The sequence below is a fragment of the Mesorhizobium sp. ES1-4 genome (genome assembly GCF_020164745.1).
Taxonomy (GTDB): domain Bacteria; phylum Pseudomonadota; class Alphaproteobacteria; order Rhizobiales; family Rhizobiaceae; genus Mesorhizobium.
This window is the reverse complement of the sequence record NZ_JAIUGV010000002.1, coordinates 113,925-343,706: the sequence shown is the minus strand read 5'-3', so window position 1 is coordinate 343,706 and position 229,782 is coordinate 113,925. Positions and strand designations below refer to the sequence as shown.

Sequence of the window (229,782 nt, the reverse complement as noted above, 5' to 3'; positions counted from 1 at the left end):
TCGGATGTGCCGGTGACCAAGCCGCCACATTGGTGAGGGGGTCCCGGCCATGGCCGGTGAAAGCGACCGCATTGCAAGGGCCGGCGACTATGTGCTCGGCCTGATGAACGATGCCGAGCGCGAGCGGGCCGAGCGCGATCTCGAGATCGACCCGGCCTTCCGCGACGCGGTGTTACAGCTTGCCGAACGGATGCATGTCTTCGACCGCGCCGAAAAACCAGCCGGTGCCGGTCATTGGGCGGAAGTTACGCATCGCCTCGCCGAATTGCCGCAAATGCGCAGCGTTGGCCTGGGCGGCAACGATGCCAGGTCGCCGACGGTGATCCGAGGCCTTTCCCGACAGCCATACGGCGTTGGCATGCAGGCGCTTGGCGGCCGGCGTGGACTTGTCATTGCCCTCGGGCTGATAGCGGCCTTCGCGCTCGGTTATCTCCTGGGAAAACTGTGATCCAGCCGGCGCGACATCAGCATCATCGTTTCGCCGTCCTGCTCGCACGCCTCCACAGCGTCCCAGCCCAGTCGCGTGTAGAACTCGCGCGCTTGCCAAGTGTAGAGGTAGAGCATCTCGACACCGGCTGACGAAGCATGCGCTTCGATCGCCTTGACCAGCGCGGTGCCGGTTCCATTGCCTCGATGGGCGGCATCGACGACAAGCCCAGCGAGCCAAGGCGTCACATCATGCGCCGGTTCCAGTTCATGGCGCACCAGCAGGCAGGCGCCGACCGGCACATCGTCGACACGGGCAATCAGAGCCGTTTCAAAGCCGCCGCTGGTCAGCAGGTTGCGGAGCCCTGCCGCATCCTCTTCCAACGTCCTCCCCGTGCCCTCGAAGAAGGCGTCAATCCGCAGTCGCGCCACGACGTCGATGTCATGCTCGCTCATGGGTTCGATCGTTGGCTGCATCCCTCTCTCCAATGTCACTTGCGAGCTTCATCCGATCCGGCAAAAGCAAAACCGCCGGGCGACAGCCCGGCGGGTTCCAGTCATGGCCGTATGGTGCCGCGGATCAGTAGGGGCAGGCGTTGTCGGTGGTGTAGTCGTGCACCTGGATCTTGCCGGCGATGATGTCGGCCTTGGCCTTTTCGACCGCCGCCTTCATCTCGTCGGTCACCAGCGCCTTGTTGTTGTCGTCCATGGCGTAGTCGACGCCGCCTTCCTTGAGGCCGAGATTCTCGACGCCACCCTTGAAGGTGCCGTTCTTACCGTCCATGAAGGCGGTGTAGACGGCAACGTCGACGCGCTTCAGCATCGAGGTCAACACCTTGCCGGGCTGCAGGCCGTTCTGGTTGGAATCGACGCCGATGCCGAGCTTGCCGGCATCCGCCGCTGCCTGCAGCACGCCGACGCCGGTGCCGCCGGCCGCGGCGTAGACCACGTCGGAGCCCTGGTCGATCTGCGTCTTGGCGATTTCGCCGCCCTTGGCCGGGTCGTTCCAGGCGGCCGGCGTGTCGCCGGTCATGTTCTGGATGACTTCGGTCGCGCCGGCCGACTTGGCGCCGCCGACATAGCCGCATTCGAACTTGCGGATCAGCGGGATGTCCATGCCGCCGACGAAGGAAACCTTCTTCGACTTCGATGCCATCGCGGCCATGATGCCGACGAGATAGGAGCCTTCATTCTCCTTGAACACCAGCGAGCGGACATTGGGCAGGTCGACGGCATCGTCGATGATGGCGAAGTTGAGATCGGGATATTCGGCCGCGACCTTCTTCAGCGCGTCCTCCCAGGCAAAGCCGGCCATGACGATCGGGTTGTGGCCGTCCTCGGCGAAGCGGCGCAGCGCCTGCTCGCGCTGCGAAGCGTTGGACACTTCGAACTCGACATAGGGAGTGCCGGTCTCGGTCTTGAACTTCTCGGCGCCGTGATAGGCAGCCTCGTTGAAGGACTTGTCGAACTTGCCACCCAGATCATAAAGGATGGCAGGCTGGACATCCGCGGCGAAAGCCGGAAGAACCATTGCGGTTGCGGCCAGGAGGCCGAGAACGATACGTTTCATGTGATCCACACCCTGTCGGTTATTTTTTTCCGTTACGCACCGCCTGCCTGCCCGGTTCTCCGGCCAGCAAACGACGTCAGCCAGGAGTGTATTCCCCTCCCGCTCGTGGGCAATCTGGCACGGGCCGAAACAAAATTCACGCGGAATTTTGACCTTTTGGAAAAGCGTGCCACGAGCAAGCCCGTCGCGATCCGATCTTGCGCGCGAGCCGCCGGGCGGCGGTTGGAATAGTGCGGGCGGCGGGTCAGTTCGGGGCGAACTGTCCGGTGCGCCGCTGCCGCCGGTAGCCGATGGCGTAAAGCAGGAAGGCCAGCACCGCGAACACGGCAAAGCCCGGCTGGTTGAGCACCCAGGCGATGGCGCCATCCCAAAGCAGCGGACTGGCCTTGGCGCGCACGAAGGTTTCGAAGGCGGCCCGCGTGTCCGGCGAGACGGCCAGCCAGCTCGCATTGAGCGGGGTCAGCACAAGGGCCGAGGCCGCCACCGTGCGCGTCGTGTCGAGCACCGCCATGATGACCGAGACCGACAGCGCGACCATGGCCGCAAGGCGAAAAACGAAGCGAAACATCAAGGCTCTCCCCCGGCTCGTCCTGGACGCTCGCCAGGAGACCTCCGGCACATGTCCCGAAAACAGGAATAGAATGCGCGCGGTTTGTGCGCAATCGCGATACGCGAATTTGAAGGCCCGCGCCTCCTGCACGCTATGCGGTGAACGAGCACGACGGCAAGAATGCCCCCGGCAATGGCGCCGACCACCATCCCGGCCAGTCCGATGAAGGCGGCAAAGTAGCCGCAGGCGCCCTCGAAGCAGCTGGCCTCGGCGACATCGGCGATCACGAGCCAGCCAGGAACCCGCCGACGGCGCCGATGATCGCGCCCTGGATGATGCGGAGCAAGGCAGCGACGATGGAAACAAAGACCGACGGGCCTCCGCATCACTCGAAAGGGGGCAGCGGCGAAGTCAAGCGTGGCCGGCCTTACGGTCTTGGCCATGCACAACATTCCAGGCGGCGGCTTGAAAACGGGTGCCATGGCGGCTTGGCGGAACGGTGTCTGGCCGGCAAAGCGAATAGACCGCCGTTATGGCTTGGCATTCGGCGCGGGATCGACTAGATGAGCCCCGCGCCTGTTGCTTCGACGGCTCAGGTGCGAAGGGAAGGTGTCTGCTGGTTGGCGGCACCGACGGCGCTGATACCGCGTATCGGCTCCCTGAAGGGACTGCATTGTCCCCAACCCGCGCGGCGAAACCGGCCAGCGCGAAAAATGCAAGGACGGAGAGGTGGCCGAGTGGTTGAAGGCGCACGCCTGGAAAGTGTGTTTACGGGAGACCGTAACGCGGGTTCGAATCCCGCTCTCTCCGCCAGATTCTCAGATTGGCTAAATCAGTCCTGATAAATCAGCCACTTAGCCACAATGGCTTCGATCACTTAAACCAACGACTTAGACCAATCTGAATCAACCGGCCGATAGGTACGCTTCACGCTCTTCGGCCTTCATAGTATCCGTCCGGGTCCACCTCACGACCCCATCGAGGTCCCTGTAGCGTTCGACTCGGTAGCGCCCGAAGTGGCTCGAGAAATACCAGTCCCTAACGCCGTTGAACCCGATCGTTGCAGCGGTCGTGTGGGAGATACCGGCGGAGGGATAAGGTGGCCAATTCAAATATATTCAATGCGTTAGGGGAACCATCCCTTGGCGGAGACGTCCCGCCAATGGAGCGATTTCTGTTCCAAAGAACCCACCCCAACACACCTCTTGGGGCGATTCCTCGGGCAGGATAGGGCGATTGGTCGCTGTAGGCCGAACCGTCCTTACGAGCCCATGCTATAGGTTTGTGCACAAGCGCATCGAGAGAAGCGGCGTAGTTGGCACAGTTTTGACGCCACAGAGCGGGAACTAGCGCGAACCGAGCTTAACTTCTTTTGCATTGGAGAGGTGCTACAGAGACCAACACGTCCAAACAAAGGGAAAGTCAATGAAGGCCGTCGGCGAAATAGCCACCACTGTAATTGTCCTTGTCATAGGAATTGCCGTGGGATTTCCGATTGGTCTGGTCATAACTGCCACTCTGGCAGACAAATTCGAGTCCTTTGAATTGGGCAGAGCGCTGGGAGAACTTGCCATTGGCGGCATCTTCGGCGCGGTTGTAGGTGGCGCAATTGCCTTGTTCATCTTGAGCAGCATGAGAGGCCGGCCGGACAGCCAGGGACCAAGTCAAGATTAGGGCATAGGGCCGTTTGGCGTCCAATCCAGCTCCCTCGGCCAGCCTCTCATCGGGCCGATCGGCTTAACCAGCAGCCACGGTGGGTAGACAGGGCATCTGATACCAGATTCGGCTAGCCGGGCGTGCGTTCCGCCAAGAGTCCCGTCGCTCCGGAACCTCCTGCCTCGCACTGCGTTTCCCGGCGTCCCATCAGCAGACCCCGCCAGGATGTTTCCGAGCACTGCGACCAACCAGGAGCCCGCTTCATGTATGACAAGCTGTTTCATTCGCCCGTCGCATTGACGGTCGGCCTCGGCTTCAAGCGCGAGATCGCCTCGCTGGCCGAAATGCACGATTTTCTGACCAACTGGACGACCTCACGCCGTGGGCCTCTCTATCGCAATGCCGTCGAGGCATGTGGCCTGGCCATGGAAGGTTGCATCACCAGGGACGAGGCGCGCCATGCGCTCGTCGAATTCGCGGAAGCCGCCGGCATTCTCTGGCCCGAGATCGAGCCGGTCGTCGTGGCGCGTGCTGTTGCGCGCGGCCGTGGCGGCTACGCCGCCTGATCGTTCGCAGATCACCGCCGAAGTCCGGCCTGGCCTTTCCGGGCCGGACTTTTTACTTTGCCTTGCCGCGCCGTTACACACTCCAGCTTGTGGGGAAAGCCACGGGACATCCCGGCCTGCGGCTCACTTTGCGTGCATGAGGCGGCAATTCAATCTTTGCGGAGGGGATGCGTGGGCCAGGCGGCCGTCAGTCACACCAACTGGATGAGATGACGAGCGATGCCTCGAAGACCTGGCGCCCGCTGTCGTCGCGGACCTTCACGGTGATGGCCGTTCGGTCGTTCTCGATCATCTCGTCGCGGATGATGTCGGGCAGGATGAGGATTGCCTCCCGCCGTAGACGCTCGGGGGTGTCGAAGACCTGACCATGGTCATCCACCGTCAGGCCATCGCCATTGTAAAGGTCGAGAAAGTATCTGGGCATGATGTGACCGGGTCCCGAGCTGCTGAAAATTCCCAAGAGAGACTTGACCGATAATTCGCGGGCTAAGCCGTTGTTCCGTCAGAGATGATCTTCGCGCGCGAATAAGCGCCATCTAACAAATGTTAATGCCCGGCAGCGCCCGAGGACCTAGTGCTTCGGCAGCCGCCCCTTGCTTTCGACAGAACAGTTGGCGATCGGCTCTGAGCCCTTTCGCTGGAGATAGCGGTGCTGGAATCCCTGTATCTGAATCTCGCTCAGCACGACGCGCTTTCCGACGCCGAAAAGGCCCTTCTGGCTGAAGCCATGACTTTCGAGCGGCATTTCGCGGTCGGCCAGGACATCGTCGCCTCGGGTGCGCGGCCGACCCATTCGACCCTGATCCTCGATGGCCTGGCGGCGCGTTACAAGGTGCTCGAGAATGGCGGTCGCCAGTTCACCTCGCTGCAGGTGCCTGGCGATTTCGTCGATCTCCACGCGTTCCTCTTGAAGACGATGGACCACGGCATCGTTGCCATGTCGCCCTGCCACGTCATGTTCGCCGATCACAGCCGGCTTCGTGCCATCACCGAGGAAGCGCCGCATCTGACGCGGCTGTTGTGGCTGGACACGCTGGTCGACGGAGCTATCCATCGCGAGTGGATCGTGGCAATGGGGCGCCGCTCCAAGACCTCGCACCTGGCCCATCTCCTTTGTGAGCTTTTCGTGCGATTGCAGGTGGTGCAGCGCACCAACGGCATGAGCTTTCATCTGCCGCTCTCACAAGCCGAACTGGCCGATGTGCTTGGTCTGTCAGTCGTGCATATGAACCGGGTCATCGGCGCCCTACGCAAAGTCGGCGTCGTCAATTGGGCCAATCACACGGTGACCATCCTGGATTGGCACAGGCTCCAGGAAATCGCCGAGTTCGATCCGACCTATCTCAGCCTGACTCGGGAACCGCGGTAAGGCGTCCCCGGCCGCAAAGCTCGGTTCGGGGTCCTTCCCGGCAATCCGCGTCGAGGAGCCGCTCTTCGACGGTGCCGCGCCGGAACCTTTATAAAATTCCTATTTCTTTCCCATCCGCTTCGTCTCGAACCTTTATGGCGAACGGGTCCATATTGAATCGCAGCATAAGATTTGAATGCCGCCGCCGTCGAGGGTGGCGAGCATCCGCGCGTCATTCTGGCCCGTCGATTGCGGCCGACAGATGTAAGTGAAAGCAAGGAATATGGTCATGGACGTCATTGTTCTCGGGATTGGGGTTTTGTTTTTTGCCCTGTCCATCGTCTACGTCAAAATATGCGACAGAATCTGAACGAAGGGATCGAACCATGATTTTCGACTACATCCTCGGTGGCGGCGTAACCTTGTTTCTGCTCGCTTACCTGACCTACGCCCTCATCCGCCCAGAGCGTTTCTAGTCCACCGGCGCACGGAAGCTACATCATGACCATAAACGGATGGATACAGATCCTCATCTATTGCGGGATCCTCGTTTTGCTGGTGAGGCCGCTCGGCGGCTACATGCACCGCGTCTTCAATGGCGGTCGCACGCCGCTTTCGCCGGTCTTCGGCCCGCTCGAGCGCGGGCTCTACCGCATTTGCGGAACCAGTGAGCGCGAGGAACAGCACTGGACCACCTATGCGGCGGCCCTGCTGCTGTTCAACCTGGCAGGCTTCCTGGTGCTCTATTTCCTGCAGCGCCTGCAAGGCGGTCTGCCCTACAATCCGGCCGGCATGGGCGCGGTCGACCCGGCGCTCGCCTTCAACACCGCCGCCAGCTTCATGACCAACACCAACTGGCAGAACTACGGCGGCGAAAGCACGATGTCCTACCTCGTGCAGATGGCCGGCCTGACAGTCCAGAATTTCGTCTCGGCCGCCACCGGCATCGCCATTGCGATCGCGCTGATCCGCGGATTTGCCCGCGCCTCCGGAAAATCGATCGGCAATTTCTGGGTCGATATGACGCGCGCCACGCTCTATGTGCTTTTGCCGTTCTGCGTCGTGCTCACCCTGCTCTATGTCTGGCTCGGCATACCGCAGACGCTCGGGCCTTACGTCGATGCCACGACGCTGGAGGGCGCCAGGCAGACGATCGCGCTCGGCCCGGTCGCCTCGCAGGTCGCCATCAAGATGCTCGGCACCAATGGCGGCGGTTTCTTCAATGCCAACGCGGCACATCCCTTCGAGAATCCCAACGCCTTCTCCAACCTGATCCAGATGCTGTCGATCTTCGCCGTCGGCGCCGCCTTGACCAACGTCTTCGGCCGCATGGTCGGCAACGAGCGCCAGGGCTGGGCAATCCTGGCCGCGATGGGCGTGCTGTTCATCGCCGGCGTCGCCGTGTGCTACTGGGCCGAAGCCGCGGGCAATCCGCTTGTCCATGCGCTGGGCATCGACGGCGGCAACATGGAAGGCAAGGAGACCCGTTTCGGCATCGCGCTCTCGGCTTTGTTCGCGGTCATCACCACCGCGGCCTCCTGCGGCGCTGTCAACGCCATGCACGACAGCTTCACCGCGCTCGGCGGCCTGATCCCGATCATCAACATGCAGCTCGGCGAGGTTATCGTCGGCGGCGTCGGCGCCGGTTTCTACGGCATGCTGATGTTCATCCTCATCGCCGTCTTCGTCGCCGGCCTGATGGTCGGCCGCACGCCCGAATATCTGGGCAAGAAGATCGAGGCCAAGGAAGTCAAGATGGCGATGCTGGCCATCCTGTGCCTGCCGCTGGCGATGCTGATCTTCACGGCCATCGCGGTGGTGCTGCCGAGCGCGGTGGCGTCGATCGCCAATGGCGGACCGCACGGCTTCTCCGAAATCCTCTACGCCTACACCTCGGCGGCAGCCAATAACGGCTCGGCCTTCGCCGGCCTCGGCGGCAACACGCCCTGGTACAACATCACGCTCGGCATCGGCATGCTGATGGGCCGCTTCCTGGTCATCATCCCGGCGCTTGCCATCGCCGGCTCGCTTGCGGCGAAGAAGACAGTGCCCGCCGCGGCCGGCACCTTCCCGACCGACAGCCCGCTGTTCGTCGGGCTGCTGGTCGGCGTCATCGTCATCGTCGGCGGCCTGACCTTCTTCCCGGCGCTTGCCGTCGGACCGATCATCGAGCAGCTGGCGATGATCCATGGACAGACGTTCTGAGGCAGACATGCTCTGGTTCAACAACAAGCGCCGCAATGTCAGGCATCGGGCCGATCCGGGGAAGGAGGGGGTGCCGCCTCCCTTCCCGACCATGTCGACGTTTCTTGGGCTCGCGGCCGCCATGATCGCACTCTGGTTGCTGGCCTACGGGCTTCCCCATCTTTTTCCGGCATACGAGCAAACGGTGCCGTCCACCAACACTGAAGCTGGAGCTTCAAAATGAGCCAGTCAAAATCAGCCAGCATCATGGATGCCGGCATCCTGTGGCCCGCCATCGGCGGCGCTTTCCGCAAACTCGATCCGCGCACGCTGGCCCGCAATCCGGTGATGTTCGTCGTCGCCGTCGTTTCGGCGCTGACATCGGTGCTGTTCGTCAAGGACCTCGTCACCGGTGGCGGCGATCCGCGCTTTACGCTGCAGATCATCATCTGGCTGTGGTTCACCGTGCTGTTCGCCAATTTCGCCGAGGCCGTCGCCGAAGGGCGCGGCAAGGCGCAGGCCGATTCGCTGCGCAAAGCGCGCACCGAGACCCAGGCCAAGCTGCTGATCGGCGAGGATCGGACGAAATTCAAGCTGGTGCCCGGCACCGGTTTGAAGGTCGGCGACATCGTTCTCGTCGAGGCCGGCGACATCATCCCGTCCGATGGCGAGGTGGTGGAAGGCGTGGCCTCGGTCAACGAGGCGGCAATAACGGGCGAGTCCGCGCCGGTGATCCGCGAATCCGGCGGCGACCGTTCGGCGGTCACGGGCGGCACCCAGGTACTGTCCGACTGGATCCGCGTCCGCATATCAGCCGCCTCAGGCCATACGTTCCTTGACCGCATGATCTCGCTGGTCGAAGGCGCCGAGCGCCAGAAGACACCGAACGAGATCGCGCTCAACATCCTGCTCGTCGGCATGACGCTGATCTTCGTGCTGGCCACCGCAACGATCCCGAGCTTTGCCTCCTATTCCGGCGGCTACATCCCGGTGACGGTGCTCGTCGCGCTGTTCGTGACGCTGATCCCAACCACCATCGGCGCGCTTTTGTCCGCAATCGGCATTGCCGGCATGGACCGCCTGGTGCGCTTCAACGTGCTGGCCATGTCGGGCCGCGCCGTGGAGGCCGCCGGCGACGTCGACACGCTTTTGCTCGACAAGACCGGCACCATCACGCTTGGCAACCGCCAGGCGACGGAGTTCCGTCCGGTCAAGGGCGTCAGCGAGCAGGAACTGGCCGACGCGGCCCAGATCGCCTCTCTCGCCGACGAAACGCCTGAGGGCCGTTCGATCGTCGTGCTGGCCAAGGAGAAATACGCCATCCGTGCCCGCGACATGGCGACGCTGCATGCGACCTTCGTGCCGTTCACTGCGCAGACCCGCATGAGTGGCGTCGACATCGACGGTTCGTCGGTGCGCAAGGGCGCGGTCGATTCCATCCTGGCCCATGTCAGCCAGTCGACGGTCGCGGCACATGGCGCCCGGCCCGGCAGCGACACGGTACGCGACCTGCAGGCCATCGCGGACGAGATCGGCAAATCGGGCGGTACGCCGCTGGCGGTCGAGAGGGACGGGCGCCTGCTCGGCGTGGTCCACCTCAAGGATATCGTCAAGGGCGGCATCCGCGAACGCTTCGCCGAACTGCGAAGCATGGGCATATGTACGGTGATGATCACCGGCGACAACCCTATGACGGCGGCGGCCATCGCGGCGGAAGCCGGTGTCGACGATTTCCTCGCCCAGGCGACGCCTGAGGACAAGCTGAAGCTCATCCGCGACGAGCAGGCGAAGGGCAAGCTGGTGGCCATGTGCGGCGACGGTACCAATGACGCGCCCGCCCTTGCCCAGGCCGATGTCGGCGTCGCCATGAACACCGGCACGGTCGCCGCCCGCGAGGCCGGCAACATGGTCGATCTCGACAGCGACCCGACCAAACTGATCGAGATCGTCGAGATCGGCAAGGCGCTGCTCATGACGCGGGGCTCGTTGACCACTTTCTCCATCGCGAACGACGTAGCCAAGTATTTCGCCATCATCCCGGCCATGTTCGCCGTCTTCTACGTCGCGCCCGGCCAGACAACCGGTCCGCTGCAGGCGCTCAATATCATGCATCTGGCGACTCCGCAGAGCGCGATCCTGTCGGCGATCATCTTCAACGCGCTGATCATCATCGCGCTGATCCCGCTGTCGCTGCGGGGCGTGAAATATCGGGCGATAGGCGCCGGCGCGTTGCTCAGCCGCAACCTTCTCGTCTATGGCCTCGGCGGCATCGTCGTGCCGTTCGTCGGCATCAAGGTAATTGACCTGGCCGTCACGGCCCTTGGCCTCGCATAAGGATCATTCCGATGCTCAAGCAAGTCAGACCCGCGATCATCATGATCGTTTTCTTCACCGCCCTCACCGGGCTGGCCTATCCCCTGGGCATGACCGGCATCGCCCAGGCCCTGTTTCCGCGCCAGGCCAATGGCAGCCTGATCGAGAAGGACGGCAAGATCATCGGCTCCGAGCTGATCGGTCAGGCCTTCGCCAGCGATAGATATTTCCACGGTCGGCCTTCGGCCGCGGGCAATGGCTACGATGCCGGCGCCTCAGGCGGTTCCAATCTCGGCCCGACCAACCCGAAGCTGATCGAGCGCATCAAGGGCGATGCGGAAAAGCTGAAGGCGGAGAATCCGAACCAGCCGGTGCCGATGGACCTGGTGACCACATCCGGCAGCGGCCTTGATCCGCAAATCAGTCCCGAGGCCGCCTATTTCCAGGTTCCGCGCGTGGCCAAGGCCCGGGGCATCGACGAAGCCAAGATCAAGGCGCTCGTCGACAGCCGGGTCGAGAGCCGGGAATTGGGCGTGCTCGGTGAGCCGGCGGTCAATGTGCTGGCTCTCAACCTGGCGCTGGATGCCCCGAAATAGTTGATGGCCGGCACCGGGGATCGACACGGTCCCCGGCGCCATTCATGATCGGACCCGATGCCGGACGACAGAAGCAACGTCGAAAACAGACCATCCCCCGATGCGCTGCTGGAGCATGCCGAGCGGGAAGGGCGCGGCCGGCTGCGCATATTCCTGGGCGCGGCGCCAGGTGTCGGCAAGACCTACGAGATGCTGATGTCGGGCCGTGCCAGGCTGGCCGACGGCGTCGACGTGGTGATCGGCGTCGTCGAGACGCATGGCCGCAAGGAAACCCAGGCCCTGGTCGAAGGCTATGAAGTCATTGCTCGCCGCAAGGTCGACTACAAAGGGCGTGAACTTGGCGAGATGGACATCGACGCCATCCTTGCCCGGCGTCCGGCGCTGGTGCTGGTCGACGAACTCGCCCACACCAACGCGCCCGGCAGCCGCCACCCAAAGCGCTACCTCGACGTCCAGGAAATCCTGGCGCGAGGCATCGACGTCTATACGACGCTCAACATCCAACATGTCGAAAGCCTGAACGACGTCGTCGCCCAGATCACCCGCGTCAGGGTGCGCGAGACGGTGCCCGATTCCATCATCGACCAGGCCGACGATGTCGAAGTCATCGATCTGACGACCGACGACCTGATCAAGCGGCTGGAGGAGGGGAAGGTCTATTTCCCCCACACGGCGCAGCGTGCCGTCGAGAACTATTTTTCGCCGGGCAATTTGACGGCGCTGCGGGAACTGGCGCTGCGCCGTACCGCCCAACGCGTCGACGAGCAGTTGCTCAATCACATGCAGTCGCACGCCATCCAGGGTCCGTGGGCGGCGGGCGAAAGGGTGCTCGTCTGCGTCGATGCGCGTCAGGGCGGCGCAGCCCGCATTCGCTACGCACGCAGGCTGGCCGACCGGCTTCGCGCGCCATGGACGGCGCTTCATGTCGACACGCCTCGCTCGGCCGGCATGTCCGAGGACGAGAAAGACCGGCTAGCCACGCTCCTGCGCCTTGCCGAGCAGCTCGGCGCCGAAGTGACGACCATTCCCGGCCAGAACGTCGCGCAGGATATTGTCCGCCATGCGACGGCGAACAACTTCACGCATATCGTGGTCGGCAGGCCGACCCGGTCGCGCTGGCGCGAATTGATCGAGGGATCGCTCACCTATGACCTGATCCGCAATGCCGGCGATATCAGCGTCCATGTCATTTCGGGAACCGAGCGGGAGACCGACGCAAATTCGAGAAGCGTCAAAGCGGCCGACGAGCAATGGCAATTCCAGATCCGGCCCTATCTCAAGGCCACGGTTTTCGTTGCCGGCTCGCTCGCTTTCGCCGCCCTGCTCGACCAGTTTCTCGACGTTCGCAACCTCGCCATCATCTTCCTCATCGGGGTACTGACGTCCGCCGTCAACGGTGGTCTCTGGCCGGCCCTGTACGCCTGCGTCGTCAGCGCCTTTGCCTTCAACTATTTCTTCCTGGAGCCGCGCCACACGCTGACGATCCGGGATCCAGAGAGCATTGTAGCGCTTGGCGTGTTCCTGGTCGTCGCCGTCATCGCCAGCAACCTGACGGCGCGCGTGCAGCGTCAGGCGGTCGCTGCCCGTTCGCGGGTCCGGGCCACCGAAGACATCTACCTGTTCTCCAAGAAGCTCGCTGGCGCCGGCACGCTGGACGATGTTCTCTGGGCCACCGCCTTCCAGATCGCGTCGATGCTGAAGCTGCGCGTGGTTCTGTTGCTGCCGGAAGAAGGCACGATCACGGTCAAGGCCGGGTATCCGCCCGACGACACCCTGGCCGAGGCCGACATCGCCGCCGCGCGCTGGGCCTGGGAGCACAACCGCGCCGCGGGACGCGGTGCCGACACGCTTCCCGGGGCCAAGCGTCTCTATCTTCCCTTGCGCACAGGACGCACGGCCATCGGCGTCGTCGGCCTCGACAATGACAAGCAGGGTCCGCTTTTGACGCCTGAGCAACAGCGGCTGCTCGACGCGCTGGCCGACCAGGCGGCGGTGGCGATCGAGCGCGTCCAACTGGTCGCGGACGTCGACCGCGCCAAGCTCGCGGCCGAAGCCGACCGGCTGCGCTCGGCTTTGCTGACCTCGATCTCGCATGACCTGAAAACGCCGCTCTCGGCCATCATGGGGGCGGCCGGCACGCTCAAGGAATTCGCCCCTGATCTCCCCGAGCAGGACAGGGCGGAGCTGCTGTCGACGGTGATCGACGAATCGGAGCGGCTGAACCGCTTCATCGCCAACCTGCTCGACATGACCAAGATCGAATCCGGCGCGATGGAGCCGAACCATGCGCTCCATTATGTCGGCGATATCGTCGGCACGGCGCTCAACCGCGCCCGCAAGATCACCAGCGAGCACAAGGTCGAGGTCGATATTCCGTCCGACCTGCCGATGCTGAGGCTCGATGCCGTGCTGTTCGAGCAGGTCCTGTTCAACCTTCTCGACAATGCCTCGAAATATTCGCCGCCCGGCTCGACGATCCGCGTCCAGGGATGGACCGACAACGGCTCCGTCGTCGTGCGGATCATGGACGAGGGGCCGGGCATTCCGCCGCAGGACCTGGAACGCGTGTTCGACACCTTCTACCGGGTACGCAAGGGCGATCAGGTGCGCGCCGGCACCGGGCTCGGCCTGTCGATCTGCCGTGGCTTCGTCGAGGCGATGGGCGGCACGATCATGGCCGCCAACCGGACCGATCGCCCCGGTGCGGCTTTCGTCATCAGGATGCCGGTGCCGGCGGAAGCGCGCGGTATCGGCAACGGCGGCGACGAGCCCGGCGAGGATCAGCCGCGATGACCAATTCGAACGTCAGGATCCTGGTTGTCGATGACGAGCCGCCGATCCGCAAGCTGCTGCGGGTCGGCCTTGCCAGCCAGGGCTACGCGATCAGCGAGGCGCCGAGCGCCAAGGTGGCGATCGACCTGATGCAACAGGAGAAGCCCGACTTGGTGCTGCTCGATCTCGGCCTGCCCGGCATGGGCGGCCATGACCTCTTGCGCCGATGGCGTGACGAGGGCGTCGACGTTCCCGTCGTCATCCTCTCCAGCCGCACCGACGAGGCCGGCATCGTCAGTGCGCTCGAACTCGGTGCCGACGACTATGTCACCAAGCCCTTCGGCATGAACGAACTGGTGGCGCGCATCCGCGTGGCGCTGCGCCACAAGTTCCAGCAACAGGGCGAAAAGCCCGTTTTCCAGAGCGGCGACCTCAGCGTCGATCTGGTCAAGCGCATCGTCAAGGTTGAGGACAGGGAGGTGAAGCTCTCGCCCAAGGAATACGACATACTGCGCATCCTGGTGCAGCATGCCGGCAAGGTGCTCACCCACCACTTCATCCTGAAGCAGATATGGGACGATTCGACCGACGTGCAGTACCTCAGGGTCTATGTGCGCCAACTCAGGCAGAAGATCGAAAAGACCCCCGACCAGCCGCGCTACATCACCACCGAGACCGGCGTCGGCTACCGCCTGCGTGTCGAGTGACGCGGCTCCTTCGATAGAACCGCGTCAGACGATGGCTCCGAGCGGCCGGTTCGCAACCGCCGACGTCCGCAAGGCGGCGAGACAGCCGAGAATGCCGAGCGGCACGAAGGCAAGGAACAGCCAGCTTGCGACATTGGCCGCCGCGTCGTGGTTCAGCCCTTGCGAAAAACCGCTGGCGTTGGCGACGATGCCGGCAAGGGCTGCGCCGACGGCATAGCCGATGCGCTGCATGGTCGGCACCGCGGCCGATGCGATGGTCTGCTCGTCATCCGGCGCGGAGGCGACGATGACGCGCGTCAGGAACGGCCAGGCCACGCCGAAACCGCCGCCTTGCAGCAAGGCGCAGAGCAGGATCAACGGGATCGAGCCCAGCGGTATCGTGTAGGCGAAGCCGGCGATACCGGCCGCGATCATCAATGCGCCGCAGACTATGATCAGCCTTTCTCGCCGCGGCGGCGCGTTGGCCACGAGGATCGACAGGATCGACCAGGCGATCGACTCGGCGGCGATGATGTAGCCTGACGTCAGGAGCGGAATGTCGTGGAGGCTGGTGAGCAGCAGCGGCCCGTAGACACCGAAGGAGCAGGTCGCGATGGAAAAGGCCGCGACCATGGTCATGCCGGCGCCCACTGGCGTGCGCCACGAGAACAGCCGCGCCGGGAAAAGCCGGGAGCGCGGCCTCAGCGCGTCGACGTGGAAGAACAGCGCGAGGCCCGCCAGCCCGAACACGATCAGCAGCGAGGAACGCAACAGGGCGATATCGACGCCGGCCGAGGCAATCAGCACCACGGCAATGGCAAGGCAGCCGAGCGCCATGAACGGGAAGGGCGGCGCCTTGCCGGCGCTCGTGCTGGGTCTTGTCGCCTCCGGCGTGTCGAGCACGAGGAAGCTTGCCAGCGCCATGGCGGCGCCGCCGAGGGTGAAGACGCCGAAGGCCCAGCGCCATGACAGGAGTTCGGTCATGATCGCGCCGAGCAGTGGACCGCTGAACGCCGCGACGCCCCAGATCGCCGACATGATGCCGAAAAGCTGCGGCCAGATGGCACGCGAGAACAGCCGCTCGACCGAGACGAAGGCCAGCGACACCAGCGCACCGCCGCCAAGACCCTCGATCAGCCGGCCGGCCAGGAACAATTGCATGGAAGGCGAGGTGGCGCAGATCAGCGCCCCGGCGGCGTAGAGCAGGGCCGCGACCACCATGTTGGTGCGCAGCGCCACGTAGCTCACCAACCGTCCGGCCGCGGCGCCGGCGACAATGGCGCCGAGTTCGTAGATCGCCAGCGACCAGCCGACCAGCTGAACGCCGGCCAGTTCGCCGACCATTGCCGGCATCACCGTGGCAACCATGGTCTCATTGGTGGCGTGAAGCAGGATGCCGAGGCTGATGAAGCAGAAGCGCGCCAGATCGCCGCTTGCCCATAATGCCCGCCAGTCGACCCTGTTTGTGCTGATTTCAGTCATGTCCATCCCTGCTTGCATATCTCGATGCAGCCGCACGGCACCAGAAGCCAGCGCGAGGCTTCCGGCAGGACCATGCGCGCCGCGGTGAGACGCGGCCTTGCTCGGGGCGGGTTTGTAGAACCTCAACCTCAGTTGAGTTCAAGCGGCTTTTTCCGAGATGTTTGGGCCAGTGTCGTCCTGGATGGGCCGCTTGCAATCAATTCTCGATGCTACGCAACTGGAACTGGCTGACACCGATGGCGAGATTGATGCCGGTCTGTGTCTGCAGGCTGAGCGGCTGCAGGGTGAAGGCCTGCGAGGTGCCGCCAACAAGGAGATTGGCGCCGGCGCCGACGGCGGCGGTCACTTCGGCGCTGGCGCCGATATAGTCACCCGCCAGTGCGCCCGGCGCGTAGATGTTCTTCAGCGGCGTCAGCACCAGCCAGCGCATCACCGCCTGCTTGGTCGTGCCGATATCGAGGCCGTATTTGTTGACGGCGCCGAAATAGGCTTCGGGCGCGAAGGTCTTGTCGGCGGAGGTGAAGGTGCAGCTCAGATCCTTGCTCGAACCGAAGATGAAGCCGGTGCCGCCGGATATGGCGCATTCGAGCGTGCCGAGCTCGATGCCCTGATCTTGTGCTTCTGCCGTGCCGGCAAGCGTGGTTGCGATCATGGCAGCGGCGATGGCTGTCCTCGGCATGGTGTCCCCCCAAATTCAAACGGCGCGGAACCATCTTATCCGGTTCCGCGCCGCGGAGTGTAGGGCCTGGGAGCCGAGGCTCCAAACCGCTTATTTCAGCGAGTGGATCAACTCCAGCGAAGTCACCGCCACGGCGAGGTTGACGCCGGTCTGCGCCTGGACGCTGAGCGGCTCCAGCATGAAGGCGCTGTCGAAGCCGCCGACCAGCAGGTTGGCGCCGCCGCCGGTGACGACGCTCGCCTCGGCGTTGACGCCGTAGTAGCTGCCGGCAAGGTCGCCCGCGTCGCGGTCGCGCGTCGCGGCAAAAACCGCCTAGATCAGCTGGCCCTGGTGCGTCCGGCCGAGATCGACGCCAAGCTTGGATATGACGCCGGTGTAAATTTCAGACGGTCCGTGATGATGGGGCCGGAAGACGCAGGACACGCCCTTGTTAGAGGTCACGATGTAGCCGGTGCCGCCATCGATGGTGCAGTCGAGCGTGCCGAGCTGCAACCTGCCGGCGTTGGCCGGGGCGGCAGCGAAGACGGTCGTTGCAAGAGCGGCGGCGCAGACGAGTTTCTTGATCATGGGAGGGTCCTTTCGCATCAGTCTTCGGTAAACGTCTCGAGTGACGCGACCGTTCCGCCGAAACCTTGGCGCGAACAAGGCAAGGGTTGACGGCTTGCGGCGGGGGTTAACACAGGGTTGCCGGATTGGTGGCGATCTTCAGCCGCGCGTCTCCTTTGGACACGCGGACAACCCCAGGTGCTGGTTGGCTCCGCCAGCCGATCTCAGCGAAAACGATGTCAGCTGACGCGGGCGAGGCCGTCCTTGGCCGGCTGGTAGTTGGGGTTCAGGCGCACGGCTTCGCGATAGGATTTCGCGGCCTTTGCCTTGTCGCCGCGCCGCTCGTAGATCAGCGCCTGGTTGGCCCAGGCCTCGGCGTTCTGGCCGTCGAGCTTGATGGCCATGTTGAAGTCGGAGAAGGCATTGTCCTCGTCGCCCGTCGCCAGATAGGAGAGGCCACGTCCGTTGTAGGGCTCGGCGGCGTCGGGCGCCAGCGAGATGGCGGTCGAGAAATCCTCGATGGCGAATTTGTGCTGGCCCTGGCTCTGATAGATCAGGCCGCGATTGTGGTAGGCGCGGGCGTCCGTGGTGTCGAGCTGGATCGCCTTCTGGAAGTCGTTGAAGGCATCCTGGGTGCGGCCGGCCTTGCGGTAGAGGTTGCCGCGGCCGATGTAGGCGGCATCATAATTGCCGTTGATCTGGATCGAGCGGTTGTAGTCGGCGAGCGCGGCTTCCTGGTTGCCGAGAAAGCGCTGGATGAGGGCCCGGTTCGAATAGGCCTGGTAGAAGTTCGGATTGAGCTGGATGGCCTGGTTGAAGTCCTTGAGCGCCGCCTGGTACTGGCCGCCGCGGCCATAGGCCGAGCCGCGGACATTGTAGCCTTCAGGGTCCTGCGGATTGCGCTGGATGACCGCCGACAGCGAGGAGATGTTCTCGCTCGACCCTTGCGCCTTGTCGATGTTGTTGAACTCGCCGGCCGGACCCGATGTCTGGCAGCCGGCAAGCACCAGGCCGGAAAGCAGGGCCGCTGTCAGGGCGAAACCACGCAATGCGGTCCCGCGCTCCACGCTCGTTGCGTTCATGTCTGCCCTGTCCTCACTTGCGCCGTCGTTCAGGTCCGGTTCCCCCCTCCGGGCCGGGTCACAATGTCATAACTGCCAGAACGCGCTTGGCGCACCGAAGTGGCCGCATGTCGCTCTAAACAAAAGGGTGGCGGCGATTCCGCATCGCGCCACCCTGATACCCTTCGAAAAGGACGAAATATTGGCGATAATCAGCGCGACGGACGCGCTGCACCGGCGGCACCGCCAGCAGCAACCGGACGCGGGGTCATCGGCAGCAGGCCTTCGCGCTGTGCGCGCTTGCGGGCCAGTTTGCGGGCGCGGCGAACGGCTTCGGCCTTTTCACGGGCGCGCTTCTCGGAAGGCTTCTCGTAGTGGCCGCGCATCTTCATTTCGCGGAAAATGCCTTCGCGCTGCATCTTTTTCTTCAGCGCGCGAAGCGCCTGATCAACGTTATTGTCGCGGACGAGTACCTGCACGGGCAATCCTGTCTTTCGGGTTTGATATCAACAGGCAAGTAGCATAGCCACAAGCCTCCGCGGCGCTCGACACCACGAATTGTGGCGGCTGATAGCAGAATCAAGCCTCGCTGTCCACAGTCGAAATGACGGGCGACAGCCAAATTGCCACGGTGACCTGGATATAGGACGCCCGTTACGCCGTGGCCAGGTGCAGCCGCTCGAAATCCTCGAAGAACTCGCCGTAATCGCAGGTGATCTCCTCGCCGACGGCGATATCGCGGGTCGCGATCGCGCCGCCATATTGCGAGAAATCGGTGTTCGGCGTCGCCGAATGGTTCATGAAGCGGCCATTGTCGACCTCGTAGACCATGAACCCGGGCTTGTCCGGGCTTGGATAGGCGTAACGGTCGAGCAAATCCTTCAGCGGCTGCGGCGCCGTCCGATATTTGTCCATCGGGATCAGCCGGTCAAAATCCGGGTCGAGGCGCCAGATCGAGGCGCCTTTCCGGATGGGCTCGGCGGCGAACATGCCAACGCCTTCGATTGCGCTCTGGGCGACATAGGTTCGGATCAGCATCATGGTTCCGGTCCGTTTTTTCGACGGGAAACCAAAATCGTCAAATCGAACCGGAATGCAAGGCTGCGCCCGGAGATTTCGGCTGACGAGCATGGTTGCGATCAGCTCGGTGGATCACGTCCGGTGATTGACATCCCGCCAGTCGTGAACGCCGCGGCGCAAAACGGCAAGCGCCGTCGCAAACAGCGCAAGGGTGGCAGCGTCGTTTCGCTAGTGATACACCTCGCTCGCTGGGCTGAAGGAATGCCCGGCTGCAATCCGCGAGACCTGTTGGCGCGAGGCTGGGACGTTGAAGAAATATTCGGTATTCGCCATCGCCCGCGAGGCCATGCGCGGCCACAAGGGCTGGGAGGAGCAGTGGTCCTCGCCTGAGCCCAAGAAGGAATACGACGTCATCATCGTCGGCGCCGGCGGCCACGGGCTGGCGACCGCCTATTATCTCGCCACGGTGCACGGCATCACCAATGTCGCCGTGCTGGAAAAGGGCTGGCTGGGCGGCGGCAACACCGGCCGCAACACCACCATCATCCGTTCCAACTATCTCTATGACGAGAGCGCCGGCATTTACGACCACGCGCTGAAACTGTGGGACGGGCTGAGCCAGGAGCTCAACTACAACGTCATGTATTCGGCGCGCGGCGTCATGATGCTGGCGCACAATGTGCACGACGTCCAGGTGCTGAAACGCCATGTCCATGCCAACCGGCTGAACGGCATCGACAATGAGTGGCTGACGCCGGAGCAGGCGAAGGAATTCTGTCCGCCGCTCAACACCTCGAAAGATGCGCGCTATCCGGTCGTCGGCGCCGCCTTGCAGCGCCGTGGTGGCACGGCGCGCCATGATGCGGTCGCCTGGGGCTATGCGCGCGGCGCTTCGGCGCGGGGCGTCCACATCATCCAGAACTGCGAAGTCACCGGCGTCAAACGGGCGGCCAATGGCGCCGTCACCGGCGTCGACACGACACGCGGTTTCATCGGCTCCAAGAAGGTAGGCGTCGTCGCCGCCGGCCATTCCTCCGTCATCATGAACATGGCCGGCGTGCGCATGCCGCTGGAAAGCTATCCGCTGCAGGCGCTGGTGTCGGAGCCGATCAAGCCGGTCGTGCCTTGCGTTGTGATGTCGAACACGGTGCACGCCTATATCTCGCAGTCCGACAAGGGCGAACTGGTGATCGGCGCCGGCACCGACCAGTATGTTTCGTATTCGCAGACCGGCGGGCTGCACATTCTTCAGCATACGCTCGACGCCATCTGCGAGATGTTCCCGATCTTCACGCGCATGAAGATGCTGCGTTCGTGGGGCGGCATCGTCGATGTGACGCCGGACAGATCGCCAATCCTGGCCAAGACGCCGGTGCCGGGCCTCTACGTCAATTGCGGCTGGGGCACGGGCGGCTTCAAGGCCACGCCGGGCTCGGGCCATGTCTTTGCCCACACCATCGCCAAGGACGATCCGCACCCGATCAACGCACCCTTCACCATCGAGCGCTTCCGCACCGGCCGCCTCATCGACGAGGCAGCGGCGGCGGCGGTGGCGCACTGATGATGGCGCAGATGGCTGTCGCGATGCCGCTGATGCTGGCCGGTGAACAAGGCATGTTCCATTTCCCGACGCCGGAAGAGGTGCGGCTGCAGCCGATCAACCGCGCCGGCAACGAGGCCGGCTGGCCATTTTCGATCGACGAGGGGACGCTGGCCTGCGTCTGGAGTGCAGGGCAGAAAGTGGTGATGTTCTTTGAAGGCAGGCCGAAGGGCCTTGAAGAGGACGAGACGTTCAAGCCGCGCGGCGTCATCGTCACGACGGACCCGATGCAATTAACGCTGGGCAACATGGCCAATCGCGACCTGTTTCGTGCCTCGGCAAGCGTCGAGGAGCGGATGCGGCTCGTCGCTCCGTTCATGACCATGGGCCAGAAACTTTGCGACCAACCCGCCGGCGCTCGCGTCGGCCACGGCGAATTGTAGGATCAAACACGATGCTTCTCATCCGCTGCCCCTATTGCGAGGAAGAGCGCCCGGAACTCGAGTTCCGCAATGCCGGCGAGGCGCACATCGCGCGCTCGGCCAACATGGCAGGCGAGAGCGACGACGACTTCGAGAAGTTCTTCTTCATCCGCTCCAATCCCAAGGGCATCATCTATGAGCGCTGGCGGCATATCCACGGCTGCGCCCGCTTTTTCAACGCGGTGCGCGATACCGTGACCGACAAGTTCGTCATGACCTACAAGGCCGGCGAGCCGAAACCTTCCAAGCTGCCCAAAAACTCCAACGAAGTGGTTGCCAAATGAGCGGCGCGTTGCGCATTCCCGGCGCCGGACGCCTGAGCCAGGCCAAGACAGCGCGCTTCAGCTTCGACGGCCAGTCCTATACCGGCATCGAGGGCGACACGCTGGCTTCGGCGCTTCTGGCCAATGGCGTCCATCTGGTCGGCCGCTCGTTCAAGTACCACCGCCCGCGCGGCATCCTGTCGGCCGGCGCGGAAGAGCCCAACGCCCTGGTGCAGATTGTGCGTGATGACGCGCGCAAGACGCCGAACGTGCGCGCGACCGTCCAGGAACTCTATGACGGGCTTGCCGCCAACTCGCAGAACCGCTGGCCATCGCTGTCCTTCGACGTCGGCGCGGTCAACGACCTGGCGTCACCGCTGTTTTCGGCCGGCTTCTACTACAAGACGTTCATGTGGCCGAAGGCGGCCTGGAAGAGCCTCTACGAACCGAAGATCCGCGAAGCCGCCGGCCTTGGCGTTTCCCCCGAGAGGCCGGACCCCGACCATTATTCGTCGCGCTACGCGCATTGCGACGTTCTGGTGCTGGGTGGCGGCGCGGCCGGCATTACGGCGGCATTGGCGGCGGCCGAGACCGGCGTTCGCGTCATCCTCGCCGACGAGCAGGCCGAATTCGGCGGCAGCCTGCGCTTCGAGTCTGGCGCCAGGATCGACGGCCAGGACGGCTTTGCCTGGGCGCAAGCGGCGATCGCCCGGCTGAGCGCGATGGACAATGTCCGCGTGCTGCCGCGCACCACGGCGTTCGGCTATTACGCACAGAATTTCGTCGGCCTGGTCGAGCGCGTCAGCGATCACTTGAAGGCCCCCGGCCACGACCTGCCGCGCGAGCGGCTCTGGCAGGTGCGTGCCAGGCGCGTGGTGCTGGCCTCCGGCGCCATCGAGCGCCACATGGTGTTCGCCAACAATGACCGGCCGGGCGTCATGCTGGCGGGCGCGGCGCGCACCTTCCTCAATCACTATGGTGTCGCGGTCGGACGGAATGTCGGCGTCTACACGGCCAATGACTCGGCTTACGGTGCCGCGATCGACCTGAAGAAGGCCGGCGTCAACGTGGCGGCGATCGTCGATCTGCGCGACAACCCGAGCGGCCCGGTGGTCGACGAGGCGAGGGCTCTCGGCATCGAGATCAATTTTGGCCGTGCCGTGATCCGCGCCGGCGGCAAATTGCGGGTATCGTCGATGACGGTGCAGCCGAAAAATGGCGGCGGCGAACGCACGATCGCGGTCGATGCGATCCTGATGTCGGCCGGCTGGACGCCGTCGGTGCATCTGTTCTCGCAGTCGCGCGGCAAGGTCGCCTTCAACGACGAGACCAAGCGCTTCGTGCCCGGCGCCTACGCGCAGGACTGCGTCTCGGTCGGCGCCTGCAACGGCACCGACGGCCTGTCGGCGACGGTCGACGAGGCCTATGCGGCGGGCGCCAAGGCGGCCAAGGATGCCGGCGCGAAAGCCGCCAAGGGTGTGAAGCCGAAGGTGGACGCTTCGGAGAGCTGGTCGCGCGGCATGCTGGGCGCCGCGCCCGGCGCCGGACCGGATACGACGGTCAAGGCCTTCGTCGATTTCCAGAACGACGTCACCGCAAAGGACATCCGCCAGGCCGTGCATGAGGGCATGCGCTCGATCGAGCACGTCAAGCGCTTCACCACCAATGGCATGGCGACCGACCAGGGCAAGACATCCAACATGCATGGTCTGGCGATCGCGGCCGAAACCCTGGGCAAACCGATCCCCGAGGTCGGCCTGACCACGTTCCGCGCGCCTTACACGCCTGTCACCTTCGGCGCCATCATCAGCCATGCGCGCGGCCCGCTGTTCGATCCGACACGCAAGACCGCGATCCATCCCTGGGCCGCGGCGCAAGGCGCGGTGTTCGAGGATGTCGGCCAGTGGAAGCGCGCCTGGTATTTCCCCAAGGCGGGCGAGGACATGCATGCGGCGGTCGACCGCGAATGCGTTGGGGTCCGCAGCCAGGCGGGCCTGTTCGATGCCTCGACGCTCGGCAAGATCGAAGTGGTCGGGCCGGATGCGGCCAGGTTCATGGAACTGCTCTACACAAATCCGTGGGAAAAGCTCGAGCCCGGCCGTTGCCGCTACGGCATCATGCTGCGCGAGGACGGCTTTATCTATGATGACGGCGTCGTCGGCAGGCTGGCGCCGGACCGCTTCCACGTGACGACGACAACCGGCGGCGCGCCGCGCGTCATGAACCACATGGAGGATTATCTCCAGACCGAATTCCCGCATCTCAATGTCTGGCTGACCTCGATCACCGAGCAATGGGCGGTCATCGCCGTGCAAGGGCCGAAGTCACGCGACATCATCGCGCCGCTCGTCGAAGGCATCGACATGTCGGATGAGGCGCTGCCGCACATGTCGGTGCGCGAGGGAAAAATCTGCGGCGTGCCGACACGGCTGTTCCGCATGTCCTTCACTGGCGAGCGCGGTTTCGAGGTCAATGTACCGGCCGACTACGGCCAGGCGGTCTGGGAAGCGCTGTGGGCCGAGGGCCAGAAGCACGGTGCCACCGCTTACGGCACCGAGGCGATGCACGTGCTGCGCGCCGAGAAGGGCTACATCATCGTCGGCCAGGATACGGACGGTACGGTCACGCCGAACGATGCAGGTCTCGACTGGGCGGTCGGCAAGAAGAAAACCGACTTCGTCGGCATTCGCGGCCTGACGCGGCCGGATCTGGTGGCCAAGGGCCGCAAGCAACTGGTCGGCCTCAAGACCAAGGACGCCAAGGTGGTGCTGGAAGAAGGCGCGCAGATCGTCGAGGATCCGAAGCAGGCGATTCCGATGAAGATGATCGGCCACGTCACCTCGAGCTATTGGTCGCAGAATTGCGGCCGTTCGATCGCATTGGCGCTGGTCGCTGGCGGGCGTGACCGGATGGGCGATACGCTCTTCGTGCCGATGCCGGACGGAGTGATCGAAGTGGAGGTTACCGGCATGGTGTTCTTCGATGAGACGGGAGGGCGCCTCAATGGCTAAGGCTGCTGCAAAGACGGTCGCCACGGCTACGTCCTCGGCCGAGCGGCGTCCGGCATTGGCCGGGCGCACCGCCTCCGCGACGGGTGTCAAGGTCGAGGTGCTGCCGCCAGCTGAGCGCATCTCGCTGCGCGCGCCGGAAGCTTCGGTCGCCGCGCTGTCGAAGGCGCTCGGCCTGACCTTGCCGAAGACGCCGAAAACCTCGGCGTCGAAAGGTGGACGTACGGCGCTGTGGCTCGGGCCGGACGAATGGCTTGTCATCGACGAGGCCGGCAAGAATCCGCTCGCCGATTGCGCGGGGGTTTCCGCCTTGCACTCGTCGGTCGGTATCTCGCATCGCAACATCGCGATATCCGTTGTCGGTCCGGCGGCGGAAGCCGCGATCAATTCGGGCTGCCCGCAGGATCTGTCGCTCGAAGCCTTTCCGGTAGGCGCCGCTTCGCGCACCGTCCTGGGCAAGGCCGAGATCGTGTTGTTGCGCACGGCCGACGAGGCCTTCAGGGTCGAGTGCTGGCGTTCCTTCTCGGACTATGTCTTTACTTTCCTGTCCGAGGGAGCCCGCGACGCCGCTGGCTGACCCCGGAACGTTTGCCGCTCGCGTCCGTTGTGCGGCGACAGGTCGAGGGAGAAATGCCGATGCCTGCAAAGTCCACGCCGAAGTCGCCGAAAACCGCGGCGGTCCGCTCGCTTGAACATGAGCGGCATCACGAAGCCGACGCTGAAGAGGAACTTGAGGAAGGCCTCGAGGACACGTTCCCGGCCAGCGACCCTGTGTCGATTACGGGCTCGTCCATTCCTGGTGCACCGGGGAAGCCCGACAAGACCAAGACAGTGCCCGGCCGCAAGACCCGCAAGCCCTGATTTCAGAAATTTGGCTGAAGCCATCTTCCCAACGCCTCGGCGGATGCGGTACTCAAAGCGCTTTGGAGAGGAAAATGCCTGTGAAAGCCGTCGTCTGGGGCGAGAACGTCCATGAACAGACCAATGCCGCCGTGCGCGACCTCTATCCGCTGGGCATGCATGGCACGATTGCCGCCGCGCTCAACGAAGACAAGGAGATCGAAGCGACCACCGCCACCTTGCAAGAACCCGAACACGGCCTGAGCGAGACGCGTCTGGCGGCCACCGACGTGCTGCTATGGTGGGGGCATGCGGCGCATGGCGAGGTCAAGGACGAGATCGTCGAGCGCGTGCAGAAGCGGGTCTGGGAGGGCATGGGGCTGATCGTGCTTCATTCCGGCCATTACTCGAAGATATTCAAGCGGCTGATGGGCACGCCCTGTTCGCTGAAATGGCGCGAGGCGGGCGAGCGCGAGCGTGTCTGGGCGATCAACCGCGGCCACCCGATCGCGCAAGGCATCGGCGAGTGCCTGGAGATCGGCGAGACGGAAATGTATGGCGAGCCGTTCGCGGTGCCGGAGCCGCTGGAGACGGTGTTCATCTCCTGGTACGAGGGCGGCGAGGTCTTCCGGTCGGGGCTGACCTACCAGCGCGGCGCCGGCAGGATCTTTTATTTCTCGCCGGGCCACGAGACCTATCCGATTTATCACAATGAGGGCGTGCAGCAGGTGCTGCGCAACGCGGTGCATTGGGCGCACAATCCCTCACCCGCTTGGTCCGGCATCACCAATGCGCCGAACGTACCGGTGGACAAGGCCAGGGAGAAGATCGTCCAGAAAGGCCTGCGCCTGCACGCCGACGGCGACAAGGGCCTGAAATGATGGGGTCTCGCTGATGCATCGCCTGCTTCTGCTCGGCACCGGCTGGATCGCCGGGCATCATATCGCGGAGTTCGGTCAGGTTCCCGGTTGCGGCATCGTCGCCTGCGTCGACCACCTGCCCGGCCGCGCGGCGGCGTTCGCCGCCGCCAACAAGATAGGTCATTTCTTCGAAAGTCTCGAAGCGGCGATCGCCTGGGGTGAGTTCGATGCCGCCATCAACGCGACGCCGGACGGCGTCCACAAGGCGACGACGCTGGCCCTGCTTGCCGCCGGGAAACATGTGTTCTGCGAGAAGCCGCTGGCGCCGAACCATGCCGACGCGCTTGCCATGGCCGAAGCCGCCGAAGCGGCCGGGCTCGTCAACATGGTCAACCTCACTTATCGCAACTCGCCGGTGATCCACGAGGCCCGGCGCATGGTGCAGGCCGGCGAAATCGGCGAACTGCGCCATGTCGAGGCGAGCTACCGGCAGAGCTGGCTGGTCAGCAAGTCATGGGGCGACTGGCGGGTCGAGGACAAATGGCTGTGGCGCCTGTCGAGCCGGCACGGTTCGACCGGTGTCCTGGGCGATGTCGGCATTCACATACTGGACTTCGCCAGCTATGGCGCGGCCCAGGATGTCGTCAGCCTGCATGCCGATCTGGTGACGTTCCCGAAGGCAGAGGGCGACCGCATCGGCGACTATGTGCTCGACGCCAATGACAGCATGGCGATGACGGCGCGGCTCAAATCCGGGGCGCTGGCCACGATCATGGCCAGCCGTTACACGACAGGCCACGGCAACGATCTGTCGCTGGCCCTGCATGGCACCAAGGGCGCCATCAAGGTCGAGACCGACGGCAAGATATCGAGCCTGTCCGCCTGCCTTGGCGAGGATGTCGACCAGCAGCGCTGGCGGATGCTGTCGCCGCCCGAGGTCAAGCGCAACGCCCGGCGCTTTGCCGATGCGCTCGACACGGGAGAGAACGGCGATCCGTCATTCCGCCGCGCCGCCGACATGCAAAAGCTGATCGACGCGGCCTTCGAGAGCTCGGCGACCAAGCTGCCGGTCGCGGTCTCCTGAATACAACTGGCCGGCTGAGCCGGCCAGGACCGATATTCCGAAGGGTCTCAGTAGGCGCTCGGCATGATCCACGGGTTCACCGTGATGCCAAGCCGCGGGCCCTTGCTGTCGGTCGCGGCTTGCGTGGAAGCCTTCTTGTCGACCGAGCCGGTCGATGCGCAATCGAGCTTCACATTGGTCTTGGTGTCGACGCAGGCCGCGGCAACCGGGTGCTTGACCGGGTGAGCGGTGCCGGCGGCAAAAGCCGAGCCCGAAAGGGCCAGCACGGCGGCGAGGGTGAGAAGTGTCTTTTTCATTGTCAGTCTCCGTTTTCGACGGTGAACTCATTCCGTACATGTACGTTACGTCGTACAAATACGCCCGCCGATCGCGAAATTCAAGGGAAAATCGTACACGTACGAAAGATTTTGTTAACCGTGAAATTCGCCTCCGGTTTGGCACCGAAGGACGACGAGGAAATTGGGAGAACGAAGGAGGCCGGCGCTCAGCAGTTGACCGGCGTTTCGGTCAGCGGCGGCACATCCTGCGTGCTGAGCGTGGCAAGGGTGAAGTCGCACATGCGTTTGACGAATGCCTGCGGGTCGCCGAACGGGTAGAAGGGGAAGGTGATCAACAGCGAGATCGTGCCATGGCCGACCGCCCACAGCATGGTGGCGATGGCGCGCGGATCGCCATGCAACTTGCCGGCGGCGACACAGGCCTCGACCCTGTTGATCAGCACTTTCATCGCCGGGTTGCTTTCCTCCATGTCTTCGTGGCTCCTGCCCTCCGGCAGTTTGGTCTTTTCGGTCATGAAGACGGTGCGGTATTCGTTGGGGTTGCCGAGCCCGAAGGCGGCATATTCGGTCATCACCGCCTGCAAGGCCTCGATCGGATCGTCGGACGGGTGCTCCTCGATGCGCCGGGCGAGCGTTTCGAACGCGTCCTCGGCCAGCGCGAACAGGATGTCCTGCTTGTCGGCGAAGTAGGAATAGACCGACATCGGCGCATAGCCGACCCGCTTGGCCAGCTTGCGGATGGTCAGGCCGTCATAGCCTTCTTCCTGGACGAGCTTGTGCGCGGCCTCGACGAGTTCCGAGCGCAGTTCGGCCTTTTGTTTCTCGCGGCGTTTCTGGACGCTCAGCGGCAAGTCCGTTGCCCTTATCTGGTTGGTGCCTGGCTAAATTATATACGCTGTACGAAAACGAACAAGGGCGCCGGCTGGTTCCCAGGCGGCAGGCGTCAGATGGCGCCGACGCCGCCATCGACGGCGAGCGCATGGCCGGTCATGAACGAGTTGGCCGGGTCGGCGGCGAACAGGATGGCGGTGGTGATTTCGTCGACTTCGGCCACGCGCTTCATCGGTACGCCACGGGTCAGTTCGGCCAGGGCCTCGGCTTCCGGCGCGCCGGAGCCGCGCACGAAGCTGTCCACCATCGCCGTCCTGGTATGGGCGGGGCAGATGGCATTGATGCGCAGGCCCTTGCTGGCATATTCGACCGCCGCCGAGCGGGTCAGGCCGACGACGCCATGCTTGGCCGCGGCGTAGACCGAAAGCTTCGGCGCGCCCGAAAGGCCGGCGGCCGAGGCGATGTTGACGATCGCGCCGCCCTTACCGGTCGCCTTGAACTGCCGTTCCATCTGCGGGATCTGGTGCTTCATGGCGTAGAAGACGCCGAGCAGGTCGACCTCGAGCACCCGGCGGGCTTCGTCCGACGGAACGTGCGGCAAGCGCACGAAACTCTGGACGATGCCGGCATTGTTGATGGCGACATCCAGCCCGCCAAATTTTTCGACCGCCAGACTGACCAGGTCCTCCGACAGTTTTTCTTCCGCTATATTGCCCGCAAGAATGGCTGTTTCGGTCTGCAGCGCGGTGGCAAGATCAGTCAGCGCCATCTCGTCGATGTCAGACAGGACCAGCCGCGCGCCTTCGGCGGCAAAGCCTCTCGCGGCACCTCGTCCGAGCCCGCCGGCCGCGCCCGTGATCAGCACTATTGCGCCGTCGAAGCGACCCATCACGTCCCCCTTCACGTCTGCTTGTCGATCAATTTGGCGGCGAGGTGCGAGAGCAATTTCACCGCCTCGCCGTAGGTCCTGGCCTTCTCCGGATTGGAAGCATTGCCGTCGAGCGACCGCTTGTAGACACCCTGGCAGATAGCAGCCAGCCGGAAGAAAGAGAAAGCGAGGAAGAACGTCCAGTTGTCGATGCCATCCAGGCCACGCCTTCGGCAATAGGCGGCGACATACTCCTCCTCGCCAGGCAGGCCGAGTGCCGAGCGATCGATGCCGCCCAGGCCGCGAAAGCCGGAAGAATGCGGCAGGCGCCATTGCATGCATTGATAGGCGATGTCGGCGAAGGGGTGGCCCAATGTCGACAGTTCCCAGTCGAGCACCGCCAGCACCTTTGGCTGGCCCGGTGCGAAGATCAGATTGTCCAGCCGGTAGTCGCCATGCACCAGCGAGATCAGGCCATCATCTGCGGGCAGATGCGTTTCCAGCCAGGCAATCAGCCGGTCCATGTCGGCGATCGCGCTGGTTTCGGAGGCGCGGTACTGGCTGGCCCAGCGTGCCAGCTGCCGTTCGAAGTAATTGCCGGCGCGGCCGAAATCGCCAAGACCCACGGCCTCGACGTCGACATCGTGCAGGGCGGCAAGCGTGGCGTTCATGGCATCGTAGATCGCGGCACGCTCGTCATCGCCACGCGCCTCGGGCAGCGCCGGATCCCAGAAGATGCGGCCCTCGAGGAAGTCCATCACGTAGAACATGCGGCCGATGGGCGAATCCTCGGCCGACAGATGCAGCATTTCGGGCACGGGCACGGCAGTGCCGGCGAGCGCCTTCATCACGCGGAATTCGCGATCGACCTGGTGCGCCGACTTCAGGAGTTGGCCCGGTGGCTTGGCGCGCAACACGTAACGGCCGCTTGCCGCCGTCAGAAGGTAGGTCGGGTTGGACTGTCCGGATTTGAATTTGTCGATTGCCGCGAGCCCGGAAAAGCCCGGGATGTGCGCCTCGAGGTAAGGCGCGAGCGCCGCCTGGTCGAGCGCGTTGGCGTCGCTCATGCGGTCTCGGGCAGGCGTTCGATCAGGGTCAGCGTCAGCCAGCGGGCGGTGAGCGCCGGTTTCTTCGAACCTTCGATCTCGATGGTCACGTCATGGGCGGTCTGCACCCAGCCCGATGGCCTGACCTTGACGTCTGCCAGCACGAAACGGGTGCGGATGCGCGCGCCGGTCTTCACCGGCGCCAGGAAGCGCAGCGAGTCGAAGCCATGGTTGACACCCATCTTGCCGTTTTCCAGCGGCGGCATGGTCTCGAACGTCATCGCCGACAACAGTGACAGCGACAGGAAACCATGCGCGATGGTACCGCCGAACGGCGTTTCGCGCTTGGCCCGCTCCGGATCGCAGTGGATGAACTGGTGGTCGTCGGTGGCGTCGGCGAACTGGTCGATCATGCGCTGTGTGACCACGCGCCAGGGCGAGACGCCGACCTCCTTGCCGACACTGGCCAGAAGCACATCGAGACTGATCGGTTCCACGCTCATGTCCTCCTGTTTCACCCCCGGCTGACGCGGCCGGAAAAATGTCATTCCTTGAAGAGAGTCAGCCCATGCTGCACCGACTGTCCGCCGTCAATCGGCAGGATGGCGCCAGTGACATAGCTGCCTGCACGGCTGCACAAATAGAGCGTTGCGCCGGCAATGTCATCCGGTGCGCCGATACGGCCAATCGGGACATGGCTGCCGACATGCCTGGCCTGTTCGTCCGTGCCGGTGGCGAATGCGGTCATGCGGCTCTGGAAGGGACCTGGCGCAAAGGCGTTGACGGTGATGCGGCGGCCGGCGAATTCGAGCGCCAGAGTGCGTGTCAAATGATGCACCGCGGCCTTGGAGGCGGTGTAGGAATAAGCGTCGTCGGCCAGCGGCTGCGTGCCCATCACCGAGCCCAGGTTGATCACACGGGCCGGATCGGCATCGCTCGCACCAGCATCGAGCAGCGGCAGCAATTCGCGCGTCAGATGGAAGACCGCGGTGACATTGACGCCGAACACCTTGGCCCATGCCGAATAAGGGAAGCTCTCAAGCGGCGCGCCCCAGGACACGCCGGCATTGTTGATCAGAATATGCAGCTTTTCGGTCCGCGCCTTGACCTCGCCGACCAGGGCGGCGATGCCGGCCTCGCTGGAGACGTCGCCGGCAAAGCCTTCTGCACGGCCCGGGGCGCTCAGTCCGTTCAATTCGTCGGCGACCCTGATGCAGTCCTCGCCCTTGCGCGAGGCGATCATCACGCTGGCGCCGGCCCTGACCAGCGCGCTTGCCGCCATGCGGCCGATGCCGGTCGCCGCTCCCGTCACCAGCGCGGTCTTGCCGGCAACCGAAAACAGCTCATCCAGATAACTCATCCAAATTCTCCGCGCCCTTGCCAACCGCGGGCAAAACAGTTCGCGTTGACAAGGCTATCCGAAGTACGGTCATCCTTGCCACGGATAAAATGCCTGGCGTGCATGAAGGGTTAGCGACCGATGACGCAGATGAATCTCGGCATGACCGAGCGGCTGAAGCCGATCCACGCACGCGTTGCGGCCATGGTGCGCGACGAGATCATGCCGCTCGACAAGGAATTCCTGGCCGAAGTCGGCAAGACGGGTGATCGCTGGGTGTACAGTAAGCGTCAGAGCGAGATCCTCGAAGGGCTGAAGAAGACCGCACGGGAGCGTGGCCTGTGGAATTTCTGGCTGACCGGCTCGGAACGCGGCTACGGCCTGTCCACTGTCGAATACGCCTATCTGGCCGAGGAGATGGGCAAGGCACATCTCGGCGCCGAAACCTTTAACTGCTCCGCGCCCGACACCGGCAATATGGAGGTCCTGGAACGCTACGGCTCGGCCGAGCACAAGCGGGAATGGCTCGAGCCGCTGCTGGAGGGAAAAATCCGCTCGGCCTACCTGATGACGGAGCCGGACGTCGCTTCCTCCGACGCCACCAACATTTCCATGCGTTGCGAGCGGCAGGGCGAAGACTATGTGCTCAACGGCGAGAAATGGTGGGCGTCGGGCGCCGGTGATCCGCGCTGCGCCATCTACATCGTCATGGTGCGGTCCGGCGGCGATGAAGAACCGCAGCATCGCCGCCATTCGATGATCCTGGTGCCCTCGGACACGAAAGGCGTGACCAAGGTTCGCGCCATGCAGGTCTATGGCGACGATGACGCGCCGCATGGCCACATGCATCTGCGCTTCGAAAATGTGCGGGTATCGGCGTCGAACCTGATCCTCGGCGAGGGCAGGGGCTTCGAGATCGCGCAGGGCCGGCTCGGCCCCGGCCGCATCCATCACTGCATGCGCGCCATCGGACAGGCGGAGATGGCGCTGGAGATGCTGTGCCAGCGCTCCGTGCGCCGCGAGGCCTTCGGCCTGCCGCTGGCCAGGTTGGGCGCCAATTTCGACATCATCGCCGAGTGCCGCATGGAGATCGAGATGGCCCGGCTGCTCTGCCTCAAGGCGGCATGGATGATCGATCAGGGAGACGCGCGTGCCGCGGCCCCCTGGATCAGCCAGATCAAGGTCGTCGCGCCACGCGTGGCGCTGAAGGTCACCGACGAGGCGGTGCAGATGTTCGGCGCGCAAGGCATCAGCCAGGACACGCCACTGGCGCGTTCGTGGACGCATCTGAGGACCTTGCGCCTTGCCGATGGGCCGGATGCGGTGCATCGGCGGCAGGTGGCGCGGACGGAGCTGAAGAAATACACGCAAGAGAAGGTCTGAGCGTCGGTTCGGCCGGCCACATACGGTTCTTCCCGCGGCAACCAAGGAGCGTTACCGATGACCATTCCCTCCGAAATGAAGGCGCTGCTCCTGGTCGGCGACGGCTACACCAGGACGCCGAGCGGCAGTGTGCTCGAGGCGATGGAGCCTTATCTTCAGCCGGGCAGCATCGCGGTGCCAACGCCTGGACCGACACAAGTGCTGATCAAGGTCAGCCTGGCTTCGATCAATCCATCGGACGTCGCCTTCATCAAGGGCCAATACGGCCAGCCGCGTGCCAAGGGCCGGCCAGCGGGGTTCGAGGGCGTCGGCACCGTCGTCGCCGGTGGCGACGAGCCTTATCCCAAAAGCCTCGCCGGCAAGCGCGTCGCCTTCGCCACCGGCCTTAGCAATTGGGGCTCGTGGGCTGAGTACGCTGTCGCCGAGGCGGCGGCCTGCATTCCGCTGCTCGATACGGTGCGCGATGAGGACGGGGCCGCGATGATCGTCAATCCGCTCACCGCGATCGCCATGTTCGACATCATCAAGCAGGAAGGCGAAAAAGCCTTCGTCATGACCGCCGGGGCCAGCCAGCTCTGCAAGCTGATCATCGGCCTCGCCAGGGAGGGAGGGTTTCGGCCTATTGTCACCGTGCGCCGCGACGAGCAGATCGCGTTGCTGAAAGAGCTTGGAGCAGCGCATGTCCTCAACGAGAAGGCGCCGGATTTCGAGGCCACGCTGCGCGAGGTGATGAAGGTCGAGCAGCCGCGCATCTTCCTCGATGCGGTCACCGGGCCGCTGGCATCGGCCATCTTCAATGCGATGCCGAAAAGGGCGCGCTGGATCATCTACGGCAGGCTCGATCCCGAGGCCACGGTCATCCGCGAGCCGGGTCAACTGATCTTCCAGCACAAGCACATCGAGGGCTTCTGGCTGAGCGAATGGATGCGGCAATCCAGGGATCGGCGTGGTCCGGCGATTCTCGAGGCGCAGAAGCGTTTTTCCGATGGACGCTGGTCGACCGACGTAACGGCGGTCATTCCGATGGCCGAGGCAATGGCGCGCGTGCCGGCGGAACTGGCCAAGCCCAACGGCAAGGTTTTCATCCGGCCTTGATGCCTTCCGAAGCTGCGCAGGACGTTTCCATGCGAGGCTTCCGAGGCTTTTTCCGAGTTGGCTGTCTTGTCTTGGTGCATGACCACCCGCCGCAGTCCGCTAAGTTGAGGGGCGCGCGCTCCATCCCCCTATGCCATTTCGCTTCGTCCGTGATATGCCGCCATCGAAATGCCGGACGCCGCGGGCAAGGGCCCGTTCTGAAATGGTGTGGGGTGGTGCTTTTATGACGATTTCCAAGCCGGTTTTCGACCGATTGGGACTTGGCGTTTGGATCGGAGCGTTTCTGGTCGTTCTCGTCCTCGTCCTGTGGGCGCCCGACACGCGCTCCGTGCTGATGGCCTACAGGTACGGCAGCGAGGAATTCCTGGCCGGCCGGCCGCTCTACAATGTCCAATCCGAAATGGGATATCTCTACGCGCCGGCCTTTGCAGCACTCTACGTTCCGGTGCTGAAGCTCGGACCGCATCTGGGCGGCCTGGTATGGCATATTATCGGTTTCGCGGTGCTTACCTTCGCCGCGATGCGGCAGGTGCGCAAGCTCGGCGGCAGCGAATTGACGTGGCTGCTTTCGTTCGGGGTCTTCCTCGCCTTGCCGATGGCACTGGGTGCGATCCGCAACGGCCAGGCGACGATTCTCCTGACCGGTGCCTGCTGGCTCCTGACCCTGTCGGCGCTCGAAGGGCGGCGCGCCGAGACCTTCTTCTGGGCCTCGGTCGCCATCATCGCCAAACCGACGGCGGTCATCATGCTGTTGTTGGTGGGTGCCCTGCGGTTCCGGCTGATACCGGTGCTGGCACTGTCGGTGCTGTTCGTGATCGCGCTGCCCTACGCTTTCGCGCCAGCCGGCTATCTCACCGACCAGTACCGGGTTTTTGCCGGGATGCTGACATCGATGGCCGTCGACAACACCAGCCACTTTGTTCCAACCGACTTCACCGCGCCCTTTACCAGGGTGGGGCTGCCGATCCCGGAGTTCGGCGCCACGATCATGCGCATCGTCATGGCGCTGTTTACGCTTTTCACGGTCGTCTGGTTCGACCGCAAGCTCGAACGTGGAACGGCTGATCTTGCCATCTTCCTGACGGCGACGTTCTACATGTGCGTCTTCAACCCGCGCGTCGAGCCCAACACCTATGCCATGGTCGCAGTGCCCGCCGGTCTCGCCATTGCCTTGTTATGGCGCGAGGAGCGAGGCGGTGTGCTCGCCTCGATACTGTCTGTGATGCTGTTCGTGACAGGATTGACGGGGGTCGAGCGTCATATCCAGGATTTCTCATACCCCTGGTTCCGGCCGATCGCGGTGACCATCATTGCCGGTTCGCTGATCTGGTGGTTTTGGGCCAGGGCGCGAGACAAGGTGGCGCGAGACAAGGTGATGAATGAAAGGCCTGTCGCAAATGGCTGAGTCCAGGCCTGTTCTCGATATCGTCGCGCCATTCTTCAACGAGGCGCAATCCGCGTCGGCTTTTGCCAAATTGCTGGACAAGCTCGAAGCAGCGGTGTCCCAGCGTTTCGGCATGGCCGTCCACAAGATCCTGGTCGACGATGGCAGCCGCGACGACGGCGCCGGGCGATTTTCGCAGGCTCTGTCGGGATCGTGGGAGATCGTTCGCCTCAGCCGTAATTTCGGCAAGGAGGTCGCTGTGCTCGCCGGCCTCGACCACTCGCGCGGCGAGATGGTGCTGATCATGGATTCGGACCTGCAGCATTCCATGGACATCAGCCTGCAGATGATCACCGAACTGGTTGACAATCGCGAGATCGACGTCGTCTACGCGCAGAACGACCGCCGCGAGGCGAGTTGGCGGCGCAGCCAGCTGGCGCGGCTTTTCTACAGCCTGATCAACTCCAGCCAGCGCTTCGACATTCCCGAAAATGCCGGCGATTTTCGCGTCATGCGCGGCACCGTTGCGCGCGCGCTGACCAGCCTGCGCGACAAGCGGCGCTTCAACAAGGGGCTGTTCGCCTGGGCCGGCTTCCGCCAGAAAGCCATACCCTATTCGCCGGAGAACCGCGCCAGCGGCACCTCGAAATGGAGCCGGCTCAACCTGCTCGCCTTCTCGCTGGAAGGTTTTACGTCGTTTTCGGTCATCCCGCTGCGCATCATCAGCCTGAGCGGGATGCTGGCCGCGCTGGCGGGCATCGTTTACGGCGCCAAGGTGTTCTTCGAAGTGATGTTCTACGGCATTGCCGTGCCTGGCTATCCCAGCCTGATGGTCGCCGTCGTCCTGCTCGGCGGCCTCAACCTGACCTTGCTCGGCCTGATCGGGGAATATGTCTGGGTTACGCTTTCGGAGAGCAAGGACCGGCCGGTGTACCTGGTGCGCGATGTGGTGCGCAGCGACGTTTCGGGCGAGCCGTCAGGCGCATCCGGCTCATGACGCGGCGCATCCGCCTGATTGCTGACGACTACGGCCTGGCGCCTGGGGTCTCCACCGGGATTCTCGATCTGATCGACCGCGGCCGCCTAACCGGCACAAGCTGCATGACCGGCTTTCCCGAATGGGGGGAGGCGGCGGCGCTCATCAAGCCGCTGAGCGGCCGCGTGGCGATCGGGTTGCACTTGACCCTTACGGACCAGCCAGCCGTCACGGGCAAATCGAGCCTGGCGCCCGAGGGCCGACTGCCGCCGCTTCGTTCGCTGGCCCTGCCGGTTCTGCGCGGCCGGATCGACGGGCGCGACGTCCATGCCGAACTCGATGCGCAGTACGCTCGTTTCGTCGAGGCGCTGGGCCGCGGGCCGAGCCATATCGACGGGCACCAGCATGTGCATTTCCTGCCGGTCGTGCGCGAATGGCTGCTGGCCCGTTTTCCAGCGGGCCCCGGCAGGCCGATGCTGCGCGGCGCTCCCGCGCCCGCGGTGGTGCCGAAGATCGCGGCCATCGCAGCGCTCGCCAGCGGCTTCGACCGGTCGATGCGGAGCGCCGGTTTTTTCGTCATGACGCCCCTTGCGGGCATCTACGACTGGCGGCAGCCGGAAAAGTTCGCGCCTGCCCTGAAAACCGCCGTCGAGACGTTGCCGCAAGAGGGGCTGTTCATGTGCCATCCCGGCCATGTCGATGAGACGCTGCGCACGCGCGACCCGATGCAAGGCGTGCGCGAAGTGGAATTCGGGGTTCTGGCCTCGGACGCGTTCGGCGCGGGCCTTGCCCGTGCCGGTGTCGAGATCCTGGATGGCAAGGGATGAGCGGCGCCGACCATCTCCGGCGTTCGACCGGCGGCAAGATCGTCCGTTTCGCGCTCGTCGGACTGGCAAATACGGCCATCGACCTTGCCGCATTTTTCCTGCTGCTCAAGCTGCACGTCCCGCCGCTGCCCGCCAATGTCATCTCGTGGTCGATCGCCGTCGTCGTCTCTTTCGTGGCGAATGGCTTCTGGTCGTTCGAGCGCAATCACGCCATACGACTGCATCACGCCTTCCTGCGGTTCGTCTCGCTCGGAGCGCTGATTTCACTCGGCGTCTCCAGTCTGTCGATCGCACTCCTCGCCGGTGTCGCCGGCGTGTGGCCGGCAAAGATCGGCGGTGTCATCGTGGCGGCGGTGCTCAACTTCCTTGCCGCGCGCTGGTCGATCGAGGGCCGGCTGCTGAAATAGCGAGTTCTATTCCGCCGGTTCCACGTTGGTGTAAGCGGCTTCCTCGAGTTCGCGCTTGAGCCGTGTTTCCTCGTGGGTCTTCGGCGTGACGAAGCGGCCAAGCAGGAGATAGGCGACCGGCGTCAGGAACAGCGTCGAGATGGTGGCCAGACCAAGCCCGCCGACAATCACCCAGCCGAGCGCGACGCGCGCCTCGGCGCCCGCGCCGGCGGCCAGCACAAGCGGCACGCCGCCAAGTATGGTGCAGATCATCGTCATCATCACCGGCCGCAGACGGATGGTGGAGGCCTGCTCGATCGCTTCGCGCACGCCCAGGCCGCGATCTCGCAACTGGTTGGCGAATTCGACGATCAGGATGCCGTTCTTGGCCATGACGCCGACCAGAAGGACCAGGCCGATCTGGCTGTAGGCGTTGAGACTGGTGCCAGACAGCAGCAGCGCGAAAATGGCGCAGGCAAGACCGAGCGGCACCGTCGCCATGATGATGACGGCGCTGACGAAACTCTCGAACTGGGCGGCCAGCACCAGAAGGATGATGACCAGCGCGAAGCCGAAGATGGTGACCATGGCGCTGTTAGTTTCACCCAAAGTCGCGGCCTCGGCCAGCGGCAGGACGCGGCTTCCGGGTGGCAGGAGCGGCGTGGCGATCTCCTCGGCGCGTGTCAGCGCATCGCCAAGCGCGAAATCGCCTGAGAGGTTCGAGGTGATTGCCACCGAAGGCTGCTGCTGTTCGCGCGACAGCGACGGCGGCACGGCGCGCTCGGTCAGCGTGGCGATCGTCGACATCGGCACGAAGCGGCCATCCGCCGTCTTGAGGAAGACATTTTCCAGATCGGTCGGATCGTTGATCGGATTGGTGGTCGAGACAAGCTTCACGCCGTAGCTGCGGTCGGCGATGTAGACATCGGCGACATCGTTGCCGTCGAGCATGGCTTGCATGGTGTTGGCGAGCCCGGTGATGTCGATGCCGAGATCGGAAGCGCGCTCGCGGTCGATGGCCACGGCCAGTTGCGGCTGCGTCGGGTCGATCGACAGGCGTGGGGTCTGGAAGCGCTGGTCCTTCTGCATCTCGGCGATGATCTTGACCGCCGCATCCCCAAGCGCCTTGCGGTCGTTGCCGACCAGAGCGAACTGCAGGCCGTTGCCGGCGCCGCGGATGCCGAGGCTGTTCGGCTGCACCGGAAAGATACGCACGCTGGGCACCTGCCTGGTCAACTGGCTGATCTCAGCCATGATCTCCTGCTGGCTCCGGCTGCGCTCGTCCCACGGCGCCAATGTCATCACCATGAAACCGGAGTTGTAGGAACCGTTGCGGCCGGCATTCTCGAAGGTCGAGCGAATCTCGCCGGAATCGCGCATCGGCTGGATCAGTCGTTCGATCTTCTGCATCTGCTGCGTCGTGTAGTCGAGGCTGACGCCTTGGGGGGCGCTGATGCGCAACAGCACGACGGCACGGTCCTCGGTCGGCGTCAGTTCCTGGCGGATCGTGCCGAACAGCGCAAACGCGATCCCGGCAAACAGCACGGCGACAAGAACCACGATCCAGGGTGCATCGAGACACGCATGGAGCGCGCGCTTGTAGCCCGCGTTCAGAACGCCACCGATGCGCGCGCCAATACCGCGGCTGTCTTCGCGGTGAAGCGACGCGCTGGTCAGCATGCGCGAAGCAAGCATCGGGCAAAGCGTCAGCGCCACCACGCAGGACAGAAGCACCGACATCGCAAGCACGAAGCCGAATTCACGGAACAGGCCGCCGGTCTGGCCCGGCAGGAACGAGATCGGCACGAAGACGGCGACCAGCGTCAGCGTCGTGGCGACAACGGCGAAGAATACTTCCTGTGCCCCGAGTACGGCGGCCGCGCGCGGGCCCATGCCTTCGTTACGCCGTCGCACGATGTTTTCCAGCACCACGATGGCGTCATCGACAACCAGGCCCGTGGCCAGCACCAAAGCGAGCAGCGTCAGGATGTTGACCGAGAAACCGGCCAGATAGATGGCGGCGATGGTGCCGATCATGGCGACCGGCATCGACAGGCCCGGGATCAGCGTGGCGCGCCAGTCGAGCAGGAAGATGTAGATGACGATCAGCACCATGGTGACCGACAGGCCGAGTGCGATCTCGACCTCGTGCACGGCACCCTTGACGAAGACCGCGTCGTCGCTGGTGATCTTGATCGCCATGCCCTTGGGCAGGTTCTCCTGCAGCTTGGCGACGGCGGCCTGGACGCCGGTCGAAATGTCCAGCGTGTTCGATTCCGCCTGCCGGATGATGCCGATGCCGATGCCGGCCTTGCCGTCCGAACGCAGCGTGGTCTGGCCCACATCGGGGCCGAGCGTGACGGTCGCGACATCGCGGATGCGCGTCGTGCCGCCGATGATGATGTTCTCGAATTCCCCGGGCGTCGTCACGTCGGCCGTGGTGCGCACGATCAGGTCCTGGTTGGTCGTGGTGATCGAGCCGGCCGGTGAATCGAAGGCGACCGAGGCAAGCGCTGCCCTCAGATCCGCAACAGTGAAGCCAAGGCTGGCGAGCTTGTTCTGGTCGACATCGATGCGAAAGATCTTGTCGCGGTCGCCGTAGACCTGGACGTCGGCGACGCCGGGCACGGCGGCCAGTTCGTCCTCGATCCGGTCCTGGACCACCACCGTCATGTCCTGGATCGACATGTTGTCCGAAGTCACTGCCAGCCGCATCACCGCGTCGGAATTGGCGTCGGCCTTGACGATGCGTGGCGGATCGGCTGTGTCCGGCATCTGGTTGGCAACGCGGCCGACGGCATCACGCACGTCCGAGGCGGCGACGTTGAGGTCGACACCGTCATTGAACTCGATGGTGACGCGGCTCGAGCCGAAGGAGGAGGAAGACGAGATCGACTTGACGCCGGAGACGCGGGCGACCGCGCCCTCGATCGTGTCGGTCAGTTCGCGGTCGACGGTTTCGGCCGCGGCCCCTTCGAAGCTGGTGGACACGGTAATGACGGCGCGATCGACGTCTGGCAATTCGCGGATCTCGACACCGTAGAAGGCGGCAAGGCCGGCAACGGCAATAAGGGTGTTCAGCACGAAGGCCATGACCGGCCTGCGGATGAACAGCGCGGTGAAGCCAGTATCGCTGGCGGCGTTGACGGCGCTGGTCATGAGCCTTCCGCGGCGTTGGCGGCGCGCTGCTCCTGGCCGGCGATCCGAACCTCGCCGCCTTCGCTGACACTTTGGGTGCCTTCGGTGACCACCATGTCGCCGCTGCCGATCTCGGCGTCGATCAGCACGGTGTCGGTGTTGCGCTGGATGATGCGAACCGGCAACCGCCTGGCCTTGCCGTCCTGGACCTGCCAGACATAGGCGCCGTCCGATCCCCAGAGGATCGCCAGCGGGCTGACGGCCGGATAGGTCTCGCCGGGGAATTTCATGGTGATGCCGAACGACATGCCGGCGCGCAGCGAATCGGCCGGGTTGGCGATCTTTGCCTTGACCAGCAGGGTGCGGCTCTTTTCGTCGATGTGGTTGTCGATCGCCGACACCGTTCCGGTATAGGCGTTGCCCGGATTGGCGATCGGCGTTGCCGTCAATTGCGCTCCGACCTTGACGGCGGCCGCGAAGCGCTCCGGCACCTGGAAATCGACCAGGATGGAGGACCGGTCGTCAAGCGTGGCGATCGCCGACTGGTTGGTCACGTAATTGCCGGCCGAGATCGGCAAAATGCCGACGGTGCCGGCGATCGGCGCCGGGATCGACCGGCGCCGCAGCGCAAGCTCGGCATCCTGAAGCGCCAGCTTGGCGCCGGCCAGCACAACTTCGGCGTCAGCCACCGCGACCGGCGTCGCGGCGTTCGAGGCGCGCAACGACTTGACGCGGTCGAGCTTGGCCTGCGCGTCCTGCAAAGCGAGCTTGGCCCGGTTCTGGGCGATGATCTCGGTTTCGGAATCGAGCGTGGCGATGATCTGCCCCTTGTCGACATGCGTGCCGGATTCGACCAGCAGTTCGGTAAGGCGGCCCGAACTGTAGGGATTGACGGTGACGGAGGCGTTGGCGCGGCCGGTGCCGATCGCCTGCAGGCGGTCGTTGATGGTGGCCATGCTGGCTGGCGACGCGACGATAGTGGCGATCCTGGCGCGCACCGCCTGCCGGGCGCCAGACGCCGCGGTGTCCTTTGCTGGAGGCGTCGCGCCATACGCCCAGTCCATCCCCCAGCGTGCCAGCATGTCGGGAGCGCCGGGGAAGAAACGCGCCCACGCGGCCGCGGCGGCGACCACGATCACGAATGCAAGGACAATCTGTTTCCAGCTCGACATCGATACTCCAGCGGCAAAGGTCGTCCACTGGTTCCAGGTGGAAGCGGATGCAGCGACGATGCGGGCTGGCGGCGACAACCCGGCCACGCCACACCCCGGTATCATCGGTTTATGGCAATTATCACGCAATCGTGCACATTAAATCTCGGTAACGTGAATTCGCGCCGCCTGGCGGAGCCGATGCGACGGCCCGGGAAACCTGCTTACCGCAGGCCTTCCATCTCGCGGATGCGCCGGGCGCCGTCGGCTTCGAGCTGCCTGGTGACGGCCCCGATCAGCGTTTCGGCGACGACGAAGAGTGCCGCCGAGGAATCCCATGCGGAAGGCACGGCGGTTCGCCCGGCAATGACATGGCGGGCGAAGCGGGCGATCGGCGATAGCCACTGGTCGGTGAAGAGCACGATGTGAACACCGCGCTGATGCGCTTTCTCGGCGAATCGGACGAGGCTGTCCTGGTAGCGCCTGATGTCGAAGATCACCAGCACGTCGCGCTTGCCCATGTCGATCAGCCTGTCGCGCCACATGCTCTCCTGGCCGGCGAGGTGAAAGACATCGGGCTGGATGACGGCAAGATGGGCGGCCATGTAGCGTGCCAGAGGGTCGGTGAAGCGGCCGCCGATCAAGAATGTCTTGCCACGCCGTTCGGCCAGCCTTGCGGCAATGTCGGCAAGCTGCCTGTCGGACAGGTGCCTGAAGGTCTCGCGCATATTTTCGAGCGTCGCTTCCAGCATAGGCGACACCGTGCCGCCGTTGGGCGAGGGCGGGTTGAGCGTTCGTATCGCCGGCGACTGCAGTTGCGCCGCCAGTTCGTCCTGCAGGCTCGACTGGAACTCGGGATAGTTCTGGAAGCCCAGCCGGGCGACGAAACGCAGGATCGTCGGCGAGGAGACGCCGGCCGCGGCCGAGAATTCTGCGACCGTCTTCAGGCCGATCATCGGATAGCTGGCGATCAGCGTCTGGGCCGCCCGCCGTTCGCCGGCGGGCATGGTGCCGATGCGGTCGGCAATCAGTTCAGCAATGCTGGAAATCATCGTTGTCCCCACCCTTGGCCCGGCCGACGGTCTTTTCCCCAGATCGCATTTGACAAAGCCGGATAAACTGTATGAAATCATTCATCGGGACGCAATGAGACAAAATACGTAACATACGGTACAGCGCTCCCGGGGGACGGCAGGACTATGGAGACAGCGCGGCCCGCCAGCCTTGCATCGTCTGATACCGTTGGGGTCACCAACCCCGGCGGATCGAGCCCTTTCGTGCTGACCTGCGACCACGCTTCCAACTTCCTGCCGGCGGAATTCGGCACGCTCGGCCTTGCCGCCGAGGACCTGTCGCGTCACATCGCCTGGGATCCCGGCGCGCTGCCGGTTGCGTTGCGCATGGCGCGGGCGCTCGACGCGACGCTGGTCGAAACCCGCATTTCGCGGTTGGTCATCGACTGCAACCGGGCGCTCGATGCGCCGGACCTGGTGCCGCCGCTCAGCGAAAGCACTCCCATACCTGGCAATGCAGGTCTCTCCGAAAATCAGCGCGCGGCGCGGATTGCGCTGTCATGGCAGCCATTTCACGACACCATCGAGCAGATCGTGGAGGACAGGCTGGCGCGCGGCCATGAGACCCGGCTGGTGTCGGTGCATTCCTTTACGCCAATCTACAATGGCCGCAACCGGCCGTGGCACATCGGCGTCATCCATGACGAGGATCGCCGGCTGGCGGCGCCGCTGATATCGGCGCTGCGGCGGCTGGCCGGCGTCACGGTTGGTGTCAACGAACCCTATTCGCCTGATGACCGCGTCTATTTCACGCTGGAGCGGCATGCACGCACGCGCAGGTTGCCCTGCGCGATGATCGAAATTCGCAACGACGAAATCTCCGACGAGACTGGGCAGCGGAAATGGGCGGATCTGCTCACAGGCATTTTTTCGAATCTGGAGCCCGACGAGGCCAGGGGCTCCCGACAAGGCGCAATGGGAAAATCAGTACAAACGGCCAGCTAAGAAACCATAGGGGACTTCAAATGGCAGCACCGGATCACACAGACAAGTCGGAGGATGTAAAGATCCTTCACAGCATGGGCTACGCCCAGGAATTGGCTCGCCGCATGAGCGGCTTCTCGAACTTCGCCATTTCCTTCTCGATCATATGCATCCTGGCGGGCGGCATTACGTCTTTCCCGCTGGCGATGGCCACCGGCAGTGGTTTCGAGGCGACCATCGGCTGGGCCATCGGGGGCACCTTTGCCCTTGTCGTCGCCACTTCGCTGGGCCAGATCGGCTCGGCCTATCCTACCGCCGGTGGCCTCTATCACTGGTCGTCAATCCTGGGCGGACGCGGCTGGGGCTGGGCCACGGCCTGGATCAACCTACTCGGCCTGATCTTCGTGGTCGCCTCGGTGAATGTCGGCGTCTACCTGCTGTTTCAAGGGCTTGTCGCGGGGCCGATCTTCGGCTGGGACACATCGACCTGGGGCTTCTGGCAGCAGACCGCGGCTGTCGTCATCATCACCGTCACCCAGGGCCTGTTCAATCATCTGGGCATCAAGACGACAACGAGATTGACCGATTTTTCCGGTTACCTCATCCTCGTCGTCGCGGTTGTGCTGACGCTGACTTTCTTGATCTGGGGCGCGCATAGCTTCGATTTTTCGCGATTGACGACCTTCGTCAACACGACCGGCGATCTCGGTGGTGGCTATGTTCCGACGGCCCGCACCGCATTCGTGGCCTTCCTGATCGGCCTTCTCTACCCGCTTTACACGATCACCGGCTTCGACGCCTCCGCCCATACCGCCGAGGAAACGCACAATGCCCGCGTTGCTGTGCCCAGAGGCATGATCCACGCGGTCCTCTGGTCTCTCGTCTTCGGTTTCGTCATGGCGGTTTCCTTCGTTCTTGCCAGCCCCGATCTCGTGGCGACCGCCAAGGACGGAGGCAATGCCTGGTTCAACCTGTTCAACAATCTGCCGGCGCCAACGTTGCTGAAGGCCGTGCTCGGCATCTGCATCGTGCTGGCGAACTATCTTTGCGCGCTGGCCGGCCTCACTTCGACCTCGCGTATGATCTTCGCCTTTTCGCGTGACGGAGGTCTGCCGGGATCATCTTTGTGGAAGCAGGTTTCGCCGACCTGGCGCACGCCCGTTCCGGCTATCTGGCTGGGTGTCGTGCTGTCGATCGCCGCCACGCTCTATTCGCCGGCTTTCGCGGCGCTTGCAGCCGGGTGCGCGCTTTTCCTCTACATTTCCTATGCCATGCCGGTAGCGGCCGGACTTTTCGCGGAAGGAAAGACCTGGACCGAATTCGGACCGTTCCGGCTCGGCGTCTGGTCGAAGCCGTTCGCCATCATCACCGTGCTTGGTGTCCTGGTGCTGATGTATGCCGGCATTCAGCCGCCCTTCGACATCCTGATCAACTATGCGATTGGATTGATCATTCTGCTCGTCGTTTTGTGGTTCGCCGTTGAAAATCGCCGCTTCCAGGGGCCGCCCATCGGCGAGGCCGCAATCGCCAAGCGCAGGGCGGCCATCGCAGCGGCCGAAAAGGCCGTCGGCGAATCCGCCTAAACTGCCAATCAAACCGTGGCGGGTTCGCTCGCCACGGTTTTCCTCCCGTTCAACACCACCAAGCTCGAAACGACCAAGCACTGGAGTGCCAAACGAATGGCCGGAAATTTCTCGTTCGATCAGTTGAAGAAAGCGGTCTCCAGCGGCGAGATCGACACGGTGCTGGCCTGCATCGTCGACATGCAGGGCCGACTGGCGGGAAAACGTTTCCTGGCGCAATACTTCGTCGATTCCGCGCATGACGAAACGCATGGCTGCAACTACCTGCTGGCGGCCGACATCGATATGGAGCCGGTGCCGGGCTACAAGGCGGCAAGCTGGTCGAAGGGCTATGGCGATTTCGTCATGAAGCCGGACCTGGCGACGCTACGGCGCATTCCCTGGCTGGAAAAGACGGCGTTGGTGATCTGCGACGTGCTCGATCACCACACCCACGACGACCTGCCGCATTCGCCGCGCGCCATCCTGAAGAAGCAGGTGAAGCGGCTGACGGAGCGCGGCTATATCGGCTATTTCGCTTCCGAGCTCGAATTCTACCTGTTCAACGAGACCTACGATTCCGCCCGCAAGAAGCACTGGCAAGGTCTCGACACCGCTTCGCCCTATATCGGCGACTACCAGATCGGCATCACCACCAAGGAAGAAGGCGTCATGCGCCGGCTTCGCAACGAGATGGAAGCAGCCGGCATCCCGATCGAGAATTCCAAGGGCGAGTGGGGCCCGGGCCAGGAAGAGATCAATGTGCGCTATGCCGAAGCGCTCGACATGGCCGATCGCCACGTCATCCTGAAGAACGGCGCCAAGGAAATCGCGGAGTCCGAAGGCAAGGCGATCTCCTTCATGTCCAAATACAATTACGGGCTCGCCGGCAATTCCAGCCACATCCACAATTCGCTGTGGAGCGCCGACGGCAAGACGCCGCTGTTCTTCGACAAAAACGCCGACTGGACGTTGTCGACGCTCGGCCAGCAATGGGCGGCCGGGCAGCTTAAGTACGCCAAGGAGTTCACGTGGTTCCTGGCGCCCTACATCAATTCCTACAAACGGTTCCAGGCCGGCACCTTCGCGCCAACCAAGATCATGTGGAGCGAAGACAACCGCACCGCCGGCTTCCGTCTCTGTGGCGAAGGCACCAAGGGCATCCGCATGGAGTGCCGCATCGGCGGCGCCGACCTCAACCCCTATCTCGCCTTCGCGGGACTGATCGCGTCCGGCCTTGCCGGCATCGACGAAAAACTGGAGCTGCAAAAACCGTTCGTCGGCGACGCCTATCAGGCATCTCGTTTGCCGGAGATTCCCAAGACGTTGCGCGATGCCACCGAGACGCTTGCAAAGTCGAAGATGCTGAAACAGGCGCTGGGGGAGGCTGTGGTCGAACACTATGTCCACACAGCGAAATGGGAGCAGTTCGAATACGACCGCCGCATTACGGATTGGGAGCTGCACCGGGGGTTCGAGCGATACTAAAGCTTTATACAGTTTTAAAGTTGACAATGCAGTGACGCTGAGGCCATATGAGACCTGTCAGTTGCAATGTGCTGCATTGAGGAACTTACAATGTCAAAATATGCGCCGCTCAAGGACTTCCTCATTTCCCAAGACGTTGATCGTGTGCCGATGTCGTTTGCCGAAATCGAGAAAGTGCTCAATCTGCCACTGCCCGCATCGAAGCGATACCCTGCGTGGTGGAGCAACAATCCGAGCAACAATCCCATGACAAGGGAGTGGCTTGAAGCTGGGTTCGAGACCGAATCTGTCAACGTCGGCAGTGGGAAACTGGTCTTTCGCCGCGTTCGCAAGGCGCCCGTTTCGACGTCGCCCAGCGGTAGCGCGCCTGCGCGAAAGGAAGCGCGTCCGGACCGCCACCCCGGCTTTGGTTTCATGAAGGGCTTGATAACAATTGAGGCCGGATTTGATGTCACCAGGCCTTTCGATGATGAGCCTTGGGACCGGGGCTATCTGGGCGGCGAGGCTCAGGCAGGCGATGGCAAACGCGCGGTGCGTAAATGAGTGAAGAGCCGAGGCTGCTTCTCGATACATGCGCGATGATCTTTATCGCGAACGACAGTCAAATTGATCCGCACGCAAGCCGGGAGATTTCGGAGGCGGCATACGATGGCCGTCTCTATCTCTCGCCGATGTCGGCATGGGAGATCGGGATCGGTGTGGCCAAGGGCCGGCTCAACCTGCCGTTGGCGCCACTCGATTTCGTGGAGCGGTTCATCGAGCGAATGTCAGCGAAGCTCAGCGCTATTTCACCAGCCATTCTGATTGCGTCTTCCAACTTGCCTGGCCCCCCTCATGGCGATCCGATGGATCGGATACTGATGGCAAGTGCCAGAGCCTTGGACATGGTTCTGGTGACGCGAGACGAGCCCATCCTTCGCTATGGCCGTAATGGCCATCTGCGAACACTAGCCTGCTAACCTGGAGCATCCTTTGGAAACCGTAAAACTCAAATCCCCCATCGATGGCTCGATCTACGCCGAGCGTCCGATCGCGACGGACCAGGCGGTCAACGCCGCCGTCGAGCGGGCCAAGGCGGCGCAGGAGAAATGGGCGCAAACGCCGATCGTCGAGCGCGGCAAGTACATGCTGGCGATGCTGGAAGCTCTGGTCGCGATGACCGACGAGATCGTGCCGGAGATCGCCTGGCAGATGGGGCGACCTGTGCGCTATGGCGGCGAGTTCGGCGGCGTCAAGGAGCGCACCAATTACATGGTCGAGATCGCGGAAGCGGCGCTCAAGTCTGTGCCGGCCTCCAACCCGAAGGACGGTTTTCGCCGCTACGTCAAGAAGGATCCGCTCGGCGTGGTCATGGTGATCGCGCCGTGGAATTATCCTTATCTCACCGCCGTCAACACAATCGTGCCGGCGCTGATGGCCGGCAATGCCGTCATCCTGAAACATGCCGCGCAGACATTGCTGGTCGGCGAACGTTTCCAACAGGCCTTCGACAAGGCCGGACTGCCCAAAGGCGTGTTCCAGAATGTGGTTCTCAACCACGCCCAGACCGAAAACCTGCTGGGATCGGGCAAGATCGATCATGTCAATTTCACCGGCTCGGTCGGCGGCGGCCGTGCCATCGAGAAGGCCGCGGCGGGCACGTTCATGACGCTCGGCCTCGAGCTTGGCGGCAAGGACCCGGCCTATGTGCTGCCCGACGCCAAGATGGATCACGCGGTCGCCAATCTGGTCGATGGCGCTTTCTACAATTCCGGCCAATGCTGCTGCGGCATCGAGCGTGTCTATGTGCATGAAAAGGTCTATGACGAGTTCGTCGAGGGCTTCATCGCCGAGACCAGGAACTACGTGGTCGGCAATCCGCTCGACCATGCAACGACGATGGGACCGATGGCGCAGGCGCGCTTCGCCGACCTGATCCGCGAGCAGAAGGCCGAAGCGTTGCGCAAGGGCGCGGCGGCGCATATCAACATGAAGGTGGCTAACGACAAGGCCGGCTCGCCCTATCTGGCGCCCGAGGTGCTGACCGGGGTCGACCACCAGATGAGCGTCATGCGCGAGGAAAGCTTTGGCCCGATCGTCGGCATCATGAAGGTGCGCAATGACGAGGAGGCAATCGCCCTGATGAATGACAGTCCCTACGGGCTGACCGCCTCGATCTGGACTCGAGACACCGAGCATGCGGTGGCGATCGGCGACCGGATCGAGACCGGCACGGTGTTCATGAACCGCTGCGACTATCTCGATCCGGCGCTGGTCTGGACCGGGGTCAAGGATACCGGCAAGGGTGTTGCCCTGTCGGCGCTCGGCTACGACAATCTGACCAGGCCGAAATCATTCCACCTGCGTGAAGCCATCTGATTTTTGAAAGACAAGCCATGTCCAAGCTCATCTCCAAATGGAATTACCCCACCACTGTCCGCTTCGGCGCAGGGCGCATCAAGGACCTGCCTGAAGTGCTCGAGGCCACCGGCATCAAGCGGCCGTTGTTCGTCACCGACCCGGGGCTGGCGAAGCTGCCGGTCGTCGCTTCGACGCTCAGAATCCTCGACGACGCCAAGGTGCCCTACGGCGTCTTCTCCGACGTGAAGCCAAACCCGGTCGATTCCAACCTCACCGCCGGCATCGCCGTGTTCAAGAAGGGCAAGCATGACGGCGTCATCGCCTTCGGCGGCGGCTCCGCACTGGATCTTGGCAAGCTGATCGCCTTCCAGTCCGGCCAGACGCGGCCGGTCTGGGATTTCGAGGATGTCGGCGACTGGTGGACGCGCGCCAACTCCGATGCCATCGCGCCGATCATCGCGGTGCCGACCACGGCGGGAACCGGCTCGGAGGTCGGCCGCGCCGGCGTCATCACCAACGAGGCGACCCACACCAAGAAAATCATCTTCCACCCGAAACTTTTGCCGGCAATCGTCATTGCCGATCCGGAACTGTCGGTCGGCATGCCGGGCTTCATCACCGCCGGCACCGGCATGGACGCGCTTGCCCATTGTCTCGAAGCGTATTGCACACCTGGCTATCATCCGATGGCCGACGGCATTGCGGTCGAAGGCGTGCGCCTGGTTTTCGAGAACCTGCCCAAAGCCTACGCCAATGGTAAGGATCTCGTCGCGCGTGCCAACATGATGAGCGCTGCCGCCATGGGTGCGGCGGCCTTCCAGAAGGGGCTGGGCGCCATTCATGCGCTTTCGCATCCGATCGGCGCCCTCTACGACACCCATCATGGCATGACCAATGCCGTCTTCATGCCTTACGTGCTTGCCTTCAATCGCGAGGCGGTCGAGGAGCGCATCGCTCGCCTCGCGGCCTATTGCGGCATAAAGGGCGGCTTCGACGGCTTCGCCAAGGCGATCATTAAGCTGCGCAAGGAATTGAAGGTGCCGCATGCGCTGCCAGGCCTGATCAAGGGCCTCGACATGGACAAGAAGCGCAAGGCGCTGATCGCCGACATGGCGGTGGTCGATCCGACGGCCGGCGCCAACCCGGTCAAGCTGACCAAGAAGGCGGCGCTGACCTTGCTCGAAAATGCCATCGCCGGGACGGTCTGAGGCCGGTTCCGGGGTGCGGAAGTTGATCGGGAAGACGAGGGGAAAGGAAAGGGGAAGGGGCGAAAGGCGGGCGGATTAAGCTTAGCCGGAAAATTAAGTGGTGGCTAATTGCTACAGTCCGTTAAAAAGAGTTAACTTTTCACGCTGCGAGGTGCCGGTTTCACAAAGCTTTCATCTGGCTGTCACACGAAAACGATACCGCATCGCAGGCGCCCAACGGCGTCAGTTCAACGGAGAGAACACATGTTCAAATTCACGGGGAAAGTGCTTTCCCTTTCGGCCGCGACCCTGATGGTGTCGTCGGTGATTTCGTCCGCTGCTTCGATGGACGATCTCATCAAGGCCGCGAAGGCCGAGGGCCAACTCACCACCATCGCCCTGCCACATGACTGGTGCGGCTACGGCGACGTCATCGCCGGCTTCAAGGCGAAGTATCCGGAAATTACCATCAACGAACTCAACCCCGACGCCGGTTCCGGCGACGAAGTCGAGGCGATCAAGGCCAACAAGGACAACAAGGGCCCGCAGGCTCCTGACGTCATCGACGTTGGCCTGTCCTTCGGTCCGACCGCCAAGGCCGATGGCCTGTTGATGCCCTACAAGGTATCGACCTGGGACTCGATCCCGGACAGCGCCAAGGATGCCGATGGCGCCTGGTACGGCGACTATTACGGCGTGCTGTCGTTCATGGTGAACAAGGACCTGATCAAGGAATCGCCGAAGGACTGGGCTGATCTCCTGAAGCCGGAATTCGCCAACGCCGTCGCCGTCGCCGGTGACCCGCGCGCTTCGAACCAGGCCATCCAGGCTGTGTATGCCTCCGGTCTGTCGACGGGCGCCGCTGCTGGTGCAGCCGCAGGCACCGCTGGTCTCGACTTCTTCAAGAAGCTCAACGCAGCCGGCAATTTCGTCCCGGTCGTCGGCAAGCCCGCGACGCTCGCACAGGGCCAGACCCCGATCCTGATCAACTGGGATTACAACGCGCTTGCCGGCCGCGACACGCTGAAGGGCAATCCGCCGGTCGACGTCGTCGTGCCGAAGAGCGGCGTTGTCGCCGGTGTCTACGTGCAGGCGATCAGCGCTTATGCGCCGCATCCGAACGCGGCTAAGCTCTGGATGGAATACCTCTATTCCGACGAAGGCCAGATCGGCTGGCTCAAGGGCTATTGCCACCCGATCCGCTTCAACGATCTCGCCAAGAACGGCAAGGTCCCGGCGGACGTGCTGGCCAAGCTGCCTCCGGCTGAATCCTACGCTTCCGCTGCCTTCCCGACGCTCGACGAGCAGGGCAAGGCCAAGGAAGTCATCAGCAAGAACTGGGACGCCGTCGTCGGTGCCAACGTCAAGTAAGGCTTGAAACCACCGGGCGGCCGCGAGGCCGCCCGCTTTCCCTCGAAGACGGTAGCCGGCGCATGACCGATCTTACGCTTTCAAATCAGGCTGTTACCACCCAGCCCGCGCCGCCGAACGAGGCGACCGCCTTCCGCTTTCCGATGCAATGGATTGGCGTGGCGCCCTTCTTCATTTTCGTCCTGATGTTCCTGATCCTGCCGACGATCTATCTCGTGCTCGGCGCTTTCCAGAATGGCGATGGGCAGCTGACGCTGGACAACATCCTGCAACTGGTCAGCGATCCTTCGATCAGCGCCTCCTATTGGGTTTCGATCAAGATCAGTTTCTGGTCGGCCATCATCGGGGCCTTTGCCGGGCTGGCGATAGCCATCGCGATCGTGCGCGGCGGCCTTCCGAACTGGACCCGCTCGGCGACCCTGACCTTTTCGGGCGTCGCCTCGAATTTCGCCGGCTTGCCGCTGGCGTTCGCCTTCCTGGCGACCCTCGGTCGTGTCGGCATTGTCACAACGCTTCTGCGCGACGTTCTCAACGTCAACATCTACGCGATGGGCTTCAATTTCCTCACGACCTCGGGGCTGATCGCGGTCTATCTGTTCTTCCAGATCCCGCTGATGGTGGTCATCATCGTGCCAGCCATCGACGGGTTGAAGAAGGAATGGGGCGAGGCCGCTGCCACGCTCGGGGCCACCCAGTCGCAGTATTGGCGCATGGTGGTGATCCCGGTGTTGTGGCCGAGCTTCCTTGGCACCGTCATCCTGTTGTTCGCCAATTCGTTCGGCGCCATCGCCACGGCCTATGCGTTTGCCGGCCCGGCGCTCAACATCGTTCCCATCAAGCTCTATTCGCAGATCAATGGCGACGTGCTGCACAACCCGCAGCTCGGCTATGCCATCGCCTTCGGCATGATCGTCATCACGGGCTTGGCCAACGTCTTCTACATCTGGTTCCGGACCCGCTCCGAAAGGTGGCTCAAATGAAGTCGGGCAAATTCTGGGCCTGGGTCGTCTTCATTGTCGGCGCGGCTTACTTCTTCATTCCGCTGATGGCGACGGTCGAATTCTCGCTGCGCATGCGGCGTGGCGTCCACTCCTTCGACGCCTATCAGATCGTGCTGGGCGACGCGCGCTTCCAGTCGACCTTCCTGTATTCGGTGATCGCGGCCGTGTTCACCATCGTCCTCGGCATCCTGGTCGTGGTGCCGGCGGCTTACTGGATTCGGCTGCGCCTGCCTCAGCTCAGGCCGATCGTCGAGTTCATCACGTTGTTGCCGCTGGTCATTCCGGCCATCGTCATCGTCTTCGGCTATATCAGGATGTACGGTTCGAATTCACCGCTGCCGTTCCTGGCAAGCAACATGGGTGCGAACGCCTTGCTGGTGATCGGCTATGCGACGCTGGCCTTGCCTTATATGTATCGCGCCGTCGATACCGGGCTGCGAACCATCGATGTGCGCACGCTGACCGAAGCAGCACAGATCCTGGGCGCGGGCTGGTCGACGATCATCACGCGGGTCATCCTGCCCAATGTGCTGATCGCCGTATTATCCGGTGCGTTCCTGACCTTTGCCATCGTCATCGGCGAGTTCACCATGGCGAGCCTGCTCAACCGGCCGGCCTTCGGACCCTATCTGCAGAACATCGGCGCCAACCGTGCCTATGAGCCGGCGGCTCTTGCCATCATCGCCTTCGCGATTACCTGGGGCTGCATGTCGCTCATCCAGATCCTGTCCCGTTTCGCGCCGAAATCGGCGAACCGCCCGAATTGACCGAAAAGCACTGACCTGAGAGAAAAAGCCATGGCCGAGCCATTCCTGTCCATCCAGCATGTGCGAAAATCCTACGGTTCCAACACCGTGGTCCAGGACTTCAGCCTCGACGTCGAGCCGGGTGAATTCGTCTCGTTCCTCGGCCCGTCCGGTTGCGGCAAGACCACGGTGTTGCGCATGGTCGCCGGCTTCGAGGAGCCGTCGGCCGGCAGGATCTTCGTCGCCGGCAAGGACATCACGCGGCTGAAGCCCAATCAGCGCAATGTCGGCATGGTGTTCCAGGCCTACGCGCTGTTTCCAAACCTCACCGTCGCACAGAATATCGCCTTCGGGCTGAAGGTTGCCGGCATGCCCAAGGCCGACGCCGACAGGCGCGTCGCCGAGATGCTTGAGATGATCAAGCTGCCGCAGATGGCCGACCGCTATCCCTATCAGCTGTCGGGCGGCCAGCAACAGCGTATCGCGCTGGCGCGCGCTATCGCGCCGAAGCCGAAACTGCTGCTTCTCGACGAGCCGCTGTCGGCGCTCGATGCCAAGGTGCGCGTGTCGCTGCGCGAGGAAATTCGCTCGATCCAGAAGAAGCTCGGCATCACCACCATCTTCGTCACCCATGACCAGGAAGAGGCGTTGTCGATCTCCGACCGCATCGCCGTGATGTATGGCGGCAAGGCCGAGCAGGTCGCAACGCCGTTCGAGATCTACAACCGGCCGGCGACGAAGTTCGTCGCCAATTTCGTCGGCACGCTGAACGTTCTCGAAGGTAAGGTCACCGACGCCGCGTCGGGCAAGGTGCAGGTCAACACGCAAGAGGTCGAGCTCAAGGGTAAGCTCAACGGCTCGAAGTCCGGCGATACGCTGGCGCTGGCGCTGCGGCCGGAGGCGATTTCGCTAGGCCGCCAGCCTGGACGCGACTCCAGCCTTTCGGGCGAGATTTCCGAGGTGCACTTCCTCGGCTCGGTGATCCGGGTTCGCGTCGGCATCGGCAACAACACGGTCTCGCTCGACACCTTCAACAACTCCGCCACCCCGCCACCCGCCGTTGGCGAGAAGGCCGAGATTTCGTTCTCGTCAGGGGACATGCTGGTGCTGCACTAGAGCAATTCCAGGAAAAGTGCGTAGCGGTTTTCCGTCCGGAATTGCGTGAAAACAAAGAGTCTAAGCACGTCGCGGTCGATCGGGGCATCCGAATGGGTGCCACAGAGATCGGAATTTCCCGTGCTGTCCGAGGCGGGACGGCCCATGCCGGAGGCGTCGCCCTGTTGTTTCAAAGCCGCGACTTTGGCACTGCCAATCGCTTCGTTCGGCCGCTACCATAGAGCATGGCTCTTTTCGAACTGACGCTTGTCCTGCTTTTGGCCGCCGTCGCGCTGACGGCACTGTCGCGGCGGCTGGAGATTCCCTATCCGTCGCTGCTGGCCCTGGCCGGCGTCGCGATCGCCTTCGTGCCCGGCGCGCCAACGATCGAGATCGATCCGGAACTGGCGCTTGCCCTGTTCATCGCGCCGGTGCTGCTCGATGCCGCCTATGACACCTCGCTGCGCGACCTGAAACGCTACAGGCTGTCGCTGGTGCTGCTGGCGCTCGGCGCTGTTGTCTTCACCACCGTGGTGGTTGCCTTCGTCGGATGGAAGATGGCCGGCCTGCCGATCGCGGCGGCGATCGCGCTCGGCGCCATCGTCGCTCCGCCGGATGCTGTGGCGGCAAGTGCCGTGCTCGGGCAATTCAAGGTGCCGCACCGCATCACCGCCATCCTGCAAGGCGAAAGCCTGCTCAACGATGCCACCGCGCTCCTGATCTACCGGCTGGCGGTTTCGGCGGCGCTCGGCTCGATCATGCTGAGCAACGCCGTTCCAACGATCCTGCTGTCGACCATCGGCAGCGTGGTGGCGGGCTATCTGCTTGGCCGCTTCTCGCTGCTGACACTCACCCGGATCGAGGATGCTGCCAGCAGCACCGTGGTGCAGTTCGCCGGCACATTTGGCGTCTGGATCCTGGCCGACAGGCTGGGCCTTTCCGCCATCATCACCATCGTCGTCTACGCCATCACCATCGCGCGTAGCGCGCCGCGCCACATGTCGGCCAGACGCCGCGTCAGCACCTATTCGGTCTGGGAATCGGCGGTGTTCGTGCTCAACGTGCTGGCTTTCGTCCTGATGGGCCTGCAGGCACGCTCGATCGTCGGCCGGCTCTCCGGCGACGCGCAACCCGAAGCTTTTGTCTTTGCCGCGACAGTGCTGGTTGTCGTCATTCTGGCACGCCTCGTCTGGGTGGCGAGTTACGTTGCGATCATCCGGTGGTTCGCCCATTTCGGCGGCGAAGACCGAAGGCGGGAAGCGCCGACATTTCGCGGCGCCGTGCTGGTCGGCTGGTGCGGCATGCGGGGACTGGTGACGCTTGTGGTGGCCATTGCGCTGCCGGCCGGCTTTCCCGGCCGCGATCCGATCGTGCTTGCCGCCTTCGCAGTGGTCCTGGGTACGCTGGTGCTGCAAGGCATGAGCCTGAAGCCCCTGCTGCGGATACTCAACTTCGAACGCGATACGACGATAGACCGCGAGGTGGCGCAGGCACGCGTCGCCGTTATGCAGGCCGCGCTTGACGTGTTGAGCCGCAAGACCTCGGCGGCGGCGGCCGTCGTGCGCGAGCAGTACGAAGCTCAGCGGCTGATCGCGGAAAACCCGGAGGACGCGCAAGCGGCAACCGAATACGACCGGCTGCGCCTCTATGCCATCAACCGCCAACGCGACACGCTGGAGGAATTGCGCAGCAACGGCACGATCGGCGATGAAGCCTATCACCGGCTGGAGGAAGAGATCGACTGGGCGGAGCTGGCGGCGTCGCCCGCCGGGCGGTTCCAGCCGCTGACCACCGACTAGCAGGTACGCCTCCCGACCATCGCCTGCTGGCCCAAGCCCCGTCCGTCTTCCTGCGCATTGCAAGCGATCGACCGAACCGTTACTGCCAACGCCGAGAAGTGAGCCGGTTAAGCAATGAAACTGATCAGCTATAACATTCAGTATGGATTCGGCAGCGACGGGCGCTACGATCTTTCGCGTGCCGCGCGGATCGTCGACGGCGCGGACATCATTGCCTTGCAAGAGGTGGAGCGACACTGGCAGCGCAGCAATTTCGACGACCAGCCGGAACTGCTTTCCCGCCTGCTGCCCGACTATCACTGGGTCTACGGACCGGCTTTCGACATGGATGCCAGCGAGCGGCGTGACGGCGGCCTGATCAATCGTCGGCGGCAATTCGGCACCATGCTGCTGTCGAAGCTGCCGATCGTCTGGTCGCGGCTGCATGCGCTGCCGATGCACCGCACGCTGCGTCCGCTAAACACCCGCAATGCCGCGCTCGAATGCATGATCCGCACCCCTGCGGGCCCGGTCAGGGTGCTTTCGCTGCATCTCGCGCATATCGCGGTGGAAGAGCGGCTGGAGCAGATCGACTATCTCCTGGCCGAGCATCGCCGGGCGCCATCGGAAGGCGGACCGTGGAGCGGCGCGGACGACGAACCGTCGCGCAACTGGACACATGGCGAGGCTGAGCCGGAAAACCCGCTGGCGGCGATCTGGCTGGGCGATTTCAATATGGAGCCCGGCAGCGACGAATATCGCCGCATCGTCGGCGGCACGCCGTATCATCGCGGTGCCGCCTATATCGACGGTTTCGTCGATGCCGCCGCCGTAGCGATCGAAGCGGCTGATGACTTCCACACGCATGAGAAGATCATCGACGGCAGGCTGGCAAAGCGCCGGCTCGACCATTGCTTTGTCGGCGGCATGTTCGCCGGGCGTGTGCGCTCGGTCGGGTCGGATATGGGCCAGGTGGCATCCGATCATTTCCCGGTCCGGGTCGACATCGATCTCGATACGCCCCCCGGCTTGGGAGGTCGATAAGCCTGAATGACGCTTTTCGTCTTCTTCGCGGTGCTTGCCGCGGCCGCCATGCACGCCATCTGGAACGCGCTGGTCAAGGTCCATCTCGACCGCTTCCTGTCGATCACGCTGATGACATTGGGTATGGGGGTCGCGGGCCTCGTGGTGCTGCCTTTCGTCGAGGTGCCGAAAGCGGAAGTCTGGCCCTACATCATCGCCTCGGTGATTTTCCACATGGGCTACCGCACCTTCCTGATCGGCGCTTACCAGGCCGGCGATTTCGCCCAGACCTATCCGCTGGCGCGCGGTACGGCTCCTTTGCTCGCGGCCCTCGGCGGCATATTCGTGGTCGCTGAGGTTCCGGCGCCGCTCGCCATCGTCGGTATCCTGCTCTTGTCGGCCGGCACGCTGGTGATGTCGTTTCGCGGCGGGGCGCATCTGGAGAAGCTGAACCTGCGCGCGGTCGGCTTCGCCTTCGGCACTTCGGTCTTCATCGCCAGCTACACGCTGTCCGACGGCAGCGGTGCGAGGCTGGCGGCAACCGCGCAAAGCTATGCCGCCTGGCTGTTCATCTGCGATGCGCTTGGAGCCCTGGTGCTGTGCCTCGTTTTCCGAGGTCCACAGGCGCTGCCTGTGTTGGCGCGCGACTGGAAGACCGGGCTGTTCACCGGCGTGCTTTCCGGTGCCGCGTATTGGATCGTGATGTGGGCAATGACCAGGGCGCCGATCGCCTCCGTGGCGTCACTGCGCGAGACCTCGATCCTGTTCGCCATGATGATCTCGGTCTACGCGCTCGGCGAGAAGATGACGGGCTGGCGCGGTGCCGCCGCGCTCAGCATTGTCGCCGGTGTCATCGCTCTGAGGATGGGCTGACCCTTCAGGCCAGCCGAGTACCGTCATTACCCGACCGCGCCGCTCCGGACTGAAGCGGTCACTTTTCCATAAGATCGAGATCGAAGACCAACAATCCGTCGGTGCCGCCCTCGAGGGCAGCGACCAGCCGGGCGCCGGCGCGTTGATGCGCTTCATGCACCAGATAAGCGTCGCGCGCCGCGGCATCGCGGAAATCGATGGTGAAGCCATGGGTCAAGCCGCGCGAGAAAGGCTCCGGGCTGGCGTTGGCGCTGAACTGCACCGTGTCCATGCCGTCGATCATCAGGCGTAGTGCCTCGAGGTCGGCATGGATCGCCTTGCGTTTGCCCTCGGGTACATCATCGCGAAACCTGCCGAAGACACAATGTCTGATCATTTTCTCTTTCCTTCAAGCGGCGCGATTTCCGGAGAATACAGCCGGCGGCAGCGGCTCACGGCCAAGAATGAGGTCGGCGCCCTTTTCGCCGACCATGATGGTCGGCGCGTTGGTGTTCGATGAGGGCACGCGCGGCATGATCGATGCATCGCATACGCGCAGGCCGTCAATGCCGCGCAGCCGCAGGTCCGGCGTCACCACGGCCATCTCGTCATGGCCCATACGGCAGGTGCCGACCGGGTGATGGTCGGTCTTCGACGTGCGGCAGGCGTAGTCGATCAGTTCGTCGTCGCTGGCGAGAGACGGGCCGGGCAGCACTTCGCGCAGCACGTAAGGGGCAAGCGCCCTCTGCCGCATGATCTCGCGCGCCAGCCGCAGCCCCTTGAGCGACATGGCGCGGTCATAGGGATCGGACCAGTAGTTCGGGTCGATCAGCGGATGGTCGGCCGGGTCGGCGCTCTTCAACCGCACCGTGCCGCGCGAGCGCGGCCGCAGGAACGCCGAGTTCAAGGTGACGCCAGGATTGTTCAGCTTCTCGACGCCGGCCTCGATGCCGGATCCCAGCCCGAGATGGAACTGGATGTCGGGCGAGGCGGCGGTCGGGTCGGCGTACCAGAAGCCGCCGGTCTCGAAGAGGCTGGAGGCCACCGGCCCCTTCTTCAAGAGCAGGTATTGCAGGCCGGCCCAGGCGGTTCGGTGCAGTTTGGCGTAATTGTCATAGGTGTGGTCGCCGGTGCATTCGGCGATGACGAACAGGTCGAGATGGTCCTGCATGTTGGAGCCGACGCCGGGCAGGTCATGCACCGGGGTGACGCCAACCGACGTCAGATGGTCGGCGGGTCCGATGCCCGACTGCATCAACAGCTTCGGCGAGCCGATGGCGCCGGACGAGACGACCACTTCGCGGTCGGCGCGCAGGATCGTCTTTTCGCCACCTGGCCTATCGACAATTTCGACGCCGATGGCGCGGCCCTTCTCGACGACAATGCGGGTCACCAGCACGTCGGTCCTGACGGTCAGGTTCTTGCGCGTGCGGATCGGCTTCAAGTAGGCGACCGAAGCCGACGAGCGGCGGGCGTCCTTCTGCGTCAACTGGTAATAGCCGACGCCTTCCTGGCTGGCGCCGTTGAAGTCCGGGTTGAAGGGAATCCCCATCTCCTGGCCGGCGCGGAAATAGGCCTCGCAGATCGGCAGCGGCGAGATCGGGTTGGAGACGCCGAGCGGGCCCTGGTCGCCATGGAAATCGTTGGCGTAGCGCTGGTTGTTTTCGGCCCGCTTGAAATAGGGCAGCACGTCACGATAGCCCCAGCCGGCAAGCCCCTCTTCCTTCTCCCAGGCGTCGTAGTCGCGGGCATTGCCGCGCGTGTAGATCTGGGCGTTGATGGAGGAGCCGCCGCCGACCACCTTGGCCTGCGTGTACCAGAAGACACGGTCGTTCATGTGCTTCTGCGGCACGGTCGACCAACCCCAGGAGGCAATGCCCTTGGTCATCTTGGCAAAGCCGGCCGGCATGTGGATATAGGGATGCCAGTCCCTGCCGCCGGCTTCGAGCAGGAGCACGGAATTGGAGGGATCCTCGCTCAGCCGGTTGGCCAGAACGCAGCCGGCCGGACCGGCGCCCACGATGATGTAGTCGGTCATTGTTTCATCCGTTCACAGCCGGGGCACGGAGAGCGCGCCGTCGACATTGATGATCGAGCCGGTCGAAAAACCCAGTCTGCCGGCAGCGAGCGCTGCCACCATGGCGCCGATGTCGGCGGCTTCGCCCCAGCGTCTCGCCGGCACCAGGCCACCTTCGATCAAAGCGTCGTATTTGGCGGTCACGCCTGCCGTCATGTCGGTACGGATGATGCCCGGCCGCAGCTCGAACACGCCAATGTCTTCCGGGGCGAGCCGGAGCGCCAGGTTCTTTACCCACATGGAAAGCCCGGCCTTCGACATGCAATATTCGGAGCGTTCCGGAGAGGCCATCTCGGCGCTGACCGAGGTGATGGTGATGATCGATCTTGCATGATCGCCCGACTGGCGGAGCATCACCTTGGCGACGGCCTGGCTGAGGAAGACGGTGCCGCGCAGGTTGATGCCGAGCGCGCGGTCGAAATTGTCGGGTTTGAGGTCCAGCAGGTCGCCACGCACCACGGCACCGACGCCGGCATTGTTGACCAGGCAGTCGATGTGGCCGAAGCTGTGCAACGCGGCGTCGACCAAAGCGGCGTGGCCTGACAGATCGGCGATGTCGCAGCTGACATAGGCGAATTTCACACCTCGTGCGGTGATGTTTTCCGAAAGTCCGTCAGCCGGGTTGTCGGCCAGGTCTGCAACGAGAATGTCGAAGCCTGCGTCCGCAAGCGCCTCGGCGCAGGCGAGGCCAATGCCACGCGCACCGCCGGTGATTGTGGCGGCCGGGCGGGTCATCGGACGCTCACCCGTATGCCAGCGCCGCCCCTCATCGCCCTGCCGGGCACTTCTCCCTGTATAGTGACGGGGAGAAGGAGGCTGTCATCGCCGATTTCGCCAATCGCAAACGCTGCAAGAAGAGCGCCAGGGTTGCGGCCAGCTGTCTTCTCCCCGTTCACGGGGAGAAGGTGCCGGGAGGCGGATGAGGGGTGGCGCCGACCTATCATTGGAGTTCGCTCTTGCGGATATGGTCAGCAACCCGCAGCGCCTGCGCGGCGATCGACAGCGCCGGGTTCACGGCGGCCGAGTTCGGCAGAAAACTTGCGTCGACGACAAAGAGGTTCCGGTGATCGAAGGCGCGACAGAAAGGATCGAGCGGCGACGTCGCCGGATCGTCCCCCATCTTCACGGTGCCGCATTGGTGCGAGGGGGTGCGCTTGTCGAAAGGCCGCGACAAGACGATGGGATAGCCGCAAGCGCGAAAGTTCTCGCGCATCACCTTGGTCAGCCCGTCGAGCGATTGCATGTTGGAACGGCGCCATTGCATGACGATGTCCTTGCCGTCGACCATGATGCGGCTTTCGGGGTCGGGCAGGTCCTCGCACATCAGGTACCAGTCGACGGCGTGGCCGGCCATGAAATCGAGCGCGAATTTTGGCGCCAGCCTGACGTTGGCTCTCAGCATGTTGCCGTCGATCTTGCCCAGCAGTTGCACATTGCCGAGCGGTTTGCCGCCCTGGCCGTCGGACAGATAGTAGTCGTTCAGCATAAGCGTCTTCTGGTAGACGGAATCGTTGCGGCGGCGCGGATCGATCGCCAGCATGGCGCTCGAATTGTGGTTCATGAAATTGCGGCCGACCTGGTCGGACCTGTTGGCGAGGCCCTTTCCATTGGCAGAGAGTGAACGCAGCAGGATGACCGCCGAATTGACCGCCCCGGCGGAGAGGATCACCAGCTTCGGTGCGACCTTCCTCGCCTCGCCGTTTTGCCGGTAGTGAATGGCGGCCACTGTTTTGCCGTCAGGTGCTGTCTCGAGATATTCCACGTAAGCACCCGTCTCAAGCCGGATGTTGCTATCCTCGAGCGCGGCCGCGAGTGGTGCCGTCTGGGCGTCCATCTTGCCCTGGCCGGTGTTCGGGAAGGCGTCCCAGCCGGTCCTGCCCTCCTTCAGCCAAGTCTCGATGTCGACACCGAGCGGCAGCGACGCCGGGTGCAGGCCAAGCCCCTTGAGTTCGGCACGGGCGCGCGCGATCGGTGCCTCGTCGGGCACGGGTTCGTAGGCATACGGTATGGAGTGGAAGGGTTCGGTCGGGTCTTCGCCGAGCGAGCCGCGCACGCGAAACAGCTGCTCGGCCTTGGAATACCAGGGTTCGAACTCGTCATAGGAGAACGGCCATGCCGGCGAGACGCCGCCGAAATGCTCCATGGCGGAAAAGTCTTCCTTGCGGTAGCGGATCAGCACCGCGCCAAAGAATTTCGAATTGCCGCCGACATAGTAGTAGTTGCCGGGGTTGAAGGAAGCGCCGCCGGCCTCGCGCCACATCTCCTTCGGCCGGTAATGGCCGTCGAGGAAGATGGCGCGCGTGTCGCGTGCATGCGGCGTCGCCACCAAGGGCTCGCCGCGCTCCAGCATCAGGATCGAGGCGCCGCTCCCGGCCAGACCGGAGGCGATCGTGGCGCCGCCGATGCCGGAACCGATGATGACGATGTCCGGATTTGTCATGGTCTAAAGCGCGTCGTGTTTGAGCTGACAGACATGACGCGCTTCAGCTCTTTGTTTTGATGCATGTCGTTGCCCCAAAACCGCAACCACTTTTGGGCGACATGCATCAGCGGATGCGGTTCTCTGTCGCCGGATCGAAGAACACCGCCTTGGTCAGGTTGAAGGCGAGCGGCGTGCTGGTGCCAGGCTGGATGTTGGCGTCGGCCCGCAGCCGCGCCACGACGCCCTTGCCGCCGAGATTGGTGACGGCGAAAGTGTCGGAGCCTGCCGGCTCCACCACCTCGATATGGCAGTCGGCCGTCGCGATATGCGAGGCGTTGCGTTCGGCGCCCTCCGGGTCGGTGAGCGCTTCCGGGCGGACGCCGAAGATGACCGGCTTGCCTTTGAATGCCGACAGCCCGGCCGGCGCGTTGGTCATGGGCAGGGTGATGGGCTGCCGCGCCTCGCGGTCGAGCACCACAGCCATTCCGCTGCCATCGCCGCCGATGGTGGCCGGAATGAGGTTCATCGCCGGCGAGCCCATGAAGTCGGCGACGAAGACATTGGCGGGGTTGTTGTAGATCTCCGCAGGCGTGCCGAACTGCTGCACCTCGCCGTCGCGCATGACGGCGATCTTGGTCGCCAGCGTCATCGCCTCGATCTGGTCATGCGTGACATAGACGATCGTCGTGCCGGTGGTGGCGTGCAGGCGCTTGATCTCGATGCGCATGTCGACGCGCAGCTTGGCATCGAGGTTGGACAGCGGCTCGTCGAACAGGAACAGCTTGGGGTCGCGCACCAGCGCCCGCCCCATGGCGACACGCTGGCGCTGGCCGCCCGAAAGCTGGCTCGGCTTGCGCTGCAGCAGGTGGCCGATCTGGAGAACCTTGGCCACCTTGTCGATCGCTTTCTGACGCTCGTCGGCGGGCACGCCGCGCATTTCCATGCCGAAGGAGATGTTCCCGGCCACCGTCATGTTCGGGTAGAGTGCATAGCTCTGGAACACCATGGCGATGTCGCGCTTGGACGGGTGCAGATCGTTGACGGCGCGGTCGTCGATGCGAATCTCGCCTGACGTGATCGTCTCCAGTCCGGCAATGGTGTTGAGAAGCGTGGACTTGCCGCAACCGGAAGGGCCGACCAGCACCAGGAAGCCGCCTTTTTCGAGTTCCAGATCGATCCCTTTCAGGATCTCGACCTGGCCGAAGCGCTTCCTCAGACCATTAATTTCAAGAAAAGCCATCGGATTATCCTTTGACGGCGCCAGCCATGAGACCGCGCACGAAATAGCGGCCGGCAAGCACATAGACGAGAAGGGTGGGGAGCGCGGCGATCATCGCCGCCGCCATGTTGACGTTGTATTCGACGACGCCGGTCGAGGTGTTGACGACGTTGTTGAGCGCCACGGTCATCGGCATGGAGTCGCCGGTGCCGGCATAGGCGGACGCGAACAGGAAGTCATTCCAGATGTTGGTGAACTGGTAGATCACGGTGACGACGAAGATCGGCATCGAATTCGGCAGCATGATGCGCCGGAAGATCTGGAAGAAGGAGGCGCCGTCGACCTGCGCGGCCTTCACCAGTTCGGTGGGGAAGGCCTCGTAGTAGTTGCGGAAGAACAGCGTGGTGAAGCCGATGCCGTAGACGACGTGGACGAAGACCAGGTTGACCGTCGGATTGCCGAGGCCGAAGCTGGTGCCGACCGAGTTCTGCAGCGAGACACCCAAGCGGCCGAGGCTGCCCAGGATCGTGGCCATGGGCAGCAGGACCGACTGGAACGGGATGAAGCAGGCAAACAGCATCAGCCCGAACACCAGTGTCGCGCCACGAAAACGCCATTTGGTCAGCACGTAGCCATTGAGCGCGCCGAGCATGGTCGAGATCAGCACGGCGGGAACCACCATCTTGATGGAGTTCCAGAAGTAGCCCTTGATGCCGGCGCAGGTGAGGCCGACGCAGGTCTCGCCCCAGGCCTTGAGCCATGGGTCGAAAGTCGGTGCCTTGGGCAGCGAAAGCATGTTGCCGTTCTGGATCTCGTTCATGGTCTTGAACGAGGTGACCAGCATGACGAAAAGCGGCATCAGGTAGAACAGCGCGAACAGCGCCAGAAGCCCATAGATGACGACGCGGTTGACGATCTTGACGTTGACCCCGCCGGAGACCTGGCGGACGGGAGCGGCCATGGTGCTCATCGCGACTTCTCCCTGAGTTCCGAATAAAGATAGGGCACGATGATGGCGACGATGGTCATCAGCATGATCACCGCACTGGCGGAGCCGACCGCCATTTCGTTACGCTTGAAGGTGTACTCATACATGAAGTTGGACGGCAGCCAGGCCGAGCCGCCGGGACCGCCGCTGGTCAGCGCCACCACAAGATCGTAGGATTTGATGGCGAGGTGGGCGAGCACGATGAAAGCCGACAGGAAGATCGGCCGCAGCAGCGGAATGACGATGCGGCGATAGAGCTGGAAGGTGGTGGCGCCATCGATCTGCGCCGCCTTCATGATCTCGCCGTCGATGCCGCGCAGGCCGGCGAGGAACATCGCCATGATGAAACCGGAGGCCTGCCAGACACCGGCGATCACCACGGTGTAGATGACGAAATCCTTGTTCTTGATCCAGTCGAAATGGAAGCTCGTCCAGCCCCATTGATGCAAAGTCTGCTCGAGGCCGAGGCCAGGATCGAGGAACCATTTCCAGGCGACGCCGGTGACGATGAAGGACAGCGCCATCGGATAGAGGTAGATCGGCCGCAACACGCCTTCGCCGCGGATCTTCTGGTCGAGCAGGATGGCCAGGAACAGGCCTAGCGCCAGGCAGATGGCGATGTAGAGAAAGCCGAAAATGCCCATATTGGTGATCGACGTGTACCAGCTCGACGGCGGGTCGACGTCGAAGGTCCAGTTCCACAGCCGCTGATAGGCGCGTCCACCCGTTATGGCGTAGGACGGGAAGGTCTTGGAGTTGGTGAAGGACAGATAGATCGTCCACAGGATGAAGCCGTAGACGAAGACGATGGTGATGGCGAAGCTCGGCGCCAGCACGATCTTGGGCAGGGCATCCTGCAGGCGCGAGCGCACCGAGGCGCGCCGCCGGGTATGCTCCGGCGTCAGCTTTATCTGGCTTGTCGCAACAGTGCTCATGGGTTTCCTCCCGTCGGCGTTGAGCCGACCGGCCTGACGGGCCGGGACCCTTCCCCGCCGGAGCGGGGAAGGTGTTTTGATGCGTCGTGTGCTTACTTGGCGTCGTCGATGGCCTTGACCAACTCGGTCACAGCCTCGTCCGAGGTCTTGATCTGACCATGGACGAACTTCGAGACGACGTCCTTGTAGGCGTTGGCGACCGCAGGAGGCGCGCCGTAGCCCTGGGCCAGCGAGCCGAACAGCGTGCCGCCTTCATTGGCCTTCTTCAGGTCGGCGATGCCCTTCTTGCCGCAAGCGTCGAAGTCGGTATCCGGAACGTCGGTGCGGGCCGGAACCGAACCCTTGACGACGTTGAAGGCCGACTGGAAGCTCTTCGAGAGCGTGGCGGTGGCGAGCGCGACCTGGGCGGCCTTGCGGTCATCCGGGACGTTGAACATGCCGAACATGTCGGAGTTGTAGATCACCGAGCCGTCGGTACCCGGGAAGCGATAGCACAGGAAGTCCGTGCCCGGGGTCTTGTTGGCGGCATGGAATTCGCCCTTGGCCCAGTCGCCCATCACCTGCACCAGGGCATCGCCCTTGATGACCATGGCGGTGGCAAGGTTCCAGTCGCGGCCCGAGAAGTTCGGGTCGACATAGGTGACCAGCTTGGCGAGGTTGTCGAACGACTTCTTCATCGTATCGGACTTGAGCGAAGCGTCGTCGAGATCGTTGAAGGCCTTCTTGTAGAATTCAGGTCCGCCGGTCGACAGCACGACCGAGTCGAACATGGTTGCTTCCTGCCAGTTCTGGCCGCCCAGGGCGAGCGGGATGACACCCGCGGCCTTGGCCTTGTCGAGCAGCGCCACGAATTCGTCGAAGGTCTTCGGCTCGGTGCCGCCGATCTTGTCCATCACCGCCTTGTTGATCCACAACCAGTTGACCGAGTGGACGTTGACCGGAGCGGCAACCCACTTGCCGTCATAGACCGAGAATTTCTGCAGGGCCGCCGGAACCGATTTGTCCCAGCCTTCCTTCTTGGCCGTCTCGGTCAAGTCGCCCATCACCCCGGCGGCGGCATAGTCGAGCACGGTGTAGCCGAGCATCTGCGAGGCGGTCGGATAGTTGCCGGCCGCGACCATCGCCTTCAGCGCGGTCATGGCGGCATCGCCGCCGCCGCCGGCCACCGGCACGTCCTTCCAGGCATAGCCTTCCTTGGCCAGATCCTGCTTGAGCACGTTGAGAGCGGCCGCTTCGCCGCCCGACGTCCACCAATGCAGCATCTGCACTTCCTTGACGTCCGCGGCGTGGGCCGAGAACGCAAAGCTTGTCGCGAGAGCCGTTCCGATAAGCAGTTTGCGCAACATGTACTTCCTCCCTTGTTGCATTACACGACCGGTGAAGCCCACCGGGTTCTTCCCAACTCAGCCGACCCACCAACCGGTGCGCTGGCCGCGATGAAACTGGATTGTCTTTTCCTCGGTATAGTCCTCGACGGCGCGCTTGCCGAGTTCGCGGCCCAGGCCCGACTGCTTGTAGCCGCCGAACGGCAGTTCTGGATAACCCTCCATGAACGTGTTCACCCAGACCGTCCCCGAACGCACGCCCCGCGCCACCGACATGCAGGTGTCGATGCTGGCGCTCCACACACCCGCCGACAGACCATAGGGCGTGTTGTTGGCGATGTGCAACGCCTTTTCAATCGTTTCAAAAGTCAGCACCGAGAGCACCGGCCCGAATACTTCCTCGCGGGCCACGGCCATGTTTTCGGTGACGTTGCGTAAGATCGTCGGATCGAGATACTGACCGGCATTGGAAGGGAGTTGCCCGCCGCCGCTGTAGATGCTGCCGCCGTCGCGCGCGGCGGCCGCAACGTAGTCGGTCACCTTGGCCAGATGGTCGGAAGAGATCATAGCGCCGACCTTGGTCCGGTCGTCGAGCGGATCGCCTACCGTTACCCTGGCGGTCAACGCCTGCACGGCGGCCAGGAAGTCATCGGCGATCGCCTCGTGCACGATTAGCCGGCTGCCGGCATTGCAGCATTCGCCGGCATTGAAGAAGCCGCCGAACACCGCTGCATCGGCGGCCGCCTCGAGATCGGCATCGGGGAAGACGATCTGGCCGTTCTTGCCGCCGAGTTCCATCGACACCTTCTTCAGCGACTGCGCGGCCGAAGCCATGGTCATCTTGCCGACGCGGGTCGAACCGGTAAACGACACCATCTCGACCAGGGGATGGCTCACCATCGGCGCGCCGACATCGGCGCCGAGCCCGGCGATGATGTTGACGACGCCCGCGGGCAGACCGACCTCCATCAGGATGTCGCCGAGCACGAAGGTCGAGGCCGATGTCATTTCGCTGGGCTTGACCACGGCCGTGCAGCCGGCGGCCAGCGCGAAGGGCAGTTTCTGGCTGACGATCAGAAACGGGAAATTCCACGGCGTGATGATGGATACGACGCCGATCGGCTCGCGCAGCACGACGCCAAGCATGGCGTCGCCGAGATTGGCGTAGCTTTCGCCGTGCAGCGTGCGGGCAAGCGAAGCGGCATAGCGCCAGATGTCGACCGCACCGCCGATCTCGCCGCGGGCTTGGGCGATCGGCTTGCCGGATTCCAGCGCATCGAGCCGGGCAATGTCCTCCAGCCGGGTCTCGATCAGGTCGGCCGCCTTGAGCAGGACCGCGGCGCGTTCGGCTGCTTTCATGCGCGGCCAGGGACCGGTCTCGAAAGCCCTGTGCGCGGCCTGCATCGCGGCTTCCACTTCGGCAGCACCTGCCTGAGCATAGCATGAAACGGTGAAGCCGTGGCCGGGACTGCTGCGTTCAAGTGTGCGGCCGTCGCGGGCATCGACATGCTTGCCGTCGACCAGCAGCTTGTATGCCTTTGGCGCCGTGGAAGCCTCGGCGGGCATGGAAATCTTCAGGGGTGCATTCATGTGATTTCCACTCTGTCCTAGGAACGCGAAAACACGGGCTTCTGCCTGGTCTTGAAGGAGCCGACGCCGGCCTTGAGGTCGCCGGTGAGCGCGATGAAGCCGCTGGCCAGTGCTTCGACTGCGGCGGCACTTTCCTCGCCTTCGGCAACGGCGATCATCAGCTTGGCCGCTTCGGTCGCCAGCGGCCCGCGCCCGGCGATTTTTTCTGCCCAGACCTTGGCTTCATCCGACGCCTTGCCGGTTTCGACGACGCGGTCGACGATACCCAGCGCAAGCGCTTCCGCCGCCAGAAAAATCTCGCCGCCAAGCGCCATGCGACGCACCGTCTGGGCGCCGAAGCGACGCACCGCCCGCTGGGTACCGGACCAGCCGGGGACCACGCCGATGGAGGTTTCGGGAAAACCGAGCTTGATTTGCGCTTCGGCGACGCGGAAATCACAAGCGACAGCCAGTTCCAGCCCGCCGCCGAGCGCATGGCCGGACAGAACCCCGATGGTGGGCTGCCGCAGCCGTGCCAGCCGGTCGAAGACACGGTGGCCGTAGCGAACCCATTGCACCTGGAAATCGGCGGCGCTCATGCCGCCCCAGGCCTCGACATCGCCGCCGGCGCAAAACCCCTTGCCATCGCCGCATACGAGGACGACGCGCACGCCTTCGGCGCTTTCCGCCTCATCGAGCGCCGCCTCCAGTGCGCGCAGCATCGGAATATCGAGCGCGTTGAACTTTTCGGGCCGGCGCAAGGTGATGGTGCCTATGCCGCCATCCTGCTCGAAGGTGACGAGGCGCTCAGCCATGTGCGCCTCCGAGCGAGGCGCCGCCATTGAGCGACAGGCCGATCGGCCGATCCTGGTAGAGGGCGGCCGGCGTCACCTTGAGGTCGTTGGCTACGTTGAGCGGTATCTCGGCCTGTGCCAGCACGTCCCGCTCGAGATCGATCCCGGGCGCCAGTTCCGTCACCATCAGCCCGTTGGGCGTCAGCTTCATCACGCAGCGCTCGGTGACATAGGTGATGTCCTGTCCCTGCGCGACGGCGCGCTTGCCGGAGAAGGAGATGTGCTCGACCTCCTCGACGACTTTCTTGACCTTGCCTTCCTGATCGATGCGAATGCCGCCATTGGCAAGCGACAGCTTGGCTCCGGCATTGAAGAAGCCGGAGAAGACGATTTTCTTCGCCCGCGCGGTGATGTCGACGAAGCCGCCGGCGCCGGCGGTGACATGCGGCCGCGCCGAAAGCTTAGAGACGTTGACCGAGCCGTGGCGGTCGATCTGCAGGAAGGAAAGCAGCGAAGCGTCGAAGCCGCCGGCCTGGAAATAGATGAACTGATGCGGCGAGGGCATGATCGCCTCGGCGTTGGAGGCGCAGCCGAATTTGAAGTCGAGCAGCGGCACGCCACCGACCGCGCCCTGTTCGATCACCCAGGTGACCTTGCCGTGCTGGCCCTCTTCGAGAAGGATGCGCGGCACGTTGGCCGATATGCCGAAGCCGATGTTGACGGCCATGCCGTCGCGGAGTTCCATGGCGACGCGGCGCGCAATCACCTTCTGAACGTTCATCTCAGGCGTGCGGAAACTCGACAGCGGCCGGAAGATCTCCCCCGAAATCGCAGGATCGTAGGGGGTCAGCGTGGTCTGCAACTGGTCCGGCGCGACGACGATATGGTCGACCAGCACGCCGGGCACGCGGACATCATGCGGCTTCAGGGTGCCGTTCTCGACGACGCGCTTGACCTGCGCGATGACGATGCCGCCATTGTTGCGGGCGGCGAGCGCCTGTTCCAGCCCGCCGAGATAGGCGCCCTCATGTTCATAGGTGAGGTTGCCGCGCTCGTCCGCCGTGGTGGCGCGGATGATCGAAACCTGGGGCACGATGGCACGGAAATAGAGCCATTCCTCGCCATCGAACTGCTGCACCGACACGATCGGCTCGCCGGCGGCGGCGTTCATGGCGCAGCCCTGGTGGCGCGGGTCGGCGAACGTGTCGAGGCCGACCTTGGTCAGCACGCCCGGCCGCTTGGCCGCGGCTTCGCGGTGCATGTCGAACAGGATGCCGGACGGCACGTTATAGGCGGCAACGGAGTTGTCGCCGATCATCTTCCATATCTGCGGCGGCTCGGAAGAGGAGGGCCCTGATGGATAGGAGCCACAAAGCGTGCGCTTCAACAGGCCGGGCTTGGCCAGGTGGTCGATGCCCTTGATGCCGTACATATCGCCGGCGGCGATCGGATGCAGCGTGGTGATATTCTTGGGATGCCCTTCCGTATCGAAACGTTCGCCGATGGCGGCCAGCACCGCGTCCGGGCAGCCGAGGCCGCTCGACGACGAGACGGACACGATCATGCCGTCCTCGATCAGGATGGCAGCCTGGGCTGCGGAAACGACCTTGCTCAATTCATGCTCCCGAGTTTCGGGTCGATCTTGACGGCTCTGCCGGAGGCCGCCGACTGCAAGGCCGCCTCGGCCGCGGTGAGCGACCAGATGCCGTCTTCTCCGGTGGCGGAAGGCTGGCCCTCGCCATGGATAGCGGCATGGAACCGGCCCACCGACCTGACGTAGAGATCCTCACGGTCGAAGCTCAACTCTTCCTCGCCGCTTGCGGTGCGTAGAAGGACCGAGCCGACCGGCTTTTGCGTCATGACATTGCGGGCGATCAGCGACCCCTCCGAGCCGTGCACCTCGAAGCCGGTGTCGGCAAATCTGGTGGTGAACCCTTCATGCGATTGCGCGATAAGACCCGAGTTGAAGCGCCAGATGCACATGGCGCCGTCTTCCAAGCCTCCGCCGGCCATGCCGGCCGACTGGGTGAAGGCCGAAACCTCGAACGGATCGTCGCCAAGCACGAAGCGCAGCGTGTCGGCATCATGCACGGTGATGTCGAGTACCACGCCGCCGCCGGCTTCGGGTTTGGTGATGCGCCAGCCCTGCAGGGCCTCAGGCAGGTAGACGGAATGGAAGACCCGCGCGGCGATCGGCTTGCCGATGCGGCCCGCTGCGATCGCCTCGCGCATGGCGCGGTGCGCGCCGGCGTTGCGCAGATGATGGTTGGTGCCAAGCACGATACCCGCGGCCTTGGCCGCGACGACCATCCTGCGCGCGTCGGCACTGGTCAGTGCCAGCGGCTTTTCGCACAGCACATGTTTGCCCGCCTGGGCGGCGGCGAGCGCCTGTTCGAGATGCAGTTCGTTGGTGGTGGAGATGTAGACGGCGTCGATGTCGGAGCCGAGCAAGGCATCGAGATCTGATACGGCGGCTGGAATGCCATTTTCCCTTGCATAGGCCCTGGCGCGTTCCGGATTGGAACTCATCACCGCTGATATCGCGCCGTCGGCTTGCGCGCGAATGGCGTCGATCATGAATTGCCGGGCGATCGTGCTGGCGCCGATCAGCCCCCATTTGACGCTCATGCCGCGCCTCCCGTTTTCGCGGAGCGGGCTTTGGCGCGGCGGTCCGGGCCGCAGCTTTCCCTGACCACGAGATTGACCGCGCCGATATGGTCCTCGGCGCGCGTGGTGCGCGACTGGATCATCTTGATCATGACGTGGGCAGCACGTTCGCCGAGACCGGCGGAGTCCACCGCGACGCTGGTCAGCGCCGGCATGTAATGTTCGGCCTCGACCACGTCGTCGAATCCGACGACAGCGAAATCCGGGCCTGGTTCAAGTCCGCGCTTGCGCAGCGCCAGCATGACGCCAAAGGCAACGGCGTCGTTGAAACAGAGCGCCGCGGTTGGCGGCTCGGCCATTGCGAGCGATGTTTCCAGGCAGGCCATGCCGCCCTTGCGGTTGGTCTCGCCCTCGATGATGAGCGCATCGCGGGGTTCAATGCCGAGCGTCTCGCAGGCTTCGCGAAAGCCACCCAGCCGTTCATGATAAACCACAAGGTCGGACGAGCCACCGAAGAAGGCCAGGCGGCGATGCCCTTTGCCGACGAGATGAGCGGTGGCGAGATAGGCGCCACGATGATTGTCGGGCGTGATCACCGGGATGCGGCTTTCCGGCAAACGGCGCATGGCGAAGACGACAGGCACGCCCGCCATCTCCAGTCGCCGGAAGGCACCCGGCGTGGTGCCGCGCGCCGGCGAGACGATGAGCCCGGCGACGCCTTGCTCCATCAGTGATTTCAACACTTCTTCCTGGCGCACCGGGTTCTCCGCCGTATTGGCTATGAACGGCACGATACCCGCCGACTGGAAGACGCGCTCCATGCCGACCGCCAGTTCCGCGAAGAACGGGTTGGTGAGATCGTTGATGACCATGCCGATGACGTTGGAATGGGCCTTGCGCAGATTGGCGGCGCCTCGGTTGTAGACATAGCCGACATCCTCGATCGCCTTGCGAACCTTGACCGCGGTCTCGGGGCGGATCAGGCCGCTGCCCTGGAGCACGAGCGACACCGTCGATTTCGACACGCCCGCCTCGCGGGCGATGTCGAAGATCGTAGCCTTGGCCCGGCTGGCCATCCCGATGTCTCCTCCCTCTTCTGGTCGAATTTTATTGGAACGTTCTAATCACTGCTGCGATGCGGAGTCAATCGGGATTTTTCCCGGGCTGGAAAATCACCAACCCGAATAGTGCAACCCGTTCTGGGCATCGAGTGAGGCTTCAGCGTACTGTATCCCAGCGAAAAGGCTCGTGAATCCTAAAGGTTCTTGATTTATTGGAACGTTCCATTTAATAGGCGTCGGAAAGGGAGAGACCGATGGAAATTGCCTTGCCTGGCGAAGGTGGCCGAAGGACCCGTTACGCGCTTGTCGGACAGCCGGTCCAGCCGGTGATCGGCGCGCGGTTCCCGCGCATCGCCTATGCCGCCGCGCATGTCGTTGCCGATCCCCTGGGAATGACCGATCCCTGGTCGCGGCCCGTTGTCGATTGGGACGGGACGATGGCGTTCCGTCATCATCTGTGGCGGCTCGGCTTCCGCATCGCCGAGGCAATGGATACCTCGCAGCGCGGCATGGGGTTCGATTGGGCGAGCGCCAGGGAATTGATCCGCCGTTCAATCGCGGAGGCGCGGACCGTCGCTGGCGCCGATCTCGCCTCGGGCGCCGGAACCGACCATCTGGCGCCGACGTCGGCGAGGACACTGGACGATGTGATCTCCGCCTATGAGGAGCAATTCGCTTTCATCGAAGGGCAGGGCGGCAAGGCGATCATGATGGCCAGCCGCGCCCTGGCAGCGGTGGCGAAGGGGCCGGACGACTACGCCCTGGTTTACGACCGCATATTGGGCCAGGCCTCCGGCAAGGTCATCCTGCACTGGCTGGGCGACATGTTCGACCCGGCCTTGAAGGGCTATTGGGGCGGCGACGATTTCGAGACCGCGCTCGACACGGTGGTCGCCATCATCGAACGCCATGCCGGCAAGGTCGAAGGCATCAAGATATCGTTGCTCGATGCCGGCAAGGAGGTCGCGCTGCGGGATCGGCTGCCCGATGGCGTGTTGATGTTCACCGGCGACGACTTCAACTATCCCGAACTGATCGCCGGCGACGGCAAAAGGCACTCGCATGCGCTGCTTGGCATTTTCGATGCAATCGCGCCGGCCGCCAATGTCGCCCTGGCGAAGCTGGCCGAGGGCGACCGCGCCGGCTATGACGCACTGATGGCGCCGACGGTGCCGCTGTCGCGAAAAATCTTCGAGGCGCCGACCGAGTACTACAAGGCCGGCATCGTCTTCATGGCCTGGCTGAACGGTCATCAGGACCATTTCGCGATGGTCGGAGGCATGCAGTCGGCGCGCGGCATCCGCCACTATGCCGATATTTTCCGCCTTGCCGACCAGGCAGGATTGCTGGCCGATCCGGACCTTGCCGCCGCCAGGATGAAGAACCTGTGCGCTATCGCGGGCGTCTGAACCGAACGAGCCTTTGCCAAGAATCCTCCCCGGGGGGATTTGCGTTACTGCCCTGAGGCTGTATTGCGGGAGCACCGATCAGCGGACCCGTCGTGCAATGGCAGACAAAGTGGCCCTCATCACCGGGGTAACCGGCCAGGACGGGGCCTATCTGGCCCGATTGCTGTTGCAGAAGGGCTATGTCGTCCATGGCGTCAAGCGCCGCTCGTCTTCGTTCAACACCGCGCGCATAGACGATATCTATGTCGACCCGCATGAAGGCGACGCCCGTTTCTTCCTGCACCATGGCGATCTTACGGACGCTACCAACCTGATCCGGCTGGTGCAGGAGACGCAGCCCAGCGAGATCTACAATCTCGGTGCCCAGAGCCACGTCCAGGTGAGTTTCGAGACACCGGAATACACAGCCAATGCCGACGCGCTGGGAACGCTCAGGCTGCTCGAGGCGATCCGTATCCTGCGCCTGGAAGAAAAGGTGCGCTTCTACCAGGCTTCGACCTCGGAGCTCTACGGCAAGACCCGCGAGGTGCCACAATGCGAGACGACGCCCTTTCGTCCCCGGTCACCCTATGCGGCCGCCAAGCTTTATGCCTACTGGACGACGGTCAACTATCGCGAGGCCTACGGCATCTTCGCGGCCAACGGCATCCTGTTCAATCATGAGAGTCCGCTTCGCGGCGAGACTTTCGTGACCCGCAAGGTCACACGGGCCGTTGCCTCGATCCACCATGGCCGCCAGGAAACGCTCTATCTCGGCAACATCGATGCCATGCGGGACTGGGGCCATGCGCGCGACTATGTCGAGGGCATGTGGCGCATCCTGCAGCACGACGTGGCCGACGATTTCGTGCTGGCGACCGGCGAAGCGCACTCGGTGCGCGAATTTACCGAGCTGGCCTTTGCCGAGACCGGACGGTCCATTCGCTGGCAGGGGCACGGTGCGGACGAGGTCGGGATCGATGCCGGGTCGGGTGCGGTGCTGGTGCGCATCGATCCACGCTATTTCAGGCCGACGGAGGTCGACCTGCTTGTCGGCGACGCATCCAAGGCCAGGACCAGGATTGGCTGGTCGCACGTGACCGGTTTCAGGGAACTGGTGGCGGAGATGGTACACGCCGATCTGGCGTGCGCCGGGGCCAGTGCCGCGTCAGGCGGCCATTCCTGACAAGGGCAGCGCGATGAACGGAACCTTCGACCTCAGGGGCAAAAAGGTATTCGTGGCCGGGCATCGCGGCATGGTCGGCTCGGCCGTCGTGCGCAGGCTGGCAAGTGAGGATTGCGAGGTATTGACCGCCGCGCGCACTGAACTGGATCTCGGGGATCAGGCCGGTGTGCGGCGCTGGATGATGGATCGCCGACCGGATGCCGTGGTGATGGCGGCGGCCAAGGTCGGCGGCATCCTGGCCAATGACAGGTTTTCGGCCGATTTCCTGCATGAGAACCTGGTGCTGCAGACCAATGTCATCGATAGCGCCTTTCGTAGCGAGGTGCGCAAACTGTTGTTTCTCGGCTCGTCCTGCATCTACCCGAAATTCGCGTCGCAGCCGATCCAGGAGGATGCGCTGCTGACTGGGCCGTTGGAGCCCACCAATGAATGGTATGCGATCGCCAAGATCGCCGGGCTGAAGCTTTGCCAAGCCTACCGGCGTCAATACGGGGTCGACTACATTTCGGCGATGCCGACCAATCTCTACGGTCCAGGTGACAATTTCCACCTTGAAGCCGGTCACGTCATACCCGCGTTGATGCGCAAGGCACATGAAGCAAGGCAAGCGGGCCGCAAGACGCTGCAGGTGTGGGGATCGGGGACACCGATGCGCGAGTTCCTTTATGTCGACGATGCCGCCGATGCCCTGGTCTTCCTCTTGAAGGCCTACAGCGGTGAGGGTCACGTCAATGTCGGCTCGGGTCAGGATATCACCATCGCCGAATTGGCCAGGATGGTCGCTTCGATCGTCGGCGGAGACATGGAGATTGCGTTCGACACGACCAAGCCGGACGGCACGCCGCGCAAGCTGCTGGACGTGTCGCGGCTGTTCGCGACGGGTTGGCGCCCCCGGTACGCGCTGCGCGGCGGGCTGGAGCAGACATATGCATGGTTCATCCGGAATATCGAAGCCGGCCAAATCCGGCTGACAGCACCCGAAAGTTGATGGGGCTTGAGTGATTTCTCCAGGAAGACATTGGCGGCGACCAGGGCAGACGGCCTTGGAGGGCGCCTGCTTGCCATGGTCAACGCAAAATGTCTCGCCGACAAACTGGGATGTCGCTTCGGCTTCACCTGGAACCGCCGATCCATCGACGACATGCAATTCCACATCGTCGATTCTGTCGACAAGGTTTTTGCCCCGGCTTTTGTCGAACGACACTGGCTGGGCGAGAAGATCGACGCAGTCCGGTTCGGTGTTCTCGGCGGGACACCATTCACGCGGGACAGTCTGGCGGCCGATGCTGATCGCAACGGCTTCCAAGGATGGATCTGCGATGATTTCCGTATCCTGAGATCGTTCCGGCAGGGTTGGTTCAAAGGGTTGCTGCCAGCCTACCGGCCCACCCGATCGCGGCATCGGACGTTTGGTACGCTTGGTTTTTCCGAGTCGGTAAAAGCAACCATAGCTGCCGCCCACGGGTTCCGATTTCCACGGCCGATGGTCGCTCTGCATCTGCGCAGCGGCGACATCATCCATGGTAACTACCGCTCGCAGATGGCGTTTGGCGACAAGGTCGTTCCCGCGCCGCTAGCCAGGGCGATCGTATCGAAGCTGGCGTCAAAGGGCTTGGCGACGCTGGTGATCGGCCAGGACCGGGCAACGCTCGACTATCTGAAATCGGAGACCGGAGCCTTCCTCTCCGATGATTTCGGGGCGGAACAGTTCGAGGACGAGACACTCAAGGCGTTTTTCGAAATGGCATTGATGGCTCGGTGTCGGCAAATCCATGCGGGAAGCAGCGTGTTCGCGACAATTGCGTCGGTGATGGGAGGGATCCGGGTCCTACGCCCAAAGGCCGTGTTCGGCGCTCGCGGCACCGCCGCGGCCATCCTGGATGAATTGAAGGCTCGGCAATCGGACTACCATCCGCTGGAGGCAGCCTACGGTTATCAGTCAGCCATCATGCTGATGGAAAACAGCATTGGCCCAGCGCAGGCGAGGGGAATTCTCGAAAAGGCGGCCGCGCTCGATCCACAAAATCCCGCCTACGCGCTGAAGCTGGCAGCCGGCTATTTTCGGGAAAGGAATTTTGGCGACGGCGAAGCAATTCTGAAAGCGTTCATGCTCGGGGAAATCGATGCCGGCACCGAAAATTCCATGCCTATCCTCGACGTCCTGACCGCTCCCTCATGGCGCGGCCGGATGATGGCAGGTGATTTCGAACTCTACTTTGTCGCGGCCAATGCCGGCTATCCCTACGCAGCGGCATGCTCGGCCCAAATCCTTCACTCGGCTCTGGGCAGAACCGAGGCCGCCCTGTCAATGGTGGCGCTATCCCTCACGGCGGAACCCGCCAACCGGCTTTTTCGGGAAATCGAATTGACGGTCCGGACAGCCGCGACGGCAAATGACGGTTCTCCCTTGCGCAGCTAGCCGCCGGTTGGCTATCGAACTGCAATCGACTGGAAAGATAAATGCATCGTTTTTCCGCCACCTCGAAAAAGGCGGCCTTCGGCTCGGGGGCGCTCGAAGACAACTCGATGTTGATTGCGGTCAACCGGAGCGACGGGCTGGGCGGTCGCTTGCTGGCGATGGCCAACGCAAAATCCCTTGCCGACAGGCTCGGCTACCGCTTCGGCTTCACCTGGAGCAGCAGGGATGTTACCGACGAAGGATCCCATACCGTCGATGTGGTCACGAAGATCTTTTCGGCCGACTTCATCGAGAAGCATTGGTTGGGCGACAAGATCGACGCTGCCGGCATGGGCGTGCTTGGCCGTTCCGCCTTCGCGCCGTCCGACCTTGCAGCGACAGCAAGGGAGGGAAAGCTGCGTGGCTGGATCTGCGACGACTTCGACGTACTCGATTTTTTCCGCGACGAAGGTGTCCAACCGGTTCGACGATCCGAGACACTGCGGGCCTTCGGGTTCGCGCCGGCCGTGCGGCAGGCGCTGGACGCGGCCGGCAAATGCCGCTTTCCCGGCCCGATGGCCGCCTTGCATCTTCGCAGCGGCGACATCGTCCGTGGCCAATATCGCAGAAGGCTGATTTTCGCCGACAAGGTCATCCCTTCGACGCTGGCGAAGGCGATCATCACGGAACTCGCCTCGAAAGGCATGACAACGCTTCTTGTCGGCCAGGATCGCGCGACGCTCGACTATCTCGGCGCCGAAACCGGAGCCTTGCGGACTGACGATTTCGGGGCTGGCGACTTCCGGGGCGAGGAAGCCCTCAGTGCGTTTTTCGAAATGGGGCTGATGGCAAGGTGCCAGCAGATCCATGCCGGCACCAGCATCTACGCGATGGTGGCGTCCGTCATGGGCGATGTCCCGTGCATGGGCAGTAGCGCGCTGTTCGGCAAGCAGCGCGCGGCGGAAATCATCATGGAGGAGTTGCAGGCGCATCGGGCGGCCTATCATCCGCTCGAAGCAGCCTTCGGCTACCAGTGGGCTTTCCTGTCGCTCGAAGACGAGATCGGTCCGGCGCAAGCAAAAGAGCTGCTGCGAGGCGCGCAGGCGCTGGACCCGGAAAACGACGCGTATGATCTGAAGATGGCGGCCACCTGTTTCCGCGAGGGCGATTATCCGACCGGCGATGCGATCCTGAAATCGCTGATGGTGAGCCAATCGCGGCGCCGCTCGAAGATCCCGCTGCCGATGATGCACCTCCTGACGGAGCGGATCGGCGCCTACCTGACGATGGTTCGGGATTTCGAGGTCTTCTTCGCGGCGGCCAGGGCAGGCTATCCCTACGCCATGGCCTGCTCGGCCTTTATCCTCCTGGAAGTGCTGGAAGACAAAACGTCGGCGGTGGAGATGGCAAAAAGGCTGGTCAGTGTCGAGCCTGGAAATCCTATCTTCAGGAGAATCAGGCTGCGGGTGCGCTTGGGCAAGAAGCCGAAAACCGGTCGTCTGGCGAGGGCGAGGTGGCGGCTTCGCCGGCTGAGACTATACTGGCTATAGGCTGGGGTCGAGGGGGCCGTGCGATTGCCTGAGGTCCGACATATCTCCGGGCCGCCATCCAGCAATCCGGGGGCGGCTCCCGCGGCAGCGGCCAACCGCATAGAGTGCGCCCCATTTCGGGCCTTCGATGCGGCGCAGGACTGCGCATGAAATGTTCCCTGGCGTGTTCCACGAAGCAACGACATTTCAAGGCACCTTGAAGGCACCGGATGTCAGCGCGTTGGCCAGTCGGTTCGGAGCAGACATTGTCTCGTAGCGCGCTCCATCGAAGTGAGCGACGTAGTAATTTGGAATCCACTTGAGGACATTTTCCAATTCTCCGTTTGTGATGCGACTATTGGTGATCTCCAACGTGATCCGGTTAAGCGTCACGCCGGAGCCGAACACCACGTCAAGGTGGTCTGGATCGACAAGCCTCACCGAACTTGGATCGTTCAGGTCGTCGAAAGTCACCAACGTTGGATAAAGAGGGCGCGGTACTCTGTGGGTGCCCTGCATTGTCTCAAGGCCGTGGAAAATCTGTTCAGTAGTGCCGTTGAATGCGTGGATTTGGGAGCTGAAAGAATGAACGGCCCGGCCAGTCTCATCTTGGTCGCGAAGGACCGCAAACAGATATTTGCCGGGTGCAACCTCAACAAAGGAGGACTCGCCCTTGATCCAGCTATGGCCGCCGCCTCCGTTGGAAGGGAGCCATTTGGGATCAAGGCCCACGCCAGCCGCAATGGTGCTCCCTCCCGACACTAGCCCACGTGGCGTGTTGACTTCGAGAACTAGTCTTTGGTGCCACTCCCAGCTTCGAAATCCGAGGAGGCCTGGTCCGCCGAACCAAAGTGTGAGAAGAACCCCCGCCCAGATCGCTAAAGTCCTTCGGGTCATCGACCGCTCCTTGGCGTCACCTTAGCGCGAAAGTGTCTTACTCGAAGCGCCGCTGGTGTGACCCCAGGATTTTGCTCGGAACGTTCCCTGGCGCGTTCCACCAAGGACTATGCGACCTACAGACCTGGAACCGGATGGTGGGCGTGACAGGGATTGAACCTGTGACCCCTGCAATGTCAATGCAGTGCTCTCCCGCTGAGCTACACGCCCATCCGAAGCCGCGCATACACCATTTTTGGTCCGGCGCGTCAATAGCGGGAAAAGAGGAAATACAACGTCGTCCGGCCGGCTGTGGACTGACGCTGGCAGCCCGCGGAAGGCGGCTCAGGCCGCCTGCAGCATCTTCTCGACCTCGTTGACGAGATCGCGCAGGTGGAAGGGCTTGGACAGCACCTTGGCGTCTTTGGGCGCCTTGGAATCCGGGTTCAGCGCGACGGCGGCGAAACCGGTGATGAACATGACCTTGAGATCGGGGTCGATCTCGGTGGCGCGGCGCGCCAGTTCGATGCCGTCCATCTCCGGCATGACGATGTCGGTCAAAAGCAGCGAGAACGGTTCCTCGCGCAGCCGCTCATAAGCGCTGGCGCCGTTGTCGAAATCGCTGACCTGGTAGCCGGCGCGCTCAAGCGCCTTGACGAGGAACCGACGCATATCGTCGTCGTCTTCCGCCAGAAGAATGCGTGCCATGATATCCCGTCCGAATCACCCGCCCGAGACTGCCGTGGGGCAGGCCCGTTAACCATCCTGTATATGAGGAGGTGAGAGTAAACATCAAGTGAACGCGGACGTGCCTGAGCCACATTTGCCCAGCGGCACGGCCGCTGAAATACTGGACATGCGGGCGGCAAGATGGCAGTTTCATGCCATGATGCACTGGTGTTTTCGGGTACGTTCAAATTGAAGACGGCAGCCGAGGATTTTTCGGTCTTTCCCCCCTTCGAAATCCGGTCGGGCGCCGAGCAGCGCGTCCCCTTCCTCTTCAATTCACCGCATAGCGGCCGCTACTATCCCGAACGCTTCCTTGCCATGGCAAGGCTCGACCGCAACGCAATCCGCCGCTCGGAGGATTGCTATGTCGACGAGCTGTTCGGCGGCGCCGTGGCGCTGGGCGCACCAATGCTGGCGGCGAATTTTCCGCGCGCCTATCTCGACGTCAACCGCGAGCCGTGGGAACTCGACCCGCGCATGTTCGCCGAGCCGGTGCCGTCCTTCTGCAACATCCGCTCCGCGCGCGTGGCCGGCGGGCTCGGCACGGTGCCGAAGCTGGTGGGCGAGGGCCTCGACATCTATGCGGGCCGCTTGCCGCTCGCCGAGGCGGTTGCCCGCATCGAGGCGGTCTACAAGCCCTATCACGAAACGCTGAAGCGGCTTTTGACCAGGACCCACGCTCGTTTCGGCTTTGCCGTGCTGATCGATTGCCATTCGATGCCGGCGAGCATCCGTGTCGGCGACAGCGGCCTGCGGCCGGATTTCATCATCGGCGACCGTTTCGGCATCTCGGCGGCCGCGGCGTTGACACAAACCGCGATCGGCCTGCTGACCGCGATGGGCTATACCGTTGCCCACAACAAGCCTTATGCCGGCGGTTTCATCACGGAACATTACGGCCGCCCGGCGCGGCATCTGCATGCGCTGCAGATCGAGGTCAATCGTGGGCTCTACATGAATGAGCGGACATTCGAGAAAGCCGCCGGCTTCGATGCGCTTGCCGACGATCTGACGCGATTTTCAGCCGACCTGATGGCGATGCCGGACCATCATTTCATCGACTTGCCGCTGGCCGCGGAGTGAAACTGCAGCCGGATTCGCAGCTTAAAAAAAGACCGCATCGTTTTCACGATACGGTCGAAGTCTAGGGAGGAAACGCCCAAGGAGGGCATGGACAGGAAAACCTGTCCGAGGATAAGCCTATTGTGCGCTGCACAAATGTCAAGCGACCTTCAGGCTTTTTTAATTAAGAGTGATGTGGAAATCACGCTCCGGTCATGCTCATGTGACATTTGGGCAACGGTGAGCGGGCCGACCAAGGCGTCAAAACCTTGTTTTGGTGGACGGGGTGCGGCAGAGCCGGGTTCGGACAGACCGCAATGCGGGGGAATCAGTTGGACATCAGCATCGATTTCATGCGCCGCATCGCGCAAGCGGCAGCGGCCGAAACCTTGCCGCGCTTCCGCAGGCAGGGCGTGGTCGCCAACAAGGAAAAGGGCAGTTTCGATCCGGTCACCGAGGCCGACCAGGAGGCCGAGCGCGCTATTCGGGCGCTCATATCGGCCGAATATCCCGACCATGGCATTCTTGGCGAGGAGCATGGCAGCGAAAACACGGCCAGCCGGCATGTCTGGGTGATCGATCCGATCGACGGCACGCGCGCCTTCATCTCTGGCCTGCCGGTATGGGGCACGCTGGTCGGCCTGACGGTCGATGGCGACGCTGTCGCCGGCATGATGTCGCAGCCGTTCATCGGCGAACTATTCTACGCCAATCAATCCGGCTCGCACTATGAGGGACCGGGCGGGCCGCGCAAGCTTTCGACCCGCAAGACGACCAGGCTGGCGGATGCGACGCTGTTCACCACCACGCCGGCGCTGTTCACGGGGGAGGCGCGCACGCGCTATGACGCGTTCGAGAAACAGGTGCAACTCGCCCGCTACGGCACCGATTGCTATGCCTTCGCCATGATCGCCTCGGGAAGCGTCGATATCGTCGCCGATCCGGGGTTGAAACCTTACGACATCGTCGCGCTGATCCCGATCATCGAGAAGGCCGGCGGCGTCGTCACCACTTTCGACGGGGGGCCGGCGGAAAAAGGCGGCGATGTGCTGGCCGCCGCGACGCCGGAGCTTCACGCGGCCGCCATGGCTGCCTTGCGCCGCTGATGCAGTTCTGCCCATGGAAGGGTGCCGGTCAGGTGCTCGGGTCGTCCGAGCCAGGGATGAAGGCGTCGAAGGCGGCGAGGAACTGTTCGCGGTAGAGATCGACTTCCTGCAGGATTTCGTGCTTGGCGCCGTCGATCATCAGCAGCGAACCGAGCCGCAGATTTCTCGCGTATGTTTCCACCGCCTTGGTCGAGACGACCTGGTCGGCACCGGCGGCGATGATCAGCAGAGGCACCTGAATGCGGGCCATGAAGTCGGGGTCGCTGATGGCTTCCGACGCCTTCGCCGCCGCCCGCAGCCAGCGGATCGTCGGGCCGCCAAGCGCCAGTTGCGGATACTCTTCGTAGATGCGCGTATTGCGACGATAGCGTTGCGGATCGCTCGTCACCTTGTTGGCTTCGAAGGGCAGCGTGTGTCTCGGCCGTGGACCCCAGGCGGCGTAGAGCCGGCCAAGCCCCAGGGCGCAGAAAAACGAACAGACCCGGCGGACCGTCCCAATCGAGACCGGCAGGTCGGGCAACGTCAGGAATGGCGCGATCAGCACCATGCGGCGCACGCGGTTCACCATCGACGGCGCCGCAAGGAGGGCGATCACGGCCCCTGCAGAATGCGCGAGGATGTAGTACGGGCCGCGGCAATCGGGCAGCACGATCTCCTCGAAGAACTGTTCCAGATCGGCCGTATAGTTGCGGAAGGACCTGACATAGCCGCGCTGGCGGTCGCGGATAAGCCGGTCGGAATCGCCCTGGCCGCGCCAATCGAAGGTGGCGACGCCAAAGCCCCGGGCTGCAAGGTCGCGGATGGTCTCGAAATATTTCTCGATGCACTCGTTGCGGCCGCCGAGCAGCACCACGGTGCCCCGCATCGGACGCGCCACCGGGGGAAACAGGCCGTAACGTATCTTCTTGCGGTCGCGCGTGGTTAGGAAGCCGCCGGTGGCGTTTTCCGGCCGCGGATTGCCCTCGGTTTCATGGAAAAGCGGAGTGTCGTGGAAAATGTCCGTCATTCGGCGCTTCGTGCTCGGCGTCTTCCGTGCCTGCCCGAGATGGCTGGCCCCGCCAAGGTGATAGACGCCAATGCGTTAAAAGCAAAGGCGTTCCGGGTAATCGGGACTGCAACGGGGAAGGCCGGAAGCGGCTTTGAGCGCGCTTCCGGCCCCTGTCGATCCGGGAGGAAGGGACGTTAACACCCGGTTCGGCCTCGATGCGGCACCTCTGCAGATCAGGCGCCGTCAACTTTGATCTTGAAAGCCACGTTAGCGGTGGCTGTCTGAACGGGCGCCGAAGCACCGGTTCATCTGCCGTTCATCCAAAGGCTGGCCGCCTCACTCTTTTTTGCCGGCCAACGAAACTTGAAATGCTTTCAAGCGCTCCCCAGATGTGGGTTGCGGCCGCCAATGTCGGGGCCGCTGGTCTTCCCGAAACGCCGCTTACGGGTTTCGCACGGCCATACGCAAACCATGTTGCTCAACAGGAGAACACATCATGCGTCACGTTGATTTTTCCCCGCTTTACCGTTCGACCGTCGGCTTTGACCGTCTCTTCACCATGCTCGATTCGCTCGCGCAGCCCGATGGCGCGCAGACCTATCCGCCCTACAACATCGAGCGCACCGGCGAGGATTCCTACCGGATCTCGATGGCGGTCGCCGGCTTCTCGGACGACGAAATCTCGATCGAGGCCCACCGCAACGTGCTGACCGTGAAGGGTGAGCGCAAGGACGAGGGCACCGGTGAAGGTTCGGAACTGCTCTATCGAGGCATCGCCTCCAGGGCCTTCGAGCGCCGCTTCCAGCTTGCCGATCACGTTGAAGTCGTCGGCGCCGCGCTGAAGAACGGCCTGCTCTTCGTCGATCTCAAGCGCAACATTCCCGAAGAGCTGAAGCCGCGCAAGATCGCGATCACCTCGGCTCCGGCCAAAGCCAAGCAGATCGAGGCCAAGACTGCAGCCTAACAAGGCTAGTTCAAGTCTCCTCCCGAGACGGAAGCGGCGCCGAAAGGCGCCGCTTTTTTGTTGTCGGGAATATCGGCTAGCCGGCGATCAACTGGCCAAAGCGGTCGACTTCCTCCGAGGTCGTCGCAAAACTGGTGACGAAGCGGTAGAGCATCTCGTCCTCGCCGATATGGCCGTCGAAGCCGTGCGGCCTGTGCCAGTCGTAGAAGGCCGCGCCAGCCGCCTGCAGCTTCTCGGCTTCCGTCTTCCTGATCACCGCGAAGACTTCGTTGGCCTGCGGCAGCCAGGCGAGCTTGGCCGCGGCCGAATCCTCGATCACCGCCGCCAGGCGCGCGGCCATGGCGTTGGCATGGCGCGCTGTGTCGAGCCACAGCCCGTCCTTGAAATAGGCTCCGAACTGCGCCGCGACGAAACGCGACTTTGAAAACAGCTGCGCGGCACGCTTGCGCAGGAACGCCAATTCCTTGGCGCGGTCGAGATCGAAAAGCACGATCGCCTCGGCGCACCAGCAGCCATTCTTGGTGCCGCCGAAGGACAGGATGTCGACACCGCGTTTCCAGGTCATTTCAGCCGGCGTCGTTTCGAGCGCGGCCAGCGCGTTGGCAAAGCGGGCGCCGTCCATATGCAATGGCACGGAATGGCGCTTGGCGATGGCCGAGATCGCATCGATGTCGTCCAAGCCGTAAACGGTGCCGACCTCGGTCGACTGAGTGATCGAGACGGCCATCGGCCGGCCCCAATGGACCACCTCGCCGGCGAAACGGCCGATCGCCCTGTCCAGATTGTGCGGGTCGACCTTGCCCAGCGCGCCATCGACCGCGTGCAGCCGCGCGCCGCCGGAGAAATATTCCGGCGCGCCGCATTCGTCCTCGATGACATGCGATTCGCGATGGGCGAAGGAAATGCCGCCGGGTTTGTTGTAGGTCGTCAGCGACAGCGAATTGGCGGCGGTGCCGGTCGCCACGAAGAACACCGCCACCTCGCGTTCGAATATCTCGCTGAAGCGGCGATAGACGGCCTGGTCGAGGGCACCGTCGCCATAAGCGGTCGAGAAGCCCGCGCCATGAGCCGAGAGGCCGGCTGAAATGCTTGGGTGGGCGCCTGCCCAATTGTCGGAAACGAAGAACATGTGTCTGCCTGTGTTGGGAAAATCGTCGGGACCTTGATCGCTTTCATGACCCTCCCGCAAGGGCCAGGTACAAGAAAACAGGTAAAGCCAGCGTCGGGCACGCGGCGCCTTCGGAGACCGAAGCTTACGTTTTGTAATCGTCCCGCGAAATTTTGTGTCGCGGCGCGGCCAAGTTTTTTGTGAATCGGTCTTGTGTGGGTCCAGGATTTCTGTCATAAAAATTTAGGACAGTAGTGCTGTCTTATTTTGTCGCACAAAACAGGCTGGATTGGCGTATCGTTCGGGCCACTCCGGCTTTTGCCGCGAGCGACAGGTGGACGGACCAGTTCTGGCCTGTACGATACCGGATGTGAGCCAGCGGCGCGCCGCTTGGTTCGGCGATTTCGCAAGACGTGCCGCAAGAATGAAAGGCGAGTCCAGGTGCTCGCCGAGGCCCACCAGCGCCCGACGGGACACGGAACGGAGGATAAGACCATGACGGAATTGACGCTCTCTGCGACGAACGGCCAGGCCGCGCAGACGAAAGCGGCTGCCGTCAAAAATACCTCCATCAAAAATCGCGCGACCACCGGCGGCCTGGCCGCCCAGGGACTCTACGACCCGCGCAACGAGCATGACGCCTGTGGCGTCGGCTTCATCGTCAACATGAAAGGCGTGAAGTCGCATCAGATCGTCATGGATGGGCTTGCCGTGCTCGAGAACCTGACGCATCGCGGCGCCGTCGGTGCCGATCCGCTGGTCGGGGATGGCGCCGGCGTGCTGGTGCAGCTTCCGGATCGTTTTTTCCGTGAGGAGATGGCGGCCCAGGGTATCGAGCTGCCACCGGTAGGTCAGTATGGCGTCGGACACTGGTTCATGCCGCAGGATGCCGTCCTTCGCGCCCATGTCGAAGAGATCATCGCCGAATCGGCGCAGTCCGAGGGGCTGCCGCTGCTCGGATTCCGGGACGTGCCGGTCGACAATTCGTTGCTGTCGAAGGCACCTGACATCGTCGCGTCCGAGCCGTTCCACCGGCAGGTCTTCATCGGCCGTACGACCGATATCACCGATGACGAGGAATACGAGGCTAGGCTTTACCTGCTGCGCAAGGTCATCTCGGGCCGCATCTATGCCGAAAACGACAACATGGACATCGGCGCCTATTGCGTGTCGCTGTCGGCGCGCACCATCGTCTATAAGGGCATGTTCCTGGCCTATCAGGTCGGCGCCTACTACAAGGACCTCAAGGACCCGCGCTTCGAAACCGCGCTGATCCTCGTCCACCAGCGCTTCTCGACCAACACCTTCCCGTCGTGGAAGCTGGCGCATCCCTACCGGATGGTCGCGCATAATGGCGAGATCAACACGGTGCGCGGCAACAACAACTGGATGGCGGCGCGCCAGGCCTCGGTCGATTCAGAGCTGTTCGGCAACAACATCTCGAAGCTCTGGCCGATCTCCTATGACGGCCAGTCCGACACGGCGTGCTTCGACAACGCGCTCGAGTTCCTGTTCCAGGGCGGCTACAGCCTGAGCCACGCCATGATGATGCTGATCCCGGAAGCCTGGGCCGGCAACAAGCTCATGGATGCCGACCGCAAGGCTTTCTACGAGTACCACGCGGCGCTGATGGAGCCGTGGGACGGGCCGGCGGCAGTCGCCTTCACCGACGGACGCCAGATCGGCGCCACGCTCGACCGCAACGGATTGCGCCCGGCACGCTACATCGTCACCGATGACGACCGCGTCATCATGGCTTCGGAAGCCGGCGTGCTGCCGGTGCCGGAGGAGAAGATCGTCCAGAAGTGGCGGCTGCAGCCCGGCCGCATGCTCTTGATCGACCTTGCCAAGGGCCGCATCGTTCCCGACGAGGAGATCAAGTCTGAGATCGCGACCAAGCACCCCTACAAGACCTGGCTCGGCAACACGCAGCTCATCCTGGAAGATCTGAAGCCGGTCGAGCCACGCGCGCTGCGCAAAGATGTCAGCCTGCTCGATCGCCAGCAGGCGTTCGGCTACACCCAGGAAGACACCAAGCTGTTGATGTCGCCGATGGCGACCACCGGCCAGGAAGCGGTGGGTTCGATGGGGACCGATACGCCGATCTCGGCGATGTCGGACAAGTCGAAGCTGCTCTACACCTATTTCAAGCAGAATTTCGCCCAGGTCACCAACCCGCCGATCGACCCGATCCGCGAGGAACTGGTGATGAGCCTGGTGTCCTTCATCGGACCGCGGCCGAACATCTTCGACCTGGTCGGCAATTCACGCCGCAAGCGGCTCGAAGTGCGCCAGCCGATCCTGACCAATGGCGATCTGGAAAAGATCCGCTCGATCGGCCACACCGAGGACCGTTTCGATACAAAGACGATCGACATCACCTACGGGTCGAGCGAAGGCGCTGCCGGCATGCAGGGTGCTGTCGAACGCCTGTGCGAGCGGGCCGAGGCGGCGGTTGCCGGCGGCTACAACATCATCATCCTGTCCGATCGCCAGCTTGGGCCGGACCGCATCGCCATCCCGGCACTGCTGGCAACGGCAGCCGTGCACCACCATCTGATCCGCAAAGGACTGCGCACCGCGGTCGGCCTGGTCGTCGAGTCCGGCGAGCCGCGCGAGGTGCATCATTTCTGCTGCCTTGCCGGCTACGGCGCGGAAGCGATCAATCCCTATCTCGCCTTCGATACGCTGCTCGACATGCACAAGCGCGGCGAACTGCCTGAAGAGGTCGACGCCTACGAGGTGGTGTCGCGCTACATCAAGTCGATCGGCAAGGGCATCCTCAAGGTGATGTCCAAGATGGGCATCTCGACCTATCAGTCCTATTGCGGCGCGCAGATCTTCGATGCCATCGGGCTGAAGTCGGACTTCGTGCAACAATATTTCACCGGCACCGCGACGCTGATCGAAGGCGTCGGGCTGGATGAAATCGCGGGCGAGACCGTCAGCCGTCACACGGACGGTTTCGGCAGCGATCCGGTGCTGCGCAACAGCCTGGAAGTCGGCGGCGAATATCTGTTCCGCATGCGTGGCGAGGCGCATATGTGGTCCCCCGACGCGGTCGCCACCTTGCAGCACGCCGTGCGCCAGGGCTCGTGGGAGACGTTCAAGGACTATTCGGCGCAGATCGACAGCGAGACGGCGCGCGCCCAGACCATACGCGGCCTGTTCAAGATCAAGCTGGCGGACGAGAGCGGGCGCAAGAAGGTCGCGCTCGACGACGTCATGCCGGCGGCCGAGATCGTCAAGCGCTTCTCGACCGGGGCGATGTCGTTCGGCTCGATCTCAAGGGAAGCGCATACGACGCTGGCCCGCGCGATGAACCAGATCGGCGGCAAGTCGAATACCGGCGAGGGCGGCGAAGAGGCCGACCGCTACCTGCCGCTGCCTGGCGGCGGCAAGAACCCCGAGCGCTCGGCGATCAAGCAGGTCGCCTCGGGACGGTTCGGCGTGACGGCGGAGTATCTCGTCAATTCGGATGTCATGCAGATCAAGGTGGCGCAGGGCGCCAAGCCGGGCGAGGGCGGCCAACTGCCCGGCCACAAAGTCGATGCCACCATCGCGAAGGTCCGGCATTCGACGCCGGGCGTCGGCCTGATCTCGCCGCCGCCGCATCACGACATCTACTCGATCGAGGATCTGGCGCAACTGATCTACGATCTGAAGAACGTCAATCCGGCGGCCGACGTATCGGTCAAGCTGGTATCTGAGGTTGGCGTCGGCACGGTCGCGGCGGGCGTTGCGAAGGCGCGTGCCGATCACATCACCATCTCCGGCTATGATGGTGGCACGGGTGCGTCGCCGCTGACCTCGCTCAAGCATGCCGGCAGCCCGTGGGAAATGGGCCTTGCCGAGACGCACCAGACGCTGGTGCTGAACGGCCTGCGCAGCAGAGTGGCACTGCAGGTCGATGGTGGCCTGCGCACCGGGCGCGACGTCATCATCGGCGCGCTGCTCGGGGCCGACGAGTTCGGCTTCTCGACCGCACCGCTGATCGCGGCCGGCTGCATCATGATGCGCAAGTGCCATCTCAACACCTGTCCGGTCGGCGTGGCGACGCAGGACCCGGTGCTGCGCAAGCGCTTCAAGGGCACGCCCGAGCACGTCATCAACTTCTTCTTCTACGTGGCGGAAGAGGTGCGGGCGCTGCTCGCCGAGATGGGCTTTACCCATATCGACCAGATCATCGGCGACGCCGATCTTCTGGAAAAGCGCGACGTGATCCAACACTGGAAGGCGCGCGGGCTGGACTTCTCGAAGATGTTCCACAAGCCCGACGCGCCGCATGAAGCGGTGCACTGGACCGAGCGCCAGAAGCACCCGATCGACGATGTGCTCGACCGCAAGCTGATCGAACTGGCCAAGCCCGCGCTGGAGGCGAAGCAACCGGTCAAGATCGAGGTCGACATCCGCAATGTCGACCGTTCGACCGGCGCCATGCTGTCGGGTGAGGTGGCCAAGCGCTTCAAGCACAAGGGCCTGCGCGAGGACACGATCCAGGTCCAGCTCACCGGAACCGCCGGTCAGTCGTTCGGCGCCTTCCTGGCACGCGGCATCTCGTTCGAACTCGTCGGCGCCGGCAACGACTATGTCGGCAAGGGCCTGTCGGGCGGGCGCATCGTCATCCGGCCACCGCAGGAGGCCAGGATCGTCGCCGCCGACTCCATCATCGTCGGCAATACCGTGCTTTACGGCGCGACCGAGGGCGAGGCCTATTTCGCCGGTGTCGCCGGCGAGCGCTTCGCAGTGCGCAATTCGGGTGTGGCGGCTGTCGTCGAAGGCGTCGGCGACCATGGCTGCGAATACATGACCGGCGGCGTTGTCGTCGTCATCGGTAAAACCGGCCGCAATTTCGCCGCCGGCATGTCGGGCGGCGTCGCCTATGTGCTTGATGAAGCAGGCGATTTCGCCGAGCGCTGCAACATGGCGATGGTCGAGCTGGAGCCGGTTCCGGAAGAAGACGATCTCATGGAAAAGCTGCTGCACCACGGCGGCGACCTAGACCACAAGGGCCGCGTCGACGTGTCGGGCGATATGACCAGCCATGACGAGGAACGGCTCTACCAGCTGATCTCGAACCATGTGCACTATACGGGCTCGGTGCGCGGTCGCGAAATCCTCGACGACTGGACGACATTCCGGCCGAAGTTCCGCAAGATCATGCCGGTCGAATATCGCCGTGCATTGATCGAGATGGAACGCATGCGCATGGGCGTTGCCGCGGAATAGACTTTGCAATTGCCGGGGAGCCCAGGCTTCCCGGCCCACCTTCATCGACAGTTTGACCTCGGGCGCAAGGTTGCCATGGCTGCCTCAAGAGGTTAACGGGTGCGGCGAAATCCGTACCATCTGGACAGCAGGAACTGGACTATGGGCAAGGTAACAGGCTTTCTCGAAATCGACCGGCAGGTGCACAAGTACCAGCCTGCCTCCGACCGCATCCGGCATTTCCGCGAATTCACGCTGCCGATGTCGGACAAGGAGGTCGAGAAACAGGCCGCGCGCTGCATGGATTGCGGCATTCCGTTCTGCCACGGGCCGACCGGCTGTCCGATCCACAACCAGATCCCCGACTGGAACGACCTCGTCTACAACAGGGACTGGGACAACGCGATCCGCAACCTGCACTCGACCAACAATTTCCCGGAGTTCACCGGGCGCATCTGTCCGGCGCCTTGCGAGGAAGCCTGCACGCTCAACCTCGAGGATATCCCTGTCGCCATCAAGACGGTGGAGCAGGCGATCGCCGACAAGGCTTACGAGACCGGCCATATCAGGCCCTACCCGCCGGAAAAGAAGACCGGCAAGCGGGTCGCCATCATCGGCTCCGGCCCGGCCGGCATGGCGGCCGCACAGCAGCTTGGCCGCGCCGGCCACGACGTGCATGTCTATGAGCGCGAAAGCCGTCCGGGCGGACTGATGCGTTACGGCATTCCCGACTTCAAGATCGAGAAGCGCTATATCGACCGGCGCATCGAACAGATGCAGGGCGAGGGCGTCAGCTTCCATTGCGGTGTCAATGTCGGCGTCGACAAGCCTGTCGCGGAACTCCTCGCCGAACATGATGCGGTGCTCTATTGCGGCGGTTCGGAAACGCCGCGCGCCGCCGGTATTCCCGGCGACGATCTCGGCGGCGTGCACGACGCGATGCCCTATCTGGTGCAGCAGAACCGGCGCGTCGGCGGTGAGCCTATCCAGTCCGTGGCATGGCCGTCGCATCCGATCATCGCCGGCGGCCAGCATGTCGTCGTCGTCGGTGGCGGCGACACCGCCTCCGACTGCGTCGGCACCGCCTTCCGCCAGGGTGCCGTGCGCGTCACACAGCTCGACATCCGCCCACAGCCGCCCGAGAAGGAAGACAAGCTCGCCGTCTGGCCCTACTGGGCGACCAAGATGCGCACCTCGTCCTCGCAGGCCGAAGGGGCGGAGCGCGAATTCCAGGTGGCGACGCTCGAATTCATCGGCGAGGAAGGCCAGCTTACGGGCGTCAAGTGCTGCGAGGTCGACGAGAAGCGCAAGCCGATCCCCGGCACCGAATTCGTCATCCGCGCCGACCTCGCCTTCATAGCCATCGGCTTTGCCGGGCCGGCGATGGCAGGTGTCGCGGCGGAACTGGAGGGTGAGATGAAGATCACCACCGACAGCCGCCGCTCCAGGAATGTCGAGGCCAACGACCGCGACTACAGGGCCAGCGTCGACCGCCTCTACGCGGCGGGCGACGTGCGCCGCGGCCAGTCGCTCGTCGTCTGGGCGATCCGCGAAGGCCGCCAGGCGGCGCGCTCGATCGACGAGGCGCTGATGGGGACGACCGTCCTGCCGCGTTAGAGTAATTCCAGCGTAGCGGTTTTCCGTCCGGAATTGCGTGAAAACAAAGAGTTAGAGAGCAATTCCAGGAAAAGTGTGTACGGTTTTCCATCCGGAGTTGCGCAAAACAACGATTTAAGGGGTGATGGCTGTCGTGGTGTCGGCGGCCGCTGTGGCTGCCGGACTTGCCTTCGGCGGCCAGGAGAAATCATCGGCGCGTCCGGGCGAAGCTTCCGGCGCCTTGCCCTCGATCACCAGCCTTTCGCCGGGAAGAGCTGGATTGGCCTTCGGCGGCGGGGCGGCGCCGAGCAATTCGGTGCCGCCGTCGAGCGCGGGATCGTTGAGCAGCATCGGTTGGGTGCGATCGATGACGATGGGCGCGGCCGCCGGAGCCGGTGCTTCGACGGGGGCGCCCGCCGGCGCTACGGCCGGCGCCACGCTTCCTGGCGCGGCAAGTCCAAGGATCTTCATCAGCGGCTTTTCGGTATAGAAGGCGAGCTTGCGCTTGCCGGCCTTCGACACGTTGATGCCGTCATCGGCGCGCAGCCGCACGGGCTGGCCGTTCATGTCGGGGCCGTTGGTGATGAAGGCGCCGTTCTCGTCGACGAAGCCATCCCAGACATCGACGAATTCGCCGCCATGGCTCTCCGCGACCTTGTGGTAGATATCGTTGAAGGCCAGCATGTCGGAGGTCATGTTCGACACCCGGAAGGCCGGCATCCCGACCCACAGGAAAGGCACTTTGGCGGTTGCGAGTGCGTTGGCGAACTCATCGGTACGGCGCTCGTATTCCTTGGTCCAGTTTTCCGAGCGTGGCTGCTCGCGCACGTCGCCGACCTTCATCTGCTGGCGGTCGTTTGACCCCAGCATGACGACCACGACGGCGGGTTTTTCGGTATCGAGCAGCGATTTGATCTGTTCGGGCCAATCATAGAAATCGTCGCGCACGAACCCCGACGAGCCATTTGTGCGATCAACGATCCTGACGCCGGCGTTCTCGGCGAAGGCATCGTCCAGACCTTCGGCGAGGCCGGCCGCCATGAAGTCGCCGACCACGAGGACGGTCCGGGCGTCCGGCGTTTTTTCAACAACGGGCGCTGCTGGCTCGACGGGCGGGCGAGGCGCACGAGGTTTTTTCTTCGGCTTAGGCTTCGCCTGCTGAACGTCCTGCGGCGGCTCGACGCGCTCGCCGCGGCGTGGAAACAGGAGGTCGCGCAACGACCAGCCCCGGCTCTGCTGCGGCTGCTCCTGCGCCATGGCCGGGGCATGCATGGCGCCGGCCACGGCAATGGCGAGCACGGCGAAGGCCAGGATGAGCACCGGCATGCGACGAACGAACGTCCCGATGCGCGCAGGCCAAACCAATCGCTCCCTCCCTGTTCAACGCGCCGTCAGGCCTATTTTTGCCTGAGCCATTTCAGCACTTCCATGCTCGGATAGCCATCCTGGGTCAAGCCGACCTTTGCCTGATAGGCCATGATGGCCGTCTTCGAGCCGTCGCCGATCTTGCCGTCGAGTTTGCCATCATAAAGGCCATGCTGGGAAAGCCGCTTCTGCAGCTCCTGCCGTTCCTCGAAGCTGAGCTTGGTGAAGGGCCGGTTCCAGTCCTGCACCAGGCCGTTGCCGCCGGCGATCTCGTCGGCAAGCAGACCGACGGCGAGCGCGTATTTGTCGGCATTGTTGTAGGCCTTGATGACCGAGAAATTCCTGATCATCAGGAAGGCCGGCCCGCCACGACCGTCCGGCACTTTCAGCGTCGCCTTGTCAGTGAGATTCTTGAACGGCTTGCCGCTGGCGCGGACCACGCCGAGCGCCTGCCATTGCGCCAACGTCCTCGATCCGGCTGGGAATTTGCCGGCCGGCAGCGCGACTTCGTAGCCCCAGGTCTTGCCGGCCTGCCAGCCATTCTTCTTCAGCAGATTGGCTGATGTCGCCAGCGCATCGGGAATGGAATTCCAGATGTCGCGCTTGCCGTTGCCGTCCATGTCGACGGCATAGTGCTGGTAGCTGGTCGGGATGAACTGGGTCTGGCCCATGGCGCCAGCCCAGGAGCCCATCAGGTGGCTTTCGTCGATATCGCCGGTCTGCAGGATCTTCAGCGCGGCGACGAGTTGCGTGCGGGCATATTTCGAGCGCTTGGAATCGCCATAGGCCAGTGTCGCCAGCGAACGGATGACATTGCGCATGATGTCGTCGCGCTTGAGGATTTCGCCGTAGTTCGATTCCATCGACCAGATGGCCAACAGCACATATCGGTCGACGCCGAACCTGGCCTCGATCCTGTCCAGCCATGGTTTCCACTTTTGCGCCATCTGCTGCCCGACCGCGATGGACTGGTCATGGACGCGGTTGTCGAAATAGTCCCAGGCGGGGGCGGTGAATTCGGGCTGCGTGCGGGCCTTCTCCAACACCACTGGGTCGGCTTCCTTGAAGCCGCTGAAGGCCCGGTCGTAGACAGCGCCGGAAACGCCGCCCGCCACGGCGGTGGCGCGGAAGCCGGCGACCCATTGCCGGAAACCGGCGTCGGCGAAGGCCGGCCCGGCAGGCATCAATAAAGCGAGCGAGAGGCTGGCTGCCGTCATGGCGCTGGTAACACGTTTTGCGGCATTGCGAACGGACATCTTTTCCTCCTTCTCTGTCTCAGGAAAGACCATTCATCGCCGAACCGGGTTAGGAATTGGTTTACCATAGGTGTCGCCTGGAACGAAAAGACACCTCGATGCTTTAGCCGGTGGAAGTTTCCCTAACACGCTCAGTAATCTTCAATTCCGGCGTGAAAATGTCGCCAGACGGGGATTGCGGAGCCGGCCAGCAAACGGATAATTGAAAGCATGAAGAGAGTTCGCAAGGCAGTTTTCCCGGTGGCCGGTCTCGGCACGCGGTTTCTCCCGGCCACCAAGGCTGTTCCCAAGGAGATGCTGACCGTCGTCGACAGGCCGGTCATCCAATATGTCCTCGATGAAGCGCGCGAGGCGGGCATCGAGCATTTCATCTTCGTGACCGGCCGCAACAAGGCGGTCATCGAGGACCACTTCGATATCCAGTTCGAGCTCTATGACACGCTGGCACAGCGCGGCAAGGACGAGCAGCTTGCCCGCCTGCAGAGGCTGCAGCCCGCACCGGGCCAGACCAGCTTTACCCGCCAACAGGTGCCGATGGGTCTCGGCCATGCCGTCTGGTGCGCCCGCGAACTGGTCGGCGACGAGCCGTTCGCGCTGTTGTTGCCGGATATGATCATGCAGTCGGAAAAGAGCTGCACCAAGGCAATGGTCGAGCTCTACGAGGAAACCGGCAACAACATCATCGCCGTGCAGGAATGCGACCCGGCAGAAGCGCATAAATACGGCATCGTCGGGCGTGGCGAAGACACGCATCAGGGCTTCCGCATCACCGAAATGGTGGAAAAGCCGAAGACCGGCACGGCGCCGTCCAACCTCTATATCAACGGCCGCTACATCCTGCAGCCGGAAATCTTTGGTATCCTGGAGGGCCAGGAAAAGGGCGCCGGCAACGAAATCCAGCTCACCGACGCGATGCTGAAGCTGGAGAAGCAGCAGGCCTTCTACGGCTACCACTACAAGGGCCGCACCTTCGATTGCGGTTCGCCGGAAGGCTTCGTCGAGGCCAATGTCGCCTTCGCGCTATGGCGCAAGGACATGAACCAGAGCATGGCCGGCGTCATCCGTACGCTTCTCGACGAGATGAAGCCATCCGAGCGCCGCGGGGCGGCATTTTAGAATATGCCGATATTCGGGTGATGTGGCCCCGCGAAGGGCCGCTTGACCCGGATCTGACATACCCTTGGCGCGCACGCCTTCAGCGCTGCACTTTCACGCCGAGGTAGATGCTATTGGCGGTGTAGTCGCGGCCTGGCAGGTTGCTGGTCAGTTTTTCGGTTCGCACCCGGGTGGTGAGGCCCGCGTAGCGGTTCAGCCACCAGGTCAGCCCGGCCTCGGCGCTCAATATCCTGTCATGGCCGTCGATGCCGACATAGTCGCGCCAGTCCAGCCCCAGAGCCGCATTCGCGGTGAGATTGGATCGGACCAGGCGTTCGGCCGTCAGCCGGCCAGAATAGAGGATATCGCCGCTTTCACCTGATGTGGTCGTGGTCTCGACGGTGGTCTTGCCCGTCAGGCTGATCGTGGTGCCGCGTTCGGGCGACCATTTCAGATCGGCATTGACTGTGGCGCCTGAAATGGGCTCCAGGCTCTTGTCGTCGATCGCCTCCCTCAGCCAGCCGGCCGAGAATTCACCCGACAGCTTTTCGCCCATGTCGAGTTGCAGGCCGGCGCGGGCGCCGAGGCGCGTCGAGGAGCGTTCGAAGCCCTCATTGTCGATGCGCTGGTCGTAGGTCCGGCGGCCGACCTCGATTTCAGTGAAGGGCGTGAGCGCCGGAGAAATCTCGTAACCGGTGCGCAAGGTTGCGGTGTAGAGCGTGTTGTCCTGATCCTTCTGCGACAGCGAGGTGCCGTCCGAGAGCTTGGCGTCACCGTAGAAGTCGTGCGAGACCGCTCCGGTCAAGGTGTACTGCATCTTGCCGACCGCCTTCTCGACGCCGATACTGCCATCGATCGTCTGCCGCAGCGGCTGGGTGCTGACGCCGGCGATGGCATCGGGCGAAGACGCGGATTCCGGCACGGCTTCGTAGCCGAGCTTGGCGATGGCGCGCAGTTCATTGTCGAGATCGACGTTGAACTGGCCTTCGATACGGCCCTGCGCATCATGGACCGGGTAGCCGGACACGGTTTCGCGGAAAATGCCATAACCATCGATCGTCGCGGAGTTTTCGCGCCAGTCGGAAGCGGCGGTGAAGCGCAGCGCCGTCTCTGACAGCAGCGCGGATGTGCCGGCACTGCTGGAATCGCCGTTCGTCGTGGCCGTCAGCCCCTGTTCGATGGTCGGCCGGATGACGAATGAGCCCCATTTGACGCCGACGGCGGCGAACGGATCGTCCTCTGGCTTCTTGTTGTGGCCCTCGATTGCAGCGGTGCGCTCGGCGCCGGCGTCGAGTTTCTGCCTGTCCTCACTGTCGACGGTGAGTGCACGGCGATTGGCTGCTTCCTGGTCGGCCGCGATACTGCCGGTGTCGTCCGTTGTCGCCGTCGTGGCGGTGGTGGTTGGATCCGTGGCCGCCGTGGTGTTCTTTTTCTTCTTCGACTTGTCGGCGGCCTTGTCCTTTGCCTTGTCAGCCGCATTCTGCCTCGCGGGCGAGGCGCGGCGCGGCTTGGGCGGTGTGGGTGCGTCGGCGGAGGCATCGTCGCTGGCTTGGGGCGGGTCGAAGACGCTGGCAGTCGAGTTCGCGGCGTCCGTGTCGTCAGGGACGGCGCCGGCGCTGGCCGGCAGATAGATGCGCGCCGGCGCGTTGTCCTGCGCGGCAGCGTTGGCCGCCGCTTGCTGGGCAAGAACCAGGCTTCTCGCCTTGCGCTGCTGGTCGGACAGGATCGCCGATTCGGATACCTCTCCACGCAGTTCCGTTTCCTGGGCATGGAGGGGCGCAGGACGCAGCAAGGCAAAGATGCTGGTCGCCAGCAGCAAGGCGCATATCGCCTTGCCCTGTCGTCCCCTCAATTTTTCTGGCTGGGCCCCGGACATCGCCACCACTGCTTGCGCGGCGCACGCGCGCCATACTTACCGAACCGTAAATGGGGATGGTTAACGGAGGGTTGAGGCGGCGCGCCATCGGCGGGAAGCCATTTCCGTTGGACAGGCCGGCGGCAAAGCGCTAATCGCATCATCCATGCGTGCGAGACCTCTCGATAAGAAGCCTCTGGACAGGCAAGCGTCGATCGAATCGGCGCTGAGAACCGTGACAACCGAACAGGCCGGGATCGCGGCCCTTGCCGACGCGCTCGAGAACGGACTGGCAGCACCCTTCGCCCAGGCCGTCGAGATGATCTCGAAGATCGAAGGGCGGCTCATCATCACCGGTGTCGGCAAAAGCGGCCATATCGGTTCGAAGATCGCGGCGACGCTGGCCTCGACCGGCACGCCGGCCTTTTTCGTCCATCCCGTCGAGGCCAATCATGGCGATCTCGGCATGATCGCCAGGGATGATGCCATCGTCGCGATATCGTGGTCGGGCGAGAGCAAGGAGATGATGGGCATCGTCGCCTATTCCCGACGCTTCTCTATCCCGCTCATCGCCGTGACCTCCGGAGAGACATCGGCGCTGGCGCGCGCGGCCGACATCGTGCTGCTTTTGCCACGTACGCCCGAGGCCTGTCCGCACGGATTGGCGCCGACGACGTCGACGCTGCTGCAACTGGTCATGGGCGATGCGCTGGCGATCGCGCTGCTCGAGGCGCGCGGCTTCACGCCGGACCATTTCCGCACCTTCCACCCCGGCGGCCAGCTCGGCGCCAACCTGACCATGGTCTCCGAGATCATGCGGGTCGGCGAGCAGATGCCGCTCGCTGTACTCGGCACAAAGATGCCGGAGGCGGTGATGACGCTGTCGCAAAAGAAGGTCGGCTGCGTCCTGATCGTCGACGCCAATGGCGAGCTGGCCGGGATCATCACCGACGGTGACGTCGCGCGCAACCTGCATCGCAACCTGGCCGATGTCATCGTCGACGAGGTGATGACCCGCACGCCCAAGACGGTCGATCCGCAGACGCTTGCCGGTACGGCGATCGCGCTCCTCAACGAGCACAATATCGGTGCGCTCGTGGTGACCAAAAACAACATGCCGCTGGGCGTGGTGCATTTCCACGACCTGCTGCGCATCGGCGCCGCGTAGGCGTGTCGAGACCCTGACCTGAATCTCAACACACCTTTCTCGTTGGCGCCGTCAAAAAGAATTCAGACCGCCTCCACCGTCAATTCCAGATCGGTGTCGGCAGCGGCCGTGACACGCACCTGGGTGCCGGCCGGCAGATCCGGGCCGGAGACGCGCCACAGCGTGTCGCCGAGCTTGATGCGGCCGCGGCCGTCGCGGATCGGTTCGGCAAGCGTTGCCATCTTGCCGACCATCTGCGCACCGCGGCGATTGAGCAGCGGCTGGTCGGTTGGCTGGTCGCGTCCGCCCATGAGTTTCTTGCCGGCAAAGGCTGAAACCAGCGACAACACGAGGAACAGGAGCACCTGGACCTGCCACGTCCAGATGGCGGCATCCCAGACCAGCAGCGACACCGCGCCGACGATCAGAGCGGCGATGCCGATCCAAAGCATGAAGAAACCCGGCGCGACGACCTCTACCACCAGCAGCACGAAGCCCAGGACCATCCAGTTCCACGGGCCCAATTCAAAAACGATGCGATCGAGCATGGGAGTAACCTCCTGCGATCTCAATTCTCGCTCGGGCGGACCACCGGCGGGCGGGCCGCCTGCCGCTGCGCGCCGGTCGTGCCTTCGCTTCGGAAAACTTCCTTGGCGATTTCGCCGATGCCGCCAAGCGTGCCGATCAGCGACGAGGCTTCCAGCGGCATCAGCACGACCTTGCTGTTGGTGGCCGAACCGATCCTGGTCAGGGCCTCGGTGTATTTCTGGGCGACGAAGTAGTTCAGCGCCTGCACGTCACCCTTGGAAATCGCTTCCGACACCACCTGGGTGGCGCGGGCTTCTGCCTCGGCCGAGCGTTCGCGCGCCTCGGCGTCGCGGAAGGCGGCTTCCTTGCGGCCTTCGGCTTCGAGGATCTGCGACTGCTTGAGGCCCTCGGCGGCCAGGATCTGCGCGCGCTTGTTGCGCTCGGCGGTCATCTGGCGGCCCATCGATTCGATGAGGTTGGCCGGCGGGTTGATGTCCTTGATCTCGACGCGGGTGATTTTGATGCCCCATGGGTGTGCCGCCTCGTCGACGACCCGCAGCAGGCGCTCGTTGATGGCGTCGCGGTTGGACAGCAATTCATCGAGGTCCATCGAACCCATGACGGTACGGATGTTGGTCATCGTCAGGTTGAGGATGGCGTTCTGCAGGCCGGCAACCTGATAAGCGGCCTGTGCCGCATTGAGGATCTGGTAGAAAGCGATGCCGTCGACACCGACGATGGCGTTGTCGCGGGTGATGATCTCCTGGCTCGGAACGTCGAGCACCTGTTCCATCATGTTCATCTTGGCGCCGATGCGGTCGACGAACGGCGTGATCAGGTTGAGGCCGGGGCTCAGTGTCTTGGTGTAACGACCAAAGCGTTCGACGGTATAGTTGTACCCCTGCGGAATTGTCTTGATGCCCTTGAACAGCACCAGCACGACAAGCGCGACCAGAACAACGACCGCAATATCGAAACCACTGAAATCCATTTGGCTCTCCCTCAGAAGCAGGTTGCGCAAGCCATTCCCGCGCCGCCGACTTCACCAAAGACTTAAGTGTGTTTCAGCAGCGTTACAATCAGGTGATGAGGGATTGTTTGTGGGACCACACTCAGTGGTTGAAGGCAAAAAGGCTTGCATCCGTGTCTTCAACTCCATTGATCGAAGCTGACACGATCTCGGAAGCGATGCGTGAGAAGGTGATGCCGTTGCCGCCATAACCCATTACGGCATGGATGCGTGGGTGCCTGGGGATAGCGCCGATACAGGGCAGGCCTGACGTCGTGGTGCCGAAGGAACCGGTCCAGGCAAATTCGGGCCTGACGTCGAGATGCGGAAACATCAGGCTTAGTTTTGCGGCGATGCGTGCGCTCTTGTCGCCGATCAGTTCATCGCGCCGCGTCTCGTCGACAAAATTCTCGTCCTCGCCACCGCAGATGACCCTGCCGTCGGCCGTTGCCCTGACGTAGAGATAGGGATCGGAAGCTTCCCAGATCAACGCCGCACCCGGCCAGAGCTTTCGCGGTTGCGGGCGGGTCGCGATCGCCCAGGTCGAGATGATCCGGTGGGCGGTCGCCGGCACGATGTCGACCAGCTCGTAACCGGTGGCCAGCACCACGTGTCGCGCCGTGATGGTCGGGCCCTCTTTGGTCGCCACGGCCACCTCGCCGGCGCTGTCCTCGATCCCTGTCGCTTCGACGGGAGCGTGAAAACGGGCCTTGCGTTCCAGAGCCTTGAGAAACAACCCAGCCGTCAGCTTGCGCGGATCGAGCACGATGTTGCCATGGCTGAGGATGGCGCCGCCGCGATCGATGCCGAACCCCTCGGCGAGCGGCCGAGGGGTTAGATACGTCGCGGCGATGCCAGCCTGGCGTCGCGCCTCGGCCTCCTCGCGCAACTCCGATGGGCCGAGCATGGTACCGGTCAGATAGAGCGACTGGGTGCGGCCCATCCCGCAGTTGATGCCGAGTTCGGCGATGCAGGCGGCAAGGTTGGAAATGGCCAGCCGCGAGCGGCGCCAGGCCTGCCGTGCCGGGGCCTTGCCGATCATGCCCGAAAGAACCGAAAGCGGCTGGTCGATCTCGAACTGCACCAGCGCGGTGGTTGCCGCTGTCGATCCTCTCAGCGGTCCGCGCCGGTCGATGCAGATCACGGCGTGGCCGTCCGCTGTCAGCGCCTCCGCCATCATGGCGCCGCTGATGCCCATGCCGACGATCAGCACGTCGGTCCTGACATCCCGGGTCAGCCTGTCGGACGGCACGGCGGGCGCGCGATAGGCCGACCAGACTGGCTGGCCGGTCCTGAGGTCGAGTTTGCGGGGCATCGAATTCTCCGGAGGGTGCGCTTCAACGCCCCGGAAGTGGCGGTGGTTCCGGCGTCAGGCCCAGCCTGACAATTCGCGCCGCACCATCGCCTCGATCACCGCCATGCCTTCGGCGCTGTCGTTGAGGCAAGGGATATGGGCAAAGTTTTCGCCACCGGCATGATGGAAGGTCTCGGCTGCCTCGCGGCCGATCTCGTCCAGCGTCTCGATGCAGTCGACGGAAAAGCCGGGATTGACGATGGCGATCGATTTGACGCCGTCCCTGGCCAGTTTCTCCACCGTCTTGTCGGTGTAGGGCTGCAGCCACTCCTGCGCCCCAAAGCGCGACTGAAAAGTGGTGATGAGCTTGTTCTGGTCCCAGCCAAGCCGGTCGCGCAGCAGCCGCGTCGTCTTCAGGCAATGGCAGTGGTATGGATCGCCCTTTTCAAAATAGGGTTTTGGGATGCCGTGATAGGAGGCAATGACCATCTCTGGCTCGAAATCGAGCGTCGCCAGGTGCCGTTCGATCGAGCTGGCAAGAGCCTCGATGTAGACAGGCTCATCATAATAGGGCGGCACGCTGCGGACGGCAGGGGCCGCTCGCATCTTCATAAGCGCCCGGAATAACTGGTCGTTGGCGGTGGCGGTCGTCGTTGCCGAATACTGCGGATAGAGCGGGAACGAAAGGATGCGGTCGCAGCCCTGCGCGGCCAGCCTTTCGGCGACGCTGGCGGTGGACGGATTGCCGTAGCGCATCGCCCAAGCGACGACGACATTGGGCAGGTCGCTCAGCGCCCCGGCCAGCTTTTCGGACTGGGCGCGCGTGTAGGTGCGCAGCGGCGACTCGTTCTTCTCCTGGTTCCAGATCCTGGCATAGTTGGCGCCGGACTTCTTGGGCCGGGTGGTGAGTACCAGCCCATAAAGGATGGGATACCAGACCGCCTTGTTGAGTTCGATAACGCGCGGATCGGACAGGAATTCCCTGAGATAGCGCCACATCGGCTTGAAGTCGGTACCGTCGGGCGTGCCGAGATTGACCAGCACGACGCCGATCTTGCCAGCCTTGACCGGCGGATGTCCGGCAGGCAGCGGGCCAGCCGCCTTCGCGGCCTCGGTAACGACAGGGGTGGAAAGCGACATCAGGGATCTCCGGGCACGGCGTGAACCTAGCGACGGCGCGCCGGTTTTCAATGTCGCGTCTGGCCGCACCTTATAGCGTCTCCGGCCGAAAACAGAACACCCGCCCCGGTTTCCGGGATGGGTGTTTCGTGGGAAAGCCAGCGACGTTACTTCGCCGGGATGGTGAGCGTCTCGCCGGGGACAAGCCGGTGGGGTCTTTGACCCTGGTTGGCTTCATAGATGACTTTCCATTTGGTCGCGTCGCCATAGGCCTTCTTCGCCAAATCCCAGTAGGTATCGCCGGCAATGATGACATGGCTGCTCCCGGACGGTGCGGCCTCGGCTGGCTTTGCCGGTTCGGCTGGCGCGGGTGCGGGTTCGGCGGGCTTTGCCGGTTCGACCGGAGCTGGTGCAACGGGGGCAGGAGCGGCCTCGGCTGGCTTTGCCGGTTCGGCTGGCGCGGGCGCGGGTTCGGCGGGCTTTGCCGGGGCAGGAGCGGTCGGAGCAGGCGCTCCCTCTGTCGACATGGCCGGCGGCGTGTTGGCGATATCGCCTGAATTGGCGGGCAGGTCCGGCATTGCAGGCGCAGCATCGGCGGACTTTGCCGGTTCCGCCGGGTTGGCGGCATCGGCTGGTGCCGGAGTCGCGGGAGCCGTTTCGGCCGGTTTGGCTGGTTCGGTTGCGGGAGCTGCCGCTGTCGTCGCGGCGATTTCGGTGATGCGGCCGTCGAGCTTGGGCGTGTAGGGGCGGTGGGCGCTGAGATAGTCGGCGACAACCGTTTCGAGACCGGGGCCGTAATCATAGGCGTTCTTGGCCTTTTCGGCGAAGACCTTGTAGCCGTCGCCGCCCTGGCGCACGTAATTGTTGGTGGCGACCAGGTAGTCCTTGTCCGGGTTGATCGGCGTCCAGGCGCCGTTCTCCATCACCTCCACGGATTTGACACGGCCGGCATTGGGCGCGACCGACTTGTCGAAGGAATATTTGATGCCCGCCACCTGCGGGAAGCGGCCGGCGCCGTCCTCGATCTGGCTGAGCCCGCTTTCGAGGCCGGCGACGAGGTCCTTGCCGGAAATCTGGAAGGTCGCCAGCGTGTTCTGGAACGGCAGCACGGTCAGCACCTCGCCCATGGTGACGATGCCTTTGTCGATCGAGGCGCGCAGGCCGCCGCCGTTGGAGATGACGATCTCGACGCCCTGTCCCTTGACGCAATCGAGGATGGCATCGGAGACGAGGTTGCCCATCGCGCATTCCTTGGCGCGGCAACTTTCGCGGCTGCCGTCGATCACGTCGGTGGTCTCTGCCACTTCCTTGTTCTTCAGGGCCTCGATCGGTGCGCCGAGTTCCTTGATGCGGGCGAGCACCGCGGGATCGGGCGTGATCGATTTGTCGAGATAGATCGGGTCGCCGCTCGCCGATTTGACGACGCCATTGTCGTCGAACACCACTTTGAACTCGCCGAGATATTTCGAATAGGACGCCGCCTGCACCACCGGCACCTTGTAGCCGTCCGGATTGTCGACCATCGTCGGGTAGGGGCCAGCCGCCTTCGGATCGGTGTTGGACAGAAGCGTGTGGCTGTGGCCGCCGACCACGACGTCGATGCCAGGGATCTTGGCAATGACGTCGCGTTCCCTGTTATAGCCGATATGGGTCACGGCGATGATCTTGTTGACGCCCTGCGCCTTCAACTTCTCCACCTCCGCCGTGATCGACTTGACGTCGTTCTCGATGGTGATGTTGGGGCCGGGGGAGGCGAGTTCGGGCGTGTCGTTGGTGACGGCGCCGATGATGCCGATCTTCTGGCCGCCGACCTCGACCACGATCGACGGCTTGACGCGGTCGCCGAGTTTGGACTGGGCGTTGGCCTTGACGTTGGCGCCGAGCACGGGGAACTTGATCATGTCGAGGAACGGCGCCAGTGCCGCTTCGCCGTCGTCGAATTCGTGGTTGCCGAGCGCCATGGCGTCGAATTTCATGTCATTGAGGAACTCGCCTTCGACCTTGCCCTTGTAGGTCGTGTAGAACAGTGAGCCTTGGAAATTGTCGCCGGCGCTCAGCAGCAGCACGTTCTGGCCTTCCAATTTCTTGCGTTCCTGGGCGATCGCCGTGATCAGCCGGCCGGCGCCGCCGATGCATTCGCCCTTGGTCTCCTCCTCGGCAGAGCAGGTCGATTCATATTTGTTGTTGCCCTCGATGCGGCTGTGCCAGTCATTGATGTGCAAGATATTCAGTGTGTAGTCGGCAAAGGATACGCCGGACGACAGGCCAAGCGCCGAAGCGGAAAGGACGGCAATGGCGGCAAGCTTCTTCATCTTCGTCTCCCGATGGCTGATCAGAGGCGTCTAACGCGCTTGCTTGACTGGGATATAACAGGCGGTGTTTTTGATCATGTTCCCATCGCATTGCGGCTGACGCAAGCGGAAATGCCGAGCTGTTTGCTGGCGCAAAACCCGGGGTATTTGCTGACGCAAAACCCGAGCTGTTTGCTAGCGCAAAACCAGAGGTATTTGCTGACGCAAAACCAGAGGTATTTGCTGACTCAAAACCAGAGGTATTTGCTGACGCAAACCCCGGGGTGTTTGCGAAAAAAAACGGCGACCGAGCGGCCGCCGTTTCTTTGTAATGCGAACGTCGCTGGTTCAGACGCGCCGCGTCAGCACGAAATTCTGGCCGGATGAACTGGTGCAGTTGAGCTGGCTGGTGGATACCAGCAGGCAGTTGAAGCTGACACCGGTCTGGCGGATCAGCGAGGTGCCGTTGATCTGCACCGACGTCGCGCCGGTCATCGTGTAGCTGCCATCGGCAAGCTTCTGGCCGGTGTCGGTGGCGACGGTCGTGAACTTACCGCCGTTGAAGGTCGACAGGCCGGTGCCCTTGGCGTCGATCCAGGAGCCCTCGACGCCTTTCGGCGCGGCTGCCATCGGCGGCATGTCGGGGCCGCTGGTGGCACAGGCAGCGAGCATCGAGGCAACCGCGCCCGCCATGCCCATCGAAAGAAACTTGCGCGCAATAGTCATATGAAATCCTCTCCAAACGCGTCGGTCCAAAAATCAGCCGATTTCTGGGAAGCGCGACGCGAACGTCCAAAGTGCTGGGGTAGACTCCAAGCGTCCAATGGGACGCGTATCGCCACTCCAGGCCGCATCCTTTCAATCGCCCGATTTCCGGGCGATTGCAAGGCAATGGCGCAGGGTGCGCGGGGTGCTATCGGACGAGGATGTTGCGGAATTGCCACGGATCGCTGCGGTCGAGGTCCTCCGGGAAGAGGCCCGGTCGCCGGTCGAGCGGCGTCCAGTCGGTATAGTAGCCCTTGACTGGTCCGAGATATGGCGACTGCACGTCCAGGCAGCGCCTGTAGTCCATCTCGTCGGCCTCGACGATGCCGGCTGCCGGATTTTCCAGGGCCCAGACCATGCCGGCCAGAACCGCCGAGGTGACCTGCATGCCGGTGGCGTTCTGATAGGGGGCCAGCTTGCGCGCCTCGGCGAGCGACAGCTGGGAACCGTACCAGTAGGCATTCTTGTCGTGTCCGTAGAGCAGGACGCCGAGCTCGTCGACACCGTCGACCAGCTCGTTCTCGTCGAGCACGTGGTGCTCCGGCTGCGGCTTGCCGGCGGCACCGAACATCTCGTCGAGCGACAGCATGGCATCATTGCAGGGATGATAGGCGTAGTGGCAGGTGGGGCGGTATTGAACCTTGCCCTTCCTGGAGCGCACGGTGAAGAAATCGGCGATCGAGATCGCCTCGTTGTGCGTCACCAGCAGGCCATACTGCGCGCCCGGCGTTGGGCACCAGGAGCGCACGCGCGTGTTGGCGCCGGGCTGCTCCAGATAGATCGCCGCCTTGGAGCCGTGCTTGTGCTTCTTGCCGTTCTTGGGCATCCATTTTTCGTGGGTGCCCCAGCCGAGCTCCGCGGGCTGCAGTCCCTCGGAGATGAAGCCTTCGACCGACCAGGTGTTCCAGAACACATCCATCGGCTTGGGCTTCTTGGTGCGCTGGGTATCGCGCTCGGCGATGTGGATGCCCTTGACGCCGGCCTTCTTCATCAGCTTGGCCCAGCCCTCGCGGTCTTCCTGCGCAGGCTCGGAGAACTCCATGCCGAGATCGGTGGCGAGATTGACCAGCGCCTGCTTGACGAACCAGGACACCATGCCGGGATTGGCACCGCAGGTGGAGACCGCCGTCGCGCCGCCTGGCTTGTCGTGCTTTTCCTTGATCAGCGCTTCGCGCAGCGCATAGTTGGTGCGGCTGGCATTGTCGGCCTTGGCGTCGAAGTAGAAACCAAGCCACGGCTCGACGACGGTGTCGATGTAAAGCACGCCGAGCTTGCGGCAGAGCCGCATCAGGTCCACCGAGCCGGTGTCGACCGACAGGTTGACGCAGAAGCCCTGGCCGCCGCCATTGGTCAGAAGCGGCGTCAAAAGCTTCTTGTAGTTCTTCTCGGTCACCGCTTCCTGGACGAAGGCGATGCCGCGCTCGTCGAGCAGCTTGCGATCGGTATCGCGCGGGTCGAGGACCGTCATGCGCGACTTGTCGAACTTGAAATGGCGTTCGATGAGCGGCAGCGTCCCGCGTCCGATCGAGCCAAAGCCGATCATCACCACGGGGCCGGTGATCTCACCGTAAACGGGCCAGTTTTCATTCGCCATTTTATCGAGCACTCCTTCAACTGCGTGCAAAAGCTGGGCAACTACGTGCAAAAGCTGGGCAACTACGTGCAAAAGCCGGGCATTTTCGCCCAACGGCCATGCGCTACATCACAGATCATTGTCATAAACCAGCGAAAAGCGCCAACCCGCGACTACGCGTCCTTGGCCATGTGGTTAAGGACAGCGACCAGCCGATCGCGATCCGACGTCAGGCCCTTGTAGTCGAGCTGGGCGCTATCGAGCGCGTCGAGCTGGGCGGCGAAGGATGCCGCCAGCGTCGACCGGTCCGGGTGCCGCGCCAGCACGGCGATCGGGTCGAGGTGGATGCGGATGGTGAACAGGATATCGCGCGAGGCGGGCAGTTTGCGTAGCGTCTGACGCTCGACGCGGATGAAGGCATGCGCCTTCACGTCACCGTCGGGGAAACGCGTCGGCCGGCTGGTGGCGCGGTCGATGCGCTCGACATTGGACAGTGGATGGTAGAGCGCATCGCCTGATTGGATCGACCAGTTGTAGCGCTCGACCGCCTGGCCCTGCAGGCCATCGAACATCCGGTTGATGAGATCGGCCGGCCTGGTGCCCGGGCCGAAGCCCGGCACCGGCTCGTGGATCTGCTGCAGCGGCTTGCCGAATTTTTCGGTGAGCGCCCAGGACGAGGGGAAGCACAGCGAACCCGCGGCCAGGCGCCAGCCGCTGTCGTCACGGCGCATGAGGATCAGGTCTTCCTGGACCAGCAGCGAGGCCGCGACCAGGGGAGCGCCGGCGAGACTGGCAGAGATGGCGGGACGGTTCGTCGCGCCCACGACCGCGACGCCCGCATGGCTGCGCCGGTGGGTGTCGGGAAATCTTTCCGGCAGGTAGGCGCTGAGCAAGTCGAGCATCTCTTGCTGGGCAGCGCGCGTGCCGTCCTCCTCGACGAAGACGCGCTCGGGGATTTCGCCATAGAGCCGGCGCTTCTCGGCGAGATATGCCGGCAGATGGTCGTCGATCTCGATCCAGTCCGCGGGGTCGAGCGGCTTCAGCCCGATGGTGAAGAGTTTCGAGGAGCCGTCATAGGGCGTATGGGTGGGCTGGCGAAGACTCATTTCCGACTGTCGCATTCTCCAAGCCGCCTGTCAGGCCAGCCTCGCCGGGATCAGGCCGCGCAGCGAATTGCCGACGAACAGCGCCTTGGCGGATTTCAGGTCATCCAAGCTGTAGATTGCTTCAGTGGCGCGGCCTTCATCCAGAAGCACCGCGCGCAATACGCCAGGCAGCAGGCCGCAATCGAGCCGGGGCGTCGCCAGGATGCCGTTGCCGAAATCGGCGAAGACATTGGTTATCGTGCCTTCGCAGATCTCGCCGCGCTCATTGGCCAGCAGCACCTCATCGGCCTGGGTGATGAGATATTCGGAGCGGGCATGGCTGTAGAGCTGCCGCCGGCTGGTCTTGTGGCGCAGCAGCATGTTGCCTGAATCGAGCCGCGTCCGTGCCAGCCGCAGCGCCCACACCTTGTCGGCGGCAAGCGGTTCATAAGGCTGCGCCGAGGCATTGGCCTCGCCATTGCGCGACAGAGCGAGCCGCGTGCGCATGGCGATGGGGGATCGGTCGACCGCGCAGCTCAGCGCCTCGCCGACCCTTTGGGGATCGTAACTGAAGCCCAGTTCCACCGCCGAGCCATGGAGGCGCGCAAGATGGCGATCGAGGCGCAGGAAGCCCGAGGCGGGTTCCCAGCGCATGGTCTCGATCAGCTCGAAATCGGCGGGGTCCCCGTCGCGAAGCGGGCTTTCAGCAGACACTCCTGATACTCCTGTTCGGCGACCGAATCGAAGACGATGCCGCCGCCGACATTGTAGACGGCCTCGCCGCTGGCAAAGAGCGAGATGGTACGGATCGCCACCGAAAAGCGCATCGTGCCGCCAGGTGCGATCCAGCCGATGGCGCCGCAATAGACGTCGCGGGGCGTGCCCTCCAGATCGTGCAGGATCTCCATGGCGCGGATTTTTGGCGCGCCGGTGATCGAGCCGCACGGAAACAGCGCCGCGAAGATTTGGCGTATGCCGAGGCCGGGCAGCAGCTTGGCCCTGACGTCGCTCACCATCTGGTGCACGGTCGGGTAGGTTTCGATGCGGAACAGTTCCGGCACTTCAAGCGTGCCGACCTTGCTGATCAGCGATATGTCGTTGCGCAGGAGGTCGACGATCATCCGGTTCTCGGCCTGGTTCTTCTCGTCGTTGCGCAGGAAATTCTTCTGCCGCTCGTCCTCATCCCTGGTAGCGCCGCGCGGTGCGGTACCCTTCATCGGATGCGTCTCGATCATGCCCGCGGCATCGATCTCGAAGAACAGTTCGGGCGAGCGCGACAGAACGACCGGGTCGCCGAGCGCGACCAGCGCGCCGTATTTAACCGGCTGGCGTTCGGTCAGCGCGTCGAAGGCGGCGAGCGGATCGCCAGACCATTGCGCCTGCACCGGAAAGGTCAAGTTGCCCTGATAGCAATCGCCTTGCCTGATATGTCGGTGCAGCCGGGAGAACCGTTTCTCGTAATCCTCGAACGACCACGTCGCCCTTGCGTCGAAGATCGGGCCGTTGGTCGGCGTGCTTCGCGGCGGCACCGCTTGTTCCTCGGGAGCATCGAAGACCCCGAGGCATACCAGTGGCGCCCGGCGCCCGCCCGGCAGCAGGGGAACGAGTTTCGGCTCGAGCAGGTAACCGGCCTCGTAGGAGAAATAGCCTGCCAGCCATTTTCCGGCGTCGTGCGCGGCCTGCGCCGCTTGTAACGCAGCCTGGAAGTCCTTGGCGTCGTGCGCGACGATAACGTCAGCGGGCCGCTCGAAAACGAGCTGGCGCGCGCTTTCGTCATTGCGGAAAATTGCGGCGGGCAGGGACATGGGAACCGGGATCGATGAGGCCGACAATGGCTCTACATGGGGGGCCGGCGGCGCGCAATCGAGGGAACGGCACACTGTCCCTCAAAGCCGACCCAGGGGGTTCGACCCTTGCCGGCAAAACAAACCGGCGGCGCATGGCGCCGCCGGTTGTGATTCCTCGGCAGCTCAGGTGTTGCTGGAGCCTCCCGCCGTCGGAAACTGCCTGGCGTATTCGGCCTCGTTGCCGGCGGCCAGCAGCCTGGCCTGTTCGACCCAGCGCTCGCGTTCGACCCGGCCGCCGAATTGCAGGGCGTGTTCGATCCGCTCGATGTCGGCTGATGTCCAGGCGGCGATCTGGGCGAAGCTGGTCACACCTTGCCCCTTGAGAAGCTTCTCGTTGGCCGGACCAATGCCGATCAGCCGGCGCAGATTGTCGGGCTTGGCCGACGCTGGCTTGCCCGAAGCTGGCTTGACTGCCGCCTTCTTGGCGGTTGCCGGTTTGGGCGCGGCCGAACTCTTGGCCGCCGAAGCGGCGGCGGCCGCGGGTTTGTTCGCGGCGGGTTTGGCCGCCGCTGGCTTGGGCGCAGCCGACTTTGCGGTGGTCGCGCTCGCAGGAGCGGCCTTTGCGGATGGTTTGGCGGGCGCAGCCTTGGCCGATGCCGGAGCGGATTTGGCGGCAGCCGGCGTCGACATCACGGCAGCCGGCGTCTGACTGGCGGCCTTAGCCGCGCCGGTCCCCGAGGAAGCCTGCGCCTCGCGCAGCTGGCGCTGGAGGTCGGCGCGCGTCTTGCCGCATGCATCGAGTTCGCCGGTCAGGCGGTCGCCGTCGGCACGCAGCCTGTCGCGCTCGCCGCGGGTGCGGTCGAGGTCGCCGCGCAGGCTGTCGAGTTCACCGCGCAGACGCCCCCAGAGGAACCAGCCAACCAACACGCCTACCAGGAACGCCAGGACCACGTAGAAAAAAGTGCCCATTGTGTCTCTCCAGTCAGATCGGTCCGCCCTGGGTCATGACCTTCGGCGCAGGATTACCCGATGATGGTTCCGCGGGTTCGCGGAACAGCCGGCTTCGGTTCGAGCAGTCGGCGATCGGCTTTGCATGCCCATGGCCAACGGCCGTTGTCGCGTTCGCCTGAGCGTCACGGTCGGCCGGGACTTCCCCTCGCCGATCCGCATGGGCTCCGGCTGAGCTTGGAGCGAAGGCTATCATAGAGCTTGCGGAAAGCTATGGGAAAACGTCCCGGAGAGTTCTTCAAGAACAAATATTTAGGATAGTAATAGCCGGGCCAGGACATGCGTTCCGGCTAAACTGTTCTTGCCGGGCGAGAGGCGTCTCAACCGTCCAGCGTTTCCAGTTCGTCGATCAGGCCGCCGATCACGCCGAGCCCGATTTGCCAGAAGGCGGGGTCGGTGGCGTCGAGGCCGAAAGGCGCCAGCAACTGCGAATGATGCTTGGTGCCGCCGGCACGCAGCATCTCGAAGTACTTGTCCTGAAAGCCGCGCTCGGCATTCTGGTAAACCGCGTAGAGCGAGTTCACCAGACAGTCGCCGAACGCATAGGCATAGACGTAGAAGGGGGAGTGGATGAAATGAGGGATGTAGGTCCAGAACACCTCGTAGCCCTCGCGCAACTTGATCGCCGGCCCCAGGCTTTCGGCCTGAACCTCCAGCCAGAATTCGCCGAGCCTGTCGGATGTCAACTCGCCGTTGCGGCGCTCGGCATGCACTTTGCGCTCGAACTCGTAGAAGGCGACCTGGCGCACCACCGTGTTGATCATGTCCTCGACCTTCTGGGCGAGCATGGCCTTGCGTTCGCGCCGGTCGGTGGTCCGCTCGAGCAGCGAGCGGAAGGTCAGCATCTCGCCGAAAACGGATGCCGTTTCGGCCAGCGTCAGCGGTGTCGAGGCCATCAACGCGCCCTGGCCAGCGGCCAGCACCTGATGCACGCCGTGCCCGAGTTCATGCGCCAGCGTCATCACGTCGCGCGGTTTGCCCATGTAGTTGAGCAGCACATAGGGGTGAGCCGATGGCACGGTCGGGTGGGCAAAGGCGCCTGGTGACTTGCCCGGACGCACCGGCGCGTCGATCCAGTTGCGGTCGAAGAAGGTGCGCGCGATCTCGGCCATCTCGGGCGAGAAGCGCTGATAGGCCGACAGCACCGTGTTCCTGGCCTCGTCCCAGCCGATTACCGCCTGCGGCGTCTCCGGTAATGGCGCGTTGCGGTCCCAGTGGTTCATCACCTCCATGCCGAGCCAGCGCGCCTTCATGACGTAGTAGCGGTGCGACAGGCGCGGATAGGCCTCGCGCACTGCGGTGGCGAGCGCATCGACCACGCCGCGCTCGACGCGGTTGGCGAGATGGCGTGAATCGGCGATGTCCTCGAAGCCGCGCCAGCGGTCGGAAATTTCCTTGTCCTTGGCAAGCGTGTTGGTGATCAGCGTAAAGGTGCGCAGGTTCTTGCGGAAGGTCGTCGCCAGGGCCTCCGAGGCGCGCCGGCGGACCTCGCCGTCGGCATCCTGCAGGCGGTTGAGCGCCGGCTCCAGCGTCAGGTCCTCGCCGTCGATATCGAAGCGAAGATCGGTCATCGTCTCGTCGAACAGGCGGTTCCAGGCGCCGCGCCCCGTGATCGACTTCTCGTGGAAAAGCTGCTCGACGCGGTCCTCGAGCTGATAAGGCTTGTCCATGCGCAGATCGAGCACCCATGGGCGGTAATGCCCGAAGGTGGGGTCGCTGGCCAGCGCGCCTTCGATTGCGTCGTCGTCGATAAGGTTCAGTTCGAGCGCGAAGAACAGGAGATGCGCGCTGGCGTCGGTCATCTTCTCCTGGATGTCGCCATAAAGCTTGGCGCGCTGCGGGTCGGCGGTGTTGCCGGCATAGACGAGGCCGGCATAGGAGACGATGCGGCCGATCAGTTCCTCGAGCGCCTCATAGGCGGCCAGCGCCTCGCCCATCCTGCCGGCGCCGCGGCGCCCAGCCTCGGTGGCGAGCGTGCCTTTCCAGCGGGCTTCGAAGGCGATGGCGTCGGCGGCGGCCTTGGCAATGTCGCGCTTCAATTCCGGCGCGTCCATGCCGGCATAAAGGTCGGTGAGATTCCATTCCGGCAGATCGCCAAGCCCGGCCGCACCCTGACCGGATGCTGGCGCCGCAATCCGCCGATCAAACATCATGCGCATCGACATACCTTTTTTGAGCCAAGTGGCCGGCCTTGAATCAAGGGGCCGGAATCAGGGAACCAGAATCGACGGGAATGGAGAAGCCGGTCAAATCCTAAGGAATTCGTTCACCGGGTTTTTTGAAACCTTATTTAGAACCCTGTGCCAAGATGATCCATGGGGATTTCGGGCGCGGGCAGACCAAGACAGTCATGACAGGTTCCATACTCATAGTCGATGACGATCCCGTGCAGCGCCGGCTGCTCGAGGCGGCGGTGACGCGGTTCGGCCACACCGCGATCGTCGCCGATGGCGGTGCTGCCGGCCTCGAAATTCTCGACGGGCCCGGCGCCCGCGACGTCTCGGTGGTGATCCTCGACCTGGTCATGCCCGGTCTCGACGGCATCGGCGTTCTGAAGGCGATGCGCGAGCGTGACATCAGCGTGCCGGTCATCGTGCAGACCGCCCAAGGCGGCATCGAAACCGTGGTTTCGGCGATGCGCCACGGCGCCTTCGATTTCGTCGTCAAGCCGGCTTCGCCCGACAGGCTGCAGGCCGCGATCTCCAATGCGCTCAAGGTCGAGGCGGTTGAGGGCGAGGTCAAGCGCACGTCACGCAAACGCGGCGGGCTGCTGACCTTCAGGGACATGATCACCCAAAGCCCGGCCATGGACAGGGTGATACGCCTCGGCCAGAAAGCGGCTGCCTCCCACATCCCGATCCTGATCGAGGGCGAATCCGGCGTCGGCAAGGAACTGGTTGCGCGTGCCATCCAAGGCAGCGGCGACCGCCGCTCGAAACCGTTCGTCACCGTCAATTGCGGCGCCATCCCCGATAATCTGGTGGAATCCATCCTGTTCGGCCACGAGAAAGGCTCCTTCACCGGCGCCACCGACAAGCACACCGGCAAATTTGTCGAGGCGCATTCTGGCACGCTGTTCCTGGACGAGATCGGCGACCTGCCGCTCGACGTGCAGGTCAAGCTGCTGCGCGCCGTCCAGGAGGGCGAGGTCGATCCGGTCGGCGGCCGCTCGACCGTCAAGGTCGACATAAGGCTGATTTCGGCGACGCACCGCAACCTTCTGCAGCGGGTCAAGGACGGCAAGTTCCGCGAGGATCTGTTCTACCGGCTGAATGTCTACCCGATCTTCGTACCGCCGCTACGCGACCGCCGCGACGACATTCCCCATCTGGTCACGCATTTCATGGAGAAGGTGGCGCCGGCCGACCCGCGCCATCGGCTGAAGGGCATTTCGGCGGCGGCGCTCGCGGTGCTGCAGGCTTATGACTGGCCTGGGAACATCCGGCAGCTCGAAAACGCCGTCTTCCGTGCCTCGGTGCTGTGCGAAGGCGATGTGTTGACCGCCAAAGATTTCCCGCAGATCCGGGCGCAGGTGGAAGGCACCGTCAATCTCGAAACCGATGACAGGTTCGAAGCAGGCGGCGCCGCGCCGCCACTGGCGCCGCGCGACGAGGATGTCGTGCCCGACGAGACCGCTCCGGCGGCCGCGCGCGAGCAGCTCGACGAGGCGCAGCCCCGCTTCGGCACGCTGCGGGCGCTCGACGAGCGCGGCAATATCCGTGCCTTGGCCGACGTCGAACTTGAGATGATCAAGCTCGCCATCGATCACTATAACGGCCAGATGAGCGAGGTCGCCCGCCGGCTCGGCATCGGTCGCTCGACGCTTTACCGCAAGCTCAAGGAATACGGCATCGACCCTGAAACCGGCCGCGTCGAGAGACTTGCTTGCTGAACCGTAAGGCCGGGACCAGCTTCCCTCGTTATCGTGTGGCCTGACTCTCCCGGATCATAGCGGTCGGAATCGGCGTCCGACGGGGCCTTGTTCACGCATTGCGGCCGGCGGTAACAGATCGTGTTCGGCCAAAGCCGGAATTCTGATCTAAACCAGCGGTTTACCAAGAAACCTTGCGGACAATTTTTGACGGGATATCGCCATGGTCTTACCGCATTTCGGCTTCAATAAGCGATGATTAACCATTAGGATCGATATTCGGATGTGATAAAGACACGTCCGTTTGGGCAAATCCGGGGACAAACGGCAGCCTGCAAGGCCTTTTGATTTGAACAGAATCGAACGACTCACAAACGGGCGGCATTATCATTTAAGCGTCTGGCCGAGATGGTTGGCGGCGGTGATCGTCGCATTTGGTGTTGTCGCCGCGGCCGCCACGGGCGCCAAGGCCGAAGTTCGTTCGCTGAAGCTCTATCATCTCCACACGCACGAGAAGGCGGAGATCGTCTACAAGCGCAATGGCCGCTATGTTCCCGAGGGCCTGAGGAAGATCAACATCATCCTGCGCGACTGGCGCCGCAACGAGCCGACCAAGATGGACCCGCGTCTGCTGGACCTTGTCTGGGAGGCGTATCGGGAAAGCGGCGCCACCGACTATATCCAGGTCGTCTGCGGCTACCGTTCGCCGTCGACCAATTCGATGCTGCGCAGCCGCAGCCGCGGTGTCGCCGAGAAGAGCCAGCATATGCTCGGCAAGGCGATGGATTTCTATATTCCCGGCGTGCCGCTGAAGAAGTTGCGCAATATCGGCCTCAAGATGCAGGGCGGCGGCGTCGGCTATTACCCGACTTCCGGTTCGCCGTTCGTCCACATGGATGTCGGCAATGTGCGCCACTGGCCCGGCATCAGCCGCCAGGAGCTGGTCAGCCTTTTCCCCAATGGCAAGACGCTGCATGTGCCGAGCGACGGCCGGCCGTTGCCCGGCTATGAACAGGCGCTGGCCTCCTACCAATCGCGCAAGGGTTCCGGCACACCGAATATCGAAATGGCCAGCGCTGGTGGCAGCGGCAAGAAATCCGGCGGGTTCCTCTCCGCCTTGTTCGGCGGCGGTGGCGCCGACGAGGCCGACGACAGCGCCGACGTTGAGACCGCTTCTGCCGCACCAGCGCCCAGGGCTGGAAGTCTGAAGCCGGCCGCGACCGCCAAGAGCAGCAACCTGCCTGGTATCGCCATCGTGGCCCCCGAGAACGCCCAGCGCGCCGACATTCCGCAGCTTGCCGACGAGCAAGCTCCGGAACCGGAGAAGAACACGCCGGAGACGATCATCGCGGCACTGCCGGCCAAGGAAATCCCACTGCCCGATTTCGCGCCGCGGCCGAAGGCCGATGTCGGCGAACAGCAACCTGAGAATGTCCCCTTCGCCATGGCGGATGCGACGGCCACCAACGATCAGCCAGTGGCGACCGCGCAGGCGCCGGCGAACATGCCTTTCGGCAAGGCCGCCGATCCGGCTGCCATCGCGGAAGCCGCCGCTGCCGATCCGGCGCAGGTTGCCGTCAACAACATCCCCCTGCCGACATGGCGCCCCGAGCGCTCGCTGCCGGCCGATCTCGCACCGCCACCCAGCAAGGATGTGCTGATGGCGCTTGCCGATACGGCTGACCACGGCAAGACCGCGACGGACGCGTTCTCCGTGCTGCCGACTGCGCGGCCCGACACAGCCAAGCCAGACGCGATCAAGGCCGTGCTCGACGAGGCAAGTGCCCAGGTCGGCACCGCCGACGAATACCAGCTGGCGTCGCTGTCCGAAGAACCGCGTTCGGCCTTCAACGATCCGTCTGGTATCGATGCGGCGTCACCGCGCCAGGCCGTTGCCGCCCGCCCTGCCGGGACAGATCCCGCCGCCGCGATCGGCGCCGGTGTGAAGACCACCCGCAAGGAAGCCAGGGCCACCGCCCACGACCAGAAGCCCGGCCCGAGGGCCGTCGTGGTTGCCGCGGCACCGCAGGCCGCCCGCTGGGCGCTGACCAGCGGCGAGAACGTCGCCACCGTTTCGAGCGCGACGACCGCGCCGGGTTATGCCTACAATATTGTGCATTCGCCGCCGAGCGAGGTCTATACGGCAGGCTTCCAGCCCAGCAACCAGATGGCCGAGGCCAACCGTTTCACCGGCAATGCCGTCAAGTTCCTGTCGGTCGCCCGCTTCCAGACGAAGTAGCAAACAAGCCCGAGTACCGTGAAAGCCGCGCCGGGCGACCCGCGCGGTTTTCTGCTGTCCAAGGTGCGCTGCAAGTGGTGTCTCGACGCAGCAGGATCACGCCCGGCTGAACTTCTCGTGAAGCCGGAACGGTTCCCTCATTTGAGGGTTGGTGTGCGTGCGTTCAAACCCGGGGATATCCATGAAAAACATTCTACTGGCATCGGTCATTGCACTTGCAACCGCCGCGGCGGCCGTTGCTCCCACGCAGGCAGCGACCGTTGTCGTCAAGACCCACGATCATATGCACATGATGAAGAAGCACTGCCGCACCAAGGTGGTGACGCATTGGCGGCACCACCACAAGGTGACGGAGACGGTCAAGGTCTGTAGGTGATCGCTCTCAAAGAGGCCCGGTCGACGCCAGTCGGCCGGGTCTTTTCATGCCCTCCGAAGGGCGTTATTTCGCGAGTTTGCTGGCAGCGCGTGCGAGAGTTTCGATCTCGTCCCACTTGCCGGCCTTGACCATGTCGTCGGGCGCGACCCACGAGCCGCCGACGCAGATGACATTGGACAGGCTGAGGTAGTCGGCCGCGTTCCGGCCGGTGATGCCGCCGGTCGGGCAGAACTTGACGTCCGCGAGCGGCGAGGCAAAGGCCTTGAGCGACGCGATGCCGCCGGACTGTTCGGCCGGGAAGAATTTCAGGAAGCGCAGGCCGGCTTCGCGCGCGGCCATGATCTCGCCGGGCGTGATGGCGCCGGGCAGCAGTGGCACCTCGCTGTCGGCGGCGGCGGCCAGAATCTCGCGGGTGATGCCGGGGCTGACGATGAAGCGAGAACCCGCAGCGGCTGCCTCGTCGAACTGCCTGCTGTCCAGAATGGTGCCGGCGCCGACAATGGCCCCCTCGACCTCGCCGGCCACGCGGCGGATCGCTTCGAGCGCATCCGCGGTCCTGAGCGTGATCTCGATCGCCGGCAAGCCGCCGCGCGCCAGAGCACGGGCCAGCGGCACCGCATCGGCGACGTTGGCGATCTTCAACACAGGAATGACCGGCTGGCCATTGAGAAGCGACAGGAGTTTCTCGGTCTTGCTGGGCATCGGTCTCACCTTGTCGAGGGCCGCATTGAAGGGAATTTCAACCGATTAGCAGACGGGTATTGGCCTGTCCACGGAAGCGGTCGCGGCGCGATGTCACGCGTCGCCGCCGAGCTTAAGGGTTCTTTCCCGACAAGGCCATGACAGGCCGGGCGAAACCCCTTTCGCCTTGAATCGGCTTCCGCGAGCGTCTAGTTGCTCTGGCGATGACAACATTGTCCGCGCCCTCCCAGCCAGTCCGCGTCGCCGCGCTTTACCGTTTTGCCCGGCTCGACGCTTTCGCGGCGTTGCGCGCGCCGCTCGCGGCCTTCTGCTGCGGGCGCGGCATCAAGGGCACGCTGCTGCTGGCGCATGAGGGCATCAACGGCACCGTCGCCGGGGGCGAGGAAGCGATCGCCGCGCTGATCGAGCACATTGAAGCGATCGACGGCCTGTCGGGTCTCGAGGTCAAGTACAGCAGTGCCACGGCGATGCCGTTCCACCGCATGAAGGTGCGGCTGAAGCGTGAGATCGTCACCATGGGCGTCGAGACCATCGACCCGGCGACGAGTGCTGGCACTTATGTCGAGCCGGACGACTGGAATGCGCTGATCTCGCAACCCGGCACGATCGTCATCGACACGCGCAACGCCTATGAAGTCTCGATCGGCACCTTCAAGGGCGCCGTCGATCCGGCGACGGCAAGCTTTCGCGAATTCCCGGCCTGGGTGGAAGCGCACCGGGCGGATCTCGAAGGCCGCAAGGTGGCGATGTTCTGCACCGGCGGCATTCGCTGCGAGAAAGCGACCGCCTATGTGAAGTCGCTCGGCTTCGAGGACGTGTTCCACCTCAAGGGCGGCATCCTCAAATACCTCGAGGTGGTTCCGGCGGAGAACAGCCTCTGGCAAGGCGAGTGCTTCGTCTTCGATGAGCGGGTCTCGGTGTCGCACGGCCTTGCCGAGGGGGACGCGGAACTCTGCCGCGCATGCCGCCATCCACTGGCGGAGAGCGACCTGACGTCGCCGAAATACGCCGCCGGGATTTCGTGCCCGCACTGCTTCGACGCCCGCTCGAACGAAGATCGCAAGCGATACGCGGAGCGCCAGCGGCAGGTCGAGCTCGCGCAAGCCCGGGGCAGAGGGCCGCACATCGGATCCTGATCGAGGCGCCGCGGCCCGGCAAAGCGGCCGCCTGTCATTGCAATGTCAGGCTTCGGGACCTACGTCTTCGGCGTTCGAAACCTGCCCGTTCGGCCGGGCGAATCCTGGAGGCATTGATGTTCGATCCCAAGAAGCTTCTCGACGATCTGCTCGGCTCGCAGGTTCCCGGTACCAGCGGCACCGTCCGCGACAAGGCCGGGCAAGCGGTGCAGATGGCCAAGGACAATCCGCTGGCCGCCGGCGCGCTGGCCGCCGTGCTGCTTGGGACCGGCGCCGGGCGGCAGGTGACCGGCGCCGCGGTAAGGCTCGGCGGGTTGGCCGCCATCGGCGGCCTCGCCTACAAGGCCTATCAGAATTACAAGGCCGGCAGCGCACCGGAACAGGCGCCCGCAGCCGGCGAGCCGGAATTGCTGCCGCCACCCAAGGACACCGCCTTCCACCCGTCGCAGGCGCCGCAAGGCGAGGATGAGTTCACGTTGACCCTGGTGCGGGCGATGATCTCGGCGGCCAAGGCCGACGGCCATGTCGACGATGAGGAACGCCAGAAGATCGCCGGCAAGCTCAGCCTTGCGGGGATCGGCGCCAATGCGGAAAAATTCCTGATGGCGGAGCTGGAGCGTCCACTCGACGTCGACACGCTGGTGGCCGGCGCCAGGACCGACGCGCAGAAGCTTGAGCTCTACACGGCGTCACGTCTCACCATCGACCCCGAAACGCGCGCCGAGCGCGGGTATCTCGATCTGCTTGCCGGCCGGCTTGGCCTGCCGGATGCGCTGGTCGACCATGTCGAGGCGACGGTTTCGGCGGCGAAAGTGCCCGCCGCCAAGGGTACGTCACCCAATCCGCGCTGGTAGCCCGGATCGGCACAAGAGGCCCGGAGGCGTTAACCTTTCGTTAACTCAGGAAGCGCATGATTCTAAACAGTCGGATCGGCTTTCCTCCTCCCAAGCCCGGTTCAGATCAGGGCGGTCGCCAATGACCGCCCTTTTTGTCGGGCCCGCCGGGTCCTGCGGGATCGTGCTGCCGCTTGCCATCGCTGTCATCATTTGCGATGCCTTCTCCCGGGCCAAATCCTGAAAATCAGTCGGGCACGCGCGGCGCTGCCGGAGGACATCAGCCATGACCGAACAAAAAACCGCCATCGTCACCGGCGCCGGCACCGGGATCGGCAAGAGCGTCGCCACGGCGTTGCTCGAGGCCGGCTGGAATACGGTGTTCTGCGGGCGGCGCAAGTCCGTGCTGGATAGCGCCATAGCGGAGGTCGGCCCGACCGAGGCCAAGGCTTTGGCGGTTGCCTGCGACATCAGCAAGGCCGGCGAAGTCGACGATCTGTTCGAGACCGTCGCGGAGGCGTTCGGGCGCATCGACCTGCTCTTCAACAATGCCGGCATGGGCTACAAGTCGACGCCGATCGACGAGATCCCGGTCGAGGTGTGGAACGATATCGTCGGGGTCAATCTCACGGGATCTTTCCTGTGCGCGCGTGCGGCCTTCGGCGCCATGCGCAAGCAGAAGCCGATGGGCGGCCGCATCATCAACAACGGCTCGGTGTCGGCTTATGCACCGCGCCCGGGTTCGGTGCCCTATACGGCGACCAAGCACGCCATCACCGGGCTGACCAAGACGCTGGCTCTCGACGGCCGTCCCTATGACATCGCCTGCGGCCAGATCGACATCGGCAATGCGCTGACCGACATGGCGCAGCCGATGACCGTCGGCGTGCCGCAGGCCAATGGCTCGATCGCCGCCGAAGCGGTGATGGACGTCCAGCGCGTCGCCGATGCGGTCGTGCACATGGCCAGCCTGCCGCTCGACGCCAACGTGCTGTTCATGACGGTGATGGCGACCAAGATGCCATTCGTTGGGCGTGGGTGAGCGGCGGTTGCCGCGGGTTCAGTTGCCCGCCAGCGGCACCCCGGGCTTGAAGAGCAGAATGGGCCTGATCTCGTAAACGGCGGTGGCATTGGCGCGGCGAAGGTCACGGGCGATCGCGATCGCGTCGTCTCTCGTGGCGCAATCGACGACATAGAGGCCGAGCAACTGTTCCTTGGTCTCCGCGAAAGGCCCGTCGAGGACCACGCCGTCGCCTGGGCCGCGCAGGGTGCACGCATCCTGTGTCGCCCCCAGACGCGCGGATGGTCCAAGCGTGCCTTCCTCACGAAGCCTGGTGTTTATCTTCAACAACTCGGCCATCAGCGCCGCATCTTCTTGCGGCGTCAGCGCGTTGATCACTGCTTCGACGTGATAGGCAAGGATTGCGTAGAACATCCGAGGTTCCCTCATTCGGTTCCGATCGGGGGAAGTCGTAGCCGTTTTCGGCATGCCCGCCCAGTCTTGCCCAAGCGCCTCCGGACGGCTCATGACAGCGTGCCCGCGGCCGCCGCATACTGTCCGAGAGATGAGATCGGCCGGGCTTGAGCGTTACTTCGCCAGGAACGCTCCGATCCTGTCCAGCGCGCGCAAGATGTTCTCCTCGGAGTTGGCGTAGGAGAGCCTGACATAGCCTTCGCCGAGAATGCCGAAATCGGGGCCGCCGATCAGCGCCACGCCGGCCTCGTCGAGCAGGGCCGAGGCGAGCTTCTTTGCCTGCCAGCCGGTCTTCGATACGTTCGGGAAGGCATAGAACGCGCCCCTGGGCGTGATGCAGGAGATGTTGGGCAAGGCGTTCAGCCCTTCGACGACGATCTTCCGGCGGTTGTCGAAGGCGCGCATCATCTTGTCGACGTCGTCCTGCGGGCCGTCGATGGCGGCGATGCCGGCGAACTGGCTCGGCGCGTTGACGCAGGACCAGCAATTGACCGCCAGCTTGCGCACCTTGTCGTAGAGATGGGCGCCCTTGTCGCCGGTTGGCCAGATCGACCAGCCCATGCGCCAGCCGGTCATTGCCCAGGTCTTCGACCAGCCGTTGAGCACGATCAGCCGGTCGCGAATCTCGGGAAAGCCGAGCAGTGAGCAATGCGTCTCGCCGTCATAGGTCATGACGTCGTAAATCTCGTCGGAGAGGATGGCGACATCGGGGTGCTTCTCAAGCCCCTTGACCAGTTTTTCGACCTCGGTCCGGGGCGTGACGCCACCGGTCGGGTTGGCCGGCGAATTGAGGATCAGGAGCCTGGTCTTCGGCGTGATCAGCGCCAGCGTCTCTTCGGCCGAGAAGGCGAAGCCGTTCTCCTCGCGCATCGGCACGGGAATGGGTGCCGCACCCGTGAACTCGATCATCGAACGGTAGATGGGAAAACCGGGGTCCGGATAGAGGATCTCGGCGCCGGGTTCGCCGAACATCAGGATGGCGGCGAACATGGTCGGCTTGCCGCCGGGCAGGATCATCACCGCCTCTGGCGAGACCTCGACGCCGGTGGTGGTCAGCGTGCGCCGCACCACCGCCTCGCGCGTCGCCAGAAGGCCGTTGGCCGGCGTGTAGCCGTGATGGCCGTCGCGCAAGGCCTTGATCGCGGCCTCGACAATGTGCTGCGGCGTCTTGAAGTCGGGCTGGCCGATGCCGAGGTTGACGATGTCGCGGCCTTGTTGGGCAAGTGCCGTTGCTCGCGCCAGCACGGCGAAGGCGTTTTCCTCGCCGAGACGGTCGAAGGCCGAAATCGTGTGGAGCATTTTTCCCGTCCGTGTGGTTCTTGCTGTTGGGTTGCGTTTTTGTGAGCCTGATCAGGCAAAAGTCAAACAGATTGGAGTTTCTGGTGTCGGAAAACCTGAAAGATTGGCAGCCGCGTCCGCGTCCGGAGCGCAAGGTGCTGGATGGCCGCACCGTCAGGCTCGAGCCGCTGAGCGCCGCAAGGCACGGCGACGGCCTTTACGAGGCATCCTCGGTATCCGACGTCGATGGCCGCTTCGCCTGGCTGCCCGATTATCCGCCGGAAACCCGCGCCGCCTTCCAGCCATGGCTGGACAAGGTCGAGTCCAGTGAGGATCCACTGTTCTTCGCCGTCATCGACAAGGCCAGCGGCAAGGTCGCGGGACGCCAGACGCTGATGCGCATCGACCCGGCCCACGGCGTCATCGAGATCGGCAACATCTATTGGGGACCGCTGATCGCGCGCAAGCCGGCGGCGACGGAAGCCCAGTTCCTGTTCATGAAATACATCTTCGACGAACTCGGCTATCGCCGCTACGAATGGAAGTGCAACAACCGCAACGAGCCGTCGAAGCGCGCGGCGGAACGGTTCGGCTTCAAGTTCGAGGGCATTTTCCGCCAGCATCTCATCGTCAAGGGTGAAAACCGCGACACAGCGTGGTATTCGATCATCGACAAGGAATGGCCGGCTCTGCGCAAGGCTTATGAAGCCTGGCTCGATCCGGCCAATTTCGATGGTGACGGCCAGCAGAAGCGGCGGCTCGAGGATTTTCGCGCGGAATTCGGCGCCTAACGGGAGTTTGCCATTTGGCGCATACCCACGATCACAGCGGGCATGACCACGGCGCCGGCCATGTGCATGGCTCGACCGACAAGAAGCGCGTCCTGATCGCGGCCTGCCTGACGGCCGGCTTCATGGTGGCGGAGACGCTTGGCGGCATTTTCACCGGGTCGCTGGCGCTGTTGGCGGATGCCGGCCACATGCTGGCCGACGCCATCGCGCTCGGCCTTGCCTGGTATGCCTTCCACCTTGCAGGCCGACCGGCGACCGGTCGTCACACCTATGGCTTCGGCAGGGTGAAGACCTTGGTTGCCTACACCAACGGCATCGCCATCTTCGTGATCGCGCTGTGGATCGTCTACGAGGCCTGGGGGCGTCTGCAGACGCCGGCGCCGGTGCTGGGTGGGCCGATGCTGGTGGTGGCGATTCTCGGCCTGCTGGTCAATATAGGCTCCTTCCTGGTGCTGCATGGCGGCGACCGGGACAACCTCAACATGCGCGGCGCCATCCTGCATGTGCTTGGCGATCTGCTCGGCTCGGCCGCGGCGATCGTGGCGGCACTGGTCATTTTGGCGACTGGCTGGACGCCGATCGACCCGATCCTGTCGGTCCTCGTGTCGCTGCTGATCCTGTCGACGGCCTGGTCGCTGATGCGCGCGGCGGCCCACGTCCTGCTCGAAGGCGTGCCGCCAAGCCTTGATCGCGACCTGATCGCCGGGGATATCCAGGCAAGGGTCAAGGGCGTACGCGAAGTGCACCATATGCATATCTGGTCGCTCGACGGGACGAGCAGCATGGCGACGCTGCATGCGTGCCTTGACGAGGGTGTCGATGCGCATCAGGCCGTCAGCGCCATCAAGAAGCGGCTTGCCAGCGCGCACGGCATCAGCCATGCCACCGTCGAACCGGAATTCGGCCAGTGCGCTGACGGTGGCGGCGACCACGACCACGATCATGAGCATGAGCACGATGCGGCCCCGCATCACGGCCACTATCACTAGGCCCGATCGATGACCATCGATGGGACCCGCCTCAGGAGTTCTCCAGCTTTGAACGTCAGCCCGATGAACGACCGCCGCTCCGGTGCGGCATGATGGACCGCGACACGCGCAATGCGGCCATTGCCGCGATCTCGATCATGCTTCTGTTCGGCATCACCGCTTTCTACCTGCCGACCGTGATGTTGGCGCTCGGCAGTTTTTCGACCGTTCTGGCGGGTATCTTCGGCACCGCCTTCGTGCTGGCGTTCTTCCTGGTGTTCTGGCTGCGGGCACGCACCCAGCGCAAAAATCAGGACAAGTAAGGGGATATCGGACATGCGCATTCTGATCACTGGCGCCGCGGGCATGGTCGGCCGCAAGCTCATCGCCCGGCTGGCCGGCGACGGCACGCTGCGCGGCAAGCAGATCACCGCGCTCGACCTGCACGACATCGTGCCGCCGCAGGCCCCGGCCATGAACGGCGTCAGCGTCGCGCTGCACACGGGTGACCTTGCCGATGCAGGCGCCGCCGAAAGCCTGGTTGCGTCGCACCCCGATGTCATCTTCCACCTCGCCGGAATCGTATCGGGTGAGGCGGAAGCGAATTTCGACCTCGGCTACCGCGTCAACCTCGACGGCACCCGCGCGCTGTTCGATGCCATCCGCCTGGCGGGGTTCGCGCCGCGCGTCGTGTTCACCTCCTCGATCGCGGTGTTCGGCGCGCCGTTCCCGGATGTCATACCCGATGACTTCCATCCGACGCCGCTGACCTCCTACGGCACGCAAAAGCAGATGAGCGAGGCACTGCTGGCCGACTATACCAGGCGCGGTTTCTTCGACGGCATCGGCATCCGGCTGCCGACGATCTGCGTGCGGCCGGGCAAACCGAACAAGGCGGCGTCCGGGTTCTTCTCCGGCATCATCCGCGAACCTCTGAGCGGGCAGGAGGCGATCCTGCCGGTGCCGCGCTCGGTCGTGCATACCCATGCCAGCCCGCGCTCGGCGGTGAACTTCCTGGTCCATGCGGCCGAGATCGACGGCACCGCCGTCGGGCCGCGCCGCAACCTGACGATGCCCGGCGTCGCCGTCACCGTCGGCGAGCAGATCGAGGCGCTGGAACGCATTGCCGGCACCAAGGCGGTGAAGCTGATCCGCGAGGTGCCCGACGAGACGATCTGGGCGATCGTCAAGGGCTGGCCGACCCGGTTCGAGGCACGACGGTCAAGGGAGCTCGGCTTCAGCGCCGAAAAGAGTTTTGACGAGATCATCCGCGCGCATATCGAGGATGAATTGGGCGGCAAGATTCCCGGTTAGGGGCTGTGAAGCTAGGACAAGTCTGGCCTGGAGCCGGATGATTTCAGGTCGAGTCGACCTGAATGATGTCGCCCGAAAACCGCTTCATACTTTTTGGCATCATGCTCTAGACGCCGCCCGTCAAGCTCGCTGACAGCAACAGCAGTCCGAACAGGAAGACAAAGGCGGCGCCGCCGATCTCGACGATCGAATGGATGCTGTTGCCCATGCGGCCGTCGCCGGCGAAATACACCGCCCAGTTCTTGGCGGTCACGGCCATCGTCGCCAGCGCCGAAACGGTGATGGCGGTTCCAATCGACATCGCCAGCACCGACAGAAGGCCACCGAGCCAGAGTCCGTTGAGCAGCGCGAAGCTCAGCACGATCAGCGCGCCGGAGCAGGGACGGATGCCGACCGCCGCCACCGCCGACCACGCCGTGCGCCAATCGAAGCGGTCACCCGAAAGCAGCGCCGGATCGGGTGCATGCGAGTGGCCGCAGGTTTCGCAGACTTCGCCCGCGGCATGGTCATGATGCCCATGATCGTGCGTGCCATGGTCATGATGAGAGTGGTCATGCACATGGTCTTGATCGTCATGCGCGTGCAGCGCGTGGGCATGAGCTTGCGCCGAATGCGCGTGGGCGGCGCCGTGCGAATGACCGGCATGCAAATGACCGGCATGGGAATGGCCGGCATGGGAATGGCCGGCGTGAGCGGCCGACAGGCTGTAGGCGGGTCGCTTGCGAAACAGGCGCAGGACGGCTGGACTCAGCTTGCGCCACAAAAGCCAGGCGCCGAAGAGGGTGACCAGGGCAAAGCTCATGATCTCCATGAACCAGGCCGCATCGGTCATCGAGACGGTGGTGCCGCGCAGGACGAAATAGGCGAGCAGCATCACGAGGATCGCGGTCAGGCCCTGCAGCAGCGCCGAAACGAAGGACAACAGGATGCCGCGCTTCAGCGCCACTTCGTTTGCCACCATGTAGGAGGAGATCACCGCCTTGCCGTGGCCGGGGCCGGCGGCGTGGAAAATGCCGTAGGCGAAGGACAGGCCGACGAGCATCCAGATCTTGCTGCCGTCCTGGCGCATCGCCTTCATGGCTGCCGCGAGCGAACGGTAGAATTCCTGTTGCCTCAGATTGATCCACATCAGGATGTGGGCGAACGGGCCGGTGGTCGGCGCCATGCCGTCATTGACGCCGATGCCGAGCGAGCTCTGGGCGTGCGCGGCATTGGCGAAATGCATCATGGCAAAGGCGAGGGCCATCAGGCCGAGTGCCAAACGCAGGGACGGTTTCGAACGGTTCCCGATCAGATTCACCGGATCTATCCTTCTGGCTGACAGGTCAGTTCGAGCTTGGTGGCAAAGATCTTGCTCATGTCGGTGCCTGTCGGATCGTTGAAGAAGGCATCCGTCAGGGTCTTCTGGTTTTCCTTGATCGCTTCGTCCGGGTCCGGCCGGACGACCTTGCTCGTGCAGTTCGACGGCAGGCCCTCGACAGAGATGTTGGAATCCTCGGTGAAGTCGATCGCCGTGTAGAAGGTCGGATCGTAAACGCCGATGTCGATCGTGCCGGTCAGCTTGATCGGTACCTTGGGTTCGGACTCGAACAGGATAATCAACTGGTCGTTGTCGAAATTGGCCATCAGATGCGGTGGCGGCACCATCGTCACGTCCTTGCCGTTCTGCGTGACCAGCTGGAAATAATTGAACTCGGCCAGCGAGGCATGGACGGTATCGGCGACCTCCTTCAGCTCCTTGTCATCAAGCTTCAGGTCGGAGTTCTTGTCGAATTCCATCATCACCGTGCTCGAAAACAGGTCGTCGAAGCGCCACAGATGGCGCAACGCTTTCACGCTTTGGTGATCCGGGGACAGGATCACGTCGAGGCGTGCCTCGGCGAAGACGTGCGGATGCACCTCCGCAGGTCCCGTTGCGGCAAAAGTCGCCGCCAAGGCCGAAGCCAGCATGATTACGTGCCGTTTCAAATGCATTCCCGGTCGCGATTCCCCTGGCTTTCGAGAGAGCTGTCGAAGGTTACCAGAAAGGGGGCGAAATTGGGACTGCGGGCGCATGTCACCCAAAAGTGCGCGAAGTTTTGGAGCAGCGACACGCACCCATGAGAGCCGCGCCGCGCCCTATCTGGGGTCAGGCGCTCTCGCGCGTCCTGAACCATTGCACCAGGAAGTCGACGAAAACGCGCACCTTCGCCGGCAGGTAACGGCGATGCGGATAGACGGCGAAGATGCCGCCGCCCGACAGGATACGGTCGTCGAGCACCGCCACCAATTGGCCGCTCTTGAGGTCGGGCGCGGCGATGAAATCCGGCAGGATGCAAAATCCAAGGCCCGACAAGGCCGCGGCGCGTGCCGCCATCGGGCTGTTGACCTCGATCGGGCCCGACACGGCGATGCTCACCGGGTCGCCATTGTCACCCTTGAACGGCCAGTTGTTCAATCCGCGGCCATTGGTGTCGACGATGCAGGGCATGTGGCCGAGATCCTGCGGCCGCGTCGGCATGCCATGCTTGGCGATGAGTTCGGGAGAGCCGCAGAGCTTGATCGAAAACGGCGCCAGCCGCCTGGCGATCAGCGAGGAGTTCTCCAGGCGCGAGATGCGCACCGCGAGGTCGAAGCCTTCCTCGACCAGATCGACGAAGCGGTCGTCGAGCTGGATGTCGAGCACGATATCGGGATACTGCTTGGCGAAGTCGATCAGCGACTGGCCGATCGGCGCGTCGGCGAAAGTGCGCGGCGCCGACAGCTTGATGCGGCCGCGCACGTCGCCGGAGGATTCGCGCACGGCGTCGGCCAGGCTGTCGACTTCACGCACGATCTCCGAGGCGCGACGGTAGTAGGTGTGGCCGGCCTCGGTCATCGAGAACTGGCGCGTGGTGCGGTTCAGCAGCAGCGCGCCGAGCTCGTCCTCCAACTCGCGCACATATTTCGACAGCAGCGCCTTGGAGCGGCCGATCTTGCGCGCCGCGGCTGAAAATCCCTCGGCCTCGACGACGTCGATGAAGGCGCGCATGCGGGTCAGTGTATCCATTGTTCAGGCTCTTTGTGCTGCGTCCAAAGCGCGTTGCGTCGAAGCGGATTCATGCGACGCGCTTTTGCGTTTTTGTTTGATGCGTGTCGTCGCCGCAAAACCGAGGTCACTTTTGCGCGACATGCATGAGAAGTTTCCGGCCGAGCCGTATCAGGGCAATGTCGCTACCGGAAGGGCCAAGCAGCGAAAGCCCGAACGGTGCGCCGGCGACCGAGCCGATCGGCAAGGTGATCTGCGGGAAGCCGGACAGTCCGGCCAGGCATAGGAGATGCAAGGCGCGCTCGCGATAGGCCTGGAACTGCTCCGGCGTGCTGTCGACATAAGGCGCCGGGCCCGGCACCGTCGGCAGGATAAGGAATCCGTCCTTGCCGAGCAGGGCGCTCAATTCGCCGCGAAAGGTCAGCCGGCGGACTTTCTCGGCCTGTGCCGTGCGGTCGTCGACAGTACGGCCGAAGCCGAAACGCTCCTCGACGCCTGGACCAAGGTCGCGCTCGCCGCTGCTGATCCATTCGCCATGCACCGCCCAGGCCTCCTTGGCCTGCAGCCGGCGAAAGCACCAGTAGAGTTCATCCGGGGGAGAGCTGAAGCGCGTCGCTGGCGTCGCCGGCGCGCCGAACACCGCGCCCGCCAACGCCTTCATTCCCGCATATTCCGCGAGCGCCGGCCGGGCAACCATGTCGTCGAGCCAGCCGAGGGTCAGCGGGCGCTCGAGCGGATGCTGGTGCGGGTCGCGGCCAAGCAGAAGCTTGCCGACGGTTTCGTAGGTTTCGATGTCGTCGGCGAACCAGCCGAAGGTGTCGAAACTTGGCGCCAGCTGCATGGCGCCATCGAGGGAAATGCGGCCATGCGTGGCGCGCAGGCCGATCAGTCCGCAGAAACTCGCCGGCGCGCGGATCGAACCACCGGTGTCGGACCCCGTAGCGATGTCGGCCAGCCTGCCCGCCACCGCCGCCGCCGAGCCCGACGACGAGCCGCCGGTCACGCGGTCGGGAGCCGCGGGGTTCACCGGAAACGGAAAATGCGCGTTCTGGCCGAACAGGGCGAAGGCGAGTTCGTCGGTCTGGGTCTTGCCGATGAAACGCGCGCCGGCATCGAGAATCATCTGCACGGCGGGAGCCGTGCGCGACGCGGCGTGACCCTCGGCGAATTTCGACAAATTGCCGCAACCGGTACGGTAGCCGGCAACGTCGTAAATGTCCTTGACCGCCAGCCGCAGGCCGGCCAGGGGGCCAAGTTCGGCATGCGCCACCGGCATCTGGCGAAGGTCGAGAAAGGCGTTGAAGGGGCCGTGCGTGCCTGTCATCGTTCGATATCCGGATACGTTGCACCAACATTGTTCGATGCCAGGAATTTTACAACCTGGGATACGATTTTTATTGATTGTGAAATGCTTCGCCCCTATATCGCGCTTGCCCAAAGTCGCACGTGCCTGTGGGTGTCCGCCGATCCTCGAATGGTGAGGGCAATCGGTAAGGTAACTGGAGCTAACCCCTCCAGTCGGTTTAGCGGCCAACCGCCAGACCGAGGACACCTTGAAGCAACGACGGTGCGGGCCTTTCTGGTTCTCTGCCGGTTGTCCAAAGACCGGGGTTACTGAAGAGGCACACCTTCATTGCCGGCAGTGCGGAACGGGGTTCTCCCAATCCAAGCCAAGGCAGACAAAGCGGACCGAAGCCGGGCAAGGCTGAGGTTCATCGCCGCGAGACGGCGTTTCATGGTTCCGGGGTCTCCACCGGCTGGTTCCATGAATTTTCCGTCCCGCCTTTGTTTGACCGCGTGTTCGCGAGGCCGACAGCCCGCGTCCGCACCCTTGTGCGCGCCGAAAGGCGTGTTGGAGAAACCCGATGGCTACACAGCGCATCCTCGACTTCCTCGCCACCCGACGTCCGTCCGGCCCCTGCCTCGTCGTCGACCTCGATGTCGTGCGCGACAATTTCCGCGCCTTCGAGAAGGCTCTGCCCGATTCCAAGATCTACTATGCGGTGAAAGCAAACCCGGCGCCGGAAATCCTGCGCCTCCTTGCTGCGATGGGCTCGTCCTTCGACACCGCTTCCGTTGCCGAAGTCGAGATGGCGATGGACGCCGGTGCGCCGGCGGACCGCATCTCCTTCGGCAACACCATCAAGAAGGAGCGTGACATCGCACGCGCCTATCAGTTCGGCATCCGGCTGTTCGCGGTCGACTGCGTCGAGGAAGTCGAGAAGATCGCCCGTGCCGCTCCCGGCGCGCGCGTCTTCTGCCGCGTGTTGACCGACGGCGAAGGCGCCGAATGGCCGCTGTCGCGCAAGTTCGGCTGCGTGCCGGCCATGGCCGTCGACGTGCTGCGCCATGCCAAGGGCCTTGGCCTCGATGCCTATGGCGTGTCGTTCCATGTCGGCTCGCAGCAGACCGACCTGACCGCATGGGACCGTGCGCTCGCCGACGCCAAGAAGGTGTTTTCGACGCTGGCCGACGAAGGCATCGTCCTCAAGATGGTCAATATGGGCGGGGGCTTTCCGACCCGTTACCTGAAGGACGTGCCGGTGGCGCAGGCCTACGGCCAGGCAATCTTCTCGGCGCTGCGCAAGCATTTCGGCAACGCGCTGCCCGAGACGATCATCGAGCCGGGCCGCGGCATGGTCGGCAATGCCGGCGTCATCAAGTCGGAAGTCGTGCTGATCTCGAAGAAGGCCGACAACGACAATGTACGCTGGGTATTCCTCGACATCGGCAAGTTCGGCGGTCTGGCCGAGACGATGGACGAGGCGATCCGCTACCCGATCGTCACCGCGCATGACGGCTCGGAGACCGCGCCTTGCGTGCTCGCCGGCCCGACCTGCGATTCGGCCGACGTCATGTACGAGAAGACGCCGTATCCGCTGCCTTTGTCGCTGACCATCGGCGACGAGGTGCTGATCGAAGGCACCGGCGCCTACACGACCACCTATTCGGCGGTCGCCTTCAACGGCTTCGAGCCTCTCCGATCCTACGTGATCTGACGGTTCGAAAGAACCGGTCAGATCATCCCAGGTGGGCGGCTGCCGCCCGCTTGGGCTCGCCTGTGGAACATATCTCCGCTCGTGAAGGGACCGCGGAAATGGACATTGCAAATTTCGTTGTTGAGGACGCCGCGCGCGGAATCTCCCCCCTTGAGGAGGAGATGGCCACGCAGTGGCCAGAGGGGGTCGTCTCAGCTGCCTCGACCTCTCTTGGACCATATGGGGCCAGCGTTTCACGCGCGGCGACCCCCTCTGTCGCCTTCGGCGACATCTCCCCCTCGAGGGGGGAGAGTGTCCGCGCCATTGTCGTCGTTGCCGAAACCGCTGATGACGTCGCGGCCCGCGAGGCGCTGCTCGACGACGCCATGGGGCCGAAGCGCAGGACCAAATCGTCGGAGAAGCTGCGGCGCGGCCGCCGGCCCTCGGAGGGCTTGGCTTTCGTGGCGCGCGATGTCTCGGGCGGCGTGGCCGGCACGGTCCGGCTATGGGATGTCACCCTGGGCGAGGGTGGTCCGGCAGCGCTGCTGCTTGGCCCGCTCGCCGTCGACCCGGCGCTCAAGAGTGCCGGCATCGGCTCGGCGCTGATGCGGCATGCCGTGGCCGAGGCGACGCGCCTTGGACACGCGGCGATCCTGCTGGTCGGTGACGAGCCCTACTATGGCCGCTTCGGCTTTTCGGCCGCCAGGACCGGTGCCCTCGCCATGCCGGGACCTTACGAGCGGCACCGCCTGCTGGCGCTGGAACTGGTGGAGGGAGCGCTTGACGGCGCCGCGGGCACGCTGAAGGCATCCAGCCGCAAGCTCAAGGCACAGGCGCCGACCCTGGCGGCGTGAGCCTGCAAGCGCGACTGCCCTTCAGACAAACGCCGCCCGGAAAGGCGGCGTTTTTTCATCTCGAAGCCGCTTCTGGCGGCGTTCAACCGATCAGCTGGCTCAGCGCCATGGCGACGGTCATGTCGCCTTCGACCTTTATCTTGCCGGTCATGAACGCCATGGTCGGGTTGAGGTCGCCCGCGATCAGCGAATCCAGATCGTCGAGCGACAGCTTGATGGTGCAGTCGGTGGGAGCATCCATGGTCGAGACGGTTGAGCCGTCGATGACGATGACGCCGTCGCCGCCGGTGTCGAATTTCACGGAACGATCGAACCCGCTGCTGGCCACGCGCGACTTGATCTTCTCGGCAATCTCCTGAACGCTCACGCTGTTCTCCTGTCTGGTTGCATCTGTCACGCAATGGCACTCGGTCCAGCCGAAGTGCAATGCGGCATCAATGGCGATCATGCTCGCTGCCGCATATAGCTTTGGATTGACGTTTACGTCAACGCGAATTGCTGAACCGGGGCCGACCGCCGACTGCTATCGGGACCAGCGGCATCGGCCAATGCCGGTCGTTCAGTGCGCGCTGACCGGCTTGGAAGTCTCGGGCGCGGGGGGGCTCGCATCCTGCCGCCGGCGCAGCCAGTTGTCGCGGATCTCATCCTTGCTCAGGAAATTGACCTGGTCGATCAGGACCTCATGCACCAGCGTTGCGCCGACACGGGCGTTGACGGTGTCGCGGATAGCGGCGCGAAAGGCATCGAGGTCGATCGTCGCCTTCTTGGTGAAATCGATCTGGGGATGGGCGTAGAGATAACCGTAGACCTCGTCCGTAATCAGCGCCGAGGCCGGGATCGACAGCTTCTTTATCTGCTCCGGCTCCACGGTATAGACGAGCTTGGTCAGGAAGTAGCCGTCGATCCTGGAGTCGTGGATCAGCGGCACCGAAATGACGTCCGTCTTGACGTAGTCCAGACCGCCCAGCATCGGCTTGGGTGTCTCGCTGACGCCGCGTTCGCCGGCGGCCTGGAACGAATAGAACACCGCGCCGAGCGTTGCAGCGCAGATCCAGACCGCTATGGCGATGACCTTGATCATTTTGAACCCGAGCCCGGCATCGCCGCGTCCTAACCTTTCAGCCTGCCGAACTCACCGGCGGAGTAGGTGCCGTCGGTTTCGGCGCGCTGGATGGCGCTGCGCAGCAGGCCAGCGACCTCGTTGACGGCGCTCAGATGCGCCAGGATCGCGGCCTCGTTTCTGGCCAGTTTCTGGCGCAGCCGCGTCAGGCCCTCGCGGTGCTGCTCGAGGAACTCGGCTTCGCTGCCGCCCTTCATGGCGCGGGTCAATTCGTAGAGATACCGGCTCTTGCGGGCGTTCGACGCCTTGAGGTCATAGCCTGTGTCATTGCGGATGCCGGCGGTTTCTTCTTCGACCACCTCTTCGATGCGGCCGATGATGGCGGCGAGGTTTCCGGGCCGCGCGAACGGGATCGGCGATTCTGGCGCTGTCGCGCGCGCTGGCAGGTTGGCTGTGAATTCGGATAAGTCGGCCATGGTGTTTCCCAGTCTAGATCTTGATGTCTGTTTTTATGGTTGTCTCGTCGCCGGTCATCGACCTGGCGGCCTTGCGCTGTAATTCCTGGACGAGCGAGGTGGACAGACGGGTTTGCTGATCGATCTCGGTCTTTTCCGGTCCATTTGAAATCGGGCCGATCGGCACCTTGCGCTTGCCGTCGAGGTAGTGGTCCGCGAGCAGCGACTTGGCGATACCGATGCCGCCGCGATCGGCCATGACGTCGGCGACGCGCTCGGCGAGCTGCGATTTCCACATGTCGCCGGCGAGCCCCGTGCCGTAGACGCCCTCGGTATCCTTGGGCAGCATGTTCTGGATGAAGGTCTGCAGGACCATCGCCTCGAACTTCTTGAACTTCTTGGCGGGGTCGGCCGTCGCGGCGGCCTTGTCAGCCGTCGCGCGCGACAGGATCGCGCCGGCGTCGACAGATGCGGCGGTGTCGACCGAAAACGTGCCGGCGACGCCGCCGGCGCGCTTGGTCAGCGCGGCGCGGGCAGCCTCGATATCCATCGGGTCGGCAGCTCGGGCGACATCCATCACAATGTCGCTGGGTGGAGAGATCGCCAAGAAAAGTCCGCCTTTTGCCGGGTTTCCTTAGCCAGGACCATGCCTCAACAAGCTTGTGGCAGGCTTGCCGGTTCAATGCCTTCTTCGTGCATAGAACTAAAATTGCCGGCTCGGCAAAACCGCAAGGACGGATTTTCACCGCTTCGTCATTAGCCCGAGATCGCGGGCTTGCTAGTGTGGCGAGGACATAATCCCCGCCACCCCCACCTGGAGAGCATCCATGCCTCAGTCCACAATCCCCGCAGACAACCTTGATCGCGAGCTGTCGGTCGTCGATCCCGATGATCCATCCCTGTCGCATCTGGCGGTTGTAGGGGACACATACACAGTGCTTCTTTCCGGCGCACAGACCGGGGGACACTTCTGCCTGATCGACATGATGGTTCCCGACGGCGGCGGGCCTGGCCCGCATCGGCATGACTTCGAAGAAATGTTCCATTTGATCGAAGGTGAGATCGAGTTCACGTTCCGCGGCGAAAAGCGGGTGGCGAAGGCGGGCATGACGGTGAACATTCCCGCCAACGCCCCACATTCCTTCAAGAATGTTTCGGGATCGGTTGTGCGCATGCTATGCCTGTGCGCACCGGCTGGCCAGGAGGAGTTCTTTGCCAGGGTCGGCATGCCGGTCGAAAGCCGCACCGCCGCGGCGCCGGCGCTCAGCAAGGACGAGTTTGGCGCATTCCTCGCCAAAGCCGCTGCGCTCGCCCCGCAATTCCGCACCGAACTGCTCAAGCCTTGATTTCACGAGGCAGGGCATGAGCATCGTAACGCACCCAAGCCGCGAGCGAAGCTCTCGACATCGTGGGCTCCTTCATCCGCCAGAATTTCGAAACCGAATAGGCCCGATACCCGCCGCTATTCGTCGTTTCGCTTCTGCGCGATCAGGTCCAGCCGCTCGCGATCGGAGCGTTCGCGCTCGTCCCGGTTGCGCACGTCCTTGTAGGCGCGCTCGACCATGTTGGTGCGGGCGGTGGCGGCGGCGATGAGGCCAGCTTCCTGCCTGGCGCTTTCAAGGCTCTCCTCCCGGCGCACAACCGCCTGGGCGATGCGGCGGTGATAGAGATCGGGGAACAGGCCGGAAAGGGAATTGTCCAGGTCGAAATGGCCGATCAAGTCACGGGCTTCGGTCTCGGCGGCGTTTGCCGCGGCGACGAAGGTGGCGTGGCGGGTTTCATGCAGCGCTTTCAACTGCTCCTGCACCTTGACCAGTTTCCTCAAACGATCCTTGCGCGTGCTCATGTCACCTCGCCAGCGTGAGGTCGACGAAGCGGTCGACGAACAGCGACAGCATGGTGCCGACGGCGAAATAGAAGATCAGCATGCCGCCGGCGATGACGAAGGGCTGGGAGATGAAATAGATCGGGATCTGCGGGGTCAGCTTGTTGACGAAACCGATCGTCAGATTGACCAGGATGGCATAGGCAACGAATGGGCTGCCGAGGCGGATGACCAGGAAGAATGTGTCCGACACGGTGTCGGTGACGTCGACCAGCGCTGACTGCGGGTTGAAGAAGACGTTGACCGGCGCGACCGTGTAGGAGGTCACCAGGGCGCGGACTATCTCGTGGTCGAAGTCGAAGACGAACAGCATCAGCAGCGCCGAGAAAGAGATGATCGCGGCAAGCGCCGCCTGCGGTTCAGGCTCCTCGATCGCCGGTCCGCCGGAGCCGCCATAGCCGATCAGCATGGCGATGGCCGAACCCATGAAGCGAAGCGCTTCCATGTAGAGCCTGGTCATGGCGCCGATCAGCCCGCCGACCAGGAGTTCCGAGATGATCATCGGCACCAGGATCTGCGGACGCGGATCGACGAAGGGAAAGATCTTGTCCCACAGGAAGGCGAGCAGGCCGCCGGTGGCGGCGACCGCCACGAAGAGCCTGACCTGCACCGGGACGCGAGCGCTGGACAGGCCCGGCATCAGCATGAAGCAGGCGCCGATGCGGCAGAAGGCGAGGAACGCCGCGATGACGACCGCTTGCGAGAGAACGCTCACGATATGGTCCCGAGCACCCTGATCTCGACGCCCTTGGCGATTTCGACGTGGGACAGCACCGGCAGCGTGGTGAACAGACGCTCGATGATCATGCGCACATAGGGGCGCGCGTCGGGCGCTGTAACCAGCACGAAGCGCTCTCCAGCTTCCAGATGTTTCTTGATCGCCTTGGTGGCGTCCTGGCCGAACTCCTCGAGCTGACGCGGATCGATGTCGAACTCGCGCACCTCGCCCTTGGCGTCGCGCTTGAGGCTCTGGTGGAAGGCAAGGTCCCAGCGGTTGCCGAGGCGCAACACCTTGAGCACGCCGCCTTCCGACAGGTCGCCGCAAATCTGCTGGGCCATGCGGATGCGGACATGCTCGACGATCTGCTCGGTGCGGCGCACATGCGGCGCGATCTCGGCGATGGCCTCGATGATGAGGTGCAGGTTGCGGATCGAGACACGCTCGGCCAGCAGCAGCTTCAGCACCGCCTGAAGGCCGGGATAGGAGATGTGCGTGGTGCAGATCTCGTCGGCGAGCTTGCGGTATTCCTGGTCCTGGCGTTCGAGCAGCGCCTTCATGTCCTTGTAGGAAAGGAGCTGCGGCAGGTTGTTGCGGATGACCTCCGAGAGATGCGTGAGCAGCACGGACATGTTGTCGGCGAAGGTGTAGTTCTCGCGCTTCAGATCCTCCGCGAAGGTTTCCATCACGGAATAGGCGCGCATGCCGAAGGCCGGCTCGCGGATCTCCTCGCCCGGTATCTGGGGGATCTCGCGGCTGCCCAGCAACACCATGATCTCGCCGACACGCATCTGGTATTCGGCAACGACGGTGCCGTGCACCTTGATCTGGTAGCTCTTCGGCGGGATGGCGAAGTCGTCGGCGACGCGCACCTCCGGCACGACGAAGCCGTATTGCTGGGCGAATTTCTTGCGCATCTTGGACATGCGGAAGACCAGTTCCTGATGCGAGACCAGGAGCCGGGTCGAAAGCTGCTTGCCGATCAGGAGTTCGATCTCGGCGGTGGCGAGCGAAGCCTTGACCGAATTCTTCTCCTCCTCGGCCTTGGTCGCCTTCTCCTGGTCCTTCAGCGCCTCGGCTTCGGCGATGGCACGGTTGTGGCGCATCGGGATGACGTAACCGAGGCTGGCCATGCCGCCGGCCAGTGCGAAGAAGGGGAACAAGGGCAAGCCGGGCATCAGGCCGAGCAGCACGAGCAGCGCGGCCGCCACGTAGAGGGCGCGCGGATGAGCGCCGAGCTGGCCGAACACCGCCTGGTTGGCCGAACCGCGGGTGCCGCCCTTGGAAACTAGCAGGCCGGCGGCGAGCGAAACGATCAGCGCGGGGATCTGGGTGACGAGGCCGTCGCCGACCGACAGCTTGATGAACACATCGGCGGCCTGGCCCATGCCCATACCGTGCCTGATGTAGCCGATGGCGATGCCGCCGACGATGTTGATGGCGGTGATGATGAGGCCGGCGATGGCGTCGCCGCGCACGAATTTCGAGGCGCCGTCCATGGAGCCGAAGAAGGAAGATTCCTCCTCCAGTTCGCGCCGGCGCAATTGCGCGGTCTTGTCATCGATCATGCCGGCGGAGAGATCGGCGTCGATCGACATCTGCTTGCCGGGGATGGCGTCGAGGGTAAAGCGGGCGCCGACCTCGGCGATACGGGTGGCGCCCTTGGTGATGACGATGAAGTTCACCACGATCAGGATCATGAAGACGATGAGGCCGATGACGAAGTCGCTGGCCATCACCAGCTTGGAAAAGCCGGCAATGACATAGCCGGCGGCGTGCGTGCCCTCATTGCCGTGCGACAGGATCATGCGCGTGGTGGCGATGTTGAGCGACAGGCGCAGCATGGTGGCGATGAGCAGCACGGTCGGGAACGAGGAGAAATCGAGCGGCCGCTGGATCCACAGCGCCACCATCAGGATCAGCACCGAAAGCGCGATCGAGAAGGCGAGGCCGATATCGATGAGAAACGCCGGGATCGGCAGGAACAGCACGGCCAGGATGACAACGATGCCGAGCGCGAAGAAGATGTCGCGGCCGTTCTTGGCCACCGCGCCGGGCTGGATGCTTTCGCTGATCGCCATTCTCGTCCTCGAACCATAGGGCTGCCGAGCATGCGACAGCCCGGCGAGGGTAGCTGGCCAAGCTTGCGCGAGGGTGGGAGAGTGGCAGGGCAGACTCTCTCGTGGAAGGACAATCCATGCTCCTGATCATCGGTACGATCCGCCTGCCGCCCGACAGGCTCGACGAGGCAAGGCCGGTGATGGAACGGATGGTTCGCGGCAGCCGCGCGGAGGACGGCTGTCTTGAATATTCCTATGCGCAGGATGTATTTGACCCCGGCTTGATCCGGGTCACCGAGGTGTGGCGCGGCAGGGCGGCACTCGATGCGCATTTCCGCTCGCCGCACCTCGCCGAGTGGCGTGCGAACTGGCCGGGGCTTGGTATCGGCGAGCGCAATCTCGTGCTTTACGAGGCCGGCGACCCTACGCCAACCTGAGCGGTCCGGCGCCAGGACCCTTGCCAGCCGCCGGCAAGCAATCAGGTCTCGGCCATGTCGGCCGTGGCAACACCGACCAGCCACCGCCTGACGGCGGCCTTTGTTGCCGACGACGATTTACGGTCCACTGACGATACCTGACTGACCACGGCGCCGGTGGCTTTCCGCTCCCAAGGCGGGAAAGGCCGGATCGGGCGGCATCGCGGCCATATTGGCGCCTTTGATGTCGGCATTGTGGTTGTCACGACGTGCCGCCCGGCGTATCAGGCGGGTCTTCCATTGCCTTTGATGTCGGCGAGCCGCCCCGGTGCTTTCCAGAAACCAACCCCAGGTCTACGCCCGCCGGCTGCGCGCGGTGCTTTTGAGGTCAGTCCCTCTACTGGAGGCGCGCGGCATCGCCGTGGTGATCCTGGCGGGCGTTGTCGGCGTCCTGGCGGGCATAATGGTCACCGCGATGAGCCAGATCGTGCAGGACCTGCACGGACGGCTGTTCGGCGTCCAGCCCGGCGGGCGTCTGTCGGGCATGTTCTCGCTCGCCGATCCGGTGCAGGCGGTGGTTCCGGCAATCGGCGGCATCCTGCTCGGGCTGAGCGTGATCTGGCTGAGAAAGCGCAAATTCCGAACCCCTGTCGATCCGATCGAGGCCAACGCGCTCTATGGCGGGCGCATGTCGCTGACCGACACCTTCATCATCGTCTGTCAGACGATGATCTCCAGCGGCTTCGGCGCCTCGGTCGGTCTGGAGGCCGGCTATACGCAGGTCGGTTCCGGCGTTGCCTCGCGGTTGGCGCGGATATTCAGGCTGCGCCGCAACGATGTCCGAATCCTGGTCGGCTGCGGTGCCGCCGGCGCCATATCAGCCGCCTTCGATGCGCCGCTGACCGGTGCCTTCTACGGCTTCGAACTGGTCATCGGCATCTACTCGGTCGCCAATGTCGCGCCCGTGATGACCGCCGCGGTTTCGGCCTCGCTGACGGCGGAAGTATTCGGCGGGGTTCCGTTCCCGCTGGAGCTTACCGGCCTTCCCGCGCTGACGCCCAGCCAGTATGTGCCGTTCCTTCTGCTCGGCCTGCTCGGGGGCGCGGCCTCGATCGCCATCATGCAACTGGTGACGTTGATCGAGCGCAGTTTCAACCGGCTTTCGATCGATGCCTCGCTGCGCCCGGTCATCGGCGGCGTCCTGGTCGGCCTGCTGAGCCTGATCACGCCGCAGGTGCTGTCCAGCGGTCACGGCGCGCTGCATCGCGAATTCGCCATGAACTATGGGCTGGCCGTTGTCGCCAGCGTCTTCGTCCTCAAGCTGGCCGCCTCCGCCGTTTCGCTGGGGTCGGGTTTTCGCGGCGGACTTTTCTTCGCGTCGCTTTTCCTCGGCGCGCTGCTCGGCAAGGCGTTCGCCGGTGTGATGGCGTTCGTCTCGCCGGCGACCGGCATCGACCCTTCCGTCGCCGCCGTCGTCGGCATGACCTCGCTCGCTGTCGGCGTCGTCGGCGGCCCGCTGACGATGACCTTCCTGGCGCTGGAATCGACGCGCGACCTGACGCTCACCGGCGTGGTGCTGGCCGCTTCGATCATGGCGGCGATCCTGGTGCGCGAGACCTTCGGCTATTCGTTCTCGACGTGGCGCTTCCACCTGCGCGGCGAGACGATCCGCAGCGCCCACGACGTCGGCTGGATGCGCAGCCTGACCGTCGGCTCGATGATGCGCGAGGACATCAAGACCATCGATGCCTCGAAGACGCTGGCCGCCTTCCGCGACGAATTCCCGCTGGGCTCGGCCCAGCGCGTGATCGCCGTCGACCCGGGCGATGAATATGTCGGCATGCTGATCGTGGCCGAACTGCACAGCGATCCCTCCGGGGGCGAGGTGCCGGTGCGCGATCTGGCCCAGTTCAAGGATGCCGTCCTGGTGCCCAGCATGAACGTGCAGGCCGCCGCCGAGACCTTCCAGCGCGCCGGCGCCGAGGAACTGGCCGTGGTCGAGGACTTCGCCGACCACATCGTGCTCGGTCTTCTGACCGAGGGTCATTTGATGCGGCGCTACGCCGAGGAACTCGAAAGGGCGCGGCGGGACCTGTCGGGCGAAGGCTAGGGCGCCGCGATCTTCGAAATCGTCAGTGCTCGATCGGCCCCTTCGCCGGCACCAGCGCGGTGCCGGCGGTCGTCGGGCGCTCGATCACGCGGCGCACGCGCGGCGGTTCGTCGCCTGAGTGCAGCGCCCGCAAGCGTTCGCCGACCATGGCGTCGGCATGGGTGATGCGGCCGTTATGCCTGACATATTCGAGCCAGGTCGGCGTGTGGTAATGCTCGATCCAGATCGCCGGATTTTCCAGATCGCGCGCCAGCGTCCAGTTGCGGGCGCCATCGCGGCGGCGGATGCGGCCGCGCTCGGCCATTGTGGCGAGGAATTCCGGTTCGTCCTCGTGCCGGATGACGTATTCGATCATGATGGCGATCGGCCCGCTGCGCGGCTTGAGGTCGAGGGCGAGGTGCGGCTCCCTGAAACGGTTGAGCGGGTCGAGGTTGAGCACCTGCTGCTGCGGCAACGGCAGCACGAGGCCGATGGCGCCGCCGGCGAGCATCGCGATTGCCGCGGCGATCAGCGCCGTCTCGGCGCCATGCGCGTCGGCCACGACACCCCAGATCCAGCTGCCCAGCGCGATGCCGCCAAAGGTGGCGGTCTGGTAGACCGACAGAACCCGGCCGACCACCCAGCGCGGTGTCGCCATCTGCACGGTGACGTTGAAATGGGACAGCGCAATCACCCAGCAGGCACCGCCGACCAGCAGGCCGAGCGAGGTCTGCCAGGCATGCTGGCTGACGGCGGCGTTGAAGGCGCAGGCGGCGAAACCGGCGAAGGCGCAGCGAACCATCGTTTCGCTGGAGAGCAACTGCCGAAGCCGCACGCTGATCAGCGCGCCGCCGACGGCGCCGATGCCGAAGGCGCCCAGCATGATGCCGTAGGTCAGCGCGTCGCCCTTGACGACGTCGCGCGCCACCAGCGGCAGCAGCGCCAGCACCGCGCCGGCGCTGAAGCCAAAGGCCGCGCCCCTGACCAGCACCTTGCCGATGTTGGGCGACATGGCGACGTAGCGCAGGCCGGCACCCATGGCCGCCCCCAACGACTCGCGGGGCAAGGTCGAGACCGGCACATCGGGCTTCCAGCGAGCCAGCACGACGATGAGGCCGACATAGCTCACCGCGTTCGCCGCGAAGGCGGCGGCCGCGCCGGCGGCCGCGACGATGATGCCGCCGATCGCCGGGCCGACGCTGCGGGTCAGGTTGAAGCCCATGGAATTCAGCGCCACGGCGGCGGGTACCTTGTTGCGCGGTACGATGTCGCCGACGGACGCCTGCCATGACGGGCTGTTGAGCGCGGTGCCGCTGTCGATCAGGAAGGTGAAGGCCAGCAGCGTCCACGGCGTGATCAGGTCCAGATAGGTGAACGCGGTCAGAAGCACCGAAACGACCAGCATGAAGCTCTGGGCGATCAGCATCACCTTGCGGCGGTCGAAGCTGTCGGCGATGGCGCCCGCGACAAGCGCGAACAGCATGATCGGCAAGGTGGTCGAGGCCTGGACCAGGGCGACCTGATAGGGCGAGGTGGCGATGGTAGTCATCATCCAGGCTGCGCCGACGCCCTGGATCAAGCCGCCGAAATTGGAGACGAGGCTCGCGGCCCATACCGCGCGGAAGATGCCGTGCCGGAACGGCGCCAGCGCCGAGACGCTTTCGCTATCCGGCTTTTCGTCAATCATGGATGGGTCCTGCCACGGCGTGATCCTCGCGGTGATCCGTTTCCCCGCATGATTTGCCGAAACTATGGCATCGCCGCGCAAAGGGCGAATGCCTTGAAAGGAAGATCATGGTCCAACAAGGGGATAGCGAAGGGCCACGACTGCGCCGCCTTCGCGAAACCGTGGTTGCCTTGGCGTCCAGCCTGACGTTTCAACGCGCCTCGGCCACGGCCGCATGCAGTGCCTCGGCCAGATGGCCGGTGGATTGGCCGCCGGCATGGAGACGAAGGAAAAGCTCCATTCCCACCAGGCGAAGCCTCGAGGCCTGGTCGCGCCTGGCGAGGTCGATCAGGTCCGTGACCGAAGATGCGGGCCACTTCATCGCATCGCGCAGAAAGCCGCCGCGCAACAACGCCTCGGTGCCGGCGGTGAAGTTCGCGGATACCTGAAAGCCGTTCTTCCTGGCCTGCACGTTCTGAAGTGGAATGTGTTTTTCCGCGACTTTCTTCAAAAGCCATTTTCCTTGCTTCTGGCGGTGTTTGTGTCGCCGGGGCAGATGGATCGCGAAGTCGATCAGGCGGTTTTCGAGGAACGGCACCCTGAGTTCAACCGAGGCCGCCATGCTGAGCCGGTCATGCCGGTTCAGCAGGTCCTGCAGATGCGAATACATGTCGTGGAGACAGCATCCGAGGAAGGCGCGGTCGCCAAGCGGCGTCACCGGCTCCAGCCGGTCGAAGATCTTGGCCTGAAGGAAATTCAATTCCGGCGCGAGCGCCCTGAGCACGATGTTGCGATCCCAGGCATGGCCACCCGCGATCGATGTGCGGAACGGGGCATAACGCTGGCGCTCGAACCTGCGGGAAAGAGAGCGCTTCGAGAGAAACAGCCGCCTCGGCCAGGACCAGGACCGCCACAATTTCATGCTGGCCTCCTGCCAATCGTAGCCGCCAAAGAGTTCGTCGGCGCCCTCGCCGGTCAGCAGCACCTTGATGCCATCGGCCCGGCACCGCTCGGCGAGTGCGAGCAGGCAGACATGGCTCGCATGCCAGCCGTCGCTTTCCAAATGCCAGATGGTCTTCGGCCACAGGTCGAGGAACCGGTCCTTGTCGACCGGCACCCTGTTCAGAGGCACGTGGGCGTGGCTGGCGGTGCGCCCGGCGTCGTCGGCCTCGCTGTGGCCAATGCCGGGATCGACGACATAGGCTGTCATCTCCGGCCTGAACCGTTTCGCCAGCGTGGTGACGAGGCCCGAATCGACGCCGCCGCTGCAGGCAGCGGCCAGGCTGGTATCGGCGATGCAATGGAGCCCGACGCTGTCCTTGATCAGCTCTTCCAACGTCGCCATGCGCTCGGCGTCGCTGGCCGTATCGCCAACGATGCGGGCGGTGTCGAGCACATCGAGGACATGCCAGAAACAGCGCTTCTCAACGCCGGCATCGCTGATCTTCCACAGGCCCGCCGGCGGCAACCGCTCCATGCCCTGGAACAGGCTGGAACAGGAGTCACGGCTCTGCCAGGCAAGGCGCAAGGTGATCTCGCGGGCATCGACAGTCCCTGCGACGCCGTCGCAGGCCAGGATCGCCTTGTCCTCGGAGGCGAACAGGATCCGCTCACCAGTTTCTGCCACCGACATCGGCTTGATGCCGAGACGGTCGCGCGCGAGCCACAAGGCGCCGGCACGGGCGTCGAAATAGGCGATGGCGAACATGCCGTCGAACATCGGGATGGCCTCATCCGGTCCCCAATGATGCAGCGCTTCGAGAACCACCTCGGTATCCGAGACCGTCCGGAACCGCCTGCCTTCAGCCTCAAGTGCGTCCCGCAGCGAGCGGTAATTGTAGACCTCGCCATTATAGACCAGCACGCCCTGGCCACAGGCCGTGAGCATGGGCTCGCGCGCCTGCGCAGACAGATCGATGATCGAGAGCCGCCGGTGACCGAGCGCCAGCCGGCTGTCGTTCCAGCTGGCATGGTCGTCAGGCCCGCGATGGGCCAGCGCCTGCATCATGCGGGCGACGTCGGCGATATCGCCGCCGCCGATCGGATCGCGTTTGCGCCAGACGCCGGCTATCCCGCACATGGCGCGCCGGCCGGTCTGGCCTGGGTCAGAGGTTTGGGAGACGTCATCGAGACTATACCGCTATGCCAGACCGACAATCTGCCGGATCATGGAACGGCACTCTAACCGCAACGCGGCCGCCCGCAAGCCGCGTTCCATCCGGGTGTAATCTGGACGGAAGGCGTTGGGCACTCTTCCCGGGATCGTTCAGAAACCGTTCTGGATACGCTCGAAGATCACATTGGTGAAGGCCGATATCTGGCCGCCGATGAACGGACCCGTGAGCGCCACCACAAGCATGATGGCGACGATTTTCGGGACGAAGGTCAAGGTGATCTCCTGGACCTGTGTCAGCGCCTGGATGAGGGCGATGCCGATGCCGACCGCCATGGCGACCAGCACCACCGGAGCGGACGCGGTCAGCACCGTCCACACCGCATACTGGACGATGTCGAGTGCGTCGGCCTCGTTCATCTCGGCGGTTGGCCTAGCTCGCCGGCCTGATCGACACGCCTGCGCCGACGGGGACCTGGGTGCCATCCTGCAGCACCGCGATCAATCCGCTGCTGGCGAGCGTCACCGAAGCCACTGTTCCGGTGGTCATGCCGTCGGCCGACGTGATCGAGCGGCCGATGATCGCATCGGCCTGCGACAGCGCCGACGACTGCATGATCTGATCGAGCTTGGTGTTGGTCTGCACCGACTGCTCGACCTGCGAGAAGGTGGCGAGCTGGGCGACGTACTGGGTCGAATCCATCGGCTTGGTCGGATCCTGGTTCTTCATCTCGGCGATCAGAAGTTTCAGGAACGAGTTGTAGTCGACAGCGGTCTTGGCGGTCTGCGTGGTGGTCTGGTTGGCGCCAACCGGTATCGTCGTCGTCATGTCCACGGTCATCAGTATCGTGCTCCCACGGCCAGCGGGCGCGCGGCGCCCGGAACGTCGTCGTTGCCGCCAAGCGCGCGGCGTTCGAGAGGATAAAGCGAACGGATCGCCTTCAAGGCCTCGTAGATGTGATCCTCGCCGACCATACGGTCGACCTGTTTCAGCGCGCTGCCGATTTCGGCGTCTTCGAAACTTGCCATGAGCAGCGGCAGCGAGCGGCGGAACATTTCGCGCGCTTCATCGGCACCAGCGGGGTTCATCAGCATGACCTGCACGATGAAATAGAGCTGCCGCAACGGCGTCGAAGCCTCGTCGGCCTGGATCACATGGCTCTCGAGCAGGAACTGCACGTCGTTCATCAGCTCGACGGTAACCTTCCGGTCGACGCGGATGACCGCGCCGTTGATGTAGATCTTCTCGTTGGGCTTCAGCGATATCTTCAGGGTGTTGGTCATTGAATGCCGTCGCGGATGATCTGGGATACTTCGATCAGCCCCTCGAAATTGTCGGTGCGGCCCTGGCGGATGTCCTCGGCCTCGCGCAGCAGCCACAGGCCGATGGAAATCAGGTTGGCGCGCAATTCCTTGGGGAGCGCATTGTCGCTGGAGCCAAGATCTTCGACGAAGGCAGTCCAGACGCGGTTGGTGAAGTTCAGTGCTTCCACCGCCTCCATTGAGCCCTGGCCGGCCACCGCCGCGGCCGACAGCATGTCGATCGAGCGGGTCAGCAGCTCGCGCTCACGGTCCTTGGCGTCCGTGACGGAGGTGCTTTGGATGTCGGCGTAGGAAAATTGGTACATCGCTCTACCGTTCCGGTTCAGAGTGCTTTCAGGTCAGGTAATTCAACAGGCTGAGCTGCTGCAGGCGCGCCGTCAGGGCAAAGGACGTCTCGATATGCTGCGTCAGGTCGGCGACGCGGGTCGCGGCTTCCGCCGGGTCGACGGCCTCGAGATCGAGGATATGGCGCTCGAACAGGTCGACCTGCGTTTTCATGCGGTCGCTGGCGTCGGAGACGCGCTTCTGGACGATGCCGGTTTCGGATTGGACCTGGCCGATACCGCTCAGCGCTTCGCCGACCAGCGACTGGGAGCGGGTGATGATGGTGTCCTTCGCCGCCTGGCTGATGTTGGTCGACATCAGGCTCGTGACCATTGCGGCGGCCATGGCGAGCTTCTTGATGCCATCGCTGTTGGCGCTGGCGGAGGTCGCCGTGGTTTCGTTGAGCGCGATGCGGCTTACGATCTGCTGATCGGTGGCATTCGACATGTTGGTCTGCCAGCCCGCGCCGAGAAATTGCGGCGTGACGTCGTTGGTGATGAAGTCGTCCATCTGGGCGGCGGTGATATTGGCCGCGGCCGGATCGTTGGGCGTGAACCCGAACTTGGCGACAAAGGAAGCGTCGAAGGCGGCCTTGGCCGGCGAGCCGGCCGCCGTGAAATCGTTGATCGGTTTGACGTCGGTGTTGGTGCCGGCGAACAAATACTCGCCGTTGACGCTGGTGTTGAGGATCGAGGCAAGCTGCTGGATCGTCGTCTGCCCGCTCGATTGAGTCAGGGTGTCGGAATTGTCCCCCGACGACGCGGTGGTGAGGCTGGATAGGAAGGTCTGCGCCACGCCGGAGAGCTGGCCAAGCGAAGTCTGCGTCGATGCAAGCCGGGCGGCGACCAACCCGTTGGAATCGATGATTACGTTCAGGCGGTCGAGGTCGCGCGAGAAGGTGACGGACTGGGCGGTGCGTCCGCCCAGTGCCAGGCCGACATCGGCGACCTGGCCGGTGGAGGATTCCTTTGTTGCTTTGACGAGGTCGGCCTGCATGCGCATTTGTTGATAGCGCATGGCGTTGGAGATGGCGGCCGAGGAAACTGAGGTCATGGATTATCCCACCGCGTTCAACAGGGCCGTCATCATGTCGTCGACGGTCTTCATCATCCGCGCCGATGCCTGATAGGTGTGTTCGAGATCGAGCATCAGCGACATTTCCTGGTCGACGTTGACCCCGGTCGCATTGGAAAGCGCCTCGGCGCTGCGTTGTGCCAGCGCCTGCTTGGCATCCGACGCGGTCGAGGCCTGCTGGCGTAGGCCCTGTAGCCAACCGATGGAATTGGCGGCGTAGTCGGAAACGCTGGACGTCGCCGATATCCCGGCGCCGGAATCGAACGTCATCGGCTGGTCGAGACGGTCGCCATAGGCAATCAGGAGGCTGGAGTAGGAGGCGCCGCCGCTGGTGTTGGCGACGTAGGCCGCACCGTTGGCGCCGCCGTCGCGCAGCAATACCGGATTGCCGCCAGCGCTTGGATCCATCGCCGCATTGATGCTGATCGAACCGGCCAGGCCGTTGACCAGCGTGCCCGCGGCCGGCACGGCCGGCGCGCCGGACCAGGTAAACAGGCCGGCGGCGTTCGGCATCGCAGGCGCGGTCTCGGCAAAGGCCGTGATCAGGCCGCGCGCGGTCTCGTCGAGCTGGCTCTGCATGGTCGAGGCGACCCCGTCGCGCAGTTGCAGCAGGCCGGCAAGCTTGCCACTGGCGCTGGTGTTGCCGCCCGCTCCCGCCGAGACAGGGACGTTGTCGATATAGACGGTGTTGCCGGCGGCTCCGGCGGCATAACCCGCCGACGGCGTAAAGCTCACCGTGCGCGGTATGGTTTCGAACAATGTGGTGCCGTCACCCGTGGTGATGACCATGTCATTGTCGCCGCGCGTGAAGGTCGAGACCGGAACATAGTCGGCGATCTTCTTCAGCAGCGCGTCGCGCTGGTCGAGCGCATCGGAAACGTCGGTGCCGGAACGGGTTCCGGAAATGACAGCCTGGTTGGCGTCCTGGAACTGGCTGAGCAGCGAATTGAGGTCCTTGACCGCCGTGTCGATCTGGCCGTCGGTCTGGGTGCGGAAAGCCTGAATGGCCTGGGAACCCTCGTTGAGGGAGCGCACCACCTGCCTGGCGGCGTCGATGACGATGGAACCGAGATTCTGGTTGGACGGCGAGGTGGCGTAGAGCTGCAGTTGCTGCTGCAGGTTGGCGATGGCGGTCGAGGGCGAGGACGCGTTGTCGACGCCGTTGACCGCCACATTCAACTGATCCATGCCGCTGTAGAGTGCGTTCTGGCCGCTATAGGCCGACAGTGCGCCAAGGTTCTGGCGAAACAGCAGGTCGTTGGTCACGCGCTGGATATCGACCACCCGGGCGCCCGGCGTCGTACTGCTGACGACAGCGATGCGGCGCGTATAGTCCGAATTGGAGGCGTCCGAGACGTTGCGCGTGACAACACTGGTCTGCCGCGAGGTGGCCAGAAGGGCCGATTGGGCGATGCTCAGTGCGGAGGAAAGCGACATGCTGGTCTTTCACAGGCGGAGCCCGGTTTATCTCTTCAGGTTGACAAGGACGTCCATCAGATCGGAACCGGTCTGGAAGACTTTCGAATTGGCGGTGTAGCTGCGTTGTGCCGCGATCATGTCGGTCAATTCCTCCGCGATATCGACGTTGGAATTTTCGAGCGCCCCGGAAATGATCGAACCAAGCTTGCCTTCATTGGCAAAGCCGACACGGATCGCACCGGAATCGGTGCCTTGCGCGTAGACGTTGCCGGGGAGTGCCTTGAGCTGGTCGGGGCTCTGCACATCGGCCAGCGGAATTTTATAAAGCGCCTTGGAGGTGCCGTCCTTGTACTGGGCGTAAATGGTGCCGTCCTTGCTGATCTGCACCTTGTCGATGGTGCTCGGCGCGTTGCCGTTGACCTGGGCGTCGGTGACGGTGAAGCCGGTGCCAAGCTGTGTGAGCGCCGACAGATCGAGATCGAGGCCGGCGCCGCCCGGTACGGTGAACGAAACGCTGGTGGGGGCGCCGGTAAGCTTGCCGGTGGTGGTATCGAAGGTAAGGTTGGCGGTGCCCAGTGCGCCGCCGGCAGCATAGGGGAAGCCAGTTCCGGCCGTCGCCTTCGATTGGTCGAAGACCGCCACCTCCCAGGTCCCGGCACCGGTGTTGGTGAAATAGACGTCGAGCAGCTTCTTGTTGCCGAGATTGTCATAGGCGACCATCGATGATTTCGACGTGTACTGCGCGCCCGCCGCGTTCGTGCTGGGCAGGCTGCCGGCAGCGACCGGTGTGGCACCCGCCGGCAGATTGCCGCTGAAATTCCCCGCGGTGCTCGGCGTTGCGGTCAGTCCCTGGTCGGAGATGACAACCGGCTCGAGGCCTTCGAAGCCGTTCACCGTCGCTGCCGGCGTGCCGTTGGCGTAGCTGTAGGCCATCAGCTGGAAACCGGCGGCGTTGACCAGCCGGCCCTGTGCATCGGGAACGAAGGCGCCGGCGCGGGTCAGGAAAGGCGTGCCGCTCGGGTCCTGCACGACAAAGAAGCCATCGCCGCTGACGGCGAGGTCGGATACCGAGGTCGTGTATTGAAGCACGCCCGGATCGCTCACCGCCTGGCGGATCGTCGTGGTGACGCCGCCGGAATTATAGGCGCCGCCGGTCGACGGCATGATCAGCGTCGAGAATTCGGCCGAGGACCGCTTGTAGCCGGTGGTATCGGAGTTGGCGATGTTGTCGGCTGTCGTCGACAGGCGGTTTGCCTGGGCGTTCATGCCGGAAACGCCGGTCCGCATCATTCCATAGAGGCTCATCGAGATGTCTCCGCAATATCCATGCCGCTGGCTTCGAGGCTACGCGCCCTGTCTTGCGCGAGGCTGGCGCGGTGCTGCATCAGAACACCAGCCGGTAGCCGAGGAAGCGCTTGGAATCGATCGGATCCGTGCCCAGCTTCTCGCGCAGTTTCTTGCGCAGCTTGCTGATGTGGCTCTCCACAACGTTCTCCTCGACCTCTTCGTCGAAAATGCCATAGATGGCGTTGAACACCTGGGTCTTGGTGACGCGGCGGCCGCGGTTGCTCGCCAGATATTCCAGGATACGACGCTCGCGACGCGGCAAGGGCAGCGGCTGGCCGTCAATCTCGGGATCGCGGCCGTCCATGAAGATGCGCATGGCGCCGATCTCGGTGTAGGCGACGTCCTCGCTGGCGCGGCGGCGGATGGCGGTGATGCGGGCCAGGATTTCGCGGATGTGCACCGGCTTGCGGATGACGTCGTCGACGCCGCTCTCGAACAACCGCAGCGTGTTCTCCAGCGAATGCTGCTCGCTGAGCGCAATGACGGGAGCTCCGGTGCGGTCGCGAATCTGGCGCGGCGAGATCGCGCCGTCACGACAATCGCCGATCAGGAAAGCCCGCACCGAGCGCAGATCGGTGTCGGCGGCCGAGTTGACCCACTCGCCGAATTCGCCCGGCGCGAAACCGGCGCAGGCGATCCCCTCGCGGTCGAAAAGTGAGTTATAGCCCTCTGTCACGAGCTCTCGCTCGTCAACGATAACGATCATCGGCCCGCCTCCGAATCAGCACATGTGCCCCGTGGGGAAAGGCGTATCCGCTGACGGGAATCCTGAACAACCGTCATTTCTTGTAACTAGTTTCTTGGGAGTCTGGAATCGTATCGGTTGCATTAGCGCGCGACCGGATATGCTCGCGAACCCAAGCCTCCACCAAGTCAAAATCGGCCGTTTCGCAGCCAGCGAATCGATGTATTAGAAGCAGGCTATGCGCTTATGGGTTGCAGAAGGCGCGGGCGTTCGTTGTCCATTTGCCAAAGCCGGTGGCAACCATGTTGGCTATCACCCTGCAGACATAGACCTTCTGCGCCGGATCGTTGTCGGGGCCGGCATGGTAGCGGGCGACGGCCATCGACCAAGTCTCGTGACGCGCATGCAGGCTGACCAGGAAGCGGGCCGCGTAGTCGACGTTCTGGCGAGGGTCGAGCATGTCCTCGACGCTGCGGAAATGCGAGGCATGGTAGTGATGGTTGATCTGCATGCAGCCGAGATCGATCAGTGTCTTGCCTTCGCGCCGGGCGTTGGCGAAGACGGCAAGCGCTTCGGCCCGGCTTCTTGGGAAGACGGCTTTCCCCTCTATATTCAAAGCGTTGGGTTGAAGGCTGCCCTTGTTGCCGGTCTCCGTCAACCCGACGGCATAGAGGATGCCGGCGGGCACACCATAGCGGTCGGCGGCACGCAGGATCTCGGGCTCGCAGGGATTGGTGGCGGCGCCGGCGCTGCTTGCTAGGCTAGATAAAAATATCGCCGCCAGCGCGCTCGCGAGAAGGCGAAGCGGCGCGGCCGTGTGCTTGCGCGTCATGATGGCTCCCCCTTGCGGATTGCTGACCCGATTGCTGGCCGCCGGGTCCACCATTGCCGCCGCTGGAATTTCCGGGCTGGAAGGACGATGGATCGCGGCCGGGTGCGGCGGTCGCGGAGGCGGTTGCATCCGTCCGGGTTGTAGAAGGAACTGCAATCGTTGGTTGCAGGATGGTGACCTTGTCCACCTCGAAGCCCAGCCCGCGCAGCGACTTCACGATCGCCTCGCTGTCGCTGGAAAGCCGACGATATGCATCGTGTGTTTCGGGCTTCAATTCAATCGACAGTTGTTCTCCGGAGAGCCGAAGATGGGCCGTGACCATGCCCAGTTCGGCCGGGTGAAGTTCGATCTTCAACACGTGTGTCGGAACAGCAACAGAGCCCGTCAACTGGGCGGTCGCTGAAACCGTGGGACGCGCCTGGTTCGGGCCGCCGTCGGCGGCTATTGCGCCGATGACATTGAGCGCGGCCTGGCTCATCGGTGCCTGTGGCGGCGCAGGGAAGCTGCGTTCGGAAACCACGTCGATGCGTGCGGTCGCCGAATGCTGCTTTCCGGGCTCGGACCGCAATGAGGACTGAAGGTCGGCGATGGATTTCAACTGGTGCGGCGCCTGTTTCGTCTCCACGCCCGGCATCTGGGCGGGCGCTTCGGGCTCAGGACCGGCCGCGATCGTATCGTCGTGTTTTGGCACGCCGGCGGCATCGCGGACGGGGTGACTGTCGACCTTGGTCAACGGCCCCTCGACCAGCGAAGCCCGCTCAGGCTTCGGGATGGGTTCGAGACCGTCGCTCCCGGCGACGGATGTCTGCCGAAAGGTCTTCGACGAAAGCTGTCCAACGACCGTCGGGCCCTGTCCTGTTTCGCTCGCGTTCGGGTCGGCCGACTTCGCCGACGTCGAAAAATGGCGCAGGTCATGAAATGCCATCAGCAACGGCAAATGCTCGTCGAGCGGCGTTGCGCCCGGTTCGGCGGCCGGCGCATCGGCATCGGCATCCTTGTCAGTCCCGGCATCCTTGGCGTCCTTCACGGATTTCGCGGCAGGCGATCCGGTCGGCGTGTTCCTTGCCTTGCCAGCGGGCATCGGCTCATCCTCGCCCGTCTTTGCCGCGAGGCCCGCGGCAAGTCTGCTCCAGCGCGGATCGCGGGAGCCTGCCTCAGCGGTTGGCTGCTTTTCCGAATTGGCGGCGCTCGCGCTGCCGTGCACCATCTTGCCGAAGCCGGTGTCGTCCTTCTTTCCGGGCGCGGCCGGCTGCTCGGCCGTGCGCGCGGCGGTAAATCCCGGGAGAGCCGGGCCGAGGCTGGGGGTCATTTCGGGGCGGCTCCAAGCATCTGGTCGATCAGGTCGAGCTGTCGACGGGTTTTTGTCATGGCGGCGTCGGTGGGATCGGCGGTGTCGGCGCCGGCCGAGGCCGCTGGCGCCGATGCCGGCAGGATGGTTGCCGCGTCCGTTGCGGGCGGGGTTGCCTTCGGCGCAGCCGGCACCGCGTTTGCGGATGGCGCGACGGCCGGCTGCTCGGAGACGGCACCCTCGACCGGCGGCAATCCGGCGGCGTCGGCGGTTGACGTGGCGGCAGCCTCGGGTTCGGTCGATGGCATGACCGATATGGGCGCCGGATTTGCTGCGGGAAGGGAAGCAGGCGGCGCCACCACTTCACCGGCGACGGCCTGGGCTGCGTCGAGCAAGGCGCGGTCGCCGTCCGACAATCTGCTGCGGTCGATCTTGCCCAGGTTGGCGCGTACGTCCTCGATGGTGTCGGAGGTCACCGTGGACAGGCTGGAATAGAGCAGGGCGCGCGGATCGCCCTGATTGGTGTTGCCGTCGCGACCCTGTTCGGCGCGTGCCGATGCGAAGGCCGACAAGTCGGTTATGCCGTCAATCGCGGCGCGGCGCGCGATGCGCAGATAGATCACCTTCTCCCGTTCGGTATCCATCATCGAGGTGATGTCGGCAAGCTTGTCCTGACTGATCGACATGTGCAATGCGATGACGCCGGAGACGAAGGAGTCGGCGAACTGGCTGGCGTAAGGCGAATAGAGATAGCGCTCGACATATTGGGTGGAGGCAAGCGCGAACCGTGCCGCGTCGCCTTGCGTCACGGCAATGCCGACCGAACGCCGCAACGCTGCTTCCTCGACCAGCGTGCCAGGGCTGAGCAGCTTGGCCTCATCGAGCAGCGCGAGCGCTGCCGCCGGCTGGTCCGTGGCAAGTAGTGACCCCTTGACCAAAGCGAGGAAGGCGCCGAGGTCGCCTGGCAGGGTCATCGGGTCGATCGACCCCAGGGCTTCGATCGCTGCACCGGGCCGGCCGTTCAGATAGTCGATCACCGCTTTGGCTATGGCAAGGTTCTGCGGATCGGGTGCGGCCCGCGACACGGCGGCCTCGACGGTCACCGGATTGCCGCCGCTCATGCCGTAGACCAGCAGCGCGCGAAAATTCTTGGGGTCCTTGAAATCCTCGGTATCCGCGGCGCGCAGCCGCGTATCGGTCATCTCGAGCAGCTTGGCCTGCATGGGCATCGCGGCATGATCGCCTGCCGCGATGCGGTCCTGGACAAGCTGCAACGAGCGCACCAACTGATAAGGCTGCAGCGTATCCTGGGCGAGGCCCGCCGATGGATACGCCGCGGCGGCCAGCAGCAACAGGCCGGTCAGGCGGCTGGTGAGCGCCGCCCGGTTCATCCGCCGGTCGCCATCAGGATTTCGATGCGGCGGTTGACCGCCGACATCGGATCCGCGGGATCCTTGGGCTGGCGGTCCGCGAAGCCGGCAACCTCGGTGATGCGACGATCATCGACGCCGCCACGCACGAGCATGTAATAGGCCGAGTGCGCGCGCGCCGTCGACAGCCGCCAATTGTCGTAGCTGGCGCTGCGGAAAGGCCGCGCGTCGGTGTGGCCGTTGATGCTGATGGTGCCCTTCTGGCTGTTGACGATGCGGCCGATCTTTTCCATCGCCAGCACCAGTTCACGGCTCGGCACCGCCGACCCGACCTGGAACATGCCGAAGTCCAGCTGATCGGTGATCGAGATGACGACACCTTTGTCGGTGGCTTCGACCGAGACACCGTCATGCAGCTTGTCACCGGGCTTGAAGGCATCGGCGAGCTGCTGCTTGACGTCGGCAGCCGCCTTCAGCGCGGCGGCGGTCGGAGCCTTGTCCGCCGCTTCGGTTTTTGCGGCTTCCTGCTTCGCGACCGTCGTACCCGCCTTGGCGGCATCGGCGGCCTTGCCGTCTCCAGCTTCGGCGTTGCCCGCGTTGGCATCGGCGGCCTTGGCATTGCCAGTCTTGGCATTGCCAGTCTTGGCCGTCGCCGCCGCGGCGTCCTTGGCATCCCCGGCCAGGGGCTCGAGCGGTGCGTCATTGGTGGGCGGTGCCGGCGGCACGGCCTTGACCTTGGCGACCTGTGTATCGGCAGCCTTGTCGCCGGACTTGAGCGGGTCGCCCTCGATCCTGGGGCGCTGGGCACTCGCCTCGGCGCCGGGCGCTGCGACCTGCTGCGACCAGAAGTCAGGCTCGAAGGGATCGCGATAGGACGCGCCGCCCGAGGCGCCCGTCGCCGGGCCGGAATTCTGCGCGCCGCCATCGCCTTTCTGGCTGATATTCTGCATGACGCCGGTATCAGCGGCGATTTCCGAGAGCACGGCGTAAGGGTCGGCGAACAGATGATCGTCCGATTGTTGCGGTTGCTGCGGCTCTTGCTTTTCCTGCTTGCGATCAGATGAACCCGCCTCGCCATTGCCGCCCTGACCAGCCTTGGCCTTCGCCGGTTGCGGGTTTTGCGCCGTCGAGCCCATCGCGTTCGGGCCATCGCCAAGGTCCTCCAGACCTTTACGGCTCGAATTGCGGTCGACCAGCTTTACGGGGTTGAAGTAGCTGGCGACGGCCGCCTTGGTCTGTTCGTTCGCGGCATTGATCAGCCACATGACCAGAAAGAAACACATCATCGCGGTCATGAAGTCGGCGAAAGCGATCTTCCAGACGCCGCCGTGATGACCTTCGTCGTGATCACCATGGGCATGCCGCACGATGATGATCTCGTGAGGGTGCGCGTGCCCCGCATCGGCGACGCTCATGACAGGACCTCGGAAAGGGTTGCCGACCATTCGGCCATGCGCGTCTCGAACACGGCCTCGTCGATAGTGACCGTCAGGTCGAAGCCGGGCGCCTCGGTGAAGTCGAGGTTTTCGGCACGAGGTCCAAGCGATGCCCTTAGCGTTTCGAACAGCGAGGGCGGCCCGCGGACGGCAATGCGCACCGCTTCGCTATCGCCAACGGCTTCGCGGACCGCGCCGGCAAGCGCTTCGAGCGAGCGCTTCTGCAGATCGTCGCTGACGATGCCGCCGATGATGCGGGCGACCGTGGCGGCGACGAGATCCGTCACGCGCGCCTCCATGGCGTCGATGCGCGACGAGACCTTCTTGCCGACATCGCCGCCGAAGCTGTCGAGAAAGGCCTTTGCTTCCTCGGCATTTGCCTCGCGTTCCGCTTCCAGCGCTGCTTCATGGGCCGCGGCAAGCCGTTCGCCGAGCATTGCCTCCGCCTGGGCAACCGCCTCGGCGATCAGCGTGCCGATGTCGGCCGGCGGCGTCGCCGGCTCGGGCTTGTGCTCGGCCGCGGCCTGGGGTTGGCTCGGGCGTTGCGCCCGCGTGCCGAAGTCAGGGAGAAGATCGAAGAGGGCTGCGGAGGGCATGGTCTACGCCGCGACTTCCTGGGCCGCCCATTTGCGCAGGATCTGCGCGGTGCGTTCCTCGTTGATGTCGACCATGCGGGCAAGCCGCTCCTGCGGGGCCGGCCTGATCTTCTGGCGCAAGTCGTCGAGCGGGGTGGCGCCGGCTCGCGTGCCGGGCAGGGCGCCAGTGGCAACGCCTGCATCGGCGGAGGCGGCTGCCTCTGGGGTCGGCAGCGAGCGCTGGACTTCATCGAAATTCGGGCCTGCCATGGCCGGCGTCGCCTTTGCCGTCAACGCGGCCGCCATAGGCCGCAGGCCGAAGAAGGCGACCAGGAACACCACGACGATGAAGGCGCCGGCATTGATCAGCGTGCCGGCATGCTGGCCGATGGAATCGAGCATTCCCGCCTGTGGCACCGCCACGCCGTCCAGCCCGTCGATGAACTCGACGGCCGAGACATCGATGACGTCGCCGCGCTTGTCGTCGAAGCCGGTGGCGGAACTCACCATCTTCTGGATTTCGGCGACGCGTTTGGCGATCTGTTCCGGCGTCGCGTCCTTGCCCAGGATCGCCTTCAGCCGGTCCTGGTTGACGACGACGGCGATCGACATCTTGGTGACGGTGTAGCCGTTGGAGATGGTGGCGATCTTCTTGGAGTTGATCTCGTAATTGGTGATCTCCTCCTTGCGGTCGTTGGCCGAGGAAGTTTGGGGACCTTCAGTGCTGGCCGCCTGGGTCTCCGGCAGGTTCTGCTCGACGCTGGCCGGGGTCGAGGCTTGCTTCTGGTTGCTGTTTTCGTTGGCACGGACCGACTGCACCGAGCGCTCGACGCGGGAATTCGGATCGAAGATCGTCTCTTCGGTCTGTCGGGTGTCGGTGTTGACGTCGGCCTTGACGCTGGCGCGGAAATTGTCCGGGCCGAGATAGGGGGTGAGCGCGCGGCGGATGTTGTCGCCGATCTGCGCTTCCACGGTTTGTTCTACGCCGAGCGTGCGCGCGGCGCTGGTGTTGGAGGGGTCGTCGCCGGCTGCAAGGAGATTGCCGTTGGAATCGAGCACCGTCACCTTGTCGGCGGACAAGCCTGGGACGGCGGCGGCGACGAGATGGCGGATCGACATGGCGCTCTTCTCGGCGTCGATGCCGGCGTAGCGGATCACGACAGAGGCGGAAGGTTGCTGTTCATCGCGGCGGAAATTGGCGCGCTCGGACATGACGATATGGACGCGCGCCGCCTTGATGCCTGATATCGACTGGATGGTGCGGGCGATTTCGCCTTCCAGCGCACGTACCCGCGTGATCTGCTGCATGAAAGAAGTCAGGCCCATCGCGCCGACATTGTCGAAAAGTTCGTAGCCGGCATTGGCGCTGGTCGGCAGGCCCTTTTCGGCAAGCAGCATGCGCGCCTGGGCCGTGGTGCCGGCAGGCACCAGCACGGAGGTTCCGTCGGCGCCGACGTCGAAGCCGATGCCGGCCTCGCCCAGCACCAGGCCGATCTGGTTCACGTCGGCGCGGTCGAGACCGACATAGAGCGTGTCGTAGGCTGGGCGGTTGAGGTAAACCGAGGCGATGCCGATGACGCCCATCACCAGAACGGCGATGCCCGCCAGCATGGCGAGGCGCTTCACGCCAAAGCTGCGGAGATTCGAGATGATGCTCTGGATCTGTTCCGGCACGGTTGAGCGACTCCCAGCATGACTATCCGCCGGAACACTAGCCCTCGAAGCTTGTGCGAAAATGAAATCGGGCCGCGCGTTTGGCGCGCCCCGACGGTTGGAAGTGGAGGTATGCCTCAGTTAAGTCCGAACTAGCCGTTCTTGAACAATGACAGGATCGATTGCGAGGAGCTGTTGGCGATCGACAGTGACTGGATGCCGAGCTGCTGCTGCACCTGCAGAGCCTGGAGACGGGTCGATTCCTTGTTCATGTCGGCATCGACGAGCTGGCCGACGCCGCGGTCGATGGAGTCCATCAGGCTCTGCGTGAACGTCTTCTGCAGGTCGATGCTGCTCTTGGCTGCACCGAGGATGGTGGCGGAGTCGGTCAACTGGCTCATCACCTTGTCGATCTTTCCGACCATCTGGGTGATGATGTCGTCGGTCACGCCGGGCGCCGTTATGTCGAGATTGTAGGCGGAAACATTGTCGATCTTGGCGGGGGTGCCCGTTACCGCGGCCTGGCCGGCGGTGTTGGCGGCCATATCCGTTGCTCCACCCGAGATCGCGGCCGCGTAGGCGGTATCATATTCGCTCTGGGCAGCGGCTGTGGAATAAACGGAAGTCTGACGGTCGAGCGTGCCGTAGTTCTTGACGTCCGTCGCGAGGCCGGAATCGAATAGCTTGGTGCTTTCGACATCAACATCGATCGTTCCGAGCGAGATGGCGCCTGACGAGGAGCGATTGAACGAGGATACGATCTGGGCGTCGGGCTGCACACCGTCATTGGCGGCCGCGACCTGCTTGGACGTCACCGAAAGATAATTCGAACCCGAAAAAGTGGCGGCGTCGGCGAAGGATTTCATCTGCGCCTGAAGCGCGGTGATTTCGGTCTGCGTCTTTGCCTTGTTGGCATCGGTCTGGCCAACGGTCGAAAGCAATTTGGTCTTGAGCTTGCCGATCGTATCCAGCGCATTGTTCATGCCGGTATAGGCGGTGTCGACCTTCGAGGCGCCGAGGCCGAGCGCGTCCTGCACCGTCGAGAGAGCCTGGTTGTCGGAGCGCATCGTTGTGGCGATCGACCAGTAGGCGGCGTTGTCAGAGGCCTCGGAGACCCTGTAGCCGGTCGAGATACGGGCCTGTGTTTGCTCAAGCGATTTGTTGGTGGCGTTAAGGCTTTGAAGTGCTGTCAACGCCGCAGCGTTTGTCATGATGCTCGCCAAGAAACTCGCTCCTTTTCCCTGGCCGGTCTTTCTTGAAAACCGGCGTTGCCCTCGCAGGCCGGATCGGCCTGTCCATGGATTGCCATCGTGCCTGATCCGGCCGATTCGCAATCCGTTGTAAGCTATTGGTTAACCATGACTAGCGCCTTATGGTTAACGACCTCTTAAAGGCCTGCTTTCGAGAGTTAAGGAACGAGGATTGCGTGAGCCTTGAGCGAACGCAAATCGGGCCGCGCTTTTGGCGCGGCCCGATCTATGAGAATTGTGGATGAGCTGAAGTCGATTAGCGGAAGAGCGACAGGATCGACTGCGACGAACCGTTGGCGATCGACAGCGCCTGGACGCCGAGCTGCTGCTGAACCTGCAGGGCCTGGAGGCGCGTCGATTCCTTGTTCATGTCGGCATCGACAAGCTGGCCGACACCGCGATCGATGGAGTCCATCAGGCTCTGCGTGAAGGTCTTCTGCAGGTCGATGGAGCTCTTGGCGGCGCCGAGCGTGGTGGCGGCGTTCGTCATGTCCTTCAGCGCGGCGTCGACGACCTTCATCTGGTCGGCGATCTGCGCGTCGCTGAAGCCCTTGCCTGCGGTCGAGTCGAAGACCTTCAGCGTTGCGACCGAATAAGTGTCGAGCCCGTTGACGTTGGGAGCAGCGCCTGCCGTCGGGTTCTGTGTGGTGGTCGTAATGGCGCCGGTGCTGCCGAGGCGGTCGGCGTCGAGGATGCCCTTCGCCGTGCCTGCGGTGGTGCCGGCTTCATAGAGCTTCGTGCTTTCCACATTGACGTCAATCGTGCTGATCGAAGAGGCGCCCGAAGCGTCGCGATTGAAGGCCGAAACGATCTTGACGTCGGCTACGGCCGTGCCGGTGCCGCTGTCGACGGACAGCATGTTGGTGCCGGAGAAGGTGGCGCCATCGGCGTAAGCCTTCAACTGCTTCTGCAGAGCCGCGATTTCGGTCTGCGTCTTTCCCTTGTCGGCATCCGTCTGGCCGTAGGAAGCGACCAGCTTGGTCTTGATCTGGTTGATGGTGTCGATCGCGCTGTTCATGCCGGTATAGGCGGTGTCGACCTTCGAGGCGCCGAGGCCGAGTGCGTCCGAAACGGTGGACATGGCCTGGTTGTCAGAACGCATCGTGGTAGCGATCGACCAGTAAGCGGCGTTGTCCGAAGCCTGGGAAACGCGATAACCCGTGGAGATGCGGGCCTGGGTGGTGTCGAGATTCTTCTGGGTGGCGCTCAAGCTCTGCAGAGCGGTCAACGCCGAGGCGTTGGTCATGATACTGGCCATGGCTACTCGTACCTTGTTTTACAGGGTGTTTTTTGCATACCGGTTTGTCCGGTATGACGGAGCGGCATCATGCCAATGACCGTTGCGTTTGGGTCACCCGCCATCTGCGAGCGACTATGGCGGCGAGTTCCTACCAAAGGACTAAACTCGACGGTTAATCGAAAATAATTCGGGAGAAAATCCGATGATGCGGCCCCCACCGGTTCCTCCGGTCAGCGATGCCGGGTGCCGAGCACGGCGATCAGGTGAAAGAGCGCACCAAGCTGCCGACGAGCAGATTCCAGCCGTCGATCAGGACGAAGAACAGGATCTTGAACGGCAACGACACCACGGTCGGCGGCAGCATCATCATACCCATCGCCATGGTGATGGTGGCCACGATCAGGTCGATGACCAGGAATGGCAGCACGATCAGGAAGCCGATCTCGAAGCCGCGCCGGATTTCGGAGATCATGAAGGCAGGTACCAGGATACGCAGATCGACGGTCTCCTTCGCGACGACCTGGCCGCGCTCTCGGGCGAGGTCGGCGAAAAGGTCGAAATCCTTGTCGCGCACGTTGTGCAGCATGAAGGTGCGGAATGGATCGGAGATCTTCTCGAAGGCCTCTGCCTGACTGATCTGGTTGTCCATCAACGGCTTGACGCCGGTGTTCCAGGCCTGATCGAAGGTCGGCGCCATGACATAGAAGGTCATGAACAGCGACAGCGAAATGAGGATGAGGTTCGCCGGTGTCGATTGCAGGCCGATGCCCGCACGCAGGATCGAGAAGGCGATGACGAAACGGGTGAAGCTGGTCACCATGATCAGCAGCCCGGGCGCCACCGACAGGACGGTAAGCAGGCCGAACATCTGAATGATGTAGCCGACGGTGGTGCCATCGGCCTTGCCGATGCCGCCAAGGTCCAGTTGCTGGGCCGCCGCGACCGAGGTGGCGGCACCGATCAGCGCCGCGGCAAGAAGGAATTTTCTCATTCGAGCAGCAATGTCCTGATAAGAACCTGTTTGACGTGCCCCTGACTGCGGATCGAGGCGCGTTCGTCGAGATCGGCCTTCAGATGCTGGTAGCCGCTGGCGCCTTCGATCTGGTGCATCTTCAGGGTCCGCACGTAGGCCAGAAGGTCTTGGTGGATGTCCTCCGCCAAGGCTGGGGGTTGTGGGGCGTCATAGACCACCGACACCTCCATCCTGATCCAGGTGTCGGCTGGCGAGGCGATGTTGGTGGTGATCGGCGCCAGCTCGATGAGCGTTGGTCCGGCACCGGGCTGCTGCGCTTCGGCGGGTTTGGTCGCCTTGCCGTCGTTCTCCGGCGCCGCCGTTACTGATTTCGGTGCGTCGGCGCCCTTGAGATAGCCGCCGGACATCCAGCCCACGCCGATCGCGGCAGCCGTAACCAGGAGCAGCATGGCGCCCTGGACGGCAAGGGAAGGACCCTTGCGAGGCTGAACCTGTTCGACGTTGGCCACGGTGCTTTGTTCCCCAATCCCCAGAATGCCAATAGCTAGAACGGAAGAACCTGGTCGAGGACCTGCTGGCCGTAAGCCGGTTGCTGGACCTCGCTTATGCGACCGCGTCCGCCATAGGAGATGCGTGCCTCGGCGATGCGTTCGTAAGGAATTGTGTTCTCGGCGCCGATGTCGGCCGGCCGTACGATGCCGGCGATGGTCAGCACCCTGAGTTCGTAATTGACGCGCACTTCCTGTGAACCCCTGATCATCAGATTGCCGTTGGGCAGCACGTCGGTGACGACCGCGGCGACGTTGAGTTCCAGTGTTTCCGACCGCTTGATCTCGCCATCGGCGGTCGTGTCCGTTTGGGAGTTAAGCGCGCCCGAACCCTTGCCGGCGGTGCTGCCGAGCTTGTCCCATTGCGCACTCATGTCGAAGCCGAGCTTACGGTTTGCAGTGCGGCTTCTGTCGTTCTGGTTCTTGAAGTTGGCGCGGTCGTTGATGCTGATTTTAACGGTCAGGATGTCGCCTTGCTGGAGCGCCCGCTGATCGGTGAACAGCCGGCTCTGCCGATCGTCCCACAGCGAGAATTTTTTCACCGGCTGCGGTGGGGTTTCCGGGTATTTGTAGAGCGAGCCGGTGCTGCCGCCGTCGATGCCCGAGCCAACGGGAGACAAAGCCGGTTCCCTGCCGACCTCCTTGAGATTGGTGCCGCAGCCGGACAGGGCTGCGACCGCGCACAGGATGAGCACTCTGCGGATCATGACGGATCTACCCTTCGGGCTGCGCTGGCCATGATGCCGGTGAGCGCCGCCGCCGCCTTCTGGTCCATTTCGTTGAGAATGACGCTGGCTTTGCGTGAGTCGAGCTTCATCAGGATGGCCGCGGCCAGGTCGGCGTTGACGATTGCAAGGCGCTCGGCCGCGGCATCCGGCTTCATGCCGGCATAGATCTTGACGACGCCGTCCTCGGCCCGGGCCAGGAAGACCTCGCGCCGCTTCAGCCAGGTTTCGTATTCGGCTTTCTTCTCGTCCAGCGCTTTCATGCGTTCGTCGATGCCGGCCTGGAGCTGCTTCAACTCCTCCGCCTGCAAGGCATAGCGGCGGTCGCGGGCGGCGTCGGCGATGTTGGAGCAGAAGCGCTCGATCTCGCTCTGGTCCGGCGCTTTCTCGCGCGTCAATTGCTGCGGCGCCACGGCGGGCTGTGCGGCGGGCATGACCTGGCGAACGGCGTCCTCACCGTGAGCGCCGCCGCCGAAAACGGACATGGCCCCGAGAGCCACGGCCGCGAAAAGCGTGACGCGGGAGCTGCGCCTTTTGTGGGGTGAGAGGGGAGGCATCATCGGCATCGCCTATTGGAGAACCAGATCGGCTTGCAGGGCGCCGGCCGACTTGATGCCTTGCAGGATGGCAATGATGCCGTCCGGCTTGACGCCGAGACGGTTGAGGCCGGAAACGAGGGTTTGCAGGTCGGGTCCGTCGAGGACGGCGACGCGGGCGTCGGGTCGGCTGGCGTCGATGGCGGTGAACGGCTCGACGGCGGTTTCGCCCTTGGAGAAGGGTTCCGGCTGCACGACGCGCGGCGCCTCCGTGATGCGCACGGTCAGCGTGCCGTGGCTGATCGCGACCCGCGAGATCTTGACGTCGTTGCCGATGACGATGGTGCCGGTGCGCTCGTCGATGACGACGCGGGCCGGCGTGTCGGACTCGACCACCAGATTCTCGATCTCGGCATAGAAGCGGGCCGCCGAAACGTTCTTGGGGCGCCTGATCTGCACCGTCCGGGAATCGCGCTCGGCGGCCACGCGCATACCGAAGCGCTGGGCGCAGTAGTCGTTGATCGCGTCGGCGATGCGGATGGCAGTCGAAAAGTCGGGATTGCGCAATTGCAGCGTCAGCGTCGACTGGTCGTCGAATTCGGCTTTTACAGAGCGCTCGACAATCGCGCCGTTCGGCACCCGGCCGGCGGTCGGCACGCCTTGCGTGAGCTGCTGGGCCTGGCCTTGCGCGGTGAAACCAGAAACGATGACAGCGCCTTGGCCGACGGCATAGATTTCGCCATCCGCCGCCTTCAGCGGTGTCATGATCAGCGTGCCGCCTGCAAGCGAGGTGGCATCGCCCATCGAGGACACGTCGATGTCGATACGGGCGCCCGATTGCACATAGGGCGCCATATTGGCGGTGACGATGACGGCGGCGACGTTCTTGGCGCGTGCGCTGCCGCCTTCGGTGGCAATGCCGAGATTTTCGAGCATGGCGCGGATCGACTGTTCGGTGAACGGCGAATTGCGCAGGCTGTCGCCCGACCCGGCGAGGCCGATGACAAGGCCGTAGCCGACGAGCTGGTTGTCGCGCGAACTCTGCAGCTGGGCGATGTCCTTGATGCGCGAGGCGACCTGGCCAGGCGGCAGCGAGCTTGGCCCGGGCGAAACGCGGAACATGCGCGTGGTGGTGGCCGGATCATATTCCGGATCGTCGTAGACACCGCCATTCCTGGCGGCGAGTTCGCGCTTGGCCTTGGGTGTCAGGCCGTCGGCCAGCGCCGGCTGCAGGCCAAGTGCCGCCGCGAGCAGAAGGGCAAGCAGGCGCATCATGAAGCGCTGACCTGGATGGTTCCGTCGGCCATCACCGTGCCGGAGAGGACCTTGCCGCTGTCGCTGTTGCGAACCTTGATGAGGTCGCCGGCCGAACCTGGCTGCAACGTTACGGCCGTGGCCGATATCGTCAGCCCGCCGGCAATGAAGAAGACCTGCACGGCGGCACCCTGTTCGACCAGCCAGGCCTCGCGGATGGCGGCGTTCGGAATGTAGCGGCCAGGCAGCAGCGTACGCTTGGCGATCTTGCCCTGGAGCTCCCCGGCGCTGGTCGCCACCCCGTCGGGCTTGTGTTTGCCCGGGATCAAGGTCACCTGCTTCAGGGCGGTGAGCTCGACGGTCTCGCCGGGATAGATGACGCGGCTGGGGATCAGCACGATCTCGCCGGCAGGCTGATTGCTGGCGATCTGGTTGGCCGATTGGCTGTTCGATTGGCTGTTCGATTCCTGGGCGAAAGCCGGCATGCCGCCGGCCAACAGCGCAAGGAGAAGCGCGGCGCGGCGGAATGCGGAGCAGGAGATCGGCATGGCCATCATCCTTTACCTGATGTTCTTGGAGACGACCGAGGCCATGTCGTCGGCGGCCTGGATGACCTTTGAATTCATCTCATAGGCCCGCTGCGCCGAGATCAGTTCGGTGATTTCCTTGACCGGATCGACGTTGGAGGCCTCGAGATAGCCTTGCTGGATGCTGGCGAAGCCGGGGTCGCCGGGCACGCCGACATTGGCCGGGCCAGAAGCCGTCGTTTCCTGGAAGAGATTGTCGCCGAGCGGTGCGAGGCCGGCCTCGTTGGCGAAGTTGGCGATCTGGAGCTGGCCGAGCGTCTGCAGGTTCGTCTGGCCGTCGATGCGGGCGAAGACCTGGCCGGTCTTGTTGACGATGACCTCGACGGCGTTGACCGGCACGGTGATGGCCGGAATGACATTGGCGCCGTCCACCGTCACCAACTGGCCGGTGGCGTTGGTGTTGAAGGCGCCGGCGCGGGTATAGAGGGTGCCGCCGTCGGCACCCTCGATCTGGAACCAGCCCCTGCCGGTCAGCGCCATGTCGAAACTGTTGCCGGTGCTGGTCAGTTCGCCCTGCGTGTGGACGTTGCGCACGGCGGTCGTCTTGACGCCCAAACCGATCGAAACGCCTTCCGGCACCAGCGAGGCGTTAGAGCGGTTCGGCACGCCTTGCGTGCGGTCGACCTGGTAGAGCAAGTCGGAGAATTCGGCGCGTGCGCGCTTGTAGCCTGTGGTGTTGATGTTGGCGATGTTGTTGGCGATGACTTCCAGGTTGGTCTGCTGGGCATTCATGCCGGTGGCGGCGATGGCGAGTGCTTTCATGGCCTGCTCCTCAGATGCCCATGCGACTGACTTCGAGATAGGCCGAAACGACCTTGTCGCGGATGGCGACCGCGGTCTGCAGCGCCTGCTGCGCGCTCATCACTGCATCGACCACCTGGCGGGTGTCGGCGTCGCCCTTGAGCGCCTGCATCGAAACCTGCTCAGCATTCTGCAGCGTGGTCACGGTCTTGGAGGCCGCCTGGCTTACCGCTTCGGCGAAGGAGGTGCCGACATTGCCCGATGCCGCCGGCGCGACACCACCGCGTAGCAGGTCGGTGGCTGTGTCGCCCAGCCCGGGCTTTAGGTTAAGCGCGCCGATGCCGTTGACGATCATTGATTCCTCATCAGGTCGATGGTCATTGATATGAGGTCGCGTGCCTGCTTCACGACCTGCAGGTTGGCCTCGTAGGAGCGGTTGGCCTCGGTCATGTCTGCCATTTCGATCAGCACGTTCACATTGGGGATCTTGACGTAGCCCTTGGCGTCGGCGGCCTCGTTGCCGGGCTGGAATTCAACGGGAAAGTCACTCGGATCACGGTCGATCGAGTTCACTGCAACCGTCGAGCTGCCGGAGGCCCGGTCGAGTTCGGAAACGAAGGTGATGGTCTTGCGGCGATACGGGTCGGTGCCCGGCGCGGTGCCGGTCGACTGGGCGTTGGCGAGGTTTTCCGAAACCACGCGCAGGCGCTCGGACTGGGCGCCGAGGCCAGATGCTGCGACTTTGAGGGCTGCGGTCAGTGCGTCCATGGTCAGCTCTTCACCGCCATCATCATCATCGAGTGGAATGCCTTGACGATGGCCGTGTTGAGCTCGAAGGAACGGCGCACCTCGCCGGCCTTGAGAAGCTGGTCTTCAAGCACGACGCTGTTCTTGGACGGCATGATCACGCCGTCGTCTTCCTGCGGCTTGATGGCGAAGCCGGCGTTGGTCGCCGCGCTGCCGAGATGGCCAGGCTCGGTGATCTGGAGCGACACCGCGGTGCGGTCGAGCACCTTCTCGAACGGCTCGACGTCTTTTGCCGTGTAGCCCGGCGTGTTGGCGTTGGCGATGTTGCCGGCCACCGCCGACTGACGCACGGACAGCCACTGCGCTTGCTTGGCGGCGAGATCAAAAAGGGAAACGGGCTCCATGGGAATCTCCGGGCATGTGCCCAAAGACTAGGCCGCCAGTCTTGCGCGGACCTTGCGGACGGTCGCTAGGGCAAGATCGGCCTTTACCTGGAAAGCTCGATCACCTGGTTGGCGCTGGTGAGCATGACCCATTTGCCGTTGCGCTGCTCGATAGCCGATACCTTGCTGGAATCCGGTAGCGTTGAACCGCGCTGGACCATCCACAGGCCGGTGTCGTCCTCGATCATGGCGCGGCCGTTGGCGACATGGACCATGCGGAACTTCGCGATATCGGCGGGGAAGGGCTGGTCGCCGGGTGGCTCCGTTCTGGAATCGTCCTGCACCGTGCCGGTGGCAAGCAGGTCGATGTTGGTGTTGGGAACGTCCTTGGCGGTCAGCGGCGCGCTGCGTGCGGCAACCACGCCGCCGCCCGCGCGCCCGGAATTGGTGCCGGTTCCGCCGAACTTGATCGCCTGGACCCCGAACTGGTCCTGATTGAAGAAGATGTACCAGGGAAACAGGGCGCAGATCAGGCCGAGCGTGACGCCGAGCGCGGCGATGACAAGGTCACTGCGCCGGTCGGCCTTCTTTCCCAACCTTGGAAACGGCCCTGTTGGCGGTTGCGGCCAATCGGTCGCAGGAAAAAGGTCTTCGATCAACGATTCGCGGCTTGCCTGCGTCATCTCGGGAGCAGCGACGCCGCGGACCGCATGCGTTGAGGTCGCCCGAGCCAGGACTGGTTCGGATCTGGGGAGGGCCGGCTTGGCGGCCCTGGCCAGAACAGCCGCGGTCCTGGCTGCCATGGCGCCGGCGGCGTTTGCCTTGGCGACCCTGGCCTCCTCCTCCCGAGCCTGCTGCGCGGCGTTCGCCTCGGCGATCATCTCGCCCAGGAGGCGCTCGGTGTACTGGCGTTCAGTCTCCTGGTTCGGCATTCTGCTTTCCCTTGAGATGGCGGGCGAGGTCGGAGAACGGATCGGCGGACGGGCGGTCCCTGGGCGATTGCGTCAGCGCCTCATAAATCAGGGGCACCTGACGCACGGCCATGTCGAGTTCGGCGTCGACGCCGCCCTGATAGGCGCCGAGCAGGCGGATGTCGCGCGTGTCCTCGAAGCGGGAGATCATCGACTTCAGCCGCGTCACCAGGGCTCGCTGCTCCACGCTCCAGGCCTTGCCGGCCAGTCGCGATATGGACGACAGCGGATTGACGGGCGGATAGCGGCCCTGTTCGGCGATCGCGCGGTCGAGCACGACATGACCGTCGAGGATGCCGCGCACGGAATCGGCGACCGGATCATTGTGATCGTCGCCGTCGACCAGCACGGAGATGACCGCGGTGATCGAGCCTTTACCTTCTGCCCCTGGTCCAGCGCGCTCAAGCAGCTTAGGCAGTTCGGTGAAGACCGAGGCGGGGTAGCCCCGGGCGACCGGCGGCTCGCCGGTTCCCGTCGCCACCTCGCGCAGCGCGTGAGCGAAGCGGGTGATGGAATCCAGCACCAGAAGCACGCGGTGGCCCTGGTCGCGAAAATGCTCGGCCACGCGCATGGCGGTGTCGGGCGCCCGCCGTCGCATCATGGCGCTCTCGTCGCTGGTGGCGACGACGGCGACCGTCTTGGCCATGCTGTCGCCGATCGTGTCCTCGAGGAATTCGCGAACCTCGCGGCCGCGTTCGCCGATCAGCGCCACGACCACGGTGTCGAACGCATCGGCGCCTGCGAGCATGGCAAGCAGCGTCGACTTGCCGACGCCGGAGCCGGCGAAGACGCCCATGCGCTGGCCGAAGCAGAGCGGCGTGAAGATGTCGATGACCTTGACCCCGGTCATGAAGGCGGTGCCGACACGCTGCCGCGCCATGGCGCCGGGCGTCGCTGCGACCGACGACATGTCGTCGCCTCTGACCAGGGGCGGACCACCGTCGATCGCCCGGGTGAGCGCGTCGATGGCGCGGCCGCGCCACGAGGCATGCGGCGCCACCACGAGGGGGCCCCTGCGGAACACGGCATCGCCGATGCCGGTGTCGGCACTGCGTTCGAAGGGGGCGATGACAACCTCGTCACGGCTGATCTTGACGATCTCGCCGCGGCGCGCGCCGGCCTGGCCGCGCTGCTCGACAATGTCGCCCAGCCTGGTGAAATCGGAAAGGCCGCGCACCTTGTAATGGGTGGATGTGACTTCCGTGACGAGACCGCCGCGCTTGACCAGCCCGTCGCCACCGCTGAAGCGCCTGACAACCCGCTCCAACGCGGCGAGCCGATCCTCCGGCGCCGGCTGGAGCTGTCTTTCGGGTGCGCGGATGAATGGCTGCTCCGACACCATGCTAGGACTTCGAGCCAAGCGTCTTTATTGCCTCGTCGGTGGAAGAATCGGTCTGCCGCATCAGCGCGGCGGTGTTTTCGAAAGCGCGCTGGACCATGATCAGCCGGGTCATTTCCAGCACTGGATTGACGTTGGATTCCTCGACGAAGCCCTGGGCGATGCCGATGTCGGAACGGTCGGTGACCGGTTCTGGCGTGCGTGCGGGCACAATGCCGGAATTGCCGTAGCGCACGAAGTTCTGGCCGGGGTCGAAATTGTAGAGGCCGATCGAACCGACGAGCTGGTCGTTCTGGCGCAGCGAGCCGTCGGCGCCTGCCTTGGGCGGCCCGTTGCGGGGATCGAGCTGGATCGGCGCGCCGCCGGCGTCGAGCACCGGGTGGCCCTCGGTCGACAGCAACTCGCCATTCTCGTTCATGGAGAAGCGGCCGTCGCGGGTCATGACGGTGCCGGCCGGCGTGTCGATGGCGAACCAGGCGTCGCCCTGGATGGCGAAATCGAATGGATTGCCGGTCTCTGTCAGGGAACCGTGGGCGCCTGAAAGATAGGTCTTCCCGGACGAAGCGAAGGACACGGATTTCTGTCCTGTACCGGACACCACGTCCTCGAATTTCACGCCGGTGGCGCGAAAGCCGACAGTATTGGCGTTGGCGACATTGTCTGCGATCGTGTCGAGCCGCCGCTCGAGCGCCATCTGTGCGGAAAGGGCAACGTAAAGACTGTCTTGCATGATCAGAACTTCAGTTTCTGCATGGCCATCATCAGGTCGGTGGAGATGCCCGACGTGACCGGTTTGGCGAAGAGCACACTGATCGACGTCACGGCCGGCGAGGTCGGATTGTTTATCTCGTACATGCTGGTGAAGCGGGTCAGGAACTTGTTCAGTTTCACGGGATCCGTGAAATCCGCAATGTTGAGCTTCTGGCCGAACAGCTGCGCCTGCTTGTCGACATCGGCGGTGGCGAAGGAGTCCGGTAGGCCGAGTGCGGTGCGAACGACGCTGGCAAGCGCGGTGTCTGCGAGCACGTCGTACCAGTTGGTGATGTCGGGTGCCTTGCGCTGGAAATAGAGTGCCAGCCGCACGCCTTCATTCGTCTGGCCGGCATCTTCTTCGAGCGTCTGGCGCATGTATTTGTCGACAGTCGGCTGCTGCGCCGGATTGATGGTGGTGGCGTTCTGGCCGTACTGTTCGAAGTTGAGGGCCGTGGCCAGTCCAGCATAAGCTGGATCCGTCTGCTTGTTGGCGACGCTGTTGGGGTCGCGCACGCCACCCTGCAGCACCTGCTTGATCAGGTCCTTGTCCTCGGTCGCCGAATCGAGCCCGTACGCGGCGAGCGCGTAGGTGTAGAGCCGGCTGTTCGACATCAGGTCGTCGACCGACTTCACCTTGGTGATGTTGGCGAGATAGTAGGTCGTCTCGCCCTTCACATAGTCCGAATTCGGGTCGAGGCCGGCGATTTGCGCCTGGATGGCGTAGTTCTTCGTCACCAGCTGCTGCGCCTTGTTGTAGATGGTGGCATCGGCGCCGTTGGCGGCGAAGTTGAAGGCGCTGACGAAGGCGGCGTAACGCTTGTCGGTCAGCTTGTTGGCGAAACTGTTGGGATCGGTAACGCCTTCCTTGAGCGCCTTGACCATGAACGCCTTGGCGTAGTCCATGTCCTCCAGTCCGTAGGCCTTCATGGCGTATTTGAACAAGCGGTCATTGTTGACGAAATCGTCGATCGATTTCACCTTGGTGATGTTGGCGAGATAATATTGGGTATCGCGATCGACCGTCGGCTGTTGCTCGATGCGGTCGATCGACTTGTTGATGTCTTTGGTGATCAACTGGTAGCTGGTGTAGGTACTGAGCAAGGACGCGCCTCCGGCCGAAGCTATGCCATCACAATAAGCTCACTTCCTTGCGCGAAACTGAATCGCGTCCAGCGGCCCGGATTCAAGCCTCACACAAGGCACGGGGGCTATCCCTTGTCCGACGTGAAATGCGGAAGGACCGGTCGTGGGCATTCTGATAGGACTTGTGGTGACGCTCGGCTGCGTCCTTGGCGGCTTCATGGCCATGGGCGGACATCTGCACGTGCTGGTACAGCCATGGGAAGCCGTGGTCATCTGCGGCGCCGCGCTCGGCACCTTCCTGGTCGCCAATCCGATGAAGACGGTCAAGGATACCGGCAAGGGCATTCTGGAAGCCTTCAAACAGGCTGTGCCGAAGGAACAGGACTATCTGGAAACGCTTGGCGTGCTGCACAGCCTGATGCGCGAGCTGCGCTCCAAGTCACGCAGCGAGGTCGAGGCGCATATCGACAATCCGGAGGAGTCGGCGATCTTCCAGGCCTTTCCGACCGTGCTCAAGAACCATGACCTCACGCATTTCATCTGCGACTACTGCCGCATCATCATCATCGGCAATGCCCGCTCGCACGAGATCGAGGCGCTGATGGACGAGGAAATCCAGACCATCAAGTCCGACAAGATGAAGGCCTATCATGCGCTGGTCGCGGTCGGCGACGGCCTGCCGGCGCTCGGCATCGTCGCCGCCGTGCTCGGCGTGGTCAAGGCGATGGGCGCTCTCGACCAGTCGCCGGAAATCCTCGGAGGCCTGATTGGCGCCGCGCTGGTCGGCACCTTCCTCGGCATCTTCCTGTCCTATGCTGTGGTCGGACCTGTCGCAACCAAGGTCAAGACGGTGCGCGAGAAGAAGAACCGCCTCTACATCATCGTCAAGCAGACGCTGCTCGCCTACATGAACGGTGCGCTGCCGCAGGTGGCGATCGAGTTCGGCCGCAAGACCATCTCCTCCTATGAGCGGCCGAGCATCGACGCCGTCGAGCAGAGCACGATGAATACCAGCGCCGCCGAGAAGAAGGCCGCCTGAGCGATGCACGGCAGATCGGTGCCAAAACTGTCATGACGAGCCCAGGCAGCCCCTCGCAAGTGCGCTCGTTGATCATCGAGCGCCTTGTCGGCGACAGCGGCGAGGCCGACCAGGTCATCGATGCCGGCCGCGCCATGGCCGAACGCGCCGTGCCGCTGCTGCAGAAGGCGCTCGCAAGCGAGCTCGGGGCTCCCGTCATCGTCGACCTCAGGACCGTGGAGGTCAGCCGTGTTCCCGAGGCGCGTTCGCGCGCCGGCGATAGCTTCGCCATGACCGTTGTCGGCTCACCGGCATCCTCGGACGCAATGACCCTCGTCATCGACGCTCCGGCGATCGCGATCATCGTCTCGACGTTGTTCGGCGGCGACCCGGACATGCCGGTGTCGCCGATCGAGCGCGACCTGTCGCAGATCGAGGCCGATGTCTCGACCATGGTGTTCCAGGAGGTGGCGCAGGCGCTGAACGGATCGGGGCGGCGCTCGCTCGAACTGCGGCTGCCCGCGCCGCGGGCCATGTCGGGCATCGAAGCCAAGCGGCACGTGTTGCGCGACGGTGCCGGGCTCCGCATCGTCTTCGGCATTTCGACGCCGGTCGACAGCGGCTCGATCACGGTGACGATGCCGCAACGTATCGTGTTGGCCGGCCGCGATGATACGGCCAGCGTCAACGAGGGCGATCACGGCACCAGCTGGCGGGCACGCTTTTCGGAAGAGGTGATGCGTTCGACCGTGGCGCTCGAAGCCACCATGCCGCTGGCACGGCTGACGCTGCGAGACCTCGCCAATCTCGAAGTGGGCCAGGTCATCGACTTCGACGAAACGGCGCAATCGCGGGCCCGCCTCGGCGCGCGCGGCCAGACGCTGTTCGTATGCGAGTTCGGCAAACTGGGGCAGAATTACACCGTCCGAATCAGGCACCCTTTCGATGCCGGTCAGGACTTGATCGACGGGCTCATGCCGGCTGGTGCCGGGCGCGCCTGAGCTTTTGGAGACCACGCATGGCCAAGACCAAGATAGAAGCAGAACTCGACCAGCCGGACGAGCAGCTCGATCGTGCGATCGAGGAACTGCGCGGCGTGCTGCATGAAGAGGAGCAGCGCCCCGACGCGGCGTTCAGGGCCGCCGCGGGAGCCAATTCGAGCGTCATCATGAACATCCCCGTCGATGTCCAGATCATCCTCGGCAGCACCGAGATGGCGGTTGCCGATCTGATGGCGCTGCAGAAGGGGTCGACGGTCGCACTCAACCGCCGCATCGGCGAACCGGTCGATGTCGTGGTGAACGGCCGCAAGATAGCGCGCGGCGAGATCACCGTGCTCGAAAGCGACCCTTCTCGCTTCGGCATCAGACTGACCGAGATCATCGCCGGCGCGAAGGGCGCCTAGACATGGTTGGCTGGGCTTGCCAGCGACAGCGGAGGCGAGGGGCATGACAACGCCGCTGACGACCCTGACACGCGCACAGAAGGCGGCCGCCATATTGGTGGCAATGGGCAAGCCGTCCGCCAGCCGCCTGTTGAAATTCTTCAAGCAGGAAGAGCTGAAGGCCCTGATCGAGGGCGCGCGGTTGCTGAGGACGATTCCGCAGAGCGATCTCGAGCGCATCGTGGCCGAATTCGAGGCCGAATTCACCGAGGGCGCGGGCCTGCTCGATTCCGCCGACAGGATGGACACCATCCTCAACGAGTCTCTCTCGCCCGAAGAGATGAACGCCATCATGGGCAACAAGAAGCCGGAGGCGGCACCCGAGGGCCCGCCGCCGATCTGGCCCGATCTCGAAAAGCTCGAACCCTCGCGGCTGGGCGCGTTCCTGGCAGGCGAACACCCTCAGACGGCGGCCATGGTGCTATCGAAACTGGCGCCGCAGACGGCGGCGAGCGTGCTTTTGACGCTGACGAAGCCGATGCGCGGCGAAATCATCAAGCGCATGGTGACGATGGCCAATGTTCCGCCCGCCGCCACCAGAATCGTCGAGAACCGGCTGCGCGCCAGCGTGCTGTCGGAAACCTCGACCAAGGACACTTCGGCCGGGCAGGCGCGCGTCGCCAGCGTGCTCAACGAGCTGGAAAAACCCCTGCTAGATGAGGTCATGCAGGATCTCGAGGCCGCCGGCACGCCCGACCTCGACGGCGTCCGGGCCCGGCTGTTCGCCTTCGACGATCTGCCGCTGCTCACGCAGAAGGCACGCGTGCTTTTGTTCGACGGGCTGTCGACCGAGCTTGTCACACTGGCGCTGCGCGGCACGTCGGCGGCACTGGCCGAAGCGGTGCTGTCGGCGATCGGCGCCCGCTCGAGGCGCATGATCGAGGCCGAACTCGGGCAGGGGTCCGATGGTGTCGCCGCCGCCGACATCATGGCGGCACGCAAAACCATCGTGACGACTGCTATCCGGCTTTCGCGCGAAGGCGCATTCGAACTTCCCTCGACGCAGAACGCTGCCTAAGGCATGGCCGACGCCGCCGACAAGGACTCGAAAACCGAAGAGGCGACGGAAAAGAAAATCCGCGACACGATCGAAGAGGGCAAGCTGCCCCATTCGAGGGAAACCGCGATCTTTGCCTCCTTTGTCGCCATACTGGTTTTCACCGTCTTCTATGCCAAGGACGCAATCGTCGACCTCGGCATGTTCCTGTCCATGTTCCTCGAGAAGCCCGAAGCCTGGCCGATGGATACGGAGACAGATGTCATCGCGCTCTACAAGCTTGTCCTGCTCGAAGTGGGCCGCGCCGTGCTCAGCCTGCTGGTGCTGCTGACCGTTGCCGGCATCGGCGCCTCGGTGCTGCAGAACATGCCGCAATTCGTCGGCGAGCGGATCAGGCCGCAGATGTCACGCATCTCGATCGTCAAGGGCTGGAGCCGGATGTTCGGCGTCCAGGGCTGGGTCGAGTTCCTGAAGTCGCTGGCAAAGGTCGGGTTCGCCATCGTCGTGCTCAGTTTCACGCTGTCGGAGGATCACCGCAAGCTGCTTGCCGGTATGATCACCAATCCGGTCGCTTTCGGCCTCGTCATTCGCGGCATCGCCGTCGACATACTGGTGGCGATCGTCTTCGTCATGGGACTGATCGCGGCTGTAGACATCGTCTGGTCGCGCTTCCACTGGAAGCAGGACCTGCGCATGAGCAAGCAGGAGGTCAAGGACGAGTTCAAGCAGTCCGAGGGCGACCCGATCGTCAAGTCTAGGCTGCGCTCGCTGGCGCGAGACCGGGCGCGCAAGCGGATGATGACGGCGGTGCCGCGCGCGACGCTGATCATCGCCAACCCGACCCACTATTCGATCGCGTTGAAATATGTGCGCGACGAAGATTCGGCGCCGCTCGTGGTGGCCAAGGGACAGGACCTTGTGGCGCTGAAAATCCGCGAAATCGCCAAGGAGCATAACATCCCGATCTTCGAGGACGTCGCGCTCGCCCGCTCCATGTACAAGCAAGTTTCGGTCGATAATGTGATCCCGTCGCAATTCTACCAGGCCGTCGCCGAACTGGTGCGGATCGTCTATTCGAAAAAGGCTGAGCGCAGACAGATTTCATGAACCGCCAACCGCACGCAAAATCCCGCGAGATCATTGTCGCCAACGCCATCGAACAAGTGGTGGCGGAACTGCGGCTGATCGATGTCGCCGACTATATCGCTTTCATCCGGCTGGAGCATTTCGCCTGCCTGTCCGACCTGGTCGATTCAGCGGTGGAGCTGTTCTTCATGCCGGGCACGCTCAGGCTCGGCCATGGCGGCGAGGCGCATGTCGACTGGAGCGGCAGCCCGCGCATCGTGCTCGACCTGGAACTGAGGCCACCCGGCGTGACCGTCTATTTCCAGCTGACCCTGAGCGAGGCAAGCAACTCGGTCAAATTGAACTACGTGTCGTTCGAAAAACCTGGCGAAGACCCCGAGCACAATACGGCGCTGCTGGAGGCGGTGATCGACCAGGCCCGCATCCGCAAGGTCGAGCCGCTGGCCTTCTGAGGCGGCCCTACAGGCGGCAGCTATTATTCGATAAGGCCAAGCCGCAGCGCCTTGGCGACCGCCTGGTTGCGGTTGACGGCGTTGAGCTTCTGGGTGGACTGCGTCAGATACTGGTTGGCTGTGTGCACCGACAGTTTCAGGAGCCGCGCGATCTCCTCGCTGGTGTTGCCGTTGGCGGTCAGCTTCAGGCATTCGAGCTCGCGCTTGGAGATCGAGCGCATCCTGCCGGCATCGCCCGGACGCATGCGCGCGACGGCGGCGAACAGCGAGAAGCAGCGAGCGTGGATTTCGTAGAGCGCGTCCTGCGGCAGCGAGATTTCCGATCCCTGGAAGACGACGAGACCGCATTGACCGCGATCGGCATGAACGGGAAAGGCGATGCCGCTCGATCCGGGTGTCAGCGGCGCTATCTGTCCGGTCCAGGCGAGATTGCCGAACATGTCGGTCATTGCCGCCACGCCATCATCCGTCCACCAGCGCGGCTCGGTCGAAATCCGGCTGTGGCGCACGATCTCCTCGCCATTGGCGCCTGAAATGAACTTCGTCGCCACCCCGACGCCGGGATAATCGGAATCAAAGCACGGGACCAGCCGGGCGCGCTCCGGCGACGGGCTGACGAAGAACAGGCCGAAGGCCGAGGCATTGATATCGACTGATATCCAGCGGCAGCGGCGCACCGCATCGGGAATGGTGACGGCGTGATGTGTTTCGGATCCCAGCGAGAAGGCGCCGAAAGGGCTGTGCTGCGCGTTGAAAAGGGCTTTCGCCACGTCTTTGATCTCAGCGGGTTTCAAATGATGCCACTCCTGATCGCCGTGGCGATTGCCATCGCACGGTTGCTGGCCGCGAACTTCTGAATGGCGTGGGTGATGTAGCTGTTGACGGTATTCGAGGAGACGCCGAGGATGACGGCCACCTCGTCGGTGGTCTTGCCTTCGGAGACCCAGAACAGGCATTCGCGCTCGCGGTCCGACAGCGGATCCTGCATGGCCGCGGCAGCGATCATCTGCGGAATGTGCGAGAGCGCATAGCAGCATTTCAGTTGCGCCTTCATCAGCGCCGGCTGGTCGATCCGTCCGGCGGCCGCCGCCGAGAACAAGACGAACAGGCGCTGACGGCCGACATTCAGCCGCAGTGAATAAATTTCGGCATGGCCGAGCACGTCGAGAAGCCGGGCCTCTTCGCCCGAGACCAGGCCGTCCGCGTCCGGCGCCCGGGCCGCCAGCAAGGGCGTCGGGCGGATTCCGGGTGCCGCTGTGAGCGGTCCCTGGGCAAGCCCGGCGATCAGCCGCTTGCCGATCAACTCGATGGCGTCGAAGATCCAGTTCGAGGAGACGATACGCGCATCGTTGCGGTCCTGGTCATGGACGATGGCGACCAGCATGTAGCTGTCGGCGCCGATCTCGGCGGTCAGCTCCATGAAGAAGCTGGTGAGATCACCGCGCGACGTCAGGCGCGAGCCTAATGTGTCGGATTGAAGAGGCGCGGCGGGACTGCTCATCTGCTGCTTTTGGCCGGAATCGATTCTGATGTCCGGTTGCTGGAGAGCCAGCCGCCGAACCCGAAAACGCATTACTTTTACGAGACACACACGAGGCGCGGGGCCGCGCCCAACCAGACGGAATCCATTCGGGGAACGCGAAGACGTCCGCGTCTGGCGCCGGAAAAGTCCGGAACGTGAGACTTTGGGTGGTCGCCGCGCCCCCCGAGGACCGGCTGATTCGGGTCTAATCTACCCGCAGATGAATCCGACATCAAACGCGATTTGACAAAATCGAATCGGACGGACTCGGTCTGCGACTCAGAGGCCGATTTCCCTGCTTTTCCTTGAGCGGGAACTTCGAGCCGCGCAGTCCGGTCATATCGTTTGCGGCGGGCTCATGCGATGCCGGTGGATGCAAAAAGGGCGGCTGACGCCACCCTTTCCCTCGCAAGTCCTCCACGCAGGCCGTCGCCCCTCTGGGCGACGACTCCAAATCAGCGATCCTCGAAGCCGGTCAGCACGCCGACGGCATTGATGCCGATCTCCTCGACGGCATAGCCGCCTTCCTGGACGAACAATGTCGGCAGGCCGAGCTTGGCGATGCGCCGGCCGATCTTGGGATAGTCGGAGCTTTTCAGCTTGAACTGGCTGATCGGGTCCTTCTCGAATGTGTCGACGCCGAGCGAGACGACGACGATGTCTGGCGCGTAGGCGGCCAGCCTGGCGCAGGCATCCTCCAGCGAGGCATTCCAGGCATCCCAGCGGGTGCCGAAGGGCATGGGATAGTTGATGTTGAAACCTTCGCCCGCGCCGGTGCCGCGCTCATCGGCATGGCCGAGGAAGAACGGGTATTCGACCATCGGATCGCCATGCAGGTTGAGAACCTGCACGTCGGCGCGGTCATAGAAGATCTCTTGCGTGCCGTTGCCGTGGTGATAATCGACATCGAGAATCGAGACACGGTTGGCGCCCTGGTCAAGGAACCATTGCGCGGCGACCGCTGCGTTGTTGATGTAGCAATAGCCGCCCATGAAACCTGCCCCGGCATGATGGCCGGGCGGGCGGCAGAGCGCGAAGGCCGACCTCTCGCCGTCCTTGACCAGGCCGGCGGCTGTCAGCGCGACGTCATAAGACGACTTGATCGCGGCCCAGGTGCCCTCGACGAAGGTGGCGCCGCCGTCGAAGGAATAGTAGCCGAGCAGCGCGTCGATGCGCTTGGGCGGCACGTCGCCGCGCAGGCCGCGCGTCGGCCAGGTGAAGGGCATGGCCGTGCCGCTGTGGCCCTCGGCCAGCCATTGCGGCCAGACGGTCGGCAGGAAGTCGATGTAGTCGGCCCTGTGGACGCGCTTGGCGGCGGCCAGGTCGTGCCCGACTGGCGCGATGATCGCACCGAGCTTCTCGCTTTCGACCCGCGCCTTGATGAACTCCGCGCGCGAGGGCTTTTCAAAGCCGGGCACGATGGCCGAGGTAACCAGTTCCATCTGGCCGGCGTGACCGGCGTGAAGCGGCGAATAGACAGTCTTCATAAAGTTCCTCTCGAAATGCCAAAATCAGTCAAGGTTGAGATAGGGGTTCACCAGGGCGAGCCACATGGTTTCCACGTCGTCCTCGATCAGGTCGTACGTCCTGCGGTCCCTTTTCAGCCCGACGAGCCGGCAGGCGTGTCCGACTTCCATCATCAGCACGCCGAGCCGGCTGGCGACCTTGTCTTCAAGAGCCGGGTTCACATGCTGCAGCCATGCGGCATAGAGGGCGATGATCTGGTCGTCATATTCGTTCTGGATCGGCCGGAGGTCGGCGTTGCCTGAAATGGCCTCGATCACCGGCATCAGCGTGGCGTTGTCGAGATAGAGCTTAGACGTGTCGATGAAGAGCTTGCGCACTTCCTGCCGAAATTCTTCGCGGTTGGTGGGCGGAGCGACCTTGATGCGCTTCGTGATCACCTCGGGAAAGGATGACAGCCAGCGCCGGGCAAGGTCCAGAAGAATGGCTTCCTTGTTGGGAAAGTACTGGTAGACCGAACCGACCGACAGGCCGGCGCGCTGCGCGATGGCGAGTGTCGTCGGCGTCCTGGTTCCCTGCTCCCGGGTCAAGATCAGCGCCGCGTCGAGAATCCTGTCGACCACCTTGCTGGACCTTTGTTGCCGCGGCTGCTTGCGCGGTTCGAGCGCTATCCTGGTTTTACGGTCGAGACTGCGCTTCACTGCTTGACGTCCTCGTTCCCCGCCCGGTCCCAACAAGAGCGGAGGATGCTGTCCACAGTACATTCTAAATCCGGCATGTTGACAAACGCGAATAATCAGTCGCATTCTTTATCCACGCTGTCTCTTGGCATAACAAGGGGAATTTCGAAGACGGCGCACTGGCATCATTCGTTGTCCGATAGCGCCGTGCCTTGTGTGGCGGGTCGTTGGACACGAGGTTCGTCGGTCTCATTCAATCGTCAAAAGCGCGGAGTCGCGATGTCGGTCACGGGTGCGGGTCATAGTGCGGATCTGATTGTCATCAACGGACATGTGCTGACCATGGACGGCGACAATCCCGCCGCCGAGGCCGTTGCCGTCAAGGACGGCGCCATCATCGCCATCGGCAGCAGTGCTGCAATCGAAGAGCTCAGGGGAACGGGCACCCAGGTCATAGACGCGCGTGGCGGATCGGTCCTGCCCGGCTTCATCGAAGCCCACATGCATCTGTTTTCGGGCGCGGCCGAACTCGCCCATCTGCAGTTGTCTGGTGTTCACGGGTTCGAGGCGCTGCAGAAGGCGATCCGCGACTATGCGCCGACAAGGCCGGACGCGAAAATGCTGGTCGGGCAAGGCGTCGACTATACCGTGCTTGGCGACGAGCGAGTGACGCGTCACCATCTCGATGCCATCCTGCCGGACCGGCCTTTCGTCATGGCCGCTCCCGACCACCATACGATGTGGGCCAACACCAAGGCGCTCGAACTGGCCGGCATCCTCAATGGGCGCACGCTTGGTCCGGGCAATGAGATCGTGATGGGCGACGATGGCCTGGCAGCGGGCGAATTGCGCGAGGGCGAGGCCTTCGGCCCGGTTCTCGACCTTGCCGGCGAAGGCCGCGTGCGGCTGGGGCTGGCGACCGGCGGCGAGCCGGATCCGATGCCGTCCGCCGCCGAACGCGCCGCCGACCGTGACATTATGCGGCGCGGGCTCGCCTGGTGCGCGCGCCACGGCATCACCTCAATCCAGAACATGGATGGCAATCTCTATCAGCTCGAACTGCTGGCCGAGATCGAGGCCGAGGAAGGCCTGCCCTGCCGCGTGCAGATCCCTTTCCACTACAAGAATTTCATGACGCTCGACATGCTCGACAAGGCGTCCGTCATGGCAGAGCGCTACGACAGCGAATGGCTTTCATCGGGCATGGTGAAGGTGTTCTACGACGGGGTGCTCGATTCCTGGACGGCGGTCATGATCGAGCCCTATGCCGATAGGCCCGACTGGGTTGGCGAGCCGCTGTTCACGCCTCGGCAGTTCATCGATCTGGCGGTCGCCATCGACAGGCGTGGGCTGCAGATCGCTGTGCATTCGATCGGTGACGGCGCGGTTCGTGCCGTGCTCGACGGCTACGAGGCGGCGCAAAAGGCCAATGGCAAGCGTGACAGCCGGCATCGCGTCGAACATATCGAGGTCATCACAGCCGCGGACGTGCCGCGTTTCGCGGAACTCGGGGTGATCGCTTCAATGCAGCCGCCGCATCCGCCCGGCGCCATGGATTTCCCGCTGGAGCCGACCGTGTCGCGCATCGGTCCGGCCCGCTGGCCGCTCAGCTATGCGTGGCGGACCTTGAAGAACGCCGGCGCGCATGTCGTGTTCGCATCGGACTGGCCGGTGTCGCCGATCGACCCGATCCTGGGCATCCAGGCGGCAGTGCAGCGCAAACCGTGGGCGGAAAGCGATCCGGACCAGCGCTTCTCGCTGCATGAAGCGATCGCCGCCTACACGGTTGAGGGCGCCTATGCCGAATTCGCCGAGGACCGCAAGGGCATGCTGAAATCAGGCTACATGGCGGACCTGGTGGTGCTGTCGGCCGATATCGAGAAGACGGCACCAGCCGATCTGCACAGACTGCGGCCGGTGACGACGATCTGTGGCGGCAAGGTCACCTATCAGGCCTGACCATGGCATGATGCTTGCCGTCTAATGACTGACTGAACTGTGATTCAATGCCGGGCTTGCCAACCTACCGGCCATGTGGTCACATCCAACAGGGGACAAGCTCCGCCAGCAAGAGCGGGGTCAACAGTGAGGCGTAATCGTGCCGGACAAACCGGATCGGAATGCGATTGAAGTAGTAAACGTCAGTAAAATTTTTGGATCGGGTGAGGGACAGGTCGCTGCCCTCGACAAGGTCTCGGTATCCATCCGCGAGAACGAGTTCTTCACGCTGCTGGGACCGTCCGGCTGCGGCAAGACCACCTTGCTGCGGCTGATCGCCGGCTTCGACTTTCCAACCGCCGGCGAGATCCTGCTCTATGGCCAGGACATCGCGCCATTGCCGCCCTTCAAGCGGCCGGTCAACACCGTCTTTCAGTCCTACGCGCTGTTCCCACACATGACCGTCGCCGACAATATCGGCTTTGGCCTGGAGATGCTGGGCAAGCCGAAGGCCGAGATCAGGGCGCGCGTCGCCGAGATGCTGAAGCTGGTCAAGATGGAGGCGCTGGCGGGTCGCCGCACCGGCCAGATTTCCGGCGGCCAGCAGCAGCGCGTGGCGCTGGCCCGGGCGCTGGCGCCGCAGCCGAAAGTGCTGTTGCTCGACGAGCCGCTCTCGGCGCTCGACTACAAGCTGCGCAAGGAGATGCAGATCGAGCTGAAGCGGCTGCAGCACGAGACCGGCATTACCTTCATCTTCGTCACTCATGACCAGGAAGAAGCGCTGACGATGTCGGACCGCATCGCGGTGATGTCGTCGGGCAAGATCCTGCAGGTCGGCTCACCCTGGGATATCTACGACAAGCCGGCGGATCGCTTTGTCGCCGACTTCATCGGCGAAACCAACTTTCTGACCGCCGCCATATCGGGCATCGGCAACGGCAAGGCGCGCGCGACGCTCAAATCCGGCACGACCATCGAGGCAACCGTTGCCGAAGGCTTCCAGCCGAAGGACGAAGCCACCGTGGTGGTGAGGCCCGAGCATGCCAAGCTGACGAAGGACAAGGGCGACCTGTCGGGCAGGGTCGAGAACATCGTCTATTTCGGCACCGACACGCACATTCATGTCCATCTCGACAGCGGTGAGGCCTTCACCGTACGCCAGCAGAACACGCGCACCGCGGGCTGCGGTTTCGAGCGCGGCGACAAGGTCGGCATCATGATCGGCGACGACGCCGCGCAAGTGCTGAGGGACTGATGGCGAGCGCGGAAGAAGTCGCCAAGGCAGCGGAACGGCGCGATGTCCGTGACCGCTGGCTTTTGTCAGCGCCGGCGCTGCTGGTCATTCTGTTTGCCGCGACCGGCCCGCTGCTGATCGTGCTGGTCTATTCGTTCCTGACTCCCGGCCCCTACGGCGACGTGAAATGGCAGTTCTCATCCGACGCCTGGACATCGGTCTTCCTGGAGCGCGATATTTTCGACGACACACTGTCGCTCGCCGCGGCGCATGTCACGATCTTCTGGCGCTCGATCAAGCTCGCGGTGGTGACGACGCTCGCCACCTTGGCGCTCGGTTTCCCGACGGCCTATTTCATGGCGACACGCAGCGAGAAGACCAGGGATCTCTGGCTGTTCCTGATCACCATCCCGTTCTGGACCAACCTCCTGATCCGCACCTTCGCCGTGCTGCAGATCATCCGCAATGAAGGCATCGTCAACACGATCCTGCTCAAGCTCGGCATCGTCTCGGCGCCGGTGCAGATCCTCTACACCGACACGGCGATCCTGATCGGCATGGCCTATGTCTACCTGCCGCTGATGGTGCTGCCGATCTATGCCAGCATGGAGAAGCTCGACTTCCGGCTGGTCGAGGCGGGCTATGATCTCTACGCCACGCGCTTCAAGGTGCTGCGGAAGATCATTTTCCCGCTCGTGAAGCCAGGGGTCATCGCCGGCTCGATCCTGGTCTTCATTCCGGCACTGGGCGCCTATGTGACGCCGAGCGTGCTCGGCGGCGGCAAGAACATGATGCTGTCCAACCTGATCGAATTGCAGTTCGGACAGGGCCGCAACTGGCCGCTCGGCTCGGCGCTGTCGATCACGGTGATGATCATCGTCATGGTGGCACTGCTTGCCTATGTACGCAACGCCGGCAAGTCGGGGGTGCGTCATGGCTAGCAACTTCTCCATCAAGCATCAGCCGGGCTTCACCGCGATCGCGGCGACCTGTTTCGTGGTCCTCTATCTGCCGATCATCGTGCTGGTCATCTATGCCTTCAATGCGGCGAGCTCGACCTCGGAATGGGGTGGCTTTTCGCTGAAATGGTTCCAGTCGGCATACCAGAACACGCAGGTCATCGACGCCACGCTGCGCTCGTTCCAGATCGGCGCCATCGCGGCGGTTCTGTCGACCATCTTCGCCACCATGGCCGCGCTCGCCACCACGCGTACAGCGTCCTATCCCGGCCTCACCTTCAAATACGCGGCGATCAACCAGCCGCTGATGGTGCCCGAGATCGTCACCGGCGTGGCGCTGCTGATCTTCTTCTCGCGCATCAAGATCTTCACAGGCTATTCCGGCATCGGCTATCTGGTCGCCGCGCATACGGCGTTCTGCATTCCCTTTGCCTATCTGCCGATCCGGGCCCGGCTGGAGAATATGGACCTGACGCTGGAGCGCGCCGCGGCCGATCTCTACGCGACGCCATGGAAGACCTTCCGCCGGATCACGCTGCCGCTTTTGTGGCCCGGCATCCTGGCCGGGCTGATGCTGGCCTTCGTCATCTCGCTCGATGACGTCGTCATCACCGAGTTCGTCAAGTCAGGCGGCCAGGACACGCTGCCCACCTATATGCTCGGCCAGATCCGCCGCGGCATAACACCTGAGATCAACGCGATATCGACCGCCTTCCTGCTGCTTTCGGTCGCGATCGTCACGTTGTTTTTCTTCGTCAGCAGGAAAAGAGACTGAACCTGAAATGGGAGTTAAAACCATGAACTGGAAGACAACAGCGACCGCCATGGGGTTGGCGTTGCTCGCTTCGACGGGGCTTGCCCGCGCCGACGGGGTGCTCAACATCTATAATTGGGGCAACTACACCAGTCCGGATGTGATCAAGAAGTTCGAGGCCAAATACAACGTAAAGGTGACGATCACCGACTATGACTCGAACGACACCGCGCTGGCCAAGGTTCGCCAGGGCGGCACCGGATTCGACATAGCGGTGCCTTCGCAGACCTACGTGCCGATCTGGATCAAGGAAGGCCTCGTGCAGGAGACCGACCCCGGCCAGATGGAGAACGCCAAGAACATCGCGCCCGAATGGGCCAATCCCGATTTCGATCCAGGCCGTAAATACACTGTTCCGTGGGCATGGGGCACGATCGGCGTCGTGGTCAATACCGATGCCTACAAGGGCCCGGCCAACACTTGGGGCATCATCTTCAACACGCCAGACGAGCTGAAGGGCAAGGTCAACGTCGTGCCGGAGATGGGCGACGTGATGTTCGCCGCGATCAAGTATGTCGGCGGCCAGCAGTGCACCGATGACAAGGCGGTGCTGAAGAAGGTGCGTGACCTCCTGGTGGCGGCCAAGCCGAACTGGATCGCCATGGAATACAATACCATCGAGAAGATGGGCGCCGGCGACTTCAAGGCGACCAGCGACTGGAACGGTTCGGCGCTGCGCCAGCGCCTGGCCAACCCGGCAATCCACTTCAACTATCCGAAGGAAGGCTATGGCCTGTGGAGCGACAACGTCGTCGTCCTGAAGGATGCCAAGAACGTCGAGAACGCCAAGCTGTTCCAGAACTTCATCATGGATCCGGAAAACGCGGCGGGCCTCTCGGCCTTCCATCGTTATGCCAATGCCATCACCGGTTCGGACAAGTACATGCCGGCCGACATGAAGGACGCTCCGGAAGTCGTCATTCCGGCCGACGCCAAGCCGCTCGGGGAACTGCAGCAGATGTGCGCTCCAGAAACCCAGGAGCTCTACACAAAGATCTGGACCGAACTGCAGAAGTAATCGCTGCGTGATGGACCCGGCGGCACCCGCCGCCGGGTCTTTTCTTTTCCGGAATGGCCTTCATGAATTCCTATCGCAACAGCGATCCGCTGCCGCCGATCATGCAGGGCTCGCCGCCCGCCATGGTGCCGCCCAGGCTCGACTGGGACAGGCCGCCCTGGAACCGCTGGGCCTTCCAGCACATCAGGGAAATATTGCCGACCGCCGAGGTCTGGCGCGGCACCGGTCACCGCCGCCGTCTCGAACAGGCCGAGGTCGATCTCGACGGGCTGGCGGTCGAGGACAGCGAGGGCAGGGTTTCGACGCTCGCCGGGCTGCTCGATGAGACCTATACGGACGGCTTCCTGGTGCTGAAGCACGGCAGGATCGCCTATGAGCGCTATTTCAACGGTATGGACGAGCGCACGCTGCACCTGTCGCAGTCGATGGCCAAATCGGTTACCGGCTCGGTGTTCGGGATCCTGGCCGGGCGCGGCCTGATCGATCCAGCCCGCCCGGTCACGGATTATCTGCCGGAGCTTGGCGCCACGGGTTGGGCCGGCGCCAGCGTCCAGCATGTGCTCGACATGACGACGGGCGTGCGCTTTTCCGAGGAATATACCGACCGCTATTCCGATATCGGCCAGGTCGATGTCGCCACCGGCTGGAAGCCGGTGCCACCGGGCAGCGATCCGGACTTCCGCTGGCCCTCGCAAATGTTCGAGCTGATCCTCGGCCTCAAGGACACAGTCCGCGCGCATGGGGCTGCGTTCGAATACCGCTCCATCGAGACCGACGTGCTTGCCTTCATCATGGAGCGGGTGACCGGCAAGCGGCTGGCGCAGCTGGTTTCCGAGGAACTGTGGCAAAAGCTCGGCGCCGACGAGAGCGCCTGCTTCACCGTCGACAGCGCGGGTTACGCGCTGGCCGATGGCGGTTTCAACGCAACGCTGCGCGACTACGCCCGCTTTGGCCAGCTGATCCTCGACAATGGCGGCGGCATCGTGCCGGCCGGCTGGATCGAGGCGACGCGCACTGGAAAGCATGGCCCGGATTTCTCCGCCAGCCTGCCTGATGGCAGCTATCGCAACCAGTTCTGGATCGAGAATTCCAGTTCGCGGGCACTGATGTGCCGGGGCGTGTTCGGGCAGTTGATCCACATCGACTGGAACACAGGAATGGTTGTGGTGAAGCTGTCGACTTATCCGGATTTCAGCAACATGGCCTATTCCATGGCAACGCTGAAGGCCGTGCACGCCATTGCCGCGGCGCTCGCCTGAACCTCAAGAAACAGAAGACTGGAAGGAAACGCCATGACCGGCAAGACCGCGTTCGAGACCCGCTACGGCTTCCGCCGTAACGAGGTGCTGCTCGGCAACTGGCGCGAAAATCCGTTCAACCGGTGGTCGTTCCAGAACCTCGGCGAACTGGTGCCGACGGCACGTGTGGCCGCGGCGCCGGGTGTCGTCGAAGCTCCTGTGCGGGACTTGGGCGAGTTGCTCGGCGAAAGGGTTTCGCTTGCCAGTGCACCGGAGACGGTGGCCGAATTCCTCGTCCGCTCCAGCACCGACGCTCTGACGGTGATGAAAGGCGGCAAGATCATCGGCGACTGGTTCGCACCGCATATGGATTTCGGCGCCCGCCACATCATCTTCTCGATCAGCAAGTCGGTCACCGCGATCATCGCCGGCATATTGGAAGGCGAGGGGGTGTTCGACCCGGAAGCGCCGGTGACGCAATACATCCCGGAAGCCGTCGGATCGGCCTATGGCGATGCAAGCGCGCGGCATGTGCTCGACATGAGCGTCAGCCTCGATTTCGAGGAGGCCTATCTCGATCCGGAAAGCGACTTCGCACGTTATCGCCGCGCCACGCTGTGGAACCCGGGCGGCGGCACGGAAAGCCTGCGCGAATTCATCCTGACCCTGCAGCGGCTTGCCGAGCCGCACGGCCAGACCTTCCGCTACCGTTCGCCCAATTCCGACCTGCTCGGCCTGCTGCTCGAACGCGCTTCCGGCCAGCGCTTCGCCGACCTCATGCGCGACCGGCTGTGGCTGCCGCTTGGGGCCGTCGGCGAAGCTTCGATCGGCGTCGACATGGAAGGCACGGCGCGCACCGCCGGCGGCATTTCGGTGACGCCGCGCGACCTGGCGCGTATCGGCGAGATGATGCGGCAGGGCGGCACCGCCAATGGCCGGCGCATCGTGCCGGAAGCCTGGGTCCGTGACACGGTTGCGACCGGAGGCAGTTCGGAGGCCTGGCAGCGCGGCGCGATGCTTCCGCTGTTTCCGAACGGCCGCTACCGCAACAAATGGTACCAGACCGGGCATGAGAACGGTGCCTATTGCGGCATCGGCATCCACGGCCAATGGCTCTATGTCGATCCCCGGACCGAAGTCGTCATCGCCAAGATGTCATCGCAGCCAGTACCTGTCGACGATCCGCTCGATATCGAGATCGTCGCCTTTTGCGAAGCATTGAGCCGGATGGTCTGACCTCCGGGCCCCAGTTCAGCCCTCGCTTTCCTGTGGACCTCGCGTGCCGGTGAAAAGGCGGCGGTTGGCGGACAGAACGTCTGCGCCTATGGTCGCCGCTCTTTTCGACGAGGGCAGGAACGACATGGCATCCGACATCAAGCGCATCGCAGCCATCATCGCGGCCGAGATCAAGGCGCGGCCCGAACAGGCGGCCGCGGCGATCGGACTGCTCGACGAGGGCGCGACGGTGCCCTTCGTGGCGCGCTACCGCAAGGAGGTGACTGGCGGGCTGGACGACACGCAACTGCGCGACCTTGCCGAGCGTCTTGCCTATCTGCGCGAGCTCGACGCCCGCCGCGACACCATCCTGGGCTCGATCCGCGAGCAGGGCAAGCTGACGCAGGACCTCGAAGCCAAGATCGCGGCGGCAGCCACCAAGGCGGAGCTGGAAGACATCTACCTGCCTTACAAGCCGAAGCGCCGCACCAAGGCCGACATTGCCAGGGAACGCGGGCTGGGGCCGCTGGCCGAGGCCATTCTCAACGATCGCTCGCTGGTGCCCGCGGAAGTCGCGCTCGCCTATGTCACCGCCGAGGTCGCCGATGCGAAGGCGGCGCTCGAAGGCGCGCGCGACATCCTGTCGGAGCAGTTCGCCGAAAACGCCGATCTGGTCGGCAAGCTGCGCGGCTACATGAAGGAGCGCGCCTTCCTGCGCGCCAGGGTGGTCGACGGCAAGCAGGAGGCCGGTGCGAAATTCTCGGACTATTTCGACCATATCGAGCGCTGGGCAAATGTGCCAAGCCACCGCGCGCTGGCCATGTTGCGCGGCCGCAACGAGGAAGTGCTGTCGCTCGACATCGAGGTCGACGCGGATGACACCTCGCCGGTTAAACCGGTCGAGCGGATGATCGCCAATGCCTATGCCATCGGCGGCAGCTTGCCCGGCGACCGCTGGCTGATGGACGTCGCCGGCTGGACCTGGCGGATAAAACTGTCGCTGCACCTGACGCTCGATCTGATGCGCGACCTGCGCGAGCGAGCCGAGGAAGAGGCGATCCATGTCTTTGCCCGCAACCTCAAGGATCTGCTGCTGGCGGCCCCCGCCGGCTCGCGGCCGACCATGGGGCTCGATCCCGGCATCCGAACTGGCGTCAAGGTCGCGGTGGTCGATGGCACCGGAAAGCTGGTGGCGACGACGACGGTCTACCCGTTTCCGCCCAGGAACGATGTGCGCGGCACGCAGGCGGAACTTGCCGCGCTGATCCGCCAGCACAAGGTGGAGCTGATTTCGATCGGCAACGGCACCGGCAGCCGCGAAACCGAAAAGCTGGTGGCGGACATGCTTTCGGACATGTCCGCGGGGGCAGGCCCCAAGCCGCTCAAGGTGATCGTCAGCGAGGCAGGAGCCTCGGTCTATTCGGCCTCGGCGGCCGCTGCGGCCGAATTCCCCGGCCTTGACGTGTCGTTGCGCGGCGCGGTGTCGATCGCGAGGCGGCTGCAGGATCCGCTGGCCGAACTGGTCAAGATCGAACCGAAGTCGATCGGCGTCGGCCAGTACCAGCACGATGTCGACCAGTACCGGCTCGGCCGCTCGCTGGAGGCTGTTGTCGAGGACGCCGTTAACGCCGTCGGCGTCGACCTCAACACCGCCTCGGCGCCGTTGCTGGCGCGCGTTTCGGGCCTTGGGGCCTCGCTCGCCGAAGCCATTGTCGCGCATCGCGATGCGAGCGGCCCATTCGCCAGCCGCAAGGATCTGCTGAAGGTGGCACGGCTTGGGCCGCGCGCGTTCGAACAGTCCGCCGGGTTCCTGCGCATTGCCAATGGCAGCGAGCCGCTCGATGCCTCGTCTGTACATCCGGAAGCCTATGGCGTCGCCAAGAAGATCGTCGCCGCCTGTGGCCGCGATGTGCGTGCGCTGATGGGCGACAGCGCTGCACTCAAGGCGCTCGACCCGCGCGTCTTCGTCGACGAGCGTTTCGGCCTGCCGACGGTGCGCGATATTCTCGCCGAGCTGGAAAAGCCCGGCCGCGACCCGCGTCCCGGCTTCAAGACAGCGACCTTCGCCGATGGCGTCGACGACATCAAGGATCTGAAACCCGGCATGCTGCTGGAAGGCACCGTCACCAACGTCGCCGCCTTCGGCGCTTTCGTCGATATCGGCGTGCACCAGGACGGGTTGGTGCATGTCTCGCAGTTGGCCGATCGTTTCATCAAGGACGCGCATGAGGTGGTCAAGGCCGGCGACGTGGTCAAGGTGCGTGTCGTCGATGTCGACATCAAGCGCAAGCGCATCGGGCTCTCCATGCGCAGGGATGCCGGCGAGGGCGGCGCGTCGAAGGGCGGGCCGCGCGACAATGGCGGCGGCAGGCCGGCGCCACGCTCGCCGGCGCCGCAGCGCCAGCCGGAGCGGCCGGCCCAGCAAGGCGCATTCGGCGCGGCGCTGGCGGACGCGCTGAAGCGGAAGTAGCTACCACGCCAGAACAGCCGGCTCCTTCTCAAGCTGGCTTAGCAGCCAGTCTCGAAAACTGGCAGCCGGTGGATAGCCGCGCTTGTCGTGGGGAACGACGAGGTAGTAGGCGCTGCGGCTTTGCATCGGCTGGCCGGGCGCCGGCACAAGCTGGCCGCGCTGTAATTCGCCCTCGATGAGAAGCAGCGGCAGGAGCGCCACGCCGAGCCCCGCCATGCAGGCCTGGGCGGCGGTGCCGAACTGCTCGAACTGCATGCTGGGCCCGGTCGGTGCGCTCAGGCCCTGATGCTCGAACCATTCCGTCCAGGCGCCGGGGCGCGTCGCCATGTGCAGCAGCGGCAGGCGGCCGATATCGGCCGGTGAGGCGATGGCGCGGCCGGCGAGGAATTCGGGTGACACCACCGGCGCCACCGTCTCACGCACCAGCAGCGTCGAGTCGGCTTCCGGCCAGTCCGGCAGGCCGTAGTGGATGGCCGCATCGAGCCTCTCCCTGGCGAAGTCGAAGCGGCCGACGCGGGTGACGAAGTTGATGGTGACGTCGGGATTGCTCTCGGCGAAATCGGGGATCATCGGCATCAGCCAGCGCGTGCCGAAGGTCGGCAAAATAGCCAGGTTTAGGATGCCGCTATGCCGATTGCTCATCAATCCGAGCGCCGCATCCCGCAATTGGCCAAGCGCTGAACGCACCGCCTCGGCGTAGATTTCGCCCGCTGTCGACAAACGGACGTTGCGGCTATCGCGCTCGAACAGTCGGCGGCCGAACTGATCCTCCAGAAGCCTGATCTGCCGGCTGACCGCGCCCTGGGTTAGGTCAAGCTCCTGCGCGGCGGCGGTGAAGGAGCCGAGTCGGGCCACCGCCTCGAAGGCGGCAAGGGCACTGATATTGGGCAGAAGGCGGCGCTGGACACTCATGATCCATTCCTAACGCTCATTGATCGGTGAAGCAATTTCGTTTGATTTTTTCAGGCCACGGGCCGATAAGCCGGGCTCCACCTGTCTCAAGGATCGACAAGCCATGGCCGCCGACAAGAATGCATTCGTCTGGGAAGACCCGTTCCTGATCGAGGACCAGCTTTCGGAAGACGAACGCATGGTGCGCGACGGTGCGGCCGCCTTTGCCGCCGACAAGCTCGTGCCGCGCATCGAGGAGGCCTATCTCAACGAGACGTTCGACACGGCGATCTTCCGCGAGATGGGCGAGGCCGGCCTGCTCGGCATCACCATTCCCGAGGAGTTCGGCGGCCTCGGCGCCAACTATGTCACCTACGGGCTGGTCGCGCGGGAAGTCGAACGCGTCGATTCCGGCTATCGCTCGATGATGTCGGTGCAGTCGTCGCTGGTGATGTATCCGATCCATGCCTATGGCTCGGATGAACAGCGCAGGAAGTACCTGCCCAAGCTCGCCAGCGGCGAATGGATCGGCTGCTTCGGGCTGACCGAGCCGGATGCCGGCTCCGACCCCGGCGGCATGAAGACGCGCGCGGAAAAGACCGCCAGCGGCTACAAGCTGACCGGCTCCAAGATGTGGATTTCCAACGCGCCGGTCGCCGACGTGTTCGTCGTCTGGGCGAAGGTGAAGGGCGAGAACGGCAAGGACGAGATCCGCGGTTTCGTGCTGGAGAAAGGCATGAAGGGGCTGTCGGCGCCGAAGATCGGCGGCAAGCTGTCGCTGCGGGCGTCGATCACCGGTGAAGTGGTGATGGAAGGCGTCGAGGTCGGCGAGGACGCGTTGCTGCCCAACGCCAAGGGCCTCGGCGGCCCGTTCGGTTGCCTCAACCGGGCCCGCTACGGCATCTCATGGGGCTCGATGGGCGCGGCGGAAGATTGCTGGCAGCGCGCTCGGCGGTATGGCCTCGACCGCAAGCAGTTCGGCAAGCCGCTGGCCGGCACGCAGCTCTACCAGAAGAAGCTCGCCGACATGCAGACCGAGATCGCGCTTGGGCTGCAGGCATCCTTGCGCGTCGGTCGGCTGCTCGACGAGGGCAAGATGGCGCCGGAAATGATCTCGATCGTCAAGCGCAACAATTGCGGCAAGGCGCTCGACATCGCCCGCCAGGCCCGCGACATGCATGGCGGCAACGGCATCCAGATCGGCTACCACGTCATGCGTCATGCGCAAAATCTGGAGACCGTCAACACCTACGAAGGCACGCATGACGTGCACGCGCTGATCCTGGGGCGCGCTCAGACGGGGATACAGGCGTTCTTCTGAGCCAGGCAGTGCCGCAAGGCAATTCGCACCTGAATGGATTACTGATCGCGTTGCTACAAAGTCTGCGCGATTGAGGACCGCCTTCGACCTGCTCGGGGAGACGAAACAATGGGTTCGATTGGGTGCACCGCAACATCCGCTTGGAGATCGGCTGCTATCTGTGTCAGGGTCTAGTGTTCGTTTGAAACGCTGAATTCCGGGGTCCCATGGCAATTCTGGCAGCCGTCTACCACCTGACCCACTACAAATACGACCGGCCGGTGGTTCTCGGTCCCCAGGTGATCAGGCTGCAGCCGGCGCCGCATTCCCGCACCAAGGTGTTGAGTCATTCGCTCAAGGTCGAGCCGGCGAACCACTTCGTCAATCTGCAGCAGGACCCCTACGGCAACTTCCTTGCCCGTTTCGTCTTCCCCGAGCCGGTGACGGAATTAAAGATCGAGGTCGACCTCGTCGCCGACATGACGGTCTACAATCCGTTCGACTTCTTCGTCGAACCGTCGGCCGAGACATTCCCGTTCGATTATCCCGAGGAAATCAGGGACGATCTGGCCATCTACCGCACGCCTGAACCGGCGGGTCCGTTGCTGTCGGCATTTTTGAGGACCGTCGGGCGCAGCGCGCCCAACACGGTCAATTTCCTCGTCGATCTCAATGCGCGGCTGCAGCGCGAGATCGCCTACATCGTACGCATGGAGACCGGCGTCTTCTCGCCTGAGGAAACGCTCGCCGCCGGCAAGGGCTCGTGCCGGGATTCGAGCTGGCTGCTGGTGCAGATCCTGCGCAATCTCGGCATCGCCGCGCGCTTTGTCTCGGGCTATCTGATCCAGCTCAAGCCCGATCTCGTCGCGCTCGATGGGCCGGCCGGCACACCAGTCGATTTCACCGACCTGCATGCCTGGTGCGAGGTCTATCTGCCCGGTGCCGGATGGATCGGCTTCGACCCGACCTCCGGCCTGCTCACCGGCGAAAGCCATGTGCCGCTGGCCGCAACGCCGCATTTCGGCAATGCGGCGCCGATCTCCGGCATGGCGAGCTTTGCCAATGTCGAGTTCGGCTTCGAGATGCGGGTCGATCGCATCGCCGAGCATCCGCGCATCACCAAGCCGTTCTCGGATGAAAGCTGGCAGGCACTCGATGCGCTCGGCAACAAGGTCGACGCGGCGTTGAATGACGGGGATGTCAGGCTGACCATGGGCGGCGAGCCGACCTTCGTGTCGATCGACGATTTCGAATCCGCCGAATGGAACACCGCCGCCGTCGGCCCGACCAAGCGCGAAAAGGCCGATGCGCTGATCAGAAAACTGCGGGAACGCTTCGCGCCGGGCGGGTTCCTCCACTATGGTCAGGGCAAATGGTATCCCGGTGAAAGCCTGCCGCGCTGGACGTTCTCGCTTTACTGGCGCGCCGACGGCCAGCCGGTATGGAGCGACCCGTCGCTGATCGCGCGGGAAAAAAGCTCGGCCGATATCGGGCCTAAACAGGCCGAAAGCCTGCTTACGGCGATCGCCGGCGAACTCGGCATCGACACCTCCATGGTCAGCGAAGCCTATGAGGATCCAGCGGAATGGCTGCTCAAGGAAGGCAAGTTGCCCGACAATGTCGATCCGTCCAATTCGAAGCTCGAAGATCCGGAGGAACGCAGCCGCATGGCGCGTGTCTTCGAGCGCGGGCTGACCAAGCCATCCGGCTATGTGTTGCCGGTGCAGCGCTGGAACAGCCAGGCGTCCGAGCCGCGCTGGCGTTCGGAGAGATGGAAGACGCGGCGCGGCCGGCTGTTCCTGGTGCCCGGCGATTCCCCGGTCGGCTACCGTTTGCCGCTGGGAACGCTGCCCTACGTGCCGCCGGCGCAGTTTCCCTACATCGTGCCTGTCGATCCGTCGCTGCCGCGTGGCCCGCTGGCCGCGCGGGAAGCGATCTTGCCTTCGGCCGCTCCGGCCGAACTGGAAGGTGCCGACGAAATGGCCCGCCGCCAGCAGGCGGCGTTCTTCACGGCGGCGACCGGCCAGCAGGAGCGGGTCGAGCAGGAGATCACCGAGATCGGCGGCGCGGTGCGCACGGCACTTTCGGTCGAACCGCGTGACGGCAGGCTGTGCGTTTTCATGCCGCCGGTCGAGGCGCTCGAGGATTATCTCGAGCTCGTCGCGGCGGCCGAGAACGCGGCAAAGGCGATTGGCCTTCCCGTGCATATTGAGGGCTATGGCCCGCCGCATGATCCGCGCCTCAATGTCATTCGCGTCGCACCCGATCCCGGCGTCATCGAGGTCAACATTCATCCCGCCTCGAACTGGCAGGATTGCGTGGCGACGACGACGGCGATCTATGAGGAGGCGCGGCAGACGCGGCTTGGCGCCGACAAGTTCATGATCGATGGCCGCCACACCGGCACCGGCGGCGGCAACCATGTGGTCGTCGGCGGCGCGACGCCCAATGACAGCCCGTTCCTGCGCCGGCCCGATCTGTTGAAGAGCCTGGTGCTGCAATGGCAGCGGCATCCGTCGCTGTCCTATCTGTTCTCAGGCCTGTTCATCGGCCCGACCAGCCAGGCGCCACGCTTCGACGAGGCGCGGCACGATTCGCTGTACGAGCTTGAGATCGCGATGGCGCAGGTGCCGCATCCCGACCAGGGCAATCCACCCCTGCCATGGCTGGTCGACCGCCTGTTCCGCAATCTGTTGACCGACGTCACCGGGAATACGCATCGCTCGGAGATCTGCATCGACAAGCTGTTCTCGCCGGATGGCCCGACCGGTCGGCTGGGCCTGGTGGAGTTTCGCGGATTCGAGATGCCGCCCAATGCACGAATGTCGCTGGCGCAGCAATTGCTGGTGCGCGCCATCATCGCACGCGCGTGGAAGAGCCCGCTCGACGGCCGTTTCGTGCGTTGGGGCACCTCGCTGCATGACCGTTTCATGCTGCCGCACTACGTCTGGGCGGACTTTCTCGACGTGCTCGACGACCTCAAGCTCAATGGTTTCGAGTTCCGTCCCGAATGGTTCGACGCCCAGCTCGAGTTCCGCTTTCCCTTCTGCGGCGAAGTCCAGCATGCCGGCATCAAGCTGGAGCTCAGGCAGGCGCTGGAGCCATGGCATGTGATGGGCGAGCAGGGCGCGATCGGCGGCACGGTACGCTTCGTCGATTCCTCGGTCGAGAGGCTGCAGGTCAAGACCGAAGGCCTCAATCCAGAGCGTCATGCGATCGTCTGCAACGGGCGCATCGTGCCGATGAAGGTCACGGACAACCGGGAGGTCGCGGTGGCGGGCGTACGCTTCAAGGCCTGGCAGCCGGCTTCGGGCCTGCATCCCGCGTTGCCGGTCAACACGCCGCTGGTGTTCGACATATACGACCGCTGGTCGGGCAGGGCGGTCGGCGGCTGCGTCTACCATGTCGCGCATCCCGGTGGGCGCAACTACGACACTTTCCCGGTCAACGGCAACGAAGCGGAGGCACGGCGGCTCGCTCGCTTCGAACCGCGCGGCCATACGCCGTCCGGCTATGTGCTTCGCGAGGAGCAGCCGGCGGAAGATTTCCCGATGACCCTTGACCTTAGGCGCCCACCAAGACTGTGATCCGACATGGCAAAGGGGAATCACAAAAGGGTGCGCGGCAAACCGCAGGCCCACAGCCTGCTGGAGCACTACCAGCCGATCGACGGCGTCGTCGACGAGATGGTCGACGCGTCGGGCAATCCCCGCCCGGTCTGGAAGCATTTCGTCGAAGCGCTGGACGAACTCGGGGCTGAAAAGCTCGGCCAGCGCTTCGCCCGCGCCGACCAGTATCTGCGCGATGCCGGTGTCTACTACCGCGTCTATGACAAGGCGGGAGCCAACGAGCGTGAATGGCCGCTGGCGCATATTCCCGTGCTCATCGATGACAGCGAGTGGCAGGTGATCAGCGCCGGTTTGGTGCAGCGCGCCGACCTGCTCGAGGAAATTGTCGCCGATATCCATGGACGGAGCCGGCTGGTCGAGAAAGGCATCCTGCCGGCAGGGCTGATCGCGGCGAGCCCTGAATATTTGCGGCCCGTGGTCGGCACCAGACCGGCCGGCGGGCATTTCCTGCATTTCTGTGCCTTCGAACTCGGCCGCGGCCCGGACGGCCGCTGGTGGGTGCTGGGCGACCGCACGCAGGCGCCTTCGGGCGCGGGCTTCGCGCTGGAGAACCGCGTCGCCACCACGCGCGCGCTGTCCGACATCTATGGCGAGATGCATGTGCACCGGCTTGCCGGCTTCTTCCGTCGCTTCCGCGACGCACTGATCGGCATGGCAAAGGAAAGCGATGGCCGCGTCGCCATCCTGACGCCGGGACCGCTCAACGAAACCTACTACGAACACGCCTATATCGCCCGCTATCTCGGCATCATGTTGCTCGAAGGCGAGGATCTGACCGTTTCCGGCGGCAGGCTGATGGTGCGCACCGTGTCGGGCCTGATGCCGATCGGCGTGCTGTGGCGGCGGCTCGATGCCGCCTTCGCCGATCCGCTCGAACTGCGCCCGGATTCGCAGATCGGCACTCCAGGACTGGTGGAAGCGATCCGGCAGGGCACGGTTTCCACCGTCAATGCGCTGGGATCGGGCCTGATGGAGACGCGTGCGCTGCTTGCCTTTCTGCCCAAGATCGCCCGCGAATTGTGGGGTGAGGAGCTGCTTTTGCCCAGTGTGGCGACATGGTGGTGCGGGCAGGAGACGGAGCGCGCGCACGTGCTCGCCAATATCGACCGCATGGTGGTCGGCCCCGCGCTGTCGACAAGACTTGCCTTCGAGGATGACGGACAGACGAAGCTCGGTTCGGCGCTGTCGGCCGGGGAACGCGCCGAGCTGGTGGCGCGCATCGAACGCGACGGCGAGGCCTTTGTCGGCCAGGAAGCGGTGACGCTTTCGACGACACCCGTCTATGTCGGCGGCTGGCTGGAGCCCCGGCCGGCGAGCCTGCGCGTCTATCTGGCGCGCACGCCCGAGGGATGGACGGTGATGCCGGGCGGTTTCGCCCGCGTCGGCCTGTCGCTCGACCCGACGGCGATCGCCATGCAGCGCGGCGGCCAGGCGGCCGATGTCTGGGTGGTCAGCGACAGACCAGTCGAGCGCGAGACGCTGCTGCCGCAGGAGGGCGACAGCTTCAGCCGCACCAGGCCGGGTAGCCTGCCCAGCCGCGCGGCGGAAAATCTGACCTGGCTCGGCCGCTACATCGAACGCTCGGAAGACACCGTACGCATCCTGCGCGCCTATCATGTGCGCCTCGCCGAAACATCCGATCCTGACATGCCGCTGCTTGCCGATGTCAGGGACCATCTCGAACCGTTCGGCATCGATGTCGGGACGGCGATCCCGCCAGGATTGATCGGCACGCTCGACAGCGCCGTGTACAGCGCCGGTCAGATCCGCGATCGTTTCTCGCCGGATGGCTGGCTGGCGCTCAAGGATCTGTCGAAGACCATCCATCAGTTCGCCACCACCGTGGCGCCCGGCGACGACGCGACGCGGGCCATGACCGTCATCCTGCGCAAGCTTGCCGGGTTTTCCGGCCTGCTGCACGAGAACATGTACCGTTTCGCCGGCTGGCGCTTCCTCGAGATCGGCCGGCGGCTGGAGCGCGGCATCCAGATCGCCAGCACGCTGGCCCGACTGACCAGCAGCAAGGCGCCGGAAGGGGCGCTGGACATGATGCTCGAGATCGGCGACAGCGTCATGACCCATCGCCGGCAGTATCCGGTGCAGGCCGGCCGGCACACGGTGATCGATCTCCTGGCGCTCGATCCCCTCAATCCACGCTCGATCCTGTTTCAATTGGAAAGGCTGAAGGCCGAGATAGGGCTGTTGCCGGCGACCGGCGGCGAGGGACACGTGTCGGCGGCGGCCAAGGAGATCCTGCAGCTCAACACGGCCATCGCCATCAAGGAGCCGGCTGACATGACGACGAAGGCGCTGAACGATCTCGCCGGGGAAATCGGCGGCCTCTACAACAGCCTCGCCAGGGCCTATTTCGGCTAGAAAGCAATGGCCATGCTGTACGACATCCGGCTTCTGCTCCATTACGACTACGCCGCCGCCGCCGGCGGCGGCCGACATCAGGTGCGGGTGCTGCCGCCGACCATTGGTGGCGTGCAACGCGTCATCGCAGCTTCACTATCCTTTGAGCCGGCGCCCAATGAACGATGCGACTTCACCGACTTTTTCGGCAACAACGTCACCTCGATCGCCTTTCGCGACGCGCATGATACGCTCGACATAAGAATGAGCGCGCGCATTTCGGTGTCGCGGCCCGAGGCCGGGCTCGACGTGTCGCCCGATATCGGCCGCCTCACGCGGGAACTGGCCGCCGTGCGGTCCCTGGCGCCCGCCTCGCCGCACCATTTCCTGGCCGCCAGCAGCCATGCGAGCATCGATGCGGCGATCACCGCATTCGCGCATGACAGCATCGGAAACTCGGCCGCGGGGACGGCGATGAACCTGTGCGACCGGATCCACCAAGAGTTCACCTATGACGGCGAGGCGACCACGGTGCGGACCCGGGCCAGCGATGCCTTCCGGCTGAAGCGGGGCGTCTGCCAGGATTTCTCGCACATCATGATCGCCGGGCTGCGCGGACTCGGCATTCCGGCCGGCTATGTCAGCGGTTTCCTGCGTACCATTCCGCCTAAGGGCAAGCCCCGGCTGGAAGGTGCGGATGCCATGCATGCCTGGGTCAAGGTCTGGTGCGGGCGTGACGCCGGCTGGCAGGAGTTCGACCCGACCAACGGCATGCGGGCCAGCAACGACCATATCACTGTCGGCTTTGGCCGCGACTATTCCGACGTCGCGCCGATCGTCGGCGTGCTGAAGACCACTGGCGGACAGGCTGGCGAGCAGGCTGTCGACGTCATTCCGGTCGCGCTCGAAAAGGCCTGACGGTGCGCTCACTTGCGCGCAAAGACCGCATCACGCAATCCTGAGTGGCTAAGGTGGCTTCTCAAACGTCGATGTGGCCGTTAATCTGCTTTCGCCTTGAGGAGACAATAGTCTGGCGCTGCAACGCAGGTGCGGGGTTTTGTAACTTGAAAGCGGTCAGCGTCCTCATTCCTGCCCACAACGCAGCGGCCAGCATTGCGACGACGCTGACATCTCTCGCCAGTGAGGCCGAGGTCATCGGCGAGGTCCTGGTGGTCGACGACGCATCGACGGACGATACGGCTGATGTAGCACGACGGGCGGCGGCCCAACTGTCTCTGCCGCTGCGTGTACTGCCGGCTGCCTGCCGCGATGCCGGCGGTGCCCGCAACGTGGCGCTGGCGGAAGCGCGCCATCCCTGGGTTTACCTGATCGACGCCGACGACCTGCATCTTCGGGGCGGGCTGCGCGCGCTGTTGCGGCAGGCGGAGAACCGGCCGAAAGCCGACATGATCGTTGGTGCCTACCGGCGACGGGTGAATGGCCAGGATCGGCAGATCAAGGTGCCGAACGGCTATCAGGCGGCGTGCCTGGCGAATGCTTCGGCTTATGTGAAGGGCGATATACGTTCGGTCGCCGTGGGCAGTGTTCTGGCAGCCCGGCACCTGATCGGGGAAACGCGGCTTCCACTGGGGCTTGCCTATGATGAGGACACGCTGTTCTGGGCGCGGCTGATGAGCAAGGCATCGTTGGCAATGGTTCAGGAGCCCGTGATGATCTATGAGGTCTCGCCGGAACGATCCGACGATCGTTTCGCGATCAACCCGGTGCGGCGCTTCCTGGAGTGGCGCCGGCAACTGCGCACACTCACCGACTGCGGCATTCCGATCGCAGCGCTCAAGACCCGGGAGGGTCTTGTCGCCCTCAAGATTGCCCGCGTCCACTATGCGCGTGGCGACCTGGACATCGCGGCGCGCTTCCTGGCGGTGGCCGCGGCCGCACCGAAGCGGCGGTCGGACGTTTGGCGCTGTTTGCGCTACAGGTTCAAGATTACCTTGCGACGCTGGCTGTCGACCCCGCGAATTCAGCTGCAAAGTGCCCTGTGACAGTCAAGCCGCAGTTGGCGGTCGTCGTGATTGGCTGCCGAGCACCGGCAGGTATTGTCGGTTCTGTCAAATCACTGATCGATCAGAACGCGCCTCTTGAGATCGTCGTGGTCAACTCTGGCGGCGGAGATACAAGGTCGCTTCTGTCCGACGCTGGCCTCGATGTGCCGGTGATCGAAATTGCTCAGCAAGTTTTCGTCGGAGCGGCTCGCAACATCGGGATTGCGGCCACAACAGCGCCTTTTGTCGCGTTCCTTGCGGACGATTGCCTTGCCTGTCCGGGCTGGGCGGAGGCTCGAATACGCCGGCACTCCGCGGGAGATCGCGCGGTTTCGAGCGCAATTTCGAACAGCCATCCCCGCAACCTGTTTGCCTGTGCCGCGTACCTTGCCTTGTTCGGTCGCCGGCTTCCCGGCCTGCCCGCTGAACTGGCGCTGCGCTACGGCGTCTCTTTCGACCGCCGGCTGTTTGAGAACTACGGCTTGTTCGATGCCACGATGCGGGTCGCGGAGGACACGGAATTTCTAAGACGTCTGCCAAAGCACCTCACGCCTGTCTGGGAGCCGGAGGTGAAAACGATCCATCGCAACGAAACGCGACTGAGCGGGTTGATTGTCGACCAGTTCTGGCGCGGCTTTCGCAGCGGTGTCTACTATGCGGGGACAACCAGAACCACGCCCTTTCGACTTGCTCGTGACACGTTTCGGGACCGTCGGCATATTCGAAAGCTGGCGCGAATCGGCCTCTCGGGACCGGAATTGGCTTTTGCCATGAGGTCGATGCCAATCGTCTCGTTGGCGTTATTTGCGAAGGCGATCGGCGTCTATCTAGGCGCTCGCGATGGTTCCAGGACAACTGGACGGCCCAGCGATCAATCACTAGCCATATGAAGCCAAGACGCCGGCGTCGCGGCAGATTGTCTGGACGCGTCAGAGAAGATTGCGGTCTTCAGCTACCGTTACGACGCGCATCTGGTGGCTGATCTGATTGCCGATCTAGATCCTATGGTCGACGGCTGGATCGCTCTCGATGATCGCCAGGCGCAGGATGGCGAGATGTGGGTGGCTGATCCCACCGCTGGGGGCCGGGATACAGGATTTCACAAAGCGTCTGGAACCGGTGGCCTGTCCGTTGCTTATCTTCGGGATAATCCGATGGAGGAGACATGCTGGACAGATCGGCGATGCATTTGGGTCAAGCGGCTCCGGAGGACCATGTAGCGAGGCACCTGCACCCACCGTCCAGCCAAACCGCGCTGGCCTATGTCAGCGATGCCGAGCCCGGCATCCGTCGACTGAAGTCCGGCAAGGGATTTGCCTACAAGGGACCAGACGGGAAAGCGGTCTCCGATGCAGCCCGGGCACGCATCGCGGCGATCGTCATTCCGCCCGCATGGACCGACGTCTGGATTTCGCCCGATCCGAACGGGCATATCCAGGCGACCGGGAGGGATCAGCGTGGGCGCAAGCAGTATCGCTATCATCCGCAATGGGCGGAAGAACGCGACGGCGCCAAATATTCCAGCCTCGTCGCTTTCGCCGAAAGCCTGCCGGAGCTTCGGCGCAGGATCGACAGCGACCTGCGCCGTCACGGCCTGCCTCTCGAACGCGTCGTCGCGGCGGTCGTCTGGCTGCTCGACAACACGATGATCCGGGTCGGCAATGCCGCCTATGCACGCGACAACAAGAGCTTCGGCCTGACGACGTTGCGGGATCGGCATGTCGACATCAAGGGATCGAGCCTGCGCTTTGCCTTCAAGGGCAAGTCCGGCAAGGAATGGAGATTGAAACTGGTCGACCGCCGCATCGCCGGGATCGTTCGGGGCGCGCAGGACCTGCCGGGCCAGAAACTGTTCCAGTATCTCGACGAGGAGGACCGCAGACGCCCCGTCCGCTCCGACGACGTCAACCGCTACATCCGGGACGCGGTCGGCGACGCGTTCAGTTCGAAGCATTTCCGCACCTGGGGCGGCACCATCCACGCCGCGTCGCTGTTCGCGCAGACGGAACTGCCCGAAAGCCAGGCACAGCGAAAGCGGGCGATGAACAGCGTCATCGACAAAGTGGCCGAACGGCTGGGCAACACGCGCGCGGTTTGCCGCAAATGCTATATCCATCCGCAGGTCTTCGAAGCCTGGAGCGAAGGACGATTGCTTGCCGAAATGACGCAGGCCAACAAGCGCAAGCGGTCCGTCGAAGGCCTCGATGAGGAGGAAGCGCTGGTCCTGCGGTGGTTGAAGACGCACGAGAGCTCACTCGTGCCAACCGGGCGGTAGGCAAATCCGTCGCGTCCTGATTTTTTTATCGACGTCGTGTCGGGAAGGGTCCTACTGTTTCGTCCTTTGATACAGAAAAGGACCACCGATGCTCTACGCTATTCTCTGCTATGCCTCCGAAGATGTCGTCAGTTCCTGGAGCAAGGCGCAGGACGACGAAGTCATGGCCAATCTCCTCGACGTTCAGGAAAAGTATGCCCAGGCTGGCCGGCTTGGCCCGGTGGCGCGGCTTTTGCCGACGACGGCGGCGACGACGCTACGGAAGGTCAAAGGCGAATCGGTGGTCATCGACGGTCCGTTCGCCGAAACCAAGGAGCAATTCCTGGGCTTCTACACGCTCGAATGCGCCGATCTCGACGAGGCCGTGGAATTCGCGCGCGAGCTCTCCGAGGTCAATCCGAGCGGCGGCTCGTATGAAATCAGGCCGGTCTCCATCTTCAATCCTGCCAGGGTTCCCGCATGACCGAACTCGCCTGGATCAGCTCCGCGATCAGCGCCGCCCGTCCGCAGGCGATGGGCGCGCTGCTGCGCTATTTCCGTGATCTCGATACCGCGGAGGAAGCTTTCCAGGATGCGTGTCTGAGGGCATTGAAGAACTGGCCGCAGAATGGGCCGCCGCGCGATCCGGCGGCCTGGCTGATCTTTGTCGGCCGCAACAGCGGCATCGACGCGGTGCGCAAGCGCGCCAAGCAGGCGCCTATGCCGGAGGACGACCAGATCTCCGATCTGGAAGACGCCGAGAGCGATATTGCCGAGCGGCTCGACGGCGCGCACTACCGCGACGACATATTGCGGCTGCTGTTCATCTGCTGTCATCCCGACTTGCCGGCGACGCAGCAGATCGCGGTCGCGCTGCGCATCGTCTCCGGCCTCACCGTCAAGCAGATCGCGCGCGCCTTCCTGGTTGGCGAGAGCGCGATGGAGCAGCGCATTACCCGCGCCAAGGCGCGCATTGCCGGTGCCGGCGTGCCATTCGAGACGCCGGGCGCGGTCGAGCGCTCCGAGCGGCTCGCCGCGGTCGCCGCCATGGTCTACCTCATCTTCAACGAGGGATACTCGACCAACAGCGGCGAGGCGCCGGCCCGCGCACCGCTGTGCGAGGAAGCGATCCGGCTGGGCCGGCTGTTGCTCAGGCTGTTCCAGACCGAGCCGGAAATCATGGGGCTGACGGCATTGCTTCTGCTGCAGCACGCGCGCGCACCGGCCCGTTTCGACGGCGATGGCGAGATCGTGCTGCTCGAGGACCAGGATCGGAGCCTGTGGAGCCGCAAGATGATCGACGAAGGGCTGGCGCTGGTCGACAAGGCCCTGCGCCACCGCAAGCCCGGTCCTTACCAGGTGCAGGCGGCGATCGCGGCGCTTCATGCACGGGCCGAGAAAGCCGAGGACACGGACTGGGTGGAGATCGACCTGCTCTACGGTCTGCTCGAACAGATGCAGCCGTCGCCGGTCATCACACTCAACCATGCGGTCGCGGTCGCCAAGGTGCGCGGACCGGAGGCGGCGCTGGCGATGATCGAGCCACTCGAGCAGAGACTGTCTGGCTACTTCCATTTCTTCGGCCTCAAGGGCGGGCTCTTGATGCAGCTCGACAGGGGCGAGGAGGCACGCATTGCCTTCGACCGCGCCATTGCGCTCGCCAACACGGCGGCGGAAGCAGCCCATATCCGCATGCATATCGATCGTCTGATCAAGGACGGCGCGGTGCGCGCGCCGGCGAAAAAGGCCAACTGAGCGCACTCTGCCCGGTCGGCTCAAGGGTCGTCTGGCTCAATCATGCCGCTTGGGCTTGGACCATGCCGGGGTGGCGATTTTCCTCTGAAACGGGTAATGGCACGCCATGATAGCCCCTCCCGGCCGCGACGGCGCCGGGAGGGCATTCGCCCGCTTGATACGAGCGGCGGGATCTGAAAAGGGATGAAAATGACGATAGCGAAGGAAACGGCCGAGCTTCTGGCGAAACTGGGCGTGGCCAAGGAGGCGCTTGACGGCGGCGATCTGATCGTGCGCAGCCCGGTGACCGGTGAAGAAATCGCGGCGTTGACGACGATCTCGCCGGCCGACGCGGCAAAGACCATCGATGCCGCCCACCAGGCATTCCAGTCCTGGCGGCTGGTGCCAGGTCCCAAGCGCGGCGAACTGGTGCGGCTGCTGGGCGAAGAATTGCGCGCGCACAAGGCAGAGCTCGGCCGGCTGGTGTCCATCGAAGTCGGCAAGATCCCCTCCGAAGGGCTCGGCGAAGTGCAGGAAATGATCGACATCTGCGATTTCGCCGTCGGTCTGTCCCGGCAATTATACGGTCTGACCATCGCCACCGAACGTCCCGGCCACCGCATGATGGAAACCTGGCATCCGCTCGGCGTCGTCGGTGTTATCTCGGCCTTCAACTTCCCGGTCGCCGTGTGGTCGTGGAACGCAGCACTTGCGCTGGTCTGCGGCGATGCAGTGGTATGGAAACCTTCCGAAAAGACGCCGCTGACGGCGCTTGCCTGCGAGGCGATCTTCAAGCGTGCCGTCAAGCGTTTCGGCGCCGACGCACCACAGGGCCTGGCACCGGTGCTCATCGGCGACCGCGCGGTCGGCGAAATCCTGGTGGACCACCCCAAGGTGCCGCTGGTCTCAGCCACAGGCTCGACCCGCATGGGCCGCGATGTCGGTCCGCGCCTGGCCAAGCGCTTTGCACGCGCGGTGCTGGAACTGGGCGGCAACAATGCCGGCATCGTCTGCCCGACGGCGGATCTCGACATGGCGTTGCGCGCCATCGCCTTTGGCGCCATGGGCACCGCCGGCCAGCGCTGCACGACGCTGCGCCGCCTGTTCGTCCATGACAGCGTCTACGACGCACTGGTTCCGCGCCTGAAGAAGGCCTACCAGAGTGTCTCGGTCGGCAATCCGCTGGAGACCTCGTCGCTGGTCGGGCCGTTGATCGACAAGGCCGCGTTCGATGCCATGCAGAAGGCGCTGAGCGAAGCGACCGCCCATGGCGGCAAGGTGACCGGCGGGACGCGGGTCGAGAATGGCCATCCGGATGCCTACTACGTCCACCCGGCGCTGGTCGAAATGCCTAAACAGGTTGCACCGGTGACGGAAGAGACCTTCGCGCCGATCCTCTACGTGATGAAGTATTCCGATTTCGATGCCGTGCTGGACGAGCACAATGCAGTCGGCGCCGGCCTGTCGTCGTCGATCTTTACCCGCGACCTGCAGGAATCGGAGCGCTTCCTCGGTGTCGACGGCTCGGATTGCGGCATCGCCAATGTCAATATCGGCACGTCGGGGGCCGAGATCGGCGGCGCTTTCGGCGGTGAAAAGGAAACAGGCGGCGGCCGCGAGAGCGGGTCCGACGCATGGAAGGCCTATATGCGCCGCGCCACCAACACGGTGAACTATTCCAAGGCGCTGCCGCTGGCTCAGGGCGTCTCGTTCGACATCGATTGAGAATGCCGAACGGCAGGGATCCGCTTCACGCTTTCCCCCTTGGATTTAGCCCCGCGCCGCTCTGCTTGGAGGGGTTCAGCGTTTGATAGAATCGCTGAACCGCGCTTTCACGCAATTCCGGACGGAAAACCGCTACGAAGTTTTCCTGGAGTTGCTCTAGTCTAGTCGGCGCCTCGCGATGGTGGAAAACAGGCCTTGAAGGCGGTGTCGACGACGGCCAGCTTGGCGGCCTGGACGGTCATGTATTCCTCGTAGAAACCGTGCGACACCCACATCACCGAATGGCCGCGCTGACCAAGCCAGCCGATGCTGCCGAGTTCCTCCGCCGTGCGCAGCTTGCGGGCGAGATGGGTCCGCGACAGCTTGAGCCATTTGGCGAAGTCGCCGATCGAAACAACGCTGGTCGGAATCCGTTCCTGGCCCGCGTGATCGGGATCGATGCCCGACATCAGCCAGTCCATGACGATGCCGCCATTGTTGAGCCAGATGAACAGGGAAAAGGTCTGATTGGGTTCGCGCACCGGCTTGGACGCAAGCAGGCCGTCAGCCACCAGGGGCTGCAGCGTGGCAAGCATTTCGGGCCGCTCCAGGAACCTCGCCAGCCGCCCGTCGCCGTCGATGTGGTCGAGCGTGCGCAGATGGGCCGTCACCCAGCCGGTGAAGCGCTCGATGGTGGCCGCCGTCGGCTGCAGGGGGTGCGTGCGGCCGTCCCCGCCCGCCACATACTCGGCGATGTTGTAGTGCAGCATCTCCTTGATGAAGGCGTCCGCGGTGTTGCGACTGGCCACCGCGTTCTTGTGCACGACCTCGATGAAACGCGATACGGTCAGTTCCTTGCGGCGGTCATTCGGGTCGCGCCTGAAGTGCATGGCAAGGCCTACATGGCCCAACAGCCAGCGCTGCTGGGTGGCAAAGATGGAAGCCAGCCGCGGGCTTTCCTCATAGATGCGGATCAGGGACTGCGACTGTTCCCGAACGTAGCGGTGCAGGGCCGGATGGCCGGCTATGTCTTCCAGATTCAGCGCTGATCTCCCCATGCTTTGTATCAACTCGGATGGCGAGTTTGCGTTCCCCCTTTTCCAGTCTTCAACCGATGTGTCCAGACGTACCAATTGCGGAGAACAGAGCCAGCCCGGGCCCGGATCCATGGCAACGGTAACTGATTGCTATGGCATGGAAACCCCTCCCGATACAGTTAGTCGAACGGTCGGATCCTGAGGGGCGAGGGGCGTGGCGCGACGGTCGTCCGCGGGGCACTTCCAGTTGCTGGTCCATGGCGGCATATTTCACCCCCAGCGGCGACGGCAGCCGTGATCTGGTGGATCCGATGTTGAAACAGGAACAGACGGTTGCACCGGCATTGGGCCGTTCGGGCACCGGCACGGCGGCAACGACTCTTGAAGCGCTGACGCCGACTGGTGTGGGACCTCGCCGAGATGCTCGACCGCCCAGCCGCGCGACACCTCGACCGGATCTGAACGCAAAATGCGCAACGCAGCATTAGCCACCGAGCTTGAGAGGTCGGTGGCTATGCTGCAATGTCGGGCGGCAAACAGATGCCGTCATAATGCCGGCAGGAAACGCCTATCAGCCGCAGACACGAACGTCTTCTCAGCCGCAGACACGAACGTCTTCGATCACCCTGTGATGATGACGCCAATGCACGACCGTCTCGGTGTGACAGCGGTGATGGCGGTGGTGGCGCCGGTATTCGCCGTCATACTGAACGTGCCGGTTGCCATCGTACTGGTTGTCATAGCGGTGCTCATGGTGACGGCGAATGACGATTCCGGAATCGTTGCCGGTGTCGGATTGGATAGTCACACTTGCGGCCTGCGTCGGCGCAATGACTGAAGCCGTCGCTGCCATCGCCAAAAGGGAAGCCAAAATCAACTTTCTCATGTGTCGTCCTCCGTTAATGCATATCAACTCGCAAGTTGACGGGCTGTTCCAAGCCGATCGCACACGCTTTCCAACGCGGTCGACATCAAGACGTGACCATGAGCGCAGAATCACTACAACCGGACGAATGCGGTCAGCGGCAGATGGTCGGAGGCCACGCGCGACAGCGGTGTGTCATGCGCTTCGACGGCCGCGATGATGCCGTGCCGGTTGGCCATGATCCGATCAAGCGCCAGCAGCGGCAGGTTTGACGGGAAGGTGGGGACTGCCGGCGGCTGCGGGCCGAACGTCGCGTGCAGCGTGTTCAGGGCAGAGCGGTTTCCGAGCCGCCATTCGTTCAGGTCCCCGAGCAGGAGCGTCGGCTTCTCGTCGGGACTGTTCATGATATCCAGAACGACCTGGGCCTGCTGCGAGCGGGAGCGGCGCAGCAATCCCAGATGTGCCGCGATGACGCGGAGGGACTGGTTTCCGTCGAGATCGATCTCGGCCACCACCGCGCCGCGCGGCTCGAGACCCGGAAGCCTGATCTGATGCACGTCGCGAACGACGCCCCTTTTGAACAGCAGGACATTGCCATGCCAGCCATGGCCTTTGCCCGTTGCCGAAATCGGCACCGGCACGAGGCCGGTTTCCAGTTCGAGACGGTGCAGGTCGAGAAGCCCGTCACGATCGCCGAAACGGTTGTCCGCCTCCTGCAGGGCGATGACGTCGGGGGCGATCTCGCGGATGACGCGGCTGGTGCGTTCGGGGTCGAACTTGCGGTCGACGCCGATGCATTTATGGACGTTGTAGGAGGCGACCAGCGTTCCGGTGACGCCATCCTTGTTCGGCGACGAGGCGTTGGCCTTGCGTATCCGCCTGTCACGAATGGACAAGAGGACGCTTGCCGGCAGGCTGCGCCCGTTCATTCGCATAGCGCGCCTATCCCTGCGGTTCTCACCATGCACCTAGAAATAGAGTCTTTCGATCGATATTCCATGGTTGGCGACACGCTATCGGGCAAACACGTCGTTTGTTAAAGCCAGGGTTTTTCTCAAAGATAGGGCGAACCCAGCCAGAGGATGCGGTCAAACAGGCGGATGATGAACGGCCGGGCCCGCAATGACGCCAGCGTAACAGGGACGGCCGTTTCGATCGCCCGTCCGATCCGGGTCTCGATCTCCGTGGCAAAGCCTGCATCGAGGACCTCCAGGTCGATCTCGAAGTTGAGCCGCAACGAGCGAGCATCGAGGTTCGAGGACCCGACATAGGCCCACACACCGTCGATTGAAAGCAGCTTGGAATGGTCGAAGGGGCCTTCCGTGCGCCATATGCGGCAATAATTCTTCAGGATCTGGTCGAATTGCGCGGTCATGGCGCGGTCGACAAGAAAGAGATTGTTCACCGCCGGTACCACGACATCGATTTCGACGCCGCGTCTGGCGGCGGTGGTCAAGGCACTGATCAGTTCGCGGTCCGGCAGGAAATAGGGCGACATCAGCCGGATCGACTTGCGCGCGACCGAGAAAGCGCCGATCAGCAGTTTGTGGTTGGTTTCGTTGCTGGCGTCCGGCCCGGAGGCGACCGCGCGCACCAGCATCGGCTGGCCGGCGGCCGGTGAAACGGGTGCGATCCGCCAGGCATCGCTCGTCAGCGCCTCCTTGGTGGTGAAGCGCCAGTCTTCCGCGGCGACCGAGAAGAGGTCGGCAACAACGGGTCCGGTGACCTGGAAATGCGTGTCCCTGGCGCTTTTAGAGCCGGCGAACTTCGCCGAAAAACCCTTGCGGATGTTCATGCCGCCGGTAAATGCAATGGTGCCGTCCACCACCAGGATCTTGCGGTGGGTCCGCAGGTTGGCGTAGGGCAAGCGCAGGCCTCTGACGATGTTGCCGTTGAAGACATCCGCCGTGATGTTGGCGCCGCGCAGGTGCCCCAGGATGCTGGGGACGGAATAGCGGGCGCCGACGGCATCGATCAGCACACGGACGCTCACGCCGCGTTGGACGGCGCCGGCCAGCGCTTCGACGAAAAGCAGACCTACGGCGTCATTGTCGAAAATATAGGTCTCGAGCAGGACGCTGCGCTCGGCCGCATCGATCGCCGCGCACATGGCGGGGTAGGCCTCGTCGCCGCTCTCCAGCACTTCGATCGCATTTCCCGGCTTGAGCGCGCGCCGCGCCACCCGGTTGCCCAGCGTCCGGAGGCCGGTGAACCGCTGTCCATAGCGCCCGACGATCAATGCCTCTTCAGCGGCGACGTCGCGCTCGTGCATGGCCGGCACCAAGCCATCGGCAAGCGGGCGCTGTGCACTGATCGTGGCGCGGCGGATGCGGTTGATGCCGGCCACCGCATAAATCAGCACGCCGAGGATCGGCGACAGCATCATGACGCCGACCCAGCCGGTGGCGGCGCGGACGTCCTCCTTGGTCATGACGGCATGGGCAATGCCGATGGTCGCCATGATCGCCGAGATGATCGCCAGGATTCGGGGCCAGTGAGTCGCCAGGGTCTCGTACATTTTCGGGACTATCCAGTGGGTGGTTGCAGAAGGCAATGCGGGGGCGGCGCGACGCTAAGTCGACCGCGGTGCGGCTCGGCCGAACAATTCCATTTTTCGAGCAGCAATAGAAGCTGACGGGTTCGGATAGATCCTGTCCGCCAGCACCCCTGTGACCCGAAGGACAGCATAGAATTAAGGTCGTCGGGGACGCGGCCCGGTATCGTGATCCCCGTGAGTTCTTGTGCTTTGGCGCCAAATCAATTGTATATGAGAGGGAAATGAAATAACCGCGACAAGACTTCGAATGAGAGCGGGACGGCGTCGAATGATGACATTCAATTTCGAGAGCCCGTCCGCGGTCGACAGCGATATGTCGGCCGAATTGGAGAGCCAGTTGCTGCCTCTCATCAACGCGATCGTCCAGGCGGCGGTGGCTGCCGGCTGGAACCGGGACGATGTTCTCCTGGCTTTCGTGGAACTCGCCTGGGAACTGTACGAGAAGCGTCGCGGTGATCTGTAGCGACGGGCCGTGAGCCGACCGGCTTATGCGCCAGCCTTGCCTGCCCCATGACTGATGACCGAACTCATGGCGCGGAGTTCGCCCCGTGAAATGGAATTCTCGCCAACCTCCTGCCGTCGGTCTTTTTCTCTTTCCTCGAATAAAGATTTTTCTTAGCGCGTGGGAGTTCTTCCCTAACCGAAACCTGTGCGTTACGCTGCCCACGGGTTGGGCCAAGGGGATTTTCAAGCAGCGCAAGGCGGCTGAGGCAACGCGGATGAAAAATGCGGACGAAGCTCGAGTATCAGTCGGTCGGCTTCCATTTTCTCAGTGCCGTTGAAATACCATCCGCCGAACCGTGGTCTTGCTCCGTGTCGCCATCTAATTGGAACTGCCCAACAAATCTCACTGGCGATGACGGCCAGGCCTCATCAATCACGAATTGTTTTTCTGGGGAACCGAGGGTCTGTCCTGGGGGTTGGCTGTCATCCGGGGAGTTGTCAGGAGGCCGAAAAAGTGCGGCGCGATGATGAGTGCCCGGGGCGGGTTTCCGGGCCAGATGCGACGCGACAGCCGCTGCTCAACGTGAAAGGCGGGCTTTCCGCCCGCAGTACACGCAAGGCGCAGGAGTTCCTGAACGAGAACTTCTCGCGGAAGCTGGCGCTTGCCGAAATGGCCGCCGTCTGCGGGCTTTCACCCTATCATTTCGTGCGTGCTTTCTCCAGGACGTTCGGGATGCCGCCGCATCAATATGTCCTCGACTTGCGGCTGGACTTCGCGGAAAAACTCCTGGCCGACAGCCGCATGTCGATCGCGGACATCGCCCATTTGAGTGGTTTCTCGAGCCAGAGCCATTTCACCACGGTGATGAAGAAATACCGGCACGTAACGCCGATGCAGGCACGGTTGAGGAAGGCTAACCCGAGATCTGGGCAATAGATTCGGCTAATCAAGCTCTTCTTAATGTGACGTCCGTCTACTAAAGTATTTTCTAGGTAACTGTCCGTTAACCTTCTCTAATCTGTGTCAACCTTTTCTTTCAAGGCAGCAAGTTCTTGAAATACTGCTGGTCCGAATCGTGTCTTTCTGACAAAAATTCGAACTGTTCCGGCATTTTCGTGCCGGCGGCAGGCGGAGAGGGGCCATGACCGACAATCGCTTTTCAAGTCGTTCCTTTGGACGGTTTGCCGGACAATGGATCGTCAACGCCGATCCATCCTCCCGCTCACTGCGGCGGCGCCTGATGGCGGTGCTGCGCATGGCGCATCGGGTGCTCGGACTCAAGCGAAACCGGCTGGGACTTGGGACGCTTGGAACTGGTGGGGCGTTTGGGGCGCTGGTTGCCATCCCAGGAGTGATGGCCCCGCAAACGGCGTTCGCGCAGGTCGTCATAGGTAACGGGGTTTTGACCAACGTCGCGAACTGCACGAGCCCCTCTGCAGGAGGGCAAAGTACTGCGATTGGATGCGGCAGCACCGCCCCCGGCTCCGCTTCAACTGCCATCGGATCTGGCGCCCATGTGAATGGCAATAACGGTGTGGCGTTGGGCACCGGTATCACGGCAACGGGCGATGCTTCGATCGCCATCGGCTATACCATGAGTGCCACTGGCCTCAACGCCATAGGCATCGGCGTCTTCGCAAACGCCACCGGCGTCAATGCTCTCGCCGTAGGCGGGAACGCCCGCGCACTCGTTGATGGAGCATCAGCCTTTGGCGTCAACAGCACCGCAAACGGGGCGAACGCCGTCGCGCTGGGCTCAACGGCCAGCGCTTCGGGTGGTGCCTCGGTGGCCATTGGATTGTCCTCCAACGCCTCATCTTCAAACGGTGCCGCCATAGCCATGGGAGTCGGCGCCAAGGCAAACGCTGGAGCGGGCGGCGGTTCTCCCGTTTCCATCGGCACGAATGCCAATGCAAGCGGCACCGCTCCTGCGGGCTTCACGTTCGAGGCCGTCGCGCTCGGCACAGCCTCAACCGCAACGGGGGCATGGTCGGCCGCAGTGGGCTCGAGCGCATCCGCGACCGGGACCGGGTCCAGCGCGTTCGGAACTTCCGCCACAGCGTCAGCGAACCAGTCCACGGCAATCGGCAACGGGGCGGCTGCCTCCGGTGTCGGGACCACGGCCATGGGTTACCTAGCCAAAGCCGCCGGGACGAATGCCGTTTCGATTGGCAACCAGGCCAGTGCCGGGGGGTTGAACTCGCAAGCTCTCGGCAACGTCGCCAATGCTTCGGGCAACTTCGCGTTGGCGCTCGGCAATTCGGCCGTGTCGAGCGGAGTAGGTTCGGTGGCTGCGGGGTCGGGAGCCCAGGCTACCAACGTCTCCGCCACGGCGGTCGGCAACAACGCCACGGCGACTGCCGCGCAAGCAACAGCGCTGGGATTGGGCGCGACTGCCAGCGCTCAAGCTGCCATCGCCATAGGCACCAGCTCCGTTGCGAGTGCCGCCGCCAGCACGGCGGTTGGCAACACCGCCGTTGCCAGCGGCATAAACTCATCCTCATTCGGGTCCGGATCCAAGGCGGCAGGAGACAATTCCCTTGCCGCCGGCGTCAGCGCCAATGCCAGCGGGGTCGCCAGTACCGCACTCGGCATCGGCGCCGCAGCGTCGGCCACGAGCGCCATCGCCGTAGGCAACAATGCCGCGGCCAGTTCCGCCGACTCTGTCGCTATGGGCACCAATGCGGTGGCGACCGGCGGCAAGGCGGTCTCGATCGGTTCGGGCAACACCGCCTATGGCGATGGCGCGGTGGCGATCGGCGATCCGAGCTACGCCAGCGGCAACGGCGCCTTCACCGGCGGCGCCAACAACATCGCCAACAGCGACGGCACGGCAACCGCCACCGCGGCCAACCAGGCGGCGGGCGCTGTCGCCATCGGTAACAGCAACAAGGCGATCGGGCAAGGCTCCGTGGCGCTCGGCAACGGTTCCACCGCGGGTGCTGCCGGCCTTGCGGGCAACGTCGCGCTTGGCGACGGCGCGACGGCGGCGGCGAGTTCCGGCGACGTGGCGCTTGGCTCTGGCTCGGTGACCGCCGCGGCGGTCGGCACTCCCAGCGCGGTGATCAACGGCACCACCTATGCCTTCCAGGGCACCAATCCGACGTCGACGGTCAGCATCGGCGCGCCCGGCGCCGAACGCACGCTCACCAATCTCGCGGCGGGGCGCATCAGCGCGCTCTCGACCGATGCGGTCAACGGCTCGCAGCTGTTCGCCACAAACCAGGCGGTCGATGCCATTGGCGCCGCCATCACCAGCATCAATGTCGGCGGCGGCATCAAATATTTCCATGCCAACTCGACGCTGGCGGATTCGCAGGCGCTCGGCACCGATTCCGTCGCTGTCGGCCCAAATGCCGTGGCCAACAATGCCGGCGACGTCGCGATCGGCCTCAATTCGGCATCGGGCGCCACCACGACTGTCGGCGGCACGACGATCGGCGGCGTCAACTACAGCTTCGCCGGCGGCACGCCGGCCGGCGCCTTCTCTGTCGGCTCGGCCGGCGCCGAGCGCCAGATCCAGAATGTCGCGGCCGGCCAGTTGAACGGCGGTTCCACCGACGCCGTCAACGGCTCGCAGCTCTTCGCCACCAACCAGCAGGTGACGCAGAACACATCAGACATTGCCGCCATCGGCGGCAACATCACCGGTCTTGGCAACACGATCAACAATATCGCCGGCGACACCTCGACCGCCTATACCGACGCCAATGGCGAGGGCATCCGCTACGCCCGCACCAACGAGACCGGACTGGCGCAGACCGATTCCTTCGCCCAAGGCGTCGGCTCCACTGCCGTCGGCTACCAGGCGACCGCGACCGGCGTCAGCGGGCTGGCGCTCGGTCGCGATAGCCAGGCCAGCATCGACGGCAGCGTCGCGCTCGGTTCGGATTCGGTCTCCGATCGCGCGATCGCTCCCGCTTCCGGGCAGATCGCCGCCGGTCCGTCGAACTTCATCCAGTACAACACCACAGACAAAGCGCTGCTCGGCGCCGTTTCGGTCGGCACCTCCACCTCCTACCGGCAGATCACCAATGTCGCCGACGGCACGCACGACCAGGATGCCGTGACGGTGCGGCAGCTGGCGGGGGCTATAGCCGCGGTCTCAGCCACCTCGACGAAATATTTCCATGCCAATTCGACCGCCGGCGATTCGCTCGCGGTCGGCGCGGAATCGGTCGCGGTCGGCCCGACCACGGTCGTCAACGGCGACAATGGCGTCGGCATCGGCAATGGCGCGGTCGTCGACCAGACCGCGCCCGGCGGCACGGCCATCGGCCAGAACGCCCATGTCATGCTGGCCGACGGCATCGCGCTCGGCACCGACTCGACCGCGTCCGGCATCCAGTCGGTGGCGCTTGGCGCCGGTGCCCAGAGCACCTTCGCCAACAGCGTCGCGTTGGGTGCCTCGTCGATCACCTCGGTTGGGGCGCAGGCCGGCTACACCGCCTTTGGCCTGACCGCTCCGCAGACTTCGGCGGGCGAAGTGTCGGTCGGCGCGGCGGGCGCGGAGCGCAAGCTCACCAATGTCGCGGCGGGCTCGGCCGATACTGACGGCGTCAATGTCTCGCAGCTGCGCGGTGTCTCGCAAAACGTTTCCAACCTGTTCGGCGGCGGCACCACGGTCAATCCCGACGGTTCGATCACCGGCCCGACCTACACCATCCAGGGCAACAACTATTCGACCGTCTATGATGGCTTCACCGCTGTCGACAATGCGCTCACCAACATCACCAATGGCGGCGGCATCAAGTATTTCCACGCGAATTCCACCTTGGCCGACTCGGTCGCCAGCGGCACGAACAGCGTCGCGATGGGGCCGGAGAGCGTGGCGAGCGGCACCGACAGCCTAGCCGCGGGCCATGGCTCGACGGCCACGGGCCAGGGCGCCGTGGCGCTCGGCCAGGGCGCGAAGGCCAACAATGCCAACGATGTGGCGCTCGGCTCCGGCTCGGTGTCGCAGACCGCGGTCGGCACGTCCAGCACCACCATCAACGGCAAGAGCTACGCCTTTGCCGGCACGACCCCGGTCGGAACCGTCAGCGTCGGTGATGCCGGATCGGAAAGAACGATCACCAATGTTGCCGCCGGCCGCGTTTCCTCCGACAGCACCGACGCGATCAACGGCTCGCAGCTCTACGCCACCAACACGGCGATCGAGGATCTGACCAAAACGATCGGCGGCATCGGCGGCACCGTCCAGAACACCGTGCAATACGACACCGTCACCAATCCGGACGGATCGACGACCAAGACCAACCAGATAACGCTGCAGGGCGGCGACCCGAATGCGCCTGTCGTCATCTCCAATGTCGGCCCGGGCGTTGCCGGCACCGACGCGGTCAACGTCAACCAGCTGAACCTGAACCTGGCTCAGAGCAAGAGCTATACCGACCAGGTGGCGGTCACCACGTTGCAACAGGCCAACACCTATACCGACCAGAAGTTCAGCCAGCTCAATTCCGACATCAGCGGCATCAGGGACGAAGCACGGCAGGCGGCGGCAATCGGACTGGCGGCAGCCTCGCTGCGCTATGATGACCGTCCCGGCAAGCTGAGCGTGGCGGCCGGCGGCGGCTTCTGGCGGGATTCGAGCGCGTTTGCCTTCGGTGCAGGCTACACCAGCGAGGACGGCCGCATCCGTGGCAATGTGTCCGGCACGGCGGCGGGTGGAAATGTCGGTGTCGGCGCGGGGCTGAGCTTCACCTTGAATTGAGGCGGACAACCGGGGCGGCAATGAACAGGCGAACCGGCCATGACAGGCCAGACGCAAATCCAGGAAAACCGTTTGGTTTTTCTGGATTTGCCGTGGCATCCCTGACCTGCCTGGCGCTTGCCGGCGGGCCGGCGCCGGCTGCCGGTCAGGTGGCTTCGCCCTACAGGATCAAGCCCTCCGATGTGGTGCTGCCTCCCGACGTGAAGCTCGGACAATACCAGCGCACCATCCGCCCCTTCGAGAACTGGACGCTGATCTGCGACGAGAACCTCAAGGCGCGCAAGAAGGTCTGCAACGTCTCGCAGGTGATCGAGGACGAAGCCGGCAAGATGGCGTTCAGCTGGTCTCTCGCCGCCACCCAGGACGGCAAGCCCTATATGATCCTGCGCACCGCGCCGAACGCCAGGAGCGATGGGCTGGTGTCGCTGAAGTTCGATGACCGCGAGCCGATAGACGTGCATTTGAACGGCTGCAACGAGATGGTCTGCGTCGGCATGCTGCCGGTCGGGCCGGTCATGCGCCAGCAGATAGCGCGAAAGGCGACGCCGGCGATTTCCTACCCGACCGTCGATGGCCAGACCATTACCGTCACCGCAACGCTCAAGGGGCTGTCCGAGGCCCTTGCGCCAGTCAAATAACCGAGGCAGCACCGTGAGCCAGCAAGACCCATTCATCTCCGCGACGCGCGGCAATCCGACCGTCGAGCCGGACCGCGGGAGGATCGCCGAGCCGCCGCGGCGGTGGCCGCGCATCGTTGGCCTGTCGTTGTTGGGGCTGGCCTTGATGGGCATCGGCTTCGCCGGCGCCAACTATGCCGCGATCGCCGGTCTGGTCGGCGGCCCGACAGCCGCACAGGCCGACGCCGCCGCCGCTCCCGCTTTGCCGGACTCGCCTTTTCTCCAGCACGTCAAGCAAGCCGGCGTACAGGCCTGCTCGACAGTCTTTCCGGTGCTCGGACAGCTTTTGACCACCGGCGCGAAGTACAGCGTGAAATCCCTGTGGAACGATCAGGCCGCCGACAAGCACGCCGTGCAGGCCTTCGTCGGCATGGACTATGCCACCGACCGGTACAGCGGGCCGGCGGCCGGCGTGGTCTTCGCATCGCCCACCGCTTCGGGCTGCGAGGGCGCTATGGTGCGGGTGGCGCCGTTCGCCAGTCCGTGCGCGGACATTCCGGCCATTCTTCCGCAAGGCAGCAAGATCACGGACCATCTCGGACAGGTCGAGGTGTACGAGCTTGGCGGGAGCACGGGCGAGGCCCTTCTCCTGCCGACAGGCAGCACATGCGTGGTGATTTCCATCGCATCGGCGTCGAAGTGAGGCGTGCAAGCGAACGGGCGAGGCGCCCTGGAAAGGATTGCGGACCATGAAATCGCGACGTTTGACGGTCTTGTGCTTGGCCATGCTGTGGAGCGGGCAGGTCGTCTCGGCCGATCTGGTGCAGCCGTCCGAGCCGCTGAAGGAGGAGAAAGGCATCTGGGCGGCAATCGCCTACTCCCAGACGGATACCAAGTATGGATTTTTCTGGGGCGCCGACAAGCGGCAGGAGGCGAAGGACACAGCGCGGAAATATTGCGAGAACGCCGGTGGAAAAGCCTGCAATGTCGTCGCCGTGTTCCGCAATCACCGCCATTGGAACGACGATGACGAAACCGGATTTCCCTACAAGCATTGCGGCGCGCTCGCCGTGGCCGACAAGGTGGAGCACCGGTTCACTCCCTGGGGCGTCAACTCCGCCGAGACCCGCCGCGAGGCGGAGGACCTCGCCCTGCAGGCCTGCGAGGCAGGCGGAGTGCAATGCAAAATCCGCGAATGGGTCTGTACGTGACAGTTATCACAGGGTCTCGAAGCCGAACCTTTGGGCATGTGCCCGGCACCGAAGAGAAGGCCGCATTCATTGGTTCCTAGACACTTTTCCCTGAAGGCAGCCGCCGTCTGCGCGGCTGCCTTGTCCGCTTCGGTGCCGGCCGCTTTCGCACAACAGCAGCAGGCGGCGTCGCTTCCGAATGGCGCATCGTCGCTTCAGGAAACCTACCAGGACTGGCAACTGGCCTGCGGCATACAGGACAATGCCCGGGTCTGCACGGTCACGCAGGACCAGACACAGAAAAACGGCCAGAGGCTTCTGGCCGTGGAACTGCGCGTGGGGCAGAAGGGCGGATTGATTGGAACCTTGCTTCTGCCATTCGGCATCCTGTTCGAGCCCGGCGTGGCGGCACAGATCGACGGCCAGCCGCCCATCGGACCGCTGAAGTTCAGGACCTGCCTGCCGAATGGCTGCGTGGCGCTGTTTCCGATCGATCGGGCGCTGATGCAGAAGCTCAAGGCAGGCACGGAGCTCAAGCTCGATGTCACCAGCGCGGCCGAGACCAAGCTGAGTTTTCCGGTGTCGCTGAAAGGCCTCGGCGCCGCCCTCGACCGCATGGTCGCGCTCAGCGCACGCTGAGGGACAAGGCGGCAAGCGGCCCTGGCTTCATCGCGAACGAACGGGCGCGCGCAGCCCTCGGATCAAGACAGTGGGATTTCCCGGCTACGTCGAGCGAAGGTCTCGGCGATCGCGAGAACCGCGGCGTGAATCGGTCCCGCGGTGAGACTGGGCATGATCGAAGCGTCGACGACAAAAAGATTGTCGAGCGCCTTGAGCCGCAGATCCGAATCGACGACGGCGTCCGGGTCTTTCCCCATCCTGCAGGTGCCGCAGGGATGATGGTGTGTGATGGCCGACCGCGCGATGAAGTCATCCATTTCAGCCGCGCTATTGAGGGTGCCTGGCAGGAGTTCGCGCTCTCGCCAATCGGCGAGTTCATCCCGATGTCCGATTGTCCGGGCCGCATCGAGCGCCTGGCGAAACAGCACACGGTCCCGGCCGCTTTGCAAGTATGCGGGGTCGATGATCAGCCGGTCATCGAGTTCCGGCCCACTTATGCGCACGCTGCCGCGGCTCGTCGGATGGGTTATCCCGAACAGCAACGAATATGCAGTGCCGGCGGCAGGCGCCTGAAAGGCTTCGGACACGATCGGCGCGACGCCGCAACCAACGACGATTTCCGGCTGACCGGTGCCGGTGAACCCATCGGCGCGCATATAGGCCATCGACTCGGAGTGCTGCAGGCGCGATGGAGGAACGGGCTTGCGCGCCGCATAAAGGTTGCCGGCGCCAAGCAGGTGGTCCTGAAGGTTTCGACCGACTTCCGGCATATCGATCAAGCAGCCGACGCCCGCGGCATCGAGTATATCGTGCGGACCGATGCCGGAGCGCATCAGCAAAGCCGGACTTTCCAGCGCGCCGGCGCAAAGCACGACTCGATCCGCAAGGATTTCGACCGGCCCTTGTCGTCCCACGACCTCCAGGCCGCGGACCTGATTGCCCTCCAGCTTGAGCCGCCGCACCCGCGATCCCGTAAGAACAGTCAGGTTCTTGCGGCTTCGAGCAGCCGGCGTGAGCCAGGCGTCGGCCGCCGTAACCCGCCGTCCGTCGCGAATGTTCAAGGAGTTTGGGGTGACGCCGATCATCTGTCCGCTGTTGTGACCTTCAAGACGCGGCAGGCCGAGCGAAGCGCCTGCCTCGATGAACGCGCGCGCGACCGGACTTACCTCGTCGGTCGGCAAATGGACCGGCATCGGCCCGCCCTTGCCGTAAAGGCCGTTGCCACCGAGCGGGTGATCTTCGATAGCCTGAAACGCGGGCAGCAATTCATCCCAGCTCCATCTGTTATCGCCAGTCGCGTCGACCCACGCCTGGAAATCCCCGGGGTGGCCGCGCATGTAGCCCATAGCGTGAAGGCAACTCGAGCCGCCGATCAACCGCCCGCGCGCCCAACGATGTGTCCGGCCCGCGGTCCCGCTTTGCGGCTCCGTGCGATAGTCCCAATCGTAGCCGCGCCCCTGAAGCGCCGGCCAGGCGGCTGGGGTCCATATGTCGGGGTCGGCGGCCTCTTCGCCTGCCTCGATGAGCAGGACGCGACTGTCCGGCTCTTCACTCAGTCGCGATGCAAGCAACGCGCCAGCCGACCCGCCGCCGACGATGACGATATCGGAATTCGCTCTGCGCTCGACATTGGCACCGGTCATCATCACTCCATCCGCCGCTTGCTGGCTTCGACGGCCGGCATGTCTGACCCATACGGGGTAACCCCGCCTGATCCGCGTTCGGCGGATCCCCGATCCGCAACATCGCGAGGGAGTTCAACTTTTCAGACGGAGCAAACAGTCTTGCGAAAAATTCACATTTCGCTGTCCATGGACATCTTCGCTGCCGCTTTCGCCTTCAACAGGTGATTTTTCGAGGCTTTGCGGGCGGCCTTCTCGTCACCGGCGGCGATGCATTCGAATATCTCCTTCATCTCCGCCAGGCTGCTTTGTGCCCGGCCCTCCAATGACATCGACCGTCCTCGAAAGAAGCTGATCCTGGCCACCAGGCCACGATGGACTTCCTCCAGGATGGGATTCCCGCAATTGGCGAGTATGATCGAATAGAAGTCCGCGGCCGTCATGACCTGCGCCAGGCTGTCATTGCTGGATGCAGCCTCTTCGAACGCGGAAAGAGATTTTTCGAGTTCACGCAACTGCTCCGGGGATATTCTCGAAGCGCATCGTCCCGCGGCCTCGACTTCCAACAGCTCTCGAACCTCGTAAATGGCGGTTGCCACCTCCCACGACAGTGACGGTATCGACGGCCCGCGATTGGGTACGATCTCGATCAGGCGCTCGGCCTCCAGACTGCGCAAAGCTTCCCTTAGCGAGGGGCGACTAATGCCGAGTTGCGCGCACAGCTGACTTTCGATGAGGCGGCTTCCCGGCTGGAACAGCCCGGAGAAGATGGCGAGCCGCAACTTGTCCACGGTCTCCCGTTGCACTGTCCGTGGCGAGATTCGCAAATTCAAATCTGGAGGCATCTGTAACGTCTCATGGGTTTGAGTCGCAATCTTCCAACCAGCATACGCCAAGCCGAGGGGAATAGCCAGATTGTCAAATCTGAAGATTGCAAGAATGTCAGACAATCTTCTTGACGTCTCTCCGGCTGTATGATCCTTTTGAATGAGAAGGACAGTGACGGTGAGGATCATGAACATGGCGGCAGGGATAGCTTGCGACCAATTCGGTTCGCGGCGCATCGACACCGGCCGCATCGCCTTGAATGTGCGCGAGAGGGGCAACGGCCCGGTGATGCTGTTTTTCCACGGCATAACCTCCAACTCCGCCGTCTTCACACCGCTGATGGCACGGCTCTCGGATCGCTTCACGACCATAGCCGTCGACCAGAGGGGGCATGGCCTCAGTGACAAGCCGGAAAGCGGCTACGAGGCGAATGACTACGCGGACGACATTGCCGGCCTGATCCGCACGCTCGACCGGGGGGCCGCCATCCTCGTCGGACATTCGCTTGGCGCGAGAAACGCCGTCACGGCCGCCGTGAAATATCCGGACCTAGTGCGATCGGTCATTGCAATCGACTTCACGCCCTATATCGAAGCCGAGCCGTTGGATGCGTTGGAGGCCCGGGTGAACGCGGGAAGCCAGCTTTTCGAGGATATAGGAGCCGTCGAATCCTATCTTGCCGGCCGCTATCCGAACATTCCCGCGGACGCCATCAGGATCAGAGCCGAAAGCGGCTATCAGCGGGTCGACGGCGGCCTGCGGCCGTTGGCGTCCCCCGCGGCCATGGCCCAGACCGCCAGGGGCCTGCGATCGGACCTGGTGCCCGCCTATCGGGATGTGACGAAGCCCGTTCTCATCGTTCGGGGCGAGGCGAGCAAATTGGTTTCGGCGGCGGCACTGGCAAAGACAAGCCGGCTGCGGCCCGATCTGCCCGTGGTCGTCGTGCCTGGCGCCGACCATTACGTCAACGAGGTCGCTCCCGAGATCACGCTGAAAGCCATCACGAATTTCATCGACGCCTGACGGCCCAGCACGCCGTCTTCTTGTACGCAGCATCAGGATAGAAAATGGCCAATGTAAACAAAACCCAGGGTAAGGCGCGCCGTGCCGAGGTCGCCGGCGGCGGCTTTGCCGGCCTGACAGCCGCCATTGCTTTGAGGCAGAACGGTTGGGACGTCAGGCTGCACGAAAAGAGCTCGGAACTCCGGGCGTTCGGCGCGGGTATCTATCTCTGGCACAATGGCCTTCGCGTGCTCGAGGGACTGGGCGCCCTGGATGATGTTCTGCAGGGCTCCCACACGCCTCCGACCTACGAGACCTGGATGCACAACAAGTCCGTTTCCAAGGAGACGTTCAACGGTCTGCCCTGGCGCATCATGACCCGGAGCCACCTGCATGATGCCCTGGTCAACCGCGCCCGTGCGCTGGGCGTCGACATATCAGTCAACTCCGAGGCGGTCGCCGCCGATCCGGAAGGCCGCCTGACCCTGCAGACCGGAGAGGTACTCGAAGCCGACCTGATCGTCGGTGCCGACGGGGTTGGCTCCAAGGTCAGGGATTCCATTGGCTTCAAACAGGACAGATGGGTTTCCAAGGACGGTCTCATCCGGCTGATTGTCCCTCGTAAAAAGAAGGAACTCGGCCACGGCGAATGGGACAACACCATAGACATGTGGAACTTCTGGCCGCGCGTTCAGCGGATACTTTACTCGCCCTGCAACGAGAATGAGCTGTATCTTGGCCTCATGGCCCCAGCCGCCGATCCTCGCGGGTCACAGGTTCCGATCGACCTTGAGGTTTGGGTCGAGATGTTTCCCTTTCTCGAGCCTTGCCTGATCGAGGCGGCGAAGCTGAAAACCGCCAGGTACGACAAGTACGAGACGACCAAGCTGGACAGCTGGACAAGAGGCAAGGTCGCCCTCGTGGGCGATGCCGCGCATGCGATGTGCCCGGCTCTTGCCCAGGGCGCCGGCTGCGCGATGGTCAATGCCTTCAGCCTGTCGCAGGATCTGCAGGCGGGCTCTTCGGTCGAGGATGCGCTCGTCGCGTGGGAGAAGCGCATTCGCCCGATCACCGATCGCTGCCAGGCCCTGTCCGGCGACTATGCGGCGAACCGCTCGCTCTCGAAGGGGAACATGTTCACGCCGGCAGCCCTGGAAGCAGCCCGCTACGACCCGCTCCGCCGCGTCTACTCATGGCCGCAGTAGCGCCGGACAAGCCGGTCAACGAATTAATCGGGGCGCGCGCGAGCAGCGCTCCCTTCAGGAGATAAAGATGAACTATTCCAGTGAAGTCGAACGGGACTACGATGTCAGGGGATGGTACTCCTCGGTCCAGGAAAGCCGGCATGACGGCGGCAAACCTGGCGAGACCCTCGTCAAAGTCGCGACAGGCGTCGTCATACGCAATCCGTACGCCGGAAAGTTCGTCGCCGAACTGTCCGAACTGACCGATCCGAGTTCGGCTATCGGTCATGCGCTCGGCGAGCGGGCCGTGGCGCTGCTCGGCAACAGGCCTGTCGAAAGCTATGGCAAGGGCGGTATCGCGGGCACGGCCGGCGAGCAGGAACATGTCGTCGCCTGCATCACCACTGTGTTTGGAGATCCGCTGCGCCAGCAGGTGGGCGGCGGCAAGGCCTGGATTTCCTCGGTCAGCAAGGTCGCCGCCGCCGGCACATCCATCGATATTCCGCTCGCCCACAAGGATGAGCTCTATATCCGTTCCCACTACGATGCCGTCACCTTCTGCGTGCCGGATGGCCCGCGCCCGGACGAGCTTTTGATCTGCGTCGCCGTCGCGTCGGGTCCGCGCGTGCATCAGCGCGTCGGCGGCAAATCCGTCGCCGACCTCAAGGCCGGTGTCTAGTTCGATCGAAATTGGCGAAGGACGAATTCCATGCCCCTGAATATCAAGGACCTCAAGATCACATCCGCGGATTTCCAGCCGCTCGGGAAATTGCGCGACGAGCATGCCGGCGACAAGGGCAATGTCTTGCCCAGGCTTACGGTCAGCGGCGTCCCGGCAGGCACGAAAGAGCTCGCGGTCATCTGCCATGATCCCGACGCGCCCTTGCCCAACGGCTTCACGCATTGGGTCGTCTACGGCATCGATCCGTCGACCACCGACCTTTCGGACGCGCAGGAGAAGTTCCGCGTGGGGCCTAACGGCGCCGGCGGCAAGCAGTACTACGGACCTCAGCCGCCCGCCGGCCATGGGCTGCATCACTACTATTTCTGGGTCTATGCGCTGGACACGAAAGTAGAGGGCACGCCCACCAGGGAGGAATTCCTCCAGAAATATGCCGGAAACATCATCGAGCAAAATCGGATCGTAGGCACCTACGAAAACAAATGAAGTTTGCGGCGTCGGCGATCGACAACAAGAATAAAAACGATCGCCGCCGCCCTAGAATGGGAGAATTTAGGAATGAAAAACAGCAACCCCACTCACCAAAGGGTTTTCGAGGAACTGGTCACAGCCACGAAGATCCTGTTGAACGAAGGCATCCTGGATACGTTCGGCCACATCAGCGCCCGTGACCCCGAGGATCCCCAAGGCTTCTTCCTGGCCCAGAAGCTTGCTCCGAGCCTTATCACCGCCGGCGACATCCAGCGTTTCAATCTTGATGGTGAGACCACGGACAATCGCCCCTCCTACCTTGAGCGCTACATCCACAGCGAGATCTACAAGGCGCGGCCCGACGTTCAGTGTGTGCTCCACACCCATTCTCCGGCTGTGCTGCCGTACTGCTTCGTCGATACGCCGCTTCGGCCGGTCACCCACATGGGAGCTTTCATCGGCGAGTCAGTCCCGGTCTACGAGATTCGCGACAAGAACGGCGACGAGACGGATCTCTTCGGCGGCAGCCCCGGGGTCTGCGCGGATATCGCCGAAAGTCTCGGCAACCAGACCGTGGTCCTCATGGCACGGCATGGCGTCGTCAATGTCGGCAACTCCGTGCGGGAGGTCGTCTTCCGTGCCTTCTATCTCGAGCAGGAAGCGGCAGCGCTCACGGCCGGCTTGCAGATCGGCAACATCAAATATCTGTCGCCGGGCGAGATAAAGACGGCAGGAAAACTTGTCGGTGCCCAGATCGATCGAGGATGGAACCACTGGTCGCAGCGTCTGAGGGAGGCCGGCCTGGTCTAGTGCCGGCCGCCTTGAGGAATACCTGGTCCATCCCGGCCTCGGCCGGGATGAACCAGGCCCAGTTTCACTAGTTCCCTGGCGCAGGCGCGCCGGACCCAAGGCAATGAAACGCACCATGCCGCACGCGGAAAGTTACGACTACATCATCGTTGGGGCCGGATCGGCCGGTTGCGTGCTTGCCAACCGGCTGAGCGCCGACCCGGCATGTTCGGTGCTGTTGCTCGAGGCCGGCGGCTGGGATCGCGACCCCATGATCCACATACCGCTCGGGTGGGGCAAGATCCTGACGGAGCGCCGTCACGACTGGATGTATTTCTGCGAGCCGGAGGACAATGTCGGCGGACGCAGGGTCGAGTGCGCGCGCGGCAAGGTGATCGGCGGGTCGTCCTCCACCAACGCCATGGCCTATGTGCGGGGAAATCGCGGCGATTACGATCGTTGGGCGGCCAGCGGGCTCGGCGACTGGTCGTACGACAAGGTGCTGCCGTATTTCCGCAAGCAGGAAAGCTGGGAAGAGGGCGAGAACCAATATCGTGGCGGCAATGGTCCGGTCAGCACCCAGTTCTGCCGCTACAAGGACACGCTGATCGACGCCTTTGCGCAAGCCAGCGTCCAGGCAGGCTATCCGCAGACCGACGACTACAATGGCGAGCGGCAGGAGGGGTTCGGCCGCCTCCAGATGACGATTTCAAAAGGCCGGCGTTCTTCGACCGCGTCCGCCTATCTGCGGCCGGCCCTGAAGCGGCCCAACCTGACCGTCCTGACCGGAGCAACGGCAACGAAGATCGCCTTGGAGGGCACACGCGCCACCGGGGTGGTTATGAACCATGGCGGCGGCGAACGAACGGTCGTCGCCCGCAAGGAAGTTCTGCTCTCGGGCGGCGTCATCAATACGCCGCAACTCCTGATGTTGTCGGGCATCGGGGCGCCAGAGGAACTCGCGAAGCACGGTATCCAGACGCGGGTCGACCTGCCGGCGGTCGGCAAGAAC

At 63.7% G+C, this 229,782-nt stretch carries 212 protein-coding genes, 2 tRNA genes and 1 pseudogene (2 of these 215 running past the window's edge); 105 read left to right on the top strand and 110 right to left on the bottom strand.

Annotated features, from left to right (window positions below; all coding sequences use genetic code 11):
* On the top strand, positions 1-36 hold the final stretch of the coding sequence (locus LB556_RS05275) for a SlyX family protein (RefSeq protein ID WP_224564801.1). It extends 174 nt beyond the left edge of the window; 36 of the gene's 210 nt are visible here — the last part of the coding sequence; the start codon falls outside the window, past its left edge; the stop codon is at positions 34-36.
* Between the two features lie 13 nt (positions 37-49).
* Positions 50-448, top strand: a complete 399-nt coding sequence (locus tag LB556_RS05270) for a hypothetical protein (RefSeq protein ID WP_224564799.1) — start codon at positions 50-52, stop codon at positions 446-448.
* On the opposite strand, the gene LB556_RS05265 is transcribed toward LB556_RS05270, so the two are convergent.
* From LB556_RS05265 to LB556_RS05255, 3 genes are all read right to left on the bottom strand, one after another.
* Complete coding sequence (locus tag LB556_RS05265) at positions 427-903, bottom strand: GNAT family N-acetyltransferase (RefSeq protein WP_224564797.1); 477 nt, start codon at positions 901-903, stop codon at positions 427-429. The two genes, LB556_RS05270 and LB556_RS05265, sit on opposite strands and share 22 nt — an antisense overlap.
* A gap of 103 nt (positions 904-1,006) precedes the next feature.
* A complete protein-coding gene (locus LB556_RS05260; protein WP_224564795.1) occupies positions 1,007-1,996 on the bottom strand; it encodes a BMP family protein in 990 nt (329 codons plus the stop codon).
* Positions 1,997-2,240: 244 nt separating this feature from the next.
* Positions 2,241-2,564 (bottom strand): hypothetical protein, encoded by a 324-nt coding sequence (locus LB556_RS05255; protein WP_224564793.1) that lies wholly within the window; start codon positions 2,562-2,564, stop codon positions 2,241-2,243.
* Between the two features lie 140 nt (positions 2,565-2,704).
* On the opposite strand from LB556_RS05255, the gene LB556_RS05250 reads away from it, so the two are divergent.
* Together LB556_RS05250 and LB556_RS05245 are read left to right on the top strand one after the other, a co-directional pair.
* Complete coding sequence (locus LB556_RS05250) at positions 2,705-3,109, top strand: hypothetical protein (RefSeq protein ID WP_224564790.1); 405 nt, start codon at positions 2,705-2,707, stop codon at positions 3,107-3,109.
* 160 nt (positions 3,110-3,269) lie between these two features.
* Positions 3,270-3,359: transfer RNA gene (locus tag LB556_RS05245), tRNA-Ser, on the top strand.
* Positions 3,360-3,968: 609 nt separating this feature from the next.
* Here LB556_RS05245 and LB556_RS05240 read toward each other — a convergent pair.
* Positions 3,969-4,244, bottom strand: coding sequence for a hypothetical protein (locus LB556_RS05240; protein WP_224564788.1), 276 nt, complete (start codon positions 4,242-4,244; stop codon positions 3,969-3,971).
* A 221-nt stretch (positions 4,245-4,465) separates the two neighbouring features.
* On the opposite strand from LB556_RS05240, the gene LB556_RS05235 reads away from it, so the two are divergent.
* Positions 4,466-4,768, top strand: a complete 303-nt coding sequence (locus tag LB556_RS05235) for a DUF982 domain-containing protein (protein ID WP_224564786.1) — start codon at positions 4,466-4,468, stop codon at positions 4,766-4,768.
* 187 nt (positions 4,769-4,955) lie between these two features.
* Here the strand turns inward: LB556_RS05235 and LB556_RS05230 are convergent, their stop codons facing one another.
* Positions 4,956-5,192: a DUF6894 family protein gene (locus tag LB556_RS05230; RefSeq protein WP_224564784.1), complete on the bottom strand. Its 237-nt coding sequence runs from the start codon at positions 5,190-5,192 to the stop codon at positions 4,956-4,958.
* Between the two features lie 225 nt (positions 5,193-5,417).
* Between LB556_RS05230 and LB556_RS05225 the strand changes: the two genes are divergently transcribed.
* From LB556_RS05225 to LB556_RS05190, 8 genes are all read left to right on the top strand, one after another.
* On the top strand, positions 5,418-6,137 hold the full coding sequence (locus tag LB556_RS05225) for a Crp/Fnr family transcriptional regulator (protein ID WP_015315764.1): 720 nt from the start codon (positions 5,418-5,420) through the stop codon (positions 6,135-6,137).
* A 365-nt stretch (positions 6,138-6,502) separates the two neighbouring features.
* Positions 6,503-6,592 (top strand): K(+)-transporting ATPase subunit F, encoded by a 90-nt coding sequence (locus LB556_RS05220; RefSeq protein ID WP_224564782.1) that lies wholly within the window; start codon positions 6,503-6,505, stop codon positions 6,590-6,592.
* Positions 6,593-6,617: 25 nt separating this feature from the next.
* Positions 6,618-8,321 carry a potassium-transporting ATPase subunit KdpA gene (gene kdpA / locus LB556_RS05215; RefSeq protein ID WP_224564780.1) on the top strand — a complete coding sequence of 568 codons (1,704 nt, stop codon included), beginning with the start codon at positions 6,618-6,620 and terminating at the stop codon, positions 8,319-8,321.
* A gap of 7 nt (positions 8,322-8,328) precedes the next feature.
* Positions 8,329-8,544: a hypothetical protein gene (locus LB556_RS05210; protein ID WP_224564778.1), complete on the top strand. Its 216-nt coding sequence runs from the start codon at positions 8,329-8,331 to the stop codon at positions 8,542-8,544.
* Positions 8,541-10,634: a potassium-transporting ATPase subunit KdpB gene (gene kdpB, locus LB556_RS05205; protein WP_224564776.1), complete on the top strand. Its 2,094-nt coding sequence runs from the start codon at positions 8,541-8,543 to the stop codon at positions 10,632-10,634. The genes LB556_RS05210 and kdpB overlap by 4 nt, the downstream gene beginning before the upstream one ends.
* 11 nt (positions 10,635-10,645) lie before the next feature.
* Positions 10,646-11,209: a potassium-transporting ATPase subunit KdpC gene (kdpC, locus tag LB556_RS05200; RefSeq protein WP_224564774.1), complete on the top strand. Its 564-nt coding sequence runs from the start codon at positions 10,646-10,648 to the stop codon at positions 11,207-11,209.
* Positions 11,210-11,266: 57 nt separating this feature from the next.
* Entirely contained in the window at positions 11,267-14,002 is a 2,736-nt protein-coding gene (locus LB556_RS05195) for a sensor histidine kinase (protein ID WP_224564772.1), read from the top strand.
* Positions 13,999-14,688, top strand: coding sequence for a response regulator transcription factor (locus LB556_RS05190; RefSeq protein ID WP_224564770.1), 690 nt, complete (start codon positions 13,999-14,001; stop codon positions 14,686-14,688). The genes LB556_RS05195 and LB556_RS05190 overlap by 4 nt, the downstream gene beginning before the upstream one ends.
* A gap of 24 nt (positions 14,689-14,712) precedes the next feature.
* Here the strand turns inward: LB556_RS05190 and LB556_RS05185 are convergent, their stop codons facing one another.
* The 6 genes and pseudogenes from LB556_RS05185 to LB556_RS05160 form a co-directional block, all read right to left on the bottom strand.
* Entirely contained in the window at positions 14,713-16,149 is a 1,437-nt protein-coding gene (locus tag LB556_RS05185) for an MFS transporter (protein ID WP_224564768.1), read from the bottom strand.
* A gap of 196 nt (positions 16,150-16,345) precedes the next feature.
* Positions 16,346-16,828 (bottom strand): DUF992 domain-containing protein, encoded by a 483-nt coding sequence (locus tag LB556_RS05180; RefSeq protein ID WP_224564766.1) that lies wholly within the window; start codon positions 16,826-16,828, stop codon positions 16,346-16,348.
* A gap of 90 nt (positions 16,829-16,918) precedes the next feature.
* Positions 16,919-17,395 (bottom strand): annotated as a pseudogene (locus LB556_RS05175) (DUF992 domain-containing protein).
* Between the two features lie 218 nt (positions 17,396-17,613).
* On the bottom strand, positions 17,614-18,456 hold the full coding sequence (locus tag LB556_RS05170) for a tetratricopeptide repeat protein (RefSeq protein WP_224564764.1): 843 nt from the start codon (positions 18,454-18,456) through the stop codon (positions 17,614-17,616).
* Between the two features lie 191 nt (positions 18,457-18,647).
* Positions 18,648-18,914, bottom strand: a complete 267-nt coding sequence (gene rpsU / locus LB556_RS05165) for a 30S ribosomal protein S21 (protein WP_224564762.1) — start codon at positions 18,912-18,914, stop codon at positions 18,648-18,650.
* Positions 18,915-19,089: 175 nt separating this feature from the next.
* The gene (locus LB556_RS05160) at positions 19,090-19,476 is read right to left on the bottom strand and encodes an SET domain-containing protein (protein WP_224564760.1); all 387 of its coding nucleotides are present in this window, start codon (positions 19,474-19,476) and stop codon (positions 19,090-19,092) included.
* A gap of 286 nt (positions 19,477-19,762) precedes the next feature.
* Here LB556_RS05160 and LB556_RS05155 point away from each other — a divergent pair, with 286 nt between their 5' ends.
* From LB556_RS05155 to LB556_RS05120, 8 genes are all read left to right on the top strand, one after another.
* A complete protein-coding gene (locus tag LB556_RS05155) occupies positions 19,763-21,016 on the top strand; it encodes a sarcosine oxidase subunit beta (RefSeq protein ID WP_224564758.1) in 1,254 nt (417 codons plus the stop codon).
* The gene (locus LB556_RS05150; protein WP_224564756.1) at positions 21,016-21,438 is read left to right on the top strand and encodes a hypothetical protein; all 423 of its coding nucleotides are present in this window, start codon (positions 21,016-21,018) and stop codon (positions 21,436-21,438) included. Before LB556_RS05155 ends, LB556_RS05150 begins: the two co-directional genes overlap by 1 nt.
* 11 nt (positions 21,439-21,449) lie before the next feature.
* Positions 21,450-21,761: a sarcosine oxidase subunit delta gene (locus LB556_RS05145; protein WP_224564754.1), complete on the top strand. Its 312-nt coding sequence runs from the start codon at positions 21,450-21,452 to the stop codon at positions 21,759-21,761.
* On the top strand, positions 21,758-24,751 hold the full coding sequence (locus LB556_RS05140) for a sarcosine oxidase subunit alpha (RefSeq protein WP_224564752.1): 2,994 nt from the start codon (positions 21,758-21,760) through the stop codon (positions 24,749-24,751). The genes LB556_RS05145 and LB556_RS05140 overlap by 4 nt, the downstream gene beginning before the upstream one ends.
* Positions 24,744-25,325: a sarcosine oxidase subunit gamma gene (locus LB556_RS05135; RefSeq protein WP_224564750.1), complete on the top strand. Its 582-nt coding sequence runs from the start codon at positions 24,744-24,746 to the stop codon at positions 25,323-25,325. The genes LB556_RS05140 and LB556_RS05135 overlap by 8 nt, the downstream gene beginning before the upstream one ends.
* A gap of 59 nt (positions 25,326-25,384) precedes the next feature.
* The gene (locus tag LB556_RS05130) at positions 25,385-25,609 is read left to right on the top strand and encodes a hypothetical protein (protein WP_224564748.1); all 225 of its coding nucleotides are present in this window, start codon (positions 25,385-25,387) and stop codon (positions 25,607-25,609) included.
* 74 nt (positions 25,610-25,683) lie between these two features.
* The gene (locus LB556_RS05125) at positions 25,684-26,469 is read left to right on the top strand and encodes a ThuA domain-containing protein (RefSeq protein WP_224564746.1); all 786 of its coding nucleotides are present in this window, start codon (positions 25,684-25,686) and stop codon (positions 26,467-26,469) included.
* A gap of 13 nt (positions 26,470-26,482) precedes the next feature.
* On the top strand, positions 26,483-27,532 hold the full coding sequence (locus LB556_RS05120; protein ID WP_224564743.1) for a Gfo/Idh/MocA family protein: 1,050 nt from the start codon (positions 26,483-26,485) through the stop codon (positions 27,530-27,532).
* 47 nt (positions 27,533-27,579) lie between these two features.
* Here LB556_RS05120 and LB556_RS05115 read toward each other — a convergent pair whose 3' ends face one another.
* The 6 genes from LB556_RS05115 to LB556_RS05090 form a co-directional block, all read right to left on the bottom strand.
* Positions 27,580-27,828, bottom strand: coding sequence for a DUF680 domain-containing protein (locus LB556_RS05115; RefSeq protein ID WP_224564741.1), 249 nt, complete (start codon positions 27,826-27,828; stop codon positions 27,580-27,582).
* Positions 27,829-28,016: 188 nt separating this feature from the next.
* Entirely contained in the window at positions 28,017-28,661 is a 645-nt protein-coding gene (locus LB556_RS05110) for a TetR/AcrR family transcriptional regulator (protein ID WP_224564739.1), read from the bottom strand.
* Between the two features lie 92 nt (positions 28,662-28,753).
* The gene (locus tag LB556_RS05105; RefSeq protein WP_224564736.1) at positions 28,754-29,530 is read right to left on the bottom strand and encodes an SDR family NAD(P)-dependent oxidoreductase; all 777 of its coding nucleotides are present in this window, start codon (positions 29,528-29,530) and stop codon (positions 28,754-28,756) included.
* Positions 29,531-29,541: 11 nt separating this feature from the next.
* Positions 29,542-30,576, bottom strand: a complete 1,035-nt coding sequence (locus LB556_RS05100) for a phosphotransferase (protein ID WP_224564734.1) — start codon at positions 30,574-30,576, stop codon at positions 29,542-29,544.
* On the bottom strand, positions 30,573-31,058 hold the full coding sequence (locus LB556_RS05095) for a MaoC family dehydratase (RefSeq protein WP_263485092.1): 486 nt from the start codon (positions 31,056-31,058) through the stop codon (positions 30,573-30,575). Before LB556_RS05095 ends, LB556_RS05100 begins: the two co-directional genes overlap by 4 nt.
* Before the next feature lie 41 nt (positions 31,059-31,099).
* Positions 31,100-31,915, bottom strand: coding sequence for an SDR family oxidoreductase (locus LB556_RS05090; RefSeq protein ID WP_224564732.1), 816 nt, complete (start codon positions 31,913-31,915; stop codon positions 31,100-31,102).
* A gap of 120 nt (positions 31,916-32,035) precedes the next feature.
* Between LB556_RS05090 and LB556_RS05085 the strand changes: the two genes are divergently transcribed.
* The 6 genes from LB556_RS05085 (at position 32,036) to LB556_RS05060 (ending at position 37,966) form a co-directional block, all read left to right on the top strand.
* The gene (locus tag LB556_RS05085) at positions 32,036-33,277 is read left to right on the top strand and encodes an acyl-CoA dehydrogenase family protein (protein ID WP_224564730.1); all 1,242 of its coding nucleotides are present in this window, start codon (positions 32,036-32,038) and stop codon (positions 33,275-33,277) included.
* A gap of 57 nt (positions 33,278-33,334) precedes the next feature.
* Positions 33,335-34,372: a zinc-binding dehydrogenase gene (locus LB556_RS05080; protein ID WP_224564728.1), complete on the top strand. Its 1,038-nt coding sequence runs from the start codon at positions 33,335-33,337 to the stop codon at positions 34,370-34,372.
* Positions 34,373-34,595: 223 nt separating this feature from the next.
* Complete coding sequence (locus tag LB556_RS05075) at positions 34,596-35,777, top strand: glycosyltransferase family 87 protein (RefSeq protein ID WP_224564726.1); 1,182 nt, start codon at positions 34,596-34,598, stop codon at positions 35,775-35,777.
* Positions 35,770-36,753 carry a glycosyltransferase family 2 protein gene (locus tag LB556_RS05070; RefSeq protein WP_224564724.1) on the top strand — a complete coding sequence of 328 codons (984 nt, stop codon included), beginning with the start codon at positions 35,770-35,772 and terminating at the stop codon, positions 36,751-36,753. Before LB556_RS05075 ends, LB556_RS05070 begins: the two co-directional genes overlap by 8 nt.
* Positions 36,750-37,559, top strand: coding sequence for a ChbG/HpnK family deacetylase (locus LB556_RS05065; protein WP_224564722.1), 810 nt, complete (start codon positions 36,750-36,752; stop codon positions 37,557-37,559). Before LB556_RS05070 ends, LB556_RS05065 begins: the two co-directional genes overlap by 4 nt.
* Positions 37,556-37,966 (top strand): GtrA family protein, encoded by a 411-nt coding sequence (locus LB556_RS05060; RefSeq protein WP_224564719.1) that lies wholly within the window; start codon positions 37,556-37,558, stop codon positions 37,964-37,966. The genes LB556_RS05065 and LB556_RS05060 overlap by 4 nt, the downstream gene beginning before the upstream one ends.
* Positions 37,967-37,972: 6 nt before the next feature.
* Here LB556_RS05060 and LB556_RS05055 read toward each other — a convergent pair whose 3' ends face one another.
* From LB556_RS05055 to LB556_RS05045, 3 genes are all read right to left on the bottom strand, one after another.
* Positions 37,973-41,104, bottom strand: a complete 3,132-nt coding sequence (locus tag LB556_RS05055) for an efflux RND transporter permease subunit (RefSeq protein ID WP_224564717.1) — start codon at positions 41,102-41,104, stop codon at positions 37,973-37,975.
* The gene (locus tag LB556_RS05050; protein ID WP_224564715.1) at positions 41,101-42,255 is read right to left on the bottom strand and encodes an efflux RND transporter periplasmic adaptor subunit; all 1,155 of its coding nucleotides are present in this window, start codon (positions 42,253-42,255) and stop codon (positions 41,101-41,103) included. Before LB556_RS05050 ends, LB556_RS05055 begins: the two co-directional genes overlap by 4 nt.
* Positions 42,256-42,458: 203 nt before the next feature.
* Complete coding sequence (locus LB556_RS05045; RefSeq protein ID WP_224564713.1) at positions 42,459-43,286, bottom strand: MurR/RpiR family transcriptional regulator; 828 nt, start codon at positions 43,284-43,286, stop codon at positions 42,459-42,461.
* A 147-nt stretch (positions 43,287-43,433) separates the two neighbouring features.
* On the opposite strand from LB556_RS05045, the gene LB556_RS05040 reads away from it, so the two are divergent.
* The 14 genes from LB556_RS05040 (at position 43,434) to LB556_RS04975 (ending at position 58,695) form a co-directional block, all read left to right on the top strand.
* On the top strand, positions 43,434-44,252 hold the full coding sequence (locus tag LB556_RS05040) for an N-formylglutamate amidohydrolase (protein ID WP_224564711.1): 819 nt from the start codon (positions 43,434-43,436) through the stop codon (positions 44,250-44,252).
* A 20-nt stretch (positions 44,253-44,272) separates the two neighbouring features.
* Positions 44,273-45,814: an amino acid permease gene (locus LB556_RS05035; protein WP_224564709.1), complete on the top strand. Its 1,542-nt coding sequence runs from the start codon at positions 44,273-44,275 to the stop codon at positions 45,812-45,814.
* Positions 45,815-45,910: 96 nt separating this feature from the next.
* On the top strand, positions 45,911-47,281 hold the full coding sequence (locus tag LB556_RS05030; RefSeq protein WP_224565072.1) for a glutamine synthetase family protein: 1,371 nt from the start codon (positions 45,911-45,913) through the stop codon (positions 47,279-47,281).
* A gap of 90 nt (positions 47,282-47,371) precedes the next feature.
* Entirely contained in the window at positions 47,372-47,824 is a 453-nt protein-coding gene (locus LB556_RS05025; RefSeq protein WP_224564707.1) for a hypothetical protein, read from the top strand.
* Positions 47,821-48,240: a type II toxin-antitoxin system VapC family toxin gene (locus tag LB556_RS05020; protein WP_224564706.1), complete on the top strand. Its 420-nt coding sequence runs from the start codon at positions 47,821-47,823 to the stop codon at positions 48,238-48,240. The genes LB556_RS05025 and LB556_RS05020 overlap by 4 nt, the downstream gene beginning before the upstream one ends.
* A 13-nt stretch (positions 48,241-48,253) precedes the next feature.
* Positions 48,254-49,639, top strand: a complete 1,386-nt coding sequence (locus LB556_RS05015) for an aldehyde dehydrogenase family protein (protein ID WP_224564705.1) — start codon at positions 48,254-48,256, stop codon at positions 49,637-49,639.
* Between the two features lie 17 nt (positions 49,640-49,656).
* Positions 49,657-50,829 (top strand): iron-containing alcohol dehydrogenase, encoded by a 1,173-nt coding sequence (locus LB556_RS05010; protein ID WP_224564703.1) that lies wholly within the window; start codon positions 49,657-49,659, stop codon positions 50,827-50,829.
* 243 nt (positions 50,830-51,072) lie between these two features.
* Positions 51,073-52,179 carry an ABC transporter substrate-binding protein gene (locus LB556_RS05005; protein ID WP_224564700.1) on the top strand — a complete coding sequence of 369 codons (1,107 nt, stop codon included), beginning with the start codon at positions 51,073-51,075 and terminating at the stop codon, positions 52,177-52,179.
* A 62-nt stretch (positions 52,180-52,241) separates the two neighbouring features.
* Complete coding sequence (locus LB556_RS05000; RefSeq protein ID WP_224564699.1) at positions 52,242-53,159, top strand: ABC transporter permease; 918 nt, start codon at positions 52,242-52,244, stop codon at positions 53,157-53,159.
* Positions 53,156-53,947 carry an ABC transporter permease gene (locus tag LB556_RS04995; RefSeq protein WP_224564698.1) on the top strand — a complete coding sequence of 264 codons (792 nt, stop codon included), beginning with the start codon at positions 53,156-53,158 and terminating at the stop codon, positions 53,945-53,947. The genes LB556_RS05000 and LB556_RS04995 overlap by 4 nt, the downstream gene beginning before the upstream one ends.
* 30 nt (positions 53,948-53,977) lie before the next feature.
* Positions 53,978-55,042, top strand: a complete 1,065-nt coding sequence (locus LB556_RS04990) for an ABC transporter ATP-binding protein (RefSeq protein ID WP_224564697.1) — start codon at positions 53,978-53,980, stop codon at positions 55,040-55,042.
* A 224-nt stretch (positions 55,043-55,266) separates the two neighbouring features.
* Positions 55,267-56,820: a cation:proton antiporter gene (locus LB556_RS04985; RefSeq protein WP_224564696.1), complete on the top strand. Its 1,554-nt coding sequence runs from the start codon at positions 55,267-55,269 to the stop codon at positions 56,818-56,820.
* 114 nt (positions 56,821-56,934) lie between these two features.
* Positions 56,935-57,843 (top strand): endonuclease/exonuclease/phosphatase family protein, encoded by a 909-nt coding sequence (locus LB556_RS04980; RefSeq protein ID WP_224564695.1) that lies wholly within the window; start codon positions 56,935-56,937, stop codon positions 57,841-57,843.
* Positions 57,844-57,849: 6 nt separating this feature from the next.
* Positions 57,850-58,695, top strand: a complete 846-nt coding sequence (locus LB556_RS04975; protein ID WP_224564694.1) for an EamA family transporter — start codon at positions 57,850-57,852, stop codon at positions 58,693-58,695.
* Between the two features lie 58 nt (positions 58,696-58,753).
* On the opposite strand, the gene LB556_RS04970 is transcribed toward LB556_RS04975, so the two are convergent.
* From LB556_RS04970 to LB556_RS04910, 13 genes are all read right to left on the bottom strand, one after another.
* The gene (locus LB556_RS04970; RefSeq protein ID WP_224564693.1) at positions 58,754-59,071 is read right to left on the bottom strand and encodes a Dabb family protein; all 318 of its coding nucleotides are present in this window, start codon (positions 59,069-59,071) and stop codon (positions 58,754-58,756) included.
* Between the two features lie 12 nt (positions 59,072-59,083).
* Positions 59,084-60,712: a GMC family oxidoreductase gene (locus LB556_RS04965; RefSeq protein ID WP_224564692.1), complete on the bottom strand. Its 1,629-nt coding sequence runs from the start codon at positions 60,710-60,712 to the stop codon at positions 59,084-59,086.
* A gap of 12 nt (positions 60,713-60,724) precedes the next feature.
* Entirely contained in the window at positions 60,725-61,486 is a 762-nt protein-coding gene (locus tag LB556_RS04960) for a 3-ketoacyl-ACP reductase (RefSeq protein ID WP_224564691.1), read from the bottom strand.
* A gap of 205 nt (positions 61,487-61,691) precedes the next feature.
* Positions 61,692-63,191: an FAD-dependent oxidoreductase gene (locus LB556_RS04955; protein ID WP_224564689.1), complete on the bottom strand. Its 1,500-nt coding sequence runs from the start codon at positions 63,189-63,191 to the stop codon at positions 61,692-61,694.
* Between the two features lie 106 nt (positions 63,192-63,297).
* Positions 63,298-64,413, bottom strand: a complete 1,116-nt coding sequence (locus LB556_RS04950; protein ID WP_224564687.1) for an ABC transporter ATP-binding protein — start codon at positions 64,411-64,413, stop codon at positions 63,298-63,300.
* 4 nt (positions 64,414-64,417) lie between these two features.
* Entirely contained in the window at positions 64,418-65,353 is a 936-nt protein-coding gene (locus LB556_RS04945; RefSeq protein WP_224565070.1) for a carbohydrate ABC transporter permease, read from the bottom strand.
* Between the two features lie 5 nt (positions 65,354-65,358).
* Positions 65,359-66,315: a carbohydrate ABC transporter permease gene (locus LB556_RS04940; protein WP_224564685.1), complete on the bottom strand. Its 957-nt coding sequence runs from the start codon at positions 66,313-66,315 to the stop codon at positions 65,359-65,361.
* Between the two features lie 92 nt (positions 66,316-66,407).
* Complete coding sequence (locus LB556_RS04935) at positions 66,408-67,661, bottom strand: ABC transporter substrate-binding protein (RefSeq protein ID WP_224564683.1); 1,254 nt, start codon at positions 67,659-67,661, stop codon at positions 66,408-66,410.
* 57 nt (positions 67,662-67,718) lie between these two features.
* Entirely contained in the window at positions 67,719-69,230 is a 1,512-nt protein-coding gene (locus LB556_RS04930) for an aldehyde dehydrogenase family protein (RefSeq protein ID WP_224564681.1), read from the bottom strand.
* 17 nt (positions 69,231-69,247) lie between these two features.
* Positions 69,248-70,024: an enoyl-CoA hydratase/isomerase family protein gene (locus LB556_RS04925; protein WP_224564678.1), complete on the bottom strand. Its 777-nt coding sequence runs from the start codon at positions 70,022-70,024 to the stop codon at positions 69,248-69,250.
* Complete coding sequence (locus LB556_RS04920) at positions 70,017-71,618, bottom strand: acyl CoA:acetate/3-ketoacid CoA transferase (RefSeq protein ID WP_224564675.1); 1,602 nt, start codon at positions 71,616-71,618, stop codon at positions 70,017-70,019. The genes LB556_RS04925 and LB556_RS04920 overlap by 8 nt, the downstream gene beginning before the upstream one ends.
* Positions 71,615-72,631, bottom strand: a complete 1,017-nt coding sequence (locus tag LB556_RS04915) for a Gfo/Idh/MocA family protein (protein WP_224564672.1) — start codon at positions 72,629-72,631, stop codon at positions 71,615-71,617. The genes LB556_RS04920 and LB556_RS04915 overlap by 4 nt, the downstream gene beginning before the upstream one ends.
* Positions 72,628-73,686 carry a LacI family DNA-binding transcriptional regulator gene (locus LB556_RS04910; RefSeq protein ID WP_224564670.1) on the bottom strand — a complete coding sequence of 353 codons (1,059 nt, stop codon included), beginning with the start codon at positions 73,684-73,686 and terminating at the stop codon, positions 72,628-72,630. Before LB556_RS04910 ends, LB556_RS04915 begins: the two co-directional genes overlap by 4 nt.
* Before the next feature lie 239 nt (positions 73,687-73,925).
* Here LB556_RS04910 and LB556_RS04905 point away from each other — a divergent pair, with 239 nt between their 5' ends.
* The 5 genes from LB556_RS04905 to LB556_RS04885 all read left to right on the top strand — a co-directional run bounded on the left by LB556_RS04905 (position 73,926) and on the right by LB556_RS04885 (position 80,193).
* Entirely contained in the window at positions 73,926-75,080 is a 1,155-nt protein-coding gene (locus tag LB556_RS04905) for a dihydrodipicolinate synthase family protein (RefSeq protein WP_224564667.1), read from the top strand.
* Positions 75,081-75,177: 97 nt separating this feature from the next.
* Positions 75,178-76,245: a GDP-mannose 4,6-dehydratase gene (gmd, locus tag LB556_RS04900; RefSeq protein ID WP_224564664.1), complete on the top strand. Its 1,068-nt coding sequence runs from the start codon at positions 75,178-75,180 to the stop codon at positions 76,243-76,245.
* 13 nt (positions 76,246-76,258) lie between these two features.
* Positions 76,259-77,233 carry a GDP-L-fucose synthase gene (gene fcl, locus LB556_RS04895; protein WP_224564661.1) on the top strand — a complete coding sequence of 325 codons (975 nt, stop codon included), beginning with the start codon at positions 76,259-76,261 and terminating at the stop codon, positions 77,231-77,233.
* 6 nt (positions 77,234-77,239) lie between these two features.
* A complete protein-coding gene (locus LB556_RS04890; protein ID WP_224564658.1) occupies positions 77,240-78,664 on the top strand; it encodes a hypothetical protein in 1,425 nt (474 codons plus the stop codon).
* Positions 78,665-78,705: 41 nt separating this feature from the next.
* Positions 78,706-80,193: a hypothetical protein gene (locus tag LB556_RS04885; RefSeq protein ID WP_224564655.1), complete on the top strand. Its 1,488-nt coding sequence runs from the start codon at positions 78,706-78,708 to the stop codon at positions 80,191-80,193.
* Positions 80,194-80,379: 186 nt separating this feature from the next.
* Here LB556_RS04885 and LB556_RS04880 read toward each other — a convergent pair whose 3' ends face one another.
* The 3 genes from LB556_RS04880 to cpdR all read right to left on the bottom strand — a co-directional run bounded on the left by LB556_RS04880 (position 80,380) and on the right by cpdR (position 81,756).
* The gene (locus LB556_RS04880; protein ID WP_224564653.1) at positions 80,380-80,904 is read right to left on the bottom strand and encodes a hypothetical protein; all 525 of its coding nucleotides are present in this window, start codon (positions 80,902-80,904) and stop codon (positions 80,380-80,382) included.
* A 300-nt stretch (positions 80,905-81,204) separates the two neighbouring features.
* Positions 81,205-81,279 (bottom strand) — tRNA-Val (locus LB556_RS04875).
* Between the two features lie 114 nt (positions 81,280-81,393).
* Positions 81,394-81,756, bottom strand: a complete 363-nt coding sequence (gene cpdR, locus LB556_RS04870; RefSeq protein WP_006199474.1) for a cell cycle two-component system response regulator CpdR — start codon at positions 81,754-81,756, stop codon at positions 81,394-81,396.
* Positions 81,757-81,918: 162 nt separating this feature from the next.
* Between cpdR and LB556_RS04865 the strand changes: the two genes are divergently transcribed.
* Together LB556_RS04865 and hisN are read left to right on the top strand one after the other, a co-directional pair.
* Positions 81,919-82,860, top strand: coding sequence for an N-formylglutamate amidohydrolase (locus LB556_RS04865; RefSeq protein WP_224564651.1), 942 nt, complete (start codon positions 81,919-81,921; stop codon positions 82,858-82,860).
* 311 nt (positions 82,861-83,171) lie between these two features.
* Positions 83,172-83,945 (top strand): histidinol-phosphatase, encoded by a 774-nt coding sequence (gene hisN / locus LB556_RS04860; protein WP_224564649.1) that lies wholly within the window; start codon positions 83,172-83,174, stop codon positions 83,943-83,945.
* Positions 83,946-83,973: 28 nt separating this feature from the next.
* Here the strand turns inward: hisN and LB556_RS04855 are convergent, their stop codons facing one another.
* Entirely contained in the window at positions 83,974-84,951 is a 978-nt protein-coding gene (locus tag LB556_RS04855) for an alpha/beta fold hydrolase (protein WP_224564647.1), read from the bottom strand.
* Positions 84,952-85,429: 478 nt separating this feature from the next.
* Here LB556_RS04855 and LB556_RS04850 point away from each other — a divergent pair, with 478 nt between their 5' ends.
* The gene (locus tag LB556_RS04850; protein WP_027142918.1) at positions 85,430-85,897 is read left to right on the top strand and encodes an Hsp20 family protein; all 468 of its coding nucleotides are present in this window, start codon (positions 85,430-85,432) and stop codon (positions 85,895-85,897) included.
* 76 nt (positions 85,898-85,973) lie between these two features.
* On the opposite strand, the gene LB556_RS04845 is transcribed toward LB556_RS04850, so the two are convergent.
* On the bottom strand, positions 85,974-87,026 hold the full coding sequence (locus tag LB556_RS04845; protein ID WP_224564645.1) for a threonine aldolase family protein: 1,053 nt from the start codon (positions 87,024-87,026) through the stop codon (positions 85,974-85,976).
* Positions 87,027-87,500: 474 nt separating this feature from the next.
* On the opposite strand from LB556_RS04845, the gene gltB reads away from it, so the two are divergent.
* Positions 87,501-92,234: a glutamate synthase large subunit gene (gltB, locus tag LB556_RS04840; protein ID WP_224564643.1), complete on the top strand. Its 4,734-nt coding sequence runs from the start codon at positions 87,501-87,503 to the stop codon at positions 92,232-92,234.
* 141 nt (positions 92,235-92,375) lie between these two features.
* Positions 92,376-93,830 (top strand): glutamate synthase subunit beta, encoded by a 1,455-nt coding sequence (locus LB556_RS04835; protein ID WP_224564641.1) that lies wholly within the window; start codon positions 92,376-92,378, stop codon positions 93,828-93,830.
* Between the two features lie 114 nt (positions 93,831-93,944).
* Here LB556_RS04835 and LB556_RS04830 read toward each other — a convergent pair whose 3' ends face one another.
* Together LB556_RS04830 and LB556_RS04825 are read right to left on the bottom strand one after the other, a co-directional pair.
* Positions 93,945-95,174, bottom strand: coding sequence for a DUF459 domain-containing protein (locus tag LB556_RS04830; RefSeq protein WP_224564639.1), 1,230 nt, complete (start codon positions 95,172-95,174; stop codon positions 93,945-93,947).
* A 32-nt stretch (positions 95,175-95,206) separates the two neighbouring features.
* The gene (locus tag LB556_RS04825; protein WP_224564637.1) at positions 95,207-96,430 is read right to left on the bottom strand and encodes a lytic murein transglycosylase; all 1,224 of its coding nucleotides are present in this window, start codon (positions 96,428-96,430) and stop codon (positions 95,207-95,209) included.
* A gap of 210 nt (positions 96,431-96,640) precedes the next feature.
* Between LB556_RS04825 and galU the strand changes: the two genes are divergently transcribed.
* On the top strand, positions 96,641-97,546 hold the full coding sequence (gene galU / locus LB556_RS04820; RefSeq protein WP_263485091.1) for a UTP--glucose-1-phosphate uridylyltransferase GalU: 906 nt from the start codon (positions 96,641-96,643) through the stop codon (positions 97,544-97,546).
* A gap of 79 nt (positions 97,547-97,625) precedes the next feature.
* Here the strand turns inward: galU and LB556_RS04815 are convergent, their stop codons facing one another.
* Positions 97,626-99,401: an outer membrane beta-barrel protein gene (locus LB556_RS04815; protein WP_224564635.1), complete on the bottom strand. Its 1,776-nt coding sequence runs from the start codon at positions 99,399-99,401 to the stop codon at positions 97,626-97,628.
* A 145-nt stretch (positions 99,402-99,546) separates the two neighbouring features.
* Between LB556_RS04815 and LB556_RS04810 the strand changes: the two genes are divergently transcribed.
* Positions 99,547-100,548 (top strand): SIS domain-containing protein, encoded by a 1,002-nt coding sequence (locus tag LB556_RS04810; RefSeq protein ID WP_224564633.1) that lies wholly within the window; start codon positions 99,547-99,549, stop codon positions 100,546-100,548.
* Between the two features lie 62 nt (positions 100,549-100,610).
* Here LB556_RS04810 and LB556_RS04805 read toward each other — a convergent pair whose 3' ends face one another.
* From LB556_RS04805 to LB556_RS04750, 12 genes are all read right to left on the bottom strand, one after another.
* Positions 100,611-101,075 carry an NfeD family protein gene (locus LB556_RS04805; RefSeq protein WP_224564631.1) on the bottom strand — a complete coding sequence of 155 codons (465 nt, stop codon included), beginning with the start codon at positions 101,073-101,075 and terminating at the stop codon, positions 100,611-100,613.
* Positions 101,076-101,095: 20 nt separating this feature from the next.
* On the bottom strand, positions 101,096-102,046 hold the full coding sequence (locus tag LB556_RS04800; RefSeq protein WP_127278883.1) for an SPFH domain-containing protein: 951 nt from the start codon (positions 102,044-102,046) through the stop codon (positions 101,096-101,098).
* A gap of 121 nt (positions 102,047-102,167) precedes the next feature.
* Entirely contained in the window at positions 102,168-103,379 is a 1,212-nt protein-coding gene (locus tag LB556_RS04795; protein WP_224564629.1) for an NAD(P)/FAD-dependent oxidoreductase, read from the bottom strand.
* Between the two features lie 54 nt (positions 103,380-103,433).
* Entirely contained in the window at positions 103,434-104,498 is a 1,065-nt protein-coding gene (gene hemH / locus LB556_RS04790) for a ferrochelatase (protein ID WP_224564627.1), read from the bottom strand.
* A 146-nt stretch (positions 104,499-104,644) separates the two neighbouring features.
* Entirely contained in the window at positions 104,645-106,789 is a 2,145-nt protein-coding gene (locus tag LB556_RS04785; RefSeq protein WP_224564624.1) for a bifunctional metallophosphatase/5'-nucleotidase, read from the bottom strand.
* A gap of 327 nt (positions 106,790-107,116) precedes the next feature.
* Positions 107,117-107,494 (bottom strand): hypothetical protein, encoded by a 378-nt coding sequence (locus tag LB556_RS04780; RefSeq protein WP_224564622.1) that lies wholly within the window; start codon positions 107,492-107,494, stop codon positions 107,117-107,119.
* 187 nt (positions 107,495-107,681) lie between these two features.
* The gene (locus LB556_RS04775) at positions 107,682-109,127 is read right to left on the bottom strand and encodes a homospermidine synthase (RefSeq protein ID WP_224564619.1); all 1,446 of its coding nucleotides are present in this window, start codon (positions 109,125-109,127) and stop codon (positions 107,682-107,684) included.
* A 152-nt stretch (positions 109,128-109,279) separates the two neighbouring features.
* On the bottom strand, positions 109,280-110,212 hold the full coding sequence (locus LB556_RS04770) for a heme-dependent oxidative N-demethylase family protein (RefSeq protein ID WP_224564616.1): 933 nt from the start codon (positions 110,210-110,212) through the stop codon (positions 109,280-109,282).
* Positions 110,213-110,242: 30 nt separating this feature from the next.
* Positions 110,243-110,905, bottom strand: a complete 663-nt coding sequence (locus LB556_RS04765; protein WP_224564613.1) for an aminotransferase class IV family protein — start codon at positions 110,903-110,905, stop codon at positions 110,243-110,245.
* Positions 110,854-112,008, bottom strand: coding sequence for an aminodeoxychorismate synthase component I (locus LB556_RS04760; RefSeq protein ID WP_411908568.1), 1,155 nt, complete (start codon positions 112,006-112,008; stop codon positions 110,854-110,856). The genes LB556_RS04765 and LB556_RS04760 overlap by 52 nt, the downstream gene beginning before the upstream one ends.
* Positions 112,009-112,161: 153 nt before the next feature.
* Positions 112,162-112,947 (bottom strand): proton-conducting membrane transporter, encoded by a 786-nt coding sequence (locus LB556_RS04755; RefSeq protein WP_224564607.1) that lies wholly within the window; start codon positions 112,945-112,947, stop codon positions 112,162-112,164.
* Between the two features lie 359 nt (positions 112,948-113,306).
* Complete coding sequence (locus LB556_RS04750; RefSeq protein WP_224564604.1) at positions 113,307-115,145, bottom strand: M3 family oligoendopeptidase; 1,839 nt, start codon at positions 115,143-115,145, stop codon at positions 113,307-113,309.
* A 191-nt stretch (positions 115,146-115,336) separates the two neighbouring features.
* Between LB556_RS04750 and LB556_RS04745 the strand changes: the two genes are divergently transcribed.
* The 3 genes from LB556_RS04745 to LB556_RS04735 all read left to right on the top strand — a co-directional run bounded on the left by LB556_RS04745 (position 115,337) and on the right by LB556_RS04735 (position 119,472).
* The gene (locus LB556_RS04745; RefSeq protein WP_224564601.1) at positions 115,337-116,878 is read left to right on the top strand and encodes a sigma-54-dependent transcriptional regulator; all 1,542 of its coding nucleotides are present in this window, start codon (positions 115,337-115,339) and stop codon (positions 116,876-116,878) included.
* Between the two features lie 400 nt (positions 116,879-117,278).
* Entirely contained in the window at positions 117,279-119,096 is a 1,818-nt protein-coding gene (locus tag LB556_RS04740; RefSeq protein WP_224564598.1) for a DUF882 domain-containing protein, read from the top strand.
* 181 nt (positions 119,097-119,277) lie between these two features.
* Complete coding sequence (locus LB556_RS04735; protein ID WP_224564596.1) at positions 119,278-119,472, top strand: hypothetical protein; 195 nt, start codon at positions 119,278-119,280, stop codon at positions 119,470-119,472.
* A gap of 63 nt (positions 119,473-119,535) precedes the next feature.
* On the opposite strand, the gene LB556_RS04730 is transcribed toward LB556_RS04735, so the two are convergent.
* On the bottom strand, positions 119,536-120,174 hold the full coding sequence (locus tag LB556_RS04730) for a 2-dehydro-3-deoxy-phosphogluconate aldolase (protein WP_224564594.1): 639 nt from the start codon (positions 120,172-120,174) through the stop codon (positions 119,536-119,538).
* Positions 120,175-120,377: 203 nt separating this feature from the next.
* Between LB556_RS04730 and LB556_RS04725 the strand changes: the two genes are divergently transcribed.
* From LB556_RS04725 to LB556_RS04715, 3 genes are all read left to right on the top strand, one after another.
* On the top strand, positions 120,378-121,310 hold the full coding sequence (locus LB556_RS04725; protein ID WP_224564592.1) for a rhodanese-related sulfurtransferase: 933 nt from the start codon (positions 120,378-120,380) through the stop codon (positions 121,308-121,310).
* 116 nt (positions 121,311-121,426) lie between these two features.
* The gene (locus LB556_RS04720) at positions 121,427-122,164 is read left to right on the top strand and encodes a tellurite resistance TerB family protein (protein WP_224564590.1); all 738 of its coding nucleotides are present in this window, start codon (positions 121,427-121,429) and stop codon (positions 122,162-122,164) included.
* Positions 122,165-122,429: 265 nt separating this feature from the next.
* Positions 122,430-123,185 (top strand): SDR family oxidoreductase, encoded by a 756-nt coding sequence (locus LB556_RS04715; RefSeq protein WP_224564587.1) that lies wholly within the window; start codon positions 122,430-122,432, stop codon positions 123,183-123,185.
* A gap of 18 nt (positions 123,186-123,203) precedes the next feature.
* Here LB556_RS04715 and LB556_RS04710 read toward each other — a convergent pair whose 3' ends face one another.
* Complete coding sequence (locus LB556_RS04710; protein WP_224564586.1) at positions 123,204-123,578, bottom strand: YciI family protein; 375 nt, start codon at positions 123,576-123,578, stop codon at positions 123,204-123,206.
* A 153-nt stretch (positions 123,579-123,731) separates the two neighbouring features.
* Positions 123,732-124,916 carry a pyridoxal phosphate-dependent aminotransferase gene (locus LB556_RS04705; protein WP_224564583.1) on the bottom strand — a complete coding sequence of 395 codons (1,185 nt, stop codon included), beginning with the start codon at positions 124,914-124,916 and terminating at the stop codon, positions 123,732-123,734.
* A gap of 83 nt (positions 124,917-124,999) precedes the next feature.
* On the opposite strand from LB556_RS04705, the gene LB556_RS04700 reads away from it, so the two are divergent.
* From LB556_RS04700 to denD, 4 genes are all read left to right on the top strand, one after another.
* Positions 125,000-125,686, top strand: coding sequence for a GNAT family N-acetyltransferase (locus tag LB556_RS04700; RefSeq protein WP_224564581.1), 687 nt, complete (start codon positions 125,000-125,002; stop codon positions 125,684-125,686).
* Positions 125,687-125,700: 14 nt separating this feature from the next.
* Positions 125,701-126,675 carry a cation diffusion facilitator family transporter gene (locus LB556_RS04695; protein ID WP_224564578.1) on the top strand — a complete coding sequence of 325 codons (975 nt, stop codon included), beginning with the start codon at positions 125,701-125,703 and terminating at the stop codon, positions 126,673-126,675.
* A gap of 89 nt (positions 126,676-126,764) precedes the next feature.
* On the top strand, positions 126,765-126,977 hold the full coding sequence (locus LB556_RS04690; protein WP_224564575.1) for a hypothetical protein: 213 nt from the start codon (positions 126,765-126,767) through the stop codon (positions 126,975-126,977).
* A 13-nt stretch (positions 126,978-126,990) separates the two neighbouring features.
* Complete coding sequence (denD, locus tag LB556_RS04685; RefSeq protein ID WP_224564572.1) at positions 126,991-127,968, top strand: D-erythronate dehydrogenase; 978 nt, start codon at positions 126,991-126,993, stop codon at positions 127,966-127,968.
* A gap of 106 nt (positions 127,969-128,074) precedes the next feature.
* Here denD and LB556_RS04680 read toward each other — a convergent pair whose 3' ends face one another.
* The 4 genes from LB556_RS04680 to LB556_RS04665 form a co-directional block, all read right to left on the bottom strand.
* Positions 128,075-129,214, bottom strand: coding sequence for a nickel/cobalt transporter (locus LB556_RS04680; protein WP_224565066.1), 1,140 nt, complete (start codon positions 129,212-129,214; stop codon positions 128,075-128,077).
* 59 nt (positions 129,215-129,273) lie between these two features.
* Positions 129,274-129,942, bottom strand: a complete 669-nt coding sequence (locus LB556_RS04675) for a DUF1007 family protein (RefSeq protein WP_224564569.1) — start codon at positions 129,940-129,942, stop codon at positions 129,274-129,276.
* Between the two features lie 154 nt (positions 129,943-130,096).
* Positions 130,097-130,996 (bottom strand): LysR family transcriptional regulator, encoded by a 900-nt coding sequence (locus tag LB556_RS04670; protein ID WP_015315874.1) that lies wholly within the window; start codon positions 130,994-130,996, stop codon positions 130,097-130,099.
* A gap of 106 nt (positions 130,997-131,102) precedes the next feature.
* Positions 131,103-132,299: an amidase gene (locus tag LB556_RS04665; protein ID WP_224564567.1), complete on the bottom strand. Its 1,197-nt coding sequence runs from the start codon at positions 132,297-132,299 to the stop codon at positions 131,103-131,105.
* A gap of 541 nt (positions 132,300-132,840) precedes the next feature.
* Between LB556_RS04665 and odc2 the strand changes: the two genes are divergently transcribed.
* Both odc2 and LB556_RS04655 read left to right on the top strand, forming a co-directional pair.
* On the top strand, positions 132,841-133,974 hold the full coding sequence (odc2, locus tag LB556_RS04660; protein ID WP_224564565.1) for an ornithine/lysine decarboxylase: 1,134 nt from the start codon (positions 132,841-132,843) through the stop codon (positions 133,972-133,974).
* 161 nt (positions 133,975-134,135) lie between these two features.
* A complete protein-coding gene (locus LB556_RS04655) occupies positions 134,136-134,807 on the top strand; it encodes a GNAT family N-acetyltransferase (protein WP_224564563.1) in 672 nt (223 codons plus the stop codon).
* An 82-nt stretch (positions 134,808-134,889) separates the two neighbouring features.
* On the opposite strand, the gene LB556_RS04650 is transcribed toward LB556_RS04655, so the two are convergent.
* From LB556_RS04650 to LB556_RS04635, 4 genes are all read right to left on the bottom strand, one after another.
* The gene (locus LB556_RS04650; RefSeq protein ID WP_224564561.1) at positions 134,890-135,174 is read right to left on the bottom strand and encodes an SCP2 sterol-binding domain-containing protein; all 285 of its coding nucleotides are present in this window, start codon (positions 135,172-135,174) and stop codon (positions 134,890-134,892) included.
* A gap of 192 nt (positions 135,175-135,366) precedes the next feature.
* The gene (locus LB556_RS04645; protein WP_224564559.1) at positions 135,367-135,888 is read right to left on the bottom strand and encodes a hypothetical protein; all 522 of its coding nucleotides are present in this window, start codon (positions 135,886-135,888) and stop codon (positions 135,367-135,369) included.
* Between the two features lie 29 nt (positions 135,889-135,917).
* Positions 135,918-136,343 (bottom strand): hypothetical protein, encoded by a 426-nt coding sequence (locus LB556_RS04640; RefSeq protein WP_224564557.1) that lies wholly within the window; start codon positions 136,341-136,343, stop codon positions 135,918-135,920.
* 13 nt (positions 136,344-136,356) lie between these two features.
* Positions 136,357-136,899, bottom strand: coding sequence for a rod-binding protein (locus tag LB556_RS04635; RefSeq protein WP_224564555.1), 543 nt, complete (start codon positions 136,897-136,899; stop codon positions 136,357-136,359).
* Positions 136,900-137,149: 250 nt separating this feature from the next.
* Here LB556_RS04635 and LB556_RS04630 point away from each other — a divergent pair, with 250 nt between their 5' ends.
* On the top strand, positions 137,150-137,668 hold the full coding sequence (locus LB556_RS04630) for a cupin domain-containing protein (RefSeq protein WP_224564552.1): 519 nt from the start codon (positions 137,150-137,152) through the stop codon (positions 137,666-137,668).
* Between the two features lie 116 nt (positions 137,669-137,784).
* Here the strand turns inward: LB556_RS04630 and LB556_RS04625 are convergent, their stop codons facing one another.
* Genes LB556_RS04625 through flhA form a run of 3 tightly spaced genes read right to left on the bottom strand, consistent with a single transcriptional unit; the run spans position 137,785 to position 141,006 of the window.
* Positions 137,785-138,168 carry a hypothetical protein gene (locus LB556_RS04625; protein WP_224564549.1) on the bottom strand — a complete coding sequence of 128 codons (384 nt, stop codon included), beginning with the start codon at positions 138,166-138,168 and terminating at the stop codon, positions 137,785-137,787.
* A gap of 1 nt (position 138,169) precedes the next feature.
* Entirely contained in the window at positions 138,170-138,922 is a 753-nt protein-coding gene (fliR, locus tag LB556_RS04620; RefSeq protein WP_224564546.1) for a flagellar biosynthetic protein FliR, read from the bottom strand.
* Positions 138,919-141,006, bottom strand: coding sequence for a flagellar biosynthesis protein FlhA (gene flhA, locus LB556_RS04615; RefSeq protein WP_224564543.1), 2,088 nt, complete (start codon positions 141,004-141,006; stop codon positions 138,919-138,921). The genes fliR and flhA overlap by 4 nt, the downstream gene beginning before the upstream one ends.
* A 116-nt stretch (positions 141,007-141,122) precedes the next feature.
* Between flhA and LB556_RS04610 the strand changes: the two genes are divergently transcribed.
* A complete protein-coding gene (locus tag LB556_RS04610) occupies positions 141,123-141,422 on the top strand; it encodes a putative quinol monooxygenase (protein WP_224564541.1) in 300 nt (99 codons plus the stop codon).
* Positions 141,423-141,729: 307 nt separating this feature from the next.
* Positions 141,730-143,511: a chloride channel protein gene (locus tag LB556_RS04605; RefSeq protein ID WP_224564539.1), complete on the top strand. Its 1,782-nt coding sequence runs from the start codon at positions 141,730-141,732 to the stop codon at positions 143,509-143,511.
* A gap of 22 nt (positions 143,512-143,533) precedes the next feature.
* Here the strand turns inward: LB556_RS04605 and LB556_RS04600 are convergent, their stop codons facing one another.
* The 32 genes from LB556_RS04600 to LB556_RS04445 form a co-directional block, all read right to left on the bottom strand.
* Complete coding sequence (locus LB556_RS04600) at positions 143,534-145,177, bottom strand: MFS transporter (RefSeq protein ID WP_224564537.1); 1,644 nt, start codon at positions 145,175-145,177, stop codon at positions 143,534-143,536.
* A 190-nt stretch (positions 145,178-145,367) separates the two neighbouring features.
* Positions 145,368-147,236 (bottom strand): asparagine synthase (glutamine-hydrolyzing), encoded by a 1,869-nt coding sequence (gene asnB / locus LB556_RS04595; RefSeq protein ID WP_224564535.1) that lies wholly within the window; start codon positions 147,234-147,236, stop codon positions 145,368-145,370.
* 186 nt (positions 147,237-147,422) lie between these two features.
* On the bottom strand, positions 147,423-147,689 hold the full coding sequence (fliQ, locus tag LB556_RS04590) for a flagellar biosynthesis protein FliQ (RefSeq protein WP_013893193.1): 267 nt from the start codon (positions 147,687-147,689) through the stop codon (positions 147,423-147,425).
* Between the two features lie 13 nt (positions 147,690-147,702).
* A complete protein-coding gene (gene flgD / locus LB556_RS04585; RefSeq protein ID WP_224564533.1) occupies positions 147,703-148,110 on the bottom strand; it encodes a flagellar hook assembly protein FlgD in 408 nt (135 codons plus the stop codon).
* A complete protein-coding gene (gene flbT, locus LB556_RS04580) occupies positions 148,110-148,553 on the bottom strand; it encodes a flagellar biosynthesis repressor FlbT (protein ID WP_224564530.1) in 444 nt (147 codons plus the stop codon). The genes flgD and flbT overlap by 1 nt, the downstream gene beginning before the upstream one ends.
* A complete protein-coding gene (gene flaF, locus LB556_RS04575; protein WP_224564527.1) occupies positions 148,550-148,897 on the bottom strand; it encodes a flagellar biosynthesis regulator FlaF in 348 nt (115 codons plus the stop codon). Before flaF ends, flbT begins: the two co-directional genes overlap by 4 nt.
* 28 nt (positions 148,898-148,925) lie before the next feature.
* Complete coding sequence (locus tag LB556_RS04570; RefSeq protein ID WP_224564525.1) at positions 148,926-149,969, bottom strand: flagellar hook-associated family protein; 1,044 nt, start codon at positions 149,967-149,969, stop codon at positions 148,926-148,928.
* A 3-nt stretch (positions 149,970-149,972) separates the two neighbouring features.
* Positions 149,973-151,427, bottom strand: a complete 1,455-nt coding sequence (gene flgK, locus LB556_RS04565; RefSeq protein ID WP_224564521.1) for a flagellar hook-associated protein FlgK — start codon at positions 151,425-151,427, stop codon at positions 149,973-149,975.
* A 27-nt stretch (positions 151,428-151,454) separates the two neighbouring features.
* The gene (locus tag LB556_RS04560; protein ID WP_224564519.1) at positions 151,455-152,714 is read right to left on the bottom strand and encodes a flagellar hook protein FlgE; all 1,260 of its coding nucleotides are present in this window, start codon (positions 152,712-152,714) and stop codon (positions 151,455-151,457) included.
* A 79-nt stretch (positions 152,715-152,793) separates the two neighbouring features.
* Positions 152,794-153,462 carry a response regulator transcription factor gene (locus LB556_RS04555; protein ID WP_015315897.1) on the bottom strand — a complete coding sequence of 223 codons (669 nt, stop codon included), beginning with the start codon at positions 153,460-153,462 and terminating at the stop codon, positions 152,794-152,796.
* A 223-nt stretch (positions 153,463-153,685) separates the two neighbouring features.
* On the bottom strand, positions 153,686-154,273 hold the full coding sequence (locus LB556_RS04550; RefSeq protein ID WP_224564517.1) for a transglycosylase SLT domain-containing protein: 588 nt from the start codon (positions 154,271-154,273) through the stop codon (positions 153,686-153,688).
* Positions 154,203-155,300, bottom strand: a complete 1,098-nt coding sequence (locus tag LB556_RS31830) for a flagellar hook-length control protein FliK (protein ID WP_224564515.1) — start codon at positions 155,298-155,300, stop codon at positions 154,203-154,205. Before LB556_RS31830 ends, LB556_RS04550 begins: the two co-directional genes overlap by 71 nt.
* Positions 155,301-155,578: 278 nt before the next feature.
* Positions 155,579-156,952, bottom strand: coding sequence for a chemotaxis protein MotC (locus tag LB556_RS04540; protein WP_224564513.1), 1,374 nt, complete (start codon positions 156,950-156,952; stop codon positions 155,579-155,581).
* A complete protein-coding gene (locus tag LB556_RS04535) occupies positions 156,949-158,346 on the bottom strand; it encodes a MotB family protein (protein ID WP_224564511.1) in 1,398 nt (465 codons plus the stop codon). The genes LB556_RS04540 and LB556_RS04535 overlap by 4 nt, the downstream gene beginning before the upstream one ends.
* Positions 158,343-158,963 carry a hypothetical protein gene (locus LB556_RS04530; RefSeq protein ID WP_224564509.1) on the bottom strand — a complete coding sequence of 207 codons (621 nt, stop codon included), beginning with the start codon at positions 158,961-158,963 and terminating at the stop codon, positions 158,343-158,345. The genes LB556_RS04535 and LB556_RS04530 overlap by 4 nt, the downstream gene beginning before the upstream one ends.
* A 3-nt stretch (positions 158,964-158,966) precedes the next feature.
* Positions 158,967-160,616: a flagellar basal-body MS-ring/collar protein FliF gene (fliF, locus tag LB556_RS04525; protein ID WP_224564494.1), complete on the bottom strand. Its 1,650-nt coding sequence runs from the start codon at positions 160,614-160,616 to the stop codon at positions 158,967-158,969.
* A gap of 131 nt (positions 160,617-160,747) precedes the next feature.
* Complete coding sequence (locus tag LB556_RS04520; protein WP_224564491.1) at positions 160,748-161,818, bottom strand: flagellin; 1,071 nt, start codon at positions 161,816-161,818, stop codon at positions 160,748-160,750.
* Between the two features lie 283 nt (positions 161,819-162,101).
* Positions 162,102-163,103 carry a flagellin gene (locus LB556_RS04515; RefSeq protein ID WP_224564488.1) on the bottom strand — a complete coding sequence of 334 codons (1,002 nt, stop codon included), beginning with the start codon at positions 163,101-163,103 and terminating at the stop codon, positions 162,102-162,104.
* 241 nt (positions 163,104-163,344) lie between these two features.
* Positions 163,345-164,076, bottom strand: coding sequence for a flagellar type III secretion system pore protein FliP (fliP, locus tag LB556_RS04510; RefSeq protein WP_224564486.1), 732 nt, complete (start codon positions 164,074-164,076; stop codon positions 163,345-163,347).
* A complete protein-coding gene (locus LB556_RS04505) occupies positions 164,073-164,567 on the bottom strand; it encodes a flagellar basal body-associated FliL family protein (protein WP_224564483.1) in 495 nt (164 codons plus the stop codon). Before LB556_RS04505 ends, fliP begins: the two co-directional genes overlap by 4 nt.
* Before the next feature lie 35 nt (positions 164,568-164,602).
* The gene (gene flgH / locus LB556_RS04500) at positions 164,603-165,313 is read right to left on the bottom strand and encodes a flagellar basal body L-ring protein FlgH (protein ID WP_224564467.1); all 711 of its coding nucleotides are present in this window, start codon (positions 165,311-165,313) and stop codon (positions 164,603-164,605) included.
* The gene (locus tag LB556_RS04495; RefSeq protein ID WP_224564465.1) at positions 165,310-165,897 is read right to left on the bottom strand and encodes a MotE family protein; all 588 of its coding nucleotides are present in this window, start codon (positions 165,895-165,897) and stop codon (positions 165,310-165,312) included. The genes flgH and LB556_RS04495 overlap by 4 nt, the downstream gene beginning before the upstream one ends.
* 3 nt (positions 165,898-165,900) lie before the next feature.
* Positions 165,901-167,142 carry a flagellar basal body P-ring protein FlgI gene (locus LB556_RS04490; protein WP_224564463.1) on the bottom strand — a complete coding sequence of 414 codons (1,242 nt, stop codon included), beginning with the start codon at positions 167,140-167,142 and terminating at the stop codon, positions 165,901-165,903.
* A complete protein-coding gene (gene flgA / locus LB556_RS04485) occupies positions 167,139-167,675 on the bottom strand; it encodes a flagellar basal body P-ring formation chaperone FlgA (protein ID WP_224565064.1) in 537 nt (178 codons plus the stop codon). Before flgA ends, LB556_RS04490 begins: the two co-directional genes overlap by 4 nt.
* A 6-nt stretch (positions 167,676-167,681) precedes the next feature.
* Positions 167,682-168,470 (bottom strand): flagellar basal-body rod protein FlgG, encoded by a 789-nt coding sequence (flgG, locus tag LB556_RS04480; RefSeq protein ID WP_224564461.1) that lies wholly within the window; start codon positions 168,468-168,470, stop codon positions 167,682-167,684.
* Between the two features lie 10 nt (positions 168,471-168,480).
* The gene (locus LB556_RS04475; protein WP_224564459.1) at positions 168,481-168,804 is read right to left on the bottom strand and encodes a flagellar hook-basal body complex protein FliE; all 324 of its coding nucleotides are present in this window, start codon (positions 168,802-168,804) and stop codon (positions 168,481-168,483) included.
* Positions 168,801-169,217 carry a flagellar basal body rod protein FlgC gene (flgC, locus tag LB556_RS04470; protein WP_224564457.1) on the bottom strand — a complete coding sequence of 139 codons (417 nt, stop codon included), beginning with the start codon at positions 169,215-169,217 and terminating at the stop codon, positions 168,801-168,803. The genes LB556_RS04475 and flgC overlap by 4 nt, the downstream gene beginning before the upstream one ends.
* A gap of 2 nt (positions 169,218-169,219) precedes the next feature.
* Positions 169,220-169,600, bottom strand: a complete 381-nt coding sequence (gene flgB / locus LB556_RS04465) for a flagellar basal body rod protein FlgB (RefSeq protein WP_224564454.1) — start codon at positions 169,598-169,600, stop codon at positions 169,220-169,222.
* A gap of 83 nt (positions 169,601-169,683) precedes the next feature.
* Entirely contained in the window at positions 169,684-170,511 is an 828-nt protein-coding gene (locus LB556_RS04460; RefSeq protein ID WP_224564451.1) for a hypothetical protein, read from the bottom strand.
* On the bottom strand, positions 170,492-171,892 hold the full coding sequence (gene fliI / locus LB556_RS04455) for a flagellar protein export ATPase FliI (RefSeq protein ID WP_224564449.1): 1,401 nt from the start codon (positions 171,890-171,892) through the stop codon (positions 170,492-170,494). Before fliI ends, LB556_RS04460 begins: the two co-directional genes overlap by 20 nt.
* A gap of 1 nt (position 171,893) precedes the next feature.
* The gene (flgF, locus tag LB556_RS04450) at positions 171,894-172,619 is read right to left on the bottom strand and encodes a flagellar basal-body rod protein FlgF (protein WP_224564446.1); all 726 of its coding nucleotides are present in this window, start codon (positions 172,617-172,619) and stop codon (positions 171,894-171,896) included.
* Positions 172,620-172,621: 2 nt separating this feature from the next.
* Positions 172,622-173,743 (bottom strand): DUF1217 domain-containing protein, encoded by a 1,122-nt coding sequence (locus tag LB556_RS04445; protein ID WP_224564427.1) that lies wholly within the window; start codon positions 173,741-173,743, stop codon positions 172,622-172,624.
* A 145-nt stretch (positions 173,744-173,888) separates the two neighbouring features.
* On the opposite strand from LB556_RS04445, the gene motA reads away from it, so the two are divergent.
* From motA to LB556_RS04415, 6 genes are read left to right on the top strand one after another with little or no spacing between them, the layout of a single operon-like run.
* The gene (gene motA, locus LB556_RS04440) at positions 173,889-174,764 is read left to right on the top strand and encodes a flagellar motor stator protein MotA (RefSeq protein ID WP_224564414.1); all 876 of its coding nucleotides are present in this window, start codon (positions 173,889-173,891) and stop codon (positions 174,762-174,764) included.
* Positions 174,765-174,796: 32 nt separating this feature from the next.
* Entirely contained in the window at positions 174,797-175,744 is a 948-nt protein-coding gene (locus LB556_RS04435) for a FliM/FliN family flagellar motor switch protein (RefSeq protein WP_224564412.1), read from the top strand.
* 17 nt (positions 175,745-175,761) lie between these two features.
* Positions 175,762-176,148: a flagellar motor switch protein FliN gene (gene fliN / locus LB556_RS04430; RefSeq protein ID WP_224564401.1), complete on the top strand. Its 387-nt coding sequence runs from the start codon at positions 175,762-175,764 to the stop codon at positions 176,146-176,148.
* A 43-nt stretch (positions 176,149-176,191) separates the two neighbouring features.
* Positions 176,192-177,205, top strand: coding sequence for a flagellar motor switch protein FliG (locus LB556_RS04425; RefSeq protein WP_224564399.1), 1,014 nt, complete (start codon positions 176,192-176,194; stop codon positions 177,203-177,205).
* A 3-nt stretch (positions 177,206-177,208) separates the two neighbouring features.
* Positions 177,209-178,291, top strand: coding sequence for a flagellar biosynthesis protein FlhB (flhB, locus tag LB556_RS04420; protein WP_224564397.1), 1,083 nt, complete (start codon positions 177,209-177,211; stop codon positions 178,289-178,291).
* Positions 178,288-178,722: a hypothetical protein gene (locus tag LB556_RS04415; protein WP_224564385.1), complete on the top strand. Its 435-nt coding sequence runs from the start codon at positions 178,288-178,290 to the stop codon at positions 178,720-178,722. Before flhB ends, LB556_RS04415 begins: the two co-directional genes overlap by 4 nt.
* Before the next feature lie 23 nt (positions 178,723-178,745).
* Here LB556_RS04415 and LB556_RS04410 read toward each other — a convergent pair whose 3' ends face one another.
* The 4 genes from LB556_RS04410 to LB556_RS04395 form a co-directional block, all read right to left on the bottom strand.
* On the bottom strand, positions 178,746-179,516 hold the full coding sequence (locus LB556_RS04410) for a helix-turn-helix transcriptional regulator (RefSeq protein WP_263485088.1): 771 nt from the start codon (positions 179,514-179,516) through the stop codon (positions 178,746-178,748).
* Positions 179,513-180,223: a helix-turn-helix transcriptional regulator gene (locus tag LB556_RS04405; RefSeq protein ID WP_224564379.1), complete on the bottom strand. Its 711-nt coding sequence runs from the start codon at positions 180,221-180,223 to the stop codon at positions 179,513-179,515. Before LB556_RS04405 ends, LB556_RS04410 begins: the two co-directional genes overlap by 4 nt.
* Before the next feature lie 476 nt (positions 180,224-180,699).
* Entirely contained in the window at positions 180,700-181,731 is a 1,032-nt protein-coding gene (locus tag LB556_RS04400) for a histone deacetylase family protein (protein ID WP_224564376.1), read from the bottom strand.
* 24 nt (positions 181,732-181,755) lie between these two features.
* Positions 181,756-182,409: a TetR/AcrR family transcriptional regulator gene (locus LB556_RS04395; protein ID WP_224564359.1), complete on the bottom strand. Its 654-nt coding sequence runs from the start codon at positions 182,407-182,409 to the stop codon at positions 181,756-181,758.
* Between the two features lie 258 nt (positions 182,410-182,667).
* Between LB556_RS04395 and LB556_RS04390 the strand changes: the two genes are divergently transcribed.
* The 8 genes from LB556_RS04390 (at position 182,668) to LB556_RS04355 (ending at position 193,274) form a co-directional block, all read left to right on the top strand.
* Entirely contained in the window at positions 182,668-184,347 is a 1,680-nt protein-coding gene (locus LB556_RS04390; RefSeq protein ID WP_224564356.1) for an amidohydrolase, read from the top strand.
* A 139-nt stretch (positions 184,348-184,486) separates the two neighbouring features.
* Entirely contained in the window at positions 184,487-185,581 is a 1,095-nt protein-coding gene (locus tag LB556_RS04385) for an ABC transporter ATP-binding protein (protein WP_224564353.1), read from the top strand.
* Positions 185,581-186,501: an ABC transporter permease gene (locus LB556_RS04380; protein WP_224564351.1), complete on the top strand. Its 921-nt coding sequence runs from the start codon at positions 185,581-185,583 to the stop codon at positions 186,499-186,501. Before LB556_RS04385 ends, LB556_RS04380 begins: the two co-directional genes overlap by 1 nt.
* Positions 186,494-187,294 carry an ABC transporter permease gene (locus LB556_RS04375; protein ID WP_140704549.1) on the top strand — a complete coding sequence of 267 codons (801 nt, stop codon included), beginning with the start codon at positions 186,494-186,496 and terminating at the stop codon, positions 187,292-187,294. The genes LB556_RS04380 and LB556_RS04375 overlap by 8 nt, the downstream gene beginning before the upstream one ends.
* Positions 187,295-187,316: 22 nt before the next feature.
* Entirely contained in the window at positions 187,317-188,351 is a 1,035-nt protein-coding gene (locus LB556_RS04370) for an extracellular solute-binding protein (protein WP_224564348.1), read from the top strand.
* A 62-nt stretch (positions 188,352-188,413) separates the two neighbouring features.
* The gene (locus LB556_RS04365) at positions 188,414-189,610 is read left to right on the top strand and encodes a serine hydrolase domain-containing protein (protein ID WP_224564346.1); all 1,197 of its coding nucleotides are present in this window, start codon (positions 188,414-188,416) and stop codon (positions 189,608-189,610) included.
* Between the two features lie 33 nt (positions 189,611-189,643).
* On the top strand, positions 189,644-190,825 hold the full coding sequence (locus LB556_RS04360) for a serine hydrolase domain-containing protein (RefSeq protein ID WP_224564342.1): 1,182 nt from the start codon (positions 189,644-189,646) through the stop codon (positions 190,823-190,825).
* A 124-nt stretch (positions 190,826-190,949) separates the two neighbouring features.
* On the top strand, positions 190,950-193,274 hold the full coding sequence (locus tag LB556_RS04355; protein WP_224564340.1) for a Tex family protein: 2,325 nt from the start codon (positions 190,950-190,952) through the stop codon (positions 193,272-193,274).
* Here LB556_RS04355 and LB556_RS04350 read toward each other — a convergent pair whose 3' ends face one another.
* Positions 193,275-194,186, bottom strand: a complete 912-nt coding sequence (locus LB556_RS04350) for a LysR family transcriptional regulator (RefSeq protein ID WP_224564338.1) — start codon at positions 194,184-194,186, stop codon at positions 193,275-193,277.
* Positions 194,187-194,289: 103 nt separating this feature from the next.
* Between LB556_RS04350 and LB556_RS04345 the strand changes: the two genes are divergently transcribed.
* From LB556_RS04345 to LB556_RS04300, 10 genes are all read left to right on the top strand, one after another.
* On the top strand, positions 194,290-195,486 hold the full coding sequence (locus LB556_RS04345) for an acyl-CoA dehydrogenase (protein ID WP_224564336.1): 1,197 nt from the start codon (positions 194,290-194,292) through the stop codon (positions 195,484-195,486).
* Positions 195,487-195,692: 206 nt separating this feature from the next.
* The gene (locus LB556_RS04340) at positions 195,693-199,052 is read left to right on the top strand and encodes a DUF2126 domain-containing protein (RefSeq protein WP_224564335.1); all 3,360 of its coding nucleotides are present in this window, start codon (positions 195,693-195,695) and stop codon (positions 199,050-199,052) included.
* A gap of 6 nt (positions 199,053-199,058) precedes the next feature.
* Positions 199,059-201,470 (top strand): circularly permuted type 2 ATP-grasp protein, encoded by a 2,412-nt coding sequence (locus LB556_RS04335; RefSeq protein ID WP_224564333.1) that lies wholly within the window; start codon positions 199,059-199,061, stop codon positions 201,468-201,470.
* A gap of 12 nt (positions 201,471-201,482) precedes the next feature.
* Positions 201,483-202,367, top strand: a complete 885-nt coding sequence (locus tag LB556_RS04330; protein WP_224564318.1) for a transglutaminase domain-containing protein — start codon at positions 201,483-201,485, stop codon at positions 202,365-202,367.
* A gap of 146 nt (positions 202,368-202,513) precedes the next feature.
* On the top strand, positions 202,514-203,452 hold the full coding sequence (locus LB556_RS04325) for a glycosyltransferase family 2 protein (protein WP_224564315.1): 939 nt from the start codon (positions 202,514-202,516) through the stop codon (positions 203,450-203,452).
* Entirely contained in the window at positions 203,449-204,342 is an 894-nt protein-coding gene (locus LB556_RS04320; protein WP_224564312.1) for a glycosyltransferase family 2 protein, read from the top strand. The genes LB556_RS04325 and LB556_RS04320 overlap by 4 nt, the downstream gene beginning before the upstream one ends.
* Positions 204,343-204,617: 275 nt before the next feature.
* Entirely contained in the window at positions 204,618-205,727 is a 1,110-nt protein-coding gene (locus LB556_RS04315; protein WP_411908566.1) for a DNA topoisomerase IB, read from the top strand.
* Between the two features lie 88 nt (positions 205,728-205,815).
* On the top strand, positions 205,816-206,190 hold the full coding sequence (locus LB556_RS04310; protein WP_224564309.1) for a YciI family protein: 375 nt from the start codon (positions 205,816-205,818) through the stop codon (positions 206,188-206,190).
* Entirely contained in the window at positions 206,187-207,461 is a 1,275-nt protein-coding gene (locus LB556_RS04305; RefSeq protein ID WP_224564306.1) for an RNA polymerase sigma factor, read from the top strand. The genes LB556_RS04310 and LB556_RS04305 overlap by 4 nt, the downstream gene beginning before the upstream one ends.
* Positions 207,462-207,650: 189 nt before the next feature.
* Entirely contained in the window at positions 207,651-209,165 is a 1,515-nt protein-coding gene (locus tag LB556_RS04300; RefSeq protein WP_224564304.1) for an aldehyde dehydrogenase family protein, read from the top strand.
* Between the two features lie 161 nt (positions 209,166-209,326).
* Here LB556_RS04300 and LB556_RS04295 read toward each other — a convergent pair whose 3' ends face one another.
* The 4 genes from LB556_RS04295 to LB556_RS04280 all read right to left on the bottom strand — a co-directional run bounded on the left by LB556_RS04295 (position 209,327) and on the right by LB556_RS04280 (position 213,564).
* A complete protein-coding gene (locus LB556_RS04295) occupies positions 209,327-210,202 on the bottom strand; it encodes a hypothetical protein (protein ID WP_224564301.1) in 876 nt (291 codons plus the stop codon).
* A 574-nt stretch (positions 210,203-210,776) separates the two neighbouring features.
* Positions 210,777-211,067 (bottom strand): hypothetical protein, encoded by a 291-nt coding sequence (locus tag LB556_RS04290; protein WP_224564298.1) that lies wholly within the window; start codon positions 211,065-211,067, stop codon positions 210,777-210,779.
* A gap of 113 nt (positions 211,068-211,180) precedes the next feature.
* Entirely contained in the window at positions 211,181-211,981 is an 801-nt protein-coding gene (locus tag LB556_RS04285; RefSeq protein WP_224564296.1) for an endonuclease/exonuclease/phosphatase family protein, read from the bottom strand.
* Positions 211,982-212,100: 119 nt separating this feature from the next.
* Positions 212,101-213,564 carry a phospholipase D-like domain-containing protein gene (locus LB556_RS04280; RefSeq protein ID WP_224564293.1) on the bottom strand — a complete coding sequence of 488 codons (1,464 nt, stop codon included), beginning with the start codon at positions 213,562-213,564 and terminating at the stop codon, positions 212,101-212,103.
* A gap of 307 nt (positions 213,565-213,871) precedes the next feature.
* On the opposite strand from LB556_RS04280, the gene LB556_RS04275 reads away from it, so the two are divergent.
* The 7 genes from LB556_RS04275 (at position 213,872) to LB556_RS04245 (ending at position 222,210) form a co-directional block, all read left to right on the top strand.
* The gene (locus tag LB556_RS04275; protein WP_224564291.1) at positions 213,872-214,066 is read left to right on the top strand and encodes a hypothetical protein; all 195 of its coding nucleotides are present in this window, start codon (positions 213,872-213,874) and stop codon (positions 214,064-214,066) included.
* A gap of 495 nt (positions 214,067-214,561) precedes the next feature.
* Positions 214,562-214,984 carry a helix-turn-helix domain-containing protein gene (locus LB556_RS04270; RefSeq protein WP_224564288.1) on the top strand — a complete coding sequence of 141 codons (423 nt, stop codon included), beginning with the start codon at positions 214,562-214,564 and terminating at the stop codon, positions 214,982-214,984.
* 205 nt (positions 214,985-215,189) lie between these two features.
* Complete coding sequence (locus LB556_RS04265; protein ID WP_318011258.1) at positions 215,190-219,764, top strand: YadA-like family protein; 4,575 nt, start codon at positions 215,190-215,192, stop codon at positions 219,762-219,764.
* A gap of 92 nt (positions 219,765-219,856) precedes the next feature.
* The gene (locus LB556_RS04260) at positions 219,857-220,402 is read left to right on the top strand and encodes an invasion associated locus B family protein (protein WP_224564285.1); all 546 of its coding nucleotides are present in this window, start codon (positions 219,857-219,859) and stop codon (positions 220,400-220,402) included.
* 13 nt (positions 220,403-220,415) lie between these two features.
* The gene (locus LB556_RS04255; RefSeq protein WP_224564282.1) at positions 220,416-221,084 is read left to right on the top strand and encodes a hypothetical protein; all 669 of its coding nucleotides are present in this window, start codon (positions 220,416-220,418) and stop codon (positions 221,082-221,084) included.
* A 46-nt stretch (positions 221,085-221,130) separates the two neighbouring features.
* Entirely contained in the window at positions 221,131-221,592 is a 462-nt protein-coding gene (locus LB556_RS04250; RefSeq protein WP_224564279.1) for a DUF4189 domain-containing protein, read from the top strand.
* A 36-nt stretch (positions 221,593-221,628) separates the two neighbouring features.
* Positions 221,629-222,210 (top strand): invasion associated locus B family protein, encoded by a 582-nt coding sequence (locus LB556_RS04245; protein WP_411908565.1) that lies wholly within the window; start codon positions 221,629-221,631, stop codon positions 222,208-222,210.
* 62 nt (positions 222,211-222,272) lie between these two features.
* Here the strand turns inward: LB556_RS04245 and LB556_RS04240 are convergent, their stop codons facing one another.
* Complete coding sequence (locus LB556_RS04240) at positions 222,273-223,835, bottom strand: GMC family oxidoreductase (RefSeq protein WP_224565058.1); 1,563 nt, start codon at positions 223,833-223,835, stop codon at positions 222,273-222,275.
* A 152-nt stretch (positions 223,836-223,987) separates the two neighbouring features.
* Positions 223,988-224,764 carry a GntR family transcriptional regulator gene (locus tag LB556_RS04235; protein ID WP_224564274.1) on the bottom strand — a complete coding sequence of 259 codons (777 nt, stop codon included), beginning with the start codon at positions 224,762-224,764 and terminating at the stop codon, positions 223,988-223,990.
* A gap of 64 nt (positions 224,765-224,828) precedes the next feature.
* Between LB556_RS04235 and LB556_RS04230 the strand changes: the two genes are divergently transcribed.
* The 6 genes from LB556_RS04230 to LB556_RS04205 form a co-directional block, all read left to right on the top strand.
* Complete coding sequence (locus tag LB556_RS04230) at positions 224,829-225,665, top strand: alpha/beta fold hydrolase (protein ID WP_224565056.1); 837 nt, start codon at positions 224,829-224,831, stop codon at positions 225,663-225,665.
* A 44-nt stretch (positions 225,666-225,709) separates the two neighbouring features.
* A complete protein-coding gene (locus tag LB556_RS04225) occupies positions 225,710-226,849 on the top strand; it encodes an FAD-dependent oxidoreductase (RefSeq protein ID WP_224564271.1) in 1,140 nt (379 codons plus the stop codon).
* A gap of 67 nt (positions 226,850-226,916) precedes the next feature.
* Positions 226,917-227,507, top strand: coding sequence for an amino acid synthesis family protein (locus tag LB556_RS04220; RefSeq protein WP_224564268.1), 591 nt, complete (start codon positions 226,917-226,919; stop codon positions 227,505-227,507).
* 30 nt (positions 227,508-227,537) lie between these two features.
* A complete protein-coding gene (locus tag LB556_RS04215; RefSeq protein ID WP_224564265.1) occupies positions 227,538-227,996 on the top strand; it encodes a YbhB/YbcL family Raf kinase inhibitor-like protein in 459 nt (152 codons plus the stop codon).
* 72 nt (positions 227,997-228,068) lie between these two features.
* On the top strand, positions 228,069-228,791 hold the full coding sequence (locus LB556_RS04210; protein WP_224564262.1) for a class II aldolase/adducin family protein: 723 nt from the start codon (positions 228,069-228,071) through the stop codon (positions 228,789-228,791).
* A gap of 115 nt (positions 228,792-228,906) precedes the next feature.
* Positions 228,907-229,782, top strand: partial view of a GMC family oxidoreductase gene (locus LB556_RS04205; RefSeq protein ID WP_224565054.1) — the 5' portion only. The gene runs 762 nt beyond the window's last position; only the first 876 of its 1,638 coding nucleotides appear in the window; the start codon lies at positions 228,907-228,909; its stop codon lies beyond the right edge, outside the window.

What these genes read in the sequence shown, in the direction of transcription:
- LB556_RS05270 (WP_224564799.1), top strand. Translation starts at nt 50, where the DNA reads ATGGCCGGTGAAAGCGACCGCATTGCAAGGGCCGGCGACTATGTGCTC.
- LB556_RS05265 (WP_224564797.1), bottom strand. Translation starts at nt 903, where the DNA reads ATGCAGCCAACGATCGAACCCATGAGCGAGCATGACATCGACGTCGTG.
- LB556_RS05260 (WP_224564795.1), bottom strand. Translation starts at nt 1,996, where the DNA reads ATGAAACGTATCGTTCTCGGCCTCCTGGCCGCAACCGCAATGGTTCTT.
- LB556_RS05255 (WP_224564793.1), bottom strand. Translation starts at nt 2,564, where the DNA reads ATGTTTCGCTTCGTTTTTCGCCTTGCGGCCATGGTCGCGCTGTCGGTC.
- LB556_RS05235 (WP_224564786.1), top strand. Translation starts at nt 4,466, where the DNA reads ATGTATGACAAGCTGTTTCATTCGCCCGTCGCATTGACGGTCGGCCTC.
- LB556_RS05230 (WP_224564784.1), bottom strand. Translation starts at nt 5,192, where the DNA reads ATGCCCAGATACTTTCTCGACCTTTACAATGGCGATGGCCTGACGGTG.
- LB556_RS05220 (WP_224564782.1), top strand. Translation starts at nt 6,503, where the DNA reads ATGATTTTCGACTACATCCTCGGTGGCGGCGTAACCTTGTTTCTGCTC.
- kdpA (WP_224564780.1), top strand. Translation starts at nt 6,618, where the DNA reads ATGACCATAAACGGATGGATACAGATCCTCATCTATTGCGGGATCCTC.
- LB556_RS05210 (WP_224564778.1), top strand. Translation starts at nt 8,329, where the DNA reads ATGCTCTGGTTCAACAACAAGCGCCGCAATGTCAGGCATCGGGCCGAT.
- kdpB (WP_224564776.1), top strand. Translation starts at nt 8,541, where the DNA reads ATGAGCCAGTCAAAATCAGCCAGCATCATGGATGCCGGCATCCTGTGG.
- kdpC (WP_224564774.1), top strand. Translation starts at nt 10,646, where the DNA reads ATGCTCAAGCAAGTCAGACCCGCGATCATCATGATCGTTTTCTTCACC.
- LB556_RS05195 (WP_224564772.1), top strand. Translation starts at nt 11,267, where the DNA reads ATGCCGGACGACAGAAGCAACGTCGAAAACAGACCATCCCCCGATGCG.
- LB556_RS05190 (WP_224564770.1), top strand. Translation starts at nt 13,999, where the DNA reads ATGACCAATTCGAACGTCAGGATCCTGGTTGTCGATGACGAGCCGCCG.
- LB556_RS05185 (WP_224564768.1), bottom strand. Translation starts at nt 16,149, where the DNA reads ATGACTGAAATCAGCACAAACAGGGTCGACTGGCGGGCATTATGGGCA.
- LB556_RS05180 (WP_224564766.1), bottom strand. Translation starts at nt 16,828, where the DNA reads ATGCCGAGGACAGCCATCGCCGCTGCCATGATCGCAACCACGCTTGCC.
- LB556_RS05170 (WP_224564764.1), bottom strand. Translation starts at nt 18,456, where the DNA reads ATGAACGCAACGAGCGTGGAGCGCGGGACCGCATTGCGTGGTTTCGCC.
- LB556_RS05160 (WP_224564760.1), bottom strand. Translation starts at nt 19,476, where the DNA reads ATGATGCTGATCCGAACCTATGTCGCCCAGAGCGCAATCGAAGGCGTT.
- LB556_RS05150 (WP_224564756.1), top strand. Translation starts at nt 21,016, where the DNA reads ATGATGGCGCAGATGGCTGTCGCGATGCCGCTGATGCTGGCCGGTGAA.
- LB556_RS05145 (WP_224564754.1), top strand. Translation starts at nt 21,450, where the DNA reads ATGCTTCTCATCCGCTGCCCCTATTGCGAGGAAGAGCGCCCGGAACTC.
- LB556_RS05140 (WP_224564752.1), top strand. Translation starts at nt 21,758, where the DNA reads ATGAGCGGCGCGTTGCGCATTCCCGGCGCCGGACGCCTGAGCCAGGCC.
- LB556_RS05135 (WP_224564750.1), top strand. Translation starts at nt 24,744, where the DNA reads ATGGCTAAGGCTGCTGCAAAGACGGTCGCCACGGCTACGTCCTCGGCC.
- LB556_RS05130 (WP_224564748.1), top strand. Translation starts at nt 25,385, where the DNA reads ATGCCTGCAAAGTCCACGCCGAAGTCGCCGAAAACCGCGGCGGTCCGC.
- LB556_RS05125 (WP_224564746.1), top strand. Translation starts at nt 25,684, where the DNA reads ATGCCTGTGAAAGCCGTCGTCTGGGGCGAGAACGTCCATGAACAGACC.
- LB556_RS05120 (WP_224564743.1), top strand. Translation starts at nt 26,483, where the DNA reads ATGCATCGCCTGCTTCTGCTCGGCACCGGCTGGATCGCCGGGCATCAT.
- LB556_RS05115 (WP_224564741.1), bottom strand. Translation starts at nt 27,828, where the DNA reads ATGAAAAAGACACTTCTCACCCTCGCCGCCGTGCTGGCCCTTTCGGGC.
- LB556_RS05105 (WP_224564736.1), bottom strand. Translation starts at nt 29,530, where the DNA reads ATGGGTCGCTTCGACGGCGCAATAGTGCTGATCACGGGCGCGGCCGGC.
- LB556_RS05100 (WP_224564734.1), bottom strand. Translation starts at nt 30,576, where the DNA reads ATGAGCGACGCCAACGCGCTCGACCAGGCGGCGCTCGCGCCTTACCTC.
- LB556_RS05095 (WP_263485092.1), bottom strand. Translation starts at nt 31,058, where the DNA reads ATGAGCGTGGAACCGATCAGTCTCGATGTGCTTCTGGCCAGTGTCGGC.
- LB556_RS05090 (WP_224564732.1), bottom strand. Translation starts at nt 31,915, where the DNA reads ATGAGTTATCTGGATGAGCTGTTTTCGGTTGCCGGCAAGACCGCGCTG.
- LB556_RS05085 (WP_224564730.1), top strand. Translation starts at nt 32,036, where the DNA reads ATGACGCAGATGAATCTCGGCATGACCGAGCGGCTGAAGCCGATCCAC.
- LB556_RS05080 (WP_224564728.1), top strand. Translation starts at nt 33,335, where the DNA reads ATGACCATTCCCTCCGAAATGAAGGCGCTGCTCCTGGTCGGCGACGGC.
- LB556_RS05075 (WP_224564726.1), top strand. Translation starts at nt 34,596, where the DNA reads ATGACGATTTCCAAGCCGGTTTTCGACCGATTGGGACTTGGCGTTTGG.
- LB556_RS05070 (WP_224564724.1), top strand. Translation starts at nt 35,770, where the DNA reads ATGGCTGAGTCCAGGCCTGTTCTCGATATCGTCGCGCCATTCTTCAAC.
- LB556_RS05065 (WP_224564722.1), top strand. Translation starts at nt 36,750, where the DNA reads ATGACGCGGCGCATCCGCCTGATTGCTGACGACTACGGCCTGGCGCCT.
- LB556_RS05060 (WP_224564719.1), top strand. Translation starts at nt 37,556, where the DNA reads ATGAGCGGCGCCGACCATCTCCGGCGTTCGACCGGCGGCAAGATCGTC.
- LB556_RS05055 (WP_224564717.1), bottom strand. Translation starts at nt 41,104, where the DNA reads ATGACCAGCGCCGTCAACGCCGCCAGCGATACTGGCTTCACCGCGCTG.
- LB556_RS05050 (WP_224564715.1), bottom strand. Translation starts at nt 42,255, where the DNA reads ATGTCGAGCTGGAAACAGATTGTCCTTGCATTCGTGATCGTGGTCGCC.
- LB556_RS05045 (WP_224564713.1), bottom strand. Translation starts at nt 43,286, where the DNA reads ATGATTTCCAGCATTGCTGAACTGATTGCCGACCGCATCGGCACCATG.
- LB556_RS05040 (WP_224564711.1), top strand. Translation starts at nt 43,434, where the DNA reads ATGGAGACAGCGCGGCCCGCCAGCCTTGCATCGTCTGATACCGTTGGG.
- LB556_RS05035 (WP_224564709.1), top strand. Translation starts at nt 44,273, where the DNA reads ATGGCAGCACCGGATCACACAGACAAGTCGGAGGATGTAAAGATCCTT.
- LB556_RS05030 (WP_224565072.1), top strand. Translation starts at nt 45,911, where the DNA reads ATGGCCGGAAATTTCTCGTTCGATCAGTTGAAGAAAGCGGTCTCCAGC.
- LB556_RS05025 (WP_224564707.1), top strand. Translation starts at nt 47,372, where the DNA reads ATGTCAAAATATGCGCCGCTCAAGGACTTCCTCATTTCCCAAGACGTT.
- LB556_RS05020 (WP_224564706.1), top strand. Translation starts at nt 47,821, where the DNA reads ATGAGTGAAGAGCCGAGGCTGCTTCTCGATACATGCGCGATGATCTTT.
- LB556_RS05010 (WP_224564703.1), top strand. Translation starts at nt 49,657, where the DNA reads ATGTCCAAGCTCATCTCCAAATGGAATTACCCCACCACTGTCCGCTTC.
- LB556_RS05005 (WP_224564700.1), top strand. Translation starts at nt 51,073, where the DNA reads ATGTTCAAATTCACGGGGAAAGTGCTTTCCCTTTCGGCCGCGACCCTG.
- LB556_RS05000 (WP_224564699.1), top strand. Translation starts at nt 52,242, where the DNA reads ATGACCGATCTTACGCTTTCAAATCAGGCTGTTACCACCCAGCCCGCG.
- LB556_RS04995 (WP_224564698.1), top strand. Translation starts at nt 53,156, where the DNA reads ATGAAGTCGGGCAAATTCTGGGCCTGGGTCGTCTTCATTGTCGGCGCG.
- LB556_RS04990 (WP_224564697.1), top strand. Translation starts at nt 53,978, where the DNA reads ATGGCCGAGCCATTCCTGTCCATCCAGCATGTGCGAAAATCCTACGGT.
- LB556_RS04985 (WP_224564696.1), top strand. Translation starts at nt 55,267, where the DNA reads ATGGCTCTTTTCGAACTGACGCTTGTCCTGCTTTTGGCCGCCGTCGCG.
- LB556_RS04980 (WP_224564695.1), top strand. Translation starts at nt 56,935, where the DNA reads ATGAAACTGATCAGCTATAACATTCAGTATGGATTCGGCAGCGACGGG.
- LB556_RS04975 (WP_224564694.1), top strand. Translation starts at nt 57,850, where the DNA reads ATGACGCTTTTCGTCTTCTTCGCGGTGCTTGCCGCGGCCGCCATGCAC.
- LB556_RS04970 (WP_224564693.1), bottom strand. Translation starts at nt 59,071, where the DNA reads ATGATCAGACATTGTGTCTTCGGCAGGTTTCGCGATGATGTACCCGAG.
- LB556_RS04965 (WP_224564692.1), bottom strand. Translation starts at nt 60,712, where the DNA reads ATGACCGACTACATCATCGTGGGCGCCGGTCCGGCCGGCTGCGTTCTG.
- LB556_RS04960 (WP_224564691.1), bottom strand. Translation starts at nt 61,486, where the DNA reads ATGACCCGCCCGGCCGCCACAATCACCGGCGGTGCGCGTGGCATTGGC.
- LB556_RS04955 (WP_224564689.1), bottom strand. Translation starts at nt 63,191, where the DNA reads ATGACAAATCCGGACATCGTCATCATCGGTTCCGGCATCGGCGGCGCC.
- LB556_RS04950 (WP_224564687.1), bottom strand. Translation starts at nt 64,413, where the DNA reads ATGGCTTTTCTTGAAATTAATGGTCTGAGGAAGCGCTTCGGCCAGGTC.
- LB556_RS04945 (WP_224565070.1), bottom strand. Translation starts at nt 65,353, where the DNA reads ATGGCCGCTCCCGTCCGCCAGGTCTCCGGCGGGGTCAACGTCAAGATC.
- LB556_RS04940 (WP_224564685.1), bottom strand. Translation starts at nt 66,315, where the DNA reads ATGAGCACTGTTGCGACAAGCCAGATAAAGCTGACGCCGGAGCATACC.
- LB556_RS04935 (WP_224564683.1), bottom strand. Translation starts at nt 67,661, where the DNA reads ATGTTGCGCAAACTGCTTATCGGAACGGCTCTCGCGACAAGCTTTGCG.
- LB556_RS04930 (WP_224564681.1), bottom strand. Translation starts at nt 69,230, where the DNA reads ATGAATGCACCCCTGAAGATTTCCATGCCCGCCGAGGCTTCCACGGCG.
- LB556_RS04925 (WP_224564678.1), bottom strand. Translation starts at nt 70,024, where the DNA reads ATGGCTGAGCGCCTCGTCACCTTCGAGCAGGATGGCGGCATAGGCACC.
- LB556_RS04915 (WP_224564672.1), bottom strand. Translation starts at nt 72,631, where the DNA reads ATGAGCGTCAAATGGGGGCTGATCGGCGCCAGCACGATCGCCCGGCAA.
- LB556_RS04910 (WP_224564670.1), bottom strand. Translation starts at nt 73,686, where the DNA reads ATGGCCAGCCGGGCCAAGGCTACGATCTTCGACATCGCCCGCGAGGCG.
- LB556_RS04905 (WP_224564667.1), top strand. Translation starts at nt 73,926, where the DNA reads ATGGAAATTGCCTTGCCTGGCGAAGGTGGCCGAAGGACCCGTTACGCG.
- gmd (WP_224564664.1), top strand. Translation starts at nt 75,178, where the DNA reads ATGGCAGACAAAGTGGCCCTCATCACCGGGGTAACCGGCCAGGACGGG.
- fcl (WP_224564661.1), top strand. Translation starts at nt 76,259, where the DNA reads ATGAACGGAACCTTCGACCTCAGGGGCAAAAAGGTATTCGTGGCCGGG.
- LB556_RS04885 (WP_224564655.1), top strand. Translation starts at nt 78,706, where the DNA reads ATGCATCGTTTTTCCGCCACCTCGAAAAAGGCGGCCTTCGGCTCGGGG.
- cpdR (WP_006199474.1), bottom strand. Translation starts at nt 81,756, where the DNA reads ATGGCACGCATTCTTCTGGCGGAAGACGACGACGATATGCGTCGGTTC.
- LB556_RS04865 (WP_224564651.1), top strand. Translation starts at nt 81,919, where the DNA reads ATGGCAGTTTCATGCCATGATGCACTGGTGTTTTCGGGTACGTTCAAA.
- LB556_RS04855 (WP_224564647.1), bottom strand. Translation starts at nt 84,951, where the DNA reads ATGACGGACATTTTCCACGACACTCCGCTTTTCCATGAAACCGAGGGC.
- LB556_RS04850 (WP_027142918.1), top strand. Translation starts at nt 85,430, where the DNA reads ATGCGTCACGTTGATTTTTCCCCGCTTTACCGTTCGACCGTCGGCTTT.
- LB556_RS04845 (WP_224564645.1), bottom strand. Translation starts at nt 87,026, where the DNA reads ATGTTCTTCGTTTCCGACAATTGGGCAGGCGCCCACCCAAGCATTTCA.
- gltB (WP_224564643.1), top strand. Translation starts at nt 87,501, where the DNA reads ATGACGGAATTGACGCTCTCTGCGACGAACGGCCAGGCCGCGCAGACG.
- LB556_RS04835 (WP_224564641.1), top strand. Translation starts at nt 92,376, where the DNA reads ATGGGCAAGGTAACAGGCTTTCTCGAAATCGACCGGCAGGTGCACAAG.
- LB556_RS04825 (WP_224564637.1), bottom strand. Translation starts at nt 96,430, where the DNA reads ATGTCCGTTCGCAATGCCGCAAAACGTGTTACCAGCGCCATGACGGCA.
- galU (WP_263485091.1), top strand. Translation starts at nt 96,641, where the DNA reads ATGAAGAGAGTTCGCAAGGCAGTTTTCCCGGTGGCCGGTCTCGGCACG.
- LB556_RS04815 (WP_224564635.1), bottom strand. Translation starts at nt 99,401, where the DNA reads ATGTCCGGGGCCCAGCCAGAAAAATTGAGGGGACGACAGGGCAAGGCG.
- LB556_RS04810 (WP_224564633.1), top strand. Translation starts at nt 99,547, where the DNA reads ATGCGTGCGAGACCTCTCGATAAGAAGCCTCTGGACAGGCAAGCGTCG.
- LB556_RS04805 (WP_224564631.1), bottom strand. Translation starts at nt 101,075, where the DNA reads ATGCTCGATCGCATCGTTTTTGAATTGGGCCCGTGGAACTGGATGGTC.
- LB556_RS04800 (WP_127278883.1), bottom strand. Translation starts at nt 102,046, where the DNA reads ATGGATTTCAGTGGTTTCGATATTGCGGTCGTTGTTCTGGTCGCGCTT.
- LB556_RS04795 (WP_224564629.1), bottom strand. Translation starts at nt 103,379, where the DNA reads ATGCCCCGCAAACTCGACCTCAGGACCGGCCAGCCAGTCTGGTCGGCC.
- hemH (WP_224564627.1), bottom strand. Translation starts at nt 104,498, where the DNA reads ATGTCGCTTTCCACCCCTGTCGTTACCGAGGCCGCGAAGGCGGCTGGC.
- LB556_RS04785 (WP_224564624.1), bottom strand. Translation starts at nt 106,789, where the DNA reads ATGAAGAAGCTTGCCGCCATTGCCGTCCTTTCCGCTTCGGCGCTTGGC.
- LB556_RS04780 (WP_224564622.1), bottom strand. Translation starts at nt 107,494, where the DNA reads ATGACTATTGCGCGCAAGTTTCTTTCGATGGGCATGGCGGGCGCGGTT.
- LB556_RS04775 (WP_224564619.1), bottom strand. Translation starts at nt 109,127, where the DNA reads ATGGCGAATGAAAACTGGCCCGTTTACGGTGAGATCACCGGCCCCGTG.
- LB556_RS04770 (WP_224564616.1), bottom strand. Translation starts at nt 110,212, where the DNA reads ATGAGTCTTCGCCAGCCCACCCATACGCCCTATGACGGCTCCTCGAAA.
- LB556_RS04755 (WP_224564607.1), bottom strand. Translation starts at nt 112,947, where the DNA reads ATGGGCACTTTTTTCTACGTGGTCCTGGCGTTCCTGGTAGGCGTGTTG.
- LB556_RS04750 (WP_224564604.1), bottom strand. Translation starts at nt 115,145, where the DNA reads ATGCGCATGATGTTTGATCGGCGGATTGCGGCGCCAGCATCCGGTCAG.
- LB556_RS04745 (WP_224564601.1), top strand. Translation starts at nt 115,337, where the DNA reads ATGACAGGTTCCATACTCATAGTCGATGACGATCCCGTGCAGCGCCGG.
- LB556_RS04735 (WP_224564596.1), top strand. Translation starts at nt 119,278, where the DNA reads ATGAAAAACATTCTACTGGCATCGGTCATTGCACTTGCAACCGCCGCG.
- LB556_RS04730 (WP_224564594.1), bottom strand. Translation starts at nt 120,174, where the DNA reads ATGCCCAGCAAGACCGAGAAACTCCTGTCGCTTCTCAATGGCCAGCCG.
- LB556_RS04725 (WP_224564592.1), top strand. Translation starts at nt 120,378, where the DNA reads ATGACAACATTGTCCGCGCCCTCCCAGCCAGTCCGCGTCGCCGCGCTT.
- LB556_RS04720 (WP_224564590.1), top strand. Translation starts at nt 121,427, where the DNA reads ATGTTCGATCCCAAGAAGCTTCTCGACGATCTGCTCGGCTCGCAGGTT.
- LB556_RS04715 (WP_224564587.1), top strand. Translation starts at nt 122,430, where the DNA reads ATGACCGAACAAAAAACCGCCATCGTCACCGGCGCCGGCACCGGGATC.
- LB556_RS04710 (WP_224564586.1), bottom strand. Translation starts at nt 123,578, where the DNA reads ATGTTCTACGCAATCCTTGCCTATCACGTCGAAGCAGTGATCAACGCG.
- LB556_RS04705 (WP_224564583.1), bottom strand. Translation starts at nt 124,916, where the DNA reads ATGCTCCACACGATTTCGGCCTTCGACCGTCTCGGCGAGGAAAACGCC.
- LB556_RS04690 (WP_224564575.1), top strand. Translation starts at nt 126,765, where the DNA reads ATGATGGACCGCGACACGCGCAATGCGGCCATTGCCGCGATCTCGATC.
- denD (WP_224564572.1), top strand. Translation starts at nt 126,991, where the DNA reads ATGCGCATTCTGATCACTGGCGCCGCGGGCATGGTCGGCCGCAAGCTC.
- LB556_RS04680 (WP_224565066.1), bottom strand. Translation starts at nt 129,214, where the DNA reads ATGGCCCTCGCCTTTGCCATGATGCATTTCGCCAATGCCGCGCACGCC.
- LB556_RS04675 (WP_224564569.1), bottom strand. Translation starts at nt 129,942, where the DNA reads ATGCATTTGAAACGGCACGTAATCATGCTGGCTTCGGCCTTGGCGGCG.
- LB556_RS04670 (WP_015315874.1), bottom strand. Translation starts at nt 130,996, where the DNA reads ATGGATACACTGACCCGCATGCGCGCCTTCATCGACGTCGTCGAGGCC.
- LB556_RS04665 (WP_224564567.1), bottom strand. Translation starts at nt 132,299, where the DNA reads ATGACAGGCACGCACGGCCCCTTCAACGCCTTTCTCGACCTTCGCCAG.
- odc2 (WP_224564565.1), top strand. Translation starts at nt 132,841, where the DNA reads ATGGCTACACAGCGCATCCTCGACTTCCTCGCCACCCGACGTCCGTCC.
- LB556_RS04655 (WP_224564563.1), top strand. Translation starts at nt 134,136, where the DNA reads ATGGCCACGCAGTGGCCAGAGGGGGTCGTCTCAGCTGCCTCGACCTCT.
- LB556_RS04645 (WP_224564559.1), bottom strand. Translation starts at nt 135,888, where the DNA reads ATGATCAAGGTCATCGCCATAGCGGTCTGGATCTGCGCTGCAACGCTC.
- LB556_RS04640 (WP_224564557.1), bottom strand. Translation starts at nt 136,343, where the DNA reads ATGGCCGACTTATCCGAATTCACAGCCAACCTGCCAGCGCGCGCGACA.
- LB556_RS04635 (WP_224564555.1), bottom strand. Translation starts at nt 136,899, where the DNA reads ATGGATGTCGCCCGAGCTGCCGACCCGATGGATATCGAGGCTGCCCGC.
- LB556_RS04630 (WP_224564552.1), top strand. Translation starts at nt 137,150, where the DNA reads ATGCCTCAGTCCACAATCCCCGCAGACAACCTTGATCGCGAGCTGTCG.
- LB556_RS04625 (WP_224564549.1), bottom strand. Translation starts at nt 138,168, where the DNA reads ATGAGCACGCGCAAGGATCGTTTGAGGAAACTGGTCAAGGTGCAGGAG.
- flhA (WP_224564543.1), bottom strand. Translation starts at nt 141,006, where the DNA reads ATGGCGATCAGCGAAAGCATCCAGCCCGGCGCGGTGGCCAAGAACGGC.
- LB556_RS04610 (WP_224564541.1), top strand. Translation starts at nt 141,123, where the DNA reads ATGCTCCTGATCATCGGTACGATCCGCCTGCCGCCCGACAGGCTCGAC.
- LB556_RS04600 (WP_224564537.1), bottom strand. Translation starts at nt 145,177, where the DNA reads ATGATTGACGAAAAGCCGGATAGCGAAAGCGTCTCGGCGCTGGCGCCG.
- asnB (WP_224564535.1), bottom strand. Translation starts at nt 147,236, where the DNA reads ATGTGCGGGATAGCCGGCGTCTGGCGCAAACGCGATCCGATCGGCGGC.
- fliQ (WP_013893193.1), bottom strand. Translation starts at nt 147,689, where the DNA reads ATGAACGAGGCCGACGCACTCGACATCGTCCAGTATGCGGTGTGGACG.
- flgD (WP_224564533.1), bottom strand. Translation starts at nt 148,110, where the DNA reads ATGACCGTGGACATGACGACGACGATACCGGTTGGCGCCAACCAGACC.
- flbT (WP_224564530.1), bottom strand. Translation starts at nt 148,553, where the DNA reads ATGACCAACACCCTGAAGATATCGCTGAAGCCCAACGAGAAGATCTAC.
- flaF (WP_224564527.1), bottom strand. Translation starts at nt 148,897, where the DNA reads ATGTACCAATTTTCCTACGCCGACATCCAAAGCACCTCCGTCACGGAC.
- LB556_RS04570 (WP_224564525.1), bottom strand. Translation starts at nt 149,969, where the DNA reads ATGACCTCAGTTTCCTCGGCCGCCATCTCCAACGCCATGCGCTATCAA.
- flgK (WP_224564521.1), bottom strand. Translation starts at nt 151,427, where the DNA reads ATGTCGCTTTCCTCCGCACTGAGCATCGCCCAATCGGCCCTTCTGGCC.
- LB556_RS04560 (WP_224564519.1), bottom strand. Translation starts at nt 152,714, where the DNA reads ATGAGCCTCTATGGAATGATGCGGACCGGCGTTTCCGGCATGAACGCC.
- LB556_RS04555 (WP_015315897.1), bottom strand. Translation starts at nt 153,462, where the DNA reads ATGATCGTTATCGTTGACGAGCGAGAGCTCGTGACAGAGGGCTATAAC.
- LB556_RS04550 (WP_224564517.1), bottom strand. Translation starts at nt 154,273, where the DNA reads ATGACGCGCAAGCACACGGCCGCGCCGCTTCGCCTTCTCGCGAGCGCG.
- LB556_RS04540 (WP_224564513.1), bottom strand. Translation starts at nt 156,952, where the DNA reads ATGAACCGGGCGGCGCTCACCAGCCGCCTGACCGGCCTGTTGCTGCTG.
- LB556_RS04535 (WP_224564511.1), bottom strand. Translation starts at nt 158,346, where the DNA reads ATGAGCGTCGCCGATGCGGGGCACGCGCACCCTCACGAGATCATCATC.
- LB556_RS04530 (WP_224564509.1), bottom strand. Translation starts at nt 158,963, where the DNA reads ATGCCCTCCGCAGCCCTCTTCGATCTTCTCCCTGACTTCGGCACGCGG.
- LB556_RS04515 (WP_224564488.1), bottom strand. Translation starts at nt 163,103, where the DNA reads ATGGCCAGTATCATGACCAACGCCTCGGCGTTGACCGCTCTGCAGAGC.
- fliP (WP_224564486.1), bottom strand. Translation starts at nt 164,076, where the DNA reads ATGAGAAAATTCCTTCTTGCCGCGGCGCTGATCGGTGCCGCCACCTCG.
- flgH (WP_224564467.1), bottom strand. Translation starts at nt 165,313, where the DNA reads ATGATCCGCAGAGTGCTCATCCTGTGCGCGGTCGCAGCCCTGTCCGGC.
- LB556_RS04495 (WP_224564465.1), bottom strand. Translation starts at nt 165,897, where the DNA reads ATGCCGATGATGCCTCCCCTCTCACCCCACAAAAGGCGCAGCTCCCGC.
- LB556_RS04490 (WP_224564463.1), bottom strand. Translation starts at nt 167,142, where the DNA reads ATGATGCGCCTGCTTGCCCTTCTGCTCGCGGCGGCACTTGGCCTGCAG.
- flgA (WP_224565064.1), bottom strand. Translation starts at nt 167,675, where the DNA reads ATGGCCATGCCGATCTCCTGCTCCGCATTCCGCCGCGCCGCGCTTCTC.
- flgG (WP_224564461.1), bottom strand. Translation starts at nt 168,470, where the DNA reads ATGAAAGCACTCGCCATCGCCGCCACCGGCATGAATGCCCAGCAGACC.
- LB556_RS04475 (WP_224564459.1), bottom strand. Translation starts at nt 168,804, where the DNA reads ATGATCGTCAACGGCATCGGCGCGCTTAACCTAAAGCCCGGGCTGGGC.
- flgC (WP_224564457.1), bottom strand. Translation starts at nt 169,217, where the DNA reads ATGGACGCACTGACCGCAGCCCTCAAAGTCGCAGCATCTGGCCTCGGC.
- flgB (WP_224564454.1), bottom strand. Translation starts at nt 169,600, where the DNA reads ATGGAGCCCGTTTCCCTTTTTGATCTCGCCGCCAAGCAAGCGCAGTGG.
- LB556_RS04460 (WP_224564451.1), bottom strand. Translation starts at nt 170,511, where the DNA reads ATGCCGAACCAGGAGACTGAACGCCAGTACACCGAGCGCCTCCTGGGC.
- fliI (WP_224564449.1), bottom strand. Translation starts at nt 171,892, where the DNA reads ATGGTGTCGGAGCAGCCATTCATCCGCGCACCCGAAAGACAGCTCCAG.
- flgF (WP_224564446.1), bottom strand. Translation starts at nt 172,619, where the DNA reads ATGCAAGACAGTCTTTACGTTGCCCTTTCCGCACAGATGGCGCTCGAG.
- LB556_RS04435 (WP_224564412.1), top strand. Translation starts at nt 174,797, where the DNA reads ATGACGAGCCCAGGCAGCCCCTCGCAAGTGCGCTCGTTGATCATCGAG.
- fliN (WP_224564401.1), top strand. Translation starts at nt 175,762, where the DNA reads ATGGCCAAGACCAAGATAGAAGCAGAACTCGACCAGCCGGACGAGCAG.
- LB556_RS04425 (WP_224564399.1), top strand. Translation starts at nt 176,192, where the DNA reads ATGACAACGCCGCTGACGACCCTGACACGCGCACAGAAGGCGGCCGCC.
- flhB (WP_224564397.1), top strand. Translation starts at nt 177,209, where the DNA reads ATGGCCGACGCCGCCGACAAGGACTCGAAAACCGAAGAGGCGACGGAA.
- LB556_RS04415 (WP_224564385.1), top strand. Translation starts at nt 178,288, where the DNA reads ATGAACCGCCAACCGCACGCAAAATCCCGCGAGATCATTGTCGCCAAC.
- LB556_RS04405 (WP_224564379.1), bottom strand. Translation starts at nt 180,223, where the DNA reads ATGAGCAGTCCCGCCGCGCCTCTTCAATCCGACACATTAGGCTCGCGC.
- LB556_RS04400 (WP_224564376.1), bottom strand. Translation starts at nt 181,731, where the DNA reads ATGAAGACTGTCTATTCGCCGCTTCACGCCGGTCACGCCGGCCAGATG.
- LB556_RS04390 (WP_224564356.1), top strand. Translation starts at nt 182,668, where the DNA reads ATGTCGGTCACGGGTGCGGGTCATAGTGCGGATCTGATTGTCATCAAC.
- LB556_RS04380 (WP_224564351.1), top strand. Translation starts at nt 185,581, where the DNA reads ATGGCGAGCGCGGAAGAAGTCGCCAAGGCAGCGGAACGGCGCGATGTC.
- LB556_RS04375 (WP_140704549.1), top strand. Translation starts at nt 186,494, where the DNA reads ATGGCTAGCAACTTCTCCATCAAGCATCAGCCGGGCTTCACCGCGATC.
- LB556_RS04370 (WP_224564348.1), top strand. Translation starts at nt 187,317, where the DNA reads ATGAACTGGAAGACAACAGCGACCGCCATGGGGTTGGCGTTGCTCGCT.
- LB556_RS04365 (WP_224564346.1), top strand. Translation starts at nt 188,414, where the DNA reads ATGAATTCCTATCGCAACAGCGATCCGCTGCCGCCGATCATGCAGGGC.
- LB556_RS04360 (WP_224564342.1), top strand. Translation starts at nt 189,644, where the DNA reads ATGACCGGCAAGACCGCGTTCGAGACCCGCTACGGCTTCCGCCGTAAC.
- LB556_RS04355 (WP_224564340.1), top strand. Translation starts at nt 190,950, where the DNA reads ATGGCATCCGACATCAAGCGCATCGCAGCCATCATCGCGGCCGAGATC.
- LB556_RS04350 (WP_224564338.1), bottom strand. Translation starts at nt 194,186, where the DNA reads ATGAGTGTCCAGCGCCGCCTTCTGCCCAATATCAGTGCCCTTGCCGCC.
- LB556_RS04345 (WP_224564336.1), top strand. Translation starts at nt 194,290, where the DNA reads ATGGCCGCCGACAAGAATGCATTCGTCTGGGAAGACCCGTTCCTGATC.
- LB556_RS04340 (WP_224564335.1), top strand. Translation starts at nt 195,693, where the DNA reads ATGGCAATTCTGGCAGCCGTCTACCACCTGACCCACTACAAATACGAC.
- LB556_RS04335 (WP_224564333.1), top strand. Translation starts at nt 199,059, where the DNA reads ATGGCAAAGGGGAATCACAAAAGGGTGCGCGGCAAACCGCAGGCCCAC.
- LB556_RS04330 (WP_224564318.1), top strand. Translation starts at nt 201,483, where the DNA reads ATGCTGTACGACATCCGGCTTCTGCTCCATTACGACTACGCCGCCGCC.
- LB556_RS04315 (WP_411908566.1), top strand. Translation starts at nt 204,618, where the DNA reads ATGCTGGACAGATCGGCGATGCATTTGGGTCAAGCGGCTCCGGAGGAC.
- LB556_RS04310 (WP_224564309.1), top strand. Translation starts at nt 205,816, where the DNA reads ATGCTCTACGCTATTCTCTGCTATGCCTCCGAAGATGTCGTCAGTTCC.
- LB556_RS04305 (WP_224564306.1), top strand. Translation starts at nt 206,187, where the DNA reads ATGACCGAACTCGCCTGGATCAGCTCCGCGATCAGCGCCGCCCGTCCG.
- LB556_RS04300 (WP_224564304.1), top strand. Translation starts at nt 207,651, where the DNA reads ATGACGATAGCGAAGGAAACGGCCGAGCTTCTGGCGAAACTGGGCGTG.
- LB556_RS04295 (WP_224564301.1), bottom strand. Translation starts at nt 210,202, where the DNA reads ATGGGGAGATCAGCGCTGAATCTGGAAGACATAGCCGGCCATCCGGCC.
- LB556_RS04290 (WP_224564298.1), bottom strand. Translation starts at nt 211,067, where the DNA reads ATGAGAAAGTTGATTTTGGCTTCCCTTTTGGCGATGGCAGCGACGGCT.
- LB556_RS04285 (WP_224564296.1), bottom strand. Translation starts at nt 211,981, where the DNA reads ATGCGAATGAACGGGCGCAGCCTGCCGGCAAGCGTCCTCTTGTCCATT.
- LB556_RS04280 (WP_224564293.1), bottom strand. Translation starts at nt 213,564, where the DNA reads ATGTACGAGACCCTGGCGACTCACTGGCCCCGAATCCTGGCGATCATC.
- LB556_RS04275 (WP_224564291.1), top strand. Translation starts at nt 213,872, where the DNA reads ATGATGACATTCAATTTCGAGAGCCCGTCCGCGGTCGACAGCGATATG.
- LB556_RS04265 (WP_318011258.1), top strand. Translation starts at nt 215,190, where the DNA reads ATGACCGACAATCGCTTTTCAAGTCGTTCCTTTGGACGGTTTGCCGGA.
- LB556_RS04250 (WP_224564279.1), top strand. Translation starts at nt 221,131, where the DNA reads ATGAAATCGCGACGTTTGACGGTCTTGTGCTTGGCCATGCTGTGGAGC.
- LB556_RS04245 (WP_411908565.1), top strand. Translation starts at nt 221,629, where the DNA reads ATGTGCCCGGCACCGAAGAGAAGGCCGCATTCATTGGTTCCTAGACAC.
- LB556_RS04240 (WP_224565058.1), bottom strand. Translation starts at nt 223,835, where the DNA reads ATGACCGGTGCCAATGTCGAGCGCAGAGCGAATTCCGATATCGTCATC.
- LB556_RS04230 (WP_224565056.1), top strand. Translation starts at nt 224,829, where the DNA reads ATGAACATGGCGGCAGGGATAGCTTGCGACCAATTCGGTTCGCGGCGC.
- LB556_RS04225 (WP_224564271.1), top strand. Translation starts at nt 225,710, where the DNA reads ATGGCCAATGTAAACAAAACCCAGGGTAAGGCGCGCCGTGCCGAGGTC.
- LB556_RS04220 (WP_224564268.1), top strand. Translation starts at nt 226,917, where the DNA reads ATGAACTATTCCAGTGAAGTCGAACGGGACTACGATGTCAGGGGATGG.
- LB556_RS04215 (WP_224564265.1), top strand. Translation starts at nt 227,538, where the DNA reads ATGCCCCTGAATATCAAGGACCTCAAGATCACATCCGCGGATTTCCAG.
- LB556_RS04210 (WP_224564262.1), top strand. Translation starts at nt 228,069, where the DNA reads ATGAAAAACAGCAACCCCACTCACCAAAGGGTTTTCGAGGAACTGGTC.